The sequence below is a fragment of the Pantoea sp. SO10 genome, from assembly GCF_005281435.1.
GTDB classification, from domain to species: Bacteria; Pseudomonadota; Gammaproteobacteria; order Enterobacterales; family Enterobacteriaceae; genus Pantoea; species Pantoea leporis.
Map to the genome: position 1 here is coordinate 515996 of NZ_CP040096.1, position 228159 is coordinate 744154.

The window sequence follows — 228159 nt, forward strand, 5'->3', positions numbered from 1 at the left end:
CAGACGCTAAACGTAAATCCGCCGCCGACCGCGCCAGCGGGCCGGGAATATCCTGAGTTGGCGACAGCGGCACAATGCCGTCGGTGCTGATTGTACCGCGCGTCATGCGCAGGCCAAAAAGATGGTTAAACGCTGCCGGAATGCGCACCGATCCGGCGGTATCGCTGCCGATCGCCAGCGGCACATAACCGGCTGCGACCGCCACGGCGGAACCGCTGCTCGATCCGCCCGGCGAGCGGCCTTCAACCCACGCATTATGGGTAAATCCGCTTAACGACGACGCGCCGGTAATGCCCGCCGCCAGCTCATGCATGGCGGTTTTGCCGATCAGAATCGCGCCTGCCTTTCTCAGTCGGGTAACCAGCGGCGCATCGTCGCTGGCAATAACCTCACGCAGCAGCACCGAACCGGCGCTGGTTGGCCAGCCCTGCACTTCGATATTGTCTTTAATCAGAACCGGAATACCTTCCAGCGGTCCCGCCGCCTCGCCGCGCTGACGACGCGCATCGCTGGCGTCCGCTGCCGCTAAGGCTTGTTCGGCAAACAGCCAGGTGATGGCGTTGTAGCGCGGTTGATCCACCTCGGCAATGCGCTGCAGCGCGAAGGTAGCTAATTGGCGCGCGCTCACCGTGCGCTGGGTCAGCGCCTGATGTAAATCGTTAATCGAAGCGGTGGGATAATCAGCGTATTGCATTAGGTTAATTCTCCAGCGGAATCCATTGTCCGTCGCGCGTGACGCGTCCGCACGCGCTGCCATTAAAGTGGGTGCTGAACCAGATTGCCTGATGTTGTGCGCACCAGTCCACCACCCGTTGCCGTGAAGTGACCGCCAGCGCTTTATCCTCGCAAAACAGTGAGTTCCAGTACGGATACTGAAACTGAATGGCATTATGCATCACGTCGCCGGCAAAGATCGCCGATTCACCGGCGCTTTCCAGCACAATCGATGCATGATCAACGCTGTGACCGGGCGTGGAGAGATAGCGCAGCACGCCAGCAAACAAAGGTGAATCCTGCACGTTGATAGTCTCAAGCTGGCCGCTCCCGATCAGCGGCAGAATACTGTCGCGATAGAGCTCCTGCGCCGCCGGATTCTGTTGACAGTGCGCCAGTTCCCGCGCCGAGCAGATATAGCGCGCATTCGGGAACATCGGCAGCCATTCGCCATCACGCTGATGCGTATTCCAGCCAACGTGATCGGTATGAATGTGCGTTATCAGCACCAGCGTCACTTCCGCCGGATCAACGCCCGCCTGCGCGAGGTTTGCGGCATACGGCGTGTTCAGCTGGTGAAATAATGGCTTGTTATCGCGATTGCGGCCGTTGCCGGTGGCGGTATCGATAATGATGGTGTGTTCACCGGTGCGCACCACCCAGCTATGAATCGACATTTCGGCGGGCTGCTCAGCTAATTCGTCACTCATTTCCGCGCGATGTTGCGTAAACAGCACGCCCAGCGGGAAGGCGGCGGTTTGTTCGCTCACTTTGGTAATCAGGCAATCGCCGACGCGAATCGTCATCAGGTGCTCCTAAATTTTTTAATGGCAGCGAAGAAGCCTCACTATACTGGCGGCACGATCATTATTTAAATCGATTAGAATCATGCAAAGCATCAACGAAAATGATTTTTCGCGCATCGACCTGAATTTGCTGGTGGTGTTGCTGGTGATGTACGAGGTGCGCAGTGTCACGCAAGCGGCAAATCGGCTCTATCTCGGACAACCGGCAGTGAGCGCGGCGTTAAAACGGCTGCGCGAGATGTTTGACGATCCGCTATTTGTGCGTGCTGGATCGGCAGCTGCAGCAACAAGGTGTGGCGCGGCGCGTGCGCTATGTGACGCCAAATTTCTCCGCGTTGCCGATGCTGCTTAAGCGTTTGCCGCTGTTCGCTACGGTGCCGCAGGGTTTGGTGCCATCCTGGTGCGATTTGTATGACCTGAGCGCCGCGCCAGTACCGGTCACTATGCCGGATTATGAAGTGTCGCTGCTGTGGCATAACGCGCGCAGCGAAGATGCCGCCAGCCGCTGGCTGCGGGAGAGGCTGCGCGGGCTGATAAAGAGTAAGCCGCTTTGATGAGGTCGCCATAAATGGCGACCTGCACGTTTACCACGGCACCACACGCCCTAAATAATCCAGATAATGAATTCCGCGTCGCCCAGCGTAGCTTTCCATGGTGTTCAGCAAGTTCGGAATGCTCTCTTCAATGGTCAAACGCGCTTCCGGGCCGCCCATATCGGTGCGCACCCAGCCGGGTGCCATCAGCAATAGCGTGCGCTCGCCGCCGCTACGTGCGGCGAAGCTGCGCATAAACATATTCAGCGCCGCTTTGCTGCCGCGATACACCTCGTAATTACCGTTGGTGTTGTTGGTCAAACTGCCCTGGCCAGATGACATCACCGCAATAGTGCCGCTGGGTGTAACGCGATCTTTAAAGGTTTCAATCACCCGCAACGGGCTTAGCGCGTTAGTCACCATCACGCGGGTGAACTCTTCGGTGGAAACATCGGCGATGGTTTCGCGGTCATCATTTTTCACCCCAGCGTTGACGAACAGCATATCGAACTGCCGATCCGCCAGCCGCGTATGCAGCGCCTGGACCTGTTCCGGTTCATTGATATCCATGCTCTCCACCGTCAGCTGTGCGGGGAAGCGATCGGCCAGTTGTTGTAAATTTCCTGTCGAGTTTTCACGTCCGGTGGCGACCACCTGATAACCGCGCTGCAGCATGGTTTCCGCCAGTGCCAAACCCAGGCCACGCGATGCGCCAATCAGCAATATCTTCATGTTGTTCTCCTCGGTGTTTGCGATAAGAAGAGTGTAGCGCCGGGCGAGGGCAGGCGGAACGCGCAGCACTCGCAGTATTAACCTGCACCAAACGCCTTGTCTCAAAGTGCGCAATAGGCGAGGATAAAGCATATGAATGATGCCGATTTGAATCTGTTAATTGCTTTGGATGCGCTGCTGATTGAAGGCAGCGTGATTGGCGCTGCGCGTCGCTTGGGCTTAAGCGAATCGGCGATGAGCCGCACGCTGGGACGCTTACGTGCCACCACCGGCGATGCGCTGTTAGTGCGCGCCGGACGTGACATGGTGCTGACACCTTATGCCGAAGCGATTCGCGAGCGCACGCATCACACGGTGCGCGAGGCGCGTGCGGTGTTAAGCCCGAGGGCGCAGTCGCTTAATCTGCATCAGCTAGATCGCTGTTTCACCCTGCGCACCAATGAAGGATTCGTCGAAGCCTTTGGCAGCGCGCTTATCGCTGCCGTAGCGCAACAAGCGCCGCACGCGTGGCTCAGTTTTGTGCCCAAGCCGGAGAAAAGCGCGCGCGATTTGCGCGAAGGCAACATCGATCTGGAGATTGGCGTCCTGGGCAATATGGGCCCGGAGATTCGCCTGCAGGCGCTGTTCCGCGATCGCTTCGTTGGCGTGGTGCGCGCCGGGCATCCGCTCACGCAGCAGCTGGATATCACCCAGTTCGCCGCTTTTGGTCATATCGTGGCGTCACGGCGCGGTGAGCTTGGCGGGCCGATTCACGATGCGCTGCAGCAGGCAGGATTAACCCGCAAGGTGGCGGCGGTGGTAGCGGCATTCTCCAGCGCGGTGGCGCTGGCGCAGGAATCGGATCTCGTCGCGTTGGTGCCGCGTTCGCTGTTTCTGCATCATCCGTTGATCAAAAACAGCACCCGCTTAGCGATGTTTGAACTGCCGTTCGCCACGCCAGAAATGACAGTGTCACAACTGTGGCATCCGCGACTGGAAAACGACGCGGCGCATCATTGGTTACGCGGCGTGGTAAAAAATGTTTGTCAGCCGCCGCGCACCGAACCACGCCACACCACATCGGCCTGATACAGCAGGCTGTCGTGCTGCTGTTCAACTTGCGGCGTGAAGCCGGTTTCCTCCTGCTCGGTTTGTATCAACCATTTCACCGCGTCCTGCGCGAACTGCTCAACCGGCTGGGAAAACGTGGTGAGATTGTAGGATGACCAGCCGGCCTGCGCGATGTTGTCGTAACCGATCAAACAGAGATCTTCCGGCACGCGAAGCGCAAAGCGGTGGCGCGCTTCATCCATAAAGCCGCAGGCCACCAAATCGGTGACGCAAAACACGCCGTCCGGTCGCTGATGACGCGTTAGCAAGCGGTGCGCAAGAATCTGCCCACTCTCGTAAGAGGTGGTACCAAAACGTTCGATGGTCACGGTTAATCCCGCCCGTTCGGCCGCCAGCACAAAGGTGTCTTCGCGCTTTTTCAGGCTCGGCGTGCCCGCCAGCGAATTGGCAAATGCCAGATGCTGACAACCGGCGCGCTGAAACGCCATTACCGCCGTTTGCGCGGCGCTTTCGGCATCGAGATTGATGCTCAGCGAGCCAGGCAACGCTTCATCGCGGTTGATCAAAATGATGCGCTGGCCGTGCTTGTAACACTGGCGCGTGATGGTGCGATCCGGCATGCCGGAGAGAATGATTGAGGCATCGGCGCGGAAATTAATCGCCTGCTGCAATGCCGCCGAAACGCTGTTATCCGAGCGATCGGTGTTGATCAGCATCGCCACTTTGCCTGCTTCCTGCAAAAACTGCGTCAGCCAGCGCACCAGACTGGCGCGATAGGGCGTGGCGATTTCCGAGACGATCAGGCAGACAATGCTGCTGCGATTGCGCACCAGACCGCGCGCCAGATGATTGACGTGATACCCCAACTCTTCCGCCGCCTTCATCACCCGTTCTCGCGTTGCCGGAGACACGCTGGCGCCCGGCGTAAACGCGCGCGACACCGCTGAGCGCGATACGCCCGCGCGTTCAGCGACATCCTGCGCGCTCACCACCGCTTTCTCATGCTGCATGTTCAACACCTCTTCACAATCTGGCTGCAACTGAGTCTGCCTCAGATTGCAAAGCTGTGCAAACTGCTTAAGATCTCATTTGTTGCATTTTTGTGACATCGCCTAACAATTGCGCAGCATGGTGTTTGACAGGACATTTCTTGTTCATTACTACTTTGCACACACGTGCAAGAAAAGGTGCCAATGAAGCACCAACCCTACAATCCAGGAGAACACTATGCGAGTCACCTCAATGGCCATCGCGCTATCCCTCTGTTGCACTGCCATACCTTTTGCCGCTTCGGCGGCGGGCAATCTGAACATGGTCTGCTCCGCCGATGTGGTGGTGTGCGAGCACATGACCAACATCTTCAGCAAGGCGCATCCGGATATTAAAGTCAGCATGGTGCGCCTCTCGGCGGGCGAAGCTTATGCACGCCTGCGCAGCGAAGCACGCAATCCGCGCACTGATATCTGGTGGGCGGGCACCGGCGATCCGCATATGCAGGCGGCGGAAGAGGGGCTGACGCAGCCGTACAAATCGCCGCTGCTCGATCAGCAGCAGGATTGGGCGCAGAAGCAGGCGGAAAACTCCCATTACCGCACGGTGGGCATTTACGCCGGCGCGCTCGGTTGGGGTTACAACACCAAATTACTGGCGTCGAAAAAGCTGAAAGAGCCGAAATGCTGGGCCGATCTGCTGGACCCAAGCTTCAAAGGAGAAATTCAGATCGCCAACCCGAACTCGTCGGGCACGGCCTACAACACGCTGGCGACGCTGGTGCAGATCATGGGTGAAGATCAGGCCTTTGATTACCTGAAAAAACTCAACGCCAATATTTCGCAGTACACCAAATCCGGCTCGGCGCCGGTGAAATCGGCGGCGCGTGGCGAAACCACCGTTGGCATTGTGTTTATGCATGATGCGGTGGCGATGGAAGTCGACGGATTCCCGATCAAGACCGTCGCGCCCTGTGAAGGCACCGGCTATGAGATTGGCTCAATGTCGATTGTTAAAGGAGCGCGCAATCTCGCGAACGCCAAAGTCTGGTACGACTGGGCGCTAAGCGCCGAAGCGCAATCGCATATGAAAGAGGCCAAATCCTTCCAGCTGCCGTCGAACCGCAACGCGGAGATTTCAGAGTACGCGCCGCGCTTTGAGAACATCAAATTGATCGATTACGACTTCAAGACCTACGGCGATTCGGCCAAACGTAAAGCGTTACTAGGACGTTGGGATAAAGAGATTGGTGCCAGCGCGCAGTAAGAGAATTTGCGCACACCGTAGCGGCGCAATTTATTGCGCGTTGTTCGTCGGTGCATGCGGTTCGAATGTTGAAAAGCAAAAACGCGCGAGAAATCGCGCCGCTACGCATACGTGCACGCAATGACGTTTTGGGGGATTGGATGAATGCAAATAATCGTCGTCTGACAGGCGCGCTGCTCATCGGCGCAGTGGCGTTACTGCTGCTGCCGTGGTTCAGCCTGGAAGCCGGTTTCTTCAGCCGCGGCTGGTTAACCAGCCTGTGGAGCGATAGCGCCAACGCGCCTGCGTTGTGGCAAGTGGGCGAACATCCGTGGCTCATCATCGCCATCGCGCTGTTTGTGCTGTGCGCTGGCTGCGGCCTCCTGCCAGGCGCGGCGCGCAGCCGTTTGCTGCTGCTGTTCAGCGCACTTGGCGTGCTGTTCCTCATCATCGAAGGTCACGCCATTGGCTACAGCGGCTGGAGCTGGATGTGGCTGGAAAACCGCTTCGGCGCGCTCGCATCGGGCCAGCCGGCAATGGGCGCAGGTGCGCTGCTGTTGCTGACCACTTTCCTGCTGCTGTTCTCTTTCGCGCTGGCCGAACGCGGCGTGATGAAAGGCGACGCCTTTGTGGTGGCGTCGCTGGTGCTGCTTACCGCGCTGGTGAGCATCTTTGTGCTCTATCCGGTGCTGAGCATGTTTGTGGTGTCGGTGCAGGACGTAGACGGCAGCTTCAAACCGGATGGCTTGATCAGCAACATTCAGGATCCGTCGATCTGGAGCTTGTCCTGTTTGTCGGGCGGCACCTGCGGCACCGCATGGCGCACGTTGTGGCTGGCGCTGATGACTGCCGCCGGATCAACGCTGCTCGGTTTGGCGTTTGCCTTAGCCGCTACGCGCACGCCGCTGCCGTTTAAGAAAGCGCTGCGCATGCTGACCATTTTGCCGATCATCACGCCGCCATTCGTCATTGGTCTGGCGCTGATCCTGCTGTTTGGTCGCTCCGGCGTAGTGACGGAACATCTGGCGGCGCTGTTTGGCATCGAGCCGGGCCGCTGGCTATATGGCTTAACCGGCATCTGGATTGCGCAGGTGCTGTCGTTTACGCCGATCGCGTTTCTGGTGCTGATTGGCGTGGTGGAAGGTGTTAGTCCGTCGCTGGAAGAGGCATCACAAACGCTGCGTGCCAATCGCTGGCGCACCTTTACGCGCGTCTCGCTGCCGCTGATGGCGCCGGGTTTAGCCAACGCTTTCCTGATTAGCTTTATCGAAAGCATGGCCGATTTCGGTAATCCGATGGTGCTGGGCGGCAGTCACGGCGTGCTCTCCACTGAGATCTTCTTCTCGGTAGTTGGCGCGCAGAACGATCCAAGTCGTGCGGCGGTGCTGGCGATGATTCTGCTGTGCTTCACGCTGACGGCCTTTGTGCTGCAGCGCTGGTGGCTCGGCGGTAAAAACTTCGCCACCGTCACCGGCAAAGGCGACGGCGGCAAACATGTGCAGCTGCCGCGCGTGCTGCGCTTTGGCGTATACGGCATGGTGATTCCGTGGGGCCTGTTCACGCTGGTGATCTACGGCATGATTGTGGTCGGCGGCTTTGTGCAGTCGTGGGGATTGAATGATGCGCTGACCATCGAGCATTACGTGCGTGCCTTCGGCGTCAGCTTCAGCGACGGGCATCTGTTGTGGAGCGGCGTGGCATGGAACTCGTTCTGGACCACGCTGGAGATCGCGCTGATTGCCGCGCCGCTGACGGCGATTGTCGGCCTGCTCACCGCATGGCTAATTGTGCGGCAGAAGTTTGCCGGTCGTCAGACCTTCGAGTTCCTGCTGATGCTGAGCTTCGCCATTCCCGGCACGGTGATCGGCGTGAGTTATGTGATGGCCTATAACCTGCCGCCGCTGGAGATCACCGGTACCGCGATGATCCTGGTAGCCTGCTTTGTGTTCCGCAACATGCCGGTTGGCGTGCGCGGCGGCATCGCGGCGATGAGCCAGCTGGATAAAAGTCTGGATGAAGCGTCATTAACGCTCGGGGCTAACAGCTTCCGCACGCTGCGCAAAGTGGTACTGCCGCTGCTGAAACCCGCCATCAGCGCCGCGCTGGTCTACGCCTTCGTGCGTGCCATTACCTCAATCAGTGCGGTGATCTTCCTCGTGAGCGCGCAATACAACATGGCAACCTCTTACATCGTCGGGCTGGTGGAAAACGGCGAATACGGTGTGGCGATTGCTTACTCAACCGTCTTGATTGTGGTGATGCTGCTGATCATCGGCATATTCCAGTGGCTGGTGGGCGAACGGCGTCTGCGCCGCGTGGCCCGTCCGGTCGATATTGCGGTGCCGCCCGCAACAACCTCATTAACCCAGGAGAGAGCCGTATGACACGCGTAACCGCTGGATCTGTGGTGTTTGAACACGTCTCGAAACGCTTTGCCGGTTTTGATGCTATTCCCGATCTCTCGCTGACGGTGGAGCCCGGCACGCTGGTAACGCTGCTGGGTCCATCCGGCTGCGGCAAAACCACCACGCTGCGCCTGCTGGCCGGGCTCGAGCATCCCAGCGCCGGGCGCATTTTGATTGGCGGCAAAGATGTCACCAACTTGCCCGCCAATGAGCGCGACGTGGCGATGGTGTTTCAGTCTTACGCGCTGTTCCCGCACATGAGCGCGCTCGACAACATCATGTATGGCTTGCAGTCGTCGGGTATGAATAAGCGTGAAGCGCAGGACCGCGCGCGCGAAGGGCTCAAGCTGGTGGGCCTCGAACATCAGGGCCAGCGATTGCCATCTGAGCTCTCCGGCGGGCAGCAGCAGCGCATTGCGGTGGCGCGCGCGCTGGTGCTGGAGCCGCAGGTGCTGCTGCTGGATGAACCGCTCTCGAATCTCGATGAGCGTTTGCGTCGCCGGGTGCGCACCGATATCCGCGATCTGCAACAGCGGCTCGGCTTCACCGCGGTGTACGTCACGCACGATCAGGAAGAGGCGCTGGCGGTCTCCGATAAGATTATTGTCATGAAAGAGGGGGATATTGCCCAGCAGGGCGCGCCGGAAAGTCTCTATCACGCGCCGAACTCGGTGTTTATCGCCGACTTTATGGGCGAAGCTAACATTCTGCCGTGCGAAGTGGAGCAGCTTGATGGCAGCGAGGCGCTGGTGCGACTCGGCAGCCAGCGCTATCGCGTGCGCGGCAACGGCCTGAAAACCGGCGCAGCACAGCTGTCGGTGCGACCGCAATTCATCACCCTGCGCGGAGAAGGCGCAGGTGCACTGCGCGGCGAAGTGACGCACAGCACCTGGCTCGGCGACCATATCGAATATGAAGTCGCCACCGAATTGGGTTCACTGTTTATTGTCGATGCCGAGATGGAGCAGCAGTTGCCGCTGGCCTCGAACGTCGCGATTGATTTTAAACCTCAGGGTTTGGCCCTGATTGCCGGTTAATGTAAGGATGGATGATGAGTGAATTAGACAATGACCCGCTGTTATCGCGCCTGATTCTGGCGGAGAAGGTGGCACGCGCCGGCGGCGCGAAGGCGCTGGAGTATTTCCATCAGCGTGAAACCTTGGTGGTGGAGACCAAATACGATTTGCAGGATGTGGTGTCGCGCGCTGACCGCGAAGTGGAGCAGATGATCGACCAGCAAATTCGCGCGCAGTTTGCCGACGACGGTTTCCTCGGCGAAGAGTACGGATTGCAGGAAGGTTCATCGGGTTATACGTGGGTGGTCGATCCGATCGACGGCACCAGCCCGTTCCTTAACGGCATGCCGAACTGGTGCGTGTCCGTGGCGGTGCTGCATGACGGCGTGCCGGTGATTGGCGTGATTTTCGCGCCCACTTATCAGGAGTGTTACGTGGCGGCGATGGGTCAGGGCGCCACGCTCAACGGCAAGCGCTTGCAGGTGGATGCGTCGCGCACGCTGCAAAATCATGTCACCGGTTTTGGTGCCAACAGCCACGTCAGCCCGGATGAAGTAGGAAAAATCCTCGCATCGCTGCTGGCGGCGGGTGGGAATTTTATCCGCATTGGGTCCGGCGCATTGATGCTGGCGTGGGTCGCGGCTGGGCGCGTGGTCGGTTATTACGAACCCTATATGCATGCGTGGGATTGCCTGGCCGGTTATTGCCTGGTGAAGGAAGCGGGCGGCTGGTATCACCCGTTCAATACCGAAGGTGAACGATTGTTGAAAGGCGCACAGGTATTGGCGGTTGCGCCAGGTGCGGAAGCGGATTTGAAGCGGATTGCCGGATTGTGATGTTGGTTGCGGTCGCCATTAAATGGCGACCTTCTATCAAACCAGAATAAATTCCCGGTAACCCGACCAAATCACATAGATGGCGAAATAAACAAAAATCAACGCCGAAGCAAGATAGGAATACTTTAACAAACGCTGCCCCAGCAGCTTACCGCCCATGCTACCGACCAGGCACAGCACGCAGGTCCACACTACGCCCGCAATAAAGAAGCCGCCAAGAAACGATGAGGTTGCCGCCGCGCTGCCGTGTCCCATGCGGGAAATCAACGCACCGCCGACGCTGGCAAACCACAAAATCGCCGTCGGCGATGACATCGCCAGCATCACGCCACGACTGAACTCGCGCAGCAGCGATCGATAGGGCTGTTGTTCGGTTTCCGGCAGTGCAGCCTGCTTTTGCAACGCCGCATACAGCATTTTCCCGGCAAACCACAGCAGCATCACACCGCCGCCAATCCACAATGCCCAGCGCACGGCGGTGAACTGCAACACCATCGCCATGCCCGCCAGCGCCAGCACCGCATAGATTAAGTCACCAATGCAGGTGCCAATCCCCAACCAAAAACCGTGAAAATAGCCGCGCTGCATCGCCAGCGTGATCATGGCGATATTGGCGAGACCAATATCAAGGCATAACGACAAACTCAACAGAAAACCATTTGAAAACTGCAGCATAGCAACGTCAGCATCCCTGGCATGTTAATAGGGCTGTATTAAAGCATGCAGGAAAACGCAGTAATAATAAGAATTACGCATTTGTGCTATTCCGGCTGCCACGTTTGGAGGTAATCGTGCTCTACCGGCGGATAAATCCCCGATAATGTGAACACGATCACGCCTGTTCGCCGCGAATCAAAGCAATCCCACTATAGTCGTTATGCGGCCTGCAGCATTGGCCGCAATCACAATAAAAAATCCAACTCTGCGAACGATTTTTATAAAGAACATTCCGATTATGGTGGGTACCACAATGAAAAATCACAATAAAACGGTGTCTGGCGGTATGGCGTCACGTCTAAGCGTGGCATTATCGCTAGCTGTTTTCACATTAGCGGGAAGTGCAATGGCAACTGCAGCGGAACATCACAACCAAACGGCTTTAGTGGGCACATGGACCAGCATCCCGGATGCGCCGTTAGTGCAAAATCCAGGTCATCCCAGCGAAGGTTTATACCGTTTGAAGGTCAATAGCGACGGCACGCTGACGCCGCTCGATTTCATCAAAATGAAAAGCCCATCGTGGATTGTGAAATCGCACGATGGACGTTTTGCCTACACCACTAACGAAGAAAACGCCGGTGCCGTCACTGCGCTTGCGATTGATCACGGCGGCAAGGTGCGCGTGATTAACGCGGTAGATAGCCACGGCCAGCAGCCGACGCATGCCACCATTAGCCCGGACGGGAAATTCCTGTTTGTCGCCAACTACTCGGTGGCTAAAGGTGGTGCCAGCGTGGCGGTATTCCCGATTCATCACGACGGTTCGCTCGGCGAGCAGGTACAGAATTTCCCGTTCGCCAGCGGCAGCGGGGCAGTGAAAGATCGTCAGGATAGCGGGCATGCGCACTCCACCACCTTCACTCATGATGGCAAATACCTTTACGCTGCAGATCTCGGCGGCGACAAACTGCACGCTTATGCCTATCACGCGGGCAACGCTCAGCCGCTGCAAGCGGATACTTCACGCGATGTCACCTTCCCGGCCGGTTCTGGCCCGCGCCACATGGTGTTTTCACCGGATGGTAAACACGCCTATGTCATTACCGAAATGGCCGGTGAAGTGGTGGTGTTTGCGGTTAAGGACGATCGTCTGCAGCAGCAATCCAGCATCAAACTGAATACGGAAAACAGCAGCGCCGAGTACCGCAGCGGCGGCGGCATTATCCTCAGCCCGAACGGCAAGTTTGTGATTGCCGCTAATCGCGGATCGGATAACAACTTAGTGGTGTTCCGCATTGAGCAGGATGGTTCACTGGGATCGCCGGTGCGCTATAAAGCGGATGGCATTGAATCGCGCGCTTTCGCCTTTGATGCCAGCGGCAAATACCTTTATGTGGCGAACGTGTTTACCAATAACATCACCCTGTTCCATTTCGATGAACAGAGCGGTGTGCTGAAAGCCGCGGGTGAAGTGGCGAAGATTGCCACGCCGACGGATATTAAGTTTTTTAATTGAGTGTTATTGAGGTCGCCATGAAGGGCGACCTCGCACCTAATTGGTGCCAATTGCCATTTAACAGTGCGCACGTTGTCGTAGCGGCGCAATTTATTGCGCGATGAATCGCGCCGCTATATGAATGTGCAGAGCCTAATTAAATTGGCCCACTTCTTGCTTTATAAAAAATAACGCCCCAACGATGTGGCAACCCTCTTGTCAATACAGACAGCGCCGTCTGTAGATCGCTTTTATTCTCTCCGGCCTCCCGGAAACACTCCTGTTTGATCCTTATCTTTTCAAGAGGTTGCTATGGCTATTAGTCGTCGTTCATTTATCCAGGGTTCAGCCGTTTCGGCATTAGGCTTGGCTGCAGGCGTTGCGCCTCAATTCTCTTTCGCCGCCGACAGCAAAGACGCTATCAAAATCGCCAGTATTCTCGACTTATCCGGTGGGCTCGATATTTACGGTAAGCCGATGTCGAACGCCATTAATCTGGCGGCAGAAGAGATCAACGCGGCGGGTGGTTTATTAGGTCGACCGTTGCAGGTGATTAATTACGATGCGCAATCCAATATGCAGCTTTATGCGCAATATGCGCAGCAGGCGGCGCTGAAAGATAAAGTGGCGGTGGTGCATGGTGGTATTACCTCGGCCTCGCGTGAGGTTATTCGTCCGGTATTGGATCGTTTCCGTTCACTCTATTTTTATCCGGCGCAATATGAAGGCGGCGTGTGTGATCGCAATTACTTCTCATCCGGTTCTACGCCGGCACAAACCGTGGAAAAGCTGGTGCCTTACGCGGTGAAGAAGTGGGGCAAAAAAGTCTACGTGCTGGCGGCGGATTATAACTACGGCCAAATCGTCTCGGCGTGGGTGAAAAAGTCGGTGCACGATAACGGCGGTGAAGTGGTAACGGTTGAATTCTTCCCGCTGGATGTTACCGATTTTGGTGCGGCGATCTCTAAAATCCAGAGCGCCAAACCCGACATGGTGTGGTCAGCGCTGGTCGGTGGCGCGCACATCTCCTTCTATCGCCAGTGGCATGCGGCTGGTATGAGCGGCAAGATCCCGATTGCCTCCACGGTGTTTGGCGGCGGCAACGAACATATCATTCTGTCGCCGGAAGAGAGCAACGGCATTCTGGTTGCCGCCAACTATATGCAGGAAATCCCCTCGCCGGAAAACAAAGCTTTCGTTGAGCGATTTCATGCGCGCTACGGCGCCAATACGCCCTACATCAGCGACCTGGCGATGGGCGCTTATCAGGGCATGTTGATCTGGGCGGAAGGGGTGCGAAAAGCGGGCGATATCGATCGCATGAAGGTGATCGAGGCGCTGGAGTCCGGCGTCACGCTGACCTCGCCGAGCGGCAAGCTGAGCGTCGATCCGGCGACGCATCACTGTTCGCTGGATGTGCATATCGCCGAAGTGGAAAACCATCAGATGAAAATTCTGCAAACCTTCACCGATCAAGCGCCGGTGGATACCGCGATGGTGTGCGATCTGAAGAAAAACCCGCGCGATACCAAACAGTATCAAATTGAGCTGTGACAGGAGCCGCTATGGATCTGTTCATTATCTACGCCATTGAAGTGCTCAATGCCATCGCCGTGCTGGTGATCATGAGCGTCGGGCTGGCGGTGGTGTTCGGCATGATGAAAATCGTCAATATGGCGCACGGCGAATTCATGATGCTGGGCGGCTACAGCGCCATTCTCGCCACCAATCAGTGGGGCGTGCCGATCTGGATCTCGATGCTGGTGATTGCGCCGCTCACTGTGGGGGTGTTTGGCGCGGTAATCGAGCGCGTAATTATCCGTCATCTGTACGGGCGGATGATCGATACCATGCTGGCGACATGGGGGCTGAGTCTGGCGCTGATTGGTGCTGCCACCATGCTGTTCGGCAACACCACGCTGGGCATCAGCTCACCGCTGCCCAGCGTCAGCATCGGCAGCTACAGCACCAGCGGTTATTCGCTGTTCATGATTGTGTTTGCGATCGGCTTGCTCGGCGCGCTGTGGTTGCTGCTGCGCTTCACCACTTTAGGTTTATGCGCGCGCGCCACCATGCAGAATGCGCGCATGGCGGCGGCGCTCGGCAGCAATCCGGGCAAAATCTACAGCCTGACGTTTGGCCTGGGCGCAGCGCTGTCGGGTTTAGGCGGCGCGCTGTTAGCGCCGATTACCGGCGTGATCCCGACCATTGGCGTCAGCTTTATCGCCAAAGCCTTTATCACGGTGATTGGCGGTGGTAGCGCCATCATCGCCGGAACGCTCTCCGCCTCGACGTTATTCGGCACCATTTCGCAGCTGGTGACGTACTACTCCACACCGGTGTTTGGTGCCGTCGCGCTATTGCTGAGCGCCATTGTGCTGCTGCGCTTGCTGCCGCAGGGCATCACCGGACGCTTCTTCAGGAGATCGCTGTAATGAAACTGTTCTCGGAAAAGATCCAGATTATCGTCATCTCACTGGCGATGGTGCTGGTGGCGCTGTGGCTGTCAGGCGCGATTGAGCTCTACACCTTGCTGTCGCTGACGGTGTTTCTGGTGATGGGTTTGTTGTCGCTCAGCCTGGCGTTCATCTGGGGCTACGGCGGCATCCTGTGCTTTGGTCAGGCGGCGTTTTTCGGTTTAGGGGCCTACACCTATGCGATTTGCGCCATTAACTGGGGCGATTCGACCTGGGCGGTGGTGATGGCGGTACTGCTGCCAACGTTGTTCTCGCTGTTGCTCGGCTATGTGATTTTTTATGGCGGCGTCAGCGATGTCTATCTCGGCGCCATCACGCTGGCGGTGAGTCTGGTGCTGTTTAACTGGGTCAACTCCACCTCCGGCAGCGAATACCACATCGGCGAGGCGTTGCTGGGCGGCTTTAACGGCATTCCTTCGGTGCCGACGCTTAACCTGCCGTTCCAGCCGGAGGCGATTTTATCGCCCGAGGCGATCTTTATGGTCACCGCCGGATGTCTGGCGCTGTGCTACGCCTTGCTGAAGTTCGTGCTGCTGAGCCGTTTTGGCAAAACCGTGGTGGCGATTCGTGAGAACGAGCAGCGCGCCGGATTGCTCGGCTACAACGTGCCGGCGCATAAATTGGCAACCTTCGCCATCGGCGCGGCCATTGCCGGACTGGCGGGCTGTTTGTACGTCAACTGGGGCGCCTTTGTTAGTCCCGGCGTGTTTAGCATCAGCCAGTCGGCGCAGATCATCATCTGGGTGATTGTCGGTGGCCGCGGCACGCTGCTGGGTCCGGTGATCAGCTGTGTGCTGTTGCAGTGGATGGTGACGCGGCTGGGCGCGCAGCACACCGTGGATGTCAATTTAGTGCTCGGCGTGATTCTGGCGGTGTTTGTGTTGCTGATTCCGGGCGGCATTCTGCCAACGTTGCAGCGTCTGTGGCGGCGCAAGCGTCCCGCCGCGCCTGCCAGCCGCGCGCAGGTCAGTGAGGTGAAACCATGACGGCCAACGTGTTACTGGAAACCCGCAAAATGGGCGTCAGTTTTGGCGGCGTGCATGCGGTGAAAGAGGTGGATTTCACCCTACGTGAAGGTGAGTTGCGCTGCCTGATCGGCCCCAACGGCGCAGGCAAAAGCACTTTCTTCAAGATGCTGAGCGGCCAGGTCACGCCGACGCGCGGCGAGTGCCGCTATCGCGAACAGGTGATCTCCGGCAAACGGCCATGGGAAATCGCGCGTTTGGGGATTGGCATTAAAACTCAGGTGCCGAGCGTGTTCGAAGGCTTAAGCGTGCGGGAAAACCTGTGGCAGGCGGCGGCGAATAAGCTGGCGAAAGCGGCGCTGCCGGCGGCGATAGAACAGGTGCTGGAGGATATCGGTCTGGTCGATCTGCAACATGCGGTGCTCTCGGAACTGGCGCACGGTCAGCGGCAGTGGGTGGAGCTGGGGATGATCCTGATCTCCAAACCGCAGCTGGTGCTGCTGGATGAACCGGCGGCGGGCATGACGCATCAGGAAGTGCGTAAAACCGCGCAGTTGATCAAGGCGATTAATCAGCAGAGCACGGTGGTGGTGGTGGAACATGATATGGAGTTCATCAGCATGATTGCGCAGCAGGTGACGGTGTTTAACCAGGGCGCGGTGCTGGCGGAAGGCAGCTTCCGCGAGGTGACGCAAAATCCGCGGGTGAAAGAGGCGTATCTCGGCAATCTGGAGATTAAACATGCTTGAAATTAAAGAGATGGTCTCGGGTTACAACAAGATTCCGGTGCTGAACTTATCCGAGCTGTTTGTCGGCGCGAAGTCGTTTACCGGCGTGCTGGGCCGCAACGGCATGGGCAAAACCACGCTGCTGCGCACCATTATGGGGGAACTGCCGGCCTGGCAAGGCCAGATCGCGCTGAACGGCATCGATATTACCCGTTATCAGGCGCACCAGCGGGCGGTGGCGGGCATCGGTTTTGTACCGCAAGGCCGACAGATTTTCCCGCAGCTGACGGTGGAGGAGAATCTGCGCATGGGCTGCGTGAAACATTTTTCCCGCGCCGGAGAGATTATCGAGCAGATGCTGGCGTATTTTCCGCGCCTGAAACGCCTGCTGGCGCAGCCGGGCGGTGCGCTATCGGGCGGCGAGCAGCAGCTATTGGCGTTGGCGCGCTGCCTGTGCGGCCAGCCGCAGCTGGTGCTGCTGGATGAGCCAACGGAAGGGATTCAACCGAATATCTGCGAGGAGATTATCGAGACGTTACGACGGCTGCGGCATGAGATGGATATTTCGATCATTCTGGTGGAGCAGGATATCGAGTTTCTTTACGCGCTCTCAGACCAGATTCATGTGATCGAAAAGGGGCAGATTGTGCAGAAGATCAATCCGAAAACCCAGTCGAGCGCCAGCGTGGCGGAGCAGTTTTTGGGGTTTCATGTTTGAGCATCATTTAAAAGGTGCGCATGAATGCGCACCCTACAAAACCGTTCCTCATCCTTGTCCGCCCTGACACAGCACCCGGCAGCATCAGCAAAGCGTTAACCCATCCGCTCGCTTACTGTGAGCTTTCCTCATTCGGGATGCGCATAGGGTGAAGCATGACTGAACAATCATTACTGGCAACGCTTTCTGGTGTCCGGCTGCATATTTTCCATCCTGATTCACAGAGCGTGCGCGCGTTTTGCGCCTCGCTGACGCAGTTGGGCTGTCACGCGCAGCACAGCTGGCCGCCTGCCGCTTCACTCTCCACGGATACGCAGCTGCTGGTGGTGGCGATCGATATGCATCAGCAGCCACTGTTAACCGCGCTGTTTATCAGTGCGCGCGAAAGGGATATTCCCATCATCGCGCTGGCGGATAGCCACAACGCGCGGTTGTTTCCGCTACTACTGCAACTCCAGCCGAATGCCATCGCTGCGCGTGAACTCAATCCGTTTGCCTTGATTGTGCAAATGATTGGCACGCTAAAAACCGTGCGTCATCAGCAGCGGTTGCGTGCGGTACAGCAGGCGCGTCAAGCGCGTAGTGAGCGACTGGCGCAGGCCAAAAGCGTGCTGATGCAAACCTTCGGGCTGGATGAATCGGGAGCGTATCGCTTGATGCGCAGTGAAGCGATGAACACGCGCAGCAGCATGGAATACACCGCCGAGCGCGTGATCACCACGCTACAAAAGTAGCGGCGCGTCCGGCTGCCGTAACAGGCTGCTGGGCGTATAACCAAAGGTTTTGCGGAACGCCAGGCTGAAGTGCGACATATCGCTGAAGCCGTGATCCAACGCCACCTGGGTGATATTGCGCGCTTTGCCTTCGGCGAGAATGCGATGACACGCCTGCAAACGCTCCTGCCAGAGGAAGTTCATCGGCGTGGTGCCGTGGGCGGCAAACACCCGGCTGATAGTGCGCGGCGAGACATGATGCGCATTGGCGATCTGCGCCACCGACAGCTCTGGCTCCTGCAGGTTGTGACGCAGAAAACTCATTACGCGTGAATAGAGATCCGGCTTCAGCGCCTCTTCGCTGTGCTGCAAATTGACGCTCACCGAAATCATATTCAGCAGCGTGTTAGCAAACTGCTCGGCCAGAAACGGGTTCTCGCGGTCGGGATTAAACACAAACGCTTCCTGCAGTAGCAGTTTGAGCGATGCCATGCCGGGGCGCGTGAGATCCAGCGTTTTGCCCGCCAGTTTGGCGGTGGCAGGCGCTTCCTTCTCCATGATGTGACGTGGCAGATGCACGATATTGATCGCCACCTTCTCCATCGTAAAATCAAACGGCGTGGCAGCATCGTAAATCACCACATCGCCGGCGCTGACGCGTGATTGATGGCCATTCTGCCGCAGCGTGCCGCTGCCGGCGCAGACATAGCCCAGATAGAAATCGTGATTAGGATGGCGGCGGATGCATTCTGCTGTGCGTTGCCACATCAGCGCGGTATGCGATACGTGATTGGCAATATCCATGTGACCGAGCATCGAATAGGCAAAGCTGCCGGAAAAAGTGCCTGAATGCATCTGTCGCGCTTGGGCGTTGATCAGCCGCGAGCACACCGCATCACGCCAGGCATCGAAGCGATGACGGTTATCGAGATCGTCGGTGGTGAAAAGCTCTTTCATATCAGCATCCCCTAAACATGGCGAAAAAGGGCGGAAGTAAGGAAGTTGAAGCAAGTTTCAGGCCATGAGCGGGTGAAATGACCGCCCCAAAGCTATCGGGGCGGCAAACGACGCAGATTTACAACGCAGGATGCTGATTATGCCAGTCGGTGACCTGCTGGAAGGCCCACGCGCCCTGAATCATGGTGGTTTCGGCGAAATGTGCTGCCACCAGTTGGAAGCCAATCGGCGCGCCGCCTGCGGTTTTGCCGCACGGCAGGGTGATGGTGGGATGACCGCTGGCATCGAATGCACTGGTATAGCGCAGCACGCCGTTAAACAGTGCCTGATCGGTACCAAAACGGGTCATGGTGTCCCAGGTCAATCCGGCATACGCGGTAGCGGGTGCCAGAATCAGATCAACCTGAGTAAAGAGCGCGGAGATATCGCCGCGCAGCGCCGCACGGCTGAGCAGCAAACGTTGATACTCCAGCGCGGTAACGCTGTGACCGAGATCCAGTAGACCAGCGAGGCCCGGACCGTAGTGATCTTTCTGCGCCGGATAGGTCTCTTCATGCGCCAGCGCGGTTTCCACGGCGCAGAGTGCGCTCCACTCGGCGGCGGCTTTTTCGGTATCGGGCAAGGTGATATCTACCAGCGTCGCGCCGAGCGAACTCAAGGTGGCGATCGCCGATTGCAGCGCAGCGCGCGTCTCCTCGTCGACTTTCTCAAGCGCCCAGCTTTTATCAACGCCGATACGCATCTTGCTGATGCCGCGCGTCATCAGCGCCAGATAATCGGGCACCGGCTCGCTGCTGGAGGTGGAATCTTTATCATCGCGACCGGCAATCGCCTGCAACATGGCGGCGGCATCGGCGGCGTTACGTGCCATCGGGCCGATATGATCCAGTGATGCCGCCAGTTCACAGGCACCGTGACGCGTGACGCGGCCCCACGTCGGTTTAATGCCGGTCAGGCCGTTGGCGTTGGAGGGAAAACGAATCGATCCGCCGGTATCGGTGCCAATTGAGCCGAAGCATAACCCTGCGGCGGTGGCGACGCCGGATCCGCTGGAGGAGACGCCGGTCCACAGCGCGCTGCCCCACGGATTATTGGGCCGGGTGATATCAGGATGATGATCGGCGAAGGCGCTTTCGGTTTGCGTCAGCTTGCCGAGAATCACCGCACCCGCCGCGCGGAAGCGCTCCACCACGGTGGAGTCTTCTGAAGGGTAACGATCTTTGTGGATGATCATGCCGTGGCTGGTGGGCGCGTCTTTGGTCCAGATCAGATCTTTCAGCGCGATCGGCACGCCGTGCAGCGGACCGCGCATTTTGCCCTGGGCTATTTCGGCATCGGCTTCGGCCGCCTGTTGCAGCGCACTGTCGCGCATCACGTAGAAGTAGCTGTGTAAGTCGCGATCGAGCGTATTAATGCGCGTCAGCAGGGTTTGCGTGACGTCTACCGAAGAGATTTCGCCCGACTGAATCAAGCGGCCAATTTCCAGCAAGCTTTTGTAATGCAGGTTATTCATCGTGACCTTACCTCGTGAGTGAGAGATGTGTTGATGAATAACCTAAGTCACTGCGTGAAGTACGGCTGTGTTTAGGCGGACAGATGTTATGTCAGAACTGCCAATGCATTTCCCTCACCCCAGCCCTCTTCTGCAGGCGGGAGAGAGAGCAGACGGTGCATAATCGGTTCCCTCACCCGTTCATGGGAGAGGGTTAGGTGAGGGCAAAAACCATTAAAGCCGCTGAACATTTCGCCGATAACTCTCAGCAATAGTACACAACGAGGATTATTTTCATGCTAAATGGGATTGGCAGCAGCGTACTGAGAAATTTAATCGCATCGAATGCGGTGGTGACGCCGGCGGTGAACAACAAATCCGCGCAAAACGCTCTGACGGCGGAAGCGTCGACCAAAGTCACCTTCAGCGAGGCGAGTGATGCCATCGCCGCGATCTACAAAATCGAGCCCGCGCAGGTCAAGAGTTCCGTCGATGTCACTAGCAGCTTGCAGGCGCAGCTCAACGGTGCCGCGCACGCCAGCGGCGTCGGTATGAACGGTCTCGGCAGCACCTTATTGAGTAATCTGGCCAGCCATCGCGGCGACGTAACCTTAAGCGTGCCAGCGACGGAAGCGGTAGATGGTGCGCGGAGCAGCAGCCAAAGTGCGCTGGCGCTGACCATTACTACCCAATCTGGCGTGCAGGTGAGTTTGCAGATGACGCGTCAACATGTCGGCATGGTGGTGGAGCTGAAAACCAGCGGCGGCCAGCTCAGCAACGTTGAAGCGGCGGCGATGGGTCAGCTATCCGCCGGTTTGCAGAAGGCGCTGGATGGCCTGGATGGCAGCACCACCAAACTCGATATCAGCGATCTGATGAAGTTCGACACTTCAGTGTTGAAAAGCGTCGATTTGAAGACCGATCTGCGTAATGGCAATAACGTCACGCAGTCGCTGAACTTGCATGCCGACGATCAGGCACGCTGGCTCGGCTTCCACAACGGAGATGTCAGCATCAAACTCGATACCGATGTTTCGAAACTGACGCAGGCGGGCAGCGCGGCACAGCAGGCAGCGGCGCTGGATCGGTGGAGCAGCAAATTTGATCAGGCCGCCTCGCGCGGTCACGGCGATAGCGACATGTTGACGCTGTTTAAAGCCAGCTTCCGCGCGCTCAATACCACCGAAGGCAAAGCGGCTGAAAGCATCAACACGCAGCGTGTGAAGTCGATTGATGCCAATGCGGCGAAGAACGGCGCAATCAGCGGACTGGCGGACTTCTCGGCGAGCTATCAGCAGACGCCGGTTTCCGGTAATCCGTATAAGCCGGAAGAGCAAGACACCTTCTCCCTGAACGTGGCGCAAAAAACCGCTACGCAAACGCATGGTAATACCCAGGATTTGACCCAGCAAACGCTGTTTAAACTCAAGGCCAGCTTCCACACCGCGCTGGATTCTGTCTCAGCGGCGAAGTTGACCGAACAGAAGTCGTCGCAAAACTATAAGTATCATTTGATCGATGATGAAGAGCGCAGCCAGACCTCGGTGACGCAGAATAAGAAAGGGGATTTGACCGCGAATTATGCGCAGCAGCTAACGCAAAATGAGACGGTGAAAACCTATCAGCTGGCGAAGTTGATCGATAGCGTGCAGATTCCGCATAGTGTGAAAAGCGAATCCACCCGCAGTTTAGCTGCCGCGCAGTTTGATGCGCAATTAAATAATTAATATTTCGCGCCGCTTTTAAATTCCGCACCATCCGTAGCGGCGCGATTTATCGCGCGTTTTTGAAAGTTAAACATCAACGCGCGATAAATCGCGCCGCTACATTATTTGCGGAATTAAACTTTTCTTAGCGTTATTTGATCTTAAGAATTACTCGCCGCTTTTTTATACTTGCTAATTGCCCGCAGCGCCGCCGCTAGCCTGTTGTTGTGCTTCAATAAATCCATAGCTTAATAATGGCAACGCATTGCCGGATATAGCATAACCGCGCTATTTACTTGCTTTAACCCCGCTGATTATCATCGCTTTCAATCCATTATTCATTCCACGGCCTGCTGATTTTTTCAGTGCAGGCTTACACTTCGCTGTGCAGTAAAAGTGAAATCAGCTATGACGCAAAACAGTGACGAGATTATTAACCGCGCAGCGGTATTAAACAGCGATGAAGAAGCCATCGCCGCCGCACGCCATCTGGCCGGGCAGGCGAAAAGTGGCGCAGTCGAGCGCGACCAGCAGCGCATTTACCCCATCGCGCTGCTCAACCAGTTCACCGCGTTGGGACTTGGCAGCATCAGCGTGCCGCGCGAATTGGGTGGTGCGGGTTTGTCGTACCAGACCATGGCCGAAGTGTTTCGTCTGATCTCCGCCAGCGATCCCTCGCTGGGGCAAATCCCGCAAAACCACTTTGGTCTGATCCAGTTCATCCTTGGCGAAGGTTCTGCCGCGCAACAGCAGCGGCTGCTGAGCGCGGTAGTGCAGGGCAAACGTCTGGGTAACGGCGGACCGGAGAAAAACACCAAACATACGCGAGACGTACAGGCGCAGCTAGTGACAACGTCACACGGCGTGCAACTCACCGGAGAGAAGTTCTACTCTACCGGCGCGCTGTTCGCCGACATTCTGGTCACCACGGCGATGCACGATCAGCAGCCGAAAATGGCCTTTATTCCGCTGCCGACGCCGGGCGTGGAAATTGTGGATGACTGGTCCGGTATTGGCCAGCGCACTACCGCCAGCGGTACGGTGAAGTTGCATCAGGTTGTGGTTGATCCGGCGTTATTGATGTCGTTGCCTCCCGCTGAAAAACCGACGCTGCGCGGCGCAGTTTCTCAGCTGATTCAGGCGGCGATTGATGCGGGCATTGCGCAAGGTGCGCTGGATGAGGCGCTGGAGTTTGTGCGCAGCAGCTCGCGACCTTGGGTGGATGCCAATGTCAGCCGCAATGCCGACGATCCGTACATCCTCGCCGACGTGGGCCGCATCAGCACCGAACTGAGCGCCGCCAACGCGCTGCTGGCTCGTGCTGCCCGGGTACTCGATAGCATCGATCAACAGGCGCTGACCGCCGAAAACTGCGCACGCGCATCGATTGCGGTAGCGGAAGCCAAAGTGCTGACCACCGAAGTGGCGCTGCGTGCCAGTGAGAAGCTGCTGGAATGGGGCGGCAGTCGCGGCACCTTGCTGCGCCACGGTCTCGATCGTCACTGGCGCAATGCGCGCACCCACACGTTGCACGATCCGGTGCGCTGGAAAACTCATGCCATCGGCAACTATTACCTCAATGATGCGCTGCCTGCGCGTCATGCGTGGATTTAAGGAGCAACCATGACGCAGGTATTGCCTAAACAGCGCGCGACGCGCATTGAGAATGCCCAGCAGGCGTTGCAGGTCGCGCAGGAGCTGGCGGAGCGTTTTCGTGCCGGTTCTGCCCAGCGCGACCGCGAACGTGAACTGCCGCACACCGAGTTGCAGCAGCTTTTTCAATCCGGACTCGGCGCCATCACCGTGCCGCGTGACTTTGGCGGCATTGAGATTTCTACCGCCGAACTGGCAGAGATTTTCGTGCTTTTGAGCGCCGCCGACGGTTCGATTGGTCAGGTGCCGCAGAACCATTTTTACGCGCTGGAAGTGTTGCGCATCAACGGCAGCGAGGCGCAGAAACAGCGGCTCTACGCCGAAGTGCTGGCAGGCGTGCATCACGGCAACGCGCTGGCGGAATTCAGTTCGCCCGCCGCGCATCAGCGTTCTACGGCGGTTTCGCAGCAGGCGGAAGGATTGCGCCTCAACGGCAACAAGTTTTACTGCACCGGCGCGCTGTATGCCGACCGTATTCCGACGCTGGCGATTGCTGATGATGGCAAAGAGCAGCTGGTGTTTGTGCCGCGTCATCAGCACGGCGTCAACGTGATTGATGACTGGAGCGGCTTCGGTCAGCGCACCACCGGCAGCGGCAGCGTGCAGTTCCGCGACGTAGCGATTGCGCCGGAAGATGTGGTGCCGTTCCAGACGGCGTTTGAGCGTCCGAGCACCGTTGGGCCCTTTGCGCAGATTATGCATGCGGCTATCGATCAGGGCATCGCGCGGGCGGCGTTTGACGACATGCTCGATTTCCTGCGTCAACGCGCGCGGCCGTGGCCGGACAGCGGCGTCGATCGTGCGAGCGACGATCCGCTGACGCTTGATCGCACCGGTCGTCTGGCCGCACGTTTGAGCGCCGGCGATGCGCTGCTGGCGATTGCGGGTGATGCGGTTGACGTGGCGCAGCGCGATCCCAGCGCTGAAAACGTGGCGCTGGCGTCGGTGGAAGTTGCCAAAGCGCGCGCCTGGACCACGGACGTGTCGCTAGAGGCCAGCAATCTGCTGTTTGAACTTGGCGGATCGCGATCCAGCCTGCGTGAGCACAACTTTGACCGCCACTGGCGCAATGCGCGTACCCACACCTTGCACGATCCGGTGCGCTGGAAATATCCGGCCATCGGCAACTACCTGCTGAATGGCGTGTTGCCGCCGCGTCGGGGGACGATATGAGCCACAAACAGATTCTGCTCAACGCCTTCAATATGAACTGCGTTGGGCACATTCATCACGGTATGTGGACCCATCCACAGGATCGTTCAGTGGATTTCAACTCGCTGGATTACTGGCTGGATCTGGCGCGTTTGCTGGAGCGCGGGCTGTTTGATGGGCTGTTTATCGCCGATATTCTCGGCGTGTATGACGTCTATCAGCAAGGCATTGGTCTGACCGCCAAAGAGTCAATTCAGCTGCCGGTGAACGATCCGCTGATGCTGATTTCCGGCATGGCCAGCGTTACGCAGCATCTGGGTTTTGGCGTCACCGCCAACCTGAGTTATGAAGCGCCGTATCCGTTCGCGCGCCGCCTTTCCACGCTCGATCACCTGACCAAAGGGCGCATCGGCTGGAACATCGTCACCGGTTATCTCGATAGCGCCGCGCGTGCCATGGGCCAGCAACAGCTGCTGGCGCACGATCGCCGCTACGATCAGGCCGATGAGTTTCTCGATGTCACCTACAAGCTGTGGGAAGGCAGCTGGCAGGATGATGCGCTGGTGCAGGATAAAGCCAATCGTCGCTACGCCGATGCCAATAAAATCCGCCAAATCAATCATCAGGGCGAGTTCTATCAGGTGCAGGGTTATCACCTGAGCAGCCCGTCGCCGCAGCGCACGCCGCTGCTGTTTCAGGCCGGTTCCTCGGCGCGCGGCGTGCAGTTCGCCGGACGTCACGCCGAGTGCAGCTTTGTGAATGCCGCGTCACCGGCAGCGATGCGCGAGCAATCGGCGCGCTTGCGCCAGGCGGCGGTGGACGCCGGACGCCATCCTGACGATCTGCGCATCTTTATGGGCGTTAGCGTGATTGTCGCGCCTACCGAACGTGAAGCGCAGGAGAAGCATCAAAGCTACCTCGCCTACGCCAGCCCGGAAGCCGGCATCGCGCACTTCTCCAGTTCGATTGGCCTCGATCTGGCGGCATTCGAACTCGATGAGCCGATTCAGACCGGCGACACGCGCGCCATAGAATCGGTGAGCAAAGCCTTTAGCGGCTGGACGCGGCGTCGTTTGCTGGAGCAGCACGCGATGGGCAGCCGCTATCCGCTGATCGTTGGCAATCCGAGCCAGGTCGCGGATGCGCTGATTAAGTGGATCGACGAAGGCGATATCGACGGCTTTAACCTGACGCGCATCCTTAATCCGCAGAGCTACCGCGATTTTATCGATCTGGTGGTGCCGGAATTACAGCAGCGCGGCCGCTTCAAGACCGCGTATCAGCCCGGTTCATTGCGGCAGAAAATTTTTCAACAGCAGGACCGCTTGCCCGATCGCCATCCGGCGGCGCGCTGGCGCGACGGCGTTAACCTTCGTTAATTTAACCTCAGGGATCTGATATGAACATTGCACGTCATTTTGCGCTGGCTGCCAGCGTCGCACTGCTGGCGTTTAGCGCCGTCGCCGCCGAAAACTACAGCGGGCCGCTGAAAGTCGGTACTACAGCAGCCTTTGCGCCGCCGCTGGAAATCGCGGTGGCTGAGGCGAAAAAACAGGGTTTGAACGTTGAGCTGGTGGAGTTCACCGACTGGACCGCGCCGAACGTCAGCGTGGAAAACGGCGATATCGATGTGAACCTGTTCCAGCACAAACCGTTCCTGGAGAATGCCAATCAGCAGGGCGGATTCCATCTGGTGCCGTACGCGCCGGCGATCATCAACAACATCGGGCTCTATTCGAAAAAACATACCGCGATTGACCAGATCCCCGATGGCGGCACGGTGGCGATTGCCAACGATCCGATTAACGGCGCGCGCGGCCTGCTGCTGCTGCAAAAAGCCAGGCTGATTAGCTTAAAACCGGGCGCGGGCCTCAAATCTACCGTAGATGACATTGTCAGCAATCCGAAGCATCTGAAGATTATCGAAGTGGAAGCGGTGCAGCTGTCGCGTTCGCTGGATGAAGTCGATTTAGCGTAGGGTTATCCGCACTATCTGCGCCTGTCGAAGACCATCGATCCGAACAATGCGCTGCTGTTTGATGGCCTGGAACATCCGGAATACGTGATTCAGTTCGTGATCCGCGACGGTCATCAGAACGATCCGCGCCTGGCGAAGTTCGTTGATATCTACCAGCATTCGCCGGTGGTGCGCGCCAAGCTGGATGACTTTTACGGCAAGCTGTATCAGCCGGGCTGGAGCCAGTAAGCATGGTGAGCCTGACGCTACCCGGCGAGCGCGATGCGTTGCTGTCACCGACGGCCGAGACGGCAGGGAAAATCCACGTGCAGATTCGTGGTTTGAGTAAACGCTATCCCGGCCAAACTCAGGATGCGCTGAAAGAGGTCGATCTGCAGGTTAAGCGCGGCGAGATTTTCGGCATCATTGGCCGTAGCGGGGCCGGTAAATCGACGCTGATCCGCTGCCTTAATCGGCTGGAAAAGCCTACTCGCGGTCAGGTGGTGATTGACGGGATTGACCTCGGTACGCTGAGCGATCGTCAGTTGGTGGATTGGCGACGCGGTACCGGCATGATTTTCCAGCACTTCAATTTGCTGTCGGCGAAAACGGTACGGGAAAACATCGAGCTGCCGATGAAAGTGGCGGGCGTGCCTGCGGCGGAGCGGCGGCGCAAAGTGGATGAACTGCTGGCGCTGGTGGGCCTTGAGCAGCGCCAGCACGCGTGGCCAGCGCAATTGTCCGGCGGGCAAAAGCAGCGCGTAGGCATTGCGCGCGCGCTGGTGCACGATCCCGAATTGCTGCTGTGTGATGAAGCCACCTCGGCACTCGATCCGGAAACCACGCGCTCGATTCTGGCGCTGCTGAAGAAGATCAATCAACAGCGTCACATCACCATTGTGCTGATTACCCATGAAATGGACGTGGTGCACGATCTCTGCCATCAGGTGGCGGTGATCGATCAGGGCGAAATCATTGAGCGCGGGCCGGTGTGGCAGGTGTACAGCGATCCGCAGCAAGAGACTACGCGACAGCTGCTCAATCCGCAGTTCAGCGCGCTGCCGGAAGCGATTCAACCGCTGCTGACGCCGACGCGCGAGCGTGGCGATTCGCGTCTGCTGGTGCGGTTGCGCTACACCGGACAGGGCGCACAGCCGGATTTGGCGGCGCTAAGCGCACGGGTTGGCGGGGAACTGACGTTAATGTATAGCGCGGTGGAGTGGGTGGACGGCAAACCGACCGGGCAAATGTTGCTGCTGCTTGATGCGCAGCATGACGCTGACACCGCGCGGACGCTTTTAACCCCGATTGCGGATCAACTGGAGATACCGGGCTATGTCACTGGCTATTGATCGTTTATGGATTGGGCTGCTGGATACGCTGCTGATGGTGGGCGTGTCGTCGCTGCTGGCGCTGGCGCTGGGTTTGCCGATGGCGGTGATTCTGGTGGTAACCGGACGCGGCGATCTGTTTCCCAGCCCGCTGCTGAATCGCGTGCTGGGCTGGGTGGTGAACCTGTTCCGCTCGATCCCGTTTTTGATTCTGATGGTGGCGCTGATTCCCTTTACCCGCTGGATCGTCGGCACCACCTACGGCGTGTGGGCGGCGGTGGTGCCGCTGACGCTGGCGGCGACGCCGTTCTTTGCGCGTATCGCCGAAGTGAGCCTGCGCGAAGTGGATAAAGGGCTGACCGAAGCGGCGCAGGCGATGGGTTTTCATCGCTGGCATATTATCTGGCATGTCTTATTACCCGAAGCGCGGCCCGGCATTGTGAGCGGGTTTACCATTACGCTGGTGACGATGATTAACGCCTCGGCGATGGCCGGCGCGATTGGTGCGGGCGGCTTGGGCGATTTGGCGTATCGTTATGGTTATCAGCGTTTTGATATGCAGGTGATGCTGACGGTGATTGTGGTGCTGGTGGCATTGGTGACGGTGCTGCAGTTCTTTGGCGACAGGTTGTCGCGCCGGTTGAATCACCGTTGATATCAAGAAAAGCGCAATAAATTGCGCCGCTACGCCAGGTGTGCAGAGGGATAGCGGCGCGATTCATCGCGCGCTTTTGACCTTATGTTTCTATCTGATCTGCAATCCCTCTAACGCCGCCAGCAACGCATCCACTTTGGGTAGCAGCTGCTTGCGGCGCGGCCAAATCAGCGTCAAGGCCAGGCCGTCCGGCTGCTGCTCGGGCAGAATAATCTCCAGCTCACCGCGCGCCAGCGGTTCACGCACCAGCCACGATGGCATCTGCGCTACGCCTAATCCGGCACACAGCGCCTGCATCTGCGCATCCACATCACCCAGCGCCATGCGGTGCGGCAGGTTACGCCAGTGCGGATAGCCATCTTCCGTGGTGAACAGCCACGGCTTGGTGCTGCCATCGACACGTTCATACATGATCGCCTGATGCTGCAACAATTCGGCTTCGCTGGTGGGCCGACCCACGCGCGCCAGATAATCGGGGGATGCGCAAAATACCATGCGTTCGCGGCCCATCTGGCGACAGCCCAGCGAGGCGGGCAGATCCGGCGATCCACCAATGCGCACCGCAACATCAATCCCCTCATCAAACAGATCGATAAAGCGATCGGAAAAAGTCAGATTGAGCTCCACATCCGGATGCTGGTGGCAAAACGGAATCAGCAGCGGCATCACGCCGAGGCGTCCATAGGTGTTCGGCACCGCTAAACGTAAGCGGCCGGAAGGAATGGTGCGCTGCGCCGCCAGCACCGCTTCGGCTTCTGCCAGCTCCTCCATAATGCGTAAACAGGTTTGGTAATAGGCGTTTCCGGCGTCGGTGAGTTTCAGGCTGCGGGTGGTGCGCTCCAGCAGGCGCGAACCCAGGCGGGTTTCCAGCCGCGTCACGCTTTTGCTCACCGCCGAACCCGTGAGATGCAGGCGCTCAGCGGCGGCGGCAAAGCTGCCGCCCTCGACGCTGGCAACAAAAGGAACGATATCTTTCAGGCGCTGATCGTGCATGGATTCGTGAACTCAGGTTATGAATGCCGTGAATTAATGCCAATGATAGGAATTAAATTCTCTATTAAACTTATCATTACTGAAACCAAGGAGAATTGAAATGCAAAAGCAGGCATTGATTGTAGGCATTAGCGGTGTGATTGGACGTGCGCTGGCGGAAAAATTGCAGCGCGAAGGTTGGCAGGTCAGCGGTTTATCGCGCGGACGTGGCGCAGTGCCGGAAGGTTGCCGCAGCCTAACCGCCGATCTGACGGATGCAGACGCAGTGCGTGCTGCGTTGGCAGAAGAGCAGCCGGATGCGCTGTTCTTCAGCGTCTGGTCGCGCCAGGAAAATGAAAAAGAGAATATCCGCGTCAATGGCGGTATGGTGCGTAACGTCATCGAAGCGCTGGGCGAGCGTCTGAAGGGATCGCATGTGGCGCTGGTGACCGGCCTGAAGCATTACCTCGGCCCGTTCGAAGCCTACGGTAAAGGCGCAGTGCCGGTGACGCCATTCCGCGAAGAGCAGGGCCGCCAGCCGGTCGATAACTTCTATTACGCGCAGGAAGACGAGGTGTTTGCCGGTGCGGAGAAATATGGCTATCGCTGGAGCGTACATCGTCCACACTCGATTGTGGGCTTTGCGCTGGGTAACGCGATGAATATGGGACAGACGCTGGCGGTGTATGCCACGCTGTGCCGCGAGCAAGGTTTGCCGTTTATCTTCCCGGGTTCGCCAGAGCAGTGGAACGGTGTGTCCGACGTGACCGACGCGGGTTTGCTGGCGGAACAGCTGCTGTGGGCCGCAACTGCGGCAGAAGCGGCCAATCAGGATTTCAACGCGGTGAACGGCGATGTGTTCCGCTGGAACTGGTTGTGGCCACGTCTGGCGGCTTACTTTGGCGTGGAAGCGGCGGAGTATCCGGCGCAGATGATGCCACTGGAAGGACGCATGCAGGATGGGGCTGAAACGTGGCGCGAGGTGGCGGCACGTTATCAATTGCGTGAAGCGGACATCACTAAACTGGCATCATGGTGGCATACCGACGCGGATTTGGGACGCCCAATGGAAGCGTTCACCGATATGAGTAAGAGCCGCAAAGCGGGCTTCACCGGTTATCGTTCAACGCTGGATTCATTTACGCAGTTATTTGATCGACTGAAAGCGGAGAAAGTGATTCCGCAGTAAATTTTGATTAAAAAGGGCGGCTCATAGGGGCCGCTTTTGCATCATTAAAATATAGCGACTCACTATCCGCTTTATTGTCAGGCAACCGGATCGGCAATTTAATTTATTGAAAATAATGCCCCAGCATAAGCCAGGTTTTTAAGTTTATACTGAGGCAAAATGGGAACTTACTTTTTCTTATAAACGATGGCGGTACCATGTATTTTGTTATTGGTATTCGCGGAGGTTACGACAAAGATATCGCCGCCTTTTTCTTCAGCCAATTTAGACAGTTCCTCTCTGGCGCTGGCGGGATCCGTTTCACCTGAGGTGGAAATGTTCCCTACCTCTACATATTGATCTTTTACCTTTTCAAACTCAACTTTGCTCATCAGGTCTGCGGCGAGTGAGCTGAAAGATACCGAGCTTGCTAATAATACGAAAATTAACTTTTTCATACGTATCCTTGGATGAGGTAATTGATGGGAATGTAATTATATTGCTATTATTCTATAGTTTAGAAATAGCGTATTTACAATGTGAGTGAGCCGATTTTTAATCTTTTGCGCGGAAATACCACACCAAAGAATTAACTTAACCATTGCACTCTTTCACTCGACTCACTTCAACGTCACCCAACGTTTCCCCACCAGCACCGTCATCGCCACAATCGTCGCTATCGCCGCCAGATGCATGACAAAATCCAGCGGATGCAGATGCACCGGATGGCAAAATGCCAGCAGCGTGACCGCCATGCAGGAGACGCCCAAACCGGCCATCGCCAGGCTGCGCACCGGATGCAGTGCGCGGGTGCGCCGCAGGCTGGCGATCATCAGCACCATCATCGGTGTGCTGACCACCAGCAGAAAGGTAAAGCAGCGCGCGCTGTCATTGTCATGTTCGATCGGCACTTCACCGGGAATCTGGCTGATGCTCATGCCGAGCCACAGCAGGCCAATCGGCAGTAGCGCTTTCCAGCTGATACTGCGGCGTCCGGCGATGCTCATGTTGAAGGCGCTGCGGATTGCCAGCGTGCCGAGCACAAAGGCCAGCACCAGCTGCAAGATCGCCTGCAGCGCGCCCGGCTGCGCCCAGTCGGTGAAACTGCGCTGCACCAGAAAGCTGGCGGCAATGCCGCAGGGCAATGCCAGCAACAGCCAGGTGATAACGCGCCAGCTAGTGGATCGCAGCGGTTTAACCGGTCGCATCTCGCGCCCGAGTTTTTCAATTAACAGGTCATGATCGGTCATGATTGGCTCCAAAGCGGCGCAGATTGGTCAGCGCGCGGTGCAGCAGCGATTTCACCGCGGCCACACTCAGATTGTTATGCGCGGCCGCTTCCGTCAGGCTCATTTCGCGCAGATGCACATGTTCGACAATTTCGCGCTGACGCGAAGGGAGCTGGCGCAGATATCCGGCCAGCTCTTCCTGCGAGTCCTGTCGCGGTGCGTCTGGCGCACTGGCGGCTTCCGGCACGATAGCGTTGTTAACTTCCCACTGCTGATGGCGGCCACGTCGCCGCAGCGCATCAATCGCGCGCGCCGAGATAATCGCCATCAGCCAGGGTAAAAAAGGGTAGGCAGGATCATAGGTGTGACGCACCCGATGCACCGTTAGCAGCACATCCTGAATCACATCTTCTACCAGTGCATCATCGGCGATCTGTTTGCGTGTTTGCGAACGAATCACCGGCACCAGCGCTTTCAGCAGTCGGGTATAGGCGAGCTGATCGCCCGCCTGCGCCTGTTCCATTAGCGCGGGCCAACCTTCACGCGCGCTATCGCTTGTTTGCATAATCCGCCTTGTTGTTCTTACGCCTTCTTGCTCGCCTGGTTCAGTGCGTTCACCACAATACTCGGTGTCAGCACCTGCGGCAGCACTTTGGGCGGTCCGCCGTCGGCAGGGTAAACCAGATACATCGGTAATCCGCCCTGACCAAATTCACTCATGGTGTCATCCACGTCCGGGTTAAATTTAGTGGAATCTGCCACCATGTACAGCGTGCCGGTTTTAGCGATGGCCTCTTTCACCGCCTGGGTTGAGAGCGAGGTTTTTTCATTCACCTGACAGGTGATGCACCAGGATGCGGTGAAATCGACAAAGATCGCTTTCCCGTGACCGCGCTGCGCTTCAACCGCCTGCGGCGTCCATTTGGCTTTGGTCACTTCCGCCGTCAACTGATCGCCCGCCAGGCCTGCGCCGGGTTTGATCAGCGTTGGCAACGGGGCGATCACCGCGATAATCAGCAGCGCCGTAACGGCAAACAGCATCTTATGACTTTTACCGGCAAAGTGGCGATGTTGCGCCATGCCGTACAACCAGCCGGCGAAGGCGACCACCACGGAAGCGGCCAGCAAGGTGGCCAGCGCCGCGCTTCCCGCTTGCTGCGCCAGCACCCACACCAGCCAGGCATACGCGCCAAACATCGGGAACGCCAGACCGCGTTTCAATACATCCATCCATGCGCCGGGACGCGGCAGGAATTTCGCCAGCGCCGGGAACAGTGAAACTAGCGTGAACGGTGCGGCGAAGCCGATGGCCAGCGCAAAGAAGATCACTAAGGCGACGGCAGGCGGCTGCACCAACGCATAACCAATGGCGCTCGCCATAAAGGGTGCGGCGCACGGCGTGGCGACGACGATTGCCAGCGCACCGGTCAACGCCGAACGCGTAAAGGCACCGCGACCAACATCAACCGAGCCGACGCGCTGCACGGATAAGCCCACTTCAAACACGCCGAGCAAATTGAGCGCGGCGGCGAGGATCACCAGCGACAGCAAGGTGATCACCAACGGCGATTGTAGCTGGAAACCCCAGCCAACCGCCGCACCACCAGCGCGTGCCGCCAGCAGGATGCCGGCCAGCGCCATCATGGTCACCACAACGCCGAGTAAAAAGCCCAAGCCTTCGCGACGCGCGCTGGCGGCGTTATCGGTATGGCGCAACAGGCCGAGCGCTTTCAGCGAGATCACCGGAAACACGCAGGGCATTAAGTTCAGAATGATGCCGCCGATGAAGGCGGCCAGCATGGCGGTTAACATCGCTGGCCTCTTTACTTAATGAGTTTGCGGGTGAGAAGCGTCGTACTGCTTCACGGCGGCAAGCGCTTTCTCAATATGTGTGTCCGGGTTTCTGTCAGTGTAACTCAGCAGAATGTCGCCATCGGGCGCGATCACGTAAGAGGTGCGATCGGACAGGGTTTTACCTTTCATCTGCATGGTGGTTTGATACTGCGCCGCCACTTTCGCACCAGGATCGGCGGCAACGGTGAATTTATCGCGGCACTCGAGTTTAGAGAAATCGCTGACCTGATCGGTATTACCCGCGGTCACGCCAATTACCGTGGCACCCATTTTGCTGAAGCTGTCTGTGGCTTCAGCAAAATCGTGCGCTTCAATGGTACAACCCGCGCTAAATGCCGCCGGGAAGAAATAGAGCACCACCGGACCTTTTTGCAGCGCCTTTTCCAGCGAGAAGGTCAACGGCTTACCGGCCAACGCGCCCTGCAGTTCGAAGTTCGGCGCTTTCGCGCCCACCGGCAATGCGGCACCGGCGTTAAAGGCCGAAAGACCCAGCGCTGCGGTCATGGTCAGGGTACAAACGAGGGATTTGATGCGTTTCATTTTTTTGCTCCTGCGATGTATGGAAGTTCCGATTTGGATGTCTCATTAGTTCAGTTCGCTGGGGCAGGGAGGAAAGTTTCGGTGCTGGGAAGAATAATTTAAAAAGGTGCAGTAATGCATTTGCATTGCACAATGCAAATGCATTACTGTGTGTCATCTTGGCGGATAGGCGGCTTTATAAGCGATGTTGCTTTGTGAGCGGCTGAGGAGGAAGAAGTGTTTAAATTTGATCTAGTGGATGTATCACTCCGTGCAGAGTCGAGGCTGACAGAACGGAGTCAAACAACTATTCCAGCGGCAATTCGCGATGCTCTACAGCTTAAACCGGGTGAAATTATCGAATATTCCCTGTTATCGGGCGGTAAAGTCATCATTTCTAAGCAAAATGATGAGCAGGATGATCCCGCTGTACTGCATTTTCTGACTTTTCTCGAACGAGATATGGTGAATAACCCGCAGCATATTCACTCAGTTCCTGTCGAATTTTGGTCAGGTCTGGAAAATTTGGTCGCTGGAATTGATGTTGATTTAGATGCTCCGCTCACGGATGACTAAACTGCGGGAGAAAGGGTGTGGACTACATGGAAATCAACGGATGGAAATTTTATTTCCACGCTTGTTTTACTGCTCAGGTAACGTCTTTAGCGCAGGAAGTGTTGCAGCTTAAAGTTGAAAAACCGCATGAATACCATAAAAAGAAACAGACGAAATTACTGGCAGCAATTTATAAGGTCGTTACAGAAGTTATTGCGCGAGATCCGCTGAATTCCCAGTTTCGACAAGGGGGAACTTTGGGGGATGAAAATCGATATTGGTATCGCGCGAAATTTTTGCAGCAGTTTCGATTGTTTTTCCGCTGTAGCGAACAGAGTAAAACCATCATTCTTGGCTGGGTGAATGATTTTGGCACATTACGCGCTTACGAAAGTAAGAACGATGCATACAAAACATTTAAGAGGATGTTGGATGCCGGACATCCACCGAGTGATTGGGGACAGCTACTGCGTGAATCGACAGGCGAATCGGGTTTTCTTTTCCGGGCACCATTCTCATAATTTATCCCTTTAATGGAATAAATTTGCTTAACTCCAGGTCGCCATAAATGGCGACTATACAGTGGTTTGGCAAAGTTTTCGTAGGGTGCGCATTCATGCGCACCTGCATACATAGGCAATTTATTGTTTAAGTGAGCGATATTACGTCATGATAAGCAACCCTACGAAGTTGACTGAATCCCCTGACAAAACAAACTCAACGTGTGCTGGACAATGATTTCACGCGAGTACGCGGGATCGCTGGCAAAGCGGGTAAAGGGCACCAGCACCAGGCTGAGAATCGAAGTCATCAGCAGTTGTGGCTCCAGATGGGGGTTGAGTAATCCTTGCTGCTGCCAGCCTTCAATCAGTTTTTTCACTTCATCACGTTCACCGTGACCAAAGCGCTTTTTAATGTGCTGACCTAAACCGCCTTCACCTTGCATCACTTCCTGCATCCACAGCGGCGCGAACCAGTTGTGTGTGGTGACGATGTCCGCGACTTCACGGATAAAGGCGCTGAACGTGGTGACGGGATCGCGCGGGTCATCTATAAAGTGCGCCACCAGGCGCTGGCGTAACGGCAAAAAACGCTCCTCAACCACAATATCCAGCAGCGATTCGCGCGACTGAAAATAGTAATTCAGCATCGCTGGACTCACGCCCGCTTTGCGCGCAATCGCGTTGAGCGAGGTTTCGCCGATGCCGTTTTCGGCATACAGCGCTAAGGTGATGTCGAGCAGATGTTCGCGCTGCTGCACGTTGATCGCGCCGCCGCGCGGACGGCCGGGACGGCGGGGTTTGACTGCGTTGGCCATATCGTCAGCAGGGACTTTTCGTGCGGTCATCTTTACTCGCTCACTTGATTCATGTCAGACTGCAAGCAATATTAATTGTGTATTTAATTAATTTCAATTGGTGTCTGTTATGAAACCCCAAACACTCGCGCCGCAGTCGGGCAGCGGGCAGGAGAATCCTCCTTCTGTCCGCTTACTGATGAGCGCTTTATTACTGGTGATGCTGCTGGCGGCGCTGGATCAAACCATCGTCTCCACCGCGTTGCCGACTATCGTCGGCGAACTGGGTGGGCTCGATCGCCTGTCGTGGATCGTCACCGCTTATATGCTGGCTTCGACGATTGTGGTGCCGCTGTACGGCAAATTCGGCGACCTGTTTGGTCGTAAATCGGTGCTGCAGATCTCGGTGGTGCTGTTTTTGATTGGCTCGGCGCTGTGCGGTCTGGCGCAGAATATGGAGCAGCTGATTTTCACTCGTGCGCTGCAAGGCTTAGGCGGCGGTGGTTTGATGGTGGTGAGTATGGCGGCGGTCGCTGATGTGATTCCCCCGCAAGAGCGCGGTAAATATCAGGGCCTGTTTGGCGGCGTTTTCGGTCTGGCAACGGTGATTGGGCCGCTATTGGGCGGTTTTATCGTGCAGCACGCTTCATGGCGCTGGATTTTCTACATCAATTTGCCGCTTGGTTTGTTTGCGCTGGTGATCATCAACGCAGTGTTTAAGACCGACAACAAACGCAAGCCGCATGAGATTGACTATCCCGGCGCGGTGTTTCTCAGCCTGGCGCTGGTGGGTATCACGCTGTTTACCAGCGAAGGCGGCACGTTACGTGAATGGTCCGATCCGCTGCTGTGGTGCATTCTGGCGTTTGGTGTAATTGGCGTGATCGGTTTTATTTATGAGGAGCGCCGCGCCTGGGAACCGATTATTCCGCTGTCACTTTTCCGCAATCGCAGCTTCTCGCTCGCCAGTTTGATGGCGTTTATCGTTGGCATGTCGCTGTTTGGCAGCGTGACGTTTTTACCGCTCTATCTGCAGGTGGTGAAGGGCTCGACGCCGACCGAAGCCGGTTTACAGCTGCTGCCGCTGATGGGCGGATTGCTGATCACTTCCATCGTCAGCGGACGCATTATTAGCCGTACCGGCAAATATCGCCTGTTCCCGATTGGCGGTACCTTGCTGGCGACTATCGGCATGGCGCTGCTGACCACGCTGACCATTGATGCGCCGCTGTGGCATATCTACCTGTTTGCCTGCGTGTTGGGGATGGGAATGGGCATGGTGATGCAGGTGCTGGTGCTGGCGGTACAGAACACCGTAACGCCCGATCGCATCGGTGTCGCTACCTCGTCGGTCACGTTGTTCCGCTCGGTTGGCGGTTCGATTGGCGTGGCGCTGTTTGGCGCGGTGTTTAGTCAGGTGCTGAAATCGGGTTTGACCACGCTGGTGGAGCAGGGCAAAGCATTGCCGCGTACGCTCGATCCTGATGCGGTGCACCGTTTGCCGCATGATGTGCAGCAAGCCTATTTGCAGGTGTTTGGCGATGCGGTGCATTCAGCCTTTCAAATGGCGGCGGGTGTGATGCTGCTGGCCTTTGTGCTGTCGCTGTTTCTGCCAGAATCACCGCTGCGTAAGAAAGACGCAGCGGCGTAACGCGGTTAAACCGCCGCGCGTTGTTGCAAGGTTTTTACCGCTTGTGCAGCGTCGCGGCCCAGTTCCGCCAAATCCACTCCGGCAATCACATCATCCTGCACCAGCAGTTTTCCGGCACAAATCAGCGCCTTTAAACTGGCGCGTCCGCCGCTGGCCACCGGGCCAATGGCAGGATCGTGCAAACCAAAATAGCGCGGATCGTCGAGCCGATAGATGGCGATATCGGCGGCCATGCCAGGTGCAAGGCGGCCGGTGTTTAAGCCCAAAACCTGCGCGCCACCGGATGTGCCCCAGCGCACCACATCTTCAATGCGGGCGGCGTCGCCACCGCCTTCAAAGGTTCCACCGGCATAACGCGGCTGCGCCAGCATGCCTTTGCGTGCGCGCTGGAGCTGCCAGGCGGCGTGAGCTTCGCTTTGCATATCCGCCGCTTCATTTGAGGCCGCGCCATCGACGCCAATCGAGATCTTCACGCCTGCGTGTTCCATTGCCACCAAATCGGCAATGCCGCTGCCGAGGCGCGCGTTACTTTGCGGGCAGTGCGCGATACCGCTGCCCGCCGCGCCCAGCATGGCGATCTCTTCAGGCAGCAGTTTCACCAGATGCGCAAACCACACGTCATCGCCAATCCAGTCGTGTTCGGCGCAAAACTGCAGCGGCGTCATACCGAACTTTGCAAGTGCGGCATCGAGATAATCAACGGTTTCCGACAGATGGCTGTGCAGGCGAATACCGAGCTGACGCGCCAAACGCGCGCTCTCGCGCAGCTCCTGCGGCGTGGTGGAGTGCAGCGTGGTGGTCGGCGCCATCACGATGCGGCGCATCGCGCTATCCTGCGGTTGGTGATAGCGCGCCACCAGACGATCAACATCGGCCATCATGCTGTCAAAGCTTTCCGGGCGCAGTGCGGTGGGCAAGTCGCTCTCTAAGCCACGGCTTTGCGTCGCACCGCCGCGACACAGCACGAAGCGCACGCCTAGCTTGTCGGCTTCATCGAACAGGATTTCTGCGCCATCAAACGGCATATCAGGCCAGTAAAGATAGTGATGGTCTGCGATGGTGGTGCAGCCGGAACGCACCAGCTCGACCAGACCCACCCGCGCGGCGATGCGAAATGTCTGTTCGTCGAAGGCACCACGAAAGCGATACGGCGTCGCCGCCAGCCAGCCGCCCAGACTCTGATTCAGACCTTGGGGTTCGCCTTTCAGCAGCGATTGAAACAGATGATGATGCGTATTAACCCAGCCGGGATAAACCACGCAATCGCGGGCGTCGATCACGGTTTCATCGGCGACAGCATCGAGTTCGCCCATCTCCACAATCAGGCCATCGCGCAGTCGAATATCGCGCGCGCTGCTACGCGGTTGCTGTTTATCGCCGGTCAGGATCGCGGCGCAGTGTTGAATTAGCAGTTGGCTCATGAGCACCTCACTCCACTTTCGCCGCGACAAACTGCGTGCTAAACGCGCTCTGCCAGTCGGTGGACGCTTTGAGTAAACCGGCGTTGACCATAAAGTCACGCGTTGCCTGCCAGCGTTTATCCGTCATCACGCCTAAACCTTGCTGCACGGCATCGCCGCCGTCAATCAGGTGCAGCGCTTTCATCTGCGATACGCCAAAGGCGAGAACCGCGTCGGTCATCTGCGGGTTCTCTTTTTTGATCAGCGCATTACCGGCAGCCGGATTGGCAAGGTAGGATTTCCAGCCTTCCATCGATGCCGCCACAAAACGCTTCAGGACATCCGGCTCTTTTTGCAGCAAATCGTCGCGCGTCACCAGAATGCCGCCGTATGCCGGATAGCCATAATCGGCAAACAGATAGAATTTGCTGTCCGGCTGCACCTCTTTAATTTGCTGCACTTCGGAGGTGGCATAAGCCTGCTGCGCGGTGTTTTTGTCGGCGAGAAACGGTTGCATGTTGAAGGTGTAAGGGCGCGCCTGACCATCCTGCAGCTGATATTTGCCTTTCAGCCACGGCCACCAGCTGGCTTGTCCGCTGGCAGAAACCAGCACGGTTTTACCTTTCAGCTGATCCAGCGACTTCACATCGCCGTGGGTGACAATGCCCTGTGGATCAAACTGAAACGGCGCGGCGATGGCTTTCAGTGGGAAGTTGCGCTCAACGCCCTGCAGCACTTGCAGGTCATAGCTGACGATGACATCAGCACGATTCGCCAACAGCAGCGTCATGTTATTCAGCTGTGGCCCGCCGGAGCGCACCTCAACATCCAGCCCATATTTTTTATAGATGCCGGTGGCGAGCGCCTGGTAATAACCGCCTTGTTCAGCCTGCGCGACCCAGGTGGTTTGCAATATCAGTTTGTCGGCGGCGTGCGACAGTGCAGAGCTGCTCAGCAGAGCAGCGAATAAGGAGAAACGGAAACGCGACATTGTCATATAACCCCCAATAAACGTTAAGTTTGTTGTCGTCATCAGGGGCGTAGCGGCGCATGGCGTGCTCACGATGCGTAATGCGCATCGTCCCCTGACGAGGTACAGCTAATGCTGTAGAGCAATGTCCTGCGTGCATCTGTTGTCACGCTGACCGCTTATACTCAGTTGGTATTTAGCAAAGCGCATGCCATTCGTGCAACCCACTGAAAGCAATAGAGTTGATACTGATGGTGCCGGGCTTTTGCTTCATTGACCGCTCATTGATGAGGCAAGTCAGCGCGTTTTGCACCGCCATTGTGCAGACCGGATGTGGCAGATTCCCTAACGTATTGATTATAAGCGGCGCAGCGTGCTGGCACAGCCTTTGCTTGGCTGAAACTGAGTAGAAGCTGTCAACCGTGGTTTCACCCGGTGGGTCATTGCTCGATCGCCTGTGGTATTCAGCAGGCGCGGGGATGACTGCCACGCTGCGGGTAAGTCATCCGTTATCGCTCAATAACGAGGTGCACCAATGGAAAAGACCACTTATGACATGCATGAACTGGCGAAAGAGTCGCGTATGGGCGCGCGCGGCGTAGAAGCTGCACGTGATGTGCGCATCATCGATCTCTCCGATTTCGACCAACGTAAAGCGGAAATAGCCGATCAGCTGTGGCAAGCCGCCACCGAGATTGGGTTTTTCCAGGTTTCCGGCCACGGTATTCCGCTCGACGACATCAATGCGGCTTTTACCAACGCAGAGCGCTTTTTCTCACTGCCGCAAAGTGACAAAGCGCGTCATCCACTCAGCCGCAATGCCGGCTGGGAATACCGCGCGCAAATCCGTCCATCTACCGGTAAACCGGACCAAAAAGAGTCGTATCAGGTGACGCGTCCGCGCATGGCAGGCTTGTGGCCGGATGAGGCCACCTTGCCGGGTTTCCAGCATGATGTACTGAAGTTCGAGCGTCAGTGCTGGGAAGTCGGCATGCGCTTGCTCTCCTGTTTTGCCCTGAAGCTGGGATTCCCCGACGATTTCTTTGCCAAAGCGCATGAGCCTTCGCACGAAACCTACCAAAGCACGCTGCGGATGCTGCACTACTTTGCCATCAGCGGCGAGCCAGATGGTCCGTGGCGCGCCGGGGCGCACACCGATTTCGATTGTCTGACCTTGCTGTTCCAGCGTGATGGGCAGGGCGGTTTGCAGGTGTGTCCGGGCAAAGAGATGGAAGAGCAAATCTGGACGCCGATCCCGCCGCTGGAAGGCTTAATTACCTGTAATATCGGCGATATGTTGATGCGCTGGAGTGATGACAAGTTACCGTCGAACTTCCATCGCGTCAGCAATCCGCTGCCGGGTGAATCGGTGCCGGCACGCTACAGCCTGGCGTTTTTCTGCCAGGCGAATGAAGATGTGATTATTGAAGGACCGGAGAAAAAATACCCGCCTATTTCCGCGAAGGATTATCTGGCGCAGCGTATTAGCGCCAATTTCTCCGGCAAGTATTAAACTTACAGCTGTAAGCCGAAATTGATGTCGTTCTGTGCAGGAGCGCAAATATTCTCCTGCACAGAAAAAGCCCAGCGCGGAAAATAGATTTTTAACTCAAATACAAGATGTTACCGTTGCGTAAACTTAGGTAAAATCAACCGACAAATAAAAGATTTCACTGCACGCCTATTTATTTCTGCAACTTTTTTACGGTATAAATCTCTGACCACTGTCTCCCTCAGCGAAATCACCATCACATGATCAATTCTGCCGCCAGCAAAGTTATCGCCTGCCTGTTTGTTTTCACTCTGGCAGGTTGTTCTTCGAAGTCTTCGCATGCGCCTGCTGAGGAAAGCGTTGATACCTCTGCAGACAACGGCAAACAGCCCGATTTAATCCCGGTGATTGCCGCGCTGCACGATCAAATGCATTCGTGGGAAGGGACCAAATATCAGTGGGGCGGCACACAATTAACCGGCGTCGATTGCTCGGGATTTGTCTGGCGCACGCTGAAAGATCGTTTCAATATTCCGATGGATCGCGTCACCACCAAAGAGTTAATTGCCATGGGCAAACCGGTGGATCAGGCGCATTTGCAACCCGGTGATTTAGTGTTCTTCCGCATTAAACGTGAGCTGCACGTCGGCTTTTATGACACCGATCATCAGTTCCTGCACGCTTCGGTGAGTCAGGGCGTGATGCGCTCTTCGCTAAATAATCCGTACTGGAAATCGGTTTATTTAGAGGCGCGGCGCTTGCCGAAAGAACAGAATTCGCAGATCAGTTTCAATTATAAAAACAAGGTTTGATGAGAGGTGCGCATAAATGCGCACCTTGAGACTTTAATTAAAACTGATACGAAACGCTCATCGAAACACTGCGCGGTGCGCCATAAACGTAGCTGTTCATGTAACTGTAATATTCGCGATCAAACAGGTTATCGACGTTCGCCTGCACCGCCACCTGCTTAGTCACCTGATAGCGCGCAAACAGCGAAGCCAGCGGAATGCTGCCCTGATAAACACGCACGCTATCGCCGCTGGCATTGGTGGCATCTTCAAACACGCGGTTCTGCCAGTTGATGCCGCCGCCAACCGTGAGATCCGGCAACATCGGCAGCTGATAACGGCTAAACAGCTTGAAGGAAGTTTGCGGCTGATAGCTGTTGAAACGTCCCTCTTTATCCCGCGCCACGTAGCGTGTGGCACCGAACGTCAGCTGCAGATTATCCGTTAGCGCGCCATTCAGCTCAAACTCCGCACCTTTACTGACCGCACCTTTGGCGGGCGCATAAACCTGTTCGTTGCCGCTCAGGTAGACGCCATTAATCGCCTGACCCACGTTGTCCTGCTCAATACGGAATACCGCCACCGTCGCCGTTAATCGACCATCATACCAGGCGGACTTCAGACCGGTTTCATAGCTTTTGCCGGTCACCGGCGACAGGTATTTACCGTTGATGTCACGATCGGTTTGCGGCAGGAAGATCGAGGTATAGCTGCCGTACGCCGACCAGGTATCGTTGATGTCGTACACCAAACCAGCGTACGGCGTGGTGTTATTGTTCGTCATATCACCGCTGCTGCCGTTGGTGCTCCACTGCGTGTAACGCGCACCAATAATCAGCGACAGCGGATCGGCCAGCGAGAAGCGTGCGGCGGTATAAGCCGATTTCTGGCGAATGGTATCGTCGGCATTCTGATACCAACCTTGCCACTGCGGCTCGGCAATGTTGCCGTTCCAGCTGTTATTGAAAATGCCCATATCGTTTGAGGCGATGTTGTAGTTTTCCAGATCGGTAACGCCATCCTGGCTGTAAGTGGCGTTGTGCTGGCGGCTGTAGCTCACGCCCGCCATTAACTGATGCTGACGACCTAACAGCTCAAACGGACCGCTGGCGTAGCCGTCGAACGAATCCATCTGACGTTTACCGCGATCCATGCTGCCGAAGCCGGTGGTGCCTTCGCCGCTGTCCTGATCGGCGCTGCCCATCACATACAGCAGCTTATCGTTAAAGGTGTTCTCGGCGTGCGTGCCGTTGACGTGGATGTTCCAGCCGTTATCGAAGTTATGATCGATGTCGGCGAATATTTTGCGCGAATTAGTGTTGTAGCGCGCCCAGTTGGCGGCGGAGTTGAGGCTGCGATCGTAATGCGTGGTGGCGTTGTTGCTGTAGAACATCGGCAAGCCGCCCCACGTTGGATTGCCGGTGTTGGCATCTTCGTAGTCGTAGCCCAGCGACAGCGTGGTGTGCTCAGTGATGTCGGCATCAATCACGCCGTAGAGGAATTTTTTGGTTTTGTGGTAGCGATCAAGCCAGCTGTCTTCATCGCTGTAACCGGTTACGACGCGACCGCGCAGGCTGCCATCCTGGTTTAGCGGTGCTGAGAGATCCGCAACATAACGCTGTTTGTTCCAGCTACCGTAGCTGGCGCTGACCGCACCGGTAAAGGTTTTGCTGTCGGCGTGTTTACGTACCATGTTGATCGACGCTGACGGGCTGCCCGCGCCGGTCATCAATCCGGTGGCGCCGCGTACGATCTCAATACGATCGTAAATGGCGGTATCAGAAGCGGCATCACCGTAGTTCCAGGCGTCATTAACCGAGGTCGGGATGCCATCGAACGAGAAGTTGGTGACTTTAAAGCCGCGCGAATAGTATTCCGAGCGTTCGCTGTCGATCAGATTGGTCGAGATGCCGGTGGCGTTGGTCAGCACATCGTTCACCGATTGCAGGTTCTGATCCTGCATGCGCTGTTGCGTTACCACGCTCATTGACTGCGGTACATCGCGTGGCGTCAGCAACAGCTTAGTGCCCGCTCGCGTGGTTTTTACCGCGTAATCCTGCTTTTCATTGTTATCGCTGTCGCCGCTTGCGGATGTATCGACCACCAAATCCTGCTGCGAATCGCTTGCTGCCTGCGCCAGGCTTGGCGTAAGTAGGGCATGAATCGTCACCGCCAGCAGTGAGACGTTAAAGGTTTTCCTGATGCCAGACATAAAATTTCCTGTTGAAACGCGTGTTATAGGAAGCTGTTTTGCTTCGTTTTTTATCGTTTACGTCGTAACTCATTCGCCCAAATGGGCAGAAGAGCAGGTACGCAAACCGCCACTGCGTATTTATTGAGAAAGCCAATGATAATCATTTGCTTTAAGGAATCTGCGGAAGGTTGCAACTGTAATTGTAATAATGTGTAATTAAGTTATGAATCAACGGTTTACGGGTGAAGATAACCTGTTAATTGCTCACGTTTTCCTATTTTTTCAGGCGATATTTGGAGGTTTTTAGTAAAGAAAGGTGTGCGGCATGCTGGAATCGATCTACGGCAACGTAAGGAAGATCGTCGAGAAAGTTGCTAAGTTCATGCTAATGCGTATGATTCTCATTCTTCTTGAGTTTTCCGTATGCGTACGCGCGTAACGGAGCCGTTCATCCATTGATGGAGTTGAGCATGAAATCGTTATTTAGCCCGCGCAAAGCCGCCGTAGCGGCAGCGATAGTCGCTGCATTCAGCCTGACCGCTTGCCAGGCTCCGGCTAAAAAAGCCGAAGCGCCAGCCGCCGCTGCCAAGCCAGTTGATATTTCTTTGACCCAGCGCACGCTGGGCGATGGCCTGTATGAAATGGCGTATTCGCCTGCTGCGAAAGCGTTATACGTTGCCAGCGCGCAGAGCTTTAAAGACGTTAACGGTGGTGTAATTTATCGTCTCGACCCAACCACACTGGAAACCAAAGGCGTTACGCATACCGATTTGAAAAACTTTGGTACGGCGATCGATGAAGCGGGCAACGTGTTCTACACCACCAACTCGCTGGATGGCGCTATCTCTAAAGTGGATGCGCAGAGCGGCAAAGTGCTGGAACGTTTAGTCTTCCCAGGTAAGAAAGATAAAGAAGGTTATCCGGCGGGCGCGCGTGAAGTGCTGTGGCACGGCAACGAACTGTATGTCGGTCGCGTAGCCGATCCGGGTTACATCTCGGTGGTTGATGAGAAAACCTTCAAGCTAAAAGCCACCATCAAGAATGCAGGCAAATGGGTAACCGGCATCATCTATTCCCCGCTGACTGAGCGCATTTACGCGACCAACGGCGCGGGCGAAATTCTGGTGATCAATCCACGCACCCACAAAATTGAGAAGCGCTGGACCGCCGGCGACGGTAAAGAGTATCTGTTCCTGAACATGGCGGAAGATCCGGCTACCGGCCGCCTGTTCGTAACCGATGATTCGAAAGGCAAAGCCACGCTGGTGTTTGATGAGCGCACTGGGAAAGTGATCAAGCGTATTGAAGGTGATGCGCTAGCGATTAAATTCAACGCTAAGCGTAATGAGATCTACATCAGCCAGCGCGAATCGAAGAAAGTGCTGCAGCTGGATGCCACCACTTACGCGGTGAAAAACAGCTGGTCGTTTGATAACAATCCAAACAGCCTGCTGATTGGCCCGGACAACAACACGCTGTATGTCACGTTGAAAGCGGAGTTCAACAAAGACTCCTCAACCAAAGGCCAGGATCAGATTGCGCGCATCGCGCTGAAATAATCCCCGACCTGTAGCGATAATCCATGCCCTCGTAAGAGGGCATTTTTGTTTCTGATGTCTTTGCCGCAGCAGGCCTAACCGCCGGTTGTGAAGTGTGGTATTCGGTGTGCGGCGGACTGTTTCCGCGCACCGCTAAAGCGCTTATGGATGTGGCAAAAGTTAAAAAGGTCATCACCGAGCTCGATCTGGCGTAGTGATAATGAGTTGATTAACTGTGATCGCACTAATAGTTAATCTGATAATAGTTTCAATGGTTATCATTGTTTCCATCGAAGGCGCATAGCCTTCAAATCAAACAACCAAAGGAATACGACCATGAAAACTATCAAAACTCTGACTATCGCCGCTGCTGCCGCTCTTTCACTGATGTCTGCTGCCAGCTTCGCACAGACCGTTTCAGCAACCTCGCTGACTCTGGATGGTGCTGAAGCGAAAATCGCTGCGCAGGCAAAACAGAACGGTGAGCAGTACAAAATTTTAGAAGCGAGCAACGGCAACGTCGTACACATGACTGCAGAACTTTACAAATAACGGATGGTTGCATATGGATGTGCCAGAACAGGTCGCCTACGGGCGGCCTTTTTTGTCGATATAACGCAGAAACTGTATAGTTACGTAAGTTATCGTGAGCGCACTAATGGTTAATATTGAAACGATAACTTGAGTTACTATTATTCTCATCGAAGGCACACAGCCTTCTCGTTAAACCACTAAGGATTATGACCATGAAAACTATCAAAACACTGTCTATCGCCGCTGTTGCTGCTCTTTCAATGATGTCCGCTGCTAGCTTTGCTCAGAGTATATCTGTTGAGTCATCTACTCTGGATGGCGCAGAAGCGAAAATCGCAGCACAGGCACAAGAGCAGGGCGCTCAGTACAAAATTACTGAAGCCAACACTAACAACCGCGTACACATGACTGCCGAGTTATACAAATAAGTTAATTGCACAAGCAGTTGTGTTAAGGCCGCCTTCGGGCGGCTTTGTTGTATCTGAATGTCCGTAAATGGCCTGCAAATGTCCCGCCGCACGCCTGGGCTGTGTGTATCATCAACGCAGTTCTCCCCCACACGGATATCGCATGAAAACCTACGTCAGCAAAAACTTCTCTCCTGCCATAGCCTGGGAAGCGTTAGACATCGCCAACTTCGCCGGCACCAGCGTGCGTCTGCACTGGACCAATCAACCTTACAAGTGGCACATCAATGATGGCGAAGAAGTGTTTGCGGTGCTGGATGGTGCGGTAGAGATGCATTACCGCGAAGCAGGCGAGGTGAAGAAAGTGCTGCTGAATAGCGGCGACATTTTCTACGCCAGCATCGGCACCGAGCATGTTGCGCACCCGCAAGGCGAAGCGCGCGTATTAGTGATCGAAAAAGAAGATTCGGTTTAACGCCGGATACTGACTCACCTAAACACGCTAACGCATCAAGTGTGTTAGCGTGTTTGAGATTCACAATCGTGCGAAAAGTAACCGCCTGCGCGCATCGGGCGCGGTGTGGTGCGAGGCGAGTTTTATCCACAGGTTAACGGCGACTCTACGCACGGGGATTGTGGATAACCTTAGGCGAGGCGCCTAATGGGCACCTCAAAAATTAATTGATGGCATTCACAAAGCGGCGCGTTATCTGCTGTGGACGCGTAATCGCGCCGCCGACCACCACCGCATGCGCGCCCAGCGCCAGACAATGCGCCGCCATTTCCGGCGTTTCAACATTCCCCTCGGCAATCACCGGCACCTTTACCGCAGCCAATACGTCGCGCAGGAAGCGGCAATCATCGGCGGCCAAATAGCAGCCTTGCGTTTCTGCGGTGTAGCCGTGCAGCGTGGTGCCGACACAATCGAAAGCTAATTGCGCCGCCTGACGCGCTTCTTCCACCGTGGCGATGTCCGCCATCAGCAACAGTTGCGGATAGCGTTGGCGAATCGCTGCCACCAACGCCGGCAGCTGCAAATCGCCGGGACGTGTGTGTAACGTGGCATCCAGCGCAATCATCGCCGGATTCACCACCATCAACTCATCCACTTCCCGCAGCGTCGCGGTGATATACACATCGCTGCCGGGATAGTCGCGCTTAATAATGGCGATAATCGGCAAATCCACGGTTTGCATAATCTGCTGCACGTCGATCAGGCTGTTGGCGCGAATCGCCGCCGCACCGCCTTCCATCGCCGCTAACGCCATGCGCGACATAATAAACGGGCTGTGTAACGGCTCATCTTCCAGAGCCTGACACGAGACCACCAGTTTTCCCTGAATCTGGGCCAGCATCGGTGCTTTCATAGCGCGAGTAACTCCTCTACTTCATTTTTGATAATGGTGACGTGCGGGCCATAAATCACCTGCACGCCTTTGCCACGTTGGATCACGGCGCGTGCGCCGGTAGCTTTCAATGCGTTTTCATCGAGTTTGCTGCTGTCGATCAGCGTGATGCGCAGACGGGTGGCGCAGCAATCCAGTTCGGCGATGTTCTGCTTGCCGCCTAAAGCCGCGATCACCTGCAGTGGACGTTCTCCGGCGACCATCGGCGCAGTTTCAACGCTGGCGTCTTCGCGCCCCGGCGTTTTGAAATTGAAGCGGGTGATAAGCAAGCGGAAAGTAAAGTAATAGAGCAGGAACCACGGCACGCCAACCAGCGGAACATACCACCAATGGGTTTTCGCTTCGCCCTGCAATACGCCGAACAGAATGAAATCAATCAGGCCGCCCGAGAAGGTTTGGCCGATGGTGATGTGCAGGATGTGGGCGATCATAAACGCCAGCCCATCAAACAGCGCGTGGATGACATACAGCATCGGCGCGACAAACAGGAACGAGAACTCAATCGGTTCGGTGATGCCGGTAAGGAAAGAAGTCAGCGCCGCCGACAGCAGCAATCCGGCCACGCGTTGACGGTTTTCCGGCTTAGCGGTGTGGTACATCGCCAGACACGCGCCGATCAGGCCAAACATCATGGTGATGAAGCGCCCGGACATAAAGCGCGCGGTGCCAATGTAGAATTGTTGCGTGTGGGGATCGGCAAGCTGGGCGAAGAAGATGCGCTGCGTGCCTTCCACCAGATGTCCGTTGATCACTTCGCTGCCACCGAGTGCGGTGGTCCAGAACGGCAGATAGAAGATGTGATGCAGGCCGAACGGGCCGAGCATGCGCAGCACGAAGCCGTAAATAAAGGTGCCGAAATAACCGGTGGCATCCACCAATCCGCCCATGCCAAAAATCAGCTTCTGGAAATGCGGCCAGACGATGGTCATCGCCGCGCCCACCACAATGGCGACCAAGGAGCTGATAATCGGCACGAAGCGCGAGCCACCAAAGAAGCCAAGGAACTGCGGCAGGGCGATTTTGTTGTAGCGATTATGCAGCATGGCCGTCACCAGCCCGATCACCACGCCACCAAATACGCCGGTTTCCAGCGTCTGAATGCCGAGCGCCATGCCTTGTCCCACCGCGCTAAGGTTGCCCTGCGCCAGCACGCCGGTCAGCGTCAGCAGCGCATTGATGGTGGCGTTCATTACCAGATAAGCCAGCAGCGAGGCCAATCCGGCGGTGCCTTTGTCGCTTTTGGCCAATCCTACCGCTACGCCAACCGCAAACAGCACCGCGAGGTTGGCGAACACCACCGATCCGGCGCTCGCCATGATGGTGAACACGCCTTGCAGCCAGGCGACATCGAGGAATGGATAGGCTTTGACGGTGTTGGGATTGGAGAGTGCGCCGCCAATGCCCAGCAGCAAACCGGCCGCCGGTAGCACGGCGATAGGTAACATGAACGACTTACCAAACCGCTGGGCTTTTTCAAACCAACCCCCTGAAGAGGCACCGCTGAACAGTGATGACATAAATTTTTATCCCTGAAGTGATGTTGTGGTAAAAATTATTATCACAATCTAATTCACAAGATGAAAATTTCCATCATTATTGTGATAGCTTTCACTTATGCCCTAATCTGCTGCACACTGTGCGCCATTAATGTCGTGAAGAAGAGGCCGCCATGACGGACAACGAAAACATCATGCTGCACCTGCGCCAGGGCTTGCCGGGCTACAGTCCGACGCTGCAAAAGCTGGGCGATTTCATCCTCACCGACCCGCAGAAAGTGCTGTATCTCACCATCACTGAACTGGCACGCGAGACCGACACCAGCGAAGCGAGCGTCACGCGGCTGTGTCGTCATCTCGGCTGCAAAGGCTATACCGAATTCAAAATGGCGCTGGCGCTGGATGTGCAGCACAATCAGCCCGCGGCCGTCGCTAGCGGTGACAGCATCGACATGCTGGTGGAGGAAACGGTGCAGGCGCTGCGCGATACCGGGAAATTCATTAACCGCGAGGTACTTCAGAGCGCGGTGGAAGCGCTGCATCAGGCTAAAACCATCCAGATCTACGGCGTGGCGGCCAGCGCGATTACCGGTGAGTATTTGCACTATCGCCTGTTGCGCTTAGGTAAATCGGCGCAGCTGTTTGGTGATATGCATCGCGCGGCGATGAATGCCTCGACGCTCAGAGAGGGCGATTTGGTGATCGCCATCTCCGCTTCCGGCTCGACCAAAGATGTAATGCATGTGGTTAAGGTGGCGAAGAAGCAAAACGCGCGCGTGCTGATGCTGAGTAACACGCTGCGCAGCCCGATGGGCAGTTTAGCCGATATGCTGCTGGTGGCTGCGCGGCCGGAAGGCCCGTTCAACGCCGGCGCGCTGAGCGGTAAAGTGGGTGCAATGATGTTGGTGGAAGTATTGATTAACGAGTTGATGACGCATGATGCCCGGTATCAGGCGGCCAGCCAGCAGACAGCAACGGCGACCTTGCCGATGTTGATGTAAAACGGCAAATCCATAGCGGCGCGATTTATTGCGCGTTTTTACACAAGTAAAAAGGTCAAAAGAGCGCGATAAATCGCGCCGCTACGGAACAGTGCAAATAGGTTAAAGCGGCATTTCAGTTATTCGCTTGCCAATGCCGCCACCGGATCCATGCGTGCGGCTTTGCGCGCAGGCAGGTAACCAAAAATCATGCCGATGATGGTGGAGCAGGCAAAGGCCGCGCCCGCTGATTGCCATGAGAAGATCGCCGTGATCATGCCGCCCGCCAGCAGGCTGATAATCGGACCAATCACCAGCGCCAGCGCGACGCCGAGCGATCCGCCCACCAGACAGACTAAAACTGCTTCGATCATAAACTGCTGCATGATGTCGCCGCGCCGTGCGCCCACCGCCATGCGCACGCCGATTTCATGGGTACGTTCCGTTACCGACACCAGCATGATATTCATCACGCCGATGCTGCCAATCATCAGCGCAATCGAGGCGACCAGCAGAATCAACAGCGTTAATGTCGCGGCGGCATCTTCAATTGCTTTGCGGTATTTGTCGCGGTTGAACACCAGGAAATCTTTGCTGCCGTGACGCGCGGTTAGCAGTTGCGTCAGCGATTCCACCGCCGGGCCGCTCACCACATCGTCCTTCAGCTTAATGCTGATGCTGGTTAGCGCGGTTTGCCCGCTAATGCGATACATCACAGTGCTCCACGGCAGCCACACGCTGAGGCGATTGGGCGACATGCCATCGTTATTATCCGCCACGCCAATCACGCGCACCGGCACCGAACCCAGCACGATCATCTTGCCAATTGGGCTTTCCCCGTGTTCGCCAAACAGTTTGTTGCGCGTGTTGGTATCGATAATGATCTCCTGACGCGCGTGGCGTTCATCGCTGAAGTTGCTGCCTTCCAGCAATTTAATGCCCTGAATCTGGAAATACGCTTTGCCGACGCCGTACACCGAGGTTTTGGACGCGTTGGAGAGATAGCGAATCGGCTGATTGGCGATCATCTCCGGGCTGACCGCTGCGACAAACTGCTGACGCCCAATCACGTCGGCATCGGCCATCACCAGCGTCAGCACCGGATGCGCTTCATCCTCGACAAAATCACCGCCGGCATAGATCGACACCACGTTGGTGCCGAGCCCGGAAATACTCTCCAGCGTTTTTTGCCGCGCGCCCTGGCCGAGCGCCACCACCGTGACCACCGCCGCGATGCCAAAAATAATCCCGGTCATGGTCAGCGCGGTGCGCAGCCGATGCGCGTTCATGGCATTCAGCGCCATGCGCAATGATTCGCGAAAGCGATCGAGCAAGCCGCGCAGCTTGCTCTGGCTTTTAGGCGCGGCGGGGACATATTGCGCGCGGGTTGCATCCTGTTTGCGGCCGCTGTCGGCAAAAATCTCGCCGTCCTGAATCTCAATAATGCGATCGGCGTGCTGCGCCACTTTCATGTCGTGCGTGACGATGATCACCGTGTGACCTTCGCGATTGAGATCGTGTAGGATGCGCAGCACCTCTTCGCCGGAATGCGAATCCAGCGCGCCGGTCGGTTCATCGGCAAGAATAATTTCGGCACCGTTAATCAGCGCGCGCGCGATACTGACGCGCTGCTGCTGGCCGCCGGACAGCTCGCCCGGTTTATGATGTTCGCGGCCCTGCAAACCTAAACGTGCCAGCAGATCCGCCGCGCGCTGCAGCCGTGCTTTGCCCTGCAGATTGGCGTAGATCGATGGAATCTCGACGTTGCTCAAGGCGCTGAGATCCGGCATCAGATGATAACGCTGGAAAATAAAGCCGATATGTTCGCGACGGACTTTCGCCAGCGCATCCGGCGACAGCGTGGCGGTGTTTTGGCCACTAATGAAATAGTCGCCGCTATCCGGCGCATCCAGGCAGCCAAGAATATTCAGCAGCGTCGATTTACCCGAACCGGACGGCCCGATAATCGCCACCAGCTCGCCGCTAGCGATACTCAGGTTAATGTCTTTCAGCACATGCAGAGATTGCGAACCGTTAACATAGCTGCGCTGGATGTTTTTCAGTTCGATGATATTCACATCAACACCTCGTCAGTTCCCGCCGTCTGCGTAGCAAGGATCACTTTCTCGCCGACTTTTAAACCGCTCAGCACCTGAATATCAACGCTGTCAGTGATGCCAGTGGTGATGATGCGTTTCACTGGCTGGTTATCCTGATCGGGGATTTCCACGTAGGTTTTGCCATCCGCGTCTTTCTTCGTCGCCTGCACCGGCACCAGCAAAGCGTCTTTAGCGGAATCACGCAGCAGGTTGACCTGCGCCGTCATGGAGATGCGCAGCGCGTTGTCGGGGTTTGGCACATCCAGCAGCGCGTTGTAATAGACTGCGGCGTTGGTGCTGCTGGCTGGCGTGCTTTCGCTGTTGCCCATCAGCGCGTCATCTTTCATCACCGATTCCGGCGCCAGTTCGAGGCTGCGCAGCGTGGCGTTGTAGCGCTTGTCTGGATTGGAGAAGGTGGTGAACCACGCTTGCTGGCCTGGCTGCACGTTGTTGATGTCGGCTTCGGAGATCTGCACTTTAATCGTCATGGTGCCGAGCTGCGCCAGCTTGGCGATGGTCGGCGCGGTTTGTACCGCGTTCACCGTTTGACCTTGCTTAGTGACGATGGCGATGACCGTGCCGTCCATTGGCGCCATGATGCGGGTATAACCGAGATCGAGCTGCTTCTTATCCACCTCAATCTGCGCCTGAATCACGCGCGCTTTTTGCGCGGTTAGCTCGGCGCGTGCACTGCGCCACTCTTGTTCGGCGGTATCAAAATCCTGACGCGAGATCGCATTGGTTTTAATCATTTGCTGCAAGCGCTGATATTGCGCTTGCTGTCGCACCAGCGCGGCTTCGCGGGTTTCCAAATCGGCCTGCGCCACGCTCAGCGCCGCCTGCGCGTTACGCAAATCGCTGCGCTGCGGTTGATCGTCAATTTCGGCGATTAGCTGGCCTTTACTGACGCTATCGCCAGATTTGATATAGAGCTTTTTCACCTGACCAGAAACCTGCGCACCGACGTTGACACGTTCAACCGCATCCATTTTGCCGGTGGCAGCAATCACGTTTTCGATATTTCCCTGACGCACTTCGGCGGTGACCACCGCGTTAGGTTTATGGCGTGAACCGGCAAAATGCCAGATCAACAGCAGGAGAATGACAGCAGCGAGCGTGGCGAATAGCCACTTTTTTGAGATATTGAGCATAAGCGTCCCTTATATGAAGCGAGAATCATAATCACTTAAGGGAACAAACTGGAGAAAATTCGCCGGATTTATTTGGGTAATGCGCGCTGGTTGAAAAATGATTAAAGTTTTCCGAATAGAAAGGGAGGCTAGGTTGTTTACAGCATATCTCAGTCACTGTTTGGGCGTAGGGTCGCCATTTATGGCGTAATGTTTGTCAGTTAAGCCACGAAACCTCTCATCACCCAGAGCACATATTGTAGCGGCGCAATTTATTGCGCGATAAATCGCGCCGCTACGGAAGGTGCGGTGATTTGATGCAACGCTTAACTGAGCGGCATTATGCCATTTATGGCGACCGTTTCACTGCCGATTTACAGATCGAGCTGGGTTTTCAGCTTCGCAATCTCCTCACGCCACTGCGCTTGTAACGCGGGTTTCTGATGCTTCGGCTTACGCGCCAGATCCTCATCCAGTTTGCTTTCCACCTCTAATAACGCCAGCAGCAAAGCATCTTCATCCAACGCGTTTTCCGTCGCCGCAGGTGCAACAACCTCAGACATGGCTATCACCTGCTCAGCACGCAGGCGCTCGGTCACCGCGTCAAAATCGTGCCACTGGCTGAGTTGCTGGTCCTCTATCAGCCAGAAACGATTGCAGCTGTTGGCGATTAACTGACGATCGTGCGACACCAGCACCACCGCGCCCTCAAACTGATTCAGCGCCTCCGCCAGCTCCTCTTTCCCTACCATATCCAGATGGTTAGTGGGTTCATCGAGCAGCAGCAGTGAATAGCGCGCCAGCGTCAGCCCCACAAAGAGTAAACGCGAGCGCTCGCCGCCGCTCAGTGATCCAATCAGCTGCTGGTGACGCAGATACGGAAAACCCGCACCGATCAACGCCATCTTGCGCTGCTCATCGCTGAGCGAAGCAAAATGTGCCAGTGCGTCACTTAGCGTTTCCGTATCGTGCAACTGGTGCAGACTTTGATCGTAATAACCGAGGCGCGCGCGGGGATGAAATAGCGCGCTATCTGCTTGTTGAAATTCACGCCACAAATGGCGCAGCAGCGACGATTTACCGCAACCGTTGCGGCCAACGATCGCTACGCGATCGCCACTTTTCACCTGCAGCGTTGGTAGTGAAAACAGCGCAGGCGCGTCATCGGCCGGCCGAATCGACATTTGCGGCAACGCCAGCACGCGATCGGCGTCCAGCGCTTCACCTTGCAGCTGCAGCCGCCATAGCGCTCCTTCGCTCAGCGTGGTTTGTGCTTCTTTCAACCAATTGGCGCGTTTCTCCATCTGCTGCGCTTTGCGCGACAAACCTTCGTTATCGTAAGTGCGGCCCCAGATCGCCAGACGTTTAGCGCTTTTCTCTACGCGTTCGATCTCTTTCTGCTCAGCCTGATAACGCTGCATGTCAGCGTCATCCTGCTCGATCAGCGCCTGACGCGCCGCGCTGCAGGGCAGACGGAAGAATTGCAGACCGCGATCGCGCAGAATCCAACTGCAGTTGGTCACCCGATCGAGCAGGGTGCTGTCATGGGAAACCAGCACGAAGCTGCCGCTCCAGCCGTTGAGGAAATTCTCCAGCCACAATAGCGTTGGCAAATCGAGGTGATTGCTGGGTTCATCAAGCAGCAGCAGATCCGGTTGCAGGATCAGCGCGCGCGCCAGCAGCAGGCGCATATGCTGACCGCCACTTAGCGTTGCGGCAATTTGCGTTTGTTGCTCAGCGGTGAAACCCAGGCTGCCCAGCAGCGCTTCGGCGCGCCAGCGATCGGCTTGTTCCGGCAAGCGCGCCATCACGCCATCCAGCAGTGACGCGTTGTGCAGTTCTGTTGGCAGATGCTGCTCGATGCGCGCCAGTAAACAGTGATTAGCCGGCGCAACGCTGCCGTGGCTGGCTTCCAGTTCACCACTGAGAATTTTCAATAAGGTGCTTTTACCGGTGCCGTTATCACCCAGCAAACCGATGCGATCGCCTTTTTTCAGGCTGAAATGGATATCACGAAATAGCGTGCCGAAGGCGTTATCGAAACCGACAGCGTGGGCGGACAGTAAAGTGCTCATGTGCTTACTCATAAGTTGCAGGCGCAAAAAGGCCCGACGTCAGAAATCGCTGACGACAACCCGGTAAGCCGGAGGAAGGGATTAGATTTTCAGTTAACTTCGCTCAGGACGGATTATCGCAGCACGAGTGCGGAAATGCCTGAACGCGGCCAATTACTGTAGAAGTGTGAGTAAATAAACAATTCACACAGTGGCATAGTAATCCTCCTTAGTTATCAGTGGGTGAATAAGTGAGCTGATGATAGTGGCGGAAAGGTCTGTTTTCCAGTTAAGAATGCCCGAAATGTTGGAAGGGCAGGTTATCCGTATGAGCAATGTGAATAATACCCATACAGAAAACGGTTAATTTCTTTATTTGTCTGGCTCAAAATCCCCTGTATATCGCACTAAGGTAATTTCTGAACTCCACAGGATCGTGTTCATTACGTATGCGAGCGACTGACTGTATAGCGCGCACTTTGACAATTTTTCTGTCGCTTAAGATATGTAAAATATGGGCTTTTAACTGAGAAACGATGATGCTTCTCAGTGCGGCTTTATCGTTGAGCGATCCAACCGTCAGCTCCGACATGCTATTCAGTGGACAGCGAATCAGCCAGCCGGCATTTTCCGGATTGATTTCCGGCAAGGCTCTGACATTCGTCGTTATTACCGGGCAGCCGCAGGCCTGCATTTCCAGAACGGAAAAGCCGTATGTCTCCTGCCATGTGGGCAGCAGCCCGACATCAGAGGTCTTAATCAACGCCAATACCGCGTCGTTGGTCAGCGATGTATGGTGCTGGAATAGGGGGCATTCACGAAGTGTGTCCTCCACGCTTCTTCTAAATGCGTCATCATCCTGGAACGCCTGGTGAGCCACGTTATGCGTTCTGCCAGGATCACCAACCAGATTTACGCGTACGTCGTTCACACTTATCAGGTTTTCCCTCAATAACTGGCTAAAGGCTAGCACAACTTCTGCCCCTCCTTTGCGATAGAACTCCTTGCCCACGAAGGTAAAATTCAGCGGACCTTTTTCAACCGTAGCAATTTTTTCCTGCAGTACCGGCTGCGGGGGATGCAGTACGTGCAGTTTGGGCGCGATGATAGCCTGCTCCCTGGGAAAATGTTCCAGCAGCCGCAGTTGGATCTGTCGTGTGGCTTCTGAGATAGCGATGATACCTTTACAGCGCGGAGAGCAGACGTACCGGAGTTCCCGCGCCAGCTCGGGGTTGGCAAATTTGGGTATTCCCTCAACGGGAAGAACACGGGGCAGTTCGGTTTCAAAGGTCGCTACCCAGTCGCCTGGTCCCGAAGAAACTTCGTTAAAAAGGTGGATAATGTCCGCATCACCTGAAGACATCAGGGGCAGCGGTCGAAAAATAAAGAGTTTATTTTTATGCAATAAGCGCCGCCTTATAACGTTGATCCAGGTCCAGATATTTCTGGGACGGTAATCCAGATAGCGATTTGCAGGGTCTGTAATGATGTTTCTCTTTTCCGGGTAGCCGTTTCCACCGACGATAATCTTCATTCTTCCCCCTGCTGGCGAGTGCAAAAAATTAACAGAATTAATTTAAATGTCCTCGTTATTGAGAGGATAAAAGAGTATTTGGGTTATGTAAGGCTATGGTTTTTCAGATAAGCTCTGAATTCATCTTGATTATTCAGACTGTTGATACCAGAGCAAAATCTGCTTTTTGCGACGCTTCCCAACATGTCAAATTATGCACGGCCAAACAGCAAAAATACGTGTATTTGCTGGTGTTTAATCGATTTCCAGAAAACGTCGGGAGGGAGAGTGCCAATGCTGATTAAAGTTTCAGGTTGCTAAGAAGCCTTTATTTACTTCAGGCTTAATTAACAGCGGGCGAATGAGAGAGATGATGATATTGGCAGGTATACATATTTTCCATTGAAAACCTTTTAAATTCTCAATGTATCAATAACCGCGCGCAAAGCGGGTGACACATTGCGATGCGGATAATAGAGAAATGACGCTTCCAGACGTTGGCTGTGCCGTTGCAGAACCCTGATCAGCTTTCCTTGTTCCAGATCCTCAGAAACCAGCTCTTCCGGGACATAAGCCAGCCCGAGCCCGAGAGTAGCGGCTTTCGCTTCCATATAGCTGTCAGCAAAAACCCATTGCCCTTGCGGTCGATGGGTGATTTTTTTGCCATCATGATGAAGTTCCCAGGCATAAAGGCTGCCATCGCCTAACTGATAAGCGATGCAGGGATGAACGGCCAAATCTGCGGGGATCTGCGGAAAGCCGTAGCGACGAAAGTGTTCTGGCGTACCGACAACGGCCATCTCCATGTCGGGCGAAATGCGTACAGCGATCATGCCGCTGCCAACCTCCGGCCCCAGACGTACACCCGCATCGAATCTCTCCGCAATGATATCCACAAACCGGCTTTCGCTGATGAGCTCCAGTCTGATATCGGGATAGCGTTGTTTGAATACCGCAAGTTTCGGCAGGAGTACCTTATCTATCGCGTGCTGGCTGGCATTGATACGCACCGTACCAGATGGGGTCTGGCGATAGTGGGCCAGCGTAGCGAGCCCCATATCTAAAGCATCGAATCCTGACTCAACGGTTAGATAAAGCTGCTCACCGGCATGGGTGAGCGATAATCTGCGCGTGGTGCGAACAATGAGTTGAACGCCCAGTCTTTCTTCAAGTTCACGCACTGAACGACTGATACCTGATTGTGCCAGGCCAAGGCGTTTCGCCGCAGCGGTAAAACTCCCCTCGCGCACCACCAGCATGAACAGGTAGAGATCGTTGTAGTTTTCCCGTTTTGCCATCATCCCGCCCTTATGACTACATCGTTATTTGGAACAATTTGATATCAATCTTAGCAAAAATTCCCCTCTAATCAGAACACATGCTGCTAACTAGAATGTGCACATTGCAACAAAGCACAGCAGCGTTGTCGGTATGAAACCTGCCTCTTTGATGTTTATTCAGGAGGATTTTAATGACTGTTTTCACTAAAAAATTGACAGCAGTGTTACCTGCAATGCTGCTATGCGCATCATTAAGTGGAGTTACAACGATGAGTTATGCTGATACCAGCAATCCGAACGCACCTATTTCGCTGGTCAAAAATTGGGATAAAACCTTTGCTGAAAGTACGAAAGTTGATCACCGTAAGGTTACCTTTCAGAACCGCTATGGAATCACTTTAGTTGGGGATCTCTATCTTCCAAAGGATCGCGGCGAGCGCAAGCTGGCAGCCATTGCCATCAGCGGGCCCTTCGGTGCAGTCAAAGAACAATCCAGCGGCCTGTACGCGCAAACGCTGGCTGAAAAGGGATTTGTCACCCTCGCGTTTGACCCTTCATATACGGGCGAAAGTGGCGGCTACCCGCGTAATGTGGCGTCTCCGGATATCAATACTGAGGATTTCAGCGCGGCAATTGATTTCTTAGGTCTGCAAAATGAGGTGGACCGCGACCATATCGGGCTGCTCGGTATTTGCGGTCTGGGCGGCATGGCATTAAACGACGCTGCGATGGATACACGCGTTAAAGCAGTAGCAACCAGCGTGATGTATGACATGAGCCGCGCGATGGGCCACGGCGTAGGCGATGGCAAAGATCGTTACACCAGCGCCGATCGTCGTGCTGTGTTGCAGTATCTGAACGCGCAGCGCTGGAAGGATGCGGAAAACGGCACTTTCGCGCCCGGTGGTCACGACATTGATGTTGACGAAAAAGGTAAAGTCAGCGCTTCTGAGCGTATTCTGCCGGAAACGTTACCCGCTAATCCAAATCCAGTCTTGAAAGAATTCTTTGATTATTACCGCATGCCACGCGGTTTCCATGCGCGTTCGGTCAACTCAACCGGCGCATGGAATGCAACAATGCCACTGTCATTTATGAATATGCCGCTGCTGAGTTATGCAAATGAAATCACTATCCCTGCGCTTGTTGTGACCGGTGAAAAAGCCCATTCACGTTATTTTGCTGAAGACGCTTTTAAGGCGATCGGGAGTAAAAAGAAAGAGCTGGTGATTATTCCCGGGGCAAATCATGTGGACTTATATGACAACGTGGCTGGAAAGATCCCGTTTGCTAAGTTTGAACAATTTTTCAAATCAAATTTAAGGTAACTTTCTGAAATAATTTGCATTTACCATGCCACCCATATTGCACGGGTGGCATTAACTTGCCTGATGTGACGCCGTGAAATGATGATGTTATTCCCTGAAAAACGCATCTCCCTGCTTCGCCTGAATCAGGTCGGATCGAATTAAGAGATGTTGATAATGTCCACAGTAAATATTAAACCCTCTCACCATAAAACCCAGTCGTATTGGGGCGGCGTAATTGCCATGACGCTCTGCGTTTTTGTGTTGATCGCTTCTGAATTTATGCCGGTTAGTCTGCTAACCCCTATTGCCCGCGACTTGCACGTCACGGAAGGGCAGGCAGGACAGGGAATAGCCATTTCTGGCGCGCTGGCGGTCATTACCAGCCTGACAATCTCCCGCATTGCCGGGGATCTGAATCGTAAATATCTTCTGCTGGGACTGACGATTTTAATGGCGGTGTCCGGAATCATTGTCGCGCTGGCGGCCAGTTATTCGGTTTATATGCTCGGGAGAGCGCTGATTGGAATCGTCATCGGTGGATTCTGGTCAATGTCGGCCGCAACAGCCATTCGGCTGGTACCGCAGCACAAGGTTACCCGCGCGCTGGCGACTTTTAACGGCGGGAACGCGCTGGCCACCGTTGTGGCGGCACCGCTGGGTAGCTACCTGGGGGCGACTGTCGGATGGCGGGGTGCCTTTTTATGTCTGGTACCGCTTGCGATAGTTGCGTTCATCTGGCAATGCCTCAGCCTGCCTTCGATGGAAAGCGATAATGCGCGCAAGCCACAGGGATCGGTGCTTGGTCTGTTCAGAGCCTCTATCGTATCAATGGGGCTGTTGGCTTGCGGACTCTTCTTTATGGGGCAGTTTTCCTTATTTACCTACGTGCGACCGTTTCTGGAGAACGTGACCAGAGTGAGCGCGCCTGGCCTGTCCTGGATTTTACTTGCTATAGGCGCAGCAGGTTTTATCGGCACAACGTTTGTTTCGACCTTCCTGAACTCAAGGTTTTATTCGACATTAATCTTGATACCACTGCTTATGTCAGCGATTGCCGGTACGTTACTTTTGTTTGGCCACAGCATGTGGATTGTTGCCGTTTTGCTGAGCCTGTGGGGAATGCTTGCGACAGCCGCGCCAACCGGATGGTGGACATGGCTCGCGCGGACGCTACCCGAAGATGCAGAGGCAGGTGGTGGTCTGATGGTTGCTGTCATCCAACTCTCCATTGCGCTTGGATCAACCGTTGGGGGGTTGATTTTCGACAGTCTGGGTTGGCAAAGTGCTTTCGGCTTGAGTGGTTTATTACTTCTTGGTGCGGTAGTCATGACGTTTCACACATCACGTCTAACATGAATCGCAGGCGCTTTAATCATAGAATAAGGCGCAAAGGCCGCTGATTAAAGCACCGTCTTTAATGCCGAACTGATTCTGCTCTGAGGATTAATACATGACCACCTTTCATCAACTTAATGCCATCAGCTTGCAAGGCCAGCCCATATCTATGGCCGATTACGCCGGGAAGCTGGTTCTGGTGGTGAATACCGCTAGCCATTGTGGATTTACTCCTCAATATGCAGGCCTTGAAGCGCTCTACAAGAAGTACGCGGACAATGGGCTGATGATATTGGGTTTCCCCTGCAATCAGTTTGGCAAGCAGGAACCTGGCGGAGCCGATGATATCGCGCAGACCTGCCTCATCAACTACGGTGTGAGCTTCCCGATGTTCGAGAAAGTCGAGGTTAACGGCGCCGCAACGCACCCCGTATTTCGCTACCTGAAAGCCGAATTACCCGGTGTGTTGGGCGGGCGGATCAAATGGAACTTTACTAAGTTTCTGATCGGGCGCGACGGCAAACCGATCAAGCGATTTGCACCGATCACCAAACCGGAAAAAATGGAAGCGGCGATCTTTGCTGCGCTGGAAAACTAATATGCATTCCGCCATGCTTGATCCAAATTGTGCGAGCTATCACAATTAATACAATTTCTTTTGGTTTGCCGCGCGGGTTTACTCGTTAAACATCCCTCAGATGTCACGGTTTGTGACATGATAAGCGTCATAATTGAATCGTCAGGATGTTTGAATAGATGTTTAACGCCAGAAAACTATCAACCTTAAATGCCCTCGAAAGCAGCGTGCATAATTACATTATTAAAAACATCAATGCCGTTATTTATATGACGATAAGAGAGCTAGCTGATAATTGTGGCGTATCTACCGCGACTGTTCTGAGATTCTGTAAAAAAATGGACTTCAAAGGTTACTCAGAACTCAAAGCCAGTATGAAGTTGCACCTGAACAAAAATAACACATTACTGATTCCTCATGGAGCTGAGGAAATATTGACCTTTTTTAAAAGCATCAGAAACGATGAATTTAATGAGATGATCAATCAGGCGGCTCAATACATTCGTGATGCCGAACGGGTGTTCTTTGCTGGCGCAGGCAGCTCTGGCACGCTTGGCAGGTATGGTGCGCGTTTCTTCTCTAATGTAGGCAAGTTCAGTAATCACATTGATGATCCCTATTATCCGGTGAGTACCGATATGGTGCAGAGTTCAGTGGCTATCGTGCTTTCTGTCTCTGGCGAAACTCCCGAAATATTGAAGCTTGCCAGGCAGTTTGTTATTCACAAGTGCAAAGTGATTTCTATTACCTGCAACCCGGATTCAACACTGGCAAAACTTTCTGACTTTATTGTTCCTTACCATGTTTCTCGCATTTTGATTGAAAGCGAATACGATATTACCACTCAGGTTCCGGTCATTTTTATTCTTGAATCGATAGGCAGAAAACTGGTGGTGAATAATGTCAGCGATATGTCACGCGGTGTGACATTTTTGTAATTAGCGACCCGTTATAACATATTGTGACCTCGTGACATTGCCGGAATGATTTTCTAACATTGCCGGAATTAGTTCGCTCCTGACGGACTGAATTCCCTCTGGCAATGGAAGAAAACCATGGCAATAGATTATGCGGATTCTGCGAAAGAGATCGTTAGACTGATAGGTAGCGATAATAATGTGATAAGTGTGACACATTGCGCTACACGTCTGAGGTTTGTGCTGAAAGATTATTCTCTGGTCGAGGTTGAATCACTAAAGCGGGTAAAAGGCGTTATCACCGCGATGCAGGCCAGCGGCCAGATGCAGGTGGTGATTGGCAATCACGTTGGTGATGCTTACCGCGAAGTGCAGAATCTACTCACTTTCGACGAAAGTACAGCGGTACCACCGCCTAGTGTCGGTATGGTTAGCCGCATTATGGATATCATCTCCAGTATCTTTGCGCCTTTTCTCTATCCACTGGCAGCCTGCGGTGTGCTGCAGGGCATCATTTCGCTGCTGACCGCCATCGACCTGATGGATCCGGCAAGCGGCACTTATCGCATCCTTAACTTCGTTTCTTGGACCGGTTTCACCTTCCTGCCCGTGATGGTGGCGTTTACCGCCGCCAAAAAATTCAATGTCAATCCGTTCACAGCGGTTATCTCCGCCTGCGCGCTGGTGTCGCCGGATTACCTTAATATGTTGACGGCCAACAAAATCCTTACCGCCAACTCAGCCGATCCCGCAGTGCAGGCTTTGATGAAGAGCGCGGTCGAAAATCCCGAGATTTCAAAGGTAATGGTGCAGATCGTTGGCATTCCGCTTGATGCCGCGCCGCTAACCTTTATGGGGCTGCCGGTAGAGTATTTGAGTTACACCTCGTCGGTAATCCCCATTATTTTGATGGTGTGGGGCATGTCGTATGTACAGCGTTTCTTCGAGCGCCTGCTTCCGATGGTGATACGCAACCTGTTCACGCCCATGTTCTGCCTCGCCATCATGGTTCCGTTCACGCTTCTGGCATTCGGTCCGATCGGTAATATGATCGGCGGCGCCATCGGTGGCGTCTATAACACCCTTTATCATCTCAGCCCTGCCATTGCCGGATTTGTGGTTGGTGCCTTGTGGATGCCACTGGTTACCTTGGGCGTGCATTGGGGCATCACGCCAGTGACCGTCGGTAACTATGCCACCCTGGGCTACGACACCTTTACCGGACTGCAAGCCTCCGCGGTATTTGGTATGGCGGGCGCGGTGCTGGGCGTATACCTGAAGGCGAAAGACGCTGAGCTTAAGCGCATGGCGCTTTCTGCGGGTGTAACGGCGCTGTTCGGCATCACTGAACCCGCCATTTACGGTGTGGCTCTGCGTCTTAAACGACCGATGATTTGTGGCTGCCTGGCGGGCGCTGCCGGCGGCATGATCGCCGGGGCTTTCAACGCGGTTTCATGGAGTTACTGCATTCCCGGCATTGCCGTCCTGCCGGTGTTCTTTAAAGAGGGGCACATGACGCAGTTCCTCGGCTTCCTGGTATCCATATTCGTCGCCTTCATATTGGGCATGGTTTTCTCCTGGGTCGCGGGATTCAAAGAAAACAGCCAACCTGACGTTCGCTCTGTGCTGCAGCCTGGCACCCTCTGATAAATAGAGATACAGATTATGAATAAGCCATTTCCAGAAAATTTCATGTGGGGCGGCGCTGTTGCCGCTCATCAGGTCGAGGGAGCCTGGGATAAAGGCGGTAAAGGCCCGAGCATAGTCGATGTCCTGACCAGCGGGGCGCACGGTGTTGATCGCGTCATCACCGCCGACATTCAGGATGACTGCTTTTATGCCAATCACGAGGCATCAGACTTTTACCATCGCTATCCTGAGGATATCGCGCTGTTGGCAGAAATGGGCTTCCGCTGCTTCCGCACCTCAATTGCCTGGTCGCGTATTTTTCCACGCGGCGATGAAGCCGAGCCGAACGAAGAGGGGTTGCGTTTTTACGATGCGCTATTCGATGAGCTGCTGAAATACGGGATTGAACCGGTAATTACGCTGTCCCATTTTGAGATGCCAAACTTCCTGGTCACCGAATATGGCGGCTGGAAAAGCAGAAAGGTTTTGGACTTTTTTGTCCGCTTCAGCGCGGTGGTTATTGAACGCTTCCAGCACAAAGTAAAATACTGGATGACCTTCAACGAAATTAATAATCAGCGCAACTGGAAAACCCCGCTGTTTGGTTATTGCTGCTCGGGCGTTATTTTCACCCACGAGCCTAATCCTGAAGAGTGCATGTATCAGGTTCTGCACCATCAATTTGTGGCAAGTGCTCAAGTGGTGAAGTTGGGACATGAAATTAATCCTGCACTACAAATTGGTTGCATGATCGCCATGGTGCCGCTCTATCCGTTTTCCTGTCATCCGGATGACGTGATGTATGCCCAGGAAGCGATGCGGGAGCGATTCCTGTTCAGTGACGTGCACATGCGCGGTCATTATCCGGCTTATATTCTCAATGAATGGCAACGCAAGGGATACCATATTGCAATGGAGCCCGATGATGCGCAGATTCTGCGGGAAGGCTGTGCCGATTATATCGGGCTGAGCTATTACATGAGTAATGCGGTCAGTAAAGAAAATGCCGGCAGCGGGACGGCGCTTTCAGGCTTCGAGGGCAGCGTACCGAACCCGCACGTTAAAGCCTCAGATTGGGGCTGGCAGATCGATCCGGTTGGGCTGCGTTATGTTCTAAATATTCTTTATGAGCGTTACGAAAAGCCGCTGTTCGTGGTGGAAAACGGTTTTGGTGCCATCGACAAAATGGCTGAAAAGGGCGAGATCAATGATGACTACCGCATCGATTATCTGCGGGCGCATATTGAACAGATGAAGAAAGCTGTGACCGAAGATGGCGTCGATCTTATGGGATATACCCCTTGGGGATGTATTGACTGCGTGTCTTTCACCACCGGCCAATACAGCAAGCGCTATGGTTTTATTTACGTAAATAAAAACGATGATGGTAGCGGTGATTTTTCCCGCTCGAAGAAGAAGAGTTTTGACTGGTATCGCCGGGTCATCGCCAGCAACGGCGAAGAACTCTAGCGAAATATGTGCGACAGGGATGTCGCACATTGAGATCCTTATGGCTTCTCTTTTTCTTCTTCAACTGGAATCAGCGGTTCATCAATAGCGATGGATGAATTAGATTTCAGCAGCTGAATATCCAGAATCACGTAGGTCATGGTGGTGATGAACAGTGAAATCACGCTGCCAATCACGCCGCTGGTGGTGAACGTGAAATAGTTATACATCACCACCCAGGTCACACAAATAAACAGCGCCAGCGCAACGTTAATTGCCGATTGCGAATAATTCGTGGTGCGTGATCCCATTTCATTAATTTGCCGACTGAAATTCACGCCGCTGTATTTCTCCAGCACAAAAATTCCCTGTTCCCAGTTACGCAAGCGTCGAGCGCCGCTGCGAGTCAGAAATACGTACAGCAGCGAGATGAATAAACCAGAAAAAGCAATCAGTACCGGCACCGCTTCCAGCGCGTAAGCGAGGCTTTTATGGCTCGATGCCTGCGGCGTGAGATCCAGCGTTAACGACGCACCGAGTGCGGCATATAAAAATACAAACAGTAGCAGAAACAGCGCATTGCGGCGCCAGTCGAGGTCGGCTTCGTGATTCTTCTGCTGTCGTGCGCTGTGCAGCGCCTGCTGTAATAAGGTGGCATCGGTGGATGCAGTGTCAATACTCTCAATCTCTTCACCCAACAAACGGTGAATAAACGGCTGATCGGCCGGTTCAATGGTGATGCGCATAGATTTCTCGGTGACGTAACGATCAAAGGCGTCAGTGTAACGTAAATCGTCTGGCGCGCGCAGAATCTGCGAGTAAGCGCGCAAATTTTCATCTCTGTTTCGGCTCAGCTTGCACATCATTTATACAATTAATGCGCGGTTATTACTGACCGCGCAAATGACGACGGAGTAACGAGCTATGTCGTATGTAGATGGTTTTGTTGTAGCGGTGCCGGAGGCTAATAAGGAGGATTATCGTGCCATGGCGGCTAAAGCCGCACCGCTGTTTAAAGAGTTTGGCGCCACGCGTGTTGTCGAGTGCTGGGCAGACGATGTTCCCGAAGGCGCGCAGACCGATTTTTATCGCGCGGTAAAAGCCGAAGAGGGCGAAACGGTGGTGTTCAGCTGGATCGAATACCCATCGCAGGAAGTACGTGACGCCGCCAATGCCAAAATGATGTCCGATCCGCGTATGAAAGAGATGGGCGAGAATATGCCGTTCGATGGTAAGCGTATGATCTATGGTGGATTCGCGATTTTGCTGGAGGCGTAGTGGAGAGCAAACGTGATTTTGCACGCTCTTGGGATGGTCGCCATTCATGAATGGCGACCCTGCAGCCGAGGTTTTCGCAGGGTGCACATTTATACGCACCTGGAAAAGAGGATTATGATTGAGCCCATTGTTGGCATTGAATCACCGTCTGGTATCCATCATGGTCCTGAAACGTCTGGCCTTGCTGCTCCCAATAAGGATTATATGACGTGACGCGGGCAAAGCCAGCCGCAATCATCTTATGGCAGGTTTGCTGCCATTCATCGTGGTCTGGTAGATAAATCACCATCAAATCCTCTTCAGATGGACACGGTTTAATCGGATGCTCACTGCAATGGGTGAATTCCAGATGCCACGGCAAGCCGGGATATCCCAGCATAACGCCGTTAAATCCAGCATGATCTTCAAACGATCCAATCTCATTTAAACCTAAGCCGCAGCAATACATATCGCGACTTTCAGTCAGGTTAGTTGCAGGCCTGGCAATACGCATAGTCAATGCGTTCATGTTTATCCTTCTGTTTCTCACTTAGGTCTAATAACTTTAGCGAATGAGAATTTATCATGGCGCATTGCGTGCTCAGCGCTACCAGTGATTGGCGCTCGCGGATTATTCGGGTAACGTGGAATGCTTAACTTTGTTACCTACAAATAATTACCGCACGCTAAGTTGCAGGAGAGTCATTTCATGGCCGTTAATTCTAATATCGTCGGCATTGTCAGCGATGAGTTCATCAATCCCAACACCGTAAAGCTGCTTAATGAAGTCACGCGCCAGTTGAATGAGCGTGGTTTTATTACGCTGCTGCTGAATGCGAATTCCCGCGAAAGTTTTCAAAGCGCGCTGCGTAATGCGGCGCAACTTCCTGTCGGCGGCTTGGTTTTTCTGACTTCGCTGTTTAGCGATGAACTGAGTGTGTCGGCCGAGATTCTGCCGCAGACGGCAACGGTTCATCTCAGCCACAGCGCCAGCGCGGATGCTAACGTTGTGATTGCGGATGGTTATGACGCAGGCGAAGAGATGGGATTGCTGCTGCTGTCGCAAGGTCATCAACGTTTCGGCTTTATGCACAGTCAGGAAAATAGCGCGCCGGCGCGCCAGATGGACGGTTTTGTCGCTAGCCTGCAAGCTGAACAGAAAGAACTGAATATCGAGCTCTCTGCCGGTGGCAACGATCGCGAACTGGCTTATCAGGCAATGATGGCGTACTTGAAGAAAACGCGCGCTGCCGAGCGCATCAATGCGCTGTTTTGCGAAAGCGATGTGCTGGCGTTCGGCGCGTTACAGGCGGTGCGCGACTTCGCGCAAGGCGCACATGTTGCGGTGGTGGGTTTTGATGATGTCGATGAGGCGCGCGCGTCAACCTGGCATCTCACCAGTTGGGCGCAGCGACGGGATTTACTGGTGGCCGAAGCGCTGAATCGTTTGCTGGAAAACCGTGCCGACGCCAGTAACGCCTGGCAGCAGGGCGAATTGCAGGTGCGCCATTCGCATCACGGCAAACATGTGCCGGGCGAAATGTCGCAGTGCGGATGTGCGATTCGGCATTAATCGCCTGAAGCAGGAAGGATAATCGGATGCTCTGGCTCATCGCCAAATACGCCATAACCGCTGGCATGGTGGTGCTGATATCTGAAGTGGCTAAGCGTAGCGATCGCCTTGGCGGGCTGATTGCCGCACTGCCTTTGGTGACGGTGCTGGTGCTGATCTGGATGAAGCTGGAAGGCCAAAGTCAGGCCAAAATTGCCAGTCACGCGTGGTACACCTTCTGGTATGTGGTGCCAACCTTGCCGATGTTTGTCGCCTTTCCATTTCTCTATCAACGCCTCGGATTCTGGCCGACGTTGTTCGCGAGTTGCGTGCTCACCATCTTGCTATTTCTGCTTTGGGCCACGCTGCTCAAGCGTTTGGGTATTGAGTTGATGTAGGTTTATTAGGATAACGCTTCACCAATATCCGATCTTGCAATGCATCCATCTGCATTTCAGGAATAAGCTGAGTCAGCAGGCTGCTCTCGGCGAAAGGCGATTTTTCCGGTCCAGTGTGGCGCGCGAAGAAATAAGCGTGATGTGTTTACATTGAAAAACAAAAGGGCGAACGCGGATCAATCAGCATTCGCCCAACGTTTAGTGTTTGGTTCCATTACCTGAACCGTCACGATTGCGGAAAATATGCGTCACGTTATCGGTGTTTTTGATCGCAATTCCGCTCTGCTGCGGGGTTTCGATATGATTCATCACTTCCGACATCGCACGGCTCAGCGCTTGCTGGCGCGGCGGATCGCGTTCAATCGAAGCCATCACGCGCAATTTATCAAGCAGCGCGCGAGTAGAAACCGGGCCGGATTTTTTCAGCAACTGTAAAATCGCATCGCCCATGATGATGTCGGTGAGCCGTTCTTCATCACTTCTGTACATATATTCTCTCTGATTACCGCGGCAGACCTGCGGCAAATAACGAAGTGGATTCAGTCTAACCAGTAGCTGAATGAGGCGGAAACCACTTGGTTAATTCTCAGGCCAGCGGCGCCTGATTTAGGTTTCTCGTTCTACGGAAAACATCAGGCCGATTAATTGCTGATAGTGAATTTCCGCTTCAGTACCGCGTGCTTGCTCCATACGGCACAGCAGCTTGGTGCATAGCGTTTTACGGCTTAACGTTCGGCCTGAACGCAAGATCTCGACCACAATCTGCCCCAGCGTTTCCTGCTGCGAAGGCAATGAGGCTTCTTTGAAGTAGCGTGCAATAGCTTCCGACGCTGTGGAAAAGTTACGATCCTGACGCATGGTTCCATCCTCAAGGTTGACGTATAACTTTAGCCATCAAACTTATACAAGTTTAATTAATATGTACAGGAATATGGCGAATCAGTTTCGTAGTCATTTGGCCAGAAGTGCTAATTTATTATTAACAATCACTTAATGAACAGGTCAGGGAGGTTGAGTGTATTTCATACAATGCTCAGTGATGAAGGCTGTTCTTGAGTATATGTATTGCACTTAGTACAATAGGTTTTCATGCCAGGACAAGAAGAGTCCTCATTAAGAACGGAGGGAACACATGGCAATTTATGTCTTAAAGCCATTCGATAGAAACACCAAAGGTGACGCTATCGATAGTGCAAAATTATGCAAAGCGGCGCTGGAAGTCATGGCAGGGATTTATGAAGCCAGTTTCGGCGGGGGAGTTTACAAGAAGCGCATTCAAAAGTAGTGGTCTAGAGATATCTGAATCTGATCTCGCTCTCTACAAGGAAGTGGCCAAACAACTGTTTGAAATGACATCAGAACAAGCAAAAGTAGCCATCAATACTGGCAAGATGCGTGAGGTAAAATGTGATGGTTAATCATCTGAAAGATCTACAAGAGATCGCCAGGGATTTTAATGAAATTGGTGTGGTCACCGATGAGCTAAAAGAAAAAATTGATTCTCGTGTGAGATTGCGTGAATTGCGCGCTTCGCTACCTGTCCTGCACATGATGTCGGGAGATGAAATAAATCAGTTACGTCAACGTTATAATCTGAGCCAGGCGATGCTGGCCGCCTACGTCGGCATGTCAGTGGGGACGGTAGTGAAGTGGGAACGAGAAGAGAAAAAACCTAACGGAGCAGCACTGCGATTGCTCAATCTTATCGAGCGAAAGGGGTTGGAAGTGCTGCAATAATGCCTGTTAGTTGAGGGTAAACCGGTCGCCATGAATGTCAGCGTGGCGAGATTTTATAGGGTGCGCATTCATGCGCACCTGAATATCACCGCAATTATTCCATCAGCCATCCGTCGATCGCGTCAGTGCTTCCCAGCGATCAATCTCGGCGCTAAATGATTCCATCTTCTGCCGCACCAATGCCAAAGCATCGCTGCCCAGCAACAGATGCGCGGGTTGATTGCTGCTTTCGATCACATCGAGCATCGCGCTGGCGGCTATAAACGGATCGCCCAACTGTTTGCCACTCTTCTCTTCACGCGCCTGTCGAATCGGATCGAACAACGCATCATAATCGGCGATGCTGCGTGCGCTGCGCACCATCGAACGCCCGGCCCAATCGGTGCGAAACGATCCGGGTGCGACGGCGGTCACATGAATATTGAACGGCGCCAGTTCTTTGCTCAGGGTTTCCGAAATCCCTTCCAGCGCAAACTTGCTGCCGCAGTAATAGCTGATGCCAGGCAGGGTGATAAAACCGCCCATCGAGGTGATGTTGAGAATGTGGCCCTGACGGCGCTGGCGCATAAAGGGCAGCAGCGCTTTAACCATCGCCACCGCGCCAAACACGTTGACGTCAAACTGGCGGCGCATCTCGTCCAGTGATGATTCCTCCATCACGCCTTCGTGACCGTAACCGGCGTTGTTCACCAGCACATCAATTGGGCCAACGCGGGTTTCAACATCGGCAATTACCGCCTCAATGGCGGCGAAATGGGTAACATCCAATTCATAGGCGAAGGCATTTTCCGTATGCAAATTTTCAAACTCGGCTTTTGCCGTAGCATTGCGCACCGTACCGACCACGCGATAGCCACGATTTAGCGCAACCTGCGCCAGCGCGCGGCCAAATCCGCTGCTGACGCCAGTGATGAATAATGTTTTAACGTTGGACATTTGCAGTTCCTCCTCAAAAAAGTAGAGGATGCATAATATTCTGGCGCTGAAACGGCCATAAGGCCTTATCTTGTGTAATGCTTGCCTAATATTATGAATGTGATGTTATTCGATGAAAGAAACGCTCCAGCAGCAAACCGTAAAACTGCTTAAAACGTTAGCGCCGCAGGAAGGTTACAACCTCACCGCGCTGCCGGACGTACGCATCCTGCGTTCCGATCGGCCGCTGGCGCGTACGCCGGTGCTGTACGACCCGGGCATCGTGATTGTTTGTCAGGGATCGAAACGCGGCTTCTTTGGCGATCAGGTTTATCTCCACGATGAGCAGCACTATCTGGCGGTTGCGGTGCCGGTGCCTTTTACCATGGAAACCGCGGCATCGGCGGAACATCCGCTGCTGGCGATTTACCTGCATCTTGATTTCAGCGTGGCGACGGAATTGCTGTTGCAGCTGGAGCAGCAAGATGTGGCGTTTGAGAGCCAGGCGGCGCAGAGCATGATGTCGAGCCCCATGGATCAGACGTTGCGCGAGACGGTGTTGCGCTTTCTCACAACGCTAAATCATCCGCTGGATGCGAAGATGCTGGGTCCAGCGCTGGTGCGTGAACTCTATTATCGCGTGCTGACCGGTGCGCAGGGCAGCGCGCTGCGAGCGGCATTAACCTTGCAAGGCCAATTTGGCAAAGTGGGCAAAGCGCTGAGCCACATTCACGCGCACTATGCGCAGCCGCTAACGCTGGGACAACTCGCGTCGCTGGCGGGCATGAGCGTGCCCACTTTTCACACCCATTTTAAAAGCATCACCAATCAGCCGCCGATGCAGTATGTGAAGTCGGTACGATTGCATCAGGCGCGCATGTTGATGGTACGTCAGGAGATGACGGCGGCTGCGGCCTGTCACGCGGTGGTCTATGAAAGCGCCTCGCAGTTTAATCGTGAGTTCAAACGCCTGTTCGGTTTACCGCCGGCCGAAGAGATCAAACGCATGCAGCGCAACTTTGCCGTGCCGCCGGCGCATCAGGCATCGACGTTCGTTTCATCACATTAGCGCCAGGTTATGCTATAAATGATAACGATTATCATTTTTGGCGTGAGGCAGAGGATGCAGGCAGCACAGGAAAACGCGATAAGCGCGGATTGTTGTATCGTTGGCGGCGGCCCGGCGGGATTAATGCTGGGCTATCTACTGGCGCGCGCGGGCTTACGCGCCGTGGTTATTGAAAAACACCCCGACTTCCTGCGCGATTTTCGTGGCGACACCATTCATCCCTCAACGCTGGAGATCATGCGCCAGCTGGGATTGCTCGATGAGCTGCTCACTTTGCCGCACCAGCGCGCGGAGAAGCTGCAGGCGGAAGTGGCGGGTGAAGAGATCACCATGGCGGATTTCTCACGTCTACCGGTTGAGTGCCGCTTTATCGCCTTTATGCCGCAGTGGGATTTCCTCAATTTTCTCGCTAAAAAAGCCGCCGAATTTCCGGGGTTTACCCTGCTGCAATCCACCGCATTTGATGACTTTATTTATGAAAATGGCGTAATCAGTGGTGTAAAAACGTTACAGGGTAACGAGTGTCACATCATACGCACCGCTTTAGTAATAGGTGCTGATGGCCGCAATTCGCAGGTCAAAGCCAAAGCCGGATTAACCGGAAAAAGCTTTGGTGCGCCACGCGATGTATTGTGGTTTCGGCTTGAGAAACATCCCGACGATCCGCAACTCGGCATGGGTCATAAAGGTCCGAAGCAAAACTTTATCGTTATCGATCGTGGTGATTACTGGCAGTGCGGCTACACCATTCAGAAAAATCAGTTCGACGAGTTAAAGCTGGCGGGATTGGACGCGCTAAAAAGCACCATGGCGCAGGTGGCTCCGTTCAGTGCAGAGCGCATGGCGGAAGTTGATGAGTGGGACAAACTTAAGCTGTTGTCGATTCGCATTGACCGCCTCGATCGCTGGATGAAACCTGGCGTGCTCTGTATCGGCGATGCTGCGCATGCCATGTCGCCGATTGGCGGCGTGGGGGTTAACCTGGCGATTCAGGATGCGGTGGCCGCAGCCAATATGCTGACCAAACCGCTGCAGCAGGGCAATGTAGCCTTGCACGATCTGCAAAAAGTGCAGCAGCGCCGCCAGTTCCCAACCGTCGCCACCCAATTCCTGCAAATCAAAATGAGCAGCAACAAGCGCAAACGCAGCACACCAAGCAAAGTGCCGCAGATCATCAGCCGTTTTCCGTTCCTGCGCCATCTGTTTGGCCGCTTGATTGGCCTCGGCTTCCGCACCGAAAAGCCGCGTTATTTATAACCGGCAAAAAAAAAGCCCGCTAAGCGCGGGCCAGGTAAAGGTTACCAATCTGAAATTCTCGTAGCAACGCATTGCTGTGTGTTGCGTCGCTATAGTAGCAACACATCGCGATCTGTGCAGGAAATGATCAACGAGTTAATTTTGTTCTCAGGATAAGCATTATGCTTGCTGCACGCGCGTTGACCACCAGCACATCAGCGATCCAAGGCTGACCATCGCGGTGCCCTGCCAGAAGGCGACGGTCAGATGCGAGCGCAGAATAAAGGCGGCGAGAATCGAAGAGATAATCGGAATGAAGTAAGACGCGGCGGCCAAAATGGTCACGTTGCCATGCAGAATGCCGACATTCCATGCGGCATAGCCAAAACCCATCGCCATCGCAGCAAGCGCCAGACTGATACAAACTTCAGGGGATAACACAAACGGCGGCTGGGGTGAGAGCAAAAACTTCAGCCACAACGTCAGCGCAGTCAGGATAAAGAACAGCGTTATACCATTGCTGCCGTTAGCAATTTTTTTGGTTACCACACAATACACCGCCCAGATAACCGCGCCGCTCAGCGCCAGGCCGTAACTCAACGGATTATCCATCACGTTATGGGCGATTTCGCTGAATGAAAAACCCTGGTCGCCGCCCAACACGCGACAAATGCCGGCAATCGCCAGCAACACACCCGGAATAATCAGCGGATGGGTTTTTTGTCGATTCACTATCACCGCGAAAACAATGGTCAAACTTGGCCACAGATAATTGACCATGCCAACCTCAATCGCCTGGCGACCGCTGTGGGTAAAGCCTAATGAGAGTGACAGGCAGAGTTCATAACAGACGAACAGCACGCTGCCGATAATCAAATAACTGCGCGGGAAAGCGCGCAGCTTTGGCAAGCCTACGGTGAAAATCAGCAAAATAGCGCTGGCGCTGTAGATAAGCGCCGCGCCGCCTACCGCGCCGAATCCTTCGCTGACATTTTTAATCAGTCCTACAATCGCGCTCCACAGCAGAATGGCCAGCAAGCCAATCAGCGTCGCCTTCTTTTGAGGCATGACCCGCCACCTTATTTCGCAAATTCGGGCCAAAATCCTATCAAATCAAACTTGCTTTGTATTTGCTGGATTTACTGCTGCGATGCTGGTCGCCATTTATGGCGACCTCACTCACTGAAACATCAATTACCACTTCATCTCGCCGGTATTCACTTTGGCGCTCAAATCCAATGAACTCTCCTCCGGCAGATGCGGATAAGGGGCTTTCATGGTCTCGATCACCTGTGCCGAACCTTTATGCTTCTGCAGCGCTTTCTCAAAAGTTTGCAGGTAGTTCAAAGTGAAAGTAACAGCCGCATCACCCGCCGGGCGCTCGCCGAGATAATGGCCCGGAATCACCTGCTTAGGTTGCAGCTTTTGCATCTCGCTCAGCACATTGCGCCACTGCTGACGAATAACAGGTGTTTGCGTATCGGCGGTCCAGACGTGAATGCCGGAAGCCACGCCGGTGCCGCCGATAATCGCTTTGTTCGCCGGGATCCACACGTAAGCCGCGTAATCATTGGCGTGACGCAGTTCCAGCGTTTCACCATCAACGTTAAACGTCGTGGCATGCGTAATCTGCGGAACATATAGCTGCTTTGGCGCGCCGTCCTTCATCTGCGGCCCCCAATATGCCAGCTTGGCGGCTTTACTGGCTTCGATGTGTTTTACCACCTCCGGCGTTGCCACGATCTTCACCTGCGGGAACGCTTTTACAATCGGTTCCAGACCAAAATAGAAATCAGGATCGCCGGAGGTAATAACAATCTGCGTCAGCTTCTTGCCGCTGGCATTGATCATCTGCACCAGCTTCTCGCCGTCTTTGGTGCTGAACTGCGCATCAAACAGTATCGCTTCATGCGGACCAGAAACCAGCGTCGAAGAGACCGGGAAAATGCCGTTCTCCTGCGGGTTATACACGTCTAAATTGAGCGGCGCAGCGAAGGCCGGCAGGGCGGCAAAGGCCAATGCCAGCGTCAACGTTTTCATTTTCATCGAATTTTCCTTTATCCGGCACCTCGCCGTCTTTGAGGGCTTTATTGTAGAGAAATTGCTGGCTGGTAGAATTCCCGAAACTGGATATGATCAGTTTCATAAAACGATCAGATGGAGCCAACATGGACAGAGTCACGGCGGCAACGGTATTTAATCGCATTTGCGAGCTGGGCAGCTTAAGTGCCGCAGCGCGTGCGCTGGATATTTCGCGGCCGATGGTCAGCCGCTATCTGGATGAAATGGAGAAGTGGGCCGGTGCACGTTTGCTGCACCGCTCATCGCGCAAACTGACCATTACGCCCGCTGGCGAGAAGATCCTCGAAAAATCGCGCGCGCTGGCGAGATTGGCTGAAGAGATTGCCGAGCAGGGCGCGGATAGCGAACCGCACGGCACCTTGCGCGTCGCCTGCGCGCACTCCACCGCCACGCATATTCTGGGCCCGATAATTCCGGCATTTCTCGCGCGTTTTCCGACGGTGCGTATCGAACTGGAGATCAACAATCAACCGGTGAGTTTAATCGGCGAACGCATTGATGTGGCGGTGCGGATTACCGACGATCCCGAACCTGGCGCCATTGCCCGACGTTTAGGCGAATGTGTTTCGGTGGTGTGCGCCTCGCCTGGCTATCTGCAAGCGCGCGGTGCGCCGCAAACGCCTGCCGATCTCGCACAGCATAATTGCCTGCATTACAGCCGTTTCGCCGGGCAGAGCTGGCAGTTTTCCGATGCGCAGGGCGAAACCCTTTCAGCGGCAGTGCAAGGGAATTTCAGCGCCGGTATCTCGTCGGTGTTGTGTGATGCGGCGATTGCCGGTTGCGGTTTAGCGATGGTGCCGGAAATGGAGGCGCGTCACGCCCTCGACAATGGACAGCTACAAACCGTGCTGTCGGCTTATCAGCCAAAAACGCTGGCCATCTATGGCCTCTACATGTCGCGCGAACGGCAACCGGCGGCGCTGCGGGCGTTTCTCGACGCGGTGCAGCAGCAGTTAACCGCCTGAATTTCGACACGTATCTGTTTCAAAAGGAATAAGATTATTTTCAGTGTGTTATGCATGATATCGTAGCCTCAAAAAGCCGATTTTCAGCCTGAAATCGCCAAATGAGTGGTGAAACTTTGCTCAGTCATGGTCGATGTAAAATGATGGCGCCTGACCGGTGACGCGACGGAACATGGTGGAGAAAGCGGAGCTGCTGTCATAGCCGAGCGAGAGCGCCACCTCGTTTATCGATTTGCCCGCCACCAGCCACGCCAGCGCCGTTACCACACAGGCGCGCTGTCGCCAGGCGGAAAAGGACAAGCCGGTCTGCTGCAGGAAATGGCGGCGGAAGGTGCTGGGACTCATAAACAGTGTGCTGGCCCAACGATCGGCCGGGTTGTGAATGGTTGGTGCTTGTAAGAAGTTCTGGCATTGCGCCAACAGCGCCGGATGTTGCGGCAGTGGAATATCAAATTCCCTTACAGGCATCGCCGCTAGCTCCAGCAGCAGCAACTGCACCAGCGCTCGATCGCGATCGGATGCGTATAACAGCGGTAAATCAACGGCTTCAATCAATAGCTGTCGCAGCAGCGGCGAGACGCTGATGACGCGACAGCGATCGCTTTCACGCAGAGCTGCCGCACAAACCGGCTCGATATACAGACTGCGCGTCGAGACACCCACAAACTTAACGCTGTGCGCAGTGTTTGGCGGAATCCACACCGCATGCTGCGGCGGTACCACCCATTCGCCCGCCTGCGTTGCGACGTGCATCAAACCCGTTGCGCCATACAGCAGCTGCGCGCGGCGATGGCGATGCTCTGGCAGCACAAATCTCTGCGCGTAGTCATTGCCCAGCGCCACCACGTCACGATCAATATGGTCGTATGCATCAATGTGGCTATTTCGCATCACCGACATCCACCGCAAATTGACTGATTTGCAAGGGTAAATGAGCGCTGCGCAAATGGGAAGTGGGCAGCTTGCTGCGTAAGCTGCATCACTCTTTTCATGATGCAGAGAAAGGCGATGGACGAGCTGTTAATTATTGGGCTGGCGGGTTTTGCCACTGGAATTACCACGATGCTATTTGGCTTTGGCGGCGGTTTTGTCGTGGTGCCGTTTGTCTATCAATTGTTGTTGCAGCAGCCGCTACTGGCGTCGCAGGCGATGCATATCGCGGTGGCAACCTCGACCGCCGTGATGATTTTCAACGCCGGCTGGGCCAGTTATCAAAACTGGCGGGCTGGCAAATTGCATGATGTTCCTTTGTTGCCGCTAATTTGGTTTATCGCGCTCGGAGCGGTGATGGGATCGTGGCTGGCGGGCGTGATGAGCGACATTTGGGTGCGCAGGCTGTTTATGCTTTACATGATGGTGACTATCGCTGATTGCCTGCTGCGGAAAGGCTTCTTTAGCCGCACTGCACCGCGAAGGTTGTCGCGGTTGACCGTCAGCGCGGGCGGCACAATGATTGGTGTGATCGCCGCCATGCTCGGCGTTGGCGGCAGCGTAATGACCGTGCCGCTGCTGCGGCGTCATGGTTATGCCATGCGCGACTGCGTCAGCGCGGCCAATCCGCTGTCGCTGCCGGTCGCCGTTTTTGGCGCGATAACTTACGCCATCAGCGGCTGGCAGCAGATTCCCGTCAGCGGTTATCTCGGCTTTATCAGCCTGAAAATTTTACTGCTGCTGGTGGCCGCCGGTTTTATCGGGATCGTGTTTGCCCGGCGCTGTATTCCGGCGGTGCCCGATGTCTGGCATGCGCGTGTCTATGTTCTGCTGTTGTGCATGGTATTGTTGGCTATCGCGGTTTAAACCGTGGATTGGAAACCATGCTGGTGCAAGATGAGCTGCGCTGTGGCTGAAGAGATAAATGCCGCCACCAGATCCGGCCACGCCGCGCGCAAACTACCGGCCGCCAGAATCTTGAGCGTGGTCATGATAGTGCGTCCGGTAGAAGCGCTGATACCAGCGATCGGCTTGTTGTTGCATATTGATGTCGTGGAATTTTTCCGGGTAGAGCTTTTTCGCCATCCACAGCTCTCCGAGGCCAATCGCTTCTGGCATCGGATAGCCCCACGCTTTGGCGTATTCCGGCATCAGCCACACCCGATGATTTTTCACAGCATCAATGGTTTGCCAGCGCGCATCCTGCTGGATCTCCTGCACCACGTTGGGATAGCGATCCTGCACGAAAATCACTTGCGGATTCCACGCCACTACCTGTTCCATGCTGACCTGCTTGAAACCCTGCACGGTCGCGGCAGCGACATTGAATGCGCCCGCATGCGCCATCATCAAGCCAGTATATTTGCCCGAGCCGTAAGTGGTGAGGTCGGGATTCGCCATATAGGCACGCACGCGCTGCTGTTCAGACATATTTTTTAAACGATCGCTGATGATTTTGCGTCCGGCAAAGGCGGCATCAATCAGTTCCTGTGCCTGTTTTGGCTTGTTAACCACATTGCCAATTAGCGTGATGCCTTCCTTAATGCCGAGATCGTAAGCCTGATCTTCATTCTGCATACTGGGATTCATTTTGCCTTGCTGACCGGCGTCATCGTGACGCAGTGAGATCGCCAGCACCGGAATGCCCAGGGCAGAAATCTGGTCGATCATCTCTTTCGGCGCATAGTTGGTGACAAACACCACCTGCGGATGCAGTGCCACCAGCTTTTCGAGATCGACATGCGTCAAATCACCGAGCATTGCTTTGTGCGTCAGCTCCGGCACTAATTGCGCATAACCCTCACCTAACTGCTGTTTCCAGTTCGCCAAAATCCCGACGATTTTATCGGTGGCGTTGAGCTGCACCAGCAGGTTCAGAGTTTGGTGCTGCAGCACCACCACGCGATCAATCCTGTTCGGAATCTTCACCTGACGGCCAATTTGATCGGTGACGATGCGGCTGGCATAGCTATGCAACGAGGTGAAAGTGAGTAATCCCGCCAGAATAATCCGCTTAAAATAGGTATGCATAAAAGCTCCTGAATTCGATATGCACCAGAGTATATAGCGATTAACCAAGCGGAGATATGGCTGTTTTTAACATCACAATGCTCAGTATCACTCGCACATTACTGCGTCGATCACCTTATCGATCATACTGTTAATCACTTCCTGGTCGGGATTATCCAGCGCCATCAGGGCTAAACCACTTTCGAAAGTCAGAATAAATTCAGCGGCTTCGTCAGGAGATAATTTGCATGACAGGGTGTTGTTCTGCTGTGCAAGCTGCGCTTCCTCGATTATCCACGCTTTAAATGCATGACGTTCGTTGAATAACTCCGCGCCTAACGATGAGGCTTCAGGGCGAAATGTGAGCGCGGAAAACACCAACAAGCAGCCTGGCGGTTTGCCTTCGCAGGAAAAAAGGTTAAATGCCGAAAAAAGGAACTGCTTAATCTTGTTGCTAAAACTCAATTCTTCAGAGGAAAGAATCGCCTCTAAATCTGGCAGCCACGTCGCTTTGTAATGTTCAAGCGCAGCGATAAACATCCCTTCTTTATTACCAAAAGCCTGGTACAAGGTGGCGGGCTTGGTACCGGTTGCCTGGGTAAGATCGTTGAGTGAGGTGGCTTCATAACCTTTGTTGGCAAAGATCGAGAACATGATCGCCGCCAGCTCTTCTTTGGGTAACAAACGTGGTCTGCCTGATTTTTTTTTGACATTCATTGACATAACTCCCTTCCGACCTGAACTTTCTGATAAATCCATCACATATTTTAGCGTTAACTAATAAAATGTGGTGCGTTTGCTCTTCGGTTGCGTTATATATTTTAGCGAACACTAACAAAAGGAAGATATCATGAAAAGCGCAATCATCGCAGTTTTGCTTTTGATCCCATTTTTCTCTAACGCAGCTCAGGAACTCACGCGTAACAGCAGTGAAAATGTGGTGCGTTCCGGCAGTATCAGCGTGCAGGGCGGCACGCACAGTGAACTGGTGACAAAACTAATGGCGAAAGCCGAGATGACGGGCAGTGATTTTTATCGAGTGACCTATATCAATACGCGTCAGCAGGGTTATGCCACCGCCACCTTATATGACAGCGTTGAGATGTAATCGACATCATGAACCATGACTTTATGCCAGCTCATTTCTTATTAAGCTGGCTGCATAAATCACTGGAGAGTTTATTATGACAACAGCTAATCAAGTCTGTACTTCACGAGTGGTCCATTTCCTCGCGAGCAAAGAACCGATGGTATTGCGATTATCGGTGATTATTATTTTCCTGGTTTTTGGTGTGGCGAAGTGGTTTGAATTCGAAGTTCAGGCGCTGGCACCCCTATTTATGAAAACATGGCTGAGTATATTTCCCTACTTCCTCGGTCTTCATGGCAGCAGCTATTTCCTGGGCGTAGTAGAGATGACGACGGTTATTCTGCTCATCGCAGGCTTTAAACGTCCACTGTTAGGTATGATCGGCGCTGGATTGTTGATACTTACCGGGTTAGTTACCTTAAGTCTGTTACCGCAGTTAGGCGGACTCGATTCGTTTATTTTTAAAGATATTATGGTGGTGGCGATTGGTCTGACGTTACTGAAGCGCGATTTAATCCGTTGGAAAAACAACCTCTAACAGCTACTCTATAACGCGTGTTTACTCGGGCATTTAAGAGGGCTTTATGAATAATGTTTACGTGATACTGGCGATATCCATCGTCGCTGAGACGATTGCCACAACCATGATGAAGGCCTCGCAAGGATTCTCACGCCTTATTCCCAGCGTGGTTGTGGTAATAGGTTATGCCATTTCATTTTATGGATTATCTCAAGTGGTTAAACAGATGAATGTCGGCATTGCTTATTCTATCTGGGCCGGAATGGGTATATTTTTGGTGTCGGTCATGTCTTATTTTTTCTACAACCAGAAACTGGATTTCGCTGCAATAGCGGGCTTGATGTTAATCGGGTTAGGCATTGTGGTGATTCAGGTTTTCTCCAAAACCATTCTGCATTAATGAAGTAATAACAGGGAAGCACAGGCTTCCCTGTTAGCGTTAAGGAATAATGCGTGCTGCGCGTAACTGCGCAAACAGAGCAAAGAACATCTCATCCGTTGCCTGATAGCCGTTAAAACCCGCGCGCCGTATTTTACTGCCGTCACCAAACATGTCGTAATCCCAGCCAAAAACAAAATCGGCAAACAGCCCATCATTCAGCTGCAAGATATCCGGCGCGATCAGCTGATGTTCTATAGCGATGGTTTGCCATAGCGCGCGGTAATCCTGAAACAGCTGAGAAAACGACAGATTCACCGCCGGCGCGCTTTCCAGTTCAAACCACCGGGCAATCGCAGGCCACAGCTCACTCCAGCGCCATAAATCGCCGTTGTTAACGTTGAAAGCTTGATTGCGCGCGCCGGGCGCATTGGCCGCCCACAGCGTGGCCTGCGCAAGTAATCCCGCATCGGTATGATCGACCATGCTCTGCCAGGCGTGCGATGAACCGGGAAAACGTAGCGGTAAGCCCTGAGCTTTACACAGCGATGCGTAGAGCGCGATGCTCAGCGCCAGGTTCATGGCATTACCGGGTACCGCGCTGCCGACCACGCCGGGACGCAAGGCGTGCCAGTGCCAGCTTTTACCGCGCTGAAAGTCACTTAGCCAACGCAGCTGTTGCGCATTGAATTCGGCTCCCGCGACGCCGGGATCGCTTTCGCGCGCGGGCGTTTTGAACGGTCCCAGATGCGCGCCATACACTTTGTAGCCCTGCATCAAACTGACGCTGCGCAACTGCGCGATTTTATCGATGTTAACCACCAGATTGCGCAGCATCGTCACGTTGGGTTCGACCATTTCACGCCAGTTGGCAGCATTCAGCCAGGCACTGTAGAAAATATGCGTGACCTGATTAAGCGGGGCCAGTGCCTGTGCACTGTGCTGCGCATCCAGCAGATCGACATGGATGAAAGGGATATCGTGCGTTGAGATTGCAGGCTGGCGCGTCAGGCCGATCACCTGCCAATCCTGCTGACGCAGCGTTTTTACCAACTCACTGCCGACAATGCCGGTTGCGCCCGCGACCAGCGCGACGTGATGTGTTTGCGACATGATGATTCTCCTGTGAACAAGACAGGCACAGTGTTATCTATTATTTTTATTGCTGATATCCCACTATCCAGATGCCACTTATCAGAAAAATCATTAAATGAATAATAAACTCAACGCCATCAATACCTTCCTTCGCGTGGCGGAAGCCGGATCGTTTTCGGCAGCAGCGCGCCTGAGCGGGATGAAGCAATCCGCCGTGAGCCAGCAAATCGCGGCGCTGGAGGAGGAACTCGGCATCGTGTTGTTGCACCGCACCACGCGCGCGATGAAATTGACCGAGCAGGGCAAGCGATACTTACAGCAGATGCAGCCGCTGCTGGCCGCGATGCAGGACGTTGAAAGCCAGTTGCGCCCGGCGCAGCAAGCGCTGCAAGGCAGCGTGCATATCCAATTACCCAGCGGATTAGGCCAGCGCTTGCTGCCGCCTTTGCTGGCGCTGCAACGCGCGAACCCAGAACTGCATCTGACCATTGCGCTCGACGATCGTGTGGCTGAACTGGTGAGTGAAGGCGTGGATATCGCGTTGCGCCTGAGTGAAATGCCGCCGGAGATGTTTCCGGCGAGATTACTGGCGCGTATTGAAACGCCGCTGTTTGCTGCACCTGAGCGGGTACGCGCAACACCGATTACCTCGCTGGCAGAGCTGGCCGCGCATCCGCATGTTCGCTTTAGCGGTATCGACAAACAGGCACCGCTGCGCCTGATATCCAACCAGGAAACCGTAGCGCTAACCGTGAATACCGTGTTTCGCGCCAACAGCAGCGAAGGGTTGTTGCAGGCGCTGCAGGCGGACATCGGCGTCGGCGGCATGCAGTTACCACTGGTGCAGGAGGCATTAAAATCAGCTTCGCTGGTACGCATCTTGCCCCAATACCGTCTGCCAGACCGTTTTCTCTACGCGGTATTCCCCGATGCGCGCTTTATCCCGCTGCGCGTCAAACGTGTGGTGGAAGTGATCGAACAGGTTGTGGATGCGTTAATTCCTGCGGCCGGTTAAGCCGCTCTCCATCGTGGCGCAAGACTGCGCCATTTTCGTGCTTCTTATCGCAACCGCTACATTGTAAAGAAACATAAGTATTCGATCTTGTATCCAAGAGCGTATCCCATCTGGCCTGGCCGCTAGCGCCCTCGTTTATGGAATTTTCTGGCACGCAAACTGCAACGTTTCCGATAAGTGATAAATCGGGAGTATTCGCATGTTTGATGCACTGTTGGATGAAGATGCCACTACGCTGGCGGCGTTAATTCGCGGCGGAGACGTTTCGGCGCAGGAAGTGACGCAAGCCGCCATCAATCGCATGGAGCAGCGCGAGCCGCAGATTCAGGCGTTTTGTACCGCTACGCCAAAGCTGGCGCTGCAACAGGCGGCCGCTGTTGATGCAAAACGCGCGCGCGGCGAAACGCTGGGGGCGCTGGCGGGCGTTCCGCTGGCGGTGAAAGACCTGATTTGTACCGCAGGCGTGAAAACCACTTCTGGATCGCCTGCCTACGCTGATTTTGTCCCGGAAGAAGATGACATCACCGTTGAGCGCCTGGTGGCGGCCGATGCGGTGCTGCTGGGGAAAACCACCGCACCGGAGTTTGGCTATAGCGGCGTTGGGCACAATCCACTGTTTCCATCACCGCGTAATCCGTGGGATCTCTCTAAAACGCCGGGCGGATCGAGTGCCGGTTCCGGAGCGGCATTGGCGGCGCGCCTGTGTCCGATTGCGCTGGGCAGCGATGGCGGCGGTTCGGTAAGAATCCCCGCCGCGCACTGCGGCGTGTTTGGCCTGAAAGCGTCGATGGGGCGCGTACCCTTATGGCCGGGCTGTCGCGATGAGCGTTATCCCGGCGTTTCCAGCTGGGAGTCGCTGGAGCATATCGGCCCGATGACGCGTTCGGTGCGCGACAGCGCGCTGATGATGTCGGTGATGGCGGGGCCAGATATGCGCGATCGCCACTCGATTCCCTGCAACGACGTGGATTGGCTGGCCTCGCTGGAAAAACCGCTGAGCGGTCTGCGCATCGCTTTCAGCGCGGATTTCGGCTACATCGCCGTTGATCCTGAAGTGCGTGACATTGTCACAAAGGCCGCGCGTCGTTTTGCCCGTGAGCTCGGCGCTGAACTGGATGAAGTCGATCCCGGTATCACCGATGAAGGTGCCACCTTTGCCGCGCTGGTGGCTTTTGAGAGCGATCTCACCGGCATGCGTCACATGCACGCTGAACTGGGTGCACGCATGTCACCGCATCTCAGCGCCATGCTGCAACGCGACTGGCGCGCTGAAACCTTTACCGACGCTAACACCACACGCAAAAAGCTGTGTAACCAGATGTGGCGCTTTATGCAGCATTACGATCTGCTGCTGTCGCCGACGCTGGCGGTGCCACCGTTCCCGCTCAATATGCAGGGACCGGAGATCATCGATGGCCGCATGGTGCGCAGCGATCACTGGCTCTCATTCTGCTTCCCGTTCAATTTCACCGGCCAACCGGCGGCGTCTGTTCCTGCGGGCTTTACCGCCAGCGGATTGCCGATTGGCATGCAAATCGTGGGTCGTCATCTCGACGATGGCCTGGTGCTGGCGGCGAGTGCCGCGTTCGAGCGCATACAACCCTGGAATCACATCACACCTGTTTCAATCGGAGTTGCCCATGACTAACAAAAATTCACCAGCTTTAGAGCAGGAGTTCGAGCATGAACCGGTTCCGCTCAGCCATCGCCACTCGACGGGTTCGGTGTCGGCGGTGTGGTTTGGTTTCCCGATGATCCTCACCAATGCGCTATTTGGCGGCATCATTACCTGGCATCTCGGCTTCTGGCCGGCGCTGATTGCCATTCTGCTGGGAAATCTGGTGCTGTTTGCCTATGTGGGTGCGCTGAGCTGGTTCGCCGGTAATACCGGCATGAACTTCGCGCTGCAGGCGAAACGCACCTTTGGCACCAAAGGCTACATTTTGGTTTCGGGCTTCCTTTCTACTGTAGTGATCGGTTGGTACGCCTTCCAGACCGGGTTAACCGGCACGGTGATTAATCAAACCTTTGGCTGGAATGCGCTGGCGGTGACGGCGTTTGCCATGGTGCTGTATACCGCCATCACCTTCCTCGGCGTGCGCGCATTGTCCGTGCTCGGCATGATCGCTGCGCCGCTGTTCGTGGTGTTGGGATTGGTGGCGCTGTGGCTGATCAGTAAGGATCACGATTTCAGCACCATCACGCAGTTTACCGGCAGCAGCAGCGCAGTCGGCGCGATGAGCATGGGCACCGCCGTCACCATGGTGGTGGCCGGTTTTGCCGATTCCGGCACCATGACAGCAGATTTCACCCGCTGGTCAAAAGACGGTAAATCGGCGGTGATTGCCGCGTTCTCAGCGTTCCCGGTGGCGAACGTTATCTCTTATCTGTTTGGTGTGGTGATTGTGGCGGTGGGCGCGGCGGTTGATCCGGCGAGTAACGGCGGCAACTTCCTGCCAATGCTAATGGGGCACGGCATGCTGCTGTCGGTGATTGCTTTCCTGTTTGTGTTTATCAATCTCGGTTCGGTGTGTACGCACTGCCTGTATAACGGCGCGGTCGGCTTTAGTCATCTTTTCAGCAGCAAAATGCGTCTGTGGACGGTGATCCTTGGCGTGATTGGCGGGGCGCTGGCGCTGGCTGGCGTGTGGTCCTATTTCCTCGAATGGCTGAGCTTGCTTGGCATCGTGGTGCCGCCGTTTGGCGCAGTGATGATTGTTGATTTGATCTTCATGGCCAAAATCAGCGAGCAGCGCCAATTGCGCCGTATGCGCGGCAGCGCCTTTGCCGCCTGGGCGATTGGTAGCTTGTGTGCGGTGATTGCGCACATCGCTTTCCCACAGTTCGGTGAAGCGGTGATTGGCCTAATGACTGCTGCCGCCAGCTATACGCTTATTGTGAAACTAAAAGGTGAAAGCACAGTAACGGTGATGGAGGAAAAAAATGCCTGATTACGCCATTGATTCAACCCCTTACTCGTGGCCGTATGACGGTCGCTGCAGCCCGCAGGATACCGCATTGATCGTTATCGATATGCAAACCGATTTCTGCGGTAAGGGAGGTTACGTCGATAGCATGGGCTACGACATTGCCTTAACGCGCGCGCCTATCAAGCCGCTGCAGCAGGTGCTGGCAACGATGCGCGAGTTGGGCTTCCCGATCATCCATACGCGCGAAGGGCATCGGCCGGATTTAAGTGATCTGCCCGCAAATAAGCGTTGGCGATCCAGATGCATGCAGGCGGAAATCGGCGCGCCCGGTCCGTGCGGGCGCATTCTGGTGCGCGGTGAACCGGGCTGGGAAATTATCCCGGAACTGGCGCCATTGCCGGGAGAAGTCATCATCGATAAACCGGGCAAAGGCTCGTTTTACGCTACCGATCTCGAGCTGATTCTGCGCAGCCGCGGTATTCGCAATCTGATCATCAGCGGCATCACCACTGATGTCTGCGTCCACACCACGCTGCGCGAGGCTAACGATCGCGGTTTTGAGTGTTTGGTGTTGTCAGATTGCTGCGCGGCGACGGAGCTGAAACACCACGAAGCGGCGCTTAGCATGATCCATATGCAGGGCGGGATTTTTGGTGCCGTGGCCAGTTCGCAGACCTTGCTGGCGGGATTAATTAGCAAGCAAACGGTTGAGGTGGATTAGCTCTTTAACCACTTTTCGTAGTGCTCTGGCCACGCCATGGTCGGCGTGCCGGGCCTGCCCATACCAAATCCATGTCCGCCGCTGCTGTAGCGATGCATCTCAACCGGCACATGCTCACGCTTACAGGCGTCAGACATAATCAGCGTGTTATGCGGATCGGAGATCGGATCGTCCTCTGCCTGCACCAGAAAGAAGGGCGGCGATTGCGGATTGACAAACTCCTGCACTGACCATGCGGCGTTTTCACTGACGGGCGCGTGGTTGCCTACTAAAATTTTGTGGGTTGAAGTGTGGGTGTAAGGCGCTTCCAGCGTGATGACGGGATAGATCAGCGCCGCGCGATCGGCCGTGGCGGGCAGGTTATCCAGGGTATCGGTTGCCCTGTAAGATCGAAAATCTGCTCGCGTGACCGCCATACCGAGCAGATGACCGCCAGCGGAAAAGCCCAACACGCTGACATATTTTTCCCGTTGCCGCACCAGGCGTAGCGCGCGCTGTGCATCCTGCAGTGAAACCATCGCACCATCTTTCCAGCCTTCATGCGGTAAACGATAACTCAGCACATAAGCGGTATATCCGCGCGCCGTCAGCCAGGCTGCAGCGGGCCAGGCTTCTTTACCCATTTCAATGCGCGTATAGCCGCCGCCTGCGGCAATCAATACCGCGCGACCATTAGGCGAGGGCGGCGTTAATACGGTGAGTGTGGGCTGTACGATATTACGCTGCGCGCCTTTGGTTGAAATCACCAGATCGCCAGCAGGACCGCCACCGCCCGGCGGTAAATCTGGCCATAGCGGCAAGATTTGGGTTGTTACGCGTCTCGAAGCAGCCCAGATTAGCCCGCTGCGCACTGTCAGCGCGGAAAGAGTGAGATACGACAAAAAATGGCGGCGCTTCATGGCAGATCCTCACGAAATCGGAGACTTATTGAAGCAGATAAATCAGCAGAAAAGATGAAGAGGGCGTTGCTATGTATGAACAAATGCGACGGGACAAGCATTAATGTTTGTAGTTACAACATACTTTTAATTGTTTTCTTAATCGTAAGCCTGGCAGCAGTGCGGTTGTCGTTGTGACAGTGAAGCGCGGCTATAGATGCTACGACGAAAGTGAAATTGGCCTCGGCTGCGTCTGGTACTCCGATGGGTGCTAATGATGAGGCGATCGCCAGACATGCCATTGCGGCAGGCACAATTTTAGTTCCTAACAATACTCGGGAATTCGCTCGGGTAGTTGATTTGGATCTTCAGGATTGGGCTAGCTAGCCACCAAAGAAAAGGGCGACCAACGTCGCCCCCAAATCAACCTCAACCACGCATCGGTTCAGCGCGGACCGGTTTATCACCGGCAACAAAGTAATCCGCTTCGCTGCGCGGCAGCGGCTGGCGACCACGAATGTTATCTGCGATTTTCTCGCCGATCATGATGGTCGTCGCGTTCAGGTTACCGGTGATGATCAGCGGCATGATTGAAGCATCTACCACGCGCAGGGCTTCAACGCCGTGAACGCGGCCTTCACCATCGACGACAGACATCTCGTCGTTACCCATTTTACAGGTGCCGCACGGGTGATAAGCCGTTTCGCCGTGATTTCGCACAAACTCATCCAGCTGCTCATCGGTCTGGCAATCCAGGCCTGGGCTGATCTCTTTACCGCGATATTTATCCAGCGCCGGCTGGTTGATGATCTGGCGCGTAATACGAATCGCATCGCGGAACTCCTGCCAATCCTGCTCATGTGACATGTAGTTGAACAGAATCGCTGGATGGCGACGCGGATCGCGTGATTTCAGGCGTACATGACCGCGGCTCGGTGAGCGCATCGAACCAACGTGGCACTGGAAGCCGTGCGCTTCCACCGCGTTCGAGCCGTTGTAGTTAATCGCCACCGGCAGGAAGTGATACTGAATGTTAGGCCAGCTGAACTCTTCACGGCTGCGAATAAAGCCGCCGCCTTCAAAGTGGTTGCTGGCGCCGACACCGGTGCCATTAAACAGCCACTCCGCACCGATTTTCGGCTGGTTCCACCACTTCAAGGCCGGGTAGAGCGAAACTGGCTCTTTACACTCATATTGCAGGTACATTTCGAGGTGATCCTGCAAGTTTTCGCCCACGCCCGGCAAATCATGCACCAGCGGGATATCAAACTGTTTCAGCAGTTCAGCGGATCCGACCCCGGAACGCTGCAGAATCTGCGGCGAGGCGATGGCTCCAGCGCACAGCAGCACTTCACGACGTGCATGCGCCTGGTGCGAGGTATTGCTGGAACCCAGCAGATACTGCACGCCAACTGCGCGTTTACCTTCAAACAGAATGCGGTCGGTGGTCGCATGGGTGACGATTTTCAGGTTCGGACGGGTTTTCGCGGTATCGAGATAACCGCGCGCGGTGCTGGAGCGGCGACCTTTCGGCGTCACAAAGCGATCCATTGGCCCGAAACCTTCCTGCTGATAGCCATTCAGGTCATCAGTGCGCGGATAACCTGCCTGCACGCCCGCTTCAATCATCGCCGCAAACAGCGGATTGTTTCCAGGTTTACAGGTGGTAATGCTCACCGGACCTTCGCCGCCGTGATAATCATTGGCACCGATATCGCGCGTTTCTGATTTGCGATAGTAGGGCAGGCAGTTCAGGTAGCTCCAGTTTTCCAGACCAGGCTCCCTGGCCCAGTTATCGAGGTCCATCGCGTTACCACGGATGTAGCACATGCCGTTGATCAGCGACGAACCGCCCAAACCTTTACCGCGCCCGCACTCCATGCGGCGGTTGTTCATGTACGGCTCAGGTTCAGTTTCATACGCCCAGTTGTAGCGTTTTCCCTGCAGTGGGAACGCCAGCGCCGCAGGCATTTGCGTGCGGAAGTCGAAGCGGTAATCTGGGCCGCCCGCTTCTAAAAGCAGCACATTGACGCTGCTATCTTCGGTCAGTCTTGTTGCCAAAACGTTCCCTGCGGATCCGGCTCCGATAATGATGTAATCAAATTCCATTAGTCGTTCCTCAGGTTAAAAGCCAAAATTAAAATACGGACTGAAAACGGGTCATTTCGAGCTGCACAGATTTCACTTGCGTGTAGTTTTGCAGCGTCATCAGGCCATTTTCACGGCCCACACCCGAATGTTTGTAACCGCCCACCGGCATTGCGGCGTCAGATTCGCCCCAGGTATTGATCCAGCAAATGCCCGCTTCAATCTGGTGAATTACGCGGTGCGCGCGGTTAAGATCCTGGGTTACCACACCGGCCGCCAGGCCAAATTCGGTGGCGTTGGCGCGGCGAACCACTTCTTCTTCGCCTTCATAAGTCAGAATCGACATCACTGGCCCGAAGATCTCTTCACGCACAATGGTCATCTCATCGCGGCAGTCGGTGAACACGGTCGGTTCCACCCACGCGCCGTTATCAAAGGCTGCGCCGCTCAGGCGTTTACCGCCGCACAGCAGACGCGCACCTTCGCTGATGCCGGATTCAATAAAGCGCATCACGTTGTCGCGATGCGCGAAGCTCACCAGCGGACCGAAGTTGGTATCTGGATGGTTGAGATCGCCGGCCTTAATACGCGCCACGCGCTCAGCGATTTTGGCTTCAAACGCCGCTTGCAAATTAGCTGGGATAAACACGCGCGTGCCGTTGGTGCAAACCTGGCCCGAGCTGTAGAAGTTAGCCATCATCGCGATATCCGCGGCGAGATCGGGATCGGCGTCGTCAAAGATGATCAGCGGGGATTTGCCGCCCAGTTCCATGGTGACATCTTTCAGCGTCGAACCGGCCGCATTGGCCATCACTTTCTTACCGCTGGCAACGCCGCCGGTGAAGGAGACTTTATCGATGCCCGGATGATCGGTAAGCAGCTGGCCGGTGACCGCGCCGCGACCGTTTAACACGTTGAACACGCCGTTCGGCACGCCCGCTTCAGTATAGATTTCCGCCAGTTTCAGCGCGGTCAGCGGCGTGACTTCGCTGGGTTTGAAGATCATCGCGTTACCGGCGGCCAATGCTGGCGCGGATTTCCACAGCGCGATCTGAATCGGATAGTTCCACGCACCGATCCCGGCTACCACGCCCAGCGGTTCGCGGCGGGTGTAAACGAACGAGGTATCGCGCAGCGGGATCTGCTGGCCTTCCAGAGAAGGAATCAAGCCCGCGTAGTACTCGAGCACGTCGGCACCGGTGACGATGTCCACGTATTGGGTTTCGCTCAGCGGTTTGCCGGTGTCGAGGGTTTCCAGCGCGGCCAGTTCGTCATTGCGCTCACGCAGAATATCGACCGCACGACGCAAAATGCGCGAACGTTCCATCGCGGTCATCGCCGCCCAGATTTTCTGGCCTTTTTTCGCGGCGGCAACAGCGCGATCAACGTCTGCGCGTTCCGCTTCATGCACGTCGGCCAGCACTTCGCCGTTCGCCGGGTTGATGGTCTGGAATGTGTTACCTGCCGCAGCGGGAACCAATGCGCCATCAATATAAAGGTGTTGCTCGGTGAATCGGGACATGATTTCTCCTTCCTCAGTGATTCTGGTCAGCCAATTGCTGACGAATGAATTGGGTGGTGAGCTGTCTGGCGATAGCCAAATCGAACGGTTTGCCGCTGAGCGCCGCGCGCAGCCACAGGCCATCAATCAATGAAGCGAGGCCATGTGCCGCCAGGCGCGCTTTTTCGCGCGGGATAACGCGACGGAACTCGGCTGCCAATGTGGAAAACAGGCGACGGCTGCTCACGCGTTCTAAGCGGCCCAACTGTGGCTGATGCATGCTGCTGGCCCAGAAATCCAGCCAGGCTTTCATTGCGGCGCTGTGCACCTGCGAATCATCAAAGTTGCCTTCTACAATCGCCAGCAGGCGCGCTTCCGTTGTGGCGTCTGCCAGCGGTTTTAACCTTGCTGCTACCGCATCACGTAGCTGACGTGTTACGTCACGCATCGTGGCTTCCAGCAGACCGTTCTTGTCTTTGAAGTAGTGGCTAATGATGCCTGTCGATACGCCAGCACGTCGCGCAATCTGCGCAATGGTGGCATCGTTGATCCCGACTTCGTTGATGGTGCTCAGGGTCGCATCAATCAGTTGCCGACGACGTATCGGCTGCATTCCCACCTTTGGCATAACACTCCAGCTCCACTTCAATCTTAGAGCACTATTAAAACTTTTTTTGATTGCACGTTCAATATAAAAAAGAAATTTGTTAGGATGCTGTGCTTGGATTGTTACAAAAACGAAGCGGGGAAGCGAAGGGACTCAGCGGATGCGTATGCACGCGCATCCCACGAAAACCGCATTTTGCCTCGTGGGGATGCCGTTAATGGCGATCTCCGCGAGCTTCTTTGGCACGTACTACAGGAAATTAACCAGAGGTAATCGATGATTAATCCACCTGCCAGTGAAAAAGACAGAATCAATCCTGTGGTGTTTTACACCTCCGCCGGACTGATTCTGACATTTTCACTTGTCACGATTTTTTACAGCGAACTCGCTGCCAGCTGGCTTCTGACCGCCGTTAATTGGGTCACCTCCACGTTTGGCTGGTACTACATGCTCGCTGCCACGCTGTACATCGTGTTTGTCATCTACATGGCGTGTTCACGCTACGGTGCTATCAAGCTGGGGCCGGAGCAATCTAAACCCGAGTTCAGTTTGCTGAGCTGGTCGGCGATGCTGTTTGCCGCCGGCATCGGTATTGACCTGATGTTCTTCTCGGTTGCCGAGCCGGTAACCCAATACATGCAGCCGCCAGAAGGTGCAGGGCAGACCATGGAAGCCGCGCGTCAGGCGATGGTGTGGACGCTGTTCCACTACGGCGTCACCGGCTGGTCGATGTACGCATTAATGGGTATCGCGCTCGGCTACTTCAGCTATCGCTACAACCTGCCGCTCACCATCCGTTCGGCGCTCTATCCGATTTTCGGCAAACGCATTAATGGCCCGATTGGTCACACGGTGGATATCGCCGCGGTGATTGGCACCATCTTTGGGATCGCCACCACGTTGGGGATTGGTGTGGTGCAGTTGAACTACGGCCTCAACGTGCTGTTCGATATTCCGGAAGGTTTCACGGCGCAGGCCGCGCTGATTGTGCTGTCGGTGATCATCGCCACCATCTCAGTAACATCCGGCGTGGATAAAGGCATCCGTATTCTTTCTGAGCTGAACGTCGCGCTGGCGCTGGGCTTAATTCTCTTCGTGCTGTTTATGGGCAAGACCGATTTCCTGCTCAACGCGCTGGTGCTGAACGTTGGTGATTACGTCAATCGCTTTATGGGCATGACGTTGAATACCTTTGCCTTCGATCAGCCACGCGAGTGGATGAATAGCTGGACGCTGTTCTTCTGGGCGTGGTGGGTTGCCTGGTCGCCGTTTGTCGGTCTGTTCCTTGCACGTATCTCGCGCGGTCGTACCATTCGTGAGTTCGTTTTGGGTACGCTGATTATCCCGTTCACCTTTACGCTGCTGTGGCTGTCGGTGTTTGGTAACGCGGCGCTGTATGAAATCATTCACGGCGATGCCGGCTTTGCGCAGGAAGTGATGGCGCATGCCGAACGCGGCTTCTATAGCCTGCTGGCGCAGTATCCGGCGTTTAAATTCAGTGCTTCGGTGGCCACCATCACCGGCATGCTGTTCTACGTGACGTCGGCGGATTCCGGTTCGCTGGTGCTGGGTAACTTCACCTCGAAGCTGAAAGACATCAACAGCGATGCACCGAACTGGCTGCGTATCTTCTGGTCGATTGCGATTGGTGTGCTGACGATGGGCATGCTGATGACCAACGGAATTTCTGCCTTGCAGAACGCCACGGTGATCATGGGCTTACCGTTTAGCTTTGTGATCTTCTTTGTGATGGCCGGGCTGTATAAATCGCTGAAGGTGGAAGATCACCGCCGCGCCAGCGCCAGCCGCGATACTGCGCCGTACATTCCGGCCAGTAACGATCGCCTGAGCTGGAAGAAGCGCCTGTCGCGTCTGATGAACTATCCGGGCACGCGCTATACGCAGAAGATGATGGAAGAGGTGCTGTTCCCGGCGATGCAGGATGTGGCGAAAGAGCTGGAGCTGCGCGGTGGACGTGTATCACTGGAGCGTGCCGAGCCAGAAGAGGGGCAGCCGCTGGGCCACCTTGATCTGCGCGTGTTGCTGGGCGAGGAGCAGGATTTCGTTTATCAAATCTGGCCACAGCAGTATTCGGTACCGGGCTTTACCTATCGCGCACGTAGCGGTAAATCGACCTATTACCGCCTGGAAACCTTCTTGCTGGAAGGCAGCCAGGGCAATGATTTGATGGACTACAACAAAGAGCAGGTGATCATCGATATTCTCGATCAGTACGAACGTCACCTGAACTTTATCCACCTGCATCGTGAAGCGCCGGGCAGCAATATGACCTTCCCGGACGTGTGATGTCAGCCAGGTGCGCCTCGATGCGCACCTGGCACTTTCTCCGATCGCAGCTACACTTTCACGCTGATTAAACGGGGGATGAAATGAAATTAGGCTTTGCTTGTAAGTATCTGGATCAACAGGCTAAACAGCCGTATCCCTTCAAAAGCACCACCCGCACGCGCTTTCTTAGTCTCGATGATGAATCACGCATCACGCTGCTAAACCAACTGGCGCAAAACAATCTGCAAAATCTCACTCTCACGCTTGAAAAGCTGGCCACGCAGCCCGACGCGCTGCGCATGATGCGCATCGGCAGCGATCTATTGCCGCTTTACACGGTGCCGCAAGCGACTCAGCTGTACGGTGAATTATTGCCCGATCTTACGCCGTTACTACGCCGCTGCGGCGAGCTGGCGCGCGCTAATAATATTCGGCTTTCATTCCACCCCGGCCAATATACGGTGCTGGCCTCCGATAATGACGGCGTGGTCGATCGCGCGATTGAGGATGTGGAGTATCACGCCACCTGTGCGGTATTAATGGGTTATGGCCGACAGTTTCAGGATTTCAAAATCAACATCCATATGAACGGCAAAAAGGGCTTTGCGGGATTCCGCGCCGCGTTTCTGCGGCTCACCCCTGAAGCGCGCAATATGCTGACGGTGGAGAATGATGAAATATCCTGTTCGCTGGACGATGTGTTGCAGGCGCGTGAGTTGTGTCCGGTAGTGCTGGATATTCACCATCATTGGGTGAAAGAGAATCACTATATTCAGGCTGATGATGCGCGCATCGCGCTGATAAAAGCGTCGTGGCGCGGTGTGCGGCCAGTTTTGCACTATTCGATTGCGCAGGAAGGTTTAATTCCCGATCACGGTTTCCCGGATCAGCAGGATTTAGCGGTGTCGAAAACCAAACTTCGCGCCCATGCCGATTATTACTTCAATCAAAGCTTAAATGATTGGGCGCTGTCGTTTGATGCCTTCGATATTATGTGCGAAGTGAAAATGAAAAATTTAGCGCGCGACCGTTTGTACGATTATGCAGTCGAGCGCCAGATCATCACGGCGCCGTAATCACAATCGCCACGCGGCGGTTTTGCGCCCGGCCCTGCGGGTTATTGTTGCTGGCAATCGGCGCGCTCATTCCTAAGCCGCGCGTAACGATATTTTCGTGCGGAATTGCTGCGCCTTGCGCCCATTGTGTCGCAACGGCGTTGGCTCTTTTCAACGACAGCTGCTGGTTGTAATCCGCTTTGCCATAATTATCGGTATGGCCATCAATACGCACATGCTTAATGCCGGTCGTCGCCAGATTTTTCGCCATTGTCTGAATGGTGTTTTTACTGGCGGGAGTGAGTTCAGATTCGTTAACGCCAAACAGAATTTTGTCCGATAAACCTAATCCCCAGCCTTCGCTATTTTGGCTGAAACCGGCATTACGCATCGCCGCGATCTGTTCATCGCTGAAACGTCCTTTTGCCTGGCAACCGACCAGCGCCAGCACACACACCATCAGGAAAATTTTCATCTTCATCTCCGCACCTTACTCTTTCCCTTATTTTTGTACATGTTCATATCTGCGCGTTCCAGAATCGACTCAACCGTATCGCCGTGCTGCGACCAGGCGTAGCCAATGGTCACCGAGGTGGAAATCGGAGTGCCTTCAGCAATAACAATTTTCTGGCTGATGGCTTCATTAATATCCTGCATCAGCAACTGCAATTGCGCCTCGCTGGCGCGGCTGCTCACCAGCATGGCAAACTCATCGCCGCCTAAACGCGCGACTAAATCCTGTTTATACGCCAATGCGGAAAGGCGCGAACCAATCGCTTTCAGTACTTCATCACCGGCGGCATGGCCCCAGTTATCATTGATGCTTTTAAAGCGATCGCCATCGAGAAACAGCAAAACAAAGCGCTCTTTCGCCAGTTGCTGATCGAGCAGTTGGGTTAAACGCGCCACAAAGGCGGCGCGGTTGGCGAGGCCGGTTAGCGGGTCTTCCAGCGCTTTGGCGGCCAGCGTGCGATTATCTCGGATCAGAGAAGCCTGCAGCGTCTGCATCTCTGTCAGCAACGAGTTGAGGTCATTGGAAAACAGCTGAAATTCGCGCGTCGGGCTTTCCGGGATACGTAAGGAAAAATCACCGGAATGGATCACGTAGTGGATCGAGCTGGTGATATTACGCAGCGAGGCAAGTATGCCGCGATGGAGAAATTCACTCAGCAGGAAGGAGATGATTAACACGCACAGCATGCCGCTGGTCAGAATCATCAGCGAATAACGGATGAAATCGGCCGCACCGGTAACGGTGCCTTCCAGCGTCAGCGTACCGACATTGGCTTCCGAGTGGTTAATATTAACGCTGAGCGGTTTAAGATAAATCCACTCACGCAATAATCGCGGATACCAGCCGGTTTGTTCTTGTCGATCATGCCAGTCAACTAAAACAGTGTGATCGTCAGTCACCAGTTTTGCGGAATCGAACATGCCTTCATTGCCGAGGCGCGCGATTTTATTATGCGCGTCGTAGCTGTCTTCAAATACCGTGGCGGCCGTCAGCGTGGTGCTGAGCGTGGCGGCAATTAATTCCAGATTTCTTTTCTCGTAGCTTTTAATAAACAGCAGGGAAGTCGATGAGAGCAGCAGCCAGCACAGCAATAAAATCACCGCAGAGTTGATGGTGCTAATCTTGCGCAGCTTGTTACGAATCGATGATTTGTCATTTAGTGAATTTTCTATTTTCATCTTATTTGCTTCCATTGCGGGACAGCAACAGTACGTCCGGACTCACCTTGACGCCGCTCCTGGCAAGCGAATCAAGGTTGACTGAGAACAGCGTGTGGTCGGGTTTAAAAATCAGGCAGAAGGCGGCGCCAATGGTACATTCCGCATTGTTTTCAGCGAGGGTTAATACCGCCTTACCTTTGAGGTGATTAAAAAGTTCAACCTGTTGTTGCGGCGTCTGATCGCCAAAATAGACCGCATCGCAATGCTGCGTTGCCAGTTCACTTTCACTGGCGAGATAAACCACGCTAAACGGAACGGCTGAAGGCACACTATTTTGTGGCAATGAGAGATGTTGCGCGGAGGAAAATACGCAGAGTTGCGGCGCGCCGGTTAAACCCGGCCAATGGGTAAAACTAATAATACCGCTTACAATGCGATTAGCTTTATCGTCTTTTATTTCAGCAATTGCTGAGTGAGAAATAAACAGCAGCAGAAATAGGGCAGTTACGACGATTTTGCAGATGTGGAGCAGGGAGAGCAGGACGTCGGCTTCCCGATGAAGTTGATGTTTACGTAACATACTGCGTTCCCGAGAGTTCTTCGCATTATTCAGCGCGCAAATAGTAGCACCGCTACGGTTAAAAATGTACCTACAGTTCGTAGGGCCGATATTCATGGCGACTTTTCTCGCATAATGCTCACCCGAGCATTCCACAAATTTCTGCGATATTTGTACGCGGCATTGCGCGAAATTATTTTATGGATAAACGACCAAAAAGGGCGCACTTCACCAAAGTGTGATCCAGCACACATTTATCGGTCTGATAACTGCTACGCGTTAAAACGGCTTAAATCGCTGATGCCGGATAAATTAGCGACAAAACCGCATCTTTAACGTGGATTTTCATTAGCCGTGCTTACGCATCTGCGCCACGTGCAAACCGCGCGATGAACATGGTTTTCGATTACGAAATAATTCGACATATTTATCGAGGTGAGGCTTTTTCACATTCTGGCAGGATACGCAACATTCAGTACATCCTGGTCACCGTGTCATGCAGTGGTTTTCAAAAAACGCCGTTTTTTTTGCTGTAAAAACCTGTCTGGCCGCCTTTCTGGCACTCTATTTCGCACTCGAACTGAATCTGGATAAACCGGCGTGGGCGGTGACCACGGTGTTGCTCGCGTCACAGCTCTATTCCGCCTCAACCATTTCCAAATCGGTGTTCCGTCTGCTGGGGACACTATTGGGCGGCGTATTCGTCTTCTTTATCTTTCCGCCGACCGTGCAGCATCCGCTGCTGTTCTGTTTCTGCATTTCGTTATGGGTCAGCGTTTGCCTCTATCTGTCACTGCACGACCGCACGCCGAAGAGTTACGTGTTTATGCTGGCCGGTTACAGCGCGGCGATCATGGGTTTTCCGGAAGTCACCACGCCGCTGTCGATCACCAGCACGGTGATTTCGCGTATAGAAGAGATCACGCTCGGCATCGTCTGCAGCAGCCTTGTGCATGCGCTGTTGTTTCCGGTATCGATGCGCAGTCTGCTGGAGCAGAGCGTAAGCCATTGGTATCTCAACGCGCGCAAACTGTGCAGCGATTTGCTTTCCGGCATTCCCAGCGATAGTTCGCCTGAGCGTGACGATATTCTGATCCGCATGGCAACGCATCCGCAGCAGGTGGAAGTGCTGATCACCCACTGCGTTTATGAAGGTGACGCCGCGCGGCGACTGATTCGCCTGGTCAGCGTGCAGTATCAACATCTCTCCTATTTGATCCCGACTCTCACGGCTATTGAGATGCGCCTGCAGCGGCTCTCGATACTGCAAATCGCCTTTCCGGAAAACGTGGCGCAAACCTTTCAGCTGTTTCTACAGTGGCTCAATGATGGTGAAGCGGTAGGGGAAACCAGCGGCATCCAGCAGACGTTAAGCGCTTGTCAGGCTGAACTTAACTTCGCCTGGCAAAACGGCGAATTGCCTACTGAAAACTGGCTGCTTTTTACCGGATTAATGGAACGGCTGGCGGATTTTGTCCGTATTGCCGGGGCCTATCAAAGCGTTGGTGGATTGGTAAGCGACCTGTCGGGCGACACCACACTGGCGCGCGGCAAACGCACGCACCGCTTTTTCGATAAAGGGTTAATTCGGCTTTCGGCGCTAACCGCGTTCTGTGCCACCTTCGGTTCCTGCTTGCTGTGGATGGGATCAGGCTGGCGTGATGGCGCATCGGCACCGGTGATGGCGGCGATTCTCTGCTCATTGCTCGCCAGCCAGGATACGCCGCTGACTTCAATGAAGCTGTTTGTGCGTGGCGTAATCGTGGCGATCATTATCAGCGTAATTTACGTGGCGCTGCTGCTGCCGCAAGCCACTTCGTTTGAGGCGCTGATGATTTGTCTTGCACCCGGACTGATGATTCTGGCGCTGATGATCGCGCGGCCCTCGACCAACATGATAGGCCTGAGCGTAGCGATTCAGATCCCCGGCTTTATCGGCCTCGGCCACCATTTAGAACCCGATTTGGTGCTGCTAATCAATAACGCGATTGCCACCATGGCGGGCGTGATGTTTGCGGTAATCATCACCGCCATCATGCGTAACAAACGCCCATCATGGACCGCGCGCCGCGCCGTGCGACAAGGTCTGCGCGAGCTATTGCGCTTTATTAAAGAGACCGAACGAAACGGTTCGTCACTGCTGGGACGGCAACGTTTTATCAGCCTGATGCTGGATAAAGTGAATGTGGTGTTGCCGCGCTTACGGCTCGATCCGCATCCCGATATGCGTTCAGCCGGCATGTTGCTCAAGGAAGTGTGGCTGGGCGTGAACAGTTTTGATTATTACGCGCGCCACAAAGAGCTGCTGCAGCAATATCATCTGGATAGTGGACAGATGTTTCATGAGCTGGCGCTGTTTCTCAAACGCCGCCTGAAGTCACTGCAAACCCCACCGCATGCGGATTTGCAGGAGGAGCTGGATTTACTGTTGCTGAAGCTGGAACAACTGGCGAAACACGACGAAAGGGTGCTGACGCCGCTGTTCCATCTGTTCAGTATTCGGCTCTATCTGTTCCCGCAACAAGCGTGGCCAGCCGCCACGCCGCGTCAAAGTGAAGTTTTGCAGCGTCAGCGCTATCACTTATCCAACTGATTTGCACTAACCGTAGCGGCGAGATTTATTGCGTAGTGTATTTTGCTTTTAATCTGGTGCGGGCTCTGACACATCTGCTGCGTCACGGGCCGTCCTCGCGCCGCTAGCGCGGTACCTTCGGCTTTCACGTTGTGCCAAACGGACCATTCGCGGATCGGCCGTCCTGGCCGGCCCCGAACTGCCTCACGCATCCATGCGTGAGGCTCCTGGCCCAACGTAAAAGCCTCAGCGCTGCGAATAGCCCTTTTGCCGCAGCAGACGCGCCAGCGCCATTAGTAAATGTGCCCTTTTCAAAAACACGCACAGAAGGTTCGGAGCAGGCCGGACCAAAAGTGGTCCCGGTCTGCGCACTCGTCGTTGGTTTAACTGACAAGCATTACGTCATTCATGGCGACCACTTATTTACAGCGCCTCCAGATTCCGCCCGTTGCTGGCGATCACTTGCTTGTACCACCAGAATGATTTTTTGCGGATGCGTTCCAGGCTGCCGTTGCCTTTGTCATCACGATCGACATAAACAAATCCGTAGCGCTTACTCATTTCGCCGGTCGAGGCCGCCACCAAGTCGATGCAGCCCCACGTGGTATAACCGATCAGCGGAATGCCATCGGCAATCGCTTCGCCCATCGCCTGAATATGCTCTTTCAGATAGCTGATGCGGTAATCATCGTGAATCTCGCCGTCGGCGTTGATTTCATCGTGCGCGCCGAGGCCGTTTTCTACCAGGAACAGCGGCTTTTGGTAGCGGTCATACATCATGTTCATGGTGATGCGCAGGCCAAGCGGATCAATGCCCCAGCCCCAATCGCTGCGTTTCACATGTGGATTGGTCAGCGATTTCACCACGTTGGCGGCGCTGCTGTTTTGCTCGTTCATCTCTGCCGAGGCGCAGCGTGAGGCGTAATAGCTGAAGGAGACGAAATCAACGGTGTGACGCAGCGTAGCGGCATCTTCCGCTTCCATCGCAATCTCTACGCCTTTCTCGCGGAACACCCGCGCGGCATACGAAGGATAAGCGCCGCGCGCCTGCACATCGATAAAGAACAGGTTTTCGCGATCCTTCTCCAGCGCGGCCCATACATCCTCCGGCTTACATGACCACGGATAGAAGTTGCCACCCGCCAGCATGCAGCCGACCTGGTTTTCCGGGTTAATTTCATGGGCGATTTTGGTCACCAGCGCGCTTGCCACCAGCTCGTGATGCGCTGCCTGATACTTCACCTGCTCCGGGTTTTCGCCCGGTTCAAACACCAAACCTGCTCCGGAAAACGGGCTGTGCAGCAGGATATTGATCTCGTTAAAGGTCAGCCAATACTTCACCAGACCGTTAAATTCTTCAAAGCAGGTACGCGCGTAGCGGCTGAAAAATTCGATCATTTTGCGATTGCGCCACGAACCGTATTCGGTCACCAAATGCATCGGTACATCGAAGTGGCACAGCGTCACCAGCGGCGTGATGCCATATTTCTGGCACTCTTCAAACAGGCTGCGATAGAACGCGATGCCTTCCGCGTTTGGCGTCAATTCATCGCCTTGCGGATAAATACGGCTCCAGGCAATCGAGGTACGAAACACGGTAAAACCCATTTCTGCCATCAGCGCGATATCGTCTTTATAGCGACGGTAAAAATCGATGGCGTCATGGCTTGGGTAATACTCATCGCTGCGCAGTTCGAAGCGCTTTTCCTGGCCCAACTTTACCGGCATGCGATGCGTGCCGTGAGGAATCATATCCACCGTGGTTAAACCTTTACCACCCGCCAGATAGCTCCCCTCTGACTGATTAGCGGCTAATGCGCCGCCCCACAAAAATCCCTCTGGAAATGTCACTTCAGACATAAAAACCTCTTTTTACACCTTGGATAAATTAACGTTGGCGGGTTTGGCATCATCCGTCACCGGCTTTATCTGCGCAGGTTCAGTGACCGGGATATCTTCAAAGCCGAGAATCAACGTCAGAATGAAGGAGAGCACCACCGACAGCACCATCACGCCAGCGACCCACACGATGCTCATCGGATTGGTGGGATCGAAAAACTGTACGCTGGTGAACAAGCCTGGTGAGGCCATTGAATGGCTGGCAAGCCCACCAATCCCGGCCACCGCGCCGCAGATAAAGCCGCTGATCAGGCTGGCGATCAGCGGACGTTTCAACCTGACCGCCACGCCATACAGCGCCGGTTCTGAAATGCCCGCGACAATCGCCGATGCCGCCGCTGCAAACGCAGTTTGACGCAATTCAGGGTTCTTGGTTTTGAATGCCACCGCCAGCGAAGAACCGCCCAGCGACAGGTTGGCCCCGATCTCCGATGGCATCACCATGCCTTCTTTGCCGGTTTCGGCGATGGTTTGAATGATAGTGGGGGTAAACACCCGATGCATCCCGGTCATCACCAGCAGCGGCCACAGCGCGCCCATAATCGCCACTGACAACCAGCCAAGATAGCCGTGAATGGTGTAGACCAGCGCGGAAATGCCGCTACCAATCCAGATGCCGAGTGGTCCAATCAGCACAATGGCAATCGGCGCGGCCACCAGCACAATCAGCATCGGCTTGAGGAAGTTCTTGGTAACCGCAGGCGTGATGCGATCAACCCAGTATTCGATATGCGACAGAATCCACGTCATCACTAACGCCGGAATAACCGTGTAGGTGTACTTCACCGCCGTCACCGGAATGTAAGCAAATTCCACCGCCTGGCCTTGTGCGGCTTTCGCCATTAAATCGACAAAGTTGGGATGCACCAGCACACCCGCGATGGCAATCGCCAGCGACATGTTGGTTTTGAATTTCAGCGCGGCGGAGGCGGCCACCATAATCGGCAGGAAGAAGAACGCGCCGTCACCTATCACGTTGAGGATGATCAGTGTGGAAGAGCCTTTCTCCAGCACGCCGCTCATCTCCAGCACCATCGCCAGCAACTTTACCATCGAGCCACCAATAATCGCCGGGATCAACGGTGACATGGTGCCCACCAGCGCATCCAGGATGCCGGCACCGATGCTGCGCAAGGTGATTTTGCGTTTCACTGGCGCGGCGCCTTCGCTGTTCGGCGTGCCGAGCTTTAATACTTCCTGATAGGCGAGGTTAACGTTGTTACCAATGATCACCTGACACTGCGTGTCGGTGTGCACCACGCCCATCACGCCGGGAATAGCTTTCAGTGTGGCGTTATCAATGCTGGCGCTGTCTTTCACCACGAAACGCAGGCGCGTCATGCAGTGCGTCACCGCTTCGATATTGTTCAGGCCGCCGAGCGCAGCCACGATGGCGCGCGAGACATCCGCATAATTTTTAGCCATGGATTTTTAATCTCTGATTATTTGGTAGGGATACAACGGTTTCTGCGTGATTTTTCATCATGAGAAACCGGTTTCACAAAATCATGAAGATGCAATCTAATCCAGGCAAGAAATTTAAAATTCGATAGTTGAAAGTGTGAAGTTGATCGCTTTGACTAACTGGGCGGCTATGCGGTAATGGCAGAAAAATTGCCGCCTATTTCGTGGCTTAGGTACACTCCTGCAATGAGTATGGAAAAAGAGTGAAATATGGCGACGATAATCGAGGTGGCAAAAGTAGCAGGCGTTTCCAAAGCGACTGTGTCGCGTGTGCTGTCTGGCAACGGCTATGTCAGCCAGGAAAAACGCGAGAAGGTGTATCAGGCGATTGCCGCTACTGATTTCCGTCCTAACTTGCTGGCGCGTAATCTGGCGACCAAATCCAGCCAGACGATTGGGCTAGTGATCACCAATACCCTCTACACCGGCAGCTACTTCAGCGAGTTGATGCAGCACTCTGCGCGCCTGATGGAACAGCAGGGACGTCAGTTGTTGCTGGTGGATGGTAAACACAGCGCCGAAGAGGAGCGTGCGGCCATTCAGTTCCTGCTCGATTTGCGCTGCGATGGCGTGATCATCTATCCGCGTTTTCTCACCACCGATGAAATGGATAGCATCATTGCGCAGCATAAACACCCGATTTTGGTGATCAACCGCCGTCTGCGTCAGCACGACAGTTACTGCATCTATTCCGATCAACAGCGCAGCAGCAGCGTCGCGGTGGAGCAGCTAATTGCGCTGGGCCATCGCGACATCGCCTTTATCACCGGTTCACTGGATTCGCCGACCGGCCGCGAACGTCTGGCGGGCTACCACGCCGCGCTGACCAAACATGGCATTGCCGTTGAAGATGCGCTGGTGATCGAAGGAAAATGGCAGGCGCAAAACGGCATGACAGCGGTACAACAGTTACTGAAGCAGGGCAGAAATTTCACGGCGCTGGTGGCCAGTAACGATGATATGGCGGTGGGCGCGCTCAAAGCGCTGGCGGCCGCGCAGATTGCGGTGCCTGCACAAGTGGCAGTGATCGGTTTCGATGATATCCCGCTGGCGCCGTTTACCATTCCGGCGTTATCCAGCGTGAAAATGCCGGTAACCGAGATGATTCAGGAAACCATTGAACGCCTGATTTCTATGCTGGATGGCGGCGAAATGCGCAATGACAAAACCTTTGCCGGGGAATTAATTATGCGTGAATCAGTTGGGCCGGGACCGCATCACCCTCAGTGATGAAAAATTGGGGGTTCTGATTCCACTCATTTAGCCACTGATGTTATGTGGAAATTTATTTCTCTATTAACAGGCTGAGGGGAAGACGGGTTCTCCCCGCACCGCCATCCGGTGCGGGAGCGTAATTTTGCCCTGTTTAAACTCTTCTTCAATATCGATACCTGAAGCTTCACGCATATAAGCGTGGCGCGTCCACTCCATATAAAACGGATAATAAAGGCCATCGACCACGCCCTGAAAATCGATATGCTTTTCATCCACCTCATACTGCTTTGCAAAAATTTTTATATCCTTATCTGAAAGTTAGGGGAATAAGCAGGGTGGTATACCTCAGAACGCACGTCCGGTAAACGCCGGTTAGTCGGCAGATGATGATGTTCACAATTTAATGCTAAAAATCACCACCGTTAGCTCCTTCGGATTTTTTAAAGCAACACCTCGGTTAATGCTGTTTTCGCTGCCAAGCGTAGGAGGGTATACCTTGCGAAACAATTTTTCGCATAGCAGGCCAGCATGACCACACATACTCGCATCCGTAAATTCAACACCAAAGAAACCTATCCCAATCAGGCGCTGGATAACGATCTCTGTCAGGCGGTGCGCGCAGGCAATACCGTGTATGTCCGTGGGCAGATTGGCACCGACTTTGCGGGCAACCTGGTAGGATTAGGCGATCCCGCCGCGCAAGCCGAACAGGCGATGAAAAACGTTAAACAGCTACTGGAAGAAGCGGGCAGCGATTTATCGCATATCGTTAAAACCACCACTTACATCATTGATCCCCGCTATCGCGAGCCGGTGTATCAGGTAGTCGGCAAATGGCTGAAAGGTGTGTTCCCGATCTCCACCGGTTTGGTGATTTCCGGTTTAGGTCAGCCGCAATGGTTGATGGAAATCGATGTGATCGCGGTTATTCCTGACGACTGGCAAGCGGAATAAGAGGCGCAAGACGATGACGTTATCCATTGTGGGACGCTGCGACGCAACCGGTCAAATCGGCATTGCCATTAGCTCATCCAGCATTGCGGTAGGCGCACGTTGCCCATGGCTACGCGCGGCAGTGGGCGCAGTATCAACCCAGAACATTACCTTACCCGCGCTCGGCCCGCGCATTCTTGATCGCCTGCAACAAGGCGACAGCGCAGAAGCCGCGCTCAAAGCCGGACTCGCCAGCGACGACTCTTCCTCTTATCGCCAGGTGACGGTGTTAGCCGCCGATGGCCAAACGGCCTGCTTTAGCGGTGACAAAACGCTGGGCATTCATAACGCGCAAACCGGTCATCACTGTGTTGCGGCGGGCAATCTGCTGGCTAATCCTGAGGTGATTCCGGCGATGGTAAGCGCCTTCGAACAGCATTCCGGTCATTTAGCCGAGCGCTTAATGGCGGCGCTGCAAGCGGGCATGCAGGCGGGCGGTGAAGCAGGGCCGGTGCACTCCTCTGCATTGTCGATCGTTGATGATCAGGTGTGGCCGATTGTCGATCTGCGTGTTGACTGGACGGATGGCGATCCAATTAGCGAACTCGACCAGTTGTGGCTGGCTTATCAACCGCAAATGAACGATTACGTGACGCGCGCCATTGATCCAACGCAGGCACCCCGTTATGGCGTGCCGGGCGACGAGTAGGAGTTTCCATGTTTACCAGCCGACAACTGCTTGAAAAGCTGGTGGCGTTTGACACCACCAGCCGTGAATCCAACCTGGCATTGATCGATTTCGTCTGGCGTTACCTGAATGATTTGGGTGTAAGCGGTGAACTAATTCACAACGCGGAACGCAGTAAAGCCAATTTGTATGCACGTCTTGGACCCGCTGGCGATGGCGGCGTGATGCTCTCCGGCCACAGCGATGTGGTGCCGGTGGAGGGACAAAACTGGAGCGTGCCACCGTTCACGCTCACCGAACGTGACGGCAAGTTATACGGGCGCGGCACCGCTGATATGAAAGGTTACATCGCCTGCATGCTGGCGGCAGTGCCCCATTTTCTGGCACAGCCGCTAAAGCAACCGCTGCATCTGGCAATCTCCTATGACGAAGAGGTCGGCTGCCTGGGCGTGCGCACCTTGCTGGAGGCGCTGTCACAGCGCCCGGAAAAGCCGTCAATCTGCCTGATTGGTGAACCCACCGAATTGCAACCGGTGCTGGGTCATAAGGGAAAACTGGGTGTGCGCTGCGAAGTGAAGGGCGCGGCTTGCCATTCTGCCTATGCGCCGCAGGGCGTCAATGCCATCGAATATGCTGCGAAGCTAGTTCACCAATTAACGGCGATCGGCGAGCGCCTTGCGCAGGCTGAACAACATGACACACGTTTTGATCCCCCTTTTACGACGGTGCAAACCGGCATTATTCATGGCGGCACCGTATTGAACATCGTGCCCGCTGAATGCGTCTTTGATTTTGAAGTGCGCACCTTGCCCCAGCATGACGCGCAAGCCGTTGCCGCTGAGATCGAGACCTTCGCGCAATCAGAGCTGGTGCCGCGTATGCAGGCCGTCGCAGCGGATGGCGCGATCCGTTTTTATCCTATCAGTGGCTACCCCGGGTTATTAACCGATGCGCAAAGTGACGCCGCGCGATTGATCGCCTATCTCACTCAATCCAGCGACTTCAGCACGGTAGCCTTTGGTACCGAAGGCGGCTTGTTCCACCAGGCCGGTATTCCCAGCGTGATTTGTGGGCCTGGCAGCATGGCGCAAGGTCATAAACCCGACGAATTCATCAGCATCGCTCAGTTGGATGCCTGTGACGCCATGTTGCAGCGCTTAACCGCATGGATGAGTCAATAATTACTGTGACAACGTCACACCAATTGCTTTGGAGAGTTCATGGTTAGTGCAGAAATCACCCGATTCCCACAGCCGGATATGCCGCGCCCCGCAGTGAAAAGCAGCAACATCGCCGTACAGTTAGATGGCGTGCTGAAGAAGTTTGGCGACGCTATCGCACTGCACAAAATTTCCCTGACTATTGAGGAAGGGGAATTTATTACCCTACTCGGCCCATCGGGCTGCGGCAAAACCACGTTGCTCAATTTGATGGCCGGTTTTGCTGAAGCTGATGGCGGCGAGATTTTTATTGATGGCGAATTGGTCACGGAAATCCCCCCTTACCAGCGTGAAATCGGCATCGTGTTCCAGAACTACGCGCTGTTTCCGCATATGACGGTGGAGAAAAATGTGGGTTATGGCCTGCGTATGCGTGGGGTGCCTAAGGCCGAAATCGCGGAGCGCGTTGAGCAAGCATTAGCGTTGGTCAAACTGGCGGGTTACGGCCATCGCAAACCGCGTGAACTCTCCGGCGGACAACAGCAGCGTGTGGCACTGGCGCGTGCGCTGGTGATCCGTCCAAAAGTCTTGTTGCTGGATGAGCCATTTTCCGCGCTGGACAAGAATCTGCGTTTATCGATGCAGGTCGAACTGAAAGCCATCCAGCGCAAGTTAGGCGTCACCACGGTGTTTGTCACCCACGATCAGGGCGAAGCGCTTAGCATGAGCGATCGCGTGGTGGTGATGTCGGCGGGGCATGTGCGCCAAATCGGTACACCGGATGAAATCTATCGCCAGCCGCGCGATCCGTTTGTGGCGGGCTTTGTCGGTGACGTCAACATCTTGCCTGGACGTTATGCCGGGCGCGATCACGCTGCGGTGCTTGAGCTGGGCGGCAACGCGCTGCGTCTGCCGGCAGAACGCGTGCAGGCGAGCGTTGGCGAGCGACTCGATGTGTACGTGCGTCCGGAAAACATTCAATTGGGGCCGCTCTCTTCGCATTGTTTCCTGAGCGCCACGGTGATCACCCATGTGTTTCAGGGCGATCACGTTGATGTGCATCTTGATGTGCCAGCGCTCGGCAGCGCCTCGCTGTTTGCGCGCCAGTCGGGTCTGGAATCCCTAACCCGCTGGCCAGTGGGTAGCGTAGTGGGCATCACCTTTGATGATGAAGGCGTGTGCGCCTTTACCGCCGCTAAGCAAGGATAAGATCCGATGGTGCCTGAAATGATGAACGCGGTAATTGCCCGCCAGCCGGGCGGCGCAGAGGTGTTAACGGTGGTAGAACGTACCGTGCCACAACCTGCGGCGGGTGAGGTATTGATTCGCGTCGCCAGCGCGGGTGTTAATCGTCCTGACATTATGCAGCGTAACGGCATGCCAATCCCACCGGGCAGCTCAGATGTATTCGGTCTGGAGGTAGCAGGTAACGTGGTGGCGTTAGGTGCAGGGGCTAGTGGTTTCACCATCGGCGACGCGGTAATGGCGCTGCTGAACGGTGGCGGTTATGCCGACTATTGCGTGGCGCGCGCTGAGTTGTGTTTGCCGGTGCCCGATAATCTGCCTTTGGCGCATGCAGCGGGCATCCCCGAAGCGGCGTTTACTGTGTGGCACAACCTGTTTGAGCTGGGCCGTTTAGCCCCCGGTGAAACCGTACTGATTCACGGTGCCGCCAGCGGCGTTGGCACCTTTGCCATCCAATGTGCGCACGCCTGTGGTGCACGTGTGGTGGCCACCGCAGGCGGTGCCAACAAAATTGCGGCGCTGCAACAGCTTGGCGTCTGGCGCGCCATTGATCGTCATAAAGAGGATTTTGTCGCGGTGATTGCAGCGGAAACCGCAGGGCAAGGCGTGGATGTGGTGCTGGATAACGTGGGTGGTGATTACGTGGCGCGTAATCTTAGCGTGTTAGCGCAAGGCGGGCGTCATGTGAGCTTGTCATTTATGCAGGGCGCGAAGATCGAGCTCGATCTGCAATTGGTGATGCGTAAAGGATTGAGTTTGACCTCTTCCACGCTGCGCCCCAAAAGCGCTGCTGAAAAGGCGCGCCTGGCGGTGTGCATCCGCAAACATCTGCTGCCGCTGATCGTAGCAGGCAAAATCAAACCCACGCTGCATCAAATTTTGCCGCTGGCGCAGGCGGCGGATGCACATCGAATCCTTGAGGCCAACGCCAACATTGGCAAAGTGTTGCTGAGCGTGGATCAGCAAGGAGCGTTGGCATGATGCAACTGTTTTACGCCACCACGTCTGCCTATGTGCGTAAAGTGATGGTGACTGCGCATTGTCTTGGGCTCACGAATGAGATTGAGCTTCTGGATTCGGCGGCGCATCCGGTTGAACGTGATGAGCGCATCGCCATCGTTAATCCGTTAGCCAAAGTGCCCGCACTGCGAACCGAACAAGGGGCATGTCTGTACGACAGCCGCGTGATATGCGAATACCTCAATGCCAGCGCGAAGGGCGACTTAATCCCGTCACAGGGTGATGCGCGCTGGTTGAGTTTGTCGCGCCAGGCATTGGGCGACGGTTTGATCGATGCCGCCTTGCTGGCGCGTTATGAGTTCAGTGCCCGCCCATTGGAAAAGCAGTGGCAAGGCTGGGCCGATGCTCAGCTGAAAAAAGTCCATGCGGCGCTACGGGAAATTGAGTGTCAGGTTGCGGATTTTAGTACGCAGCCTGATGATGTGGGTTTGATTGCCATCGGCTGCGCGCTCGGTTATCTCGATTTCCGCTTCGATGCTCTTAACTGGCGGGCAAACCATCCGCTGACTGCCGCGTGGTTCGCCCTGTTCGATGCCCATCCCGCGATGGCCGCCACGCGCCCGCATTGATCGCCATTAATCGTCATTCGGTCACCCTTTCGGGCGACAACTGCACAGTGACTCAGGAGCTTAGATGACACAGCAGATTTTTTTCCTTAACGGCCCGAACGCTAATCTGTACGGCATGGACAAGAACGGCACTTACGGCAGCGAAAGCTTTGCCAGCATTGATGAACGCTGCCAGCGCCGGGCAGCATCACACAACATCACACTGCAATTTCGCCAAAGCAATCACGAAGGCGTGCTGGTTGACTGGATTCAGGAAGCGCGTCAGCAGGCTGCCGGATTGATCATTAACGCCGCCGGTTTAACCTACAGTTCGGTGCCGATTCTCGATGCATTGCTGATGTTTGATGGCCCGATCATCGAAGCGCACATGAGTAACATCTGGAAACGCGAGCCGTTCCGCCATCATTCGCTGGTATCAAAAGCCGCCACTGGCGTGATTGCAGGCTTGGGCGTGATTGGTTACGAACTGGCAATAGATGCGGTAGTTGAGTTGATCAAGGCGAATGCGGCATGAGTATTTTAGTCTTTTACAGCGAGTTCGACAGTTTTGAACAGTGGTCAGCGTTGCTCGCACCGCATCTGCCGGGCGTAACGCTTTGTCGGGCGGAAGAGGTGCAAAACGATGATGAGGTGCATTTCGCGTTGGTGTGGAAGCCGCCGCACGGTTTTTTCGCCCCTTATCGCAAGCTGAAACTGCTTATAAATCTGGGCGCGGGCGTTGATTCGCTGGTCGGGCGCGATGATTTACCGGATATCCCCATTGTTCGTTTGTCTGATCCGCATATGGCGCGGATGATGGCCAGCTTCGTGCTGTTTGCCGTGCTGCGTTATGTGCGTGACATTCCGGCTTTTGAGCGGGCACAACGTGAACGACGCTGGCATTACCTGCATCCGCGTTCGCCGGAAACCGTGCGCGTTGGCGTGCTGGGATTGGGTGAATTGGGCGCGCACGCCGCGCAGGAGCTGGCGCGCCAGGGATTGGATGTGCGCGGCTGGTCACGATCGCAGAAAACCATCGATGGCATTACCTGTAGCAGCGGAATAGACGCGTTGGATGCTTTCCTCGCCGGCAGCGATATTTTGGTAGTGATGCTGCCGCTCACGCCGCAAACCCAGGGCTTACTGAGTGCTGAACGACTGGCACGGTTACCGCACGGCTGCGCGTTTATCAATGTGTCGCGCGGAGCGATTGTTGATCAGGCGGCGTTAACGCAGGCGTTGCAGCGTGGACAGATCGCCGAGGCGACGCTGGATGTGTTTGACCGCGAACCGTTGCCGCCCGAAGATGCGCTGTGGGGTATGGATAATGTATTGATCACGCCGCATCTGGCTTCGGTTGCCATTCCGGCCAGCGCGGCATCGCAGGTCGCCGCGAATATCCAGCGCGCCGCACGCGGCGAAGCGGTATTGCATCAGGTCTTTCCGCAGCAGGGGTATTAACCGTTGGTCGCCATTCATGGCGACCAGGGATCTCACGCCACGCGCACCACTTGCGGATCGAAATAACTCGGAGCCGCCATGCCGGGAATGTATTGGTCGGAAATAAACATGCGGCAACGCTCGGCAAAAGCGCTTACCACCCTGGATTGCTGTACCTGCGCCATGGTGGCATAACCCAACTGCATCGCCTTGTTAACCCCCGCCAACCGCACGCGAATCAAGCGTTTACCATCCTGAGACATATGCGCTTTAGGTCGTACGTTAGCGATACCAAAGCCGACTCCGTTGGCCACCATCGCGCGCACCGTTTCCATACTGCTGGATCGCATCACCACATTCGGCGTCACCCCGGCTTCGCTGAACAAGCCAAGAAAATATTCACGACTCCACGGCATATCCAGCAGCACCATCGGCGCTGCAGCCAGATCCTGCATCGAAACCGCGGATTGTGTGGCGAACGGATGATGCTCACCCACCATTACATAGGGCGGCAGTTGCGCCAGCGACTGGAAAGTCACATCGCTGGCGGGCACCAAATCATAGGTGAGGGCGATATCGATATCCGCTGAGCGCAGCTGTTTTAGCAGCAACTCATGATTGCCTTCCACCAGCGAGATACGCACGCCGGGAAAGGCGCGGCCGAAGCCAAACACCAATTCCGGCGTCAACATTGGCGCTAACGTATCGAGGCAACCGACACGCAGCGGGCCGCGTACGTTGTTCATTGATTCCGATGCAATGGTGTAAAGGTTCGACATCTGTTCGAGGATCAGTTTGGCCTCTTTTAATACCTGATGGCCGATTGCGGTGAGTGAAACGCCCTGAGCATGGTGACGCACAAACAGCTGCACGCCAAGCTCAGACTCAATGTGGGTGATGGCGGCGGAAATCGACGGAGAGGAGACGTGAATACGCTCCGAGGCGCCAATAATGCTGCCCGCTTCACCGGAAGCGACAAAATATTCCAGCTGACGCTGGGTGATGCGACTGAGCATGCAGGTTCTCCTGAGATCGCTGACACGCTCATGTCGCGTCAGTCATTCTAATAAGGTCGATTCAACTCAAGCATTTCTCATGCCAAATTCCGACTCACAGCATAATCACCTGTCCTTGCGCCAGCGACCATTCGCGTCTGCCTCACTCCTGCTTCAGAAAATCCTTGTTAAGCAGGCCGCTTTTTTAGCCTCAGAAATCCTGATGCAACAGCGAGGGAAATGCTGTTTTACCCAATCTCACCGCAACGGCATTATCGCTTCAACACCCGAGAGCCGCCTTCGCACTGTTTTAGAGCATTGCGACGCGATGGACCAGACGGTGGTGCAAAGCAGCGACAACAGCCATTTCATTCATTGGGGACAAGAATATGTTGCGTAAGATAGGTGCCTTAACGTTATTGACCACGTGTGTATTAAGCGCAGGGAATGCAGTGGCCGCAGATAAGCTGATTGTCAGCACCTGGGGTGGCAGCTTTAAGGATCTGATTGATCAAACTATCGCCAAAGAGTTCACCAAAGAAACTGGCGTAGAAGTGCAGTTCGTCACCGGCGGCACCATCGATCGTTTGAACAAAGCCAAGCTGGCGGGCGGTTCGCCGGAAACTGACGTCACCTTTACCACCGCGCATGTCGGTTATCTGTATGCCAATAGCGGCCTGTTTGAAAAGCTCGACATGAGCAAAATCCCTAACGCGGTGAATCTGGTACAGCAGGCCAAAGTCAGCCTGTATCACCTTGGCGTGTGGGGCTACGTTTACACCATCGGCTACCGTCCAGATTTAGTGCCGAAGGGCGAAGAATTTACCAGCTGGAACGATCTGTGGCGTCCGGAACTGAAGAGCTCGATTGCGCTGCCAGATTGGGATCCGAGCCATATCATCGCGGTGTCCGCCAAACTTTCTGGCTCGGATGCAGCGCATTGGGAACAAGGCCAGTCCAGGCTGAAAGCGCTGATCCCGAACATCAAATCCTTCTATACCGATGATGCCAACAGCCAGCAGCTGATCTCCACAGGTGAAACGCCGGTACAGGTGATGCTGTCGATGAACGCCTACAGCATGATTGCAGAAGGCGTCAACATTAAGCTGGCAGTGCCAAAAGAGGGCGCGATTTTGGGCGTTGATACCGTCGGTATCAATAAAGGCAGCAAACATGCGGAACTGGCCTACAAGTTCATAAATATTGCGCTGAAACCGGAAATCCAGCAGGAAGTGGCGAAAATTTATCGCGGCAGCCCAACGGTGACCAATGCGCATATCGATCCAGAACTGGCGAAGCTGCCTGGCATGCTGACCACACCTGAGCAGTGGAATGCCACCATCAACACCGATCCGCAACTGCGCGCGGAGAAAACCGCCGAGTGGCGTCAGTGGTTCTCTGAAAACATCATGTCACATTGATAAATAGCGGCGGCCGATTGGCCGCCCGATGAGTCGCAACACTTTATTCAGGCAGCAACGTCTATGACGAAAAAACCGACATTCTTACCCTGGTTCATTATCCCCGCTACGTTCACGGCGCTTGGGCTGGTGGTGGCCATGTTTGCCGTGATGCAGTTTAGCGTGCGGGCCTATATTCCAGGATCGCTTGATGTAGGCGGATTCACGCTGGCGAACTTTAACGGTCTATTCAAGAAAATCTATGCCGATGCGTTTATCAACACGGTGATGCTCAGTGCGAAAACGGCGATTTTTGGGCTGCTGATGAGTTATCCGCTGGCGTATGCGCTGGTGAGAACGCGCACCACCTGGATCAAATCCACCATCTTGATTATCGCCATTACGCCGCTGTTTCTCGGCGAAGTGGTACGGACATATTCGTGGATCATCGTGCTGGGTAATAGCGGCTTCCTCAATAGCTTGCTGCTGGCAATGGGTCTGATCAATAAGCCGATCCAGTTTATGTTTACCCAAACCGGCGTGGTAGTCGCGCTGGTGCACGTGACCATGCCAATCATGGTGATGATGCTGGCGACTGCGCTGTCGCACATCAATCCTGATTATGAGAAAGCCGCCACCAGTCTGGGGGCGGGGCCGATTCGCACCTTGCTGACGGTGACCATTCCGTTATCGATTCCCGGTATCGTTTCCAGCCTGACCACCGCGTTTGCCTGGACGTTCAGCGCCTTCGCTACGCCGCAACTCATTGGTGGTGGACGCGTCAGCACCGTGGCTACCATGGTGTATCAGCTGGGTTTCTCATCGATGAATTTTCCGTTTGCCGCTGCGCTCAGCATTGCCGGTTTGATTTTGACCATTCTGCTGTTGATGGCGCTGAAACGTATGAGCCGCTTCCTCCATGCGATGGGAGACCACTGAAATGACCCGATCCCTCAACGACAAATTGATTATCCTGGCGGGACGCTCGCTGGTGATTGCGATTTTGTTGTTCGTGTTGCTGCCAACCATTGTGGTGTTGATCTCTTCCTTCAGCAGCACCTCGGTGCTGTTCTTCCCGCCGAAAGGCTGGTCGCTGCGTTGGTTTGAGCGTGCTGTGAACTACGATGACTTCCGCCACGGCTTCTATTCAGGTTTGATTGTGACGGCGTGGGCCTCAACGTTGGCGGTAATTATTGGCGCCACGCTGGCGATTGCCATTGAACGTTACACTTTCCCCTGTAAACAGGTACTGGAAGGCGTGCTGTTGTCACCGTTGTTTATTCCGCACTTCACTATTGGCCTCGGCTTACTGATGCTGGTCTCGCAGTTAGGCATTGGACGCGGTTATTCACTGGTGATCTTCTGCCATGTCGTGCTGGTACTGCCGTTTGTGCTGCGCAGCGTGTATGTGTCGCTGAAAAACCTTGAGCAACGTATTGAAATGGCGGCTGCAAGCCTCGGCGCTTCGCCGTTACGCGTGGTATGGACCATAACCGTGCCGTTGATTTTGCCGGGCTTGTTTGGCGGTTGGTTATTTGCCGCAATTCTCTCCTTCAACGAATTTACCGCTTCGCTGTTTATCACCACGCAAGCGACGCAGACCTTGCCGGTGGCAATGTACAACTATGTGCGTGAATTTGCCGACCCAACGCTGGCTGCACTGTCGGTTATTTATATTGCCGTAACGGCGACGATGTTAATTATCGCGAATAAGTTTTTAGGCTTGGGGAGAATATTGAACGTCGAAGCAGGGCATTAATGTATTCGCACGAAATGCTGTGCATATTGAATAGCACAGCATTTATTAATCTGAATAGTAGTCATCCGGCACCTGATTACTCTTTTCCATGAAAAGATCGGGGTCGATCATCTTTAGGGATCTCACATGTCAGTAGAAAAAATTAATACCGTGGTGGTCGGAGCGGGTCAGGCAGGTATTGCGATGAGTGAACATCTGTCGTTAATGGGTGTGCCACATGTGGTGTTAGAGCGTAGCCGTATTGCTGAACGCTGGCGTTCAGAACGTTGGGATTCATTGGTGGCTAATGGCCCAGCCTGGCACGATCGTTTTCCTTCAATGAAATTCGATAATATTTCCCAGGAAGCGTTCCCACCGAAAGAGCGGATGGCGCAATATTTCGAAGACTACGTAAAAATGCTCGATGCGCCGGTGCGCACCGGCGTGGAAGTCCATTCGGTTGAGCGTCTACCAGAACGTATCGGTTTTAAGATACTGACGTCGGCCGGTGAATTTGAAGCTGACAATGTGGTGGCGGCTACCGGTCCTTTCCAGAAACCCGCTTTTCCACAGATCGTGCCGGAAAGCGCTGCGCTGCATCAAATCCATTCATCGGCGTATAAAAATCCGCAGCAGCTGCCGCAGGGCGGCGTGCTGGTGGTGGGCGCTGGTGCTTCAGGCTCACAAATTGCGGAAGAGTTGCGTAAATCTGGCCGTGAAGTGACGCTCTCCATCGGCGAACATTACCGTCCGCCACGTTCCTATCGTGACCGCGATTATTGCTGGTGGCTGGGCGCGCTGGGCTTATGGGATGAAGTCAAAATCAAGCCGAAGAAACAGCACGTTGCTTTTGCCGTGAGTGGTTATGAAGGTGGCAAAACGGTCGATTTTCGCCGACTGGCGCACATGGGCATTACGTTAGTGGGGATCACCAAAACCTGGGATAACGGCGTGCTGAGCTTTGCTGAGGGTATAATGGACAATATTGCTGAAGGCGACAAAGCGTATTTCGACGTACTGCGTGATGCCGATGCCTATATTGAACGTAATGGCCTGGACTTACCGCCCGAGCCGCAAGCATGGGAATTATTGCCAGATCCAGAATGTTTAATTAATCCATTATCAGAACTGGATCTACAGGCCGCAGGTATTACCAGCATTATCTGGGCCACCGGTTTTAAATTTGATTTTAGTTGGCTGAAAGTGGATGCCTTTGATGCTAATGGTGCGCCATTCCATAAACGCGGTATTTCCGCCGAACGGGGTATTTACTTCCTTGGCTTGCCCAATCTGGTGAATCGCGCATCATCATTTATTTATGGCGTATGGCACGATGCCAAATATATTGCCGACCATGTGGTTTTACAAAACGCCTACACCGATTATAAAAAGTCGTAAAAATCTCCGTGAGATCGCCATAAATTCGGCCCCTACAAAAGACAATAAAAAAGCCGGACATTGTCCGGCTTGATTCACTTCTGGCGGGAATTACAGCGCCATATCCTGTTTGCCTGATTCAGTACGCGGCTTAGCCTGCGTTGGCGCAACCGTCTGATCACCCATGTTGATGACCGGCGGCTTGGTCAACAGCAGCGTCGCTGCGGTGTTGTCCCAAACTTGCTGCGTCAGCGCGGTGTTGCCGTTCAGCTTCTGGCCGAAGCTTGGCACGATAGCGCGGATCTTCTGCTGCCACTCTGGCGAAGCGAACTGCTCTGGGAACAGCTTTTTCATCACGTCGAGGGTGATTGGTGCAGCAGTCGATGCGCCCGGTGACGCGCCCAACAGTGCCGCCAGGGTTTTCTGCTGATCGGTCACGATTTCGGTACCCAGTTTCAGCAAGCCACCTTTTTCGGCATCTTTCTTGATGATCTGCACACGTTGACCCGCCTGAATCAGTTTCCAGTCCTCTTTACGCGCGTTTGGATAGTACTCTTTCAGCGCAGCAAAACGGTCGTCGTCATTCAGCATCACCTGACCAATCAGGTATTTCACCAGGTCGAAGTTGTCGATGCCCACATGCGTCATCGGCATGATGTTGCTGGTGGTGGTCGCGCTCAGCAGATCGAACAGCGAACCGTTTTTCAGGTACTTGGTGGAGAAGGTGGCGAAAGGTCCAAACAGCACCACTTTCTTACCGTCGAGGGTACGTGAATCGATGTGTGGAACCGACATCGGTGGCGCACCTACGGAAGCCTGACCGTACACTTTTTCCAGGTGACGATTAGCGATCTCTGGGTTCTCGGTCATCAGGAACGAACCGCCGACCGGGAAGCCGCCGTAGTTATCTGCTTCCGGAATGCCGGTTTTCTGCAGCAGCTTAATCGCGCCGCCGCCAGCACCGATGAACACGTATTTCGCATCAACTGAACGCTTATCGCCGCTCTTCACATCTTTAATAGTGACGTGCCACGAGTTATCGCCGTTACGCTTGAAATCAGTGACTTCTGACAAGGTTTCCAGCTTGAAGTTCTGATCTTTCTTCAGGCTACCGATCAGCTGACGGGTGATTTCACCGTAGTTAACATCGGTGCCGACTGGCGTCCAGGTTGCCGCAACTTTCTGGTTCGGGTCACGACCTTCCATCACCAGCGGTGCCCATTGCTGGATCTGCTGATGATCGGTAGAGAATTTCATGCCCTGGAACAGGGTGGTTTTCTGCAGCGCATCGTAACGCTTCGTCAGGTACTCGACGTTTTTGTCGCCCCAGACGAAGCTCATGTGCGGCGTCGAGTTAATGAAGGAGTGCGGATCGTGCAACACACCGCGCTGCACCTGCGACGTCCAGAACTGGCGCGAAATCATGAAGGATTCGTTAATTTCCAGCGCTTTGCTAACGTCGATTGAACCGTCTGCACGCTCAGGCGTGTAGTTCAGCTCCATGTTAGCAGAGTGACCCGTACCGGCATTGTTCCAGCCGTTGGACGATTCCAGCGCGACGCCGTCCAGCTTCTCAACCATCAGCTGTTTCCAGCCCGGTTGCAGCTCTTGCAGCCAGGTGCCGAGCGAGGCGCTCATGATGCCGCCGCCAATCAACAGAACGTCAGTTTTTTCTGGTGCGTCTTCAGCGCGAACCGCTGAAGAGACAAGCAGCGCTGCCAGCGATAGGGCAGACACGATCTTTTTGGTGTGAGTCATTCCAGTCCTACTTATTATGCAATGCAGGTGAACGTTAAAAATTCGGTTTGCACATTAAGAGATTGTTACGGAATGATTAACTTGTTTTTAGTTAATAAAGTATTGGTGTTAATTAATTAACTTAAAAAAATAAAATAGCGTGAAATATAAGCAGAAGGGGGAATTAATCGGAGATAAACCGCTTAAGCTGCGCGGTTATTCTTTATATCGGTAGACGCGACTTAGGTCAAATAAAACTCCTGCTATTTTACACACATTGCGTAGCGGCGCGATTCATCGCGCAATCAATTGCGCCGCTACAAAGTGTGCGCGAAGTTTTTGCTGTTCATGGCGACCAACTTAGCTACTGCACATTTCATAAAACATCACTTCACGAAGCGTGTTCGTTCCCCGCGCACAAACTGATTTACCCTAACGTCTCTAATGACTTGTTTTACTTTTCGTGTGGGCAACGGCATGGCTAACAAAACACTGTATGAAAAACTGATCGATCAGCATGTGGTTCGTAAGTTAGATGATGAAGGGCATGTGCTGCTCTATATCGATCGTTCGATTCTCAATGAATACACCAGCCCGCAGGCGTTTAGCGGCCTGCGCGATCACCAGCGTCTTGTGCGCAATCCGGGCACCATTTTGCTGAATGTCGATCACGTTAACCCAACGCGCCCCGAGCGTGATGAGGCGATGACCGACGCGGGCGGACAGTTACAAGTCGATTACTTCCGCCAGAACGCCGCGCATTTTGGCATCGAACTGTTCGATGTGCTTGACCCGCGTCAAGGCATCGAACACGTCGTCGCACACGAGCAAGGCCTGGTAATGCCCGGTATGGTGATTGCCGCAGGCGACAGCCATACCACAACTTACGGCGCGTTTGGCGCGCTCGGTTTCGGCATCGGCACCTCGGAAATCGAGCACCTGCTGGCGACGCAAACCCTGATTTATCGCACCCTAAAAACCATGCTGGTGACGGTGAGCGGTGAGCTGCCGTTTGGGTGTTCGGCGAAGGACATCATCATGGCGCTGATCGAGCAGATTGGTGCATCAGGCGCAACCGGATTTGCCATTGAATTTGCCGGTGTTGCCATCGAAGCGCTGAGCATGGAAGGGCGCATGACACTGTGCAACATGGCAGTGGAAGCCGGTGCGCGCGGTGCGATTATCGCGCCGGATGAAAAAGTGTTTGCCTATATCGCCGGCAAACCGCAAATGCCGACCGGCGAGTTGTGGCAGCAGGCCGTAACGGAGTGGCGCGATTTACGCAGCGATGCGGACGCGCGGTTCGATAGCCGCATCGCCATCAACTGCAGCGATCTTGAACCCAAAGTGACATGGGGAATCAGCCCGGATCAAGCCAGCGCCATTGCCGGCCGCGTGCCCGACCCGGCGCAGGAAACAGATGCGGTGAAACAGCAGACGCTGCTTAGCGCGCTGCAATATATGGGGCTGGAACCCGGCACGCCGTTAGCGGAGATCGCCATCACGCATGCCTTTATTGGTTCCTGCACCAACGGCCGCATTGAGGATCTGCGCGCTGCCGCCGCCATTATCGACGGACACAAAATCGCGCCGCACGTACGCGGCATTATCGTGCCGGGATCGACGCAGGTGCGTCAGCAGGCAGAAGCAGAAGGTTTAGCCGCGATATTCGTCAACGCCGGTTTCGAATGGCGTCAATCGGGCTGCTCGATGTGCCTGGCGATGAACGAAGATGTGTTAGCGCCCGGCGATCGCTGTGCGTCCGGCACCAACCGCAATTTCCCTGGCCGCCAGGGCGCGGGTGCGCGCACGCACTTAATGAGCCCGGCGATGGTTGCCGCCGCCGCGATTGCCGGCCATCTGGTTGATGTCCGCAAATTCATGACTGCAGAGGTTTGAGATGGAAGCATTTAACAACATGACGGGCACGCTGGCGCCATTACCGGCGGCCAATATTGATACCGATGTGATCATGCCAAAGCAGTTTCTCAAAGGCATCGATCGTAAGGATTTGGATCGCGGTGTGTTCTTCGACCTGCGCTTCCTGCCCGACGGCCGTCCAAATCCCGCTTTCATTCTTAATCAAGCCGGTTGGGAAAACGCCACCTTCTTACTGGTGGGCGCCAATTTCGGCTGTGGATCAAGCCGCGAACATGCGGTTTGGGGACTTAATCAGCTCGGCATCCGCGCCATTATCGGCACCAGTTTTGCCGGCATCTTCGACGATAACTGCCAGCGCAATGGCGTTTTGACGCTGACGTTAAGCGAAGAGGATTATCAGCGCCTGAGCGAGGTTGCGAACAATGCCGCCAGTAATCGCATTACCGTGTCGCTGGAACAACAGGCGATCCTCTTCGATAATCAACGCATTGCCTTTTCGGTCAGTGCGTTGAAACGCGAGATGTTATTGGGCGGCGGCAGCGCGGTGGACTGGACGTTGCAGTACGAATCTGACATCACCCAGTTTGAAACGCAGCATTTTGCCCAGCGTCCGTGGCTGAAGCGCGATCAAATCCAACAGGATGCACCAGCATGAGTGAGATTATGCCACGCGGTGATTCACCCTTTATCAGCGGCTTTACGCTGAGTGATGTGCGTCTGGCGAACGGCGTGACGCTGCGCGTTGCGATGGGCGGCGAAGGTCCGCCACTGCTGATGCTGCACGGACATCCGCAAAATCATCTGGCGTGGCGCAAAATTGCACCGCAGCTGGCGCAGCAGTATCGCGTAATCCTGCCGGATCTGCGCGGTTACGGTGACAGCGACAAGCCGCCGAGTGATGATACGCATCGCGCTTACTCGAAACGGGTGATGGCGCAGGATATCAGCCTGTTAATCGAGGCGTTGGGATTAGAGCGCGTGGTGTTTGTCGGGCACGATCGCGGTGCGCGCGTGGGCCATCGGCTGGCGCTTGATCATCCGGAAAAACTTTCCTGCTGCGTGTTTATTGATATTGCGCCGACCGCGACCATGTACGCCTTAACCAACAAAGCGTTTGCCACGCGCTATTTCTGGTGGTTCTTCCTGATTCAACCTTATCCATTACCTGAAACCCTGATCGGCCACGATCCGGCGTTATTCCTGCGTAAACACATTGATGGGCAATTAAAAACGCCGGGCGCCACCGAGGAGGTCATATTCAACGATTACCTGCGCTGTTATCAAAATAAAGAGATGATTCACGCGGTGTGCGAAGATTATCGCGCCGCGGCGACGATTGATTTAGACGATGATGCGCAGGACAGCACTAAACGCATTGAGGCGCCGCTCCTGTTGTTATGGGGAGAAAAGGGCACGGTTGGCCAGTTATATAACGTGGAGGAAACATGGCGGGATAAAGCGCGCAATATTCAGGGCAACGCATTACCTTGCGGTCATTCACCGCATGAGGAAGTGCCTGAACTGTTTTTAAGTCAGCTTCAGCCCTTTCTGGATTCTGTGTTATAACCGGCTAAATTTCGCTAACGCCGTGATGGTGATGAAAATACTGCTTGCCGGAAAAAGTTATCAGAAGCCGCTTCAGGGTTGGCCGTCGGTCGAAGATCTGTATGTCTTTATCAGCGTAGCGCGCTATGAAGGTTTTGGCCGCGCTGCGATTGAGCTCGGCCAGTCGCCATCCTACATCAGCAAGCGGATTGCCATCCTCGAAAAGCAGCTGGAAACCCGGCTGTTTTTCCGCACCAACCGCGTGATGCGCCTGACGCCAGAGGGTGAAAAGGCGCTGGAAGGTGCATTGCACGTGGTGCACGAAATGGATTCCTTCCTGAATAACTTTCAGCAGTGGCGCGGCGAATTAACCGGCGATTTGACTGTGGCCTGTTCATTTGGCTTTGGTCAGGATTATTTGTCCGATGCGATTGCCGAATTTATGACGCGTCATCCGTCACTGAACATCAAATTGATGCTCAGCGATCGCGATATTGATTTATTGCAGTCAGGCACTGACGTCGATATTCGGGTGGGTGATGATGTGAATCACGCCTACATTGCACGAAAATTAGCCGCCAATCGGCGTATTCTTTGTGCTACTGCAGATTATTTAGCCCGGTCACGTCCGCTGGAGACGCTGGATGATTTAATCGATCACAGCTGTCTTATTATTAATGAGAATAATAATACCTTTGGGCATTGGACGTTAACGGACGGCGAAAATAAAATCGTTTGTCGCCTGAATAGCCATTATTCATCGAACAGCGGAAAAGTGATTCTGAATTGGGCACTGAAATCGCACGGTATTGCGTTGCGTTCTGCCTGGGATGTGGCGCCGTATTTAAGCGAAAACCAATTGCTGCACGTATTACCGCAATGGTATCAGGAAGCAAATGTCTGGGCGGTTTACACGCAGCGCGCGTCTGAATCGCCACGCATTAAAGTGTTTATTGATTTTCTTGTCGACTATTTTGCAGAAAAAAGCCTGCCGATGATGAAGGGTAAATTATAAATACCCTAAATAATTCGAGTTGCAGGAAGGCGGCAAGTATGTGAATCCCAGGAGCTTACATTAGTAAGTGACTGGGGTGAACATGCGCGGCCAACGCTCCTGCAACTTGAAGTATGACGGGTATTAGCATTAGCCATAAGCCACTTTGCTATTGATGTGATAAAGGGTGGCAGTGGCGGCCATGACGTGCTGACCATCGTGCGCCGGTTCGTGGGATTCCACTTCGGTGATGTGATAACCCACCGCACCGGCAGCAACGGCTTTCTGCACAAAGGCATCATTCAGCTCTTCCATTGAAGTCGCCCAGCTTACCGAAGTAAAGCCTACCGGATGAATCGATGAAAGTTCGCGATGGGTTAAATCGCCGCGAATTAAAACCGGTTTAACAGATTGCGGTGTGAAAATAGATATTACGTCATTAATTAATTGTTTCATGGCGATACTCCTCGCAAATAATAACTGAGCCAATGGCCGCAGCTACGAATCTTTCAATTGTTGGTAATGTGCTGACACCCTAAATGTTTACGGCGAGTGATGATTGCCGGTGAAGTTAATAAACACCTTTTCAGGTTAAGCGTTTTAGCTTTAATTGCTAATTAGATGTTAAGAAAGATTCAGCCACAACTCATTCAACCTTACGCGACTATTTTTGCATCTGGTTACATTTGGTGCGTTAACCCTAACAGTCGACAGGAAGTTGAATATAACGCCTGAACAGTAGCGGCGCGATTTATCGCGCAATGAACTGCGCCGCTACAATCCCTGCGTTTTATGTCATCGGCAGATTAAAATTCGCGCTGCCCGCCCAATTCAATGACCCGATTCGGTGGGATATTAAATTGCTCATGTGCGCGCTGTGCATTGCGCTGGCAGAAGTGGAAAATACCGCCTTTAATGCGCATCAAACCTTTTCTCTTCTTCATCACCAGCGTGTCGTGCGAGGTGAAGAACGAGGCTTCATTGACGGTACAACCCAATCCTTCCAACCCGCACAAATGCAGGATCTCGGCCATCGATGGCGTCTCGCGCCAGCCGTAAGCGGCGGTCACCTGCCAGAACGTTGGCGACAATTGAGTGATGCTCAGACGCTTCTGGTTGTAGACGCGCGGGATATCGGTGGTGCGAATATGCAGCAGCACCACACGTTTATGCAGCACGCGGTTGTGTTTAAGGTTATGTAGCAGCGCCTGCGGAATCTCATGCTCTTTACGTGAGAGGAAGATTGCGGTGCCCGGCACACGACTGGGCGGATGGGTTTCCAGCGATCGCACCAGCGCCTGCAGGCTCTCAGGATCGTTATTCAACTTGCGGATCAGGCGATTACGCTCGCTGCTCCAAATCAGCATCAATCCCATCATGCTCAGCGCCAGCAGCACCGGCACCCAACCGCCGGACAGCAGTTTCATCAGGTTAGCGCTGAACAGCGGCACATCAATGCTTAACATGCACAGCAGGAAAACCAGCGCCACCGGCAGCGGCCACTTCCAGTTACGCAGTGCTACCACGCCCGCCAGACAAGCGGTGATCACCATGGTGCCGGTCACCACAATGCCGTACGCCGAAGAGAGCGCCGAAGATTGTCGGAACGCCAGCACAATCACCGTCACCGCGACAAACAGCAGCCAGTTCACCACCGGAATATAGATCTGACCGGACTCCGTGTGCGAGGTGAAGATGATGCGCATCGGCGGCAGAAATCCCTGACGGATCGCCTGATGCGTCAGCGTATACACGCCGGTAATCACCGACTGCGCGGCGATCACCGTGGCCAGCGTTGACAGCACAATCAGCGGGATCTGTCCCCAACCCGGCGCGAGATTAAAGAACGGGTTATTGAGAGCCTGCGCATCGGCAATGACCAGCGCGCCCTGCCCAAAGTAGTTAAGCACCAGCGCGGGCATGGCGATCACCAGCCAGGCCATACGAATCGGCGCTTTGCCCAGATGTCCCATATCAGCGTAGAGCGCCTCCGCGCCGGTCACCGCCAGCACCACCATGCCCAGCGCGGCAAACGAAAGCGCTTTGTGGCTAAGCAGGAACGTCAGCGCATAGGAGGGATTCAGCGCGTAAAGTACTTCAGGATTAAGCAGGATGCCGCGAATGCCTAACAGGGCAATCGACACAAACCAGACAAACATCACCGGGCCGAACACTTTACTGACCTTTTCGGTGCCGTGTTTTTGAATCATAAACAGCAGCGTGAGAATCGCCACTGCCAGCGGCACCACATATTTATCCAGCTCAGGTGACACCACTTCGATACCTTCGATCGCCGACAGTACCGAAATCGCCGGCGTGATCACGCCATCGCCGTAGAAGAACGCGCCGCCAATCAAGCCTGCTAACACAATGATGTGCGAGGCTTTCGGCCCAACATGCTGGCGTGCCAGCGACATCAGCGTTAATACGCCGCCTTCGCCATCATGATCGGCGCGCATCACAAAGCAGACGTATTTCAGCGTCACGATCAGCGTCAGCGCCCAGAAAATCAGCGACAAAAATCCCATCACTGCGGTGGTGGAGACGGCGCCATTAGGCAGAATGGAGAGGCACTCTTTAAGGGTATAAAGCGGGCTGGTGCCGATATCCCCAAACACGATCCCCGCGGCCGCCAGCATGCCAGCAGGCAAGGACTGTTTTTCACTTTGACTCATAGATTTCCTGTGTTTTATCAGGGTTGAGGCTAATGAGGGCGAACATACCTGTTTGCGACCGAAGCGAACAGTGGCAGGCGAATTTACGTACAGCATTTTTACGCGTAACGCCGATATTTTTACACCATTTTTATATCGCGCTCATTTTTCACGCTGAGCGTAGTGGAATATTTGACTGCGCACTGAGGCCCAAATATCACATTTAAACATATATAAACCAAAGCTCACTGGAGCGGTTTTACCCGCAGGAAAGCTTAGGGCATTTATTCATCATTTACCCATGCGAGCATAGATTCTAGCCAGTTAAATGCACAGTTTTTCCTGTAACGAACCGATGGGTTGAAAAATATGAATACAGTACTCATAACGGGTGCAACTGGATTTTTGGGCGGTGCGGTCGCGGTTAATCTGCTCAAGAAAAGTGATCATTACCGACTACTTTTATTAGTGCGGGCTAATAGTCAAGCTGCAGGATTAGAGCGAATTAAGGAAAACCTGATTAAATTTGGCGTTGCAGCCGGTCAATTAAACAGGCTCACCCACGAGAACATCTTAATAGGCGATCTTGCTGAGCCGGAACGGTTTATTGACGATGCGCGCTTGACCAAGGTTACGCATGTGCTTAACTGCGCCGCTGTCGCCTCGTTTGGCGCGAATCCCCTCATCTGGAAAGTCAATGTAGAAGGCACCTTCGCATTTGCCAGTCGTATGGCGCGGGTGAAAGGGCTCAAGCGCTTTGTGCATGTCGGTACCGCTATGTCGTGTGCACCCGAAGCCAATTCGCTGGTGGTAGAAAGTGAGTTGAATACGCTGCGCGAACAACACGTTGTGGAATATACGTGGAGTAAAGCAACAGTTGAAAGAATGATGAGCGAGATGTTACCTAATCTACCCTTAGTCATCGCGCGACCATCCATTGTGGTGGGGCATTCGGACTGTGGCTGTGCGCCGTCGCCGAGCATTTTTTGGGTATTTCGCATGGTGCTCACGTTAGGCAAATTTATGTGTGAGCTGAATGACCGTATTGATGTGGTGCCGGTCGATTACTGTGCCGATGCGCTGGAGTTGTTATTGACGGCACCCAACGTGGAGAAGACGATTATTCATATTTCAGCGGGCGAAAATAGCAGCGTCACGTTTGCCGAGATTGATCAGGCGATGGCACAAGCCTCGGGACACGTTGCGGTGGCCGAAACGTATCAGAAAGTGAATTACCGTGAACTGGCAGCGAGCAGGAGCTCATTCTCTTCGCTGTTTGGTCCCTGTAATGAACGCATCTTATTACGCGCCATGAATCTGTATGGACATTTTTCAAAACTGAATGTGGTATTCAGCAATGAAAAATTGCTGGAGCTGGGTATGCCGCCATCGTCAAAGTTTACTGACTATTTGCATCATTGTGTCGCTTCAACGCGTAATGCAACTATTGCGGAGTTGATGGAGGTCGATTTTAAATAAGCTGAAACTGCGCAGTTAATATCTGCGCAGTTTTCGCCAAATTACCAGCCTTTAATAATATCGCCTTTGTAGATCTCGTTGGCTTTATCCAGCACTTCTTGTGACTGGAAGGCTTGTTTCAGCTTCTGCACGTTGGCGCTGTCTTTATTATCTTCACGCGCCACAATCGCATTCACATAAGGCGAGGCTTTGCCTTCCATAAACATGCCGTCACGCGAGGCAGAGAGATTAACCAGCGCGGCGAAGTTGTTGTTGATGATCGAAAGATAAACCTGCGGATCGTCCAGCGTACGCGCCAGCTGCGGTGTATCCACCTCAACAATTTTCAGCTTCTTCGGATTGTCGGTGATATCCAGCGTGGTTGGCAGCAGGCCCGCTTCCGGTTTCACTTTGATCAAGCCCTGCGCCTGCAACAGCAGCAGGCTGCGGCCGAGCGTGGTGGCTTCGTTGGAGAGGGTCACGGTGGCGCCGTCAGGCAACGCTTTCAGCGTTTTAATCTTGCGCGAGTAGCCTGCAATCGGGAACACGAAGGTGTTGGTGACCACGGCGAAGTGGTAGCCGCGCTCTTTGGATTGCATCTCCAGATAAGGCAGGCTCTGGAAGGCGTTGGCATCGACATCTTTGTTGAACAGCGCTTCATTCGGCTGCACGTAATCATTGAAGGCCACCACATCGACATCCAGCTGATATTTGTCGTGCGCAACTTGCTTCACGGTATCCCACAGCGCCTGGTCAGGTCCGGTATTAATGGCCACTTTGATTTGATTTTCATCATCTTTGTTGCAGCCACTAAGCAGCGCCACGGATGCAGCCAGCAGCGTGGTGAGTAAAATTTTCTTCATTGCGCGGATTCCCTTTAAACGTAGGGAACGGACTATAATGGATGTTTAGACGTCTGTACATCCATCCGCAGCGCGTTTGCTTACAATTCGTTCAGGAGAGAGACTTCTGCAAGCAGGCAATATATTTCTCGCCCGACTGCATCACGATCCGCTGCGCATCAATGAGAATTTGGCGATGCTCAAATGCGCCGTATAAGCGCGAAAATTTTAGCGCCGCCAGCCGACGCATAATATCGCTGACTGCCGCCGCCGGTAACGGCAGCATATTTGGATAGCTCCACATAAATGACACCGCATCTGCGCCAGGCGTGACTTGCACGATATCGCCACTCAACAGCACGCCGTCATCGTGCGTCCAATGCAATACGCATCCGCCGGCAAAATGTCCGCCAAGGCGAACCAGTTTCACTTCCGGCACAATTTCCAGCTCGTCATTTTGCCAAAGATGAATATGCTGGCTGTCGCGCATAATCCATTGACTATCTTTAGCATGCAGATAGATCGGCGCGTCGAATGCCGCTGCCCAATCCTGCATGGTGCTGTAATAGTGCGGATGCGATATAGCGATGGCGTGAATACCACCGAGCGCGGTAACAATCGCTTTGGTGGCATCATCGAAATTAGCGATGCAATCCCACAAAATATTGCCGTGCGGCGTTTGCAGCAGAAACGCGCGTTGATTAATAGCAAAGCTGGGCACGGTTTGCAGACTGAACACGTTGGCAGCATGCTGCTGCCATTTATTGCAGTGTGTGGCTTGCAGGCTATGCAGTTGAGTCCATTTTTGCCCGCTGGCCGGCACAAACTGTCGTTCGTCTTCACATATTTTGCAGTGTTCGATTTGACTCTGTTGCTCATCGTAAGATGTGCCGCAGGCGGTGCAGACTTTGATCATCATGAATTCCTCTCGTCTATTTGAGATTCATTCTAGAAGCCGAAATCAGGGCGTGCGCAGATCATTACAGATTGTATTGAGGACGTTGCACCGCATTTGGGGTGGAAGAGGAAAGTGGGCATTCCGTAGAGTCGCCATTTATGGTGACCAGGTGCGCATGCATGCGCATCCTACGAAATCGGGCGTAAATACTGGCATTGTGAGGTTAAAGTTGCGGCTGCAACTGATAAATCCACGCCATTATTTGCTCGCCATTGCTGGTGGTGACATCAACTTCCACGCGATCGTAGCCATCTTCAAACTCATCCAGCATCGGCCAATGTGGCTCGAGCTTGTCAGACATAAACAGATAACCCGGCACGCGCGGGCCGTTTTCCTGCAACACAATGCCGGGAAAATCCGCTGCTGCGCCCCAGCCGCGTTCATAAAAGGTGCCAGAAACCGTTCCCGCCAGCCATTCGCCACCGATGTTTTCCAGAATATGCGCATTTGAATGGCCGGGCTGGAGCGTACCGTAAACAAATAAACGTTTCATTTTCCCTCATAAAATCAAGCAAAAGCGTTACTTTAACTCTCGGCGTTAGCGAAGTCATCAACCGCCCAATATGCGATGTGCGTTGCCGTAAAAGTGACTATTCTGAAGGACCCGGGATGAGAGGTAAAAGATCAATGTTGAATAGTTCGAGCATTTGTCGCTGCAATATAAAACGCTATCCGCAATCCGCTCAGTTTGATGGCAAAAGGTTTAACAATAAGATCCCACGCCAGCAGTTAGGATTAACTGAGTTCGCCAAACTATTCTGGGATTTTGCCTTTAACAAACCGAAAAATACCGCACCTGAATCTGCGCTGCCGCTCATCAAACTCGACGCGCAGCAACTTGCGGCTGCGGCGGATAACAGCGTATTTCGCCTTGGCCACTCATCATTGCTATTTAAAATGCAGGGCAAATACTGGCTGACCGATCCGGTATTTACGCAGCGCGCCTCACCCTTTAAGTGGTTTGGCCCGAAACGCTTTCAGCCTGCGCCGATTGCGCTTGAAGATTTGCCGCCCATCGAAGGGATCATTCTTTCGCATGATCATTACGATCATCTGGATTATCACACCATTTTGCAGCTCAAAGATCGCGTGCGCTATTTCCTGACGCCGCTGGGTGTCGGTGATTTACTGATATCATGGGGCGTTGCGCCGGAAAAAATCACCCAGCTGGATTGGTGGGAATCAAAGAATATCGGCGGTATTCATTTTGTCGCCACGCCATCGCAGCATTTTTCTGGCCGTGGCATGTTCGACAGTAATAAGCGGCTGTGGTGCTCATGGAGCATTATCAGCGATGATTTCCGCCTGTTCTATGGCGGGGATTCCGGTTATTTCGATGGTTTCAAACAGATTGGTAATAAATTCGGCCCGTTCGATATGGCCTTTCTGGAAAACGGTGCGTATGACCGTCGCTGGGCCGATATTCATATGCTGCCACAAGACACCATCAAAGCCTTTATCGACCTCAATGCGAAATGGCTGTTCCCGATTCACAATGCCGCTTTCGATTTAGCGTTTCATGCATGGAATGATCCGCTTAATCAAATAGTGACGCTGGCGCAGGAACAGCAGATTAATGTGTCGATGCCACAACTCGGGCAAGGCGTGCAATTTTTGCAGCCGCAGCAAGAGAAAAAGTGGTGGTAAATGATGCCCGATTGCCAGGCAATCGGGTTATCCGGTTATTTCGTCATACAGGTTACACAGGCGCGTGCGTAGAAATAGCACCGCTTTGTGCTTGCGCGATAATAACGTCTGCACGCTGCTGCCGCTCTGTTGCGCCAGCTGATTAAAGCTGTAGCCGAGCAGTTCGGTTTTCTCGAATACCTCGCGCTGCGCGTCAGGTAATTCGGCTAAGGCTTCTTCCAGTTCTTCCCACAGCAGCGTTTTCAGATACTCATCTTCCGGCGTCTGCGGCACGCCAAATAAAGTCTCTGCCAACTCATCTTCCGGGAAATCCTGCTCTTCGCGATCACCAAAATAATCAGCGAGCGGCAGCTCACGTTTTTTCCGCGCCCGGTCGGTCATTTCATTGCGTGCCGCCCGGAACAGCCAGGCGGCGACATTCTCCACCGGCTGTTCCACCTGCATCAGCTTATAAGTGACTTCCTGCAAGATATCGTCGGCATCTTCACGTACCGCGGTTCGCCCGCGAATGAACGCATTTAGCTTAGTGCGGCAGGCGGTGATTGCCGACATCAGCAGTGAATTCTGCGCCATCACGCTTACCCGGCGTCGCTGGATTTGGGCGGATTATTCTCTGGCTGCGGACGCGTTTCACCTCGCTCATCATAACGACCATGCCAGTCGCAACGATCATGATGACCACGATGACCAAAGCGATTGCGGCGATGCTGCATAAACTCTTCGCGCTGTTCTGGCGTCATCTGCATCCAGCGTTCGTGCATGCGGCGACGCGCCATGCCGAACATGCCCGGACGGAATCCCAAACCGCCAAACAAGATGCGGCACAACGCCAGCAAGCCCAGCGCCTGCCAGAAGCCGATGCTTTTCACGCCGATGATGCCCGGCAGCAACGCATTCCACAGCGACATCACCAACAAGCCCAGCGCGGCGATAATCACCGCGCCCATCAGCAGCGGTTTCGCCAGGCGATGACCGCCAAAATGATCCCGATGACCGCGTCTGTGCATATTAAAATCTCTCATTGTTTTGTCCTCATTACATTAACGGATAACTGCTGGTGATGAGGTAGACGAATGAGCAGTGAGAATATTGCTGAAAAAACGTAAAAAAAGAAAAAGGCCGCCGGATGGCAGCCTCGCGTTATGGATTTTTCACTGCTGAATCAGCGCCTGGCTTTATCGTGGCGTGGACGAATCACAATATCTGCAATCTGCGTATCTTCCGGGCTATCCACAATAAACCGCACGGCGCGCGCCACCGAACTCGCATCGAGATACTCCTGCGGATTGATCGGTGCATGGTTACCCGCGCGGGCACGCGAGGCTTGATTCATCGGCGTATCGGTTGGGCCGGGCGCGACTGTCGCGACCCGCACGCCATGTTCGCTCTCTTCGCTACGCAGCGCATGCGCCAGCGCGGTAAGGGCAAATTTGGAGGCGGAGTAAATGACGTGTCCCGCTAACGCCAGCGTCCCCGAACCGGAGTTGATAAACACCACTTTGCCCTGCGAGGCGCGCAGGGCGGGCAAGGTCAAGCGCGTGAGTTCTGCAGGCGCAATGACATTAATGTTCAGGTGCTGTTGCCACAGTTCTGGCGTGGCGGAGAAGGTAGTGCTGAGAATCGAGATCGCCGCCGAATGCACCAGCACATCAACCCGATTTAATGTGGCGGTGAACGCGGCCACGGCGGCAAAATCTGTGATATCCAGTGCAAGCGGAATCACATTGGTGACCTGTTCTAAAGCCTGCAACGTTTGCTGATTGCGCCCAATCGCGTAAACCTGATGATCGGCCGCCAATAACATCACGGTTTCCAGGCCAATGCCGCTGTTGCCGCCGGTGACAATCGCGACCGGTAATGCTGATGCTGTCATAGATTCCTCTCCTGTTGATGATTTCAAGCTATGGAAAAGGACGGCCGCAGGCAAATGCCGAAATTGACTATGAATTGCTGGCTTTCGCCATACAGCTTTTTTAGGGTGCGCATTGATGCGCACCAGGTCGAAATTTACACCTTTTTCAGGCTGCCAAACGTCTGTTTGCCGTTAAAGAACGTCGCCATCACCGGCGCGATGTGCGCAACAGCTTCCGCAGAGCAACTGGCGTTAACCAGCATCATGGTGGCGTGGTCCTGTGCTTTCGGCCATTGCTGTTCGCCGTGGCTATTCAGCGGCAACACCTCGTTGGTGGCGATACCTAACGCGCGGCTCAGAGAATACTCATCCGGCCCACGATAGAGCTGCGAATAGACGTTGGCTTTCTCCAGCATGCTGCCGCTGCCAAAGGGCTGCCAGTGATCGGCGATGGTGTCGGTGCCCGACCACACCGGCACGCCAGCGGCGCGCAATTGCGGCAGCGGCATGATTACGCGACCAATCGGTACGGTGGTGGCGATACTAAACTGCTGCTCTTTCAGTTCCTCAATCATCGCCGTCAGTTCGTTACCCTGTAACGTCCCCAGGGCAAAGGCGTGGCTGAGGGTGACTTTGCCTCGGAGCTGCGGATTGTCGCGCACGGTTTTCAGCATGTAGCGAATCGCCGCCACGCCGTGCGGCTCGGTTTCGTGCAAGTGAATATCGATCGGTGCAGCGAAATCGAGCGCGATGCTAAACATCGTATCCAGAGACTTCTCCATCGTGCCGTCAACGTTAGTTGGGTCTAGTCCGCCGACGTAGTTCGCGCCCATCTTCATCGCTTCGCGCATCATGCTTTCAACGTGCGAACGCAATAATCCGTGCTGTGGGAAGGCGACAATGTCGGCATGAAAATCATCGCGATGGTTGGCAATCGCCTGCTGCAGATGCTCCAGACCGTGTAATTTGCTGACCGGATCGATGTTGCAATGGCTGCGTGCAGAACTGCTGCCTTTGGATTGCAGCAGGCCAATCAGTTTCCCGGCACGGATTTCAGAATCCGGCAGCAGTTCGGGCAGGATCTGCTCTTCCTGATGAATCATATCGATCACGCTATGGCGCGGCAGCGGGGCGTGCCAGCTTTCGCCGTAGAAGGTTTTATCGAGATGGATATGCATGTCGCGCGTGGCGGGCAGCAGCAGATAGCCGGCGGCGTCCCACGTTGGCAGATTAAGGCTGACGCCCGCAGGATGAACGGCGGCAATCTTGCCAGCATTCACCTCAACATCATACAAACCGGTTTGCGTGGCGGTGATGACATCCTGTTTGCGGATAAAGGCTTCTTCCAGGCGCACATTGCGCAGCAGAAAGTGCGTGGCATCAACGCGGCTGGCATGGGCTGGTTGGCAGGTTTCTGCCGCCTGCATGCTGCGGCTCATGCCCGCGTTGAGTAAGGTGCCTGCGGCGGTGAGTTTCATGCCGGCGGAGAGAAAATCCCGGCGATTGCCAGGTGATAAGAGGCTCATGAATTATTCTCCTTGTAGGGGAGAATAACCCTAAAATAGCCGCTGGCAGGGCGCTGCGATATTTTCCACTGCTGGCTATGGTGAAAACTAATGACCTTAGTGATTGCTACTTAGCGAGATGAATTCGTACCTGATGATTCCCGACGTCGCAGCTGAGTGTGATGGCATCATCGGCACTCAGCACATCATCCAGCCACAGCTTATAAGCGCCAGCGGTGCGCAGCATCTCAATCTCATAGCGCGCGGACCCTTCATGATAAATCACCTTCGCGCCCCGCCATGCTTTGGGCAGACGCGGACACAGCCGCAATTTATTGCCGTGGCGCGTGATGCCGAGCAGGCTTTCGATGATCAGCTGATAAGTCCAGCCCGCCGATCCGGTGTACCACGTCCAGCCGCCGCGACCTTCATGGTTCTCGGCGCTGTAAACATCCGCCGCCATCACGTAAGGTTCGACTTTGTAAGTTGCAACAGCGGCAGCATCAAGGCTGTGATTGATCGGATTGATCAGCGCCAGCAACGCCCATGCGCGCTCGACCTGGCCCATCTCGGCGAACGCCATAATTGCCCACAGCGCGCCGTGCGTGTATTGCCCACCGTTTTCACGGATGCCAGGCAGATAACCGCGAATGTATCCCGGATTGGGGCCTGCGCCATTGAACGGCGGCGTCAGCAGTTTAATCAGGCCGTTATCGCTATCCACCAATTGCTGATCGAGCGCCTGCATCGCCGAGGCGCATTTGTCGTGATCGCCAGCCGCAGACAGCACCGACCAACTCTGCGCGATGGCATCAATGCGACATTCTGCGTTGCGCTGCGAACCCAGGGTTTCACCGTTATCGAAGTAGCCACGCAGGAACCATTCACCATCCCAGGCGAGCTGATTGAGCGCCGTTTTCAGCTTCTCCGCCTGTTGTTCGCACAAGCTGGCGGCTTTCGGCTGATCGATACGTGTGGAGAGCGCGGCAAAGCGCGTGAGCACGCTGTAGAGGAAAAAGCCGAGCCAGACGCTTTCACCTTTACCGGCAATACCGACTTCGCTCATGCCGTCATTCCAGTCGCCGGAACCCATCAGCGGCAAACCATGCTCACCAAACCGCAGACCATGCTGGATGGCACGCAAGCCATGCTGCCACAGGTTTTCCTGCAGCTGACTGACGTTCGGCAGGCTGTAAACTGACTCTTCTTCGGCGGTGAGCAGTGGCGATTCAATATAGCTAATCGGCTGTTCTAATAGCGCAAGATCCTCCGTGGCGGTGATGTAGTGGCAGAGTGCAAAGGGCAGCCAGAGATAATCATCTGAGCAGCGGGTGCGCACGCCGCGTCCGGCGGGCGGATGCCACCAATGCTGCACATCGCCTTCAGGGAACTGGCGGGAAGCGCACAGCACCAGCTGCTCGCGCAGTAAGTTGGGCGCGGCGTGGGTGAGCGACAACGTATCCTGCAGCTGATCGCGGAAGCCAAACGCGCCACCGGACTGATAATAACCGCTGCGCGCCAGCAAACGGCTGGCCAGCGTTTGGTACAGCAGCCAGTTATTCGCCAGCAGATTTACCGCCGCATCGGGCGTCTGCACCTCGACTTTGTTTAACAGATTGCGCCATTGCTGCTGCACTTTCGCCAGTTCGGCTTCCGCCTGTTCGCTGGGAAGAAATTGCTGCATCAGCGTCAACGCCGCTGCGGTATCTTCCGCCGCGCCTAACACAAACACCAGCGTGCGCGTATCGCCGTCAATCAAGGTGGTCAGCGTTTGCAGAGTGGCGCAGGGATCGAGCCCCGCGCCGGTGTTACCCGACAAGCCTCGCGCTTGCATCATCGCTGGCTTACGCGTCGAGCCATTGCGGCCCAGGCACTCAAGGCGATTACCGCTGAAAGCAATCTGATTGCCGGATGCGGCGAAGAAGGCGGTGCGCATCGATCCGCTGCTGGTATAGGGATTTACCGCCAGAATGGCGCTGCCATCCACTACTATCGCCGAAGAAGTTTGTACATGGCGGGCAGATTGGCTCACCAGCTCACCCAGCACCCATTCGACGTAGCCGGTGATCGATAAATGACGGGTTTTGCCAGACAGATTACTGAGCTGAATCAGAGTGATTTTCGCCGCCTGCTCGCCAGCTACGAAGGTGGTGAGCGTGCTGCTAATGCCTTGCTCCTGATGCATAAAGCGGCTGTAACCCATGCCGTGCTGCGTCAAATAATCTCCGGCGCCGCGCATCGGCAGCGGCATAGGTGACCAGACATCGCCGCTCTCCTCATCGCGCAGATAAAAGGCTTCGCCCGACGTATCGCTGACCGGATCGTTGTGCCACGGCGTCAGGCGGTATTCATGCGCATTTTCATACCATGTGTAGGCCTGACCACTTTCTGAAATCACGCTACCAAACTGTTTATTTGCCAGCACATTGCACCAGGGAGCGGGCGTCTGCTGATGTGGGGACAACAAAATGTGATATTCACTGCCATCGGCGCTGTAGCCGCCGGTGCCATTAAACAACTGCATGTTTTCCGGCTCAGCGAGGCGGGCGGGCGCAGCAAAGGCCTGTTTATGCGCCAGGAAGCGGCAAGGCGGCGCCACCGGCTGCGGTTTTAACAGCACCGTCAGCTGGTCGGCCAAACTGCCGTTGCGGCCTTCCAGCACCACGGCAGCTACGCTGAGTAGCAGCGTGACATCTTCGGGCGCAAAGTGCTCGCTTTGGCGCAGGAAGATGCCGCCAGGCTTATCGGTCAGCATCTGCATCTCGCCTGATGAAATCATTTTGATCAGCTGATTTTGCAACAGCTGCTGATAGCCGATTTGCTCGCCGTTGAGGATCACCAAATCTACCGTCAATCCTTTCTGGCGCCAGTATTGATGCGCTTTAATCAAATTGCTCACCAGGCTGAGCTGGGTACCGTTTTCGATGCGCACCAGCACGATCGGTAAGTCGCCAGACAGCGAGTGTCGCCACAGCGACGATTGTCCCAGGCGATTTTGCTGCAGACGTTGGCTGTCGCCGCGCATTTCAGGGCTGGCAAAAATCACCGCGCTGGCGAGCTGGTTATACAAACTGGCATCTTCAGCGAGGATATTCAGCTGGCGCAGCGCCACCTGACTGTGCGAGGCCGCCATTTCAAATACCCGATTGGCGTAGACATTGTTGCGATACTTCTCAAGCAAGCCAAGGCAGGCATCACGCTGCGTGGTGACGCCATACACCAGATCGAGGGTGACGGATTTACCCGCTTTGATGGCGATTTTCTGGCGAATCGACAGCAATGGATCGAGCACCGCACCGGCGCTGCCGCTGAGTACGCCATCGGCTGCCATCGCCTGCGGATTGGCGGCGGTTCTGCCGCGACCAATAAACTGTGCGCGGTCGGTTTCATAATGCGTATCGCGCTCGCTGGTGCCATGAATCAGCAGGGCGTGGAACATCCACAGCGGCTCGGTTTTCTCATCGCGCGGGCGGCGATGCGCCAGAATCGCTTCCAGTTCAGTGACGATTTCAGTTTGCAAAAACAGGTTGCTGAACGCCGGATGCGCCATATCGCTGGCGGCAGAAGCCAGCACCACTTCCGCGTAGCTGGTGATATCTATTTCACGCAGCTGGCGTGAATGGTTGGTCAGGACGATGCGGCGGATTTCCACATCATCTTCTGGCGACACCACCACCTGGGTGCGGGTGCTGAGCGTTTCCATGCGCGATTCAAACTCCGCGCCGGCGTCGGTAAAGCGCGCAATGTGCTGCGGGCGCGCATCACCGCTGGGCTGGAACGTCGGGCTAATCAGCTCGCCGGATTGGCGATCGCGGATGTAGCAGAAGATACCGTGCTGATTGCTGGTGCCATCGGCGCGCCAGCGGGTTAACGCCAATCCTTTCCACTGGCTATACCCGGTGCCGGATTGCGTCACCATCACATGATAATTGGCATTCGACAGCAGCTGGATTTGCGGCAGATGCGCCGCCGAGCCGCTGAACTCGCGCAGTTCGGGCGTATCTGAACGCGGCTTGATCTCGCTGGTGTCAACGAACTGCCGACGCGGCGTATACAGCTCAATGTCATCCGGCACGCGCTCCTGCAGCAGCAAGTAGGAAGACTGGAAGCGCGCACTCGACATAAACCGCGCCACCATCGGGGCTTCATGCAGCAGGTGCGAAATCGCCAGAAAACCCATGCCCTGGTGGTGCGCCATGTAGGTTTTCACCGCGACAAATTGCTGGCCGCGCGCCAGGCGCTGCGCGGTGAAATCGAGTGCCTCATAGAAACCGTATTTGCCGCAGGCACCCATTTTCTTCAGTCGCATCAGGTTGTCGGTGGCCTGATGCGGCAGCACCATCAGCGCCAACAGCGAGGCGTAGGGCGCAACCACATGATCATCGTTGAGGCCACGCTTAAGCCCCAACTCTGGCGTACCAAAAGCTTTGTATTGATAGTTTTGGCTGTCATCGAACGCGGCGTAAGCCGACTCGGAGACGCCCCACGGAATCTGCGCGGCATCACCGGACGCGATCTGCTGCTTCACCGCCGACAGTGCCATTTTTTCCAGCAGCGTATCCGGGTAAACCGGCATCACCAGATGCGGCATCAGGTACTCAAACATCGAGCCGCTCCACGACATCACCGCCGGTTTGTTATCCAGTTGGGTGAACAAACGGCCCAGCACGAACCAGCTTTTTACCGGCAGCTGATTGGCGGAGATGGCGTAGTAGTGCGTCAGGCGCACTTCGGACGGGAAGAGATCGTAATGGCCTTTATCGAGCGCGCCGCTGTCGAGATTGTAACCCACGCTGAGCAGCGCGGTTTTTTCGACATAGAGAAAGCGGAAATCCATTTTTGCATGATCTTCCAGCCGTCCTTCCAGCTCCAGCAAGGTCGCCATGCGTTCACGTGCGGCCCACATCACAGACGCCGCGAGCTGAGAATGGAGGCCGGGGCGATGACGCTCTAACTCACTCAGCCACAGCAGAGAAGGCAAGGCGGCAGGCAGATCATCATCCGGCGTGAGCCAGCTGAAAAACAGCGTCCACTCCTGCTGCAAATCGCTGAGCTGGTGGATAAACCGTTCGAACCATTTCACCTGCAACGGCGGCAGCTGCATCTGCGCCAGCAGAATTTCACTCAGCGTGATCAGCGACGAGAGATGGTTGGCAATCGCAGCGGGCGAGGCCTGCTGTAGCGCAGTAAACTGCTCGCTTAACTCATCCCAGCGATCGTTATGCTCTGTGCCCATTTGTGCTTTCGCCAGTGACAAGGTGTCATGCAGACCGGCCATGATCACTGGCAAGGCGAGCACCGGCAGATGCTTCCACTGCGCAAGCCCGGCCTGCAGGGTGGCGAGGTGCGCGGCGAGGTTGCCGCTATCGACGGTAGAAACGTAGCGCGGATTTAACGGTTTCAGCGTGTAAGTGTCATACCAGTTGTAGAGATGTCCACGAAAATGCTCCATGCGATCGAGGCTATCCAGCGTGGCGAGCGAACGGGCTATCACCGGTTTCTGCGTAATGTAGCCAAAATCCCATGCGGTTAAATTGGCCAGCAGCGACAGCCCGATATTGGTTGGCGAGGTGCGATGCGCCACCACCGGCTGCAACACTTCCTGAAAATTATCCGGCGGCAAGTGGTTATGTTCGGCGGTGACGAAATCTTCAAACCAAGCCCAGGTGTGACGCGCGGTGTGGCGCAAAAACTGTTGCTGCTCGGTGGAGAGCTTTTTCTGGCGCGAATGGGCCGGTTTACTCAACTGCCACAATAAACACGGCGTGATCAGCCACAGCAGCGAGATCGGCAGCGCCAGCGCAATCAATTCAGGATTAACCAGCGCGGTTAAAAGTGACAGTGCAACGCCCGCCGCTGGGTTAAACCACATCGCCTGATAAAAATGGCGCAGTGACGGCGTGGGCGATGAACTGCCCGCCGAGGCGCTTTTCCATTCATGGAGAAACTGCCCGCTCACGTTGAGTCGCCACAGCGTGACGATAATCGCCTTCAGCGACCAGTAGCTTTCATGCGGTAGTGTCGCCAGCGTCAGTCCCGCGCGGCTCAGGCGCATTAACGCATCCGAAGACAGGATAGAGAGATGATGCTGCCAGGCGCGCGTCTTGCTTTTGCGCATGCCTTCCATGCTCAACGCTAAGGCGCTGGGCAACAGCAGGAACAGCGCAATGCAGCCGAGCCAAAACGGCGGATTCGCCACCCAACTAAATGCCAAAAACATCAGCAGCAGCAAGGCGGGCGCAATCAGACTGCGACGCAGGTTGTCGAACAATTTCCAGCGCGACAGTGCACTGAGCGGATTGGCCTGATAGCCGCCATCCTCCAGACGCACGCGCAGTTTCAGCCAGTTCAGCAGCTGCCAGTCACCGCGTACCCAGCGAAAACGCCGCGCGACATCGCTGAGATAGTTATCCGGGTAGTGTTCGTACAGCACCACATTGCTGACCACGCCAGAACGCGCATAACAGCCTTCCAGCAGATCGTGGCTGAGCACCAGATTTTCCGGGCAGGCATTACGCGTCGCGCGGGTAAAGGCCGCCACATCGTAAATGCCTTTGCCGACAAACGAACCTTCGCCAAACAGATCCTGATAGATATCGGAAGACATCGATGAATACGCATCGTTGCCCGGCACGCTGCTGGAGAGACGCGCGTAGCGGCCCTGGCCGAAGGGCGGAATTTCCTCCGCCAGACGGGGCTGCAGAATGGCATAACCTTCCACCACGCGATTCAGGCTGTCATCAAACACCGGCGCATTGAGCGGATGCGCCATAATGCCAATCAGCCTGTGCGCGGTTTCTCGCGGCAGAATGGTGTCGCTATCGAGGGTAATGACGTATTTCACCGTGCGCATTTGCGCCTGGCTGGCGCCGACGATGACGTTAAACATCTCCGCTTCGCCCTGCAGCCAGCGATTGAGCGCATGCAGTTTGCCGCGCTTACGCTCATAACCCATCCACACGCCCTGCGAAGGGTTGTGCACGCGGTTGCGATGCAGCAGAGAAAACAGCACATCATTGTGCGACTTGCTGCTGTAACGGCGGTTGAGCGCCTGAATTTTCAGCACCGCATAACCGATGATTTCAGCATCATCGTCATCGTGTTCGGTCGCGCTGTCGGTGAAATCGGCCAGCAGCATAAAGCTGATGTTGTCGAGCGCGTTACCGAGATAGCTGGTTTCAATCGACCGCAACAGCGCATCGGTGCCATGTTTGCTGCTGATTAAACAGGGGATCACCACCAGCGTGCGATCGCCATCCGGTACCGCCCGCTCGTAATCAAGTCGCGGAAGCGGTACCGGATGGCGGGTGCGGGTTGTCACTTCGCTGAGCAGCTGCAGGGCGAGCTGGCTGCTGATTAAAATTACCGCCGGCACCAGTAACAGCCACAGCACCACCGACATCGCGGATTGATGAGTGAAAAACAGCGCTTCGGCGCTGAAAGCGGTGGTCAATAACGTCAGGCTGCCCAGCCAGGAGAGCAGCGGCGTTTGGCTGAGATGATGGCGCGCCTGATTAAGCCAGGAACGGCGCGGCTTTAGCTGTTGCTCAAGCTGCGCGCGCCCTTTATCCAGCAGGAAGTAACCAATATGCTGTTGGCGCGCTGGCAATGCGGCCTGACGACTCAGCGCCAAAACCTGATTGGCCACGTTTAGCTCGTCGAATTCGCTCTGGCGAGCCAGCTCTTCAACCACATGCCGATATTGATCGCGGCTGTCAAAATGCATCTGGGGATAAATCCCGGCGGGATCCTGCGCCAGCACTTGCTCGACCAGGCTCAGCGACTCCACCAAATCCTGCCAGTTGATTTCGCCAAGCTGGCGCAATCCGGCAATGCTGTTGCTGACCGAGAGCTGACTCAGTGCCAGCTGGCGGTTGAATTGTTCAATCACATCCGCAGTATTACGCCCGGTGTTCAGCAGGTGTTGCTCCACCCACGTTAGCGCCAGCGAGTGATTCTGCCCATTCAGTTTGCGTGCCAGTTCGGCGACAAACGCGCCGGAAAGCTGATCGTTTTTGTGCGCCATATCGGCGATCACTTGAATCACGCGAGTGGCGTCCCTGGCGGAGTGATGAACGATCTCATTAATCCACGCTTCGGCCTGGCTGCGCTCCTGATGAATCTCAGCAACGCCTTGCGCAATACGTGCGAGGTTATCGAGCAGCGCAAAGCGCAGCATGGCGGGAAGCGCCCAGAGTTCACCCATCAGCAGCGGCGTCACGCGTTGATAAGCATGAATAAAGGTCGCCAACACTGCTGACTCTAAGCGGCCATCACTGTGGCTGATCATCTCATCCGCGATCGCCTGAATGCGCAAAGAGTGCGCGGGGTCTTTCAGCGCAGGTAAACCCTGACCAAATTTGGTGGGCAACAGATGGCGCACCATCCGAATTTGCTCTTCGATAATATAAAAATTATCCAGCAACCATTCGCCAGCCGGTGTCAAATTACGCTTCTCACCGGTACTTAATATTTCAGCGCTTTTTATCAGCGCCTGTTCGTTTTCCGTCAGCCGCTGCAATAATTTATAGCTTTTTTTGGCGTCGGAAAGATGATGCGTTTTTGCCAGACGCTCGCCATATATTTCCATTTGCCGCTCGGAAAAAACATCTGGCCGGTTCGCCTGGTAAACACCGCTGTGATGTAAAAACTCAAAACTACTGCGTGCCGTTGCCGGAAGCGCACTACTGCTAATGAATGACCCGGTGGGAAGTTTATTTTTCATAATGGCGTCGCAAAAAATCCAATGGATTATAAAAGTCAGCACTATCAACAGGAAAGTTGACGGTATAAGAGAGGGCGAGGGAAAATATTTGTCTTATTTGAGTATAGTGCCAAATCGATCTTACGGTTGGTTTATTAAATAAAAGTTAATTTAAAACATTTAACTGAACGTAATGATGGGGTTGAGGATCTTTAACGTTGTTGTCAAGTGTGAGTGGCAATGAAAAAAATCAGGTGTGTTAGAATCAGTTAACGGAAAAAGGAAATAAATTATGAGCTGGTTAAATCAATTTTTAGAAAGCTTATCACGCCGGGAAGTCAAAACTCAGTGTCCAGTCTGTAAAAAGTTTTGCCCACAATCTTCCTTAAAGCAAGCGCGCGGACAGGCTATGTTGTGCCCGCACTGTAAATCACTGTTTATTGCCGAGGAGTAAGCCAATGCGCCATATTCTTGAATGGATTGATGTAAATGAACAAGCGCCCGGCTACAAGCAGGAGTGCATCGTGCAATTTGAAAATGGTGAGGTGCAGGGCGGCTGGCTTTACGGCGGGCAATCGCGCAGCGGCGAGCATATTTTCCTTGAAGCGCATGCGGAATATGAAACCAGCATGGAGGTGAATTTCTGGATGTCATTGCCGCCAGCGCAACCGGACCAACTCGCTGCGTTTCATTCGCCGATATGAAAGAGCAAAAGATAATATTATCGCTCATATTCGATAAATGACCGTTGCGCTTCAGCCTGATCGACAAACTGAAAAGCGTAAGGATGTATCAGTTGTTCATCACAATACCAGCAGTCATTAACACGTTTAAAAACGTCACCCTGATGAAAGGGTTGAACTTTATCCAGACGCATAACGGCATATTTGCCATTGTTGAAGGTAACTTCATACAGAGAAATTAATCCGAGCGGCATTAATCTGCGTTCGTGAATAATTTCGCCGTTGAGCTCTGGCGGCCCTGGCTTTTTCATTATGTTCTCTCCGATTGACCTGATTTAAGTCTGGCAATGATTTAAACAATGCGGCGAGTTTATTTTCAGGCTTCGCTTGTGAATTATCTATTGTCCGCCAGGATTAAGTCAGGCTTATGTGCCGGCGTAATTCCTTATTCACTCTCGCCCACGTTTTTACCTATCTGATATTCTATTCTACAAAAAGGCCATATTATGACGATTAAAACACTGCAAGATCTGTTTGTGCATGATCTCTCTGATATTTACAGCGCAGAAAAACAGATCACCAAAGCGTTACCAAAAATGATTCGCGCAGCCTCTGATCCTAATCTGGTTGCGGCTTTTAAACAGCACCTCGAAGAAACGCGCGGACAAATTGAACGTATTGATCAACTGGTTGAGCTCACGGAAGGCGTGCAGATCAAACGAATGAAATGCCATGCGCTGGAAGGTCTGGCCGAAGAGGCGCAGGAAATTATCGATGAAGTAGAAAAAGGGCCGGTTTGCGATGCTGGACTGATCGGTGCCGCACAGAAAGTTGAGCACTATGAGATCGCCACCTACGGCACCTTGCGCGCCTTAGCCCTGAAGCTGGATTATCAGGATGCCGCCAGGTTACTGGGTGAAACGCTGGAAGAAGAAAAAGCCACTGATGAAAAACTGACGCTGATTGCTGAAGAGCAGGATTAATTCCTCGTAGAGGAGGTTGATGCATCGGCTAAAAATGCCCAACCTCTTCGATCCTGAAAAATCCGCTTGCGAATTCCTGGGTTAAAAATCACTTCATTCTCAGTATGCTAATCCCTATTTTTTCAAACTAACGTTTGAACACTGTTCTGAATACAGAGGGATTTGCATGTCTGCTCATCATCACTCCGCAGAGCCCAAAACGGTTTTACGTGCTGGGCGCTTCTTATTGATGCAGAAACTATTACGCCGCGACAAAACGCCCGTTGCACTATTACTGCTGGCTGCGCTGGTCGGTGTGCTAACCGGTTTGGTTGGCGTAGCCTTTGATAAAGCGGTGAATTTTGTGGTGCAGACGCGATTGAGCTGGCTCGCGGATGCCGGTGACAATCTGCTGGTGAAAATAATCGGTGCGTTTTTCCTTTCGGCATTACTAGGCGCTATTGGCTATTTCCTGGTGCGACGTTACGCGCCAGAAGCGGGCGGATCGGGTATTCCTGAAATCGAAGGCGCGCTGGAAGAGCTCCGACCGGTGCGCTGGTGGCGCGTATTACCAGTGAAATTCATTGGTGGCATGGGCGCGTTAGGTTCAGGCATGGTGTTGGGTCGCGAAGGGCCAACCGTGCAACTGGGTGGCAATATCGGCGGCATGTGTGTCGATCTGTTCCGCGTTAAATCTTCTGAATCCCGCCACACATTGCTGGCAACTGGCGCTGCCGCGGGTTTATCGGCTGCCTTCAATGCGCCGCTGGCGGGCATCCTGTTTATTATTGAAGAGATGCGTCCGCAGTTTCGTTACAGCCTGATTTCCATCAAAGCGGTGTTTGTTGGCGTTATCGTCTCCAGCATTGTTTTCCGCGTGTGTAATGGTAATGAGGCGATCATCAATATTGGTCAGTTGCAGGATGCGCCAACCAATACGCTGTGGCTTTATCTGGTATTAGGCGTGTTATTCGGTGGCTGCGGCGTGGCATTTAATCGCTTCATTTTCCTCGCGCAGGATCAGTTTCAGCGCTTGCACCAAGGTCGCGTGGCACCTTGGGTGCTGTGGGGAAGCTTACTGGCTGGCGCGTGCGGCGTGATTGGCCTGGTGCTGCCACAAGCCATCAACGGCGGGATTGCCCTGATCCCCGATTTCTCCAGCGGTAGCTATAGCGCGCTGGCCTTGTTTCTGCTCTTCGCACTGCGCACGCTCATCACTGTCTGCTGTTTCTCCTCCGGCGCGCCAGGCGGTATTTTCGCCCCGATGCTGACGCTAGGCACGCTGCTCGGCACCTGCTTCGGCCAGCTCTGCATGCAGTGGCTGCCGGGTTTACATTTGGAGCCGGCAACCTTTGCCGTGGCCGGAATGGGCGCGCTGTTTGCGGCGTCGGTGCGCGCGCCGCTGACCGGCATTGTGCTGGTGCTGGAGATGACCAACAATTATCAGCTGATTTTGCCGATGATCATTACCTGTCTCGGCGCAACGCTGGCCGCGCAATTCTTCGGCGGCAAACCGCTGTACTCCGCACTTCTTGCACGCACGCTGGCGAAGGCGAAACAGATAGCGTAAGGCCTGGCTTACGTGCGGGCGCTGACACATCTGCTGCGGCGCGAGGACCACCGGACCAAAAGTGACTCCGGCCTGCGCATTCGCGCGACAAATCACGTGTTCGTTTAATTAGTGCGCACCGGGCAAAAAGGTATTCATCAACCAGCCAGAAAACGCGGTCATCGCGGTGCTTTCGGGCCGCGATTGCAATCGCGTTAACCAATAGCCGCCGAGATCGATTTCAGCGGCGAAAGGGCGCACCAGCTTCTCGCTTTGCAACAGGTGATTAAAAATCCTCACCGGTGCCAGCGCAATCCCCGCACCTAACAATGCCGCTTCAATCATCGTCAGCGACGAGTCAAAAATCATCACCGGATGCGCAGGCGATGGCGCATGTTCGTTCATGCTTTGCAGCCATTGGCTCCACTCATCACGGCGGAATGAGCGCAGCAGGGTAAATTTGTGCACGTCTGCAGGCTGTTGTAACTGCCGGGCAATGGCCGGATTACACAGCGGTGATAACGGCGCAGGACAAATATACTGCGCCTCGGTGCCGTGCCAGGCGCCGCTACCAAAGCGAATGGTGTAATCGTGGCCTTCGGCAGCCGGATCGACGCGATTGTTGTGGGTGGAGAGTTGCAGCTCAATGTGCGGATAACGGCGGTTAAAATCCTCTAAGCGCGGCAACAGCAAGCCGGTGGCAAAGCTTCCCACCACACCAACTTTCAATTTTTCACGCATTTGACCGGATGAGAAACGATCCAGCGTATCGGCAATAAGATCGAAAGAGTCGTTGAGCACCGGCAATAGGCTTTCGCCTTCTGTGGTTAGCATCAATCCGCGCGACACCCGCACAAACAGCTGGCAACCGAGCTGCTGCTCCAGCGATTTTACCTGCTGGCTCACGGCTGCATGGGTTACGTGCAGCTCAATCGCCGCATTAGTAAAACTTAGATGACGTGCAGCGGCTTCAAAGGCTCTAAGCGCGTTCAGGGGAATATAGGGTCGTGTCATGCGCCTACCTGTAAGATTTTCTATTGTCTGGCGCTAAAATTAACAGTTTGTTGCACCCTGTCAAATTGGTCAAACTGCCTGCGAAACAACAACCCGGAAGGTTAACTACAGTGAAATTGATTTCTCAAACATTGATAGCTACAGCGCTGACCTCGGCGTGCTCCATGGCGTTCGCCGCGAAGGCGGATGTGCAGGCAACCATTGATCAGGCGATCAAACCGCTAATGCAGCAGCAATCGATTCCCGGCATGGCGGTAGCGGTGGTGGTTAAAGGCCAGCCGCACTATTTCACCTGGGGCATGGCGGATGTCAAACAGCAGCGCCCGGTCACCCAAGACACGCTGTTTGAGCTGGGTTCGGTGAGTAAAACCTTCACCGGCGTGCTGAGTGGCGTTGCGGTGAATAAAGGCGAGATCGCGCTGAGCGATGCTGCCAGCAAATATTGGCCGGCACTGAACACGCCGCAGTGGCGCGACATCACGCTGCTGCAGCTGGCGACTTACACCGCTGGCGGCTTGCCGCTGCAGGTGCCCGATGCCGTGACCGAAGAAAAGGCGCTGGCGAACTTCTATCAACAGTGGCAACCGCAGTGGGCGCCGGGCAACACGCGTCAATATGCCAACAGCAGCATCGGCTTATTTGGCTGGCTGGCGACGAAACCCAGCGGGCTGACTTTTGAACAGGCAATGCAGCAGCGCGTATTCACGCCATTGCAGCTCAAGCACACCTTTATCACCGTGCCTGACGCCGCGAAAAATGCTTACGCATGGGGCTACCGCGAAGGCAAACCGGTGCGCGTGTCGCCGGGCATGCTGGATGCTGAAGCCTATGGCGTGAAGTCGTCGATTAAAGATATGGCGCGCTGGATGCAGGCCAATATGGATCCGCAGCAGGTTAACGATAAGCCGCTGCAGCAGGCGCTGGATTTCGCGCAAACGCGTTTCTATCGCACCGATGCGCTCTATCAAGGTTTGGGGTGGGAGATGCTGGATTGGCCCGCTCAGGCGGAGATGGCGGTGAAGGGCGCGGATAACAAGGTGGCGCTTGGGCCGCAGCCGGTGCGGGATGCCGAATCACATCCGCGTGTCAGCGCGTCGTGGGTGCATAAGACCGGCGCAACCGGTGGGTTCGGTGCTTATGTCGCCTTCATCCCGGAGAAACAGGTTGGCATTGTGATATTGGCAAACAAAAATTATCCCAATACCGAGCGGGTTAAAGCCGCGATGCAGATCCTGAAAGCGTTGCAGTAAGCGTATGGGGTGAACGCCTCGCCCCATCAACTACACTTAATGGGTGATCAACAAAGGAGCTTCAGATGAGCAATCACCCTAAAGATAAACGCGACGTGAATGATGAAAAGCATCCCGCCAAGGACAATCCCAGCGAACACGGTGAGATCCCCAGAACGCGCGATGACAGTGAAGACGACAAAAAAGATCCGTTTAACGACGAATAACAAACATCATTAGCAACGGCAGCGCGGCAAACAGCGTTAATGCGGTTGGCGCGCCTGCCAGCATAAAGAGTTGTCCAAACAGCAGCGATCCCATCACCTGACCCGCAGCCAACATATAGAACAAGATGCCTACGCCAACGGCGGGGGCATTGTTGGTTGCTTCTGCGCCCCACACCAGCAACACGCCCGAGAGCGTAACATACGCCGCGCCACCCAGCGCCACGGCGGGAAACAGCCAGGCTGAATAGTGATGGCTGAACGCCAGTAGCAATAAGGGCACGGCAAGGCAGCATTGCGACAGCCAATAAACCCGCTTCATCCCCATCCATTTCGCCATCGGGCCGGTGAGCGCGCCGATAATGCCTGCTGCGCCAGCGATGAGCCACAACAGGCTAACCATGCGGTCGCTGACGTGAATGTGATGCAGCAGATCCGGGCCGAAGCTCCACCAAGCCGCGCTGGCGACGCCGCTGAACAGTGCAATGAAGATAAGGCGCTGCAGCGAACGCTGCCGCAGGTGGCTTAACCAGGATTCACGTTGAGCGTTTTCACTGTGATTGGGTAGCAGGCGCCAAATCGGCACCAGGCAGATCATCGCCAGCGCGGCAAAAACCGCACAGGCGATGCGCCAGCCGCCGGGCAGCCAGTACAAAATTGGCACTGACAACATAATGCCCATGCTGGTTCCGGCATTGATAACCGTGTTCATCTGCGGCTGTTGCTCAGCCTCAATACGCTGGCTGACGGCGCTCGCTAACGCAGGCGAGGCGAGACCGGCGCTCATACCGGCGATAAACAATCCCACGCCCAGCATCCACGGCGATACCGCGCTCGCGATGATCAACAAACCCAACGCGGCACACAGCGCGGCAACCGCAGCTGGAAATCGCGGCCCGGCGCGGGCGGTCATCATCGGCGCGATCAACACCGCCACACAGTAAGCGGCAAAGCTACAGGCCGAAAGCACGCCAGAAACGCGCCGGGTAAAGGGGATGTCGTGCATCACCTCGGGCATCATCAAGCCCCAGGCGAAACGCGCCATACCGTAGGTCACCGCGATAAGTGCAAACCCGGTGATGCCGAGCGCCGTACCCTTCATGTCTGTTCACTGAACGCGATAAGCTGCAGCGCGGCGTTTTTACCGGCTTCGCACGCCTGCGCCGCGCCGATGATCAGCGCGGAAGTCAGCACACCTTCAAACAGCAGCCAAACCGCATCCGCTAGCGCGACATGCTGCTTGCCGAGCGCCTGTTGAATGGCGCGTGCAATGTAATCGCGCATCTTGTGGCGGTAAGCCAGCGCCTGTTCAGCTAGCGCGGCATCTTCTCCGGCGTATTCGCCCCATGCCTTGAGAAACAAGCAGCCATTATTGCCATATTGCTGCATCCAGTCGGCCATCGCATCGAACATGTGGCTGACCGCTTGTGGATGGTCCGGCGATTGCAACGCGGCGAAGAAACGATCTTGTCGCGCCTCCAGCACCGCGGCCGTTAGCGCTTCACGCGAGGGGAAATAGCGATACAAGGTGCGCGTCGAGACATTCGCCTCGCTGCAAATGCGATCGGTGCTGATGGCGTGAAAGCCGTTGAGATAGAACAGCCGCTCGGCGGCATTGATGATATCGAGTTTCTTTTTCATCCTTAAAAAGTAAACCGATCGTTTTACTTTTGCAAATTTGGCTTGTCATCCATTTCGCCCATTTTGTAGGACATTTCCCCGGAATTGGGAATATCGCACCGCTTATCTGATTGTTTTATTGGTAAGTTATTTTAAACTACTTGGGACAACTCCTGTCGTCGTAGAAGAGGTGAAGATGGCGAGTATTTTGATAATTGATGATCATCCAGTCGCACGTCTTGCGGTTCGTTTTTTACTGGAAAAAGATGGGCATACGGTGGTAGCCGAAGCGGAAGAGGGCCACCAGGCGTTGAATATGATCAACGAACATCATCCCGATCTCATCGTGCTTGACCTCGATATTCCTGGACTAAGCGGCATTGAGCTGATCGTGAAATTGCGCGCAGCGGAATATCGCGGTGGCATTCTGGTGTTAACCGCTCGCGATGATGACCACTATTTGAGCCGCTGTATGAGCACCGGGGCCGATGGTTTTGTCGGTAAGCGTAATAATCTGGAAGAGCTGGGTGATGCGGTGCGCGCCGTGATGCGCGGTTACGGCTACTTCCCACTGAAGCGCCGCGATAATAAGGGCACCAATAAAATGCCCGAAGCGGAAGTGGATGCGATTAAAAATCTCTCAAGCCGCGAATTTCAGGTTCTGCAGCATCTGGCGCGCGGTATGAAAGTGATCGATATCTCTGAGATCATGCACATCAGCAATAAAACTGTCAGTACTTACAAAACCCGCATCCTGACCAAACTGGCGCTGAATTCTACACTCGAATTAATCGATTTCGCGCGTCGTCATCATCTCGATTAGTGTGCTGCGTTGCACAGAAAGAGGCTCTCTTGGCTAAATCTGCAAAATCCTTAGATTCACTACTTAGCCTGGAGCGCCTGCGCACGTTAACTGGCCACGATGAATCCCTGCTTTACGCCATGCTTGCCATGACACTAAAAAGTAATTCCACGGATTTAAACGTAGCTGCAGCGCTTTATGCCCGCGCGGATTGGGGTGAACTCGCCAAAAGCGTGCACCGTATTGCCGGAGCCGCGCAGATCACCGGCGCTCGTCGCGCTGAACATGCCTGTCGCCAGCTAGAAACAGCCTGCCTGCAATCTCCCCCTGACAACATCTTCTTAGCCAATCTGTGGTCGGAAGTCTCTCCAGCAGTTGAAGAGATCAATGCCAGTATTGCTGATTACCTCGAGCAGCATTCTGCTCAATAAATCCTGACGCCCGCATCAATGCTTACATTGGACTACAGCGGCCTACAAAATGGACTACAAGAATTACAGCCTATCTTGACAAATGTAGGCCTCCGCTCTGATACCTGACATCCCCTGTAAACCGTAATCTTTACGCCATCAGACGGACACCTTCCCTTAAGCAACACCAGGTCTTCTTAAGGATACTCAGTCTGAGGACCGGAGCGATTAGCCTCCACGTAAAAACGACAAACAGGGAATCATTCTCGTGAGCAAAACTACTCAATCTATTTTCGCTGCTTCCGCTTTGGCTCTGCTGGTGATGAGCGCGTCGTCTCAGGCATCAGACGGTACCATCACCTTTAATGGTGAACTGACTGCCAGTACCTGTGACGTTATCGTTGCCGGCCAGGGGGCAGATGCCACGGTCGTGCTGCCAACGGTATCAACTGTCAAGCTGGCAAACCCGTCTGATGTTGCGGGTCGTACTGGCTTCAACATGGCGCTGAATAACTGTAGTGGCACGTTGAAAACGGCATCAGCCTTCTTCGAAGCGGGTGCAACGGTTGACACCGTAACCGGTCGTCTGAAAAACATGGTCACGGCCCCTAATGGTGGTGCAACCAACGTTAGCCTGCAATTGCTGGATGGGGACAACTCAAACGTGATTCAGGCGGGCAACCAGAATCAAATCACAAAAAACACCTTCGCCGACGTGGCCTCAGGCAGCGGAACGCTGTCCTATGCGGTGGAGTATTTCGCCGAAAATGCCACCACCCCGGGTTTGGTATCAAGCAACGTCGTTTACTCAATTATGTATAAGTAGTCATCGTCAGGTGGGAGAAATCCCACCTTTCTTTCTCAGGATTTCAACATGAACATCTCCCGTAACAAAACCCTGCCTTTTTTTGCTTTGCTTTGGGCAACCTTAATGAGTGGCCAGGCATTAGCCAGCATCGTCATTACCGGTACGCGCGTTATCTATCATCAGGATGACAAAGAAGTCTCCGTGCAACTGAAAAACGTGGGAGCTTCACCCGTGTTGATCCAAAGCTGGGTTGATAACGGAGATGCCAATGCGACACCTGAGAACATTCAAACGCCTTACATCATCACGCCACCGGTGAACCGTGTTGATGCAGGGAAAGGGCAGACTTTACGTTTGTCTTTAAGCAATTCTGGCGCGTTTGCCCACGATAGTGAATCAGTGTCATGGCTAAACGTGCTGGAGATTCCGGCTAAAACCAAAGACAAGGCGGAACTTAATACCTTACAGATGGCGTTCCGCACCCGTATCAAACTGTTTTATCGTCCAGCAGGACTGAAGGGCGATGCGAATGAAGCGGTGAAATCGCTGAATTGGTCTGTGAGTAATGGCCAGCTGAAAGCCAGCAATCCAACGCCTTACAACGTCTCGCTAGTGACGGTTACGGTGAATGGACGCACGATTGACGGTGAAATGGTGCCGCCACTCTCCTCGTTGACTTTCAAAATCAGCGCCAGCGCAGGTGCCAACGTAAGCGGCGACTACGTTAACGATTTCGGGGCCGTTCAGCCTTTTACCGCTGCCATTAAATAACTTCTCTCTTGAATCTCTATCTCCTATAGCCGGCATGTCAGGACGTGCCGGAAGGCACGCTTATGACTTTTACCAGAGAATCTTCAATGCCACTGCGTTACACCTTATTAGCGAGCGCGGTGTTTACCGCGTTATTAAGTGGCGCACATCAAGCCTTTGCCGCTGAAGAGGCGGAGTTTGACGCCAGTTTTTTACAGGTCAGCAAAGGGGGAGCCATCGATCTGACGCGCTTTAACCAGGGCGCATCGGCTACACCCGGCACCTATCGCACGTTGGTGTACGTTAATGAACACTTGATTGCCAATCAGGATATCAACTTCCGCGAGATGGCAGATAAGCAAGTTCGCGCCTGCATACCTTCATCATTGCTGAAAAAGATCCCGTTTAATGCCTCGGCGCTGCCCGCGTCGGCTGCGGATCTGCTCACGAGTGAAAAGGATTGCAGCGATTTAACGTCTGTATTGCCGGACGCCAGCGTGAGCTACGACAGCAACCAGTTGCGTCTCGACATCTCCATTCCGCAAATCTATCTGAATAAGGTGCCACAGGATTACGTTGATCCAGCGTTATGGGATGAAGGGATCCCGGCCTTCATGTTGGGATACTCGACCAATGCCTACACCAGCCGCTCGGCGGGACAGGTGTATAAATCCTTCTTTGGCGGCGTGAACGCAGGGTTAAACATCGGCGGTTGGTACCTGCGTCACAACGGCAACTACAACTGGCAGCAACAAGGCGGCAGCGGTTATCAGTCGCTTAATACCTATGTGCAGCATGATGTAGTGCCATTGCGTGGACGTGTTGTCGTCGGGCAATCAAATACCAGCGGTGTAATTTTCGATACGCTGCCGTTCAGTGGCGTTCAACTGGCCAGCGACGAGCGCATGTTGCCGGAATCTCAGCGCGGCTATGCCCCGGAAATTCGCGGTATCGCGCGCACCAACGCACGCGTAACGGTTAGTCAGCAAGGTCAGGTGATGTATGAAACCACCGTGTCGCCGGGCGAGTTCCTAATCAACGATCTTTATCCTACCGGCTACGGCGGCGATCTCGAGGTAACGGTGATTGAAGCGGATGGCAGCAAAAGCAGTTTCCGCGTGCCTTATGCAGCGGTAGCGCAATTGCTGCGCCCGGGAACATCCCGCTATGACGTGACGGCGGGTAAACTGCGTGCCGACTACATTCGTGATGACGTCGCGCTCTATCAGGGCACCTGGCAATATGGCTTAACCAACAATGTTACCGGTTACGCAGGATTGCAGGCGAGCCAGAATTATTACGCGCTGCAAGGCGGAACGGCGTTAGGTACCCCGCTGGGTGCTTTTGCTTTTGATATTACGCAGGCCCGCACCCATTTGCGCAGCGTTGATGAGCAGCAAGATGCCAGCATAACCGGGCAAAGTTACCGTATTAGCTACAGCAAAGCGGTGCCGGAAAGCGGCAGTAATCTGTCAATCGCTGCTTACCGCTTCTCAACGTCCGGTTATATGGATTTTATGACAGCGATGCAAAGCCGTGATGCGCTGCAACGTGGCGCTAGCCTGGATTCCGTATATCGTGCAAAAAACCGATTCTCGGTCACCGCCGGACAAACGCTGCCGGATGTATGGGGAAATGTCTACCTCAGTGGCTCGGTGCAGGATTACTGGAATCGTCAAGGTAACGAAAAACAGTTCCAGCTTGGCTATAACAATCGCACCGGTTCCGTGTCATGGGGGATTTCCGTCAACCGTAGTTACAGCAGCTATGGCAGTTCACAAAACAGTTACTTGCTGAGTTTCAGTATGCCGCTGGGTAATGATAATCAACGCCATACGCCGCTATTACGCACTGAACTTTCACATGACAATGATGGTCGTTGGGGGCAACTCGCCTCGATTGCCGGTACGGCGGGAGATAATAACCAGTTCAGCTATGGCGCAACGGCGCGTCACGCTGCGGCAGGTGATGGCAGCAGCGGCTCGCTCAATGGACAATATCGCGCCAGTGCTACTAACCTCAGCGGTTCATTGAGTACGGGTAAAGGTTACCAGAGCGGTTCTGTGGGACTTAATGGTACGATCGTGGCACACAGCGGTGGTGTAACCTTGAGCCCGTACACTGGCGATACCTATGCACTGGTGGAAGCCAAAGGTGCGCAGGGCGCGAGCGTGTCGTCCTATCCGGGCGTGTTTGTCGATAACAGCGGATATGCGCTGGTACCTTATCTCAATCCCTATCAGATGAATGAGATCGTGGTGGATCCCAAAGGCACGTCAGCGGGCGTGGAGCTTGAGAACACCTCTTCACGCGTCGCACCTTATTCAGGTGCGGTGGTGAAAGTGAAATACAAGGCGCACCGTGGTCTGCCAATACTGATTTCCGCGAACTGGCAAGGCAAACCCTTACCGTTTGGCGCCGATGTGCTGGACAGCAAAGGCAAGCAGGTGGGTTCCGTGGGTCAGGCGGGACAGGCATACGCCTTGGTGGAACAAGAGCAGGGCACATTGACGGTGCGTTGGGGTAATGATGCAAATCAATCGTGTCAGTTACCCTATAAACGCATGCCTGAAGTAAAAAACAGCAAACCTGCACTGCAATCCTTTAATGCGGTTTGTGGTCGCTAAATGTCAAGTGCCTGATGGAGCAACTCCGCCGGGCAGTTAAACATCGCTAAAAACTTTAGTTTTACTCAATTTGGCCGATTATTAAGGTGTCATTCTTGATAAGAGGCCACAACATGACTCCCCGCAACGCCATCCTGTTTGCCTTTCTCACCAGCTTATATTCAGCCAATGTGCCAGCTTCGGGCAGCACGCTTCATTTTCAGGGTTATTTAAAAGAAGAGACGTGCGAGATAACCTTGCAGCAAAAAAACGTTAAGACCCATTGTCCCAGAACCACTCAACCGCGTATTTCAGCAATTCGCTCTGATGTCCGATTCAAGGCTTTGCCTGGTCGTCAAGGCAGTATGAAGTTAGTGTGGGTTGATAATACAAAGCAGAAAGGAATTATTACGACGACCTATCGTTGAGTATTGCAGGTGAATGGAACGCGATTGACTGCGACCTCACCAAAACGGTTGGTTTGCACGTTTCGTACTAACATGATGGGATTCAGATATAAAAAAGGGAATAAGGTATACAACCTTATTCCCGCTCATTTAACAATGCTTAATCAGTAATAGCTTATATTGAAAATCACTTTACCATTTGCAACACCAGGTGAAACGGTGCCGCCTGTTTTTATATAGCGCGCGGAGAAAGGCAGTAAAACCGTCCCCACCGCGTTACTGGCCATATTTTTATCGAGCGTCTGGTTGAGATTGACCGGTGCAGGTGAAACCTTTCCGTCGGCTATTTGAATACCTATACCTTGTGCGGAATCAGCACTGTTGTCCAGACTCATAATGCTCTGAGCGGCGTCAATGACCCCATTACTCGGTGTGAATCTAATTTTGATACTGTTCGTCACCCAGGTTCCTGCGGCAAATCCGCTGCCAGTATGATACGTAGGCGGTGCGCTGGGATTGGAATAATTACCCTGAAATGCTGGGCAGTTGGTCAATCGAATATCAAATGGCACCCATGAGGTGGCATTGGCTTTGCCTGTACCAAACCAGCTATTGATTTCCCATTTGCCCATGTTGACGTTGACATCGGGTGTGGTGCAACTGGCGGCGATCACATTCAGACTGCCGGAGAAGTTAAGTCGATAGGGCGTATCAGGAATATTTACTACAGGCGTAACAGATCCGGTGGTCAATAAAACGGTTGGCAACTGTGCACCATTAACTGTACCTGCACTCATTGGGCCGGTCTTAATAAAATGAAGAGTAAATGAGTTACCATAATAAAAATGATAGGCTGTATTTCCCACCGGCGTCGTCCACTTTTTTACCGCTGAAGTGGTAATGGCTTGATTGGCGGTAGTACCGTCATTATTGACAATGGCGACACCAAGACCGGGAACACCTGTTTGAAATACTGCGCCCGCATAATTTCCAGTCCAGCCCGGAACTAATGCCGGTGCATTGGTCAGGCTAAGATACTGGTCAATACTGAACCCATTTGATGTTCCTTCAGGACGACAAACTAACCAAGGTTGTTTACCTGTACTGCCTATCACCTTAAGGGTATGCACTGTCGAGCCAACCGGAACGTCAGCGCCAACGGAAATATTCGCAACTGAAAGCGGAACAGTTAAATTTACCGGGCCAGAACCGGGATCATAATCACAGCGATCTGCCCAAGCCAATAGGCTTGTGGTATTAATCAGTAAAAATAATATAGCGACGATAATTTTCTTCATGACAAACTCGAATTCACGCGTTTAGTGGAATGTGCTAAAGGCAAAGTTAGGGATTGGACGTCATTTTAATAATTGTTTTACCGGCACTCCATCAGAGTGGAATCGCAATCATGTAAGGCATTTCGTACAAACAGCGTTAGCGAGATTTTTATCTACTTTGAAAAAATAGTGTTCTGCTCATTCACAGGTCACGCCTCTCATCCTTATGCACCGTTCTGCAACGGGCGTATCAGAAAAAAGCTATGCCACGACTCACATCCATCTTCCCGCTGGGTAAAAATTCTCTGAGCCCTACAATTTGGTAAAATGTGTTGTTAAGTTATATTGTTACAGCAGGACGAGTAGGATCGGATTGGCGCAAAACTGCTGAAAAGCTCAGGGTCAGGAATAGGAAGCATAAGTAATTTCCTACAGACCATTCTGTTAAAACCGGATAGTGTAATCCGCCCTGGGAACTCATTGATAACCCGCTCAGCGTAGTCATCAGGATCTCATTTCTATGAAAAAAGTAATCATTGTTGATGACCATCCGGTTATCCGATTTGCCGTAAAAATGTTGCTGGAACGCAATGAGATGGAAGTGGTGGCCGAAACCAATAACGGTGTCGACGCTATTCAGAAAACACGGGAATGTTTGCCAGATTTAGTGCTGCTGGATATTGGGCTGCCAAAAATTGATGGTTTCCAGGTGCTGGAGCGGCTGCGCACCCTGAATTTGTCGCTAAAGATCTTAGTGCTGACATCGCAGTCCAGCAGCCATTTTGCCCAGCGCTGTAAACAAGCCGGTGCAGATGGCTTCGTCACCAAATCTGATGATATGAGCGAATTATTAGATGCCATCAAAATGGTGATGCGCGGGTACAGTTTTTTTCCGCAATCAACCTATCAATCGTATGAGCAAACTGACAGCTATCATGATGACGACGGCTTGTTAGAGCAACTTTCCGATCGTGAATTGAGCGTGTTAGTTAGCATCGGTAAGGGCATGGGTAATAAACAGATTGGCGAACAATTGCTGCTGAGTGAAAAAACGATCAGCACTTATAAACATCGTCTAAAGCAGAAGCTCAATGCGCAGTCGCTGATCGATCTAATCGATTTTGCCCGTCGTAACAACCTGATCAAATAGCCGGTGCTATGCGTACGCTTTGCTGCATTTTCCTGATATTGCTCTGTGCCGCGCGGGTTCCTGTGCAGGCGAAAGAGTTTCATTTACTGACTCGCGCCTCATTTGAGGGGCTCAAACCGCTAGTGCTTTCGACGGAAGACCGTCATCTGCTGCAGGATAAAAAGCAGTTAGTAATGGGCATTTTTCCCAGCGAGTCACCGCCTTATGGCATGACTAACATGCGGGACGAATATGAAGGATTGAGCGCCGACTATGCTGGACTGGTAGCTAAACAGCTCGGCTTAACGCTGCACATTGAGCAATATGCGTCGCTGGAGCAAGCACTCAATGCGTTGAAAAGTGGCAAGATCGATTTGGTGCCGTCGCTCACTGCGCAGCAGGATGAGAGCCCGCTGCTTTTTTCTGATCCTTATGCCAGCGAACAACCGGTTCTCGGCATGCGCGCCAACGATAACGACCCTTTGCCCGGCGATCTCCACAATATTGATGTGGCCGTGGTGAAGACCTATCTGCCTTTAAGCCTGCTGCGTCAGGCTTATCCGCACGCTAATTTCCGCATGTATGAAAATTATCAGGATGCGCTGAGCGCCGTCTCCTTTGGAACCGCGCGTGTCTATCTGGGCAACAGTTTTTCCCTCAGCCGTAACTTTTTAAATAATTTGCGCATGGTCCGCTTTAGCCAGCTGCCGCAGAAGATGATCAGTTTTGCGTTTTCCGAGCAGGCGACAGAACTTCAAACGCTGGTGAATCGTGCAATCAGTAACGTGCCGCAGGAAGAGAAAAACGAACTGTTGCGTATTTGGCAGCCCGACATGGTGGGGATGAACCAGTCGCTGAATACCCCACCTTTCACCGCTGAGGAACGTAAATGGATGATGGCGCATCCGGTGATAAAAATGGTGATGTTCAGCCAGGACAAAGCCGCGCCGATGACCATTATCGATCAGAGTGGCGCGCTGCGTGGCATGGTGAGCGACCTCATTACGCTGGTGACATTAAAAACCGGCTTGCGCTTCAGTTTTGAAACCGTGGATACCTCCCAAGAGTTGGTAAACCGCGTCAACAGCGCCGATTTTGATATGTTCGCCTCGCTGACTCCCAGCGCTCAGCGCGAGCAGCAAATTCTGTTTACCCGACCTTATCTGCGCAGCACCTTTGCCCTGACCACGCGCGTGGGTAACAACGATATTCATTCGCTGCCCGATCTGCGCGGCAAGCGGCTGGCGATGGTCGCCAACACCAGCGTCGAAAATATGGTGCATGCGCGTTATCCGGAAATTGAGATTGTGCCGGTACAGAACATCACAGAAATGATGGCGAAGGTGGACAAGGGCCAGGCCGATGCGGGCGTCGATATTCTGGTGATGGTGGATTATCAGATCAAAACTCACTTCCAGAATAAGTTAAAGATGGTCAGCGCGATTGGCAGTTCGCCCGCGTGGGTTTCGTTTGGCGTTGGACGCGCCGATCCCGAACTGCGCAGCATTCTCGATAAAGTGCTGCTGAGCATTCCGCCGGTGGAGATTGAGGAGCTGGCCAACCGCTGGCGGCCCAGCGACCTGATTGTTTACGACAGCTTCTGGCAGCGCTATCAGGCGGTGCTGATCGCCAGCATCATCTTCTTTGTATTGCTCATGTTGATGGTGATCGGCTGGGCGCTGTATCAGCGACAAATTATCCGCCGGAAAGCCGAGCTGCGGCGTGAACTGAATGTGCAGCTGGCACAGTTACAAGCGTTGGTGACCAGCATGCCGTTCCCGGTTTCACTGCGCGACAAAGATGGTCGTTTAACCTACTGTAACCGGCGCTATTTAGTGGAAACCGGTGTGATTTATGAAGAGGCGTTGGGCAAAACCATGCCCGAACATCCCGGCTTACGCACGCCAGAGCAGGCGGCGTTTTACCACAATCAGCTGATTGATGTGGTAAAAACTGGCGTTCCGATCGTTGAAGATCGCCGTTATGACCTGTGGGACAACCCGGATTCTTCGATTGGCGTCACCGTTTATCAGTGGATCCAGCCGTTTAACGACAGCGATGGCAACGTGGTCGGTGTTATCGCCGGTTGGATGGACATCTCCGAGCGTGAAGCGCTGTTTGCCGAACTGCGCGAGGCCAAAGAGCGGGCAGAAGATTCCAGCCGCGCTAAATCAGTATTTCTCTCGACCATGAGCCATGAAATCCGTACACCTATGAATGCAATTATCGGCATGCTGGATATGGCGCTGAAAAAAGGGCGCAGCGGCGAGCAGGATTTGCAGGCATTAGAAGTGGCATACGATTCGGCGGAAAGTCTGGTGGGGCTGATTGGCGATATCCTCGACATCTCGCGCATTGAAGGCGGCCAGCTGGAATATCATCCGGAAGCGGTGCATCCCGGCAAGCTGATCGATAACCTGATGAAGGTGTTTCAGGGGCTGGCGATTGACAAAAATATCACGCTGACCAGGCACATTCCCGAAGATGGGTTGGAGCAGGTGCTCGCCGATCCGTTGCGCATCAAGCAGGTGCTGTCCAATCTGTTAAGCAACGCGATCAAATTCACCGATCAGGGCGGCGTCTCACTGACACTCACCCAACGGAAAGATGTCGCTGCCGGCCACGTGTATCTGGTGATTGAAGTGCAGGACAGCGGCATTGGTATTGATGAAAAACAGCAGGCCGCGCTGTTTAAACCCTTCAGCCAGGCCGATAACCGCCGCGCCGGAACCGGGCTTGGTCTTTATATCAGCCGTACCATTTGTGAAAAGATGGGCGGAACCTTAACGCTGAGCAGTGAAAAAGGTGTGGGAACCTGCGCCCGCGCTACGTTGATGTTGCCGATGGCGGAAAGTCAGAGCCTCGAGCTGGAAGAGAAAGCGGAAGAGGGTGAAAAACTGCCGCTCCGTTCGGTGCTGGTGGTGGATGATAACGCAGCTAACCGTATGCTGCTGGCGAAACAGTTGAGTTGGTTGGGGCAACATGCGGATTTGGCCGCTGATGGTCATGAAGCATTACAGATGTGGCAGCGTGGCAATTACGATGTGGTGATCACCGACTGCAATATGCCGGGTTTAAATGGTTATCAACTAACCGAGATTATTCGTGAATCGGAAGAAGATTTAGGGCGTGAACCGATTTGGATCATGGGCTTTACCGCGAATGCCATGCATGTGGTAATCAAACGCTGCCTGGAAGCCGGCATGAACAGCTGTCTGTTTAAACCCTGCTCGATCAGCAGCCTGGCGGCCGCACTGCGCGCGATTGGTGCAGAACAAACTCCAGCGGACGTCACCGTGCCTGCAGCGCCAGAAAGTAGCGACGTCGATCGCCAGATGGAAGCGGCCATGCGCGATTTGATGGTTGCCACGCTGGCGGAAGATTTGACGCAGCTAGACGAGCTCAACCTCGACCATCATCGTGCTGAAATTGCCGATCTGGTACATCGCATCGCGGGCAGCGTGCGTATCGCCCGCCAGCATCGGTTGGCTGATGCCTGTCTGCAGCTGGAGATCGCCTGCCGCGATCCACAACAGCAAAGCGACACATTGCAGCCACGCTTGAGTGAGCTGGTCACGCGGTTGGCAGCTTACCAAGCGCAGCTGGAGAGTGTAGCGGTTCTGAGTGATATCGCCGAAGAGGAGTAAATAGTTAAAAGCCGGCGCGCTGGGCGGAATCTGTGGTTTCCTTTGTGCGCAGACAACTCGCCAGAATTTCACGTAACTCTGTTGGCGTAATCGGCTTGGTCAGGCAGCCATCAATGCCTGCGCTGCGGCAATCTTCGGCGGCATCAAAACTGCTCATCGCCGTCAAAGCGTAGATGGGTGTTGCTGCCAGCTGCTGGTTTTTCTCCTGTTGCCGAATCGCAAGGCTCATGGCAAAACCGTCCATCTGCGGCATCGTGCAGTCGGTAATGACTAATCCAATCTCATGCTGATGTTGCTGCCAAAGCGTCAGACCTTGCTGGCCATCTAACGCGCTCAGTACCTCGCAGCCTGCCTTTTGCAACTGCTGGCTCAGTAACAGGCGAGCGGGAGGATAATCGTCAACAATTAGCACTTTAAGGGTGGGCTGTGCCGTAGCGCGCGGTGCAGCTGGCGATGCGTTTACCGGTGCCGCAGAGAAGTGCAAGCTCACGCTGTTGCTTTCACCGGCAACGCTGTTGACTTTGAGCTGCGCACCGGCGTCCTGCGCCATACGCTGGCAGGCGGCCAGGCTAAAGCCGGTTTCCGCCCAAGCGCGCGTATCGTCAGCGCCTTGCAAACTTTCCCAGCGCTCGGCCAGCAAGCCGTCGCTCTGATTGCTAACCGCGATCGCCAGCGGTAAATAGCCATTAGGTTCCTGCGTTTCACAGCACAGCGTCACCGTGATATCGCCGTGCTGAGTGTGTTGAATGGCATTACGTAACAGGCTGGAGGTGATACGAATGATCAGCAGCGGATCGAACTCCACGCGCGGCGCATGGGGATCGAGCGTAACATGCAGGCGCAAACCTTTCTCCTCAGCTTGCTGCTGAAATAGCGCCACCGTACTGCGCAGTAATGAAGGCAGGTTCACCACGCGGATGCGGCTCTGTTCATCACGCGCTTCGGCACGGAAAATATCAAACACATCGCCGGTGATGGAGAGCAGCGAGCAAGCGGATTCATACACCGTTTGCAAATTTTCATTGTGCTGATGCTGGCTGTGTAATCGCTCCAGCTCTAACTCTAACAGGCCAGTAATGGCGTTGAGCGGGGTGCGAATTTCGTGGCCCATGCTCTTCATAAACGCGTTACGCGCCGCGAGCACCCGATCATTCTCTGCTTTGGCTTCCTGCAGTTGACGAATCAAGGTTTGATTACTGTTGAGACGTTCACGCAGGGCCTTTAGCGACTGGCACAATCGACCAATCCACCAGCCTACCAACAGGAGCAGCAGCAACCCCAGCAACATGGTGATCGCGATTAAGGTGGGGGAAAACGCGCGTGCTGATTTCTGATCCGGCGCCAGGAGTGTGTCACGCCAGGAACTGGCCATACTCATCAGCCTATCGGGAGGCGTTTGTTGTAGCGCTTTGTTGAGAATACTGAGAGCAGGTGAGTCTGCTCGTTGGGCGGCAAAGCCCACGCTGTAAGGTTTTACCGGCAGCGAAAGCGACTGGTGTAGACGGTGGAATGGGTTGCGCTTCAGCTGATACTGTACCGAGAATTGCGATCCAATCGCGCCGTGCGCCTCGCCGTTGTTGACCAGCACCAGCGCCTGCTGCAGCGTGTCGGTGACGATCAGTTGCAACGTGGGATACCAGGTTTCCAGCCACGGAATCAGCGGATTATTCTGCTGGATAGCAATTCTCTCGCCCTCCAGCTCGTGCAGTGAAGCAGGCTGAATGGTGTTGCGTTGCATCACCAGCACCGCTGGCGTCACCAGCCAGGGCTCACTTTGCGTCATCGACAGATCGGCAGCTTCCGGTTCCCCCGGTATCGTCAGGCTGCTGGCCAGCACCGCCTGCGGATATTTCACCCACAGCGCGGTCAGCTGTGCATCGTCTTCAGCCATTTGATAGTTGAACTGTAAGCCGAAGCGCTCGCTGATGTGCCGCAGCACATCGACCGCCAGTCCAGAGGGTTCACCTTGCTGGCTGATATAACTGATAGGTCCGCGACGACCATCCAGCAATACAGTGATGGCCGGATTTTGCTGGCTCCATGTCAGCTCTTCCGGCGAGAGTGATAACGCGGGATGACCGATCACCGCTTCACGATCCATGCCCCAGCCTTGTGCAATGCGCAAACGGCTTACCAGCGGCAGATGAGTGAGCACATTATTGATGGCGCTCAGCAATTGCGGTTCGGCAGCCGGCACGCCAAAAGTGAGCCGGAACTCGCCGAGTGAAGGATGCGGCAGCAGCCACAGATTATCGAGTTGATTATTACGCTGAAGATAGCTGGCGGTAGCATGGCTAAAACCGGCGGCAGCGGATTGACCAAAGGCGATGGAATTGATCGCCTGATAGTAATCTTCAAACGCTTCCGGCGAAGGACTGATATCTGGCAGCGTTTGACTATCCATCATGAGTAACGGCAGCTTACCGCGCGGCGCTTGCTGTCCGGCGCGCGTGACGATCACCGCTCGGTCGTTAAGCCACGGCAATGAAGCGTGCACCGACGTGTGCGGCGACAGATCGGGTGTCCAGATCGCCAGCATGTCGACTTTTTTGTGATTCATCGCGCGAATCGCCTCTTCACGGCTGCGATAGTGAGTCAGCTCAAAATGTACCTGTAGCGTCGATTCGAGCAGCGCCAGATAATCTGCGTCAATGCCCGCCAACTGGCCACGCTCCATGCCCAAGCTAACCGGCGGTTGAGATGCGCCCCATACGCCGACGCGCACCACGGGATGCGTTAGCAGCCACGCGCGAACATTCGCGGCAAAGGTCACCGGCGGCGGATTGACTTCAATGCGCGGGGCCAGCGTCAGCACGTTTCCTTGCGCATGTGGCAGCCCTGGCATAAAAACCAGCGTCAGGAGAGCAAGCAAGAGGTAAAAAAGCAGTCCGTTTTTCATCGTCAAATAATCGGTAATTTTTCTACCTTGATTTTGACGTAATACTGCCTGGAATCAGCCAGGCCAGGTCTTGGTTTTTAGTAGTAACTGTATGAAAAATAATATAAGTATTTTCCTACGCGCGCCTAAGCATTCAGCGCTTCAGAAAAGTCCCGGTAATGCCTATGCTGGGCCAAACCGTATCAATATGAGTTTCAGGTTACCGAGGTGGCAGATGGCCGTGTTTCACGCGAACAAAATTAAGGTGGTGATGCTGGATGATCATCCCATGATGCGCTTCTCATTCGAAGTTGCTGCCACACGTGAACCCGATATCAACATGCTGGCGACATTTGGCACCAGCAAAGCGCTGTTGGCCTGGCTTGGGCAGAACAGTGCCGACGTATTGGTGCTGGATTACATTCTGGGTAACGACCAGTTAGATGGCTTATCGCTAATTAAACACATCCGGATGCATCATCCGCAGTTGAAAATTTTGCTCTCAACGTCGATGGAAAGTGTTGCGGTAATTCGTGCGGCTCTGCATCTGGGCATTAAAGGCTATATCACTAAACGTGAAGAGACCCCGGCTTACTTTGCGGCAATCCGTAATATTGCTGCTGGCAAGCGCTCGCTGCCGGATGACATCGCCAGCCAGCTAAGCCAATTGCCAAGCCGTAAGCGGGATCGTCCTATTTTGCAGGAAGATTCGAACGAGGTTTCGCGTGTTTCACAGCTGAGTAAATTGCTCACGGCGCGTGAAGCGGAAGTGATTCGCTGTTTTATTGATGGCATGCAAGTGTTCGAAATCGCTGCAAAACTCAATCGCAGCCGCAAAACCATCAGCGCTCATAAGCAGACCGGCATGAAAAAACTCGGCATCGCGTCGGATTTGGAGCTGTTTAAATATCGTGGCGATCTGTTTCAGTAACCGCTGTGCTTAAAGCGCCGCTTCCAGCCGATCCAGCGCAAACAAAATGCCGTAACGGCGCGCGTGTTGCGCTTCCGGCAGCGGCAACCAGATATCGGCCTGATTGGCGAGATCTAATGTCTTCGCACAAAGCGCAATCACCGGCGTTTTTTGAATGTGCGCATGGTGTACTGCGCTAAGCACGTGGCTGTTAACGGTATCAGGCGCGAGAATCAGCAACAGATCGTCCGGTTGCAAACGGCTCAGCGTCATGCTCAGCAGGTTGTCATCCTGAATCCACGCGCTGGCCAGTCCGGCGTTTTGCAGGCGCTGATGGACGTCCGCCACCAGCGTAGTTTGCAGCCCCGATGCGCCAATCAGCAGTACGCTTCGGGCTTTACGCAACATCTCTGCGGCACGTTGCCAGGTCGCCGCTTCCGCTTGACCATATTGCTGGGTTAACGCTTGAGTAATGGCCTCAATCGGCGCAATCGCGTGAGGGGGTTGTCTCTGTGGCGCGCGCGCCAGTCGCATACGCAAATCACGGATATCTTCGCAACCCAGCGAACGCGCAAAGCGGGTGATGGTGGCGGCGCTGACTTCTGCGCGGCCGGCAAGTTGCTCGATGGTGGCGGAAGCGGCAAAAGCAGTGTCGCTGAGAATCGCTTCGGCAACGCGTTTCTCCTGCTGACTCAGCGACGATTGCCGCTGGCGGATGACATCGATAAATTCAACATCCTGCTGCTGACCGGCTTTCCGCACCTGATGGAGAAAATCATCAAGATCCTGACAGCCCGCCGAAGTGGCAAAGCGTCTTAGCACATCCGGACTCACACCAGCCTGTGTAGCCAGACTCTCCATGGTGACGTGTACATTGGCGTGCAGGTTCGCCAGAATAAAACGCGCCAGCCTCGATTCCTGCGCATCCGCGCGCTCCGACTGCTGTCGTAATTGCCAGACAATATCCATTAGCTCATCACATCCTCAGTAGCGAAGGTCCATCATGCATGAAATTATTTTTCATGTTGAGTTTTTTTTCATCTCATCGCGGGGTCTTAGCGCCGTTTGTTGGGCTTTTTACTGTTAAATTACGGTTAAGATCACACTCATGAAAAATATTTTCATGACGATTTTAATTGTATCCACTTGATTTGTATCAATAAATTATCTATCCATCAGAAAATCCTCTGCCCGCAACCACTTTACAGCGTCTCTGAGACAGGTCTTAAATGACCGGAACAAATCACAGGAGAAGAAATTATGCGCATCGTACTTTGCTGTGCTGCTGGCATGTCAACCAGCATGCTGGTGAGCAAAATGCAGCATGCCGCTGCAGGTCGCGGTCTGGAGATTGACATTAAAGCCGTGCCGGTGGCGGAATTCGAACGCATTCTGCCAGATGCCGATGTGGTTCTGCTTGGCCCGCAGGTGCAGTTCGAAGCAGCCCGTCTTAGCGCTATTGCCGCGCCGCAAGGCAAATCTGTCGCCGTCATCGACATGATGGATTACGGCATGATGCGTGGCGAACAGGTGCTCGATAAAGCGCTGGCCTTACACGCTTCCTAAACGTCCTTTTTAATCATCCGACTGACATTACACGGCGTTGTGCTGTGGGGGATTCTGCATGTCTGAAATCGTGGCTATCGAGTTCGAAGAGGAAATTATGCTGCTGCTGGTGCAGGCCGGCGCAGCCCGCAGTGCGGCCATTAGCGCGCTGCGACTGGCGCGAGAAGGGCGCTTCAGCGAGGCGCAGCAACAGCTGGCGGCGGCAGGTGAAAGCATCTGCGCTGCGCACCAGCAGCAGACCGCGCTGATTGGTCTGGATGAAGGCAGCGGTAAGTTGCCGGTCACACTGATTCTGGTGCACGCCCAGGATCATCTGATGAACGCCATGCTGATTCAGGATTTGGCTGGCGAAATCATTGAACTCTACCGCCGCACAGCGGCAGGAGGCACAGATGCTTAAGATCGCAATTATTGGTGGTGGCAGCAGCTATTCACCGGAGCTGGTGGAAGGGATCATCAATCGCTATGCGCAGCTGCCGGTGACGGAACTGGCGCTGGTGGATATCGAGCAAGGGCGTGAAAAGGTTAATGTCATCGCCGATCTTACTCGCCGCATGCTGCAGCAAAACGGGCTCGAGCAGGTAAAAGTGAGCGTCCATTTTGAGCTGGATGACGCGATTCGCGGTGCTCGTTTTGTTCTGACGCAGCTGCGTGTGGGATTGCTGGCCGCGCGCGCGGCGGATGAGCGCCTCGGGCTGAAATATGGTCGGCTCGGCCAGGAAACCACGGGCGTTGGCGGCTTTGCCAAAGCGTTGCGCACCATTCCGGTGATGCTCAAGGTAGCGCGCAAAGTCGAGGAGCTGGCGCCGGATGCCTTCATCATCAACTTCACCAATCCGGCGGGGATTGTGACGGAAGCGGTGTCCCGCTATAGCAAGGCGAAAATCATCGGGCTGTGCAATGTGCCGGTGAATATGCATCACATGATTGCTGGCATGCTCGACGCGCCCTGGGATGACGTGCAGCTGCGCTTCGCCGGGCTCAATCATCTGGTGTGGGTGCATCAGGTGACGTGCCGCGGCGAGGATGTGACCGCGCAGGTGATCGAGCAACTGTGCGACGGCCAATCGCTCACCATGAACAACATCAAAGATATGCCGTGGTCGCCGCAGTTCCTGCGCGCGCTCAAAGCGATTCCGTGCCCGTATCACCGCTATTACTGGCAAACGCCGCAGATGCTGGCCGAAGAGCAGGAGAAAGCGCAAAACGGTCATGAAGGCACGCGCGCGGAGCAGGTGATGAAAGTGGAAGCGGAACTGTTCGCACTGTATGCCGACCCGCATCTGGCGCACAAACCCGAGCAGCTGAGTTTCCGCGGCGGGGCGTATTACTCCGAAGTGGCGGTCGAGCTGATCAGCGCCATTCACAATAACAGCGGCAAAAATCTGGTGGTGAACTGTCGCAACAACGGCGCGATTCATGGCTTGCCGGATGACGCGGTGGTGGAGGTGAACTGTCTGGTTGATGCGCAAGGCGCGCATCCGCTGGCGTTTGGTGAGTTGCCGCCGCTGATGAATGGCCTGACGCAGCAGATCAAAGCGTTTGAACGCCTGACTATCGAAGCCGCAGTGCATGGCGATCGTGAGCAAGCGCTGCTGGCGCTGCTCGGCAATCCGTTAGTCGGTGATGTCGCGACCGCCGAAGCCTTGCTTGACGAAGTGCTGACCCTAAACAAGCCGTGGCTGCCGCAGTTCGCCACGCCATAATCCGTTGCGCCACTGAGCCAGAGGAACACCTATGTCTAACCGTACTTTTATAGACCGTTATGTCTTGCCCGTCGCACTGAAAATCGCCGGTCAGAAGCATGTGCTCTCCGTGCGCGACGGCATCATTCTCAACATGCCGTTTATGCTGATTGGCAGCTTCTTCCTGATCTTTGCCTATCTGCCGATTCCGGCATGGGGCCATTTAATGGCGGATCTGTTTGGCGAGACGTGGCGCAACAAACTGCTTTATCCGGTGCGCGCGACCTACGACATCATGGCGCTGATCTCCAGCTTCGGCATCGCTTACCGCCTGGCGGAAAAGTATCGCACGCTCGATCCGCTCACCAGCGGCGCGATGGCGTTAGTGGCGTTTGTGATGACCATTCCGCAGCAGACGCTGTTTGCTCCGGTGGAAGGCGCGCCGACGCAGTTGGTCACCGGCGTGTTGCCGATTTCACTGATTGGCAGCCAGGGTTTGTTCGTGGCTATCGTGGTTGCGCTGCTCTCGACCGAGATTTATCGCTTTGTGCACAACCGTAATCTGGTGATCAAGATGCCGGAGGGCGTGCCGCCTGCGGTGGCGAAATCCTTCCTCGCGCTGGTACCCGGTTTTTGTGTGCTGGCGGTGGTGTTGGTGATTCGTCTGGCGGTGGAAGCATCGCCGTTCGGCGATATCAATAACCTGATTGCTACTGTGATTGGTTTGCCGATGCATCACGTGGGCGGCACCTTGCCTGGTATGATTTTCTCGGTGCTGCTGATTGGGATTCTCTGGACGCTTGGACTGCACGGCGATGCGATTGTGCTGGTGTTTATTCAGCCGGTTTGGCTGTCGAATATGAGTGAAAACCTCGAGGCGTTTCAGCACAACCAACCCATCCCGCACATCTTTACCCAGCAGTTTTATGATTTGTGGATTGCACCGGGCGGCACCGGCGCGCTACTGGGATTGGTGATTTTCATGCTGATTCGTTCACGCAGTCGCCAGATGAAACAGCTCGGTAAAATTGCTGCGCCGGCGGCGCTGTTTAACATCAGTGAGCCATTAGTGTTTGGCATTCCGCTGGTGATGAACCCGTATCTGTTCCTGCCCTTTATCCTGACGCCGGTGGTGCTGGTGATTGTGTCGTGGGCGGCGATGAGCACCGGTTTGGTGGCGCCTCCGGCGGGGATTGCGCTGCCGTTTACCACACCGATTTTTGTCAGCGGCTATCTGGCCACCGGCGGGCATATTTCCGGCACTGTTTTGCAGGTGGTGAATCTGACAATTTCGCTGGTGATTTACTATCCGTTCTTCCGGGTCTGGGATCGTCTGAAGTTCCGCGAGGAAGAGGCCAGCCTGCAGCAAGCAAAAGTGGTGAGCGGCGAAGCGGTAACGCCTTGAACACCGGGGCAGAAGCGCATCAATGTGCGCTTCTGCAATCTGTAAACCGATAAACAACAATGCGCATTAATCACCTAACAGGACTAATTTACAATTCTCTTTGGACTCTAACTATCACTCAACTGACTGTTATCGCTGATTTTATTCCAATTGCTTAAAATAACAGCGGTTTTATTAAAAGAAAATTCTGTACTCTTATTCCGTGTTTGTATATTTTTGTGATCAAGTGGTGACATAACTTCTTTCACCCCGAAACCCACGCTACTCAATGTAAACGTCAGCAGGCTCTCTTGATAGACATTTTCTCTAAAATTAACAACATTCCCCTTTTATTAAATTCAATCAGCTTAATGAGATCATTTGCGTTCTCATTTTTCAGACTATTCCATTAATTTTTTATTACTCAATAAAGTGCTGGCACTAACGTCGCCAGGGGAAACGCATGCAAAAAATGAATATCAGTACCGATTTTATCGCTTATTTCAATTGTGGTTCTGTAAAGCTGAAATCTGAGGCCGAAATATTGGGCTCAATTATCACCGCTATCATAAAAGACAAAAAAACTGTTACCAATAAGAGCATTATTGCCTATCTGCTGGCAGAGCTTGAGAGCACCAATGATGTGATTTTCCAGGATTGCCTGCGGAATACGCTGCAAATCGTGGTAGGAAAGACGCCGGATGATGACGGCTTTTTCAGTTAAGATAATCTCCCACAATTAAGAACGTGGGTTTTAAAGCGATTCAATTTTAAAAGTTCAGGATTTATCTGACAGTATCAGGCCATGAGAATGGCGTTATAATTACTGGCCCGACCAGGATAATCTGGCACACAGATAAATCCAACAATAAGTGATATTTTATGAATTACAGCAATTTTTCAGCAAAAGTGAGTTTCTGGCCCAATATGCATTTCACCGCAATTGAAATTGTACAGTGTGGCGATCTCTACGAAATATATGCGACGGACATTTCCCGTCTCGCTAAAAGTAAGCTTTTTGTCGGGCGCACCCATGATAAAAATCTGGCAGATTCCTACGCGAAACAGTTCGAAGAGTGGTTACCTAAAGTTAACCGTGAAATGAAACTGCGTGACATTACGCAGTTAACAGGAAATATGCCGTCGCAGGCTTTTTGTGGAAAACGCGATCTTGAAATTTTGCCGAGCCAGGCAGAATTTTTGCGTAACCCTCATCAATGGTAGTCCTCAGTAATTAGTCTTAAAATGCGAGCTTGCGATTAAGATTATTACTCTCTTAAAGGCGGTGCTGCCCATCACCGCCATCAGAAATAAACTTTTACTCATTCAACGGTTAAATCGTATACGTTTAGCCTGCTCATCGCTTTCGCATTATACAAAACTGAACCAGGCTCAACATGTCATGGTTAATTATGTATACAAGCGAGGAACGAATGGATTTTGTACAACGCACGATTGATTTAGCAATGAAAAACGTTGAAGAGGGCGGTCGCCCATTTGCAACAGTCATTGTTCGCGATGGCAAGGTAATGGCTGAGCGCGCAAACCAGGTCGCACAGACGAATGATCCCACGGCTCACGCTGAAATACTGGCCATCCGCGAAGCCTGCCGTGAATCAGGCAGCGAAAACCTCACCGACTGCGACATTTACATTCTTGCCAGCCCTTGTCCAATGTGTCTGGGTGCACTCTATTATTGCAGTCCAAAGCAGGTGATATACATCACCAAACGCGAAGAGTATTCGACGTATTACCGTGACGATCGTAAATACTTTGAACTGGACACCTTTTACGCTGAATACAGCAAGCCAATTGAACAACGTCGCTTGCCGATGAAATATCAGCCTCGGCCGCAGGCGCTGGACGTCTATAAACGCTGGCAGGTTTTAAATAAATAAACGCGTGTTAGTTGCTCACGGCTACATCCCCCCCAAGATGATCAACACCCTTGCCACGTACCCAACTGGTGCAAATCCCCTCGATTTGCACCAGCAAAACTCATAATGTCCACTTATAACCCCGCACAAAATTCATTTAATTCAGCGCATTAATAATCTGGCACGCGCGTTGCTATTCGATTGGTAGAGATGTTGGACCAATTAGGGCATTGCCATGCAGATACCGGCTGAGCTTCATCCTATTTCCACGCCGCGCAGCGATACGCTGATTCTCGATGCGCTAACGCGCTATATGGCGCAGTCGGGTGCGCAGCCCGGCAGCCGCTTGCCGCCGGAACGCGTGCTGGCGGAGAAGCTTGGCGTCAGCCGCAATACGGTGCGTGAAGCACTCAAACGCTGGGAAGCGCTAGGCATTATTCTGCGTAAAAAGGGCAGCGGGACTTTTTTGCAGGCGGAAGTGGGCGTCAACGACAGCTTCTTATCGCTGCGCTTTAAAAACGACTCGGCCAACATGCTGCACGCGCTGGAAGTGCGCCGCATTATCGAGTCGGAATCCTGCGCGTTGGCGGCTCAACGTGCCTCGGCTGCCGATCTGAACGAAATCGAACAACGTCTTAATGAGATGGAAAAAGTGCATCTGGCGATCGGTTCTGCCGGTGCGGAAGACTGGGCATTTCACGCCAGCATCTATCGGGCTGCCGGAAATCCATTGCTGCTACAAATGCTCAACGGCATTTACGACTCATTTCATGCATTTTTCGAATCACCACCGGAACAGGCGCTGTTTTCAGACTCTTTCCCGCTGCACCGTGAACTCTTCAACGCTATCCGCCAGCGCGATTGCATGGCAGCGCGCGCCATCTGCCATCAAATTCTCGATATCACCGAACGCGACATGAAGGATGTAATGAATGCCAAACGATAAGTTGATTTCGCAACAAACGCTGCTCACTCACGATCAACGCCATGAAATGGGCGCGGTCACTACGCCGATTTACCAGTCTTCGCTGTTCACCTTCAGTGATTACGACAGCATGATCGCGCGCTTTCGCGGCGAGAGCGATCAGCCGCTCTATTCGCGCGTCGATAACCCGACGGTAAAAGCGCTGCAGGACAAGATGGCGGCGCTGGAGGGCGGCGAAGCCTGTCTGGCTTTTGGCAGCGGCATGGCGGCGATCAGCAATGCGATTCTCAGCGTGGTGGCGCCGGGTAAAAAAGTGGTGTGCGTTAACCACGTTTATCCCGATACCTATCGCTTTCTGCGTGGCTTCTGCCAGCGCTTTGGCATCGTTACCGAGTTTGTCGATGGCGATGACGAAGCTGCAATTGGTGCGGCCTTATCGGATGCCAGCCTGCTGTATCTGGAAAGTCCCTCAAGCTGGGTGATGAGTGAACAGAATCTGAATAAGCTCGGCGCGATGGCGCGCGAAGCGGGCGTGGTCAGCATGATCGATAACAGCTGGGCTTCACCGATTTTCCAGCAGCCGCTGCTGTGCGGCATCGATATCGTGGTGCACTCGGCGTCGAAATATATCAGCGGCCACAGCGATGTGGTGGCTGGTCTGGTGATCGCCAGCCAGCAGCACATCAACAACATTACGCGTCACATCAGTCCTTACCTCGGCGGCAAACTTTCGGCGCATGAAGCGTCACTGCTGATGCGCGGCCTGCGCACGCTGCCGCTACGCATGAAACACCATCACCAAAGCGCGCTGACTATTGCTGAGAAACTGGCGGAGCATCCGCTGGTGACCGACGTCTGCCATCCGGGGCTGAAACCGCAGTCGTGGTCCACCTTGCGCGGCTACAGCGGTCTGTTTGCCTTTGAAGTGGCGGAGCAGGTGGATATTCCACAGCTGTGTAACTCGCTAGAGCTGTTCCACATGGGCGTGAGCTGGGGCGGATTTGAGAGTCTGGTGATGCCGGCGATTTCGGTGATCAACCAGGCCAGTGAATTTAACTCGGCGGTGGATTTCGGCGTCTCGCCACGCCTGATCCGCATCTCGGTCGGCCTTGAAGAGACCAACGATTTGTGGGCCGATTTGCAGCAAGCCCTTGCCAGCGCGAATCGCGCGTAATCACTCACTGGAGAAAAGTCATGACGCAACGTTTTGCCGTGAAAGCATTAGTTTTAGCCGTGGGTTTGAGTGCAGCGATGAGCAGCCTCGCCGCCAAGCTTACCGTAGTGGAAGTGATTACCAGCCCGCCGCGCACCGCGCTGCTGCAAAAAATGCTCGATGAGTATAAAACCCAGCATCCCGGCACGGAGATTGAGCTGATTTCACTGCCGTGGGGCCAGGCGTTTGAAAAGCTCGGCACCATGCTGCAGAGCGGTCAGGTGCCGGATGTGGTGGAAATGCCGGATACCTGGCAAGGATTGTATGCCAGTAACAATATGCTGGAAGACCTCGAGCCGCGCCTGAAAAGCTGGGATGCCACGCCGCAGCTCACCGATAAAACGTTGGCCATGGCGCGCGCCGCCAACGGCAAAGCCACCATGGTGCCGTACGGCTTTTATCTGCGCGCGCTGTTCTGGAATAAAAAGCTGTTCCAGCAGGCAGGATTGAGTGAACCGCCCAAAACCATGGAGGAATTCGCCAGCGATGCCCAGCGCATCAGCAAATTGGGGAATGGCATCAGCGGCTACTGCATGCGCGGTGGCGTGGGCGGCATCAACGCCTGGATGATGTTTATGGCGGCGATGAACGGTTCGCCGGAGTTCTTCGATAAACAAGGTAACAGCACGCTGACCGAGCCGGGTGCGATGAAAGGCGCGCAGCTGCTGGTGGATATGTATCAAAAGGGCGGCGCCTCGAAAGACAGCGTTAACTGGGGCTTCAATGAGATCGTTTCGGGCTTCTATTCAGGTAAATGCGCAATGCTCGATCAGGATCCCGACGCGCTGATCGCCATTAAAAACAGCATGGCGGCCGATGATTTCGCTGTGGCTCCGATGCCGGTTGGCCCGTCAGGCAAAGCTTTCCCGACCATTGGCTATACCGGCTGGTCGATGTTCAAGCAGGGTAAACAGAAGGATCTCGCCTGGCCGCTGATTACCTTCCTCAGTGACAAAACCAACAACCTCGCATGGTCAAAATTCGTCGGCACGCTGCCGATTTACAAAGGCGCCGAGCAGGATCCGTTCTACCAAACGCCGCAGTTCGCCGGCTGGTTCAAAGAGCTGAACGATCCTAACTATGTGCCGCTAACCATGCCAACCCATCTCAAAGGCTGGGGCTATTTCAACTCGGTGATTGTGAAAGAGAGCAGCCAGGAGACCTTGCTGGGTGAGAACGATACCGAAAGCATGGTGAAAGATTGGGCGAACTATCTCAGCAAAGAGCAGAAAGCCTGGCTTGCCACGCAGTAACCTTTAACCACGCGGAGTGTGATTATGATGCTTGATGCTTCTCTGCCCAACAGTCCGGCGCGCCGCCGCCTCCGCTGGAGTCGGCTGGCTGAGCCGTGGTGGTATCTCTCGCCTGGCCTGTTGCTGATCGCTTTGTTCATCTTTGTGCCGATGGCGATCGGCATCTCCTATGCGTTTCAGAGCATTAACCTGCTGAATCCGCTGGAGACCGGTTGGGTCGGCTGGGATAACTTCAGCGAGATGTTTAATGACCGGCGCTTTTTCAAAGCGCTGGGCCACACGCTGAACTGGACGCTCAGCTCGCTGCTGCTGCAGTTCTTTTTCGGTTTGGCCCTGGCGCTGCTGCTCAATCGTGAATTCCGTTTTCGCCGTTGGGTGCAGGCGCTGGTGTTCTTGCCGTGGGCGGTTCCGGCATTTCTCTCTGGCTTGACCTGGTCATGGTTGTTCAATCCGGTCGTCGGGCCGCTGCCGCAGTGGCTGAGCGATTTGGGCGTGCTGAGTGAGCCGTATAACATCCTGTCCGATCCGCAGTTGGCTATGTGGGGACCGGTGATCGCCAACGTCTGGTTTGGCATTCCGTTCTTTGCCATCACGCTGCTGGCGGCGCTGCAGTCTATTCCCAAAGATCTGTACGAAGCGGCCTCGATTGACGGTGCCAGCGGCTGGCAGCAGTTTCGTCGCGTCACGCTGCCGTTTCTGGCACCGATGATCGCTATCACCGTGATGCTGCGCACCATCTGGATCGCCAATTTTGCCGATCTCATTGTGGTGATGACCGATGGCGGTCCGGCGGGATCGACCTCGATTCTCTCCAGCTACATCTTCACCACCGCCTATCGCAAGCTCGACTTTGGCTATGCCTCAGCGATGGCGGTGTTTCTGTTACTGCTGATGACCTGTTATGCGCTGGTGTTGCTGCGCATCCGTCATCAGCTGCTGAAATAGGAGGCGACGATGCGACTCTTACCGCTGATTGGCCATCGCCTGAGTATTGCGGCGTATCTGCTGTTCGCGCTGTTTCCGCTGTATTGGATCATCAAAATCTCGCTGACGCCGGACCAACTGTTGTTTAGTCAGGGCGTAACGCTGCTGCCGAGCGGCGTGACCTTTGGTCATTTCAAAAAAGTGCTGACCGACAGTGATTTCCCGACCTTTTTTACCAACAGCCTGATTGTCTCGTTTAGCACCGCGTTTCTTACCACCCTGATTGCCGCTGCGGCCGGCTATGCCTTTTCGCGCTTTCAGTTTCGCGGCAAAGTGCTGACCGCCGGGCTGCTGCTGTTCACGCAGATGTTTCCGCTGGTGATGATCATCGCACCGATTTACAAGGTGATGGCGCCGCTGGGCCTGACCAACAGCTTGCTGGGGCTGATTCTGATCTACACCGCGTTCAACGTGCCGTTTGCCACCTTCCTGATGCAATCCTTCTTTGATGCGATTCCCAAGGATCTGGAGGAGTCGGCGATGCTGGAAGGCTGCACGCGTTTTCAGGCGCTGTATCGCGTGCTGATGCCGCTAACCTTGCCGGGCATGGCGGCCACATTGGGCTTTGTGTTTACCGCAGCGTGGAGCGAGCTGCTGTTCTCGCTGATGCTGATCAACAAAAACGAAGTGATGACCTTCCCGGTTGGGCTGCTCAGCTTCGTGTCGAAATTTGCCGTTTCCTGGGGCGAGATGATGGCGGCGGTGGTGCTGGCGCTGATTCCGGCCTGTCTGTTCTTCGCCTTTATTCAACGCTATTTGGTTCAGGGACTCACCGCCGGTGCGGTTAAGGGGTAAATCATGGCTGAAATCACGCTCAAACAGATTGATAAGCGCTATGGCAACGTTGAGGTGCTGCGCGATATTAACCTCACCATCAAAGACGGCGAATTCGTGGTGCTGGTGGGACCTTCCGGCTGCGGTAAATCGACGCTGCTGCGCACCATCGCTGGGCTGGAGCTGGCAACCGGCGGCGATATCCGTATCGGCAACCAGCTAATGAACGATGTGGCACCCAAAGATCGCGATATCTCGATGGTGTTTCAAAGCTACGCGCTCTATCCGCATCTGACTGTGGCGCGCAATATGGGCTTCAGCCTGGAAATTCAGAAGCGTCCGCGTACGGAAATTGAAGAGAAGGTGAGGCGTGCGGCGGAAATTCTCAGCCTGACGCATCTGCTTGATCGCCGACCCAAAGAGTTATCCGGCGGTCAGCGCCAGCGTGTGGCCATGGGACGCGCCATCGTGCGTCAGCCGCAGGTGTTTCTGTTTGATGAACCGCTGTCGAACCTGGATGCGCAGCTGCGCGGTCAGATGCGCGTCGAGATCAAGAAGCTGCACCAGCAGATGAACAACACCATTGTGTACGTGACGCACGATCAGGTTGAGGCCATGACGCTGGCGGATCGCATTGTGGTGCTGAACAACGGTGTGATTCAGCAGGTCGGTACGCCGCTCGAGCTGTATGACACACCGGCGAACAAGTTTGTCGCCAGCTTTATTGGCTCGCCATCAATGAACTTCATCAATGGCATGATGACCGCGCAGGGCGTGCGTATTGGCGATAGCGCACAGCTGCCGTTGAATCAGCATTGGTCGCAGCATCAGGCTGGGCGAGCGGTAATTTACGGTATCCGCCCCGAAAACGTGGCGATTGCCGAAGCGGGCGCGATGAATGCGCTGCCGTTAGAAGTGTCGCTGGTGGAGCCGACGGGATTATCCGAGCTGATTCATGGATCGCTGTTAGGGCACGACATTATGCTGTTCACCACGCAACGTTCTGGCGCACAGGCGGGGGATATTCTGCCGGTGACCATTGATGCGGATCGCGCGATGCTGTTTGATGCGGATTCGCAAAAGCGTTTATAACGCGTGTTACAGCTGCCTGTTTGCACAGGCAGCTCAGGGAATTACTTAGATTGCTGCTGTTTGCTGTCCGCTTCTTTCTGCTTTTTGTTCGCCATATGGTGACCAACCGCACAACCCGCTGCTGCACCCGCAACGCCGTGATGCGCCACGTGGCCCGCCACGCCGCCGACAACCGCTCCTTTGATGCAGCCCTTCGCTTCGACCTGAGAAGTGACCGACAGCAGCACGCCCGCAGTTAATACAATCAGAGAAAATTTACGCACTGGATTTATTCCTTATAAAGTTAATAGCGTGTAAATACACGCTTCCAGTTTAGTAAATGGAATAAATCCTACCGTTATAAACTGTAAACAAAGATATTTTAGCGCAATACCCTAATGCGGTTTAGTGAACGCTTTTTAATCGGCTTATTTAACATTATTAATCATTGATAAAAGTCACAGACTAATGGAATGCGCTAACGAGTGTTTATCACGCCTGTAGAAGAGAGTGCAGCCTCCTTGCTGCCCGCATTATCGTTAACGTTTCAGTCTGGCCCAATCGACAAACTGGCCATCCTTCATCACCGCCGCTTTTTCCGGAAAATAGTGATAGAAAATGACGGTCAATCCATCGCCTTGCATAACACGCGCAGAGTCGGTGGTGGCTATCTCCGCCATCATCTTGCCGTCGCAGGTGACTTCATGATTCTTCACATTAAAAGTGAATTTTCTGAACTGATAGATTTTCAATTTCGCTGCATCCTAACCGATAACAGTAAAGCAAAGTGAGGTGAGAAAAGCAGGGTTTGCGGCTTTCATACTAATTATTTCCCGTGGTGATTTTTCGCCATGAAAACGTACGCGAGGCCACTAAGACTTTTCTTATCTTTAATCAAGTTGGATGAGCTTGTTTTTATCGGGGAATGTCATCGCGCCGCGGCGATCATTTTTATGCGGCAGGACTTGCTGATAGCGCTGCTGAATTAGATTGGATTTTACAAAACAATTGTTTTCTCTTAACCTGACTGACGCACGTTGATTTTCTCAAGATAACAACGCCATTGGTTAATAACTCTTAAGCTTGAGTAAATATGACTACACAGAGAATTAAATGACCAGCAGTTATGATGAACAGATGAAGGACCGAATGATTGGTGAGGCGCTGCTTGCTCTTTTAGAAGACCAGGTTGCAGTATCCTCTGCGGCGCTGATAGCCAAACTTGAAGAGAAGGCGGAAACAGAAGAGGAAAGCTACAGGCGAGTTGCCTGCCAACGCGCACTGGCGGATGTCAGAAATCATAGCGTCAGGACCAGCACGCAACGCGACGGACAAGATTTTAGTAGTGAGAAGCATGCTAATATCCCGAATCAGAAAAAGCACTGATTACGACGCTAAACACTTTTCCGCAATCTTACTCATCGCGTTGACATAATCCTGCTTGAGCTGAACGGGCGCGGCTTCTTCTTGCTGCTTCAATAGCGCAGTAATGTGGTCAAGTTGCAAAGGTTGATCGGATTTAAGCAGGCATGACACGGCGTGACCAATGACAGCATGAATGTCATCCATATTTTCCGCTTTCTCGTCTGACATCACCTTCTCCTTAATCCCTTTGCTAATTAACATTTTTCAGCTTGCTCCAAAGCATTCATAGGAATGTATTATTTCGCGCCCTTAGGGCAGGGCATTGATCAGTTTCTGGCGCAGCGTGGTTACACGTGCAGTGAGATCGGCCAGTTCTTCATAAGGCGTATCCATCACTGACACCATGCCAGCCGGAACGCCGGCCGCCGCGATCTTTAATTCTTGTCCCTGCTCAGTGACGGAGATCAACACTCTGCGCTCATCGCCACCGACATCGCGTTTTCTACTGATAATGCCAGCCTGCTCCAGTCGTTTTAAAAGCTGGCTGAGCGTGCCTGAATCCAGCTGCACGCGCGCGCCCAATTCAGAAACGGTGACATGGTCTTTTTCCCACAGCGCCAGCAGCACCAGATACTGCGGATAGGTCAAACCCAGTGGTTTCAGTCGCGACTGATAAAGTTTGGTCATCGCAAGGGACGCGGAATAGAGCGCGAAGCAGAGAAACTGGTCAACAGTCACCGGCGCTTCACTCTCTGGACCTACACAGCAAACTTCATCGTTTAACTCTTTCATATCACCACTATTTTTAAGGCAGAGTTGCAGTCATTGAGACTGAAAAACGTGAATATATTGACATAAATTAGATTGAAGTCAATGTAATTTGGATTGGCTATTTTTTGTTAATATCTATTGTAAATCATAGGATTAGCTATAATTTCATTAACAATCGATGGTAACGCAAGGTTTAAAACTTCTATGGATTCAGCAACGCCCGGTATTCTCATCCTCGCGGCAGGTAAAGGTTCGCGTTATATCGCCAGCGGCGGCAGCGGCAATAAGTTGCTGGCCAGCATAAACGACGATGCGCCGACGGTAATTGAAACGGTGATTGAACAGGCAACGCTGAGCGGGGTGCCGGTGGCGCTGGTGACGCGTCCCGACTATCTGGTGGTGCGCCAGCATGCAGTAAAGGCAGGCGTGCAGCTTGTGCTGTGTGAAAGTGGCGGCAGCGGCGAATCCATTGCGGCGGGTGTGGCGATGACCGCTCACTGGAACGGATGGATCATTACGCTGGGAGATATGCCGTGGCTAACGGTGGATCATTATTGGCAAGTAAAAGAGGCGTTAGAAAAGGGCGCGGCGCAGGTGCGTCTTACCTATAAAGGTAAACCCGGCCATCCGGTCGGGTTTGCTGGATGCTACGCTGAGGCGTTACGCAATTTGCAGGGCGATGAAGGTGCCAGAGCGCTGCTGGAACCGCGCTTACTGGTCACCTTTGAAGCGGATGCTGCTGTACAGCGCGATTTCGATGTGGTGGCTAAACCACGTTGAGCCGAGCCGCCGCGACATCCGCAACAATTGATAGCGCTAGCGTGCGCGCATCGCGCGCCTGGGCAAAAATGCCAATCGGCGCTTTGATGCGCGCAATCTCTTCCTCACTAAACCCTAGCGACAGCAGTTTCTTAACGCGCGTTGCATGCGTGCGCCGACTTCCCAATGCTCCGATATAGAAGGGTGCAGAACGCAGCGCTGCCAGAAGTACTGGGAGTTCGCGATCGAGATCGTGATACAGCAAAATCACCGCCGTAAAGGGATCAACGGCCTGCGCCTGCACATCCTCGCCAGAAAGCACCTCGTAACCAGCGGCCTGCGCAATCGACGCCGTCGCCAGCGCTTCGACTGAACGTCCATATACCGCCACGCGTGTTTTTGGCAGATAGCCGGTGATAAAGGCATCCTCCTGCCAGCCGGTTATCTCAGTGCAAGCAGCGCTCGCCAGCCGCTGAAACGTCGGCAGATAGCGCAGCGCTGCGGGTTGACGCGTTGCCAGCAAATCCAGCACGTTTCTCAGCGGTTGCGCGTCACGTAGCTGATGGAAAGCCAGCGTGATGCCGCCGCCACAGGGCAGCACAATATCCAGATAAGGCGATCCTTCGCCATATCTCACAAAGCGATCTTTACCAGTGGCGATGACTTGCAACGCTTCATAAGCCGCCGCCGCTTCCACGCAGCCGCCGGAAACATAGCCGCAATAGCGGCCATCTTCCCGCACCACCATCTGCGCACCCAATGCCCGCGCCGCGCCACCGCGAATCTCAACCAGCGTGACCAGCACGGCAGCGGAATCTGCCTCCATTGCTTCAAGCGCGAAGCGCAGGATGCTTTCACTGTCATCGGTCTGCAAAGCCTGCTGCGGCTTGATCTGCGGTTGCAGATCGTCATCAATCAGTAGCTGCTGCAATGCGCTTCTCCTCAACTTTAGACAAGGGCAGGCAAGCCTTTAAGTAACTTATCCAGCGTCACCGGATAGTCGCGCACGCGTACGCCGGTGGCGTTGTAAATGGCATTGACGATTGCCGCGCTGACGCCGCACAAGCCCAGTTCACCCACGCCCTTTGCTTTCATCGGTGAGGAGATGGGATCGGTGTCATCAAGGAAAATCACCTCCTGCTGCGGGATATCGGCGTGAACCGGCACTTCGTAGCCCGCCATATCGTGGTTGACGAAATAACCGAGGCGTTCATCGACGAACAGCTCCTCCATCAACGCGCCGCCAAGGCCCATCGTCATGGCACCAATCACCTGACTGCGCGCCGTTTTGGGATTGAGAATGCGTCCGGCGGCACAAACCGCCAGCATGCGCCGCACGCGCACTTCACCGGTAGCGACGTCCACGCCGACTTCAATGAAGTGTCCGGCGAAAGTGGATTGCTGATATTGCTCGTCAAGATCGCCAAACTCGATGGTGTCTTCCACGGTGATGGTGGCTTCAGCTGCGGCCTGGGCGAGCGGCGCGCTCTGGTTTCCGTCATGCACCTGACCGTCGCTGAAGGTAGCGCGTTGCGCATCAAAGCCCAGTTTGCTGGCGACCGCTTCACGCAATTTCACGCAGGCGGCGTAAACACCGGAAGTTGAGGTGTTCGCGCCCCATTGTCCGCCGGAACCGGCAGAAACCGGGAAGTCTGAATCGCCTAAATGAACCGCCACACGCTCAATCGGCACGCCCATCATCTCCGCCGCCGTTTGCGCGAGGATGGTATAGCTGCCGGTGCCGATGTCGGTCATGTCGGTTTCAACGGTGATGATGCCTTTATTGTCGAGATGCACACGCGCACCGGAAGGCGCCACCATGTTGTTACGAAAACCGGCCGCAACACCCATGCCGACCAGCCACCGTCCCTCTTTGACCATTGCCGGTTTGGCGTTGCGTCGTGACCAGCCAAAGCGCTCGGCGCCGGTATTCAGGCACTCAACCAGCTGGCGGCGTGAGAAAGGGCGCTCGGGTTTGGCCGGATCGACCTGCGTATCATTGAGGATGCGGAAGGCGATCGGATCAATGCCCACTTTTTCCGCTATTTCATCGATGGCAATTTCAAGCGCCATGAGTCCAGGCGCTTCACCCGGTGCGCGCATGGCGTTACCTTCGGGCAGATCCAGCGTCGCCAGTCGTAATCCGGTAAAGCGGTTAGCACCGGCGTAAAGCAGTTCCGTTTGCTGCACGGCAGTTTCAGGTGTGCCACCCGGCAGGTTCCCCGACCAGCTTTCATGCGCGATGGCCTGAATCTTGCCGGCTTTATCGGTGCCGATGCGGATGTGCTGAATGGTGGCCGGTCGATGTGTGGTGTTATTGGCGATTAATGGCCGAGGCAGCATCACTTTGACCGGACGCTTAACCGCGCGCGCACCCAACGCCGCTAACACCGCATCGCTGCGCAGGAACAGCTTGCCGCCAAAGCCGCCGCCAATATAAGGCGACACGATACGGATCTTCTCCATCGGCATGTTGAGCGTGGCGGCCAGATCGGTGCGGCACCAGCCGATCATCTGATTCGAGGTCCAGACGGTGAGTTTATCGCCTTGCCATGTCGCCATCGAGGCGTGCGGTTCCATCGCGGTGTGGCTTTGGTCAGGCGTGGTGTAGTGCGCATCCAGCTTGACGTCAGCGGCAGCAAACGCACCGGCGAAATCACCCACGGACTTATCTGGCGTATCTTCGGGCGCGGAGGTAACGCCCGGCTTTTGCTGCGCGAGATCATAAGCGCCGCGCTCACGCTGATAATCCACCTTCACTAAACTGGCCGCAGCACGCGCCTGCTCAAACGTCTCCGCCACGACCAGTGCGACGGCCTGGTGATAGTGTTCGATGGTGTCGCCGGCCAACAGGCGAGCGGTATTTTTATCGCCTTTGCCCAGTTTTCCCGCGTTGTTAGCCGTTACCACCGCTAACACGCCCGGCGCATTTTGCGCTGCCTGCACATCAATGGCGGTGATTTTTCCTTTGGCGATCGGCGCGCCGACCACATAGCCGTACGCCGCATCGGGCGCTTCGTGATGCCATTCGTAGGCGTAATGCGCCAGGCCGGAGGTTTTCAGCGGGCCGTCGATACGATTGAGTGGCTGACCGACCACCTTGAGCTGATCAATCGGGTTATTGCCTGCGGGTTTTTCGAATTTCATGCGTTATCCTCTCGCTTCTGCCAATACGGAAGCGAGCGTTCGCTGCGCCAGAATGATCTTGAACTCGTTTTCAGCGGTGGGTTGCGCAGTGGCGAACAGCCGATCGCTCACCGCCTGCGCGCCCTGAATCACCGCGTTATCCGCCTCTTCCAGCCGCCACGGCTGATGTGCCACGCCACCGAGCGCCACGCGACCGGATTTATCCGGCTGAATGATGGCGGCAACAGAGACCAGCGCAAAAGCGTAGGACGCGCGGTCGCGCACCTTGCGGTAAATGTGTGTGCCGCCCAGCGGGGCCGGCAGTGAAACGGCCACAATCAGCTCGCCAGGAGTGAGCACGGTTTCCAGATGCGGCGTATTGCCAGGCGCACGATAAAATTCAGCAATCGGGATTTTGCGCTCTCGCCCATCCGGGCTGACCGTTTCGATAATCGCATCCAGCAAACGCATCGCCACCGCCATATCGCTCGGATGGGTGGCGATACAGGCCTGGCTGGTTCCGACCAACGCATGCTGGCGACTGAAGCCATCCAGCGCCGCACAGCCGCTGCCGGGTAAACGTTTGTTGCACGGTTGGTTGGTGTCATAGAAATAGGGGCAACGCGTGCGCTGCAGCAGATTCCCCGCGGTGGTCGCCTGATTACGTAACTGGCCGGAAGCGCCAGCCACTAACGCGCGCGACAGCACGCCATAATCACGGCGAATACGCGCATCGGCCGCCAGATCGGTGTTACGCACCAACGCGCCTATGCGTAATCCGCCATCGGCTGTGGCCTCGATTTTGTCCAGCTCAAGACCATTCACATCAATAAGATGCGCGGGCGTCTCAATCTCCAGCTTCATCAGATCGAGCAGATTGGTGCCGCCGGCGATGAATTTGGCATTAGTATGTTGCTGAGCGCTGGTAGCGGCTTCAGCCGGGGTTTTGACCCGCTGGTAAGTGAAAGCTTTCATGATTCCAGGCCCTCCGCGTACTCTTCAATCGCCGCAAGAATGTTGGAATAGGCACCGCAGCGGCAGATATTGCCACTCATGCGCTCACGGATTTCATCCGCAGTCACGTTGGGCGCGGAAACCAGATCGTGGGTGACGTGGCTGGGAATGCCCGCTTTGATCTCTTCCAGCACCGCCATCGATGAACATATTTGCCCAGGCGTGCAGTAGCCGCACTGGTAACCATCATGTTTGATGAACGCCGCCTGCAAGGGATGCAGCTCATCCGGATTTCCCAAACCTTCAATGGTGGTGATTTCCGCATCCTGTTGCATTACCGCTAATGTCAGGCACGCGTTGATGCGACGTCCGTTGACCATCACCGTACAGGCACCACATTGGCCGTGATCGCAGCCTTTTTTGGTGCCGGTCAAATGCAGGTGCTCACGCAATGCATCCAGCAGCGTGGTGCGGGTATCAACGTTTAATTGCTGCTGTATACCGTTGACTTTGAAGCTGATCGGCACCATTGACGGCACAGGTGTTGTTAAGTGTTGGCTGCTCATGCCAAACCTCCAGTAAAAGGGTTAAATGTTGGGGTACAACTTATTTTTGTATGGTTTTAGAAGGGTAAGCATAGTCGGCATCTGCGAAAGCATTATCCGTAATCACTAAATGGGTTAATGAGCGGGAGTAATAAAAGCAGGTTAGGGCGGTGAATAGCCCGAGAAAAAGCGCTTTTCTGGGGCCGCAGCGGCTAACTATTTCGCCAGGTTTTTGATATTTTCGTCAATGCGCGCCTGGAGAAAGCGCAGCGTTTCCGCAGTGATTTGCTCTGGGAACATATCGACCGCTTTGCGGGCAAAGCCAGATGCAACCGAACAGTAATTATCGATGATATCGCCTGCCTGCCCTGGCGTGAGTTCAGTTTCCTGTTGCCCGAGCGCTAATCCCGCTCTGGCCGCGACATCCGCCTGCTTCATCCGCTCAACAGCTTGACGATTTCTTCGGGTTTGCTAAGAGTTAAATCCAGCATATTGTGGCTTAACGTCCAAAAATGACTTTAACACTCAATATTATGGAGTTAATCAACGCTTTCGGCGAGTTGTTGTTCCAGAAAGGCAATAAACGCTCTTACCTTTGCATTCAGCGCCGAACGCTCGTTGACGCAGGCATAAATATTCATCGGTGAAGCCACTACGTCGCTTTTCTCACCTTGATCTGAGTGGAATAAAGGTATTAGTTGACCACTCTCGAGCAACGGCTGAGCAATAAAACTCGCCAGCCGGGCAATTCCACCGCCGTTTTCGGCAATTTTCGCGATGATATCAATATCATCGCTGATGAATTCTGGGTTGAGCTTTGCATTCACCGGCTGGCCACCGACCATAAACGTCCACGGAAGAAAGCGTCCATCGGTTGGATAGCGGAAAACCAAACAGGCGTGCTGGCTCAGCTCTTCAGGGGTTTTAGGGATGCCCGCACGCGCCAGATAAGCGGGTGCCGCGCAGAAGATAAAGGGTAATGAGGCAATTTTGCGGGCGATCAATTGATCGTTCAGTTGCGCCTCAATACGAATACTGACGTCAACGCCTTCCAGGCGGTGGTCAACATTGCGATCGGTACTGATCAGTTCGATATCAATATCGGGGTAAGTTTGTTTAAAGGCAGGCATCAGTGGAGCGAGAACGTGTCTGCCAAATGCCGCCGTGGTGGCGATGCAAAGCGAACCCTGCGGTTTGGTTTCAATCGCTGCGGCCTGCGAGGCAAGGTCAATATCATGGGGAATGTGTCGGACTTTTTCGAAATAGCGTTTCCCGCTTTCGGTTAACGTCATGCTGCGGGTAGTGCGTGAAAGCAGCCGCACACCCAAATGTGTCTCCAGACGCGCGACACTTTGGCTTACCGCTGCTGGACTCATTCCTTTCGCCCGCGCGGCGGCGGCAATGCTGCCGTTCTCAACTACGCGAATAAAAGTGTTGATCAACCCCAGTAAATCCATAGATCCCTCAATGCGTGATTCGTTACTTTTACTTAATAATGATTAAAGCAGAAGCGTTCTACTCGCATCCTGATTCACTTGATAGGTTAGTGGCTGTTTTGCTTAAACTTACTGAAAAGGATCACGCTATGACAACAGCAACCGAGAAAAATACCGCCCGCACCCGCCTGCCAAAGCACGTTTCACCTTACATCTTCGCGCTGTATATGGCGACTATCATGGCGTTTCTGATGAGCCTGGTCATTACTTTCGCCGAATTTGGCATCGGGCCGCATTATATGGAAAATGTGATGAATGCATATCAAGTTGCGATGCCCGCGGCTTTTGTTTGCATACTGGTAGTGCGCCCGATTGTGGTTCGGTTGGTCGGGTTGACAGTGCATGGTCATTGAGTCGTTTGATGCTCCTCGCATCAGTTTTATTGGGGGCTTCCAACTCTGCTCTGTAAAAAATCGATGAACGCTCGTACTTTTTCAGGTACATGGCGGGTATTGGGATAAAGGGCAAAACGCGCGTGGCCATCATGTAATCAAAGGCCGATTCACTCTGGCAGAAGCGCAGGTGCATCAGACGACCGGTCGCGTCATCAATGTAAACCAGCAGGTGACATTATCAAATAGCACCCACAACTTAAGTGCGCATAATCATGATTATGTTAAATCAAGCATCTCATCGCGCACTCATACCACGTCTAAACCCGATATCAACCGTCACCCTTTCAAGTGACGTTTAACGTTAAACACCCGCGTTAAGGCGGCTGGTAATAATCTCAAGGCCAATCTTTTGGCCATATGAAAGTTCAAGCGTGTTGCCATCGGGATCGGCGAAGAATGCCCAATAACCGACGGGAGCGGCTGATTGTTGCGCTGGGCGGCGTAACACACCTTCGCATTCAGCCTGAGCAACCCTGGCATCAATCTCTTCTTTACTGTCACATGCAACGCCAATATGACCAAACGGACCCAGAGGCGTATCCACTGTGGTTTGAGATTGCACCAACACCAACGCAAATGGACGCGTTAAATCAGAAAGCCATGCGACTTTTTGCGCTTCTGCAATGCCTGGTGCCCGCTCATGGATCACCTGCATCCCTGCGTAACGTTGATAGAAATCGATGCTGCGTTCTATATCTCTCACTTGCAGCGCTATGTGGCTAAAACCAATATCGTGCTCTTTCATATTCCAATCCTGTAAAATAAGCAGAATTGGAATATGACATATAATGTTGATGGCACTTGTTCACGAATGCCTAAAGATGAAGCTCATACACCACGCAAGGCACATCGTAATGTTGCTCAATCGCTTTGTAGGTCATACCCAGCCGCTGCATCACCTTTTGCGAAGCGGTATTTTCAGGATCGGCCACCGCAACCAAATATTTAACGCCAACCTTTTCTACCGCAAACTTAACTATCGCCTGCGCGGCTTCGGTGGCAAAACCTTTGCCGTGATAATTGGCATTGAGACGCCAGCCAATTTCCAATGGCGCACCATCCTGATTGGCTAAATGCTGCAGACAGCAAGCACCGACGATTTCGCCAAACTCTTTTTCCCGCATCGCCCACCAGGAAAAACCATATTGTTGCCAGCGCGATTGAACGCGTTCGATACTCGTCAGGGTCTCTTCTGGCGTTTTAACTACGCCATTGCTGATGTAACGCATAATTTCCGGATCGCTTTCCATCGCTCGCAGTCCGTTAAAATGCGCCAGCTCAAAGGGTTCCAGCCGCAGTCGGGTTGTTTCTAATTCCATCATTCCTCCACTTTATCAAGAGCCTACACCAGCGTCATCGCATACGGTGGCTCTTCAGAAATATCCAGCTGCTGCGCCAGTTAACTATGTCGGCTATTTTACCCAACAGCAAATGAAACGCGCCAGGCTGATATACCACCCGCTGCTTTTCCTGGCTGTGCATCGCTTCATGTTCTTATTTCCGTTGCACATTTTTTCCAGTGGCAAGCCCGATGCAAGGCTAACGCCCAGCGCGGCCATACGTTCACCCAGCGGTTATATCTCAACAAAACTGACATGCCTTTAAATCTGTAATCGTGAATTTGGGAAATTTCGTACAAACCTCCCTTCCCCAGTCCGATATTCATAGCGTCGGGATCGCGCTTTAATGCCGGCATAATAAAGATGGGGATAACTATGTTGTCATTGACGCTGATAGACAATAACAAATGGATTACTGAAGGGATTTCGCGTTATTTTTCCGCGAAATTTATTCATGTAAAAAATATAGATAGTGACGATATTGACTCAGCGCTGAGTAAGATCGCAGGAACGGATTTGCTCATCAGTGAATTAACCGCTTATGGCCGCGATGTGCAATTCTTTACCGAATTATTGCTAAAAGTCCAACGAACTTCTCCAGACACGCGGATTATCGTGCTAACCGATTTGCATGAGAAAGCGGTCATAAGCTATGTGGTCAGTTTGCTGCCAGGTGTTACTTTTCTTTCGAAAAAGTGCAGTCTGAAAGCGCTTTCTGATGCTGTATTAGGTTTACCGTTGGCTACAGAATTTGAGGCGGGTGTTCGCCGCACCAAGCAAACCCTTTCAGCGCGGGAGTTCGGCTTATTGCGCATGCTGGGGCAAACCAGCAATCTCACCGATATTGGATACAAACTGCATCTCAGTTGTAAAACCATCAGCCATCATCGGCAGAGTATTATTCGCAAGCTCAACTGCGCCAACAATAAAGAGTTATTCAGCCGGTTAAGCCGGATGGGATATCACAGCAAACCGGTTTGAACAAAGGGGCATGGCATCGAATATTGTGTGATTACGGTTGCATTTCCGTCAATGATTGCTGGTTAACTGCGCACGCCGAGGCGCAGAATGGAATATATAACCATATATGAATATATATTCAATGACACAATCATCTGAGGAGAAGGTCTAATGAGTTCCTACACGTATCCGAAATTTGGTGCCGGATTGTGGCACTTCGCCAACTATATCGATCGCTACGCCGTAGATGGTTACGGGCCAGCGCTTAGCACCCTTGATCAGATTAAACTCGCTGGCAGCGTCGAGGACCTTTCCTATGTTGATGTGCCCTATCCCTTCACCGAAGGCGTGACCGTAGCGCAGGTTAAACAAGCGCTCGCCGATGCCGGATTGAAAGCGATTGGCGTGACGCCAGAAATTTATCTGCGCCGCTTTTCACGCGGTGCTTTCACCAATCCCGATGCCACCATTCGCCAACAGGCATTTGATTTAATGCACGAAGCCGCCACCGTAGTGCGTGAGCTGGGGGCTAACTACGTGAAAGTCTGGCCGGGTCAGGATGGCTGGGATTATCCGTTCCAGGTCGATCATAAAAACCTGTGGAAGATGGCCGTGGAGGGTATGCGCGAACTGGCGAGCGCCAATCCAGACGTCAAATTTGCTATCGAATATAAACCGCGTGAACCACGCGTGAAAATGACCTGGGATTCAGCTGCGCGTACGCTGCTTGGCATTGAGGATATTGGGCTGGATAACGTTGGCGTGCTGCTCGATTTTGGTCATGCACTGTTTGCCGGTGAATCCCCAGCGGATTCCGCCCAGCTGATTATCGATCGTGGTCGGCTATTTGGTATGGACGTCAACGACAACCTGCGCGGCTGGGATGACGATTTGGTGGTCGGTACCGTGCACATGACCGAGATTTTTGAGTTCTTCTATGTTCTGAAGATCAATAACTGGGACGGCGTGTGGCAGCTTGATCAATTCCCGTTCCGTGAAGATCATGTTGAAGCCGCCAATCTGTCGATTCGCTTCCTCAAACATATCTATCGCGCGCTGGATAAGCTGGATATCGCCACGTTGCAGGAAGCGCAGCGTGAGCAAAACCCGCTAAAAGCGCAAAGAATTATTCAAAATGCGTTGCTGACCAGCATAGAACAGTGATTTTACGTCGTGGGTCGTCATTTATGGCGTAATGGTGATCAGTCAAGCGCCGAATCAAATTACCGCACCTTCCGTAGCGGCGCGATTTATCGCGCAATGAATTGCGCCGCTACAATGTGTGCTCTCGGTAATTACGGGTTTTCATGTCTTAACTGAGGAGCATTACGTCATTTATGGCGACCTCAAATGCGAACGCCGTACTCGCATTTCACCCCGCCGCCAATGCTCATCCGCACTCTCGCGACCATCAATCAATCGGTTTAACGCTTCGGCGATCAGCAGATCAATACGTTGGCTAAAGGTGGTGAGTTGGCAGCCTGGCGCGCTGGCTTCTTCAATATCATCGAATCCCACCACCGCAATCCTTGGCCTGGTCGGGGCGGCGCGCATCGCTTCCATCGCGCCGAGCGCCAGCACATCGTTTTCACAGAACAGCGCATCGATTGCGGGCGCATCCGGTTGATGCAGATAATCGCTCATCGCTTGCCAGCTGCGTGCACGATCGTAGCTGCCGGCTTTAAGCAGCACATCAATTTGACAGCCTGCTTGTTGCAGCGTCGCTTCAAATCCCTCTTTGCGCAGCAGATGTGACGTTGGTGTATCCGGACCTTGCATAAAACCAAACCGTTGCGCGCCCTGCGCCAGCAACAGCTCGGCGATCTGCTTGCCGGCGGCATAACCATCAATCGCCACCACATCGATGCCCTGCGCATGCGTATTGCGGCACAGCTGCACCAGCGGAATGTTGTACATATCCTCCACCAGCGTAATCAGCTGTGCCGATAACACCGTACCGAGAAACAAAATGCCGTCGATCTGCAATTGATCCGCCTGCGTCATTACCGATCGATACGGCTCGCCGTCGGTGATGTTGAGGATCATCGCCATATAGCCGCGACGTTGTAGCTGCTGCGTAGCTTCATTGAGAATCATCAGCGTATGCGGATTTTTCAGCTCGTCGATTACTACGCCAATAATATGCGTTTTCTTCTTTACCAGACTACGCGCCAGCAAATTGGGCCGATATCCCAGCTCTTTAGCGATGCGCATCACCTTCTCGCGCGCCTTCTCAGAGATTGAAGCGCCAGGCATAAACGCGCGCGATACCGTCCATTTCGACACGCCGGCAAGAAGCGCCACATCGCTGGCCGTGGCTTTTTTCACTGTTCTGGTCATCGGCTCCCTTCCGCAAATTAGCTGACAAAAAGTGAGCATAAAGCGATTCCTCATGTAAGCAAGAGGCGATTTTTGCAAACTTTGCACCCGGTTGCATTTTTGTAATGCACTCGGGTGCAAATCGTGATGATTTTGTGATCGTGGTGATGAAATCGCTTTTTGCTGCGTTGACTATTTTTCAACCGTGCCAGAGAGTGAATGCAGCACATCGCGTTGTCCGTCTGAACATGATGTCAATCAGCAGGAGTGATCCCGCTGATTTTGCACCCGGATGCAAAATAATTGAAACCTCCCCTACAGAGATAAAAAAATGAAATTATTCAAAGTAGTAATGCTTATCTGCGGTTTGCTCAGTGTGTTCACTGCCCAGGCGAAAACCTACATGGTTGGAGTCGCTTTGGCTAATCTCGATCTCAATTTTGTTTCCATCTTACGAAGTCAGATGGAAAAGCAGCTTAAAGACAAAGAGCTTAACAGCCAATTTGCCGATGCCAAAGGCGATGTATCTCTGCAAATCCAGCAGGTGGATGATTTCATCAATCAGGGCGCAGACGCGATCATCATCAACCCGGTGGATACGCAAGGCGTAATGCCGGTGATCGCCGCTGCGCAGAAAGCCAATATCCCGCTGATCTTCGTGAACCGTAAACCCGAAGTGAAACTGACCGGCAAAATGGCTTACGTCGGTTCAGATTCGGCGTTAAGCGGCAAGATGGAGATCGAAGCCTTAGCCAAACGTCTGGATAACAAAGGAAATATCGCCATTCTGATGGGCGCCCTCTCCACCGAAGAAGCACGTCAGCGCACCAAAGCGGTTGAAGATTATGTGAAGGATCATCCCGGCCTGAAAGTGATTCAGAAACAGAGCGCCAACTGGCAGCGCAACGAAGCGGTCGATAAAACCCTGTCATGGTTGCAGGATGGGAATGATATCAACGCCATCATCGCGAACAACGATGAAATGGCGATCGGGGCGATTATGGCGCTCGATCAGTTGAAGAAAAACAATGTGTTAGTCGCCGGCATCGACGGCACGCCGGATGGTTTGCAGTTTATTAAGAATGGCAAAATGGCGGTGACGATCTTCCAGGATGCGAAAGGCCAGGCGACCGGTGCAGTCGATGTGGCTTACGACATGCTGAGCGGTAAAAAGACCGAAGCCTACAACTGGGTGCCATACCAGACGGTGACCAAAGAAAATTATCAGGAATTCACCAGTAAAAATCAGAAGTAACGCCGCTCTTGTTGGGTCGCCGATCATTCATGGCGACCTGCTTATGACCAATGCCTTTAAAGCAACGCTAAGTGCGAATTTTGTTGCTTCCATTGCACTATTAACTCGCTATGTTGGGGTTAAAAATGGAGGTCAACATGCTCAAACCGTCTTCGCCCTGGTGGTGGGATCTCTCAACCCGGGAATTCAGTGAACTTGATATGGCGAATATCGTCGCCGTGCTGCCGATTGGCGCAGTTGAACAACATGGCCCGCATCTGCCGGTGCGTGTGGATGCGGCGATCAACGCCGGCATTATTCAACGCGCGGTGAAATTATTGCCCGACGATCTTCCTTTGCTGGTGCTGCCCGCGCTGCCGATGGGTAAATCGGATGAACATCTTGCCTATCCCGGCACCCTTTCGCTGCCGTATGACGTGTTAGGCAAAGTGTGGTTCGAAGTCGCGAAAAGCGCCTGGCGCGCCGGAATTCGCAAGCTGATTTTCTGGAACTCGCACGGCGGACAGCCGCAGCTGATGGAGATCGTCTGTCGCCAGCTGCGCATCGAACTGGGCATGTTTGCCGTCAGCGCCAGCTGGTTCCGTACCATTGATGCATCGGATCTCTACAGCGCGCATGAACTTAATCACGGCATTCACGGCGGTGAATCAGAAACCAGCATGATGCTGCATTTGCACCCTGAACTGGTGCAGATGCAGCACGCCGCTAATTTCGTTTCCACTTCGGTGGCGCTTGAAGCGACCGGCGGAATTTTAACTCCTGAAGGCGGCATTGGTTTTGGCTGGATGGCGCAGGATCTGCATCTGTCTGGTGCCACCGGCAACGCCGCAACGGCGGATGCTGAGCGCGGTGCGATTGCCACCGATCGTGCCGCGCACGCGTTATTAAAGCTGGCACGAGAAGTCCATAATTTCGATATTCAATTCCTGACCGATCGCACCGCGTTCTCGTAGGATCGCCATTTATGGTGACCAGGTGCGCATTAATGCGCACCCTACGATTAACGCAATTCCGACATCATCCCTTTAATGGTTTCGGCGAATACGCTACCAATCGCGCTGGTACCGCGATCGTGGCCGATCAACATCAGCGTTTGCGTGTGCTGCGCCAGTTCGCGCACCGGAATATAGATTAACCGGCCGCTGCGCTGGTCAGATTCAATGTCAATCGGCGTGAGAAACGTGAGAGTTTGATCCATCATCGCCGACTGGCGCATTACCTCGATCGAATTGGTTTCAATAACTGGCTGCATATTGATCGAGGCACGCGCGAACACTTCATTCAGGTAAGGCCGAATCACCATCGATTTGTCGGCAATCACCACCGGATACGGCAAGCAATCACTCAAACGTAAACTGGATTTCTCCGCCAGCGGGTGCCCCGCGCCCACCACCGCACCCAATCGCACCGGCACGCTGGCAATGCTGCGATGTACCGGCTGCAGGTCGAAATCAAATCCAATCCCCAAATCGGCCTCGCCGCTGGCCACCGCGTTAATGATGTTCTCGCCGGTGGTGAGCTGTTGCAGCAGCAATTTCACGCGCGGATTGGCGCGGCGAAACTCCGCTGCCACGCGCGGAATCAGGTTTGCTGCTAATCCGCTCATCATTGCTACCGTCACTTCGCCGCGCCGCAGTCCCTTCAGCTCTTCGATTTTCATCTGCGCGATTTCAATCTCTTTAAAGCTCTGCCGCACATGATGAATCAGCGTTTCACCGGCGGCGGTAAGGATCATTTTGCGCGGCAAACGCTGAAACAGCGGCGTGCCCAGCTCCTCTTCCAGCGCAATCAGCTGGCGGTTAATCGCCGACGCGGAGATGTGTAGCCGTTCAGCCGCTTTGCGAATTGAACCGCTGCGCGCCACCTGATCGATATACACAAACAAACGATGTTGCAGCATATTCCCCCTGCGTTGCCTTTTAGGCATCGGTAAGTACTAAAAATGATGCTTTTAAGATAATGATCTTCCGGTGATTAATACATCAAAACCACACCAGGAGAACACATGATGGCAGACGTATCCCGCAGAAAGTTTGCGAAGTTAGTGGCTGGCGCACTGTTGTTACCCGCGCTGGCACCGATGTTGTCGCGCAAAGCGATGGCGGCGAATAACACCATAAAAATCGCCCTGCTGTTGCCCGGCTCGGTTGCCGATGGCGGCTGGAGTTCGCTGGCGTATGCCGGATTGCAGAGCCTGCAAAAAGCCGGTTTCAGCGTTGCGCACAGCGAAAGCGTGTCGCAGGCGCAGATGGATCAAACCATACGTGGCTACGCCGATGACGGTTACACGCTGATCATTGGCCACAGCTTTGAATACGGCTCGGCGTTTGTCGAAATCGCGCCGGAATATCCTGACACCTACTTCTTCGCGTCCACCTTCAAGCCAGGCGAAAAATCACCGGACAACGTGGAATACGTCAATCTCGCCTATCTGCAAGGCGCCTATGCCGCCGGTGCGCTGGCGGCGCTGATTTCCGAAAAAGGCAAAGCGGTTGGTTTTGTCGGCGGCGGAGATAATCCCACGCAGCAGGCAATGATGCGCGCCTTTATTCAGGCCGCTGAGAAAACCCGTCCGGGCATCAAAGGCATGGGCGTGGTGACCGGCGATTACGACAACGCCGCCAAAGGCCGTGAAGCTGCCACCACCATGATTGGCAACGGCGCGGATGTGATTTGGCATGCCGCAGACGTCACCGGCCTCGGCGCGATGCAAGGCGCGGCAGCGGCGAAAGTCAAAGCTATCGGCTGCTATGTCGATCAGCGTGATGTCGCGCCCGATTATGTTGCCTGCAGCTTCCGCCAGAACCTCGACTGGATGGTGGAACAGGTTGGTGAGTCGGTGGCGAATAAAACCTTCAAAGGCGGCGACGAATGGCATCCCACCGTTGGCAAAGCCTGGTCGGTGGTCAATGGCAGCGAACACTACAACGCCAAGCTGGTGAGTGCCAGCGCATGGGCGCGCTTCCAGCAGATCTGGCAGCAGCTTGATAGCGGCGCGCTGAAGCCAGTGGTTTAACCATTATGACAGCAACAGCAAACATCCGCGTTGCGCTGAAAAATATCACCAAACGCTTTGCGCGCGTGGTGGCCAATGATGACGTGTCGCTCAGCATTAAAGCCGGCGAAATCCACGCGCTGCTGGGTGAAAACGGCGCGGGCAAAAGCACGCTGATGCAAATTCTTTACGGCCTGTATCAGGCCGATGAAGGCAGCATTGAGGTGGATGGCCAGGCGCAGCGTTTCCGCGATCCCAGCGATGCTATCGCCTGCGGCATTGGCATGGTGCATCAGGAATTTATGCTGGTACAGCCGATGAGCGTGGTGGAAAACGTGGTGCTGGGATTGAAAGAAGGCGCTAGCGGCGTACTTAATCTGCGCGCGGCGGCGGCGCGTTTGCAGGCGCTTTCGGATAAACACGGGCTGGCGATCGATCCCTGGGCGAAAGTGCAGCATTTGCCGATTGGCGTGCAGCAACGTGTGGAGATCCTCAAGCTGTTGTACCGTGATGCGCAGGTGCTGATTCTCGACGAACCGACGGCGGTGCTGACGCCGCAGGAGAAAGCCGGCCTGTTCGCTACCCTGAAATCACTGTGCGCAGAAGGCCGTTCGGTAGTGATTGTCACTCACAAACTGTATGAAATCATGGCGATTGCCCATCACGTTTCGGTGATGCGCGGCGGCAAAATGGTCGATTCGGTGGATATTAAAGACACTTCGGAACGCGATCTGGCACGCCGCATGGTTGGTCGCGATGTGGTGCTGCGCGTCGAAAAAACGCCGTGCCAGCCGGGCAAAACCGTGTTGCAGGTGGATAGCATTGCGGTGCGTGATGCCAGCGGCCAGCAGAAAATCTGGCGCGTGTCGCTCAACGTCGCCGCTGGCGAAATCCTCGGCATTGCCGGTGTGGAAGGCAATGGTCAATCGGAGCTGGCGGAAGCGCTGCTTAATTTGCGTGAACTTGAAGCCGGTCGCATTCTGCTCAATGGCGAAGACATCAGCGACGATTCCCCCGCTACCCGCCGCCACAAAGGCATCAGTTTTATTCCGGCGGATCGCCGTGGCGTTGGTTCGGTGACCGATTTATCGATTACTGATAACGCCATGCTTGGCCGCCAGCGCACCTTTACCCGCGCGGGCGGCTGGCTGCTGGACCGCCAGCGCATTAGCCAGCATGCGCGCGACATCATCGCCCGCTTTGCGGTACGCACGCCGGATGCCGATTTCGAAGCCGGAAAACTCTCCGGCGGTAACCTGCAAAAGTTGATTCTCGGGCGCGAAGTCGCCAGCAATCCCTGCTTATTAGTGGTTGAACAGCCTACGCGCGGGCTGGATGTCGGCGCGATTGAGAGCGTGTGGCAAGGTTTGATGGCGGCGCGCGATCGCGGCTGCGCCATTCTGATGATCTCCGCCGAGCTGGAGGAAATCATCAATCTCTCCGATCGCATCGCGGTGATGTACAGCGGCCAGATTGCCGGAGAAATGGACGCCGCCGACGCCACGCCAGAACGCCTCGGCGAACTGATGGCGGGCGCGCACCTGAAAAAAACCGGAGGCAACCATGAAGAAGCTGCTTGAGCGACGTCTGGCGCCCGCCGAATCCAGCGGCGCGCTAGTGTTAACCAGTTTTTGCGGCATCCTTGCCGCTTTCATCATTGCCGGTTTGCTGTTTATCCCGTTTGGCGGCAATCCGCTCTCGGCTTATGGCTTCCTGTTTGATGCCGCTTTTGGCTCGCTGCGCAGCTTCGGTCTCAGCCTGGTGCAATCCACGCCGCTGATGCTGATCGCGCTGGCAACCATCGTGGTGTGGCGCGCCGGGCTCGGGTATATCGGCTTCGAAGGCTGTTTTCTGCTGGGTGCCGCTGCGGCCAGTTGGATCGCGCTGTCGGGTACGCCGCAGGGCTTTCCGTGGGCGATTCCCGCGCTGCTCTACTGGCCGATGGTGCTGATTGCCGCCTTCCTTGCGGGCGCGCTTTGGGCCGGTTGGGTTGGCGCGTTACGGGTAAAATTTGGCGGCAACGATGTGCTGATTTCGCTGATGGCCAACTATGTGGCGCTGTTCATAGTGCAGTATCTGGTTTCCGGCCCAATGCGCGCGCCGGGCGATCTGCCGCAGACGCCACGTTTGCCGGTGGAGAGCTGGCTGCCGTTTGTGATGAACGGCATGCGCGCACATTGGGGCATCGCCATCGCGCTAGTCGCCACGCTGTTTGTCTTCTGGCTGATGCGTGCCACGCCCGCCGGTTTCGAAATCAAAATTGCCGGGCTGAATCCGCGCGCGGCGCGCTACAGCGGCGTGGATGTCAATCGCCGCCAAATGGGCGCGGTGCTGCTCGGCGGCGGATTGGCGGCGCTGGCGGGATTGTGCGCCGTATTGGGCGTGCAACATCGGCTGATGGAAGGCATTTCCGGCGGCGTCGGCTTTATCGGCGTGGTGGTGGCTTTGCTGGCACGCCTCAATCCGCTGCTGGTGATCCCGACCGCCATTCTCTACGGCGGGCTGGAAGTGGGCGGTAGCGCCATGCAGCGCCAAACCGGCTTGCCCACTTCGGTAGTGTTGATTCTGCAAAGTCTGGTGGTGCTACTGATTCTGGCAGGCGATCTGTTGCGCTATTACCGCATCAACCTGCCCGGCGGGCGTAAATCGCGCAGCCAACTGGCGGAGGAACACTCATGAATCTGTGGATGAATCTCGATAACGCCTTTTTCGTCAGCTGGCTGGCCGCCGCGGTGCGCCTTGCCGGTCCGGTATTACTGGCGGCGCTGGGCGAGATCTATGCCGAACGCTCCGGCGTACTGAATATCGGTATTGAAGGCACTATTCTGCTGGGCGCGCTTTCCAGCTACATGACGGCGGTTGAGAGCGGATCGACCGCGCTGGGCTTTATCGCCGGTGGCGTCGGCGGACTGCTGGTTGGCTGCGTGCTGGCGGCGCTCTACCTGCGCGCCCATGCCAGCCAGATTGTGGTGGGCATCGTCTTCAATATATTGGCAGCGGGATTAGCCACCTGGATTTACGCGCTGGTGATGGGCAATGCATCCTCACCTACCATCCCAATGCTCGAACCCTGGCATGTGCCGCTGCTCTCTTCGCTGCCGTTTATTGGCCCGATTCTGTTCCAGCAGCCGCTGCCACTCTATCTCACTTTGCTGCTGGCGGTGCTGGCGCACTTTGGTCTGTTTCACACCCGCTTCGGCCTGTCGCTGCGTGCGGTGGGCGAAAACCCGCGCGCGGCACATGCCGCCGGGCTCAACGTGTTGAAGATTCGCACGTGGGGCGTGCTGTTCTCCTGCGTGGGCGCTGGATTGGCGGGCAGCTATCTGGTCACGGCGCAGATCGGCCTGTTCCGCGACAACATCGTCAGTGGACAAGGTTTTATCGCGCTGGCGATTGTCATCTTTGGACGCTGGAGCCCGCTTAAAGCGCTGGTCGCCGCTTTTATCTTTGGCGCCGCAGATGCCCTGCAACTCTCGCTACAGCTGTTTGAAAACACGCTGCCGCCGCAGGTGCTGCTGGCGCTGCCTTACTTGCTCACCATTCTGGCGATGTCCGGCGTGGTGGGACGCACATTGCAACCCGGCGCATTAACGCAGCCTTATCGAAAGGAATAAATTATGAAATCGTTTCGTTTCAACAATCTTGCGGATGTTAAGGCGTTCCGTATCAGTGCGGACAGCAGCAACTATTTCGCCATCTTGTTCGACAAGCCGTTAGACGGCATTGAGAACATTTTCGTGGTGGAGATTTTCAACGTCGGCGGTGCTACGCCACCGAATGAACACGCCACCGCGCACGAGTTCTTTTATGTACTACACGGCGAAGGCGTGGCGCGCTGCAACGATGATGAACTTGAGATAAGCAAAGGCGATTCTCTCCTGCTGCATCCGGGCAACGATCACGCCATTCGTAATACCGGCAGCAGCAAACTCTATACGCTGACGGTGATGACGCCGAATGAAGGCTTCTCTGAACTGATTCGTAGCGGTGACCCTGTCACGCTCGATGCTGAAGATATCCGCGTGTTAACGGGAGCCTGATATGCCGGAGAACGTTTTAGGCAGCAGTCGACACAATCAATGGCGCGTTTCAGCGCAAGTGGTTGATACGCGGCGTCCAGCGCAGGTGTCGCGCAGCGTGCAGCTTACATCGCGTGAACGTTCAGTGATTTTTGATCTGCAGCGCACGGCGATCCTGGTGATTGATATGCAGAACGACTTTTGTCATGCCGAAGGCTGGCTTGGGCATATCGGCGTCGATGTCACGCCCGCGCGCGCGCCAATTGCGCCGCTGCAAGCCTTGCTGCCGACGCTGCGCGCCGCTCAGGTGCCGGTGATTTGGCTCAATTGGGGCAATCGCGCTGATAAACTCAATCTCAGCCCCGCGCTGCTGCACGTCTATAACCCGAACGGTGATGGCGTGGGATTAGGCGATCCGCTGCCGGTTTCCGGCGCGCCGGTGTTGCAGGCCGGCAGCTGGGCGGCGGAAGTGGTGGACGAACTGACGCCGGATGCCAATGACATTCGCGTCAACAAATACCGCATGTCCGGTTTTCAGGACAGCGAACTCGACAGCATTCTGCGCAATCTCAACGTCACCACGCTGCTGTTTGCCGGTGTTAACGTCGATCAGTGCGTGCTTTGCACCTTACAGGATGCCAACTTTCGCGGTTACGACTGCCTGCTGCTGGAAGATTGCAGCGCCACAACCTCGCCGGCTTATTGCCGCGATGCCACGCTGTATAACGTGCAGCAATGCTTTGGATTTGTGGTCAATGCCGCTGAATTACAGCAGCAACTGGAGAACGCCTCATGAGTTATCTGCTGGCTGACGGCTGGATGATCACCATGAATCCGCAACGCGAGATTCTGGAACAGGCCAGTTTGCTGATTGAAGATAAGACCATTCGCGCCATCGGCACGCGCGACGCTTTGCAGCAGCGCTATCCTGAAGCGGAAATCATCGACTGCCGCGAACGCATTATTATGCCGGGCATGGTGAACACGCATACGCATCTGTTTCAGACGCTGCTGAAAGGTCTCGGCGATGACATGGTGCTGAAAAAGTGGTTCACCTGCATGACCGGGCCCAGCGCCGTAGCGTTGACCGAAGAGGATGTTTACGCCGCCGCGCTGCACGGCTGCATAGAATCACTGCGCTCGGGCGTCACGTCGCTGGTCGATTTTATGTACGCGCATCCGCGCCGAGGATTAACCGCCAAAGTGATCGAGGCCTTTGAAGTCAGCGGCATTCGCGGTCATGTGTGTCGCGGTTTTCTCACCAGCGGCGCAGAGCACGGTATTCCTGCTGAATTGATCGAAACGCCTGAACAGGCGCTGGCCGATGCGCGCGCGGTGATCGATCGTTATCACCAGGTCGATGGCCGGGTAAAAGTCGGTCTGGCACCAAGCATGATTTGGGCGCTGGATGAGAAAGTGCTGCGCGGCACGCGCCAGCTGGCGAATGAAACCGGCGTGCTGATCACTACGCATGTGGCGGAAACCGATTTTGAGATCGAGCAGGCAAAGCTGCGTTTTCAGGCCAGCGACACCGAATTTCTCAGCGATATCGGTTTCCTCGGCCCGGACGTGCTGGCGGTGCATTGCGTGCAGTGCAATTCGCGCGACATCCGCGCACTCAAACATCATGACACGCGTGTGTCGCACAATCCCTGCAGCAATCTCTACCTCGCTTCCGGCGTGCCGCCGATTCCGGAGATGCTGGCTGCCGGCTTAACCGTTGGTTTGGGTTCAGACGGCCCGGCCAGCAGCAACAATCACAACCTTTTTCAGGCGATGAAAGTGGCGGCGCTGCTGCAAAAAGGCGTGCACCGCAATCCCACCATTATGACGGCGGAAAAAGTGCTGGAGATGGCCACTATCGACGGTGCGCGGGCAATTGGCCTCGAACATCTGGTGGGTTCGCTGGAAGTCGGCAAACGCGCCGATTTGGTGATCGTTGATACCTCGCATCCGGCGATGACGCCGATCCATCATCCGGTTTCATCGCTGGTCTACTCGGCGCTCGGCCACGAGGTCAGCGATGTGTTTGTTGATGGCGCTTATCTGCTGCGAAATGGTGAGTTTACCCAGCTCAATCAAAAAGAGGTGATGGCGCGTTCGCAACGTGCAGCGCATTCACTGGCGGTGCGCACCGGCAATGATAACGCGCGCGGCTGGCGATCGGCGGCGTTTTAAATTGAAGTGCTAATATTTTATCTTTTATGTTCATTAAATGATAATTTATTAGCACTTTTTCGTTTTTTATTTAATCATTAAAAATGGAAGACAGTTCGAAAAAGTGCTAATATTTTATTCATTAACCCCATTTAAAGATAAAATAGTGACACAATGGCACAGCGAACTTCTCTGCTTCTTCCTCAAACGAGCGATATGCTTGCCGCTTTTGGAGAGAGATTAAAACTCGCTCGTAAAAGAAGAAAACTTACGGCTAAACAGGTGGCGGAACGCGCGGGAATGACCCCGATGACGTTGCGTTCGCTTGAAGCGGGTAGCGCGGGTGTGACTATCGGAGCCTATCTGGCTGTGATGCAAGTGTTAGGACTCGAACAGGATCTCAATCTGCTGGCTGCTGAGGATACTTTGGGTCGCCAACTGCAAGATGCACGTCTTACCTCAACGACTAAATTATTTGCTGCTAAATCAGCGTATAAGGTAGATGAGGGTGAGAACAGCACACAGGTAGCTGAGGCTTATGAGCGCGGAGTTGAGCAAAAAAACGCTCAGACAGTCACCTCTGCCGGCCTCGCCTCACTGCTAATTTCAGGGAAGAAAAAATAGGACCCGACAATGACCATGATTAGCGTCTACGCCGACTGGAACGGACTCAAGCAACCAAAACGTCTCGGTTATCTGCATATTCGCCGCAGCCGGGCGCGTGAATCTTTTGAATTTCAGTATGATCCGCAAGCGCTTAGCGATCCCGATTTGATGTTGATCCAGTTAGATCCCGGCATCCACTTATTCGAAGGGCCACAATATCCTGCCCACAATCGTGCTGGATTTGGAGTGTTTGGCGATTCCAGCCCCGACAGATGGGGACGCTTATTGATGGAGCGTCGTCTGGAACGCGATATCCGTGGCGGATTATTGCCTTCCGGCACGCGCATGTTTGAATCCGATTTTTTACTGGGGGTTCATGACCTGTATCGCGTGGGTGCTTTACGTTACCGGCTGGAGGATCAGGGGGAATTTCTTGATAACAGATTGGAAACTGCGGCTCCCCCATTTACTGAAATCGCAGCACTTGAACGTGCAAGCCGCGCGCTGGAAAGCGATCCGGATAACCGTGCTGCTCAGGGACGTGAATGGCTCAGGATGTTGATCGCTCCAGGCGGTTCTCTGGGTGGCGCACGGCCCAAAGCCAGTGTGGTTGATGAGCAAGGTCAGCTATTTATCGCCAAGTTCCCCAGCATCCGCGATGAATATGATGTGGGTGGATGGGAAATGGTCGTCAATGCTCTCGCCACGGCTTGTGAACTTAACGTTGCCGCTGCCATGGCGAAAAAATTTGCCAGCGATTATCACTGTTTCATGGTGCGCCGTTTCGATCGCACGCCCGAAGGGAAGCGTCTGCACTTTGCCTCCGCGATGACCATGACTGGCCATACTGATGGCGAAGATGCATCCACCGGAGTGAGTTATCTCGAACTGGCGGAAGTATTGATTCGTCATGGTTCCCAAACCAATGCTGATTTACGCGAGCTGTGGTCGCGGATTGTCTTTAATATGCTGGTCTCTAACACCGATGATCATCTGCGCAATCATGGATTTATTCTGGTTCCAGGCAAGGGCTGGCGGTTATCTGCCGCCTTCGATCTCAATCCAGTGCCCTATGCTGATGGTCTGAAATTAAATGTGACGGCAGCTGATAATGCGCTTGATCTCGATTTGGCGCGTGAAGTTGCGCCCTATTTCCGGCTGAAGGCATCTGAAGCCGAAACTATCATAGAAAACTTCAGCAGCATTGTTGCGCAATGGCGCATAGTCGCCAGACATTTGGGGTTATCACAACGTGAGCAGGAAAAAATGTCTGATGCGTTTCGACTTGCGGCGGCACATTCCGCTTAACTTACTTTTTGCTACAACATTCAAACTCATAGCCCTCTGCAAAATGCGCTTTTCGCCCTAAGCTTAAAGCCATTCAGCCACTGAAGATGAGGTTTCAATGAGTTTACTGTTTAGTACGACGCAACTGGGTAAGTTAACGCTCGATAATCGCATCGTCATCGCGCCGATGTGCCAATACTCTGCGGAGGATGGCAAAGCCAGCGCCTGGCACCGCATTCATCTCGGGCAACTGGCACTTTCCGGCGCCGGTTTGCTGATCATTGAGGCGACAGCAGTGGAAGCCGCCGGACGTATTTCTCCGGGCGATTTAGGCTTGTGGGATGATGCAACGGAAGCGGCTTTAGCCAGCGTTCTGCAAGATATCCGTCACTATTCTGACACTCCCATTGGTATTCAACTCGGTCACGCCGGACGCAAAGCGTCCTGCGCCGCGCCGTGGCTGGGCGGCAATCAGCTGTCGCTGGAGCAAGGTGGCTGGCAAACCGTTGCACCATCCGCGCAAGCCTTTAATCCTGAAGATCGTGCACCGGTTGCGCTAAGTAAACAGGATCTTGAGCGCCTGAAACTGGCCTTCGTTGACAGCGCGCAGCGTGCGGCGAAACTCGGTATCCAGTTGATTGAACTGCATGCTGCGCACGGCTATTTGCTGCATCAGTTCCTGTCGCCACTGAGTAACCAGCGTGAGGATGAGTACGGCGGCTCGCTGGAGAATCGTCTGCGTTTCCCTCTGGAAGTGTTCCATGCGGTGCGCAGCGCCGTGCCAGATTCAGTGGCGGTAGGTGTGCGCCTCTCGGCAACGGATTGGGTTGACGGTGGCTGGGATGTTGAGCAGTCGATTGTCTTCAGCCAGCAACTCGAAGCGGCGGGCAGCGATTACGTACACGTCTCCAGCGGCGGCTTGTCACCGCAGCAGAAAATCACGGTCGGTCCCGGTTATCAATTGCCTTTTGCACGCGACATCCGCAAACAGGTAAAGATTCCGGTGATTGGCGTAGGCTTGATTACGGAACCCAAGCAGGCAGAACAAGCATTACAGGTAGGTGACGCAGATTTGATCGCGCTGGCGCGCGCAGTACTTTACGACCCGCGCTGGCCGTGGCATGCCGCCGCTGAATTGGGTGCGCAGGCCAAAGCGCCACCGCAATACCTGCGCTCCGAGCCGCACGGCCTGAAAGGCACGTTGGTATCCAACAAAGAGTAATTGTTTTAATCAGGTACCGGTTGAAAGTCGAGTCGCCATTTCTGGCGACTCATCTCATCCACCAAATTCCGGTAACACCCCAAACCAGCTCAACAGCCAGGCCAATATATTCATCGCGCCAAACACCAACAGAAAAGCCACCGCCAGCGAACAGCGTTGCTGAGATTTCCATGCCAGCAGCGCGGGGATGATCACCGCCCACAAGGTAGCAAACAGTCCGGCAAAACCAATCGCGGCGACAAAGCCATTCGGCCACCAAATCGAGGCAAGTAACGGCGGCAGGAAAGTCAGGCTGGCGGTTTTCAGGCGTGCGACGGATGAATTCCCGAATCCCAGACGATCGGCGATGAAATCAAACAGACCGGCGGTGACGCCAAGGAATGAGGCAATCACGGCGAAATGCGAGAAGATCGACATCATCAGCGCCAGCGCATTGACGTGCAGATGCGCACGCAGCGCCGCCATCAGCGCAGCGATATCGCCGCCCTGCTTCACAATCTCAGGAAACGCGGCGCGAGGTAGATTTCCCATGGTGCTGGTTAGCCAAAACAGATACAGCGCCAGCGACAGCAGCGTTCCCAACACCAAAGCCCGCGTGATGTTCTGCTTATTGCCGCCGTAATAGCTCACCAGACCGGTGATGTTGCCGTGGTAACCAAACGAAGCGAGACAAAACGGCAGCACGCCGAGTGCATAAGGCCAGTAACGTTCACCGGCAGCGGGTCCGCTCAGTAACGACGGCATGTTCACCTGTGTCAAAAGGCCGCCAAACAGCACGATTAACAGCAAAATTTTCGCCAGCACACAAAAGGTCATGAGGCGACTGACGCCGGTCGTACCGAGCCAAACGACGACGGCGACGCACAGCGTCAGCAACACCTTGGCTTCTGCGGTTGAGATGGGTAATCCCAGCTGACTGATTGAGTGCTGATAGACCGGGCCGCTGGCTGAAATATACGCGTATGTCAGGATGCCAAGGACGAATAAGATGCTGAGGCCGTTCAGTGCCGCCCAGCCGCGTCCAAGCAAATCTTTGGTTAAGGTGTCGTAACCCGCGCCCGGCGGATACGTGAGGCTGACGCGCATAAACAACAAGCCGGACAGCAACATGCCGCCCCAGCTGATCAGCAGTAACATCATCGCCCAGCCAAACCACGCGCCCGCCATCACCACCGGCAGCGTAAACATCCCTGCGCCCACCACGGTGCCGCAAATAATCATCGCGCCCCACCATACGGAAGGCTGGCGGCGGGACAATGTCATCTCCGTCATCACTTATTCCCTACAAAACATCTTAAAGGCGGCGATGATACACGGGAAAACGCTGAGAAGAGAGTGTGATACGCGATAATACGCGCGCCAGTTAAACCTGACGCGCGTTTAAGGAAGGGAAAACAACTTAGTTATAAAACGCCGGTTTCACTGGCATAGTGACCGGTACGATGTCTCCGGATTTTTGCGCCGCAACACAGGCATCGGCAGCAACCGCCGCAGCGTAGCCATCCCAAGCAGACGGGCCGCTCATCTCACCCGACAACACGTTATTGATGAAGTCCTGCAACTCCACGTCATAGGCATCGATGAAACGCTTTTTCCAGTCGGTAAGAATGCTGGTGGAGAGTTTGGCTGCGCTGCGCGTTTGTACCGACATCGGTTCAGGCAGGCGCGCAATACCGCTTTCGCCGACCACTTCACACTGAATATCGTAGCCGTAAGCGCAGTTAACGAAGATTTCAACGTCGATGCGCACGCCTTTGGCGGTTTCCAGCAGCACGATTTGCGGATCTTTCAGATGCGAAGCGGCTTTACTGGTTGAGCGCGGGTAGATCACCTGTGCACTGACGTAATCATCTTTCAGCAACCAGCGCAGCACATCAAGCTCATGAATCAACGTATCGGTGATCGCCATATCAGTAGTGTAGGAATCGCCGACTTCGGGATTGCGATGCGCGCAGTGCAGCATCAGCGGTTCGCCGATGTCACCGTTCTCAATCACCGCCTTCAGCGCGCGGTAGCCCGCGTCGTAAGGACGCATAAAGCCGACCTGCACCAGCTTCTTACCGGCGGCGATTTCCGCTTCCACGATGTTCATACAACCCTGCGCGGTGACCGCCAGCGGCTTTTCGCAGAACACCGCCTTGCCGGCTTTGATCGCTGCCAACACAAACTCTTCATGGGTTGGGCCCCACGAGGTGACCAGAATCGCCTGCACCTCTGGCGCGTTAATCAGATCATGTGCGTTGTCGTAAATCTCCGCCTGAATGCCGAGATCGTGGATGATCTGCTCGCAGTTGCTGCGGTTGATGTCATTCAGCGCCACCACACGCGAATGTTGCAGCACCTGGCTACAACGACGAATGTGTTCGCGACCGATCGCGCCCGTGCCAATTACACCGATATTGAGCGTCATGGAAGTGTTCCTTAGTTATTCAGGTAAGCAATGCTGGAGTGGATTTCACGAGCAATTTGTTCTTCGCTCCAGTTATCCATCACCGACGAAAACGGTTCGAAAGCGTAAATGCCGCGATAGCCCATCTCTTCCAGACGCTGCACTTGTTGTTTCGATTTCAGCACATCGTCGGCGCTTAACATGATGCGCTCTTCGTCGGTTAACTGATGCGTTGGGCGCGCGTGGGTCACGCCGGACAAATGCACCAGCCCGATATTGTTGACGTCGATGCCGCCAGCAAAGTCTTGTTCAGCCCCTTCGTACAAATGATGGTGAAAGGTATCCAATACGATTTTGAACGGCGCGCCGGCTTGTTTGATCAACTGCTGTGCCAGAGCCGCTGAACGCAGCGAGCTTTGCGGGAAACCGAGCGGCTCCACCAGACCGGCAATGCCATATTCGGCAAACAGTGGCGCCAGCGTTTTTAACGCATCGACGGTTTGCTGCTGGGAAATAACGGTGCCGTCATTCAGTGGGCAAAGGACTAACGCTTTCGCACCGGTGGCACGCGCGTCTTTTAATAAAGCGCGCGTTTTCTCCAGCACGTCATCGCTTAATTGGTTAAACGGATAAACCGCATTAATAGTTTCAATGGTAAAAGCATGCTGCGTCGCGAGATGGCGAACTTCTTCGCCTGTTAAATTATCGGTCACGCTACCACTTTTCATATCATTGCGGATTTCGACTTTATTTAACCCCAGCTTTTCAACTAGCGAGAAAAAACGCTCGAGACTAAGATTAGGCGCGATTTTACGATTAACGCAGAGTCGGTCATGGCTTATTTTGTAGGTCATAGTGTGTTCTATCCTGAAAGAGTAATATTTATTAGCTTCTGTTTTGTTATGTCGCGTCGATATCTTGCGATAGTAAGCGATGTTGTTTTGCTGCTCTGCCAGAACCTTGATTGATTTACATCAATGCAACATCATTTGTACAACTCATGGAAATAGTGCTCGACCTGTTCCAGGCTGCGTCCTTTGGTTTCCGGGATGGTGCGCAACACGAACATCGATCCCCCAATACCAATCACGGCAAAGGTTAAGAAGGCACCGGCCAGACCAAATGCCGCCAACAGCAACGGGAACGCCATGGAAATGGCGAAGTTGGCCATCCACAACGCAAATACCGCGCCGCCCATGCAAATACCGCGCATCCGCGCTGGAAAGATCTCGGAAAGTAATAGCCAGGTAACTGGCGACAACGCGCCTTGCTGGAAGCACAGAAACATCAGCATGCCCGCCAGCACCAGATAGGCGCGCAGCAGATTGACGTCGCCTGCCGGGTGATATTCCGGCATGAAGAAACACACCGCGGCGATAAAAAACAGGCACGCGGTGCAGCCCATCTGACCAACCAGTACCAGCGGACGACGGCCGATTTTGCCGATCATCCAGATACCGATCAGCGTCATCAGCACCGAAATCACGCCGTTGGCGATGGTGGCGAACAGCGCGGCATCGTTGCTCAAGCCGGTTGCCGTCAGCATGGTAGGCGCGTAATACATGATGGTGTTGACGCCGGTCAGCTGCTGAATCGCCGCGATGCCGATACCAAGCAGGAACACTTTGCGCAGCCACGGCGTACGCAAATCGCGCAGGCGGCCTTTGCCCTGTTGCCGGTTCTCTTCGATGGTTTCTTCTATCTCTTCCAGCTCCCATTCGACGTCATCGGCCGCGCGGGTTTTCTCCAGTACTTTGCGTGCTTGCTGGCTATTACCGCGCATTACATGCCAGCGCGGGCTTTCCGGCATAAAGATCATGCCCAACCACAGCAATACCGCTGGCACAGTTGAGATAGCGATCATCCAGCGCCACGTGTGTTCTCCACCCCAGATTTCATTGAAAGTGGCGTTGGACACGTACGCCAGCAGCTGACCTGAAACAATCATCAGCTCCTGCAAGGTCACCAGTTGACCGCGCTTGTTTGCCGGGGCAATTTCCGCGATATACACCGGCACCGTGGCCGCTGCGCCACCGACGGCGATTCCGAGGAACAGACGTGAAGCGATCATTGAGATAACATCCGGCGCGAAGGCCGAACCGATGGCGCCAAGGGCAAAAATAAAGGCCAGAGAAATGATGATCTTGCGGCGTCCCAGCGCGTCCGCGAAATGACCGGCGAGCAGCGCGCCAAAAGCGGCGCCAAACAGCAGTGAACTGGTGACTAACCCGGTGGTAAAGGGCGTGAGTTGCAGATCGTCACGCATAAAGAGTAAAGCGCCTGATACTACGCCGGTATCGTAGCCAAACAGCAATCCACCCAGCGTGGCGACCAGCGCAATAATTTTAACAAATGGCTCGGTGCGCGTGTTGCTATTGGGGCCGGAAGCGGTGTTAGTGGATATATAAAGTTCTCTTTCCATAATACCTCCTGGTGAAAAAAATTAAGGAAATACGGCAGAACAAAACAGAGCACTCACGCTAGCGGTGTTTTTATTTCATGTTAATTTTTATTTGAAATTTGTTTTTCGAAGTGTGAGTTCAAGCATTTTGGGATTTTTATTTTGATGGATTTACATCAGGGGAATGTGTTTATTTAGGGACGGATTTGAGGGGATAAATAAAAAAGGTCGCCATTAATGGCGACCATAGGAATTAAAACATCCAGCGTACGCCGGCATTATAACGCCAGCCTTTGGTGCCATTACCGTCTATTTCCTGACGATAATCCGCTTCGGCGTACAACGAAACATCACGCTTCAGCGTTGCGGTGCCGCCAATGCCGACATCCCACATCTGGCCAAATTTACCGCTATCGAAATTCACGCTCTCCGGCGATCCGTTAGCGCCGGCGCGGGTGGTCGCCGATCCGCCCCAACCGCGCGTATAGCTGGTGCGCAGATACGGCGTATATTGCTGCCCCGCCTGATCCTGCCAGGTGCGATCGAGACGCGCACCCACGCGGCCGATGGTTTGATCGTAATTGCTCCAGCTAACGCGGGTGTTATCCCGATCGACCACATCATCCATATCCAACTGCAAATACATCAGCTGCGCCTGCGGCTCGATGCGTACACCGTTAGCAAACTGCCACGGATAACCGGTTTCCAGTGAGGCGCCCCAACCGTTGCCCTTCAGCTTGCCCACCTCTTTCTGCCGCGCGATATCGGTGTCGCCGCGATGCCAGTCAAACGACAGCGCGCCATCAAGATAGAAACCGCTGTCGCGCAGCCAGGTGGCGTATAGCGACAACGTATCGTTATCGAAGCTGGTCGAACTGTAGCCGTCCACCGCGTCCGGGCGAATACGTGCGTTACCACGCGTGTAAGCCAGGCCCGCGCGCAGGCTGTCGCTGGTGCCCTGCAGATGCAGCAGATTGCCGCCGAGCTGCACGGCGCTGTAATCGAGGTCAAAGTCATAGCCGTACTGGCTGAGATCGCGATTGGTTTTGTACTTCAGGTTGGAGCCCAGATAACGAATAAACATCTCGCCGCTGCCGTTGCTGCTATCCGCACGCAACTCACCCAAACGCTTATGCAGATCGTCCATCACCGCCATGTTGTAATAGGCCAACCCAACCGGCGCGGAGATATAAGAAGGCATCTGCGGCGTCACCTTCGGCCGCACCACATTGCCCGCTGTATCCGTCACAACATTATTCGCCAGGCGGTAATCCCACGCCGCGGTGTTTTGCGTAGCGTACAGGCCGTATTGCCACGGACCGCTCGCCACATAGCCGTTGCTCAGCGCAAAACTGTTCGCGCTGGCGCTGCCGGTAACCTGCGCCAGCGAGATACCTTGATCCGGCGTGATGATCGCCGCGCTACCGGCGAGCGGCGTGACGTCGAGCAGCGTGGTACCGCTAGTATTGCCGTTGACGCGCAGGCTGTCGCTGATGCCGTTGGCGACAATTGGCGTATTGAGCTTCACGTGACCGCCCGTCGAGGCCAAATCACCATTAATGGTTAAGGTGTTACCCGGCGCGCCGCTGCCGTTGGTGAGGTCCAGCGTGCCAGCATTATTCACCACCAGAGAACCGTCAGTCGCGCCGCTCAGCAGCGGATTGACGCCATCGCCTGCAAACAACGTCGATCCCTGACCGATGTTGATGGTGCTGTGCGCCAGCTTGAGGTTATCGGTCAGCGTCCATTGCGTGTTGTAAAAGTTAATGGTGCTCCAGCCGCCGCCCAGATTGGTGCCTTTGCTGAGATCGTCTGCTGCCAGCGAAGCGCCGCGCGCATTAATGTCGTTGAAGCTCAGCGTGCTACCCGCGCCGTTGTCGGTGGTGATATGGCGCGTTTTCGCCAGGCTGACATTCTCGACCAGCGCCTGATTGTTTCCGCTGCCCATCGTCAAACTGCCGTCAATGGTGCCGCCCGAGAGTTGCAGCGTGTCATTGCCGTTACCAGTGTTAACGTCACCAACCACACTGCCCGACAGCAACGCAAACTGGTCGTTACTCGCCCCGCCCGCCACGATCACGGTTCCTGGGATCGGCGCGCTGAGATTGCCCTGGTTGATAAACACCGATTGGCCGCCGCGTAAATCGATAATAGGTGCCTGGGTACTGAGTGAAATGATGCTGCCACGGTTAATCACTTCACTGGCGGTGCTGGTAACGATGGCGGAACCACCGGTCATTCCGTCCACGTTGTACACCGCGAGCGTACCTTCGTTGATCACGCGGCCAGTGGTATTTGCACGAACGCCAGTGCTGTTGGAACCGGTGATAAAGAAGTAGTAATTCGGGCCAATCAGCAGATCGTTACTGGTGGTCGAACCATCTTCATTTTCAAAAAGATAACCCACGCCTTCAGAGACGCCAATATAGGCGCTGCCAGTAGGATCAAACGAGGTGGCTGAACGTATCGCGTTGCCACCATTGATCTCAAGTCGTGCCCGGTTAAGGGAAATATTGCTGGTTTCCGCGCGGTTGTTAATTACGTTGCCTTTATAAGCGCTGAGTACTACGTGATCGGCGATAAAACCGCTGGCACCGTGATCGATTAAAACGGTATCCGCATTGTTACCGGCGTAGGTTGTGCTGGTGTAGTTGAAATAATCCTCGGCGCCATCACCCACAATGTTCAGCACGCCGCCATTGCTGACGCGTAACGCGCTACCATTATCCACCTGTAACTGGCCGCTCATCTGCGTGTATTGGCCGTAACCGTTGCTAACATCGACGCCCACACCGTTGTTGACGTGAATCGTGCCGCGATTGATAAGGTTGCCGCCATAGTAAAGTCGGGCGCCAACATCGTTGTTGTCGGTGAGTTCAATATTACTTTGGTTATCAATGCGGGAACCGTTACCGCTGCTGAGTGCCGTGACATTGTCACCTGAACCGGTGATCGGCGCGGTAATATACAGCGCCGCACCGCCGCCATCGGTGGCCGCCCCCACGCTATTCGCGCCAGTCAAATTAATGCCGTTATTGATAATGCCGTATGCGCCCTCTGCCGCACGCACCGCTGTCGCGCCATTGCCTGTCACATCATAATGATCGCTACCAAAAATAGTTGTGCCCATGCCGCTGGCGTTGATGCCGGTGGTATTCGCGCCGCTCAAGGTGATCGCCGCCGGTTGCAGCGGATAGAAAATCGTGCCCGCCCCAATGCGATACAAGGTGGAGCCATCCTTACTGACGTCAGTTTGCCCGCCATTTGTCACGATATTGGAGAAAGCTGCGGTGGAGATATAGCCGGTCTGATTCTCATCATGGAACACCACTTTGCTGTTCTCGCCCAGCCTCAATAATCCACCGTCCAGCAATTCAACCCCGACGGCGTTACTGCCGTACAAATTGATAGTGCCGTTTTGGTTGATCTCCACACTGTCGCCCACGCCTAAAATTCCGTGCGTTGGCGCATAATCAGGCGCATTACCTGCGGTAACATTCAGCGTTCCCGTATTGTTGATGGTTGCCGGGACCGAATCGCTGAATGAAAAACCTTCGGCATAGAGCGCGGTGCTGCCATTGTTGACGCTGATATCTCCGCTGTTGGTGACGTTTGCGCCCCGCAGCGACTGAATCCCAACCGTATCGCTGCCGCCAAAGCTGATGTTGCCGGTATTGATCAGCTGCGCCTGGTTTTGCGCAATCAATCCCATCTGGCGATCAAAATCGCTGCTCATTGCGGCATGGTTAGTCAGGCTGCTGTTGTTGAAAGGATGCAAAAGACTGTTGGTGATGTAGCCGCTGAGATCGTGTTTGTTGCCATCAACCAGCGCCGCGAGGCTGTTGTAGTTGCCGAAATTCAGCTGCGTAGCCGCATCAATGGTGCCTTGCGCGCCGCCTTCGACCACAATTCCCGTGGAGTAACCGCCAATATTCAGGGTTGCGCCATTGGTGTTGATGTCCGTGCCCTCGCCGCTGCCGAACACGCCGGTGGAGAAGGATGCATTTGGCGTCAGCGTCATGCCACGACCATCAAAATCCGCGCCATCCTGATTGCGGAAAATGGTGGAATACCAACCAGAAGCGCCGTAGCTGCCGTTGCTGGGCAAGTTGAGTTTGGCATCTGGGCCAATGGTCAGGAAATTGATCTGATATTGGCCGCGGCCCGAGGTTGGCACCGCGCTTTGCGCCACATTCACCGTGGCATTCCCTTCGGCGCGGATGCCTATCGCCGCATCGCCGCTGAGATTAATCGGCCCACTGAGATCGGCAGAGGCCGCGCCGCCATCTTCGCCGTTCACCCACACGGCGGTGTTGCGCGTGCCATTCAGGGCATCAGCGCGACCGTTGACGTTAATCGCGCCGGTTGACCACGCATGCGCACTTTTCCCAGCCGTTGCGGTGACTTTCAGGCTGCTGCTGTTGTCGCCGTTTAGGTTGATGATGCCGGCATTGCCCACCTGCCCGCCGCTACCGGAATTAATCACCTGCATGGCGATATTTTCAGCTGGTTTAAACTGTGCGCGACCGTTCACATCAATCACGCCATTGTTGAGCGTCACGGCATCCGGCGCGTTCTCAACCCGCATCGCGGTGGCGTTCTGCACCAGAGAACCGATAACGATATGACCGTTATTCACCGCGCTGGAATCAAACAGTTGCGAAATCCCGCGCGTGCCGCCGGTCTGGTTGATCGCCACATCTGCAGTAGCATGTGTCGCGCTGTTTTGCGGCGTGCGTCCGATATAAAACGTGCCGTTATTGATGAAACTCGATGTCGTGCCGCTCAGTACCACGCCAGCGCTGCTGCCGCTTCCCACGGTATTAGTAACACCGAGATTGACGGTGCCATTATTCACCGCGCTGCCATCGCGCAACGTCAGCGCACTTGAGCCGTCGGATAAGGCATGATTGAGCACGCCATTGTTGGTAAAGCGGCTGTTGTTCACCGCCACGGTTGCCGCGTTAAAGCCCAGCGTGCTGCTATCCACGCCGCTACCGTCGGCGTTATTGAAGAAACCGCCGTTGATCACGCCATTATTGATGCCGCTGCTGCCGTTGGTTAACACCAGCGCGTCGTTGTCCGTTAAATTGTTGCCGGTGCTGGAGAGTTTGCCGTTAATAGTGGCGGTAGCGCCATTATCCGCGCGCATTGCGCCGCCGTTAGCGTTGACCACTTCCAGCGTTTTGCCAGCATTGATGGTGGCGGTCGCTTTAGCGCCATCGGCGCTCAGCACAATGCGTTCGCCAATCGGTTGGAACACTTCATCATCGGGATCGCGGGTATTCAGCGCCCACACCACGCTGCCGCTGGTGAAGCTGAAGGCTTTGTCGAATTCGTTGTTGTAGCTGGCGGGATCGAGATTAGCCGTCTGCAACTGCGCGATCAGCCAATCGTTGTACTGTTGCAGTTCGCTCAGATTGGTGACGTTGAAATTCGTGACGCTGCCATCTTTGGTGGTGACGCTGAAATCGCCGCTGTAATTGACCAGTTGGTCATCGCTGTACGCCCAGCGCGCGCCGTTGGGTGCCTGAATGGCGGTAAAATCGATGCGGTTATCAGCGTCCCAGTTCATATTGCCGCTGCCGATGGCGGAAAATAAGCGGCTCTGTTTAGCCGCCATTTCCCAGCCATTATCCTGCGTGGATGCGCCCGGCGTGCCGAGTTGCACATTGATGGTGCCATTACTTACCGACGCCACGCGCGCGTTGAGATATTGCTGATCGTTCACCTCTTCATAATCAGTGACTGCCTGATCGAGCCCAATCGGTGCCAGATTGCTCAGCGCCGCCGTGTTGTAGGTGGAGTAATGGCTATACAGGCCATTGGCGACATCAGAAATAAACATCTCGTTATTCTGCGCCCCGAGCGAAAGCCGTTCTCGGCCGGTTAAGGTGTCGGAAAACAGCCTTCCTTGATCCTGTAACTGCCCCAGCGTGGTGGACACTGCGCCACTTTTGCCGGGCGCGAACTGCGGCAATCCGGTTAACGATTGCGTGCTGCCATTGCACACGCAAAACACGCCGACTTTGTTGTCATTCTTTTCCGGCGTGAACGGCTGAATCACGGCGGCCCAGCTTGGCAGCGCAGGAATCATCATGCCTTGCGCGGCGAGTAAACTGATAACGAGCGGTTTTAATTTGAACAACATCCTTTCCTCCAGAGAGAAAATAAAATTTTCGGCATGGCGAAACGCCGCCAGGCATGACGTTTTTTAGAAAGTGATATTGAAAACAGGAGATGCGTGCAGCAATGAATTGAGTTATCTCAACACTTTGTAAAGAAAACGTCTAGATCGGGTTAAAGGATTAAGCTGAGATTAAGTCAAATTAGGAATTTACCGTTGTTATTCAGCAGTTAACAATCATCTACCTTTGATGCCAATTCATATTAGATCAATGAAATAGCGTGATAATTAGTGCCAGCCAAATATGGTTATTCTTTATTAATTTAAATGCATTATTCATTCACGGTTAATTAAGATTATTTGAAATGGTGCGCATAAATGCGCACTTGGTCGACATTTATGGTGACCGCCTTTATGCAAATACTGCATTAACATTGCCAGATTATAGATTTGTGAAATCCCGCCAGTGCAATAGCATTGATTCCTTTGGTTTTCCGCTGCCTTTTCCCCCAATTGGATCATCACCTTCATGCGCAATATGCAGTCGCGTTGCCTGTCCCTGAACGACTTCGAGAAGTACGCCCAACGTTATCTGCCGCATCCGCTGTTCGCCTACGTCTCTGGCGGCGTCGAGGACAATATCGCACTGCGCAACACGCTGGCGTCTTATGCACGCTACAACCTGATCCCGGAAAACATGGTGGATGTGTCGCAGCGCAGCATTGCAGTTGAGCTGTTTGGCCAGCGCTACGCGGCACCGGTTGGCATCGCGCCAATGGGCATCTCGGCGTTAACCGGGTTTGACGGCGATTGCACGCTGGCCCGCGCGGCGATGGAGAAGAAGGTGCCGTTTATCATGAGCGGCTCTTCGCTGACGCGGCTGGAAGATGTGGCGCAGGTGAATCCTGATATGTGGTTCCAGGCGTATCTGCCGAAAACGCTGGAGGAGATTGATGCGCTGATTGACCGCGTGAAGCGTGCCGCCATCCCGGTGCTGGTGATCACCGTCGATACGCCAGTTAAAGCCAATCGGGAAAACAACGTGCGCGCCGGATTTGCCACGCCGTTCCGTCCCAGCCTGCGTCTGGCGTGGCAAGGCATTACGCATCCGCGCTGGTTAACCGGAACTTTATTTAAAACACTGCTGAAAAGCGGCATGCCCTATTTTGAGAACAATAATGCGCAACGTGGCGCGCCGCTGTTTTCGAAAAACGCGGTGCGGGATTTCAGCGGCCGCAGCCACTTAACCTGGCAGCATATCGGGCATATCCGCGCGCGCTGGCCTGGCGCGATGGTGATTAAAGGCATTCTCAGCCGCAACGATGCACTGCGCTGTAAAGCCATCGGCATCGACGGCATTGTGGTCTCCAATCACGGCGGCCGACAGCTGGATACGGTGATCCCACCGTTGTATGTGCTGCCGGAAATCGTCGAAGCGGCCGGTGAAATGACGGTGATGTTTGATAGCGGGATTCGCCGCGGCATCGACGCCATCAAAGCCATCGCGCTGGGCGCGCAAGCCTGTTTTGTCGGGCGACCGTTTAATTATGCTTGTGCGGTGGGCGGTTTAGCGGGTGTCAATTTAGCCATTGATTTGATTACCAGCGAGGTGAGCCGTGATTTAGGCATGTTAGGCGCGGCGTCGCTGGCGGATTTAGGGGAGAAGCATCTTCGAGCACACATACCGTAGCGGCGCAATTTACTGCGCAATAAATTGCGCCGCTAAGGTATGTGCATAAATAAACACCATCACCTACGGCGCGGCAGCGAAACCAGCATTAAGCCAAACACGATCAGCACCACGCCAGCAAAGCTGCTCCAGCGGAAGGCTTCACCCAGCATCGGCAAGTAAATCGCGGCCAGCCACACCAATATATAACTCAAACTGAGCAGCGGGTAGAGCCGGTTAAGCGGCAAATGGCGCAGCGCCAGCATCCAGCACAGCATCGACAGCGCATACGCTCCGAGGCCCATCGCCAACAGCAGCAGCGGTTTCCAGTGCTGCACACTCAGCAATTCGCTTAATGGCGGGAAATCCAGCATCGCCAACCGCAGCACCAGCTGCGCCAGCGAAACCAGCAACACGCTGCACAGCGCCAGCATCACGCCTTTCATAAATGACTTCCCATCAGCGCCACGCCAGCAACAATCGCCAACGTACCGATCCACTGCTGCACGCTGTAGGTTTCGCGCCAGAGCAGACGCGCGGCGATCGCCACCAACACAAAGTTAAGACTCAGCATCGGATACGCCACGCTCACCGGCACCACGCGCAATACCGCCAGCCACAGCAGCATGCCGATACCGAGCAGCAGGATGCTGAGCGCCAGCCAGGAAATCCCCTTTTTGATGCCGAGATGGGCCGCCTGCTTCTGACACAGTTGAGCGGCACAGCTCAGCACGCTCACCAGTAAAATCAGCAGCAGATTCATGGTTTCGCATCGTAGCCGTAGTAAACCAGGCGGCCCTGACGATAGACATCATCCGGTTCCGGTAGGTTTTTATCCGGCGTGCTGTCGCTGGCATTCAGCATCAACACCAGCGAAACCTTGCCCAGACGACGATGGATACGCAGCCAGTCGGCAAAGCTATCTGCATTTATATAGTGTGACTGTGCATCCGGGTAGCTCAGGCCATATTGCAACTCACCTTTGGCATCGTAGAAATTGATGTCGCTGCGCTGCAGTTCCCAGGCCACCGCCGATGCCACGCCCGGATTGTTGGCCAGTAGATATCGACTATCCGCCAGCTGATCGTGTACCGCACTAACAAAACTCTGCGGCTGCTTGGAATCGCGCACCTTGTCAGGAATGGCAAATCCCACCAGTAGCGCCAGCGCCAACGGACAAAGCGCGGCTAACTGCCAGCGACCCTTCTCCGGCTTGCGGCTTAGCCAGCCCATCACGCCCCAACCTATAAAGGCGAGCACCGCACAGAGCACACCCATCCCTTCATCGCCGCTATAAACCGGACGATGCGCAACGCCCCAGGGGGCCAGCACCACTAAAACCACTATGGTGGTGATCAAACCGAACAGCAGATTGATCCAACCGTTTACCTTTAACGCTTTAATCACCTGCGCCGAACCGCTGTGTGCGTAATGCGCCATCAGCAGCGCAAGCGGTGCGAAACACGGCAGAATATAGGTCAGCAACTTGCCTTTGGCGATGCTGAAAAACAGCAGCGGCAGCAGCACCCAGCTCAATAAATAGATCGGCCCGGCTTGCTGGCTGCGCTGACGCCACGCGCCAATCAGCGATCCCGGCAGCAGCGCCAGCCACGGCAAAGTGCCCGCCAGCAACACCGGAATGTAGTACCAGAATGGCGCTTTGTGCTGCGCGTCCGACTCAGCGAAACGCTGAATATGCTCGACCCAGAAGAAGTAGTGCCAAAAATCCCCTTCCTGTTGATTGATCGCCAGCGCCCAAGGCGTGCTGAGCAGCGCAGCGACCAACATCGTCAGCGGCCCCCAACGCAGCAGTTCGCCAAAGCGACGTTGCCAAATGGCCCAAGGTAGAATCGCCAGTACCGGCACCGCCAGCGCGAGAAAACCTTTGGTCATAAAGCCCATCGCGCAGGCCGCACCCAGCAAAACATATCCGATTAATCGTTGCCGCGTGCTGCTGGCCTGCGACGCCAGCCAGTAACTGCACATCGCCGCGACCAGCCACAGCGTCAGGATCGGATCGAGCACCGCGTAGGTGCCGACGCCGTACACCAGCAACGAGGTGAGAAAAATCATGCTGCCGCTCAGCGCGATTTTACGGCTGGCGAACATCTGCGTGCCGAGCCAATACACCAATACCGCGCTCAACGTGGTGCTGAAAATCGATCCGGCGCGCACGCCAAAGTTAGTGTGACCAAACAGCAACTGGCCGAGGTTATTGACCCAATAACCGGCGATCGGTTTCTCGAAGTAGCGCAGATCGAAGAAGTGCGGCACTACCCAATTGCCGCTAAATAGCATTTCCCGGCTGATTTCGGCATAGCGGGTTTCGTCCGGCTGCCACAAGGCGCGGAACTCAATCGGGATCAGGTAAAACAGCGCGAAGAGCGCGAGGGGTAACGCGGTTTTAGTGACTGTACGCATCCGTGGTTCCTGTAAAAATTAGCGCTGGCAGCCTAGCCAGCCTTCACGCCCGGGAATATGCCCGCGCACGATGTTGCCCCGTGGCAGCGTAGTGAGATCGTCGGGTAACAAGGCGCTGAGTGGACAAAACTGAATGTCTTGCTGCTCCGCACGCCTCAGCAGATCGGCGAACGCCTCAAGCCCGACAATCCCTTCCACTTCGGCATGAATGGTGTAAACCGGCGAACCGCTTGCGGCATGGATCTGCTCGAGAATGAAGTCGTTATAACCTTCCGCGCTCACCGATTGCCCAACCACTTCATCCCAGGTCGGCAAGGTCACCGGGATTTGTACCGTGCCGTGGCTGCCATCACTGAGAATCGGTATAAATGGGCCGCTGCCGCGACAATCACTGTTATAGCTGAAATCAAACTGCTGCTTGGCAGCCACCACGCGACCATCAGCGCGCCAGCCCGCCACCGCTGAACAGGTGACATTGTCACCGATTATCGCTTCCAGCGCCTGTTTACCGCGCGCAATTTGCTCAACCAGTTTCTCTTGCGGCCACACACCCGCCCAGGTTTGCCAGGCAAAGTGATCCCACGCATGCAAACCGACTTCATGATGATCGGCGGTGGCGCTGATGATCTCCTCCAGACCGCGACCAATCTCACGTCCCGGCCAGGCGGTGCCGGCCAGCAAAATATCCCAGCCGTAGAGTGATGCGGCGCGCGACCGCAGCATTTTCCACAGGAAACGCGGTTTTAACAGGCGCCACAAGTGGCGCCCCATATTGTCCGGCCCAACGCTGAAAAAAAAACTGGCCTGCAGCTGATGCAAACTGAATTGCTCCAGTAACGCCGGCACGCCAAGTTGGGTGCCGCGCCAGGTATCGACATCGACACGCAAACCGACTTTCTTCATGGTTTATCCTGTAGCTCAACGGTGCGCAGGAAGAAGTCCAGCGTGTTATCGATGGTGGTATCCATCTCTACGGTTGGTGTCCAGTCCAGCAGACGACGCGCGTTTTTGATCGACGGCTTACGGTGTTCCACGTCCTGATAACCTTTGCCGTAATAGCTGCTGCTCTCCACTTCACGGAAGCCGGCAAACGGCGGGAAGTTGCTGCGCAGCGGGTGACGTTCGAAACTCGCCAGCAGACGCTCGGCCAACTCTTTGATGCTGGCTTCGTTATCCGGGTTACCGATGTTGACGATCTGGCCGTCGCAGTTGTTCTGTTTGTTTTCGATAATACGGAACAGCGCTTCGATGCCGTCGCGAATATCGGTGAAGCAGCGCTTCTGTGCGCCGCCATCAATCAGCTTAATTGGTGAGCCTTCCACCAGATTAAGGATCAGCTGCGTGATAGCACGAGAACTGCCGATACGCGCGGCATTCAGATTATCGAGGCGCGGCCCCATCCAGTTAAATGGACGGAACAGCGTAAAGCGCAGCCCTTCTTTCTCACCGTAAGCCCAAATCACGCGGTCCAGCAGCTGCTTAGACACCGAATATATCCAGCGCTGTTTATTGATCGGCCCAACCACCAGATTAGAGTGATCCTCATCGAAATGCTGATCGGTACACATGCCGTACACTTCGGAAGTCGATGGGAAAATGATGCGCTTTTTGTACTTCACGCAGTCACGAATGATTTTGAGGTTCTCTTCAAAGTCGAGCTCAAACACGCGCAGCGGATTGCGTGTGTACTCAATCGGCGTGGCGATGGCCACCAATGGCAACACCACGTCGCACTTCTTAATGTGATACTCGATCCATTCTGAGTGAATGCTGATGTCGCCTTCGACAAAGTGGAAGCGTGGCTGATCGAGGAAACGGCTGATGGCGTCAGAACCGATGTCTAAACCGTAGACTTCGAAGTTATCATCCTGCAGCAGACGCTCGGTGAGGTGGTTACCGATAAAACCGTTCACGCCGAGAATCAGCACGCGCGTGCGTCGTTTCACCGCCGCCACCGGCTGAGAATAGAGCAAGGCGCCCTTCACCATACCGAGGTTTTGCGCCAGCTGGCTGCCGTTCATGAACACGCCGTTATCGCTTTGACCGGTCACCACTTCCAGCGCGCCTTCAGCGCAGGCGATCAGGAATGGCTCAACAGAAAGCACGGTACCCGGTTTGGCCTGATGTTCAGTGCTGTGTACGCGACTTTTCCACACCACGAATTTCACCGTTCCGGCATAGGCGAACGCGCCGGGCCACGGATAGGTCACCGCGCGCACCAGATTATTGACCGTGTGCGCCGGTTGTTCCCATTTAATGCGGCCATCTTCTGGCGTGCGGCGCCCCACAACCGTGGCTTCGCGCTCATTTTGTGGTGTGGTAACGATATCGCCGCGTTTCACCGCCGGTAATGCGCCTTCCAGCACCTGCGTTGCACAGGCAACCAGCTTGCGATGCAGCGTTAACGCGTTGTCCTGCTCGTCAATCGCCACGCGCTGTTGCGCCACGATGTCACCGGCATCGGCGCGCTTCACCATGCGGTGCAGCGTTACGCCGGTTTCGGTTTCGCCATTGACCAGCACCCAGTTCAGCGGTGCGCGGCCACGATATTTGGGCAGCAGCGAACCGTGCAGGTTATAGGCACCCAAACGCGCACAGCTGAGAATGCAGTCGTTTAACAAAGCGCGGTAATAGAAGGAGAAGATGTAATCCGGTGCCATGGTTTTAATGCGATCGACCCACAGCGGATGATTGACATCCTCCGGCGCATAGACCGGAATGCCCTGCTCAGCGGCTAAACGCGCAACGGAGTCGAAAAAGTGGCTCTCAGTTCCTGTGTCTGAGTGGGTGAAAATAGCGCTGATTTCATAGCCAGTGTTCAGAAGTGCAGAAATACCCGCACAGCCCATTTCGGCGTAGGCGAAGACGACAGTTTTCATTGCTCAATTTCCTGTACAGATGAGGCGTTTTGCTGTGGGTGAATCACACGTTGGATGAAGTAGCGCGGACGGGCGCGTACGTCGTTGTAAATGCGGCCGATGTATTCGCCGAGTAATCCCATACCGATGAACTGCGCGCCGACAAAAATAAACAGCACCGCGAACAGCAGGAACACGCCGTCACCGGCCCATACCGCGCCGAGGAACAGACGCAGCACAATCAGAATCAGCGAGAAGGCAAAACCGGCCAGCGCAATCAGGCTTCCGACGATACTCAGCAAGCGCAGCGGCGTGGTGGTCAGGCAAGTGACCAGGTCAAACATCAGGTTAATCAGCCGCATAAAGCTGTACTTCGAATCGCCAAATTCGCGCTCGGCGTGCGCCACCGGCAGCTCGGTGGTGCGGCGCGCGAAGGTGTTGGCGAGGATGGGAATAAAGGTGCTGCGTTCGTGGCAGTTCAGCATCGCATCGACGATATGGCGGCGATAAGCGCGCAGCATGCAGCCGTAATCGCCCATCGCTTTGCCGGTGACGCGCTGAATCAGATGATTGATGGTGCGTGAGGCGCGACGACGGAACCAGCTGTCCTGGCGGTTTTGACGCACGGTGCCCACCACGTCATAACCCTGCTTAGCCGCTTTCACCAGGTTCGGGATCTCTTCCGGCGGGTTTTGCAGATCGGCATCCAGCGTGATGATCAGGTCGCCGCTGACGTGGCTAAAGCCCGCCATGATCGCCGAGTGCTGACCGTAATTACGGTTCAGCAACACGCCAACCACATGGCTGCCCGGCATATCGGCGGCATCGGCAATCATCTCGCCCGAGCGATCGCTGCTGCCGTCATCGACCAGCAGAATCTCGTACGCCAGATTTAATCCTGCGCAGGCTGCATCGGTGCGACGCACCAGCTCCGGCAGGCTCTCCTCTTCGTTGTACACCGGGATCACCACGGAAACTTTGCGAATGGTTTTTTCTTCCAGCATGTCAAACTCCAGCGATCTGACGTAATGCGCTAATCACGCGCGTGACATCTTCATCGCGCATATCAGGGAACAACGGGATTGAGCAGATGCGATCGCTATTCCATTCGGTGTGCGGCAACGAGAGTTGCGGATAGCGTTCGCGATAATATTTGTGGGTGTGCGCGGCACGGAAATGCAGCCCGGTGCCGATATCCTGTGCTTTCAAGGTTTCCATAAGCGCATCACGACTGATGCCGCACTGCGCCTCATCAACGCGAATAATGAACAGATGCCACGCGTGTTGATGTGACCATTCTGGCTGCGCCAGCGGCAGAAACGGCGTATTCGCCAGTTCAGTGAGATAGCGCTGCGCAATCGCCGCGCGGCGCTGATTGATGGCGGGCAGCTTTTTCAGCTGCACCAAAGCAATCGCTGCGCTGATATCTGGCAGGTTGTATTTAAAACCCGGCATGATCACTTCGGCCTGCGGCTTGCGGCCGTGCGTGTGGCGATCGTACGCATCGACGCCAAGTCCGTGGAATTTCAGGCTGCGCATGCGGTCGGCCAACGCCGCATCATCGGTGACAATCAAGCCACCTTCGGCGCAGGTCATGTTTTTGATGGCGTGGAAGGAGAAGATCGCCGTGCCCTGCTGACCAACGTGCTTTCCTTTGTAATAACAGCCTGCGGCGTGCGCCGCATCTTCAATCACCGGAATGCCATGGCGCTCACCGATGGCGCGAATAGCATCTACATCAGCGGGCGCGCCAGCGTAATGCACCGGAATGATGGCGCGCGTACGCGGCGTGATCGCCGCTTCAATCAGCTCCGGCGTTACCATCAAGGTGTCGCGGTCGATATCGATCATCACCGGCGTCGCACCCAGTAGCGTGATGATGTTGATGGTGGAAACCCAGGTCAGCGAAGGCGTGATCACCTCATCGCCAGGCTGGATGCCCAGCGCCAGCAGCGTGACGTGCATCCCCGCCGTGGCGGAGCTGACAGCAATCGCATGCTGATTGCCAGTGAGCTGGCAAAAAGCCTCTTCCAGTTCGGCATTTTTCGGGCCGGTGGTGATCCAACCCGACTCAAACACCGATTTAATGGCGGCTAACTCTTCTTCACCCAACGAGGGCCGTGAGAATGGTAGAAAATTCATTATGTTACCTTGGAATTAAGCACTATTTAACGGCCATTTATTCCAAAATACGCGGGTTAACTTAACGCAACATTAAATGAGAAGGGTACTAAGTCGGCTTTTTCTGACACGTTGAGGATTGGTAGAGGAAGGGTCAAATTTGCCGGTTTATCATCATGAACCAGCACACTTCTTAAGGTTAAATTAAGG

At 54.5% G+C, this 228159-nt stretch carries 210 protein-coding genes and 4 pseudogenes (1 of these 214 running past the window's edge); 123 read left to right on the forward strand and 91 right to left on the reverse strand.

All coding sequences use genetic code 11. The features are described from left to right. Both FCN45_RS21880 and FCN45_RS21885 read right to left on the reverse strand, forming a co-directional pair. Positions 1-694: the 5' portion of an amidase gene (locus FCN45_RS21880; protein ID WP_137387258.1), read on the reverse strand. 629 nt of this gene lie to the left of the window's left edge; 694 of the gene's 1323 nt are visible here — the first part of the coding sequence; the start codon lies at positions 692-694; its stop codon lies beyond the left edge, outside the window. Positions 695-698: 4 nt separating this feature from the next. After that, positions 699-1520, reverse strand: coding sequence for an MBL fold metallo-hydrolase (locus FCN45_RS21885; protein WP_137387259.1), 822 nt, complete (start codon positions 1518-1520; stop codon positions 699-701). Positions 1521-1602: 82 nt separating this feature from the next. On the opposite strand from FCN45_RS21885, the pseudogene FCN45_RS21895 reads away from it, so the two are divergent. After that, a pseudogene (locus FCN45_RS21895) lies at positions 1603-2074 on the forward strand (LysR family transcriptional regulator). A gap of 30 nt (positions 2075-2104) precedes the next feature. Here FCN45_RS21895 and FCN45_RS21900 read toward each other — a convergent pair. Beyond that, positions 2105-2785 carry an SDR family NAD(P)-dependent oxidoreductase gene (locus tag FCN45_RS21900; RefSeq protein WP_137387261.1) on the reverse strand — a complete coding sequence of 227 codons (681 nt, stop codon included), beginning with the start codon at positions 2783-2785 and terminating at the stop codon, positions 2105-2107. 132 nt (positions 2786-2917) lie between these two features. Between FCN45_RS21900 and FCN45_RS21905 the strand changes: the two genes are divergently transcribed. Then, the gene (locus FCN45_RS21905) at positions 2918-3853 is read left to right on the forward strand and encodes a LysR family transcriptional regulator (RefSeq protein WP_137387262.1); all 936 of its coding nucleotides are present in this window, start codon (positions 2918-2920) and stop codon (positions 3851-3853) included. On the opposite strand, the gene FCN45_RS21910 is transcribed toward FCN45_RS21905, so the two are convergent. Continuing rightward, a complete protein-coding gene (locus FCN45_RS21910; RefSeq protein WP_110866755.1) occupies positions 3811-4845 on the reverse strand; it encodes a LacI family DNA-binding transcriptional regulator in 1035 nt (344 codons plus the stop codon). The genes FCN45_RS21905 and FCN45_RS21910 overlap by 43 nt on opposite strands. Positions 4846-5062: 217 nt before the next feature. Between FCN45_RS21910 and FCN45_RS21915 the strand changes: the two genes are divergently transcribed. The 4 genes from FCN45_RS21915 to FCN45_RS21930 all read left to right on the forward strand — a co-directional run bounded on the left by FCN45_RS21915 (position 5063) and on the right by FCN45_RS21930 (position 10327). Continuing rightward, the gene (locus FCN45_RS21915) at positions 5063-6091 is read left to right on the forward strand and encodes an ABC transporter substrate-binding protein (RefSeq protein ID WP_101761718.1); all 1029 of its coding nucleotides are present in this window, start codon (positions 5063-5065) and stop codon (positions 6089-6091) included. Between the two features lie 140 nt (positions 6092-6231). After that, positions 6232-8454, forward strand: a complete 2223-nt coding sequence (locus tag FCN45_RS21920) for an iron ABC transporter permease (RefSeq protein ID WP_137387263.1) — start codon at positions 6232-6234, stop codon at positions 8452-8454. Then, a complete protein-coding gene (locus FCN45_RS21925) occupies positions 8451-9512 on the forward strand; it encodes an ABC transporter ATP-binding protein (protein ID WP_061719127.1) in 1062 nt (353 codons plus the stop codon). Before FCN45_RS21920 ends, FCN45_RS21925 begins: the two co-directional genes overlap by 4 nt. Before the next feature lie 14 nt (positions 9513-9526). Further along, positions 9527-10327 (forward strand): inositol monophosphatase family protein, encoded by an 801-nt coding sequence (locus tag FCN45_RS21930; RefSeq protein WP_101761717.1) that lies wholly within the window; start codon positions 9527-9529, stop codon positions 10325-10327. Positions 10328-10363: 36 nt separating this feature from the next. Here the strand turns inward: FCN45_RS21930 and FCN45_RS21935 are convergent, their stop codons facing one another. Further along, positions 10364-11002, reverse strand: coding sequence for a LysE family translocator (locus tag FCN45_RS21935; RefSeq protein ID WP_137387264.1), 639 nt, complete (start codon positions 11000-11002; stop codon positions 10364-10366). A gap of 280 nt (positions 11003-11282) precedes the next feature. Between FCN45_RS21935 and FCN45_RS21940 the strand changes: the two genes are divergently transcribed. The 7 genes from FCN45_RS21940 (at position 11283) to FCN45_RS21970 (ending at position 18104) form a co-directional block, all read left to right on the forward strand. Beyond that, positions 11283-12503 (forward strand): lactonase family protein, encoded by a 1221-nt coding sequence (locus FCN45_RS21940; RefSeq protein ID WP_246862571.1) that lies wholly within the window; start codon positions 11283-11285, stop codon positions 12501-12503. Positions 12504-12794: 291 nt separating this feature from the next. Continuing rightward, positions 12795-14036, forward strand: a complete 1242-nt coding sequence (locus tag FCN45_RS21945; RefSeq protein WP_110866760.1) for an ABC transporter substrate-binding protein — start codon at positions 12795-12797, stop codon at positions 14034-14036. A gap of 11 nt (positions 14037-14047) precedes the next feature. Then, positions 14048-14917: a branched-chain amino acid ABC transporter permease gene (locus tag FCN45_RS21950; protein WP_137387266.1), complete on the forward strand. Its 870-nt coding sequence runs from the start codon at positions 14048-14050 to the stop codon at positions 14915-14917. Then, complete coding sequence (locus FCN45_RS21955) at positions 14917-15945, forward strand: branched-chain amino acid ABC transporter permease (protein ID WP_137387267.1); 1029 nt, start codon at positions 14917-14919, stop codon at positions 15943-15945. The genes FCN45_RS21950 and FCN45_RS21955 overlap by 1 nt, the downstream gene beginning before the upstream one ends. Next, complete coding sequence (locus FCN45_RS21960) at positions 15942-16673, forward strand: ATP-binding cassette domain-containing protein (RefSeq protein WP_137387268.1); 732 nt, start codon at positions 15942-15944, stop codon at positions 16671-16673. Before FCN45_RS21955 ends, FCN45_RS21960 begins: the two co-directional genes overlap by 4 nt. Then, positions 16666-17370, forward strand: coding sequence for an ABC transporter ATP-binding protein (locus tag FCN45_RS21965; protein WP_137387269.1), 705 nt, complete (start codon positions 16666-16668; stop codon positions 17368-17370). The genes FCN45_RS21960 and FCN45_RS21965 overlap by 8 nt, the downstream gene beginning before the upstream one ends. 155 nt (positions 17371-17525) lie before the next feature. Continuing rightward, positions 17526-18104, forward strand: coding sequence for an ANTAR domain-containing response regulator (locus FCN45_RS21970; protein WP_137387270.1), 579 nt, complete (start codon positions 17526-17528; stop codon positions 18102-18104). Here the strand turns inward: FCN45_RS21970 and FCN45_RS21975 are convergent. Both FCN45_RS21975 and FCN45_RS21980 read right to left on the reverse strand, forming a co-directional pair. After that, positions 18093-19040: a helix-turn-helix domain-containing protein gene (locus FCN45_RS21975; RefSeq protein ID WP_137387271.1), complete on the reverse strand. Its 948-nt coding sequence runs from the start codon at positions 19038-19040 to the stop codon at positions 18093-18095. The two genes, FCN45_RS21970 and FCN45_RS21975, sit on opposite strands and share 12 nt — an antisense overlap. 118 nt (positions 19041-19158) lie before the next feature. Further along, the gene (locus FCN45_RS21980) at positions 19159-20553 is read right to left on the reverse strand and encodes an amidase (protein ID WP_137387272.1); all 1395 of its coding nucleotides are present in this window, start codon (positions 20551-20553) and stop codon (positions 19159-19161) included. A gap of 275 nt (positions 20554-20828) precedes the next feature. Between FCN45_RS21980 and FCN45_RS21985 the strand changes: the two genes are divergently transcribed. The 7 genes and pseudogenes from FCN45_RS21985 to FCN45_RS22015 all read left to right on the forward strand — a co-directional run bounded on the left by FCN45_RS21985 (position 20829) and on the right by FCN45_RS22015 (position 28986). Next, entirely contained in the window at positions 20829-22259 is a 1431-nt protein-coding gene (locus FCN45_RS21985; RefSeq protein WP_137387273.1) for a hypothetical protein, read from the forward strand. A 387-nt stretch (positions 22260-22646) separates the two neighbouring features. Beyond that, complete coding sequence (locus FCN45_RS21990; RefSeq protein WP_137387274.1) at positions 22647-23852, forward strand: SfnB family sulfur acquisition oxidoreductase; 1206 nt, start codon at positions 22647-22649, stop codon at positions 23850-23852. Positions 23853-23861: 9 nt separating this feature from the next. Further along, a complete protein-coding gene (locus FCN45_RS21995; protein ID WP_137387275.1) occupies positions 23862-25064 on the forward strand; it encodes an SfnB family sulfur acquisition oxidoreductase in 1203 nt (400 codons plus the stop codon). Beyond that, positions 25061-26422 (forward strand): LLM class flavin-dependent oxidoreductase, encoded by a 1362-nt coding sequence (locus FCN45_RS22000; RefSeq protein WP_137387276.1) that lies wholly within the window; start codon positions 25061-25063, stop codon positions 26420-26422. Before FCN45_RS21995 ends, FCN45_RS22000 begins: the two co-directional genes overlap by 4 nt. Before the next feature lie 20 nt (positions 26423-26442). After that, positions 26443-27249, forward strand: a pseudogene (locus FCN45_RS22005) (MetQ/NlpA family ABC transporter substrate-binding protein). Between the two features lie 2 nt (positions 27250-27251). Continuing rightward, complete coding sequence (locus tag FCN45_RS22010) at positions 27252-28352, forward strand: methionine ABC transporter ATP-binding protein (protein WP_137387277.1); 1101 nt, start codon at positions 27252-27254, stop codon at positions 28350-28352. Continuing rightward, positions 28336-28986, forward strand: coding sequence for a methionine ABC transporter permease (locus FCN45_RS22015; protein ID WP_061719142.1), 651 nt, complete (start codon positions 28336-28338; stop codon positions 28984-28986). Before FCN45_RS22010 ends, FCN45_RS22015 begins: the two co-directional genes overlap by 17 nt. Positions 28987-29076: 90 nt before the next feature. Here the strand turns inward: FCN45_RS22015 and FCN45_RS22020 are convergent, their stop codons facing one another. Next, on the reverse strand, positions 29077-29979 hold the full coding sequence (locus FCN45_RS22020; RefSeq protein ID WP_101761700.1) for a LysR family transcriptional regulator: 903 nt from the start codon (positions 29977-29979) through the stop codon (positions 29077-29079). Between the two features lie 100 nt (positions 29980-30079). Here FCN45_RS22020 and FCN45_RS22025 point away from each other — a divergent pair, with 100 nt between their 5' ends. After that, entirely contained in the window at positions 30080-31147 is a 1068-nt protein-coding gene (locus tag FCN45_RS22025) for an SDR family oxidoreductase (protein ID WP_137387278.1), read from the forward strand. A gap of 167 nt (positions 31148-31314) precedes the next feature. On the opposite strand, the gene yahO is transcribed toward FCN45_RS22025, so the two are convergent. The 5 genes from yahO to FCN45_RS22050 all read right to left on the reverse strand — a co-directional run bounded on the left by yahO (position 31315) and on the right by FCN45_RS22050 (position 34749). Further along, positions 31315-31584 (reverse strand): DUF1471 family periplasmic protein YahO, encoded by a 270-nt coding sequence (gene yahO, locus FCN45_RS22030; protein ID WP_101761698.1) that lies wholly within the window; start codon positions 31582-31584, stop codon positions 31315-31317. A gap of 162 nt (positions 31585-31746) precedes the next feature. Beyond that, a complete protein-coding gene (locus FCN45_RS22035; protein ID WP_110866775.1) occupies positions 31747-32376 on the reverse strand; it encodes an NrsF family protein in 630 nt (209 codons plus the stop codon). Further along, positions 32363-32920 carry a sigma-70 family RNA polymerase sigma factor gene (locus tag FCN45_RS22040; RefSeq protein WP_137387279.1) on the reverse strand — a complete coding sequence of 186 codons (558 nt, stop codon included), beginning with the start codon at positions 32918-32920 and terminating at the stop codon, positions 32363-32365. Before FCN45_RS22040 ends, FCN45_RS22035 begins: the two co-directional genes overlap by 14 nt. A gap of 17 nt (positions 32921-32937) precedes the next feature. Further along, the gene (locus FCN45_RS22045; RefSeq protein ID WP_137387280.1) at positions 32938-34167 is read right to left on the reverse strand and encodes a protein-disulfide reductase DsbD; all 1230 of its coding nucleotides are present in this window, start codon (positions 34165-34167) and stop codon (positions 32938-32940) included. 15 nt (positions 34168-34182) lie between these two features. Then, positions 34183-34749, reverse strand: coding sequence for a peroxiredoxin (locus FCN45_RS22050; protein ID WP_110866778.1), 567 nt, complete (start codon positions 34747-34749; stop codon positions 34183-34185). 216 nt (positions 34750-34965) lie between these two features. On the opposite strand from FCN45_RS22050, the gene FCN45_RS22055 reads away from it, so the two are divergent. Together FCN45_RS22055 and FCN45_RS22060 are read left to right on the forward strand one after the other, a co-directional pair. Further along, entirely contained in the window at positions 34966-35304 is a 339-nt protein-coding gene (locus FCN45_RS22055) for a type II toxin-antitoxin system PrlF family antitoxin (protein WP_101761693.1), read from the forward strand. Between the two features lie 17 nt (positions 35305-35321). Continuing rightward, positions 35322-35804 (forward strand): type II toxin-antitoxin system YhaV family toxin, encoded by a 483-nt coding sequence (locus FCN45_RS22060; protein WP_210421288.1) that lies wholly within the window; start codon positions 35322-35324, stop codon positions 35802-35804. A 161-nt stretch (positions 35805-35965) separates the two neighbouring features. Here the strand turns inward: FCN45_RS22060 and FCN45_RS22065 are convergent, their stop codons facing one another. Further along, on the reverse strand, positions 35966-36631 hold the full coding sequence (locus FCN45_RS22065; RefSeq protein WP_137387281.1) for a TetR/AcrR family transcriptional regulator: 666 nt from the start codon (positions 36629-36631) through the stop codon (positions 35966-35968). A 79-nt stretch (positions 36632-36710) separates the two neighbouring features. Here FCN45_RS22065 and FCN45_RS22070 point away from each other — a divergent pair, with 79 nt between their 5' ends. After that, the gene (locus FCN45_RS22070) at positions 36711-38231 is read left to right on the forward strand and encodes an MDR family MFS transporter (RefSeq protein ID WP_137387282.1); all 1521 of its coding nucleotides are present in this window, start codon (positions 36711-36713) and stop codon (positions 38229-38231) included. 5 nt (positions 38232-38236) lie between these two features. Here the strand turns inward: FCN45_RS22070 and FCN45_RS22075 are convergent, their stop codons facing one another. Both FCN45_RS22075 and FCN45_RS22080 read right to left on the reverse strand, forming a co-directional pair. Next, positions 38237-39652, reverse strand: coding sequence for an amidohydrolase family protein (locus FCN45_RS22075; protein ID WP_137387283.1), 1416 nt, complete (start codon positions 39650-39652; stop codon positions 38237-38239). Between the two features lie 7 nt (positions 39653-39659). Then, positions 39660-40622 carry an ABC transporter substrate-binding protein gene (locus FCN45_RS22080; RefSeq protein ID WP_246862585.1) on the reverse strand — a complete coding sequence of 321 codons (963 nt, stop codon included), beginning with the start codon at positions 40620-40622 and terminating at the stop codon, positions 39660-39662. A gap of 514 nt (positions 40623-41136) precedes the next feature. Between FCN45_RS22080 and FCN45_RS22085 the strand changes: the two genes are divergently transcribed. Both FCN45_RS22085 and FCN45_RS22090 read left to right on the forward strand, forming a co-directional pair. Continuing rightward, positions 41137-42114 carry an isopenicillin N synthase family oxygenase gene (locus tag FCN45_RS22085; protein ID WP_137387285.1) on the forward strand — a complete coding sequence of 326 codons (978 nt, stop codon included), beginning with the start codon at positions 41137-41139 and terminating at the stop codon, positions 42112-42114. Positions 42115-42353: 239 nt separating this feature from the next. Beyond that, entirely contained in the window at positions 42354-42905 is a 552-nt protein-coding gene (locus tag FCN45_RS22090) for a C40 family peptidase (protein ID WP_101761687.1), read from the forward strand. A gap of 37 nt (positions 42906-42942) precedes the next feature. On the opposite strand, the gene fhuE is transcribed toward FCN45_RS22090, so the two are convergent. Beyond that, positions 42943-45096, reverse strand: a complete 2154-nt coding sequence (gene fhuE / locus FCN45_RS22095) for a ferric-rhodotorulic acid/ferric-coprogen receptor FhuE (protein ID WP_137387286.1) — start codon at positions 45094-45096, stop codon at positions 42943-42945. Between the two features lie 452 nt (positions 45097-45548). On the opposite strand from fhuE, the gene FCN45_RS23790 reads away from it, so the two are divergent. The 5 genes and pseudogenes from FCN45_RS23790 to FCN45_RS22115 all read left to right on the forward strand — a co-directional run bounded on the left by FCN45_RS23790 (position 45549) and on the right by FCN45_RS22115 (position 48032). Further along, positions 45549-46637, forward strand: coding sequence for a YncE family protein (locus FCN45_RS23790; RefSeq protein WP_137387287.1), 1089 nt, complete (start codon positions 45549-45551; stop codon positions 46635-46637). A 53-nt stretch (positions 46638-46690) separates the two neighbouring features. Next, positions 46691-46798 (forward strand): annotated as a pseudogene (locus tag FCN45_RS23910) (dihydrodipicolinate synthase family protein); the annotation flags it as partial. 154 nt (positions 46799-46952) lie between these two features. Further along, positions 46953-47168, forward strand: a complete 216-nt coding sequence (locus FCN45_RS22105) for a YdgH/BhsA/McbA-like domain containing protein (RefSeq protein WP_007890154.1) — start codon at positions 46953-46955, stop codon at positions 47166-47168. 194 nt (positions 47169-47362) lie between these two features. Further along, complete coding sequence (locus FCN45_RS22110; RefSeq protein WP_110866788.1) at positions 47363-47578, forward strand: YdgH/BhsA/McbA-like domain containing protein; 216 nt, start codon at positions 47363-47365, stop codon at positions 47576-47578. Between the two features lie 142 nt (positions 47579-47720). Then, positions 47721-48032, forward strand: coding sequence for a cupin domain-containing protein (locus FCN45_RS22115; protein WP_110866789.1), 312 nt, complete (start codon positions 47721-47723; stop codon positions 48030-48032). A gap of 202 nt (positions 48033-48234) precedes the next feature. On the opposite strand, the gene FCN45_RS22120 is transcribed toward FCN45_RS22115, so the two are convergent. Both FCN45_RS22120 and FCN45_RS22125 read right to left on the reverse strand, forming a co-directional pair. After that, a complete protein-coding gene (locus FCN45_RS22120; RefSeq protein WP_137387288.1) occupies positions 48235-48924 on the reverse strand; it encodes an N-acetylmannosamine-6-phosphate 2-epimerase in 690 nt (229 codons plus the stop codon). After that, positions 48921-50480, reverse strand: a complete 1560-nt coding sequence (locus FCN45_RS22125; RefSeq protein WP_137387289.1) for a PTS transporter subunit EIIC — start codon at positions 50478-50480, stop codon at positions 48921-48923. Before FCN45_RS22125 ends, FCN45_RS22120 begins: the two co-directional genes overlap by 4 nt. Positions 50481-50632: 152 nt before the next feature. On the opposite strand from FCN45_RS22125, the gene FCN45_RS22130 reads away from it, so the two are divergent. Next, positions 50633-51460: a MurR/RpiR family transcriptional regulator gene (locus tag FCN45_RS22130; protein ID WP_137387290.1), complete on the forward strand. Its 828-nt coding sequence runs from the start codon at positions 50633-50635 to the stop codon at positions 51458-51460. A gap of 119 nt (positions 51461-51579) precedes the next feature. On the opposite strand, the gene FCN45_RS22135 is transcribed toward FCN45_RS22130, so the two are convergent. The 5 genes from FCN45_RS22135 to FCN45_RS22155 form a co-directional block, all read right to left on the reverse strand. After that, on the reverse strand, positions 51580-53517 hold the full coding sequence (locus tag FCN45_RS22135) for a MacB family efflux pump subunit (RefSeq protein WP_137387291.1): 1938 nt from the start codon (positions 53515-53517) through the stop codon (positions 51580-51582). Further along, positions 53514-54689, reverse strand: a complete 1176-nt coding sequence (locus tag FCN45_RS22140; RefSeq protein ID WP_137387292.1) for an efflux RND transporter periplasmic adaptor subunit — start codon at positions 54687-54689, stop codon at positions 53514-53516. Before FCN45_RS22140 ends, FCN45_RS22135 begins: the two co-directional genes overlap by 4 nt. A gap of 353 nt (positions 54690-55042) precedes the next feature. Beyond that, on the reverse strand, positions 55043-56743 hold the full coding sequence (locus FCN45_RS22145) for an ABC-F family ATP-binding cassette domain-containing protein (RefSeq protein ID WP_137387293.1): 1701 nt from the start codon (positions 56741-56743) through the stop codon (positions 55043-55045). A gap of 364 nt (positions 56744-57107) precedes the next feature. Then, positions 57108-58256 (reverse strand): glycosyltransferase family 4 protein, encoded by a 1149-nt coding sequence (locus FCN45_RS22150; protein ID WP_137387294.1) that lies wholly within the window; start codon positions 58254-58256, stop codon positions 57108-57110. Positions 58257-58648: 392 nt separating this feature from the next. After that, on the reverse strand, positions 58649-59533 hold the full coding sequence (locus FCN45_RS22155) for a LysR family transcriptional regulator (protein WP_137387445.1): 885 nt from the start codon (positions 59531-59533) through the stop codon (positions 58649-58651). A gap of 173 nt (positions 59534-59706) precedes the next feature. Here FCN45_RS22155 and FCN45_RS22160 point away from each other — a divergent pair, with 173 nt between their 5' ends. From FCN45_RS22160 to FCN45_RS22185, 6 genes are all read left to right on the forward strand, one after another. After that, positions 59707-60843: an alpha/beta hydrolase gene (locus FCN45_RS22160; RefSeq protein ID WP_137387295.1), complete on the forward strand. Its 1137-nt coding sequence runs from the start codon at positions 59707-59709 to the stop codon at positions 60841-60843. 156 nt (positions 60844-60999) lie between these two features. Beyond that, complete coding sequence (locus tag FCN45_RS22165) at positions 61000-62181, forward strand: MFS transporter (protein WP_137387296.1); 1182 nt, start codon at positions 61000-61002, stop codon at positions 62179-62181. Positions 62182-62275: 94 nt separating this feature from the next. Then, positions 62276-62758: a glutathione peroxidase gene (locus FCN45_RS22170; protein ID WP_137387297.1), complete on the forward strand. Its 483-nt coding sequence runs from the start codon at positions 62276-62278 to the stop codon at positions 62756-62758. Between the two features lie 158 nt (positions 62759-62916). Then, positions 62917-63675 carry a MurR/RpiR family transcriptional regulator gene (locus FCN45_RS22175; protein ID WP_137387298.1) on the forward strand — a complete coding sequence of 253 codons (759 nt, stop codon included), beginning with the start codon at positions 62917-62919 and terminating at the stop codon, positions 63673-63675. Positions 63676-63792: 117 nt separating this feature from the next. After that, complete coding sequence (locus tag FCN45_RS22180) at positions 63793-65301, forward strand: PTS transporter subunit EIIC (protein WP_137387299.1); 1509 nt, start codon at positions 63793-63795, stop codon at positions 65299-65301. A gap of 18 nt (positions 65302-65319) precedes the next feature. Beyond that, positions 65320-66753 carry a 6-phospho-beta-glucosidase gene (locus FCN45_RS22185; protein ID WP_137387300.1) on the forward strand — a complete coding sequence of 478 codons (1434 nt, stop codon included), beginning with the start codon at positions 65320-65322 and terminating at the stop codon, positions 66751-66753. Between the two features lie 38 nt (positions 66754-66791). Here the strand turns inward: FCN45_RS22185 and FCN45_RS22190 are convergent, their stop codons facing one another. Continuing rightward, the gene (locus FCN45_RS22190; protein ID WP_137387446.1) at positions 66792-67478 is read right to left on the reverse strand and encodes a hypothetical protein; all 687 of its coding nucleotides are present in this window, start codon (positions 67476-67478) and stop codon (positions 66792-66794) included. A 178-nt stretch (positions 67479-67656) separates the two neighbouring features. On the opposite strand from FCN45_RS22190, the gene FCN45_RS22195 reads away from it, so the two are divergent. Next, positions 67657-68010 carry a DUF1428 domain-containing protein gene (locus FCN45_RS22195; RefSeq protein ID WP_101761588.1) on the forward strand — a complete coding sequence of 118 codons (354 nt, stop codon included), beginning with the start codon at positions 67657-67659 and terminating at the stop codon, positions 68008-68010. Positions 68011-68122: 112 nt separating this feature from the next. On the opposite strand, the gene FCN45_RS22200 is transcribed toward FCN45_RS22195, so the two are convergent. Then, the gene (locus FCN45_RS22200; RefSeq protein ID WP_137387301.1) at positions 68123-68518 is read right to left on the reverse strand and encodes a VOC family protein; all 396 of its coding nucleotides are present in this window, start codon (positions 68516-68518) and stop codon (positions 68123-68125) included. Positions 68519-68698: 180 nt separating this feature from the next. Here FCN45_RS22200 and FCN45_RS22205 point away from each other — a divergent pair, with 180 nt between their 5' ends. Beyond that, a complete protein-coding gene (locus tag FCN45_RS22205; RefSeq protein WP_137387302.1) occupies positions 68699-69562 on the forward strand; it encodes a substrate-binding domain-containing protein in 864 nt (287 codons plus the stop codon). 26 nt (positions 69563-69588) lie between these two features. Further along, the gene (locus FCN45_RS22210; RefSeq protein WP_137387303.1) at positions 69589-69939 is read left to right on the forward strand and encodes a DUF3147 family protein; all 351 of its coding nucleotides are present in this window, start codon (positions 69589-69591) and stop codon (positions 69937-69939) included. A gap of 198 nt (positions 69940-70137) precedes the next feature. On the opposite strand, the gene FCN45_RS22220 is transcribed toward FCN45_RS22210, so the two are convergent. Both FCN45_RS22220 and ycgZ read right to left on the reverse strand, forming a co-directional pair. After that, complete coding sequence (locus FCN45_RS22220; RefSeq protein WP_101761585.1) at positions 70138-70428, reverse strand: hypothetical protein; 291 nt, start codon at positions 70426-70428, stop codon at positions 70138-70140. A 117-nt stretch (positions 70429-70545) separates the two neighbouring features. Continuing rightward, entirely contained in the window at positions 70546-70797 is a 252-nt protein-coding gene (ycgZ, locus tag FCN45_RS22225; RefSeq protein ID WP_137387304.1) for a regulatory protein YcgZ, read from the reverse strand. A gap of 274 nt (positions 70798-71071) precedes the next feature. On the opposite strand from ycgZ, the gene FCN45_RS22230 reads away from it, so the two are divergent. After that, a complete protein-coding gene (locus FCN45_RS22230; RefSeq protein ID WP_137387305.1) occupies positions 71072-71224 on the forward strand; it encodes a type II toxin-antitoxin system RelE/ParE family toxin in 153 nt (50 codons plus the stop codon). Between the two features lie 125 nt (positions 71225-71349). Then, positions 71350-71676 carry a DNA-binding transcriptional regulator gene (locus FCN45_RS22240; protein ID WP_137387307.1) on the forward strand — a complete coding sequence of 109 codons (327 nt, stop codon included), beginning with the start codon at positions 71350-71352 and terminating at the stop codon, positions 71674-71676. A 102-nt stretch (positions 71677-71778) separates the two neighbouring features. On the opposite strand, the gene FCN45_RS22245 is transcribed toward FCN45_RS22240, so the two are convergent. After that, the gene (locus FCN45_RS22245; protein WP_137387308.1) at positions 71779-72612 is read right to left on the reverse strand and encodes an oxidoreductase; all 834 of its coding nucleotides are present in this window, start codon (positions 72610-72612) and stop codon (positions 71779-71781) included. A gap of 112 nt (positions 72613-72724) precedes the next feature. On the opposite strand from FCN45_RS22245, the gene FCN45_RS22250 reads away from it, so the two are divergent. Continuing rightward, on the forward strand, positions 72725-73660 hold the full coding sequence (locus FCN45_RS22250; protein WP_137387309.1) for an AraC family transcriptional regulator: 936 nt from the start codon (positions 72725-72727) through the stop codon (positions 73658-73660). A gap of 54 nt (positions 73661-73714) precedes the next feature. Beyond that, complete coding sequence (locus FCN45_RS22255) at positions 73715-74917, forward strand: FAD-dependent oxidoreductase (RefSeq protein WP_137387310.1); 1203 nt, start codon at positions 73715-73717, stop codon at positions 74915-74917. A gap of 159 nt (positions 74918-75076) precedes the next feature. Here the strand turns inward: FCN45_RS22255 and yddG are convergent, their stop codons facing one another. Next, positions 75077-75964 carry an aromatic amino acid DMT transporter YddG gene (gene yddG, locus FCN45_RS22260; RefSeq protein WP_137387311.1) on the reverse strand — a complete coding sequence of 296 codons (888 nt, stop codon included), beginning with the start codon at positions 75962-75964 and terminating at the stop codon, positions 75077-75079. 126 nt (positions 75965-76090) lie between these two features. Continuing rightward, positions 76091-76942 carry a Vmh family MBL fold metallo-hydrolase gene (locus tag FCN45_RS22265; RefSeq protein ID WP_137387312.1) on the reverse strand — a complete coding sequence of 284 codons (852 nt, stop codon included), beginning with the start codon at positions 76940-76942 and terminating at the stop codon, positions 76091-76093. Between the two features lie 122 nt (positions 76943-77064). Here FCN45_RS22265 and FCN45_RS22270 point away from each other — a divergent pair, with 122 nt between their 5' ends. Beyond that, the gene (locus FCN45_RS22270) at positions 77065-77943 is read left to right on the forward strand and encodes a LysR family transcriptional regulator (protein WP_137387313.1); all 879 of its coding nucleotides are present in this window, start codon (positions 77065-77067) and stop codon (positions 77941-77943) included. A 120-nt stretch (positions 77944-78063) separates the two neighbouring features. On the opposite strand, the gene FCN45_RS22275 is transcribed toward FCN45_RS22270, so the two are convergent. Next, entirely contained in the window at positions 78064-78834 is a 771-nt protein-coding gene (locus tag FCN45_RS22275) for a helix-turn-helix transcriptional regulator (protein WP_137387314.1), read from the reverse strand. Between the two features lie 117 nt (positions 78835-78951). On the opposite strand from FCN45_RS22275, the gene FCN45_RS22280 reads away from it, so the two are divergent. After that, complete coding sequence (locus FCN45_RS22280) at positions 78952-79740, forward strand: sulfite exporter TauE/SafE family protein (RefSeq protein ID WP_137387315.1); 789 nt, start codon at positions 78952-78954, stop codon at positions 79738-79740. Here the strand turns inward: FCN45_RS22280 and FCN45_RS23840 are convergent. The 3 genes from FCN45_RS23840 to FCN45_RS22290 all read right to left on the reverse strand — a co-directional run bounded on the left by FCN45_RS23840 (position 79737) and on the right by FCN45_RS22290 (position 81642). Continuing rightward, complete coding sequence (locus FCN45_RS23840; protein WP_256377440.1) at positions 79737-79865, reverse strand: hypothetical protein; 129 nt, start codon at positions 79863-79865, stop codon at positions 79737-79739. The two genes, FCN45_RS22280 and FCN45_RS23840, sit on opposite strands and share 4 nt — an antisense overlap. Beyond that, complete coding sequence (locus FCN45_RS22285) at positions 79834-80904, reverse strand: ABC transporter substrate-binding protein (protein WP_137387316.1); 1071 nt, start codon at positions 80902-80904, stop codon at positions 79834-79836. The genes FCN45_RS23840 and FCN45_RS22285 overlap by 32 nt, the downstream gene beginning before the upstream one ends. Before the next feature lie 87 nt (positions 80905-80991). Then, positions 80992-81642, reverse strand: coding sequence for a TetR/AcrR family transcriptional regulator (locus FCN45_RS22290; protein WP_246862573.1), 651 nt, complete (start codon positions 81640-81642; stop codon positions 80992-80994). 91 nt (positions 81643-81733) lie between these two features. Here FCN45_RS22290 and FCN45_RS22295 point away from each other — a divergent pair, with 91 nt between their 5' ends. From FCN45_RS22295 to FCN45_RS22305, 3 genes are all read left to right on the forward strand, one after another. After that, a complete protein-coding gene (locus tag FCN45_RS22295) occupies positions 81734-81991 on the forward strand; it encodes a YdgH/BhsA/McbA-like domain containing protein (RefSeq protein WP_137387317.1) in 258 nt (85 codons plus the stop codon). 76 nt (positions 81992-82067) lie between these two features. Beyond that, entirely contained in the window at positions 82068-82511 is a 444-nt protein-coding gene (locus FCN45_RS22300) for a DUF417 family protein (protein ID WP_137387318.1), read from the forward strand. Between the two features lie 46 nt (positions 82512-82557). Then, positions 82558-82893, forward strand: coding sequence for a multidrug efflux SMR transporter (locus tag FCN45_RS22305; protein ID WP_101761572.1), 336 nt, complete (start codon positions 82558-82560; stop codon positions 82891-82893). Positions 82894-82932: 39 nt separating this feature from the next. Here the strand turns inward: FCN45_RS22305 and FCN45_RS22310 are convergent, their stop codons facing one another. Further along, entirely contained in the window at positions 82933-83985 is a 1053-nt protein-coding gene (locus tag FCN45_RS22310; RefSeq protein ID WP_137387319.1) for an SDR family oxidoreductase, read from the reverse strand. Positions 83986-84082: 97 nt separating this feature from the next. Here FCN45_RS22310 and FCN45_RS22315 point away from each other — a divergent pair, with 97 nt between their 5' ends. From FCN45_RS22315 to FCN45_RS22330, 4 genes are all read left to right on the forward strand, one after another. Beyond that, entirely contained in the window at positions 84083-84982 is a 900-nt protein-coding gene (locus FCN45_RS22315; RefSeq protein WP_137387320.1) for a LysR family transcriptional regulator, read from the forward strand. A 199-nt stretch (positions 84983-85181) separates the two neighbouring features. Continuing rightward, a complete protein-coding gene (locus FCN45_RS22320) occupies positions 85182-86630 on the forward strand; it encodes an amidase (RefSeq protein WP_137387321.1) in 1449 nt (482 codons plus the stop codon). After that, positions 86623-87933, forward strand: coding sequence for a cytosine permease (locus tag FCN45_RS22325; RefSeq protein ID WP_137387322.1), 1311 nt, complete (start codon positions 86623-86625; stop codon positions 87931-87933). Before FCN45_RS22320 ends, FCN45_RS22325 begins: the two co-directional genes overlap by 8 nt. Then, positions 87926-88633, forward strand: coding sequence for a cysteine hydrolase family protein (locus FCN45_RS22330; protein WP_137387323.1), 708 nt, complete (start codon positions 87926-87928; stop codon positions 88631-88633). The genes FCN45_RS22325 and FCN45_RS22330 overlap by 8 nt, the downstream gene beginning before the upstream one ends. Here the strand turns inward: FCN45_RS22330 and FCN45_RS22335 are convergent. The 4 genes from FCN45_RS22335 to betI form a co-directional block, all read right to left on the reverse strand. After that, positions 88630-89532, reverse strand: a complete 903-nt coding sequence (locus FCN45_RS22335; protein WP_137387324.1) for an alpha/beta hydrolase — start codon at positions 89530-89532, stop codon at positions 88630-88632. The genes FCN45_RS22330 and FCN45_RS22335 overlap by 4 nt on opposite strands. A gap of 408 nt (positions 89533-89940) precedes the next feature. Further along, entirely contained in the window at positions 89941-91620 is a 1680-nt protein-coding gene (gene betA / locus FCN45_RS22345) for a choline dehydrogenase (RefSeq protein WP_101761565.1), read from the reverse strand. Between the two features lie 28 nt (positions 91621-91648). After that, entirely contained in the window at positions 91649-93121 is a 1473-nt protein-coding gene (gene betB / locus FCN45_RS22350) for a betaine-aldehyde dehydrogenase (RefSeq protein ID WP_137387325.1), read from the reverse strand. A gap of 13 nt (positions 93122-93134) precedes the next feature. Then, positions 93135-93728, reverse strand: coding sequence for a transcriptional regulator BetI (gene betI / locus FCN45_RS22355; protein ID WP_101761563.1), 594 nt, complete (start codon positions 93726-93728; stop codon positions 93135-93137). Between the two features lie 255 nt (positions 93729-93983). On the opposite strand from betI, the gene FCN45_RS22360 reads away from it, so the two are divergent. Together FCN45_RS22360 and FCN45_RS22365 are read left to right on the forward strand one after the other, a co-directional pair. Beyond that, entirely contained in the window at positions 93984-96014 is a 2031-nt protein-coding gene (locus FCN45_RS22360; RefSeq protein ID WP_137387326.1) for a choline transporter, read from the forward strand. Between the two features lie 83 nt (positions 96015-96097). Beyond that, on the forward strand, positions 96098-97072 hold the full coding sequence (locus FCN45_RS22365; RefSeq protein ID WP_137387327.1) for a UV damage endonuclease UvsE: 975 nt from the start codon (positions 96098-96100) through the stop codon (positions 97070-97072). On the opposite strand, the gene FCN45_RS22370 is transcribed toward FCN45_RS22365, so the two are convergent. Genes FCN45_RS22370 through FCN45_RS22380 form a run of 3 tightly spaced genes read right to left on the reverse strand, consistent with a single transcriptional unit; the run spans position 97059 to position 99305 of the window. Beyond that, positions 97059-97532, reverse strand: coding sequence for an OmpA family protein (locus FCN45_RS22370; protein WP_137387328.1), 474 nt, complete (start codon positions 97530-97532; stop codon positions 97059-97061). The two genes, FCN45_RS22365 and FCN45_RS22370, sit on opposite strands and share 14 nt — an antisense overlap. Continuing rightward, on the reverse strand, positions 97529-98743 hold the full coding sequence (locus tag FCN45_RS22375; RefSeq protein WP_137387329.1) for a diguanylate cyclase domain-containing protein: 1215 nt from the start codon (positions 98741-98743) through the stop codon (positions 97529-97531). Before FCN45_RS22375 ends, FCN45_RS22370 begins: the two co-directional genes overlap by 4 nt. A gap of 1 nt (position 98744) precedes the next feature. After that, entirely contained in the window at positions 98745-99305 is a 561-nt protein-coding gene (locus FCN45_RS22380) for a YfiR family protein (RefSeq protein ID WP_137387330.1), read from the reverse strand. A gap of 475 nt (positions 99306-99780) precedes the next feature. On the opposite strand from FCN45_RS22380, the gene FCN45_RS22385 reads away from it, so the two are divergent. Next, complete coding sequence (locus FCN45_RS22385; RefSeq protein ID WP_137387331.1) at positions 99781-101877, forward strand: FUSC family protein; 2097 nt, start codon at positions 99781-99783, stop codon at positions 101875-101877. Positions 101878-102279: 402 nt separating this feature from the next. Here the strand turns inward: FCN45_RS22385 and FCN45_RS22390 are convergent, their stop codons facing one another. Both FCN45_RS22390 and ascF read right to left on the reverse strand, forming a co-directional pair. Next, on the reverse strand, positions 102280-103716 hold the full coding sequence (locus FCN45_RS22390) for a 6-phospho-beta-glucosidase (RefSeq protein WP_137387332.1): 1437 nt from the start codon (positions 103714-103716) through the stop codon (positions 102280-102282). Positions 103717-103728: 12 nt separating this feature from the next. Continuing rightward, positions 103729-105180: a PTS cellobiose/arbutin/salicin transporter subunit IIBC gene (ascF, locus tag FCN45_RS22395; RefSeq protein WP_137387333.1), complete on the reverse strand. Its 1452-nt coding sequence runs from the start codon at positions 105178-105180 to the stop codon at positions 103729-103731. 249 nt (positions 105181-105429) lie between these two features. Here ascF and FCN45_RS22400 point away from each other — a divergent pair, with 249 nt between their 5' ends. After that, complete coding sequence (locus FCN45_RS22400; RefSeq protein WP_137387334.1) at positions 105430-106449, forward strand: LacI family DNA-binding transcriptional regulator; 1020 nt, start codon at positions 105430-105432, stop codon at positions 106447-106449. Between the two features lie 123 nt (positions 106450-106572). Here FCN45_RS22400 and FCN45_RS22405 read toward each other — a convergent pair. After that, positions 106573-106731: pseudogene (locus FCN45_RS22405) on the reverse strand (acyl-CoA thioesterase); the annotation flags it as partial. 231 nt (positions 106732-106962) lie between these two features. On the opposite strand from FCN45_RS22405, the gene FCN45_RS22410 reads away from it, so the two are divergent. The 8 genes from FCN45_RS22410 to FCN45_RS22445 all read left to right on the forward strand — a co-directional run bounded on the left by FCN45_RS22410 (position 106963) and on the right by FCN45_RS22445 (position 113489). Beyond that, positions 106963-107388: a RidA family protein gene (locus FCN45_RS22410; RefSeq protein ID WP_008106850.1), complete on the forward strand. Its 426-nt coding sequence runs from the start codon at positions 106963-106965 to the stop codon at positions 107386-107388. A gap of 13 nt (positions 107389-107401) precedes the next feature. Continuing rightward, positions 107402-108076, forward strand: a complete 675-nt coding sequence (locus FCN45_RS22415) for a DUF1028 domain-containing protein (protein ID WP_137387335.1) — start codon at positions 107402-107404, stop codon at positions 108074-108076. A gap of 8 nt (positions 108077-108084) precedes the next feature. Beyond that, on the forward strand, positions 108085-109236 hold the full coding sequence (argE, locus tag FCN45_RS22420; protein ID WP_137387336.1) for an acetylornithine deacetylase: 1152 nt from the start codon (positions 108085-108087) through the stop codon (positions 109234-109236). A 39-nt stretch (positions 109237-109275) separates the two neighbouring features. Next, the gene (locus tag FCN45_RS22425; RefSeq protein WP_137387337.1) at positions 109276-110424 is read left to right on the forward strand and encodes an ABC transporter ATP-binding protein; all 1149 of its coding nucleotides are present in this window, start codon (positions 109276-109278) and stop codon (positions 110422-110424) included. An 18-nt stretch (positions 110425-110442) separates the two neighbouring features. Beyond that, positions 110443-111441, forward strand: a complete 999-nt coding sequence (locus FCN45_RS22430; RefSeq protein WP_246862574.1) for an NAD(P)H-quinone oxidoreductase — start codon at positions 110443-110445, stop codon at positions 111439-111441. Further along, entirely contained in the window at positions 111438-112049 is a 612-nt protein-coding gene (locus tag FCN45_RS22435) for a glutathione S-transferase N-terminal domain-containing protein (RefSeq protein ID WP_137387339.1), read from the forward strand. The genes FCN45_RS22430 and FCN45_RS22435 overlap by 4 nt, the downstream gene beginning before the upstream one ends. Before the next feature lie 64 nt (positions 112050-112113). Continuing rightward, positions 112114-112563 carry a type II 3-dehydroquinate dehydratase gene (locus FCN45_RS22440; RefSeq protein ID WP_137387340.1) on the forward strand — a complete coding sequence of 150 codons (450 nt, stop codon included), beginning with the start codon at positions 112114-112116 and terminating at the stop codon, positions 112561-112563. Next, positions 112560-113489 carry a glyoxylate/hydroxypyruvate reductase A gene (locus tag FCN45_RS22445; protein ID WP_137387341.1) on the forward strand — a complete coding sequence of 310 codons (930 nt, stop codon included), beginning with the start codon at positions 112560-112562 and terminating at the stop codon, positions 113487-113489. The genes FCN45_RS22440 and FCN45_RS22445 overlap by 4 nt, the downstream gene beginning before the upstream one ends. 32 nt (positions 113490-113521) lie before the next feature. On the opposite strand, the gene FCN45_RS22450 is transcribed toward FCN45_RS22445, so the two are convergent. Beyond that, complete coding sequence (locus FCN45_RS22450; protein ID WP_137387342.1) at positions 113522-114484, reverse strand: LysR substrate-binding domain-containing protein; 963 nt, start codon at positions 114482-114484, stop codon at positions 113522-113524. Positions 114485-114563: 79 nt separating this feature from the next. On the opposite strand from FCN45_RS22450, the gene FCN45_RS22455 reads away from it, so the two are divergent. From FCN45_RS22455 to FCN45_RS22475, 5 genes are all read left to right on the forward strand, one after another. Then, positions 114564-114863, forward strand: coding sequence for a hypothetical protein (locus FCN45_RS22455; protein WP_137387343.1), 300 nt, complete (start codon positions 114564-114566; stop codon positions 114861-114863). Beyond that, positions 114853-115884: an ABC transporter substrate-binding protein gene (locus FCN45_RS22460; protein ID WP_137387344.1), complete on the forward strand. Its 1032-nt coding sequence runs from the start codon at positions 114853-114855 to the stop codon at positions 115882-115884. Before FCN45_RS22455 ends, FCN45_RS22460 begins: the two co-directional genes overlap by 11 nt. Before the next feature lie 63 nt (positions 115885-115947). After that, complete coding sequence (locus FCN45_RS22465; RefSeq protein ID WP_101761544.1) at positions 115948-116802, forward strand: ABC transporter permease; 855 nt, start codon at positions 115948-115950, stop codon at positions 116800-116802. Between the two features lies 1 nt (position 116803). Then, entirely contained in the window at positions 116804-117622 is an 819-nt protein-coding gene (locus FCN45_RS22470) for an ABC transporter permease (RefSeq protein WP_137387345.1), read from the forward strand. 126 nt (positions 117623-117748) lie between these two features. Next, positions 117749-118999: an NAD(P)/FAD-dependent oxidoreductase gene (locus FCN45_RS22475; RefSeq protein WP_137387346.1), complete on the forward strand. Its 1251-nt coding sequence runs from the start codon at positions 117749-117751 to the stop codon at positions 118997-118999. A gap of 90 nt (positions 119000-119089) precedes the next feature. On the opposite strand, the gene mqo is transcribed toward FCN45_RS22475, so the two are convergent. Continuing rightward, positions 119090-120736 (reverse strand): malate dehydrogenase (quinone), encoded by a 1647-nt coding sequence (gene mqo, locus FCN45_RS22480; RefSeq protein WP_137387347.1) that lies wholly within the window; start codon positions 120734-120736, stop codon positions 119090-119092. Positions 120737-121192: 456 nt separating this feature from the next. Between mqo and leuC the strand changes: the two genes are divergently transcribed. The 4 genes from leuC to FCN45_RS22500 are packed head-to-tail and all read left to right on the forward strand — an operon-like array spanning position 121193 to position 125156. Next, the gene (leuC, locus tag FCN45_RS22485) at positions 121193-122614 is read left to right on the forward strand and encodes a 3-isopropylmalate dehydratase large subunit (protein ID WP_137387348.1); all 1422 of its coding nucleotides are present in this window, start codon (positions 121193-121195) and stop codon (positions 122612-122614) included. Position 122615: 1 nt separating this feature from the next. Next, positions 122616-123251: a 3-isopropylmalate dehydratase small subunit gene (gene leuD, locus FCN45_RS22490; RefSeq protein ID WP_137387349.1), complete on the forward strand. Its 636-nt coding sequence runs from the start codon at positions 122616-122618 to the stop codon at positions 123249-123251. After that, positions 123248-124162, forward strand: a complete 915-nt coding sequence (locus FCN45_RS22495; protein WP_137387350.1) for an alpha/beta fold hydrolase — start codon at positions 123248-123250, stop codon at positions 124160-124162. The genes leuD and FCN45_RS22495 overlap by 4 nt, the downstream gene beginning before the upstream one ends. Positions 124163-124193: 31 nt before the next feature. Beyond that, complete coding sequence (locus tag FCN45_RS22500) at positions 124194-125156, forward strand: LysR substrate-binding domain-containing protein (RefSeq protein ID WP_137387351.1); 963 nt, start codon at positions 124194-124196, stop codon at positions 125154-125156. A gap of 129 nt (positions 125157-125285) precedes the next feature. Here the strand turns inward: FCN45_RS22500 and FCN45_RS22505 are convergent, their stop codons facing one another. Together FCN45_RS22505 and kup are read right to left on the reverse strand one after the other, a co-directional pair. Continuing rightward, positions 125286-125591, reverse strand: coding sequence for a DUF1471 domain-containing protein (locus FCN45_RS22505; RefSeq protein WP_101761538.1), 306 nt, complete (start codon positions 125589-125591; stop codon positions 125286-125288). A 350-nt stretch (positions 125592-125941) separates the two neighbouring features. Next, entirely contained in the window at positions 125942-127810 is a 1869-nt protein-coding gene (kup, locus tag FCN45_RS22510) for a low affinity potassium transporter Kup (RefSeq protein WP_137387352.1), read from the reverse strand. Positions 127811-128158: 348 nt separating this feature from the next. On the opposite strand from kup, the gene FCN45_RS22515 reads away from it, so the two are divergent. Next, a complete protein-coding gene (locus FCN45_RS22515) occupies positions 128159-129268 on the forward strand; it encodes an SDR family oxidoreductase (RefSeq protein ID WP_137387353.1) in 1110 nt (369 codons plus the stop codon). Positions 129269-129309: 41 nt separating this feature from the next. Here FCN45_RS22515 and FCN45_RS22520 read toward each other — a convergent pair whose 3' ends face one another. The 3 genes from FCN45_RS22520 to FCN45_RS22530 form a co-directional block, all read right to left on the reverse strand. Then, on the reverse strand, positions 129310-130110 hold the full coding sequence (locus FCN45_RS22520; RefSeq protein WP_110866857.1) for a MetQ/NlpA family ABC transporter substrate-binding protein: 801 nt from the start codon (positions 130108-130110) through the stop codon (positions 129310-129312). A 91-nt stretch (positions 130111-130201) separates the two neighbouring features. Further along, the gene (locus FCN45_RS22525; RefSeq protein ID WP_168197491.1) at positions 130202-131005 is read right to left on the reverse strand and encodes an MBL fold metallo-hydrolase; all 804 of its coding nucleotides are present in this window, start codon (positions 131003-131005) and stop codon (positions 130202-130204) included. 205 nt (positions 131006-131210) lie between these two features. Then, positions 131211-131540, reverse strand: a complete 330-nt coding sequence (locus FCN45_RS22530) for a gamma-glutamylcyclotransferase family protein (RefSeq protein ID WP_137387355.1) — start codon at positions 131538-131540, stop codon at positions 131211-131213. 134 nt (positions 131541-131674) lie between these two features. On the opposite strand from FCN45_RS22530, the gene FCN45_RS22535 reads away from it, so the two are divergent. After that, positions 131675-132694, forward strand: coding sequence for an MBL fold metallo-hydrolase (locus tag FCN45_RS22535; protein ID WP_137387356.1), 1020 nt, complete (start codon positions 131675-131677; stop codon positions 132692-132694). 27 nt (positions 132695-132721) lie between these two features. On the opposite strand, the gene FCN45_RS22540 is transcribed toward FCN45_RS22535, so the two are convergent. The 5 genes from FCN45_RS22540 to FCN45_RS22560 all read right to left on the reverse strand — a co-directional run bounded on the left by FCN45_RS22540 (position 132722) and on the right by FCN45_RS22560 (position 144776). Then, a complete protein-coding gene (locus tag FCN45_RS22540) occupies positions 132722-133267 on the reverse strand; it encodes an RNA polymerase sigma factor (RefSeq protein ID WP_137387357.1) in 546 nt (181 codons plus the stop codon). Between the two features lie 5 nt (positions 133268-133272). Continuing rightward, complete coding sequence (locus tag FCN45_RS22545) at positions 133273-133716, reverse strand: hypothetical protein (protein ID WP_137387358.1); 444 nt, start codon at positions 133714-133716, stop codon at positions 133273-133275. 140 nt (positions 133717-133856) lie between these two features. Continuing rightward, positions 133857-134567, reverse strand: a complete 711-nt coding sequence (locus tag FCN45_RS22550; RefSeq protein ID WP_137387359.1) for an SDR family oxidoreductase — start codon at positions 134565-134567, stop codon at positions 133857-133859. A 134-nt stretch (positions 134568-134701) separates the two neighbouring features. Continuing rightward, positions 134702-136072 (reverse strand): amidohydrolase, encoded by a 1371-nt coding sequence (locus FCN45_RS22555; RefSeq protein ID WP_137387360.1) that lies wholly within the window; start codon positions 136070-136072, stop codon positions 134702-134704. 106 nt (positions 136073-136178) lie between these two features. Continuing rightward, entirely contained in the window at positions 136179-144776 is an 8598-nt protein-coding gene (locus FCN45_RS22560; RefSeq protein WP_137387361.1) for a GH36-type glycosyl hydrolase domain-containing protein, read from the reverse strand. Between the two features lie 271 nt (positions 144777-145047). Here FCN45_RS22560 and FCN45_RS23800 point away from each other — a divergent pair, with 271 nt between their 5' ends. Together FCN45_RS23800 and FCN45_RS22565 are read left to right on the forward strand one after the other, a co-directional pair. Next, complete coding sequence (locus FCN45_RS23800) at positions 145048-145209, forward strand: YnfU family zinc-binding protein (RefSeq protein WP_217548267.1); 162 nt, start codon at positions 145048-145050, stop codon at positions 145207-145209. Positions 145210-145213: 4 nt separating this feature from the next. Further along, positions 145214-145459: a hypothetical protein gene (locus FCN45_RS22565; RefSeq protein ID WP_101761527.1), complete on the forward strand. Its 246-nt coding sequence runs from the start codon at positions 145214-145216 to the stop codon at positions 145457-145459. A gap of 17 nt (positions 145460-145476) precedes the next feature. On the opposite strand, the gene FCN45_RS22570 is transcribed toward FCN45_RS22565, so the two are convergent. Continuing rightward, positions 145477-145749, reverse strand: coding sequence for a hypothetical protein (locus FCN45_RS22570; protein ID WP_137387362.1), 273 nt, complete (start codon positions 145747-145749; stop codon positions 145477-145479). A 195-nt stretch (positions 145750-145944) separates the two neighbouring features. Between FCN45_RS22570 and FCN45_RS22575 the strand changes: the two genes are divergently transcribed. Both FCN45_RS22575 and clcA read left to right on the forward strand, forming a co-directional pair. Further along, on the forward strand, positions 145945-146421 hold the full coding sequence (locus tag FCN45_RS22575) for a ferritin-like domain-containing protein (protein WP_137387363.1): 477 nt from the start codon (positions 145945-145947) through the stop codon (positions 146419-146421). Positions 146422-146587: 166 nt separating this feature from the next. Then, a complete protein-coding gene (gene clcA / locus FCN45_RS22580) occupies positions 146588-147970 on the forward strand; it encodes a H(+)/Cl(-) exchange transporter ClcA (RefSeq protein WP_137387364.1) in 1383 nt (460 codons plus the stop codon). 108 nt (positions 147971-148078) lie between these two features. Here clcA and ampR read toward each other — a convergent pair whose 3' ends face one another. Further along, positions 148079-148963 carry a LysR family transcriptional regulator AmpR gene (gene ampR / locus FCN45_RS22585; RefSeq protein ID WP_137387365.1) on the reverse strand — a complete coding sequence of 295 codons (885 nt, stop codon included), beginning with the start codon at positions 148961-148963 and terminating at the stop codon, positions 148079-148081. Between the two features lie 116 nt (positions 148964-149079). On the opposite strand from ampR, the gene blaPSZ reads away from it, so the two are divergent. Continuing rightward, positions 149080-150213, forward strand: a complete 1134-nt coding sequence (gene blaPSZ / locus FCN45_RS22590; protein WP_137387448.1) for a PSZ family class C beta-lactamase — start codon at positions 149080-149082, stop codon at positions 150211-150213. Between the two features lie 65 nt (positions 150214-150278). After that, complete coding sequence (locus FCN45_RS23660) at positions 150279-150419, forward strand: hypothetical protein (protein WP_167391175.1); 141 nt, start codon at positions 150279-150281, stop codon at positions 150417-150419. Here FCN45_RS23660 and FCN45_RS22595 read toward each other — a convergent pair. Next, on the reverse strand, positions 150406-151518 hold the full coding sequence (locus tag FCN45_RS22595; RefSeq protein ID WP_137387366.1) for an MFS transporter: 1113 nt from the start codon (positions 151516-151518) through the stop codon (positions 150406-150408). The genes FCN45_RS23660 and FCN45_RS22595 overlap by 14 nt on opposite strands. Then, positions 151515-152057: a TetR/AcrR family transcriptional regulator gene (locus FCN45_RS22600; RefSeq protein ID WP_137387367.1), complete on the reverse strand. Its 543-nt coding sequence runs from the start codon at positions 152055-152057 to the stop codon at positions 151515-151517. The genes FCN45_RS22595 and FCN45_RS22600 overlap by 4 nt, the downstream gene beginning before the upstream one ends. Positions 152058-152232: 175 nt before the next feature. Between FCN45_RS22600 and FCN45_RS22605 the strand changes: the two genes are divergently transcribed. The 6 genes from FCN45_RS22605 (at position 152233) to FCN45_RS22630 (ending at position 157840) form a co-directional block, all read left to right on the forward strand. Then, a complete protein-coding gene (locus FCN45_RS22605; protein WP_137387368.1) occupies positions 152233-152859 on the forward strand; it encodes a response regulator in 627 nt (208 codons plus the stop codon). 29 nt (positions 152860-152888) lie between these two features. Next, the gene (locus FCN45_RS22610) at positions 152889-153269 is read left to right on the forward strand and encodes an Hpt domain-containing protein (RefSeq protein WP_137387369.1); all 381 of its coding nucleotides are present in this window, start codon (positions 152889-152891) and stop codon (positions 153267-153269) included. Between the two features lie 247 nt (positions 153270-153516). Next, positions 153517-154074, forward strand: a complete 558-nt coding sequence (locus tag FCN45_RS22615) for a fimbrial protein (RefSeq protein WP_371419608.1) — start codon at positions 153517-153519, stop codon at positions 154072-154074. Between the two features lie 48 nt (positions 154075-154122). Beyond that, entirely contained in the window at positions 154123-154827 is a 705-nt protein-coding gene (locus FCN45_RS22620) for a molecular chaperone (RefSeq protein ID WP_137387370.1), read from the forward strand. A gap of 62 nt (positions 154828-154889) precedes the next feature. Then, positions 154890-157433: a fimbria/pilus outer membrane usher protein gene (locus FCN45_RS22625; RefSeq protein ID WP_137387371.1), complete on the forward strand. Its 2544-nt coding sequence runs from the start codon at positions 154890-154892 to the stop codon at positions 157431-157433. Positions 157434-157546: 113 nt separating this feature from the next. Next, positions 157547-157840 carry a hypothetical protein gene (locus FCN45_RS22630; RefSeq protein WP_137387372.1) on the forward strand — a complete coding sequence of 98 codons (294 nt, stop codon included), beginning with the start codon at positions 157547-157549 and terminating at the stop codon, positions 157838-157840. 143 nt (positions 157841-157983) lie between these two features. Here the strand turns inward: FCN45_RS22630 and FCN45_RS22635 are convergent, their stop codons facing one another. Beyond that, positions 157984-159117, reverse strand: a complete 1134-nt coding sequence (locus FCN45_RS22635; RefSeq protein WP_137387373.1) for a fimbrial protein — start codon at positions 159115-159117, stop codon at positions 157984-157986. A gap of 499 nt (positions 159118-159616) precedes the next feature. On the opposite strand from FCN45_RS22635, the gene FCN45_RS22640 reads away from it, so the two are divergent. Together FCN45_RS22640 and FCN45_RS22645 are read left to right on the forward strand one after the other, a co-directional pair. Further along, a complete protein-coding gene (locus FCN45_RS22640) occupies positions 159617-160246 on the forward strand; it encodes a response regulator transcription factor (protein WP_110866877.1) in 630 nt (209 codons plus the stop codon). Between the two features lie 122 nt (positions 160247-160368). Continuing rightward, the gene (locus tag FCN45_RS22645) at positions 160369-163872 is read left to right on the forward strand and encodes a transporter substrate-binding domain-containing protein (protein ID WP_246862577.1); all 3504 of its coding nucleotides are present in this window, start codon (positions 160369-160371) and stop codon (positions 163870-163872) included. A 4-nt stretch (positions 163873-163876) separates the two neighbouring features. Here FCN45_RS22645 and FCN45_RS22650 read toward each other — a convergent pair whose 3' ends face one another. Further along, positions 163877-166717, reverse strand: a complete 2841-nt coding sequence (locus FCN45_RS22650; protein ID WP_168197486.1) for a response regulator — start codon at positions 166715-166717, stop codon at positions 163877-163879. A gap of 268 nt (positions 166718-166985) precedes the next feature. On the opposite strand from FCN45_RS22650, the gene FCN45_RS22655 reads away from it, so the two are divergent. Further along, positions 166986-167681 (forward strand): response regulator transcription factor, encoded by a 696-nt coding sequence (locus FCN45_RS22655; RefSeq protein WP_137387376.1) that lies wholly within the window; start codon positions 166986-166988, stop codon positions 167679-167681. A 9-nt stretch (positions 167682-167690) separates the two neighbouring features. Here the strand turns inward: FCN45_RS22655 and FCN45_RS22660 are convergent, their stop codons facing one another. Continuing rightward, positions 167691-168629: a MurR/RpiR family transcriptional regulator gene (locus FCN45_RS22660; protein ID WP_137387377.1), complete on the reverse strand. Its 939-nt coding sequence runs from the start codon at positions 168627-168629 to the stop codon at positions 167691-167693. Between the two features lie 288 nt (positions 168630-168917). Between FCN45_RS22660 and FCN45_RS22665 the strand changes: the two genes are divergently transcribed. The 13 genes from FCN45_RS22665 to FCN45_RS22725 all read left to right on the forward strand — a co-directional run bounded on the left by FCN45_RS22665 (position 168918) and on the right by FCN45_RS22725 (position 180413). After that, positions 168918-169226: a PTS sugar transporter subunit IIB gene (locus FCN45_RS22665; RefSeq protein WP_101761519.1), complete on the forward strand. Its 309-nt coding sequence runs from the start codon at positions 168918-168920 to the stop codon at positions 169224-169226. A gap of 58 nt (positions 169227-169284) precedes the next feature. Further along, positions 169285-169626 carry a PTS lactose/cellobiose transporter subunit IIA gene (locus FCN45_RS22670; protein WP_137387378.1) on the forward strand — a complete coding sequence of 114 codons (342 nt, stop codon included), beginning with the start codon at positions 169285-169287 and terminating at the stop codon, positions 169624-169626. Beyond that, positions 169619-170932 carry a 6-phospho-beta-glucosidase gene (locus FCN45_RS22675; protein ID WP_101761517.1) on the forward strand — a complete coding sequence of 438 codons (1314 nt, stop codon included), beginning with the start codon at positions 169619-169621 and terminating at the stop codon, positions 170930-170932. Before FCN45_RS22670 ends, FCN45_RS22675 begins: the two co-directional genes overlap by 8 nt. 31 nt (positions 170933-170963) lie before the next feature. Beyond that, on the forward strand, positions 170964-172316 hold the full coding sequence (gene celB / locus FCN45_RS22680; RefSeq protein ID WP_137387379.1) for a PTS cellobiose transporter subunit IIC: 1353 nt from the start codon (positions 170964-170966) through the stop codon (positions 172314-172316). A gap of 442 nt (positions 172317-172758) precedes the next feature. Next, positions 172759-173019, forward strand: coding sequence for a biofilm/acid-resistance regulator YmgB/AriR (locus tag FCN45_RS22685; protein ID WP_101761515.1), 261 nt, complete (start codon positions 172759-172761; stop codon positions 173017-173019). A gap of 158 nt (positions 173020-173177) precedes the next feature. Next, positions 173178-173519 carry a hypothetical protein gene (locus FCN45_RS22690; protein WP_137387380.1) on the forward strand — a complete coding sequence of 114 codons (342 nt, stop codon included), beginning with the start codon at positions 173178-173180 and terminating at the stop codon, positions 173517-173519. 209 nt (positions 173520-173728) lie between these two features. Then, positions 173729-174193, forward strand: a complete 465-nt coding sequence (locus FCN45_RS22695; protein WP_137387381.1) for a nucleoside deaminase — start codon at positions 173729-173731, stop codon at positions 174191-174193. A 214-nt stretch (positions 174194-174407) separates the two neighbouring features. After that, positions 174408-175118, forward strand: coding sequence for a FadR/GntR family transcriptional regulator (locus FCN45_RS22700; protein WP_137387382.1), 711 nt, complete (start codon positions 174408-174410; stop codon positions 175116-175118). Beyond that, positions 175105-176271: a PLP-dependent transferase gene (locus FCN45_RS22705; protein WP_137387383.1), complete on the forward strand. Its 1167-nt coding sequence runs from the start codon at positions 175105-175107 to the stop codon at positions 176269-176271. The genes FCN45_RS22700 and FCN45_RS22705 overlap by 14 nt, the downstream gene beginning before the upstream one ends. 77 nt (positions 176272-176348) lie before the next feature. Next, positions 176349-177563 (forward strand): sugar ABC transporter substrate-binding protein, encoded by a 1215-nt coding sequence (locus tag FCN45_RS22710; RefSeq protein ID WP_371419617.1) that lies wholly within the window; start codon positions 176349-176351, stop codon positions 177561-177563. 24 nt (positions 177564-177587) lie between these two features. After that, positions 177588-178508 (forward strand): carbohydrate ABC transporter permease, encoded by a 921-nt coding sequence (locus FCN45_RS22715; RefSeq protein WP_137387385.1) that lies wholly within the window; start codon positions 177588-177590, stop codon positions 178506-178508. A gap of 9 nt (positions 178509-178517) precedes the next feature. Further along, positions 178518-179342, forward strand: coding sequence for a carbohydrate ABC transporter permease (locus tag FCN45_RS22720; RefSeq protein ID WP_137387386.1), 825 nt, complete (start codon positions 178518-178520; stop codon positions 179340-179342). Between the two features lie 3 nt (positions 179343-179345). Then, the gene (locus FCN45_RS22725) at positions 179346-180413 is read left to right on the forward strand and encodes an ABC transporter ATP-binding protein (RefSeq protein WP_137387387.1); all 1068 of its coding nucleotides are present in this window, start codon (positions 179346-179348) and stop codon (positions 180411-180413) included. A 41-nt stretch (positions 180414-180454) separates the two neighbouring features. Here the strand turns inward: FCN45_RS22725 and FCN45_RS22730 are convergent, their stop codons facing one another. After that, positions 180455-180676 carry a hypothetical protein gene (locus tag FCN45_RS22730; protein ID WP_101761506.1) on the reverse strand — a complete coding sequence of 74 codons (222 nt, stop codon included), beginning with the start codon at positions 180674-180676 and terminating at the stop codon, positions 180455-180457. A gap of 255 nt (positions 180677-180931) precedes the next feature. Then, on the reverse strand, positions 180932-181108 hold the full coding sequence (locus FCN45_RS23665; protein ID WP_158238597.1) for a hypothetical protein: 177 nt from the start codon (positions 181106-181108) through the stop codon (positions 180932-180934). Between the two features lie 397 nt (positions 181109-181505). On the opposite strand from FCN45_RS23665, the gene FCN45_RS22735 reads away from it, so the two are divergent. Continuing rightward, positions 181506-181778: a hypothetical protein gene (locus FCN45_RS22735; RefSeq protein ID WP_137387388.1), complete on the forward strand. Its 273-nt coding sequence runs from the start codon at positions 181506-181508 to the stop codon at positions 181776-181778. On the opposite strand, the gene FCN45_RS22740 is transcribed toward FCN45_RS22735, so the two are convergent. Both FCN45_RS22740 and FCN45_RS22745 read right to left on the reverse strand, forming a co-directional pair. After that, entirely contained in the window at positions 181779-181985 is a 207-nt protein-coding gene (locus tag FCN45_RS22740) for a hypothetical protein (protein ID WP_101761503.1), read from the reverse strand. It abuts the gene before it with no gap. A gap of 81 nt (positions 181986-182066) precedes the next feature. Continuing rightward, a complete protein-coding gene (locus FCN45_RS22745) occupies positions 182067-182549 on the reverse strand; it encodes a MarR family winged helix-turn-helix transcriptional regulator (RefSeq protein ID WP_137387389.1) in 483 nt (160 codons plus the stop codon). A 183-nt stretch (positions 182550-182732) separates the two neighbouring features. Between FCN45_RS22745 and FCN45_RS22750 the strand changes: the two genes are divergently transcribed. Beyond that, entirely contained in the window at positions 182733-183308 is a 576-nt protein-coding gene (locus tag FCN45_RS22750) for an NTP transferase domain-containing protein (RefSeq protein ID WP_137387390.1), read from the forward strand. Here FCN45_RS22750 and FCN45_RS22755 read toward each other — a convergent pair. The 6 genes from FCN45_RS22755 to FCN45_RS22780 form a co-directional block, all read right to left on the reverse strand. Further along, positions 183295-184218, reverse strand: a complete 924-nt coding sequence (locus FCN45_RS22755) for an XdhC family protein (protein ID WP_137387391.1) — start codon at positions 184216-184218, stop codon at positions 183295-183297. The two genes, FCN45_RS22750 and FCN45_RS22755, sit on opposite strands and share 14 nt — an antisense overlap. A 17-nt stretch (positions 184219-184235) precedes the next feature. After that, complete coding sequence (gene paoC, locus FCN45_RS22760) at positions 184236-186434, reverse strand: aldehyde oxidoreductase molybdenum-binding subunit PaoC (protein ID WP_137387392.1); 2199 nt, start codon at positions 186432-186434, stop codon at positions 184236-184238. 3 nt (positions 186435-186437) lie between these two features. Then, positions 186438-187388 carry a xanthine dehydrogenase family protein subunit M gene (locus tag FCN45_RS22765; RefSeq protein WP_137387393.1) on the reverse strand — a complete coding sequence of 317 codons (951 nt, stop codon included), beginning with the start codon at positions 187386-187388 and terminating at the stop codon, positions 186438-186440. Beyond that, on the reverse strand, positions 187385-187933 hold the full coding sequence (gene paoA / locus FCN45_RS22770; RefSeq protein WP_110866898.1) for an aldehyde dehydrogenase iron-sulfur subunit PaoA: 549 nt from the start codon (positions 187931-187933) through the stop codon (positions 187385-187387). The genes FCN45_RS22765 and paoA overlap by 4 nt, the downstream gene beginning before the upstream one ends. Before the next feature lie 195 nt (positions 187934-188128). Further along, on the reverse strand, positions 188129-188350 hold the full coding sequence (locus FCN45_RS22775) for a hypothetical protein (RefSeq protein WP_210421289.1): 222 nt from the start codon (positions 188348-188350) through the stop codon (positions 188129-188131). A 101-nt stretch (positions 188351-188451) separates the two neighbouring features. Beyond that, a complete protein-coding gene (locus tag FCN45_RS22780; protein ID WP_137387394.1) occupies positions 188452-189369 on the reverse strand; it encodes a LysR family transcriptional regulator in 918 nt (305 codons plus the stop codon). A 128-nt stretch (positions 189370-189497) separates the two neighbouring features. Here FCN45_RS22780 and FCN45_RS22785 point away from each other — a divergent pair, with 128 nt between their 5' ends. Continuing rightward, positions 189498-189761 (forward strand): DUF2798 domain-containing protein, encoded by a 264-nt coding sequence (locus FCN45_RS22785; RefSeq protein WP_137387395.1) that lies wholly within the window; start codon positions 189498-189500, stop codon positions 189759-189761. 343 nt (positions 189762-190104) lie between these two features. On the opposite strand, the gene FCN45_RS22790 is transcribed toward FCN45_RS22785, so the two are convergent. Together FCN45_RS22790 and FCN45_RS22795 are read right to left on the reverse strand one after the other, a co-directional pair. Continuing rightward, positions 190105-190548, reverse strand: a complete 444-nt coding sequence (locus tag FCN45_RS22790; protein WP_137387396.1) for a VOC family protein — start codon at positions 190546-190548, stop codon at positions 190105-190107. 70 nt (positions 190549-190618) lie between these two features. Then, a complete protein-coding gene (locus FCN45_RS22795; RefSeq protein WP_137387397.1) occupies positions 190619-191122 on the reverse strand; it encodes a GNAT family N-acetyltransferase in 504 nt (167 codons plus the stop codon). Between the two features lie 396 nt (positions 191123-191518). On the opposite strand from FCN45_RS22795, the gene FCN45_RS22800 reads away from it, so the two are divergent. Both FCN45_RS22800 and FCN45_RS22805 read left to right on the forward strand, forming a co-directional pair. Continuing rightward, a complete protein-coding gene (locus FCN45_RS22800; protein WP_168197487.1) occupies positions 191519-192124 on the forward strand; it encodes a response regulator transcription factor in 606 nt (201 codons plus the stop codon). A gap of 150 nt (positions 192125-192274) precedes the next feature. After that, entirely contained in the window at positions 192275-193267 is a 993-nt protein-coding gene (locus FCN45_RS22805; protein WP_137387399.1) for a sugar phosphate isomerase/epimerase, read from the forward strand. Positions 193268-193438: 171 nt separating this feature from the next. Here the strand turns inward: FCN45_RS22805 and FCN45_RS22810 are convergent, their stop codons facing one another. Then, positions 193439-194443: a LacI family DNA-binding transcriptional regulator gene (locus tag FCN45_RS22810; RefSeq protein WP_137387400.1), complete on the reverse strand. Its 1005-nt coding sequence runs from the start codon at positions 194441-194443 to the stop codon at positions 193439-193441. Between the two features lie 310 nt (positions 194444-194753). Here FCN45_RS22810 and FCN45_RS22815 point away from each other — a divergent pair, with 310 nt between their 5' ends. After that, positions 194754-195677: a substrate-binding domain-containing protein gene (locus FCN45_RS22815; protein ID WP_137387401.1), complete on the forward strand. Its 924-nt coding sequence runs from the start codon at positions 194754-194756 to the stop codon at positions 195675-195677. A 137-nt stretch (positions 195678-195814) separates the two neighbouring features. Then, positions 195815-196630 carry a creatininase family protein gene (locus FCN45_RS22820; protein WP_137387402.1) on the forward strand — a complete coding sequence of 272 codons (816 nt, stop codon included), beginning with the start codon at positions 195815-195817 and terminating at the stop codon, positions 196628-196630. 47 nt (positions 196631-196677) lie between these two features. Here the strand turns inward: FCN45_RS22820 and FCN45_RS22825 are convergent, their stop codons facing one another. Then, positions 196678-197577 carry a LysR family transcriptional regulator gene (locus tag FCN45_RS22825; RefSeq protein WP_137387403.1) on the reverse strand — a complete coding sequence of 300 codons (900 nt, stop codon included), beginning with the start codon at positions 197575-197577 and terminating at the stop codon, positions 196678-196680. A 105-nt stretch (positions 197578-197682) separates the two neighbouring features. On the opposite strand from FCN45_RS22825, the gene FCN45_RS22830 reads away from it, so the two are divergent. From FCN45_RS22830 to FCN45_RS22875, 10 genes are all read left to right on the forward strand, one after another. Next, a complete protein-coding gene (locus FCN45_RS22830) occupies positions 197683-198693 on the forward strand; it encodes a BMP family protein (RefSeq protein WP_137387404.1) in 1011 nt (336 codons plus the stop codon). Between the two features lie 5 nt (positions 198694-198698). Then, on the forward strand, positions 198699-200252 hold the full coding sequence (locus tag FCN45_RS22835) for an ABC transporter ATP-binding protein (protein ID WP_137387405.1): 1554 nt from the start codon (positions 198699-198701) through the stop codon (positions 200250-200252). Next, positions 200236-201351, forward strand: a complete 1116-nt coding sequence (locus FCN45_RS22840) for an ABC transporter permease (RefSeq protein WP_137387406.1) — start codon at positions 200236-200238, stop codon at positions 201349-201351. Before FCN45_RS22835 ends, FCN45_RS22840 begins: the two co-directional genes overlap by 17 nt. Beyond that, the gene (locus FCN45_RS22845; protein WP_137387407.1) at positions 201348-202286 is read left to right on the forward strand and encodes an ABC transporter permease; all 939 of its coding nucleotides are present in this window, start codon (positions 201348-201350) and stop codon (positions 202284-202286) included. Before FCN45_RS22840 ends, FCN45_RS22845 begins: the two co-directional genes overlap by 4 nt. Before the next feature lie 3 nt (positions 202287-202289). Continuing rightward, positions 202290-202712, forward strand: a complete 423-nt coding sequence (locus FCN45_RS22850) for a cupin domain-containing protein (protein WP_137387408.1) — start codon at positions 202290-202292, stop codon at positions 202710-202712. A gap of 1 nt (position 202713) precedes the next feature. Continuing rightward, complete coding sequence (locus FCN45_RS22855; RefSeq protein WP_110866915.1) at positions 202714-203487, forward strand: cysteine hydrolase family protein; 774 nt, start codon at positions 202714-202716, stop codon at positions 203485-203487. Next, positions 203484-204869: an amidohydrolase family protein gene (locus tag FCN45_RS22860; protein WP_137387409.1), complete on the forward strand. Its 1386-nt coding sequence runs from the start codon at positions 203484-203486 to the stop codon at positions 204867-204869. Before FCN45_RS22855 ends, FCN45_RS22860 begins: the two co-directional genes overlap by 4 nt. A 153-nt stretch (positions 204870-205022) precedes the next feature. Next, entirely contained in the window at positions 205023-205472 is a 450-nt protein-coding gene (locus tag FCN45_RS22865; RefSeq protein ID WP_137387410.1) for a helix-turn-helix domain-containing protein, read from the forward strand. Positions 205473-205481: 9 nt separating this feature from the next. Then, positions 205482-206762, forward strand: coding sequence for a type II toxin-antitoxin system HipA family toxin (locus FCN45_RS22870; protein ID WP_137387411.1), 1281 nt, complete (start codon positions 205482-205484; stop codon positions 206760-206762). A 97-nt stretch (positions 206763-206859) separates the two neighbouring features. After that, entirely contained in the window at positions 206860-207963 is a 1104-nt protein-coding gene (locus FCN45_RS22875; RefSeq protein ID WP_137387412.1) for an NADH:flavin oxidoreductase/NADH oxidase, read from the forward strand. 54 nt (positions 207964-208017) lie between these two features. On the opposite strand, the gene FCN45_RS22880 is transcribed toward FCN45_RS22875, so the two are convergent. The 5 genes from FCN45_RS22880 to FCN45_RS22900 all read right to left on the reverse strand — a co-directional run bounded on the left by FCN45_RS22880 (position 208018) and on the right by FCN45_RS22900 (position 218904). Further along, on the reverse strand, positions 208018-209235 hold the full coding sequence (locus tag FCN45_RS22880) for an aromatic amino acid transporter (protein ID WP_137387413.1): 1218 nt from the start codon (positions 209233-209235) through the stop codon (positions 208018-208020). Positions 209236-209362: 127 nt separating this feature from the next. After that, positions 209363-210373, reverse strand: coding sequence for a Gfo/Idh/MocA family protein (locus tag FCN45_RS22885; protein ID WP_137387414.1), 1011 nt, complete (start codon positions 210371-210373; stop codon positions 209363-209365). A gap of 11 nt (positions 210374-210384) precedes the next feature. Continuing rightward, entirely contained in the window at positions 210385-211206 is an 822-nt protein-coding gene (locus FCN45_RS22890; protein ID WP_137387415.1) for a TIM barrel protein, read from the reverse strand. A 131-nt stretch (positions 211207-211337) separates the two neighbouring features. Then, on the reverse strand, positions 211338-212774 hold the full coding sequence (locus tag FCN45_RS22895) for a sugar porter family MFS transporter (protein WP_137387416.1): 1437 nt from the start codon (positions 212772-212774) through the stop codon (positions 211338-211340). Between the two features lie 232 nt (positions 212775-213006). Beyond that, positions 213007-218904: an autotransporter outer membrane beta-barrel domain-containing protein gene (locus tag FCN45_RS22900; RefSeq protein WP_246862578.1), complete on the reverse strand. Its 5898-nt coding sequence runs from the start codon at positions 218902-218904 to the stop codon at positions 213007-213009. Positions 218905-219409: 505 nt separating this feature from the next. Between FCN45_RS22900 and FCN45_RS22905 the strand changes: the two genes are divergently transcribed. Then, complete coding sequence (locus tag FCN45_RS22905; RefSeq protein WP_137387417.1) at positions 219410-220570, forward strand: alpha-hydroxy acid oxidase; 1161 nt, start codon at positions 219410-219412, stop codon at positions 220568-220570. Positions 220571-220629: 59 nt separating this feature from the next. Here the strand turns inward: FCN45_RS22905 and arnF are convergent, their stop codons facing one another. The 7 genes from arnF to arnB are packed head-to-tail and all read right to left on the reverse strand — an operon-like array spanning position 220630 to position 227970. Next, positions 220630-220995, reverse strand: a complete 366-nt coding sequence (gene arnF / locus FCN45_RS22910; RefSeq protein ID WP_137387418.1) for a 4-amino-4-deoxy-L-arabinose-phosphoundecaprenol flippase subunit ArnF — start codon at positions 220993-220995, stop codon at positions 220630-220632. Continuing rightward, positions 220992-221312: a 4-amino-4-deoxy-L-arabinose-phosphoundecaprenol flippase subunit ArnE gene (gene arnE / locus FCN45_RS22915; RefSeq protein WP_137387419.1), complete on the reverse strand. Its 321-nt coding sequence runs from the start codon at positions 221310-221312 to the stop codon at positions 220992-220994. The genes arnF and arnE overlap by 4 nt, the downstream gene beginning before the upstream one ends. Further along, a complete protein-coding gene (arnT, locus tag FCN45_RS22920) occupies positions 221309-222970 on the reverse strand; it encodes a lipid IV(A) 4-amino-4-deoxy-L-arabinosyltransferase (RefSeq protein WP_137387420.1) in 1662 nt (553 codons plus the stop codon). The genes arnE and arnT overlap by 4 nt, the downstream gene beginning before the upstream one ends. Before the next feature lie 18 nt (positions 222971-222988). Beyond that, complete coding sequence (arnD, locus tag FCN45_RS22925; protein ID WP_137387421.1) at positions 222989-223873, reverse strand: 4-deoxy-4-formamido-L-arabinose-phosphoundecaprenol deformylase; 885 nt, start codon at positions 223871-223873, stop codon at positions 222989-222991. Then, positions 223870-225849, reverse strand: a complete 1980-nt coding sequence (gene arnA / locus FCN45_RS22930; protein ID WP_137387422.1) for a bifunctional UDP-4-amino-4-deoxy-L-arabinose formyltransferase/UDP-glucuronic acid oxidase ArnA — start codon at positions 225847-225849, stop codon at positions 223870-223872. Before arnA ends, arnD begins: the two co-directional genes overlap by 4 nt. Beyond that, positions 225846-226832, reverse strand: coding sequence for an undecaprenyl-phosphate 4-deoxy-4-formamido-L-arabinose transferase (gene arnC, locus FCN45_RS22935; protein ID WP_137387423.1), 987 nt, complete (start codon positions 226830-226832; stop codon positions 225846-225848). The genes arnA and arnC overlap by 4 nt, the downstream gene beginning before the upstream one ends. A 1-nt stretch (position 226833) precedes the next feature. Next, the gene (gene arnB, locus FCN45_RS22940) at positions 226834-227970 is read right to left on the reverse strand and encodes a UDP-4-amino-4-deoxy-L-arabinose aminotransferase (protein WP_137387424.1); all 1137 of its coding nucleotides are present in this window, start codon (positions 227968-227970) and stop codon (positions 226834-226836) included. Positions 227971-228159: the final 189 nt, after the last annotated feature.

Bases quoted from the DNA above. Each gene is read 5' to 3' on its own strand.
- FCN45_RS22710 (WP_371419617.1), top strand. From the start codon at position 176,349: ATGAGCAGCCTCGCCGCCAAGCTTACCGTAGTGGAAGTGATTACCAGC.
- FCN45_RS22440 (WP_137387340.1), top strand. From the start codon at position 112,114: ATGACACAGCAGATTTTTTTCCTTAACGGCCCGAACGCTAATCTGTAC.
- FCN45_RS22675 (WP_101761517.1), top strand. From the start codon at position 169,619: ATGCTTAAGATCGCAATTATTGGTGGTGGCAGCAGCTATTCACCGGAG.
- FCN45_RS22800 (WP_168197487.1), top strand. From the start codon at position 191,519: ATGTTGTCATTGACGCTGATAGACAATAACAAATGGATTACTGAAGGG.
- FCN45_RS22335 (WP_137387324.1), bottom strand. From the start codon at position 89,532: ATGAAGCGCCGCCATTTTTTGTCGTATCTCACTCTTTCCGCGCTGACA.
- FCN45_RS22110 (WP_110866788.1), top strand. From the start codon at position 47,363: ATGAAAACTATCAAAACACTGTCTATCGCCGCTGTTGCTGCTCTTTCA.
- FCN45_RS22105 (WP_007890154.1), top strand. From the start codon at position 46,953: ATGAAAACTATCAAAACTCTGACTATCGCCGCTGCTGCCGCTCTTTCA.
- FCN45_RS22125 (WP_137387289.1), bottom strand. From the start codon at position 50,480: ATGTCATCACTGTTCAGCGGTGCCTCTTCAGGGGGTTGGTTTGAAAAA.
- FCN45_RS21910 (WP_110866755.1), bottom strand. From the start codon at position 4,845: ATGCAGCATGAGAAAGCGGTGGTGAGCGCGCAGGATGTCGCTGAACGC.
- FCN45_RS22670 (WP_137387378.1), top strand. From the start codon at position 169,285: ATGTCTGAAATCGTGGCTATCGAGTTCGAAGAGGAAATTATGCTGCTG.
- FCN45_RS22620 (WP_137387370.1), top strand. From the start codon at position 154,123: ATGAACATCTCCCGTAACAAAACCCTGCCTTTTTTTGCTTTGCTTTGG.
- FCN45_RS22460 (WP_137387344.1), top strand. From the start codon at position 114,853: ATGTTGCGTAAGATAGGTGCCTTAACGTTATTGACCACGTGTGTATTA.
- FCN45_RS22555 (WP_137387360.1), bottom strand. From the start codon at position 136,072: ATGAGCCTCTTATCACCTGGCAATCGCCGGGATTTTCTCTCCGCCGGC.
- FCN45_RS21950 (WP_137387266.1), top strand. From the start codon at position 14,048: ATGGATCTGTTCATTATCTACGCCATTGAAGTGCTCAATGCCATCGCC.
- FCN45_RS22415 (WP_137387335.1), top strand. From the start codon at position 107,402: ATGACGTTATCCATTGTGGGACGCTGCGACGCAACCGGTCAAATCGGC.
- kup (WP_137387352.1), bottom strand. From the start codon at position 127,810: ATGAGTCAAAGTGAAAAACAGTCCTTGCCTGCTGGCATGCTGGCGGCC.
- FCN45_RS22090 (WP_101761687.1), top strand. From the start codon at position 42,354: ATGATCAATTCTGCCGCCAGCAAAGTTATCGCCTGCCTGTTTGTTTTC.
- FCN45_RS22190 (WP_137387446.1), bottom strand. From the start codon at position 67,478: ATGCGCATCACCATTGAACCGGCCGATCAGCCGTTTATTCACCGTTTG.
- ascF (WP_137387333.1), bottom strand. From the start codon at position 105,180: ATGGCTAAAAATTATGCGGATGTCTCGCGCGCCATCGTGGCTGCGCTC.
- FCN45_RS22000 (WP_137387276.1), top strand. From the start codon at position 25,061: ATGAGCCACAAACAGATTCTGCTCAACGCCTTCAATATGAACTGCGTT.
- FCN45_RS22595 (WP_137387366.1), bottom strand. From the start codon at position 151,518: ATGAAGGGTACGGCGCTCGGCATCACCGGGTTTGCACTTATCGCGGTG.
- FCN45_RS22040 (WP_137387279.1), bottom strand. From the start codon at position 32,920: ATGCAAACAAGCGATAGCGCGCGTGAAGGTTGGCCCGCGCTAATGGAA.
- FCN45_RS22080 (WP_246862585.1), bottom strand. From the start codon at position 40,622: ATGTCGCGTTTCCGTTTCTCCTTATTCGCTGCTCTGCTGAGCAGCTCT.
- FCN45_RS22655 (WP_137387376.1), top strand. From the start codon at position 166,986: ATGGCCGTGTTTCACGCGAACAAAATTAAGGTGGTGATGCTGGATGAT.
- FCN45_RS22075 (WP_137387283.1), bottom strand. From the start codon at position 39,652: ATGAGCCAACTGCTAATTCAACACTGCGCCGCGATCCTGACCGGCGAT.
- FCN45_RS22210 (WP_137387303.1), top strand. From the start codon at position 69,589: ATGCTCTGGCTCATCGCCAAATACGCCATAACCGCTGGCATGGTGGTG.
- celB (WP_137387379.1), top strand. From the start codon at position 170,964: ATGTCTAACCGTACTTTTATAGACCGTTATGTCTTGCCCGTCGCACTG.
- FCN45_RS23840 (WP_256377440.1), bottom strand. From the start codon at position 79,865: ATGACCACGCTCAAGATTCTGGCGGCCGGTAGTTTGCGCGCGGCGTGG.
- FCN45_RS22245 (WP_137387308.1), bottom strand. From the start codon at position 72,612: ATGTCCAACGTTAAAACATTATTCATCACTGGCGTCAGCAGCGGATTT.
- FCN45_RS22805 (WP_137387399.1), top strand. From the start codon at position 192,275: ATGAGTTCCTACACGTATCCGAAATTTGGTGCCGGATTGTGGCACTTC.
- FCN45_RS22320 (WP_137387321.1), top strand. From the start codon at position 85,182: ATGTTTGATGCACTGTTGGATGAAGATGCCACTACGCTGGCGGCGTTA.
- FCN45_RS22315 (WP_137387320.1), top strand. From the start codon at position 84,083: ATGAATAATAAACTCAACGCCATCAATACCTTCCTTCGCGTGGCGGAA.
- FCN45_RS22575 (WP_137387363.1), top strand. From the start codon at position 145,945: ATGACGATTAAAACACTGCAAGATCTGTTTGTGCATGATCTCTCTGAT.
- FCN45_RS22250 (WP_137387309.1), top strand. From the start codon at position 72,725: ATGAAAGAAACGCTCCAGCAGCAAACCGTAAAACTGCTTAAAACGTTA.
- FCN45_RS21900 (WP_137387261.1), bottom strand. From the start codon at position 2,785: ATGAAGATATTGCTGATTGGCGCATCGCGTGGCCTGGGTTTGGCACTG.
- arnT (WP_137387420.1), bottom strand. From the start codon at position 222,970: ATGCGTACAGTCACTAAAACCGCGTTACCCCTCGCGCTCTTCGCGCTG.
- FCN45_RS22180 (WP_137387299.1), top strand. From the start codon at position 63,793: ATGGCAATAGATTATGCGGATTCTGCGAAAGAGATCGTTAGACTGATA.
- FCN45_RS22815 (WP_137387401.1), top strand. From the start codon at position 194,754: ATGAAATTATTCAAAGTAGTAATGCTTATCTGCGGTTTGCTCAGTGTG.
- FCN45_RS22550 (WP_137387359.1), bottom strand. From the start codon at position 134,567: ATGACAGCATCAGCATTACCGGTCGCGATTGTCACCGGCGGCAACAGC.
- FCN45_RS22880 (WP_137387413.1), bottom strand. From the start codon at position 209,235: ATGACGGAGATGACATTGTCCCGCCGCCAGCCTTCCGTATGGTGGGGC.
- FCN45_RS22470 (WP_137387345.1), top strand. From the start codon at position 116,804: ATGACCCGATCCCTCAACGACAAATTGATTATCCTGGCGGGACGCTCG.
- FCN45_RS22535 (WP_137387356.1), top strand. From the start codon at position 131,675: ATGTTGAATAGTTCGAGCATTTGTCGCTGCAATATAAAACGCTATCCG.
- fhuE (WP_137387286.1), bottom strand. From the start codon at position 45,096: ATGTCTGGCATCAGGAAAACCTTTAACGTCTCACTGCTGGCGGTGACG.
- FCN45_RS22795 (WP_137387397.1), bottom strand. From the start codon at position 191,122: ATGGAATTAGAAACAACCCGACTGCGGCTGGAACCCTTTGAGCTGGCG.
- FCN45_RS22065 (WP_137387281.1), bottom strand. From the start codon at position 36,631: ATGACCGCACGAAAAGTCCCTGCTGACGATATGGCCAACGCAGTCAAA.
- FCN45_RS21990 (WP_137387274.1), top strand. From the start codon at position 22,647: ATGACGCAAAACAGTGACGAGATTATTAACCGCGCAGCGGTATTAAAC.
- FCN45_RS21920 (WP_137387263.1), top strand. From the start codon at position 6,232: ATGAATGCAAATAATCGTCGTCTGACAGGCGCGCTGCTCATCGGCGCA.
- FCN45_RS21975 (WP_137387271.1), bottom strand. From the start codon at position 19,040: ATGAAAGAGCTTTTCACCACCGACGATCTCGATAACCGTCATCGCTTC.
- FCN45_RS22230 (WP_137387305.1), top strand. From the start codon at position 71,072: ATGGCAATTTATGTCTTAAAGCCATTCGATAGAAACACCAAAGGTGAC.
- FCN45_RS22850 (WP_137387408.1), top strand. From the start codon at position 202,290: ATGAAATCGTTTCGTTTCAACAATCTTGCGGATGTTAAGGCGTTCCGT.
- FCN45_RS22035 (WP_110866775.1), bottom strand. From the start codon at position 32,376: ATGACCGATCATGACCTGTTAATTGAAAAACTCGGGCGCGAGATGCGA.
- FCN45_RS21935 (WP_137387264.1), bottom strand. From the start codon at position 11,002: ATGCTGCAGTTTTCAAATGGTTTTCTGTTGAGTTTGTCGTTATGCCTT.
- FCN45_RS22200 (WP_137387301.1), bottom strand. From the start codon at position 68,518: ATGAACGCATTGACTATGCGTATTGCCAGGCCTGCAACTAACCTGACT.
- FCN45_RS22330 (WP_137387323.1), top strand. From the start codon at position 87,926: ATGCCTGATTACGCCATTGATTCAACCCCTTACTCGTGGCCGTATGAC.
- mqo (WP_137387347.1), bottom strand. From the start codon at position 120,736: ATGACTCACACCAAAAAGATCGTGTCTGCCCTATCGCTGGCAGCGCTG.
- FCN45_RS22495 (WP_137387350.1), top strand. From the start codon at position 123,248: ATGAGTGAGATTATGCCACGCGGTGATTCACCCTTTATCAGCGGCTTT.
- FCN45_RS22735 (WP_137387388.1), top strand. From the start codon at position 181,506: ATGACCAGCAGTTATGATGAACAGATGAAGGACCGAATGATTGGTGAG.
- FCN45_RS22725 (WP_137387387.1), top strand. From the start codon at position 179,346: ATGGCTGAAATCACGCTCAAACAGATTGATAAGCGCTATGGCAACGTT.
- FCN45_RS22700 (WP_137387382.1), top strand. From the start codon at position 174,408: ATGCAGATACCGGCTGAGCTTCATCCTATTTCCACGCCGCGCAGCGAT.
- FCN45_RS22360 (WP_137387326.1), top strand. From the start codon at position 93,984: ATGATTAATCCACCTGCCAGTGAAAAAGACAGAATCAATCCTGTGGTG.
- FCN45_RS22705 (WP_137387383.1), top strand. From the start codon at position 175,105: ATGCCAAACGATAAGTTGATTTCGCAACAAACGCTGCTCACTCACGAT.
- FCN45_RS22570 (WP_137387362.1), bottom strand. From the start codon at position 145,749: ATGAAAAAGCCAGGGCCGCCAGAGCTCAACGGCGAAATTATTCACGAA.
- FCN45_RS21980 (WP_137387272.1), bottom strand. From the start codon at position 20,553: ATGAATAACCTGCATTACAAAAGCTTGCTGGAAATTGGCCGCTTGATT.
- FCN45_RS22050 (WP_110866778.1), bottom strand. From the start codon at position 34,749: ATGAAACGCATCAAATCCCTCGTTTGTACCCTGACCATGACCGCAGCG.
- FCN45_RS21960 (WP_137387268.1), top strand. From the start codon at position 15,942: ATGACGGCCAACGTGTTACTGGAAACCCGCAAAATGGGCGTCAGTTTT.
- FCN45_RS22045 (WP_137387280.1), bottom strand. From the start codon at position 34,167: ATGTTAACCGCCATGCTGGCCGCCTTCATCGGCGGCATCATTCTGAAC.
- FCN45_RS21970 (WP_137387270.1), top strand. From the start codon at position 17,526: ATGACTGAACAATCATTACTGGCAACGCTTTCTGGTGTCCGGCTGCAT.
- FCN45_RS22785 (WP_137387395.1), top strand. From the start codon at position 189,498: ATGACAACAGCAACCGAGAAAAATACCGCCCGCACCCGCCTGCCAAAG.
- FCN45_RS22900 (WP_246862578.1), bottom strand. From the start codon at position 218,904: ATGTTGTTCAAATTAAAACCGCTCGTTATCAGTTTACTCGCCGCGCAA.
- FCN45_RS22885 (WP_137387414.1), bottom strand. From the start codon at position 210,373: ATGACGCTCAATATCGGTGTAATTGGCACGGGCGCGATCGGTCGCGAA.
- FCN45_RS22165 (WP_137387296.1), top strand. From the start codon at position 61,000: ATGTCCACAGTAAATATTAAACCCTCTCACCATAAAACCCAGTCGTAT.
- FCN45_RS22475 (WP_137387346.1), top strand. From the start codon at position 117,749: ATGTCAGTAGAAAAAATTAATACCGTGGTGGTCGGAGCGGGTCAGGCA.
- FCN45_RS22855 (WP_110866915.1), top strand. From the start codon at position 202,714: ATGCCGGAGAACGTTTTAGGCAGCAGTCGACACAATCAATGGCGCGTT.
- FCN45_RS23800 (WP_217548267.1), top strand. From the start codon at position 145,048: ATGAGCTGGTTAAATCAATTTTTAGAAAGCTTATCACGCCGGGAAGTC.
- FCN45_RS21955 (WP_137387267.1), top strand. From the start codon at position 14,917: ATGAAACTGTTCTCGGAAAAGATCCAGATTATCGTCATCTCACTGGCG.
- FCN45_RS22635 (WP_137387373.1), bottom strand. From the start codon at position 159,117: ATGAAGAAAATTATCGTCGCTATATTATTTTTACTGATTAATACCACA.
- FCN45_RS22600 (WP_137387367.1), bottom strand. From the start codon at position 152,057: ATGAAAAAGAAACTCGATATCATCAATGCCGCCGAGCGGCTGTTCTAT.
- FCN45_RS22830 (WP_137387404.1), top strand. From the start codon at position 197,683: ATGATGGCAGACGTATCCCGCAGAAAGTTTGCGAAGTTAGTGGCTGGC.
- FCN45_RS22630 (WP_137387372.1), top strand. From the start codon at position 157,547: ATGACTCCCCGCAACGCCATCCTGTTTGCCTTTCTCACCAGCTTATAT.
- FCN45_RS22195 (WP_101761588.1), top strand. From the start codon at position 67,657: ATGTCGTATGTAGATGGTTTTGTTGTAGCGGTGCCGGAGGCTAATAAG.
- FCN45_RS22430 (WP_246862574.1), top strand. From the start codon at position 110,443: ATGATGAACGCGGTAATTGCCCGCCAGCCGGGCGGCGCAGAGGTGTTA.
- FCN45_RS22845 (WP_137387407.1), top strand. From the start codon at position 201,348: ATGAATCTGTGGATGAATCTCGATAACGCCTTTTTCGTCAGCTGGCTG.
- FCN45_RS22015 (WP_061719142.1), top strand. From the start codon at position 28,336: ATGTCACTGGCTATTGATCGTTTATGGATTGGGCTGCTGGATACGCTG.
- FCN45_RS22765 (WP_137387393.1), bottom strand. From the start codon at position 187,388: ATGAAAGCTTTCACTTACCAGCGGGTCAAAACCCCGGCTGAAGCCGCT.
- FCN45_RS22870 (WP_137387411.1), top strand. From the start codon at position 205,482: ATGACCATGATTAGCGTCTACGCCGACTGGAACGGACTCAAGCAACCA.
- FCN45_RS22265 (WP_137387312.1), bottom strand. From the start codon at position 76,942: ATGAAAATGAAAACGTTGACGCTGGCATTGGCCTTTGCCGCCCTGCCG.
- arnA (WP_137387422.1), bottom strand. From the start codon at position 225,849: ATGAAAACTGTCGTCTTCGCCTACGCCGAAATGGGCTGTGCGGGTATT.
- FCN45_RS22370 (WP_137387328.1), bottom strand. From the start codon at position 97,532: ATGAAGATGAAAATTTTCCTGATGGTGTGTGTGCTGGCGCTGGTCGGT.
- FCN45_RS21925 (WP_061719127.1), top strand. From the start codon at position 8,451: ATGACACGCGTAACCGCTGGATCTGTGGTGTTTGAACACGTCTCGAAA.
- FCN45_RS22860 (WP_137387409.1), top strand. From the start codon at position 203,484: ATGAGTTATCTGCTGGCTGACGGCTGGATGATCACCATGAATCCGCAA.
- FCN45_RS22505 (WP_101761538.1), bottom strand. From the start codon at position 125,591: ATGAAACAATTAATTAATGACGTAATATCTATTTTCACACCGCAATCT.
- FCN45_RS22375 (WP_137387329.1), bottom strand. From the start codon at position 98,743: ATGAAAATAGAAAATTCACTAAATGACAAATCATCGATTCGTAACAAG.
- FCN45_RS22170 (WP_137387297.1), top strand. From the start codon at position 62,276: ATGACCACCTTTCATCAACTTAATGCCATCAGCTTGCAAGGCCAGCCC.
- FCN45_RS22895 (WP_137387416.1), bottom strand. From the start codon at position 212,774: ATGGAAAGAGAACTTTATATATCCACTAACACCGCTTCCGGCCCCAAT.
- FCN45_RS22650 (WP_168197486.1), bottom strand. From the start codon at position 166,717: ATGCCAGGGCTGCCACATGCGCAAGGAAACGTGCTGACGCTGGCCCCG.
- FCN45_RS22240 (WP_137387307.1), top strand. From the start codon at position 71,350: ATGGTTAATCATCTGAAAGATCTACAAGAGATCGCCAGGGATTTTAAT.
- FCN45_RS22255 (WP_137387310.1), top strand. From the start codon at position 73,715: ATGCAGGCAGCACAGGAAAACGCGATAAGCGCGGATTGTTGTATCGTT.
- paoC (WP_137387392.1), bottom strand. From the start codon at position 186,434: ATGAAATTCGAAAAACCCGCAGGCAATAACCCGATTGATCAGCTCAAG.
- FCN45_RS22185 (WP_137387300.1), top strand. From the start codon at position 65,320: ATGAATAAGCCATTTCCAGAAAATTTCATGTGGGGCGGCGCTGTTGCC.
- FCN45_RS22450 (WP_137387342.1), bottom strand. From the start codon at position 114,484: ATGCTCAGTCGCATCACCCAGCGTCAGCTGGAATATTTTGTCGCTTCC.
- paoA (WP_110866898.1), bottom strand. From the start codon at position 187,933: ATGAGCAGCCAACACTTAACAACACCTGTGCCGTCAATGGTGCCGATC.
- FCN45_RS22775 (WP_210421289.1), bottom strand. From the start codon at position 188,350: ATGAAGCAGGCGGATGTCGCGGCCAGAGCGGGATTAGCGCTCGGGCAA.
- ampR (WP_137387365.1), bottom strand. From the start codon at position 148,963: ATGACACGACCCTATATTCCCCTGAACGCGCTTAGAGCCTTTGAAGCC.
- FCN45_RS22640 (WP_110866877.1), top strand. From the start codon at position 159,617: ATGAAAAAAGTAATCATTGTTGATGACCATCCGGTTATCCGATTTGCC.
- FCN45_RS22270 (WP_137387313.1), top strand. From the start codon at position 77,065: ATGGACAGAGTCACGGCGGCAACGGTATTTAATCGCATTTGCGAGCTG.
- FCN45_RS21965 (WP_137387269.1), top strand. From the start codon at position 16,666: ATGCTTGAAATTAAAGAGATGGTCTCGGGTTACAACAAGATTCCGGTG.
- leuC (WP_137387348.1), top strand. From the start codon at position 121,193: ATGGCTAACAAAACACTGTATGAAAAACTGATCGATCAGCATGTGGTT.
- FCN45_RS22520 (WP_110866857.1), bottom strand. From the start codon at position 130,110: ATGAAGAAAATTTTACTCACCACGCTGCTGGCTGCATCCGTGGCGCTG.
- arnB (WP_137387424.1), bottom strand. From the start codon at position 227,970: ATGAATTTTCTACCATTCTCACGGCCCTCGTTGGGTGAAGAAGAGTTA.
- FCN45_RS22540 (WP_137387357.1), bottom strand. From the start codon at position 133,267: ATGGCGCAGAATTCACTGCTGATGTCGGCAATCACCGCCTGCCGCACT.
- FCN45_RS22465 (WP_101761544.1), top strand. From the start codon at position 115,948: ATGACGAAAAAACCGACATTCTTACCCTGGTTCATTATCCCCGCTACG.
- FCN45_RS21985 (WP_137387273.1), top strand. From the start codon at position 20,829: ATGCTAAATGGGATTGGCAGCAGCGTACTGAGAAATTTAATCGCATCG.
- betB (WP_137387325.1), bottom strand. From the start codon at position 93,121: ATGTCCCGATTCACCGAGCAACACCTTTATATTGATGGCGCATTGGTT.
- FCN45_RS22365 (WP_137387327.1), top strand. From the start codon at position 96,098: ATGAAATTAGGCTTTGCTTGTAAGTATCTGGATCAACAGGCTAAACAG.
- FCN45_RS22525 (WP_168197491.1), bottom strand. From the start codon at position 131,005: ATGATCAAAGTCTGCACCGCCTGCGGCACATCTTACGATGAGCAACAG.
- FCN45_RS22220 (WP_101761585.1), bottom strand. From the start codon at position 70,428: ATGTACAGAAGTGATGAAGAACGGCTCACCGACATCATCATGGGCGAT.
- FCN45_RS22175 (WP_137387298.1), top strand. From the start codon at position 62,917: ATGTTTAACGCCAGAAAACTATCAACCTTAAATGCCCTCGAAAGCAGC.
- FCN45_RS22840 (WP_137387406.1), top strand. From the start codon at position 200,236: ATGAAGAAGCTGCTTGAGCGACGTCTGGCGCCCGCCGAATCCAGCGGC.
- FCN45_RS22605 (WP_137387368.1), top strand. From the start codon at position 152,233: ATGGCGAGTATTTTGATAATTGATGATCATCCAGTCGCACGTCTTGCG.
- FCN45_RS22390 (WP_137387332.1), bottom strand. From the start codon at position 103,716: ATGTCTGAAGTGACATTTCCAGAGGGATTTTTGTGGGGCGGCGCATTA.
- FCN45_RS22660 (WP_137387377.1), bottom strand. From the start codon at position 168,629: ATGGATATTGTCTGGCAATTACGACAGCAGTCGGAGCGCGCGGATGCG.
- arnD (WP_137387421.1), bottom strand. From the start codon at position 223,873: ATGAAGAAAGTCGGTTTGCGTGTCGATGTCGATACCTGGCGCGGCACC.
- ycgZ (WP_137387304.1), bottom strand. From the start codon at position 70,797: ATGCGTCAGGATCGTAACTTTTCCACAGCGTCGGAAGCTATTGCACGC.
- FCN45_RS22560 (WP_137387361.1), bottom strand. From the start codon at position 144,776: ATGAAAAATAAACTTCCCACCGGGTCATTCATTAGCAGTAGTGCGCTT.
- FCN45_RS22085 (WP_137387285.1), top strand. From the start codon at position 41,137: ATGGAAAAGACCACTTATGACATGCATGAACTGGCGAAAGAGTCGCGT.
- FCN45_RS22150 (WP_137387294.1), bottom strand. From the start codon at position 58,256: ATGAAGATTATCGTCGGTGGAAACGGCTACCCGGAAAAGAGAAACATC.
- FCN45_RS22140 (WP_137387292.1), bottom strand. From the start codon at position 54,689: ATGCTCAATATCTCAAAAAAGTGGCTATTCGCCACGCTCGCTGCTGTC.
- FCN45_RS21905 (WP_137387262.1), top strand. From the start codon at position 2,918: ATGAATGATGCCGATTTGAATCTGTTAATTGCTTTGGATGCGCTGCTG.
- FCN45_RS22530 (WP_137387355.1), bottom strand. From the start codon at position 131,540: ATGAAACGTTTATTTGTTTACGGTACGCTCCAGCCCGGCCATTCAAAT.
- FCN45_RS22155 (WP_137387445.1), bottom strand. From the start codon at position 59,533: ATGGCAAAACGGGAAAACTACAACGATCTCTACCTGTTCATGCTGGTG.
- FCN45_RS21945 (WP_110866760.1), top strand. From the start codon at position 12,795: ATGGCTATTAGTCGTCGTTCATTTATCCAGGGTTCAGCCGTTTCGGCA.
- FCN45_RS22400 (WP_137387334.1), top strand. From the start codon at position 105,430: ATGGCGACGATAATCGAGGTGGCAAAAGTAGCAGGCGTTTCCAAAGCG.
- FCN45_RS22690 (WP_137387380.1), top strand. From the start codon at position 173,178: ATGAATTACAGCAATTTTTCAGCAAAAGTGAGTTTCTGGCCCAATATG.
- FCN45_RS22010 (WP_137387277.1), top strand. From the start codon at position 27,252: ATGGTGAGCCTGACGCTACCCGGCGAGCGCGATGCGTTGCTGTCACCG.
- FCN45_RS22025 (WP_137387278.1), top strand. From the start codon at position 30,080: ATGCAAAAGCAGGCATTGATTGTAGGCATTAGCGGTGTGATTGGACGT.
- FCN45_RS22300 (WP_137387318.1), top strand. From the start codon at position 82,068: ATGACAACAGCTAATCAAGTCTGTACTTCACGAGTGGTCCATTTCCTC.
- FCN45_RS22115 (WP_110866789.1), top strand. From the start codon at position 47,721: ATGAAAACCTACGTCAGCAAAAACTTCTCTCCTGCCATAGCCTGGGAA.
- FCN45_RS21915 (WP_101761718.1), top strand. From the start codon at position 5,063: ATGCGAGTCACCTCAATGGCCATCGCGCTATCCCTCTGTTGCACTGCC.
- FCN45_RS22130 (WP_137387290.1), top strand. From the start codon at position 50,633: ATGACGGACAACGAAAACATCATGCTGCACCTGCGCCAGGGCTTGCCG.
- FCN45_RS22295 (WP_137387317.1), top strand. From the start codon at position 81,734: ATGAAAAGCGCAATCATCGCAGTTTTGCTTTTGATCCCATTTTTCTCT.
- FCN45_RS22275 (WP_137387314.1), bottom strand. From the start codon at position 78,834: ATGCGAAATAGCCACATTGATGCATACGACCATATTGATCGTGACGTG.
- yddG (WP_137387311.1), bottom strand. From the start codon at position 75,964: ATGCCTCAAAAGAAGGCGACGCTGATTGGCTTGCTGGCCATTCTGCTG.
- betA (WP_101761565.1), bottom strand. From the start codon at position 91,620: ATGGAATTTGATTACATCATTATCGGAGCCGGATCCGCAGGGAACGTT.
- FCN45_RS22750 (WP_137387390.1), top strand. From the start codon at position 182,733: ATGGATTCAGCAACGCCCGGTATTCTCATCCTCGCGGCAGGTAAAGGT.
- betI (WP_101761563.1), bottom strand. From the start codon at position 93,728: ATGCCAAAGGTGGGAATGCAGCCGATACGTCGTCGGCAACTGATTGAT.
- FCN45_RS22780 (WP_137387394.1), bottom strand. From the start codon at position 189,369: ATGGATTTACTGGGGTTGATCAACACTTTTATTCGCGTAGTTGAGAAC.
- FCN45_RS22455 (WP_137387343.1), top strand. From the start codon at position 114,564: ATGCCAAATTCCGACTCACAGCATAATCACCTGTCCTTGCGCCAGCGA.
- FCN45_RS22820 (WP_137387402.1), top strand. From the start codon at position 195,815: ATGCTCAAACCGTCTTCGCCCTGGTGGTGGGATCTCTCAACCCGGGAA.
- FCN45_RS22515 (WP_137387353.1), top strand. From the start codon at position 128,159: ATGAATACAGTACTCATAACGGGTGCAACTGGATTTTTGGGCGGTGCG.
- FCN45_RS22625 (WP_137387371.1), top strand. From the start codon at position 154,890: ATGACTTTTACCAGAGAATCTTCAATGCCACTGCGTTACACCTTATTA.
- FCN45_RS21930 (WP_101761717.1), top strand. From the start codon at position 9,527: ATGAGTGAATTAGACAATGACCCGCTGTTATCGCGCCTGATTCTGGCG.
- argE (WP_137387336.1), top strand. From the start codon at position 108,085: ATGTTTACCAGCCGACAACTGCTTGAAAAGCTGGTGGCGTTTGACACC.
- FCN45_RS23790 (WP_137387287.1), top strand. From the start codon at position 45,549: ATGAAATCGTTATTTAGCCCGCGCAAAGCCGCCGTAGCGGCAGCGATA.
- FCN45_RS22825 (WP_137387403.1), bottom strand. From the start codon at position 197,577: ATGCTGCAACATCGTTTGTTTGTGTATATCGATCAGGTGGCGCGCAGC.
- leuD (WP_137387349.1), top strand. From the start codon at position 122,616: ATGGAAGCATTTAACAACATGACGGGCACGCTGGCGCCATTACCGGCG.
- FCN45_RS22145 (WP_137387293.1), bottom strand. From the start codon at position 56,743: ATGAGCACTTTACTGTCCGCCCACGCTGTCGGTTTCGATAACGCCTTC.
- FCN45_RS23660 (WP_167391175.1), top strand. From the start codon at position 150,279: ATGAGCAATCACCCTAAAGATAAACGCGACGTGAATGATGAAAAGCAT.
- FCN45_RS22285 (WP_137387316.1), bottom strand. From the start codon at position 80,904: ATGCATACCTATTTTAAGCGGATTATTCTGGCGGGATTACTCACTTTC.
- FCN45_RS22290 (WP_246862573.1), bottom strand. From the start codon at position 81,642: ATGGATTTATCAGAAAGTTCAGGTCGGAAGGGAGTTATGTCAATGAAT.
- FCN45_RS22740 (WP_101761503.1), bottom strand. From the start codon at position 181,985: ATGTCAGACGAGAAAGCGGAAAATATGGATGACATTCATGCTGTCATT.
- FCN45_RS22380 (WP_137387330.1), bottom strand. From the start codon at position 99,305: ATGTTACGTAAACATCAACTTCATCGGGAAGCCGACGTCCTGCTCTCC.
- FCN45_RS22385 (WP_137387331.1), top strand. From the start codon at position 99,781: ATGCAGTGGTTTTCAAAAAACGCCGTTTTTTTTGCTGTAAAAACCTGT.
- FCN45_RS22875 (WP_137387412.1), top strand. From the start codon at position 206,860: ATGAGTTTACTGTTTAGTACGACGCAACTGGGTAAGTTAACGCTCGAT.
- arnE (WP_137387419.1), bottom strand. From the start codon at position 221,312: ATGAATCTGCTGCTGATTTTACTGGTGAGCGTGCTGAGCTGTGCCGCT.
- FCN45_RS22445 (WP_137387341.1), top strand. From the start codon at position 112,560: ATGAGTATTTTAGTCTTTTACAGCGAGTTCGACAGTTTTGAACAGTGG.
- FCN45_RS22745 (WP_137387389.1), bottom strand. From the start codon at position 182,549: ATGAAAGAGTTAAACGATGAAGTTTGCTGTGTAGGTCCAGAGAGTGAA.
- FCN45_RS21995 (WP_137387275.1), top strand. From the start codon at position 23,862: ATGACGCAGGTATTGCCTAAACAGCGCGCGACGCGCATTGAGAATGCC.
- arnC (WP_137387423.1), bottom strand. From the start codon at position 226,832: ATGCTGGAAGAAAAAACCATTCGCAAAGTTTCCGTGGTGATCCCGGTG.
- FCN45_RS22070 (WP_137387282.1), top strand. From the start codon at position 36,711: ATGAAACCCCAAACACTCGCGCCGCAGTCGGGCAGCGGGCAGGAGAAT.
- FCN45_RS22810 (WP_137387400.1), bottom strand. From the start codon at position 194,443: ATGACCAGAACAGTGAAAAAAGCCACGGCCAGCGATGTGGCGCTTCTT.
- FCN45_RS22020 (WP_101761700.1), bottom strand. From the start codon at position 29,979: ATGCACGATCAGCGCCTGAAAGATATCGTTCCTTTTGTTGCCAGCGTC.
- arnF (WP_137387418.1), bottom strand. From the start codon at position 220,995: ATGAAAGGCGTGATGCTGGCGCTGTGCAGCGTGTTGCTGGTTTCGCTG.
- FCN45_RS22715 (WP_137387385.1), top strand. From the start codon at position 177,588: ATGATGCTTGATGCTTCTCTGCCCAACAGTCCGGCGCGCCGCCGCCTC.
- FCN45_RS22790 (WP_137387396.1), bottom strand. From the start codon at position 190,548: ATGAAAGAGCACGATATTGGTTTTAGCCACATAGCGCTGCAAGTGAGA.
- FCN45_RS22500 (WP_137387351.1), top strand. From the start codon at position 124,194: ATGAAAATACTGCTTGCCGGAAAAAGTTATCAGAAGCCGCTTCAGGGT.
- FCN45_RS22905 (WP_137387417.1), top strand. From the start codon at position 219,410: ATGCGCAATATGCAGTCGCGTTGCCTGTCCCTGAACGACTTCGAGAAG.
- FCN45_RS22325 (WP_137387322.1), top strand. From the start codon at position 86,623: ATGACTAACAAAAATTCACCAGCTTTAGAGCAGGAGTTCGAGCATGAA.
- FCN45_RS22410 (WP_008106850.1), top strand. From the start codon at position 106,963: ATGACCACACATACTCGCATCCGTAAATTCAACACCAAAGAAACCTAT.
- FCN45_RS22425 (WP_137387337.1), top strand. From the start codon at position 109,276: ATGGTTAGTGCAGAAATCACCCGATTCCCACAGCCGGATATGCCGCGC.
- FCN45_RS22160 (WP_137387295.1), top strand. From the start codon at position 59,707: ATGACTGTTTTCACTAAAAAATTGACAGCAGTGTTACCTGCAATGCTG.
- FCN45_RS22695 (WP_137387381.1), top strand. From the start codon at position 173,729: ATGGATTTTGTACAACGCACGATTGATTTAGCAATGAAAAACGTTGAA.
- FCN45_RS22280 (WP_137387315.1), top strand. From the start codon at position 78,952: ATGGACGAGCTGTTAATTATTGGGCTGGCGGGTTTTGCCACTGGAATT.
- FCN45_RS22435 (WP_137387339.1), top strand. From the start codon at position 111,438: ATGATGCAACTGTTTTACGCCACCACGTCTGCCTATGTGCGTAAAGTG.
- FCN45_RS22310 (WP_137387319.1), bottom strand. From the start codon at position 83,985: ATGTCGCAAACACATCACGTCGCGCTGGTCGCGGGCGCAACCGGCATT.
- clcA (WP_137387364.1), top strand. From the start codon at position 146,588: ATGTCTGCTCATCATCACTCCGCAGAGCCCAAAACGGTTTTACGTGCT.
- FCN45_RS22865 (WP_137387410.1), top strand. From the start codon at position 205,023: ATGGCACAGCGAACTTCTCTGCTTCTTCCTCAAACGAGCGATATGCTT.
- FCN45_RS22890 (WP_137387415.1), bottom strand. From the start codon at position 211,206: ATGACCTACAAAATAAGCCATGACCGACTCTGCGTTAATCGTAAAATC.
- FCN45_RS22565 (WP_101761527.1), top strand. From the start codon at position 145,214: ATGCGCCATATTCTTGAATGGATTGATGTAAATGAACAAGCGCCCGGC.
- FCN45_RS21885 (WP_137387259.1), bottom strand. From the start codon at position 1,520: ATGACGATTCGCGTCGGCGATTGCCTGATTACCAAAGTGAGCGAACAA.
- FCN45_RS22685 (WP_101761515.1), top strand. From the start codon at position 172,759: ATGCAAAAAATGAATATCAGTACCGATTTTATCGCTTATTTCAATTGT.
- FCN45_RS22545 (WP_137387358.1), bottom strand. From the start codon at position 133,716: ATGAGAGATTTTAATATGCACAGACGCGGTCATCGGGATCATTTTGGC.
- FCN45_RS22720 (WP_137387386.1), top strand. From the start codon at position 178,518: ATGCGACTCTTACCGCTGATTGGCCATCGCCTGAGTATTGCGGCGTAT.
- FCN45_RS22835 (WP_137387405.1), top strand. From the start codon at position 198,699: ATGACAGCAACAGCAAACATCCGCGTTGCGCTGAAAAATATCACCAAA.
- FCN45_RS22305 (WP_101761572.1), top strand. From the start codon at position 82,558: ATGAATAATGTTTACGTGATACTGGCGATATCCATCGTCGCTGAGACG.
- yahO (WP_101761698.1), bottom strand. From the start codon at position 31,584: ATGAAAAAGTTAATTTTCGTATTATTAGCAAGCTCGGTATCTTTCAGC.
- FCN45_RS21940 (WP_246862571.1), top strand. From the start codon at position 11,283: ATGGTGGGTACCACAATGAAAAATCACAATAAAACGGTGTCTGGCGGT.
- FCN45_RS22120 (WP_137387288.1), bottom strand. From the start codon at position 48,924: ATGAAAGCACCGATGCTGGCCCAGATTCAGGGAAAACTGGTGGTCTCG.
- FCN45_RS22205 (WP_137387302.1), top strand. From the start codon at position 68,699: ATGGCCGTTAATTCTAATATCGTCGGCATTGTCAGCGATGAGTTCATC.